At 53.7% G+C, this 230686-nt stretch carries 192 protein-coding genes, 1 tRNA gene and 1 pseudogene (1 of these 194 cut by a window edge); 80 read left to right on the top strand and 114 right to left on the bottom strand.

Annotation, left to right across the window (positions count from 1 at the left end):
* Window positions 1-638, bottom strand: partial view of a succinate dehydrogenase/fumarate reductase transmembrane subunit gene (locus tag ACZ51B_RS16350; protein ID WP_464294411.1) — the 5' portion only. Its footprint begins 79 nt before the window's first position; only the first 638 of its 717 coding nucleotides appear in the window; the start codon lies at window positions 636-638; its stop codon lies beyond the left edge, outside the window.
* Between the two features lie 170 nt (window positions 639-808).
* On the opposite strand from ACZ51B_RS16350, the gene eno reads away from it, so the two are divergent.
* Window positions 809-2110 (top strand): phosphopyruvate hydratase, encoded by a 1302-nt coding sequence (gene eno, locus ACZ51B_RS16345; protein ID WP_464294410.1) that lies wholly within the window; start codon window positions 809-811, stop codon window positions 2108-2110.
* Between the two features lie 40 nt (window positions 2111-2150).
* On the opposite strand, the gene ACZ51B_RS16340 is transcribed toward eno, so the two are convergent.
* On the bottom strand, window positions 2151-2657 hold the full coding sequence (locus tag ACZ51B_RS16340; RefSeq protein WP_464294409.1) for a DinB family protein: 507 nt from the start codon (window positions 2655-2657) through the stop codon (window positions 2151-2153).
* Window positions 2658-2872: 215 nt separating this feature from the next.
* Here ACZ51B_RS16340 and ACZ51B_RS16335 point away from each other — a divergent pair, with 215 nt between their 5' ends.
* Window positions 2873-3607, top strand: coding sequence for a superoxide dismutase (locus ACZ51B_RS16335; RefSeq protein ID WP_464294408.1), 735 nt, complete (start codon window positions 2873-2875; stop codon window positions 3605-3607).
* A 55-nt stretch (window positions 3608-3662) separates the two neighbouring features.
* On the opposite strand, the gene ACZ51B_RS16330 is transcribed toward ACZ51B_RS16335, so the two are convergent.
* The 4 genes from ACZ51B_RS16330 to rpsU all read right to left on the bottom strand — a co-directional run bounded on the left by ACZ51B_RS16330 (window position 3663) and on the right by rpsU (window position 6659).
* On the bottom strand, window positions 3663-5111 hold the full coding sequence (locus ACZ51B_RS16330; RefSeq protein ID WP_464294407.1) for a hemolysin family protein: 1449 nt from the start codon (window positions 5109-5111) through the stop codon (window positions 3663-3665).
* Between the two features lie 14 nt (window positions 5112-5125).
* Window positions 5126-5842 (bottom strand): diacylglycerol kinase, encoded by a 717-nt coding sequence (locus tag ACZ51B_RS16325; protein WP_464294406.1) that lies wholly within the window; start codon window positions 5840-5842, stop codon window positions 5126-5128.
* Window positions 5839-6276 (bottom strand): rRNA maturation RNase YbeY, encoded by a 438-nt coding sequence (gene ybeY, locus ACZ51B_RS16320; RefSeq protein ID WP_464294405.1) that lies wholly within the window; start codon window positions 6274-6276, stop codon window positions 5839-5841. The genes ACZ51B_RS16325 and ybeY overlap by 4 nt, the downstream gene beginning before the upstream one ends.
* Window positions 6277-6488: 212 nt before the next feature.
* Complete coding sequence (gene rpsU, locus ACZ51B_RS16315; protein ID WP_464297193.1) at window positions 6489-6659, bottom strand: 30S ribosomal protein S21; 171 nt, start codon at window positions 6657-6659, stop codon at window positions 6489-6491.
* 111 nt (window positions 6660-6770) lie between these two features.
* Here rpsU and ACZ51B_RS16310 point away from each other — a divergent pair, with 111 nt between their 5' ends.
* Entirely contained in the window at window positions 6771-7928 is a 1158-nt protein-coding gene (locus ACZ51B_RS16310) for a homogentisate 1,2-dioxygenase (protein ID WP_464294404.1), read from the top strand.
* A 17-nt stretch (window positions 7929-7945) separates the two neighbouring features.
* On the opposite strand, the gene ACZ51B_RS16305 is transcribed toward ACZ51B_RS16310, so the two are convergent.
* From ACZ51B_RS16305 to ACZ51B_RS16280, 6 genes are all read right to left on the bottom strand, one after another.
* On the bottom strand, window positions 7946-9370 hold the full coding sequence (locus ACZ51B_RS16305; RefSeq protein ID WP_464294403.1) for a hypothetical protein: 1425 nt from the start codon (window positions 9368-9370) through the stop codon (window positions 7946-7948).
* A 113-nt stretch (window positions 9371-9483) separates the two neighbouring features.
* Entirely contained in the window at window positions 9484-10938 is a 1455-nt protein-coding gene (gene hslU / locus ACZ51B_RS16300) for an ATP-dependent protease ATPase subunit HslU (protein WP_464294402.1), read from the bottom strand.
* Between the two features lie 47 nt (window positions 10939-10985).
* Window positions 10986-12104 carry a cysteine desulfurase family protein gene (locus ACZ51B_RS16295; RefSeq protein ID WP_464294401.1) on the bottom strand — a complete coding sequence of 373 codons (1119 nt, stop codon included), beginning with the start codon at window positions 12102-12104 and terminating at the stop codon, window positions 10986-10988.
* On the bottom strand, window positions 12101-13012 hold the full coding sequence (locus tag ACZ51B_RS16290; RefSeq protein WP_464294400.1) for a glycosyltransferase family 2 protein: 912 nt from the start codon (window positions 13010-13012) through the stop codon (window positions 12101-12103). The genes ACZ51B_RS16295 and ACZ51B_RS16290 overlap by 4 nt, the downstream gene beginning before the upstream one ends.
* 27 nt (window positions 13013-13039) lie before the next feature.
* Window positions 13040-13822 (bottom strand): hypothetical protein, encoded by a 783-nt coding sequence (locus tag ACZ51B_RS16285; protein ID WP_464294399.1) that lies wholly within the window; start codon window positions 13820-13822, stop codon window positions 13040-13042.
* 7 nt (window positions 13823-13829) lie between these two features.
* Window positions 13830-14552 (bottom strand): zinc ribbon domain-containing protein, encoded by a 723-nt coding sequence (locus ACZ51B_RS16280; RefSeq protein WP_464294398.1) that lies wholly within the window; start codon window positions 14550-14552, stop codon window positions 13830-13832.
* A gap of 319 nt (window positions 14553-14871) precedes the next feature.
* Here ACZ51B_RS16280 and ACZ51B_RS16275 point away from each other — a divergent pair, with 319 nt between their 5' ends.
* A complete protein-coding gene (locus ACZ51B_RS16275; protein WP_464294397.1) occupies window positions 14872-15774 on the top strand; it encodes a hypothetical protein in 903 nt (300 codons plus the stop codon).
* 27 nt (window positions 15775-15801) lie between these two features.
* Here the strand turns inward: ACZ51B_RS16275 and ACZ51B_RS16270 are convergent, their stop codons facing one another.
* The 6 genes from ACZ51B_RS16270 to ACZ51B_RS16245 form a co-directional block, all read right to left on the bottom strand.
* Entirely contained in the window at window positions 15802-17076 is a 1275-nt protein-coding gene (locus ACZ51B_RS16270) for a sigma-70 family RNA polymerase sigma factor (RefSeq protein WP_464294396.1), read from the bottom strand.
* 106 nt (window positions 17077-17182) lie between these two features.
* A complete protein-coding gene (locus ACZ51B_RS16265) occupies window positions 17183-18385 on the bottom strand; it encodes a type II secretion system F family protein (RefSeq protein WP_464294395.1) in 1203 nt (400 codons plus the stop codon).
* 375 nt (window positions 18386-18760) lie between these two features.
* Entirely contained in the window at window positions 18761-19942 is a 1182-nt protein-coding gene (locus ACZ51B_RS16260; RefSeq protein ID WP_464294394.1) for a M20 metallopeptidase family protein, read from the bottom strand.
* A 96-nt stretch (window positions 19943-20038) separates the two neighbouring features.
* Complete coding sequence (gene atpC, locus ACZ51B_RS16255) at window positions 20039-20449, bottom strand: ATP synthase F1 subunit epsilon (protein WP_464294393.1); 411 nt, start codon at window positions 20447-20449, stop codon at window positions 20039-20041.
* A gap of 6 nt (window positions 20450-20455) precedes the next feature.
* Window positions 20456-21892, bottom strand: a complete 1437-nt coding sequence (gene atpD / locus ACZ51B_RS16250) for a F0F1 ATP synthase subunit beta (protein ID WP_464294392.1) — start codon at window positions 21890-21892, stop codon at window positions 20456-20458.
* A 221-nt stretch (window positions 21893-22113) separates the two neighbouring features.
* Window positions 22114-23334, bottom strand: a complete 1221-nt coding sequence (locus ACZ51B_RS16245) for a hypothetical protein (protein WP_464294391.1) — start codon at window positions 23332-23334, stop codon at window positions 22114-22116.
* Window positions 23335-23668: 334 nt separating this feature from the next.
* Here ACZ51B_RS16245 and ACZ51B_RS16240 point away from each other — a divergent pair, with 334 nt between their 5' ends.
* Entirely contained in the window at window positions 23669-24475 is an 807-nt protein-coding gene (locus ACZ51B_RS16240; RefSeq protein ID WP_464294390.1) for a PspA/IM30 family protein, read from the top strand.
* A gap of 58 nt (window positions 24476-24533) precedes the next feature.
* On the opposite strand, the gene ACZ51B_RS16235 is transcribed toward ACZ51B_RS16240, so the two are convergent.
* The 6 genes from ACZ51B_RS16235 to ACZ51B_RS16210 form a co-directional block, all read right to left on the bottom strand.
* Entirely contained in the window at window positions 24534-25154 is a 621-nt protein-coding gene (locus ACZ51B_RS16235; RefSeq protein WP_464294389.1) for a hypothetical protein, read from the bottom strand.
* A 119-nt stretch (window positions 25155-25273) separates the two neighbouring features.
* The gene (locus ACZ51B_RS16230) at window positions 25274-26338 is read right to left on the bottom strand and encodes a glycosyltransferase (RefSeq protein WP_464294388.1); all 1065 of its coding nucleotides are present in this window, start codon (window positions 26336-26338) and stop codon (window positions 25274-25276) included.
* Entirely contained in the window at window positions 26331-27041 is a 711-nt protein-coding gene (locus ACZ51B_RS16225; protein ID WP_464294387.1) for a polysaccharide deacetylase family protein, read from the bottom strand. Before ACZ51B_RS16225 ends, ACZ51B_RS16230 begins: the two co-directional genes overlap by 8 nt.
* 48 nt (window positions 27042-27089) lie before the next feature.
* The gene (locus tag ACZ51B_RS16220; RefSeq protein ID WP_464294386.1) at window positions 27090-28220 is read right to left on the bottom strand and encodes a hypothetical protein; all 1131 of its coding nucleotides are present in this window, start codon (window positions 28218-28220) and stop codon (window positions 27090-27092) included.
* A 63-nt stretch (window positions 28221-28283) separates the two neighbouring features.
* Window positions 28284-28466, bottom strand: a complete 183-nt coding sequence (locus ACZ51B_RS16215; RefSeq protein ID WP_464294385.1) for a hypothetical protein — start codon at window positions 28464-28466, stop codon at window positions 28284-28286.
* Between the two features lie 32 nt (window positions 28467-28498).
* Window positions 28499-30121, bottom strand: a complete 1623-nt coding sequence (locus ACZ51B_RS16210; protein ID WP_464294384.1) for an aldehyde dehydrogenase family protein — start codon at window positions 30119-30121, stop codon at window positions 28499-28501.
* Window positions 30122-30279: 158 nt separating this feature from the next.
* On the opposite strand from ACZ51B_RS16210, the gene ACZ51B_RS16205 reads away from it, so the two are divergent.
* From ACZ51B_RS16205 to ACZ51B_RS16120, 18 genes are all read left to right on the top strand, one after another.
* Window positions 30280-31107 carry a prepilin-type N-terminal cleavage/methylation domain-containing protein gene (locus ACZ51B_RS16205; protein ID WP_464294383.1) on the top strand — a complete coding sequence of 276 codons (828 nt, stop codon included), beginning with the start codon at window positions 30280-30282 and terminating at the stop codon, window positions 31105-31107.
* 2 nt (window positions 31108-31109) lie between these two features.
* Complete coding sequence (locus ACZ51B_RS16200; RefSeq protein WP_464294382.1) at window positions 31110-32138, top strand: cytochrome-c peroxidase; 1029 nt, start codon at window positions 31110-31112, stop codon at window positions 32136-32138.
* Between the two features lie 124 nt (window positions 32139-32262).
* Window positions 32263-32628, top strand: coding sequence for a VOC family protein (locus ACZ51B_RS16195; protein ID WP_464294381.1), 366 nt, complete (start codon window positions 32263-32265; stop codon window positions 32626-32628).
* Window positions 32629-32709: 81 nt separating this feature from the next.
* Window positions 32710-33900, top strand: coding sequence for a glycosyltransferase family 4 protein (locus ACZ51B_RS16190; protein WP_464294380.1), 1191 nt, complete (start codon window positions 32710-32712; stop codon window positions 33898-33900).
* 17 nt (window positions 33901-33917) lie between these two features.
* A complete protein-coding gene (gene tsaE, locus ACZ51B_RS16185; protein WP_464294379.1) occupies window positions 33918-34334 on the top strand; it encodes a tRNA (adenosine(37)-N6)-threonylcarbamoyltransferase complex ATPase subunit type 1 TsaE in 417 nt (138 codons plus the stop codon).
* A gap of 30 nt (window positions 34335-34364) precedes the next feature.
* Window positions 34365-34934 carry a DUF3052 domain-containing protein gene (locus tag ACZ51B_RS16180; protein WP_464294378.1) on the top strand — a complete coding sequence of 190 codons (570 nt, stop codon included), beginning with the start codon at window positions 34365-34367 and terminating at the stop codon, window positions 34932-34934.
* Window positions 34935-34949: 15 nt separating this feature from the next.
* Entirely contained in the window at window positions 34950-35930 is a 981-nt protein-coding gene (locus ACZ51B_RS16175) for a Gfo/Idh/MocA family protein (RefSeq protein ID WP_464294377.1), read from the top strand.
* Window positions 35931-36060: 130 nt separating this feature from the next.
* Complete coding sequence (locus ACZ51B_RS16170; RefSeq protein WP_464294376.1) at window positions 36061-37335, top strand: DsbA family protein; 1275 nt, start codon at window positions 36061-36063, stop codon at window positions 37333-37335.
* A gap of 15 nt (window positions 37336-37350) precedes the next feature.
* On the top strand, window positions 37351-38583 hold the full coding sequence (locus ACZ51B_RS16165; RefSeq protein WP_464294375.1) for an FtsX-like permease family protein: 1233 nt from the start codon (window positions 37351-37353) through the stop codon (window positions 38581-38583).
* The gene (locus tag ACZ51B_RS16160; RefSeq protein WP_464294374.1) at window positions 38580-39230 is read left to right on the top strand and encodes an ABC transporter ATP-binding protein; all 651 of its coding nucleotides are present in this window, start codon (window positions 38580-38582) and stop codon (window positions 39228-39230) included. The genes ACZ51B_RS16165 and ACZ51B_RS16160 overlap by 4 nt, the downstream gene beginning before the upstream one ends.
* Before the next feature lie 354 nt (window positions 39231-39584).
* Window positions 39585-40190 carry an adenosylmethionine decarboxylase gene (gene speD, locus ACZ51B_RS16155; protein WP_464294373.1) on the top strand — a complete coding sequence of 202 codons (606 nt, stop codon included), beginning with the start codon at window positions 39585-39587 and terminating at the stop codon, window positions 40188-40190.
* Between the two features lie 120 nt (window positions 40191-40310).
* The gene (locus ACZ51B_RS16150; RefSeq protein WP_464294372.1) at window positions 40311-42932 is read left to right on the top strand and encodes an alkaline phosphatase family protein; all 2622 of its coding nucleotides are present in this window, start codon (window positions 40311-40313) and stop codon (window positions 42930-42932) included.
* A 164-nt stretch (window positions 42933-43096) separates the two neighbouring features.
* On the top strand, window positions 43097-44032 hold the full coding sequence (locus tag ACZ51B_RS16145; RefSeq protein ID WP_464294371.1) for a prepilin-type N-terminal cleavage/methylation domain-containing protein: 936 nt from the start codon (window positions 43097-43099) through the stop codon (window positions 44030-44032).
* Between the two features lie 176 nt (window positions 44033-44208).
* A complete protein-coding gene (locus ACZ51B_RS16140; protein ID WP_464294370.1) occupies window positions 44209-45084 on the top strand; it encodes a prepilin-type N-terminal cleavage/methylation domain-containing protein in 876 nt (291 codons plus the stop codon).
* A 235-nt stretch (window positions 45085-45319) separates the two neighbouring features.
* Window positions 45320-46165 (top strand): type II secretion system protein, encoded by an 846-nt coding sequence (locus tag ACZ51B_RS16135; protein ID WP_464294369.1) that lies wholly within the window; start codon window positions 45320-45322, stop codon window positions 46163-46165.
* A 246-nt stretch (window positions 46166-46411) separates the two neighbouring features.
* On the top strand, window positions 46412-46825 hold the full coding sequence (locus tag ACZ51B_RS16130) for a dockerin type I domain-containing protein (protein WP_464294368.1): 414 nt from the start codon (window positions 46412-46414) through the stop codon (window positions 46823-46825).
* 195 nt (window positions 46826-47020) lie between these two features.
* Entirely contained in the window at window positions 47021-47950 is a 930-nt protein-coding gene (locus ACZ51B_RS16125) for a fused MFS/spermidine synthase (RefSeq protein ID WP_464294367.1), read from the top strand.
* A 148-nt stretch (window positions 47951-48098) separates the two neighbouring features.
* On the top strand, window positions 48099-48407 hold the full coding sequence (locus ACZ51B_RS16120) for a hypothetical protein (protein ID WP_464294366.1): 309 nt from the start codon (window positions 48099-48101) through the stop codon (window positions 48405-48407).
* A 46-nt stretch (window positions 48408-48453) separates the two neighbouring features.
* Here ACZ51B_RS16120 and ACZ51B_RS16115 read toward each other — a convergent pair whose 3' ends face one another.
* The 6 genes from ACZ51B_RS16115 to ACZ51B_RS16090 all read right to left on the bottom strand — a co-directional run bounded on the left by ACZ51B_RS16115 (window position 48454) and on the right by ACZ51B_RS16090 (window position 54752).
* Window positions 48454-49518: a SurA N-terminal domain-containing protein gene (locus ACZ51B_RS16115; protein ID WP_464294365.1), complete on the bottom strand. Its 1065-nt coding sequence runs from the start codon at window positions 49516-49518 to the stop codon at window positions 48454-48456.
* 183 nt (window positions 49519-49701) lie between these two features.
* Window positions 49702-50481: a FliA/WhiG family RNA polymerase sigma factor gene (locus ACZ51B_RS16110; protein ID WP_464294364.1), complete on the bottom strand. Its 780-nt coding sequence runs from the start codon at window positions 50479-50481 to the stop codon at window positions 49702-49704.
* 360 nt (window positions 50482-50841) lie between these two features.
* Window positions 50842-51603 (bottom strand): MBL fold metallo-hydrolase, encoded by a 762-nt coding sequence (locus ACZ51B_RS16105; RefSeq protein WP_464294363.1) that lies wholly within the window; start codon window positions 51601-51603, stop codon window positions 50842-50844.
* A 1-nt stretch (window position 51604) separates the two neighbouring features.
* The gene (locus ACZ51B_RS16100) at window positions 51605-52237 is read right to left on the bottom strand and encodes a hypothetical protein (protein ID WP_464294362.1); all 633 of its coding nucleotides are present in this window, start codon (window positions 52235-52237) and stop codon (window positions 51605-51607) included.
* Window positions 52238-52304: 67 nt separating this feature from the next.
* Entirely contained in the window at window positions 52305-52841 is a 537-nt protein-coding gene (locus ACZ51B_RS16095; RefSeq protein WP_464294361.1) for a DUF2500 family protein, read from the bottom strand.
* A gap of 105 nt (window positions 52842-52946) precedes the next feature.
* A complete protein-coding gene (locus tag ACZ51B_RS16090) occupies window positions 52947-54752 on the bottom strand; it encodes an Rne/Rng family ribonuclease (RefSeq protein ID WP_464294360.1) in 1806 nt (601 codons plus the stop codon).
* Between the two features lie 161 nt (window positions 54753-54913).
* Here ACZ51B_RS16090 and ACZ51B_RS16085 point away from each other — a divergent pair, with 161 nt between their 5' ends.
* Complete coding sequence (locus ACZ51B_RS16085) at window positions 54914-55243, top strand: FmdB family zinc ribbon protein (RefSeq protein ID WP_464294359.1); 330 nt, start codon at window positions 54914-54916, stop codon at window positions 55241-55243.
* Window positions 55233-55826, top strand: a complete 594-nt coding sequence (locus ACZ51B_RS16080; protein WP_464294358.1) for a thymidine kinase — start codon at window positions 55233-55235, stop codon at window positions 55824-55826. Before ACZ51B_RS16085 ends, ACZ51B_RS16080 begins: the two co-directional genes overlap by 11 nt.
* Here the strand turns inward: ACZ51B_RS16080 and ACZ51B_RS16075 are convergent.
* From ACZ51B_RS16075 to ACZ51B_RS16065, 3 genes are all read right to left on the bottom strand, one after another.
* Complete coding sequence (locus tag ACZ51B_RS16075; protein ID WP_464294357.1) at window positions 55823-56515, bottom strand: hypothetical protein; 693 nt, start codon at window positions 56513-56515, stop codon at window positions 55823-55825. The two genes, ACZ51B_RS16080 and ACZ51B_RS16075, sit on opposite strands and share 4 nt — an antisense overlap.
* Before the next feature lie 127 nt (window positions 56516-56642).
* Window positions 56643-57344, bottom strand: coding sequence for a DUF6263 family protein (locus tag ACZ51B_RS16070; RefSeq protein ID WP_464294356.1), 702 nt, complete (start codon window positions 57342-57344; stop codon window positions 56643-56645).
* 95 nt (window positions 57345-57439) lie between these two features.
* Window positions 57440-58138 carry a hypothetical protein gene (locus ACZ51B_RS16065; protein WP_464294355.1) on the bottom strand — a complete coding sequence of 233 codons (699 nt, stop codon included), beginning with the start codon at window positions 58136-58138 and terminating at the stop codon, window positions 57440-57442.
* Window positions 58139-58213: 75 nt separating this feature from the next.
* On the opposite strand from ACZ51B_RS16065, the gene ACZ51B_RS16060 reads away from it, so the two are divergent.
* The 4 genes from ACZ51B_RS16060 to ACZ51B_RS16045 all read left to right on the top strand — a co-directional run bounded on the left by ACZ51B_RS16060 (window position 58214) and on the right by ACZ51B_RS16045 (window position 61818).
* Entirely contained in the window at window positions 58214-58918 is a 705-nt protein-coding gene (locus tag ACZ51B_RS16060) for an HAD-IA family hydrolase (protein ID WP_464294354.1), read from the top strand.
* On the top strand, window positions 58906-59919 hold the full coding sequence (gene queA, locus ACZ51B_RS16055; RefSeq protein WP_464294353.1) for a tRNA preQ1(34) S-adenosylmethionine ribosyltransferase-isomerase QueA: 1014 nt from the start codon (window positions 58906-58908) through the stop codon (window positions 59917-59919). The genes ACZ51B_RS16060 and queA overlap by 13 nt, the downstream gene beginning before the upstream one ends.
* A 70-nt stretch (window positions 59920-59989) precedes the next feature.
* Window positions 59990-60574, top strand: coding sequence for a helix-turn-helix domain-containing protein (locus tag ACZ51B_RS16050; RefSeq protein ID WP_464294352.1), 585 nt, complete (start codon window positions 59990-59992; stop codon window positions 60572-60574).
* Between the two features lie 59 nt (window positions 60575-60633).
* Complete coding sequence (locus tag ACZ51B_RS16045) at window positions 60634-61818, top strand: glycosyltransferase (protein ID WP_464294351.1); 1185 nt, start codon at window positions 60634-60636, stop codon at window positions 61816-61818.
* 827 nt (window positions 61819-62645) lie between these two features.
* Here the strand turns inward: ACZ51B_RS16045 and ACZ51B_RS16040 are convergent.
* The 5 genes from ACZ51B_RS16040 to ACZ51B_RS16020 all read right to left on the bottom strand — a co-directional run bounded on the left by ACZ51B_RS16040 (window position 62646) and on the right by ACZ51B_RS16020 (window position 66320).
* Window positions 62646-63554, bottom strand: a complete 909-nt coding sequence (locus ACZ51B_RS16040; protein ID WP_464294350.1) for a hydroxymethylglutaryl-CoA lyase — start codon at window positions 63552-63554, stop codon at window positions 62646-62648.
* Window positions 63555-63561: 7 nt separating this feature from the next.
* Window positions 63562-63849 carry a hypothetical protein gene (locus ACZ51B_RS16035; RefSeq protein WP_464294349.1) on the bottom strand — a complete coding sequence of 96 codons (288 nt, stop codon included), beginning with the start codon at window positions 63847-63849 and terminating at the stop codon, window positions 63562-63564.
* A 106-nt stretch (window positions 63850-63955) separates the two neighbouring features.
* Window positions 63956-64411 carry an acyl-CoA carboxylase biotin carboxyl carrier protein subunit gene (locus tag ACZ51B_RS16030; protein ID WP_464294348.1) on the bottom strand — a complete coding sequence of 152 codons (456 nt, stop codon included), beginning with the start codon at window positions 64409-64411 and terminating at the stop codon, window positions 63956-63958.
* Window positions 64408-65130, bottom strand: coding sequence for a gamma-glutamyl-gamma-aminobutyrate hydrolase family protein (locus ACZ51B_RS16025; protein WP_464294347.1), 723 nt, complete (start codon window positions 65128-65130; stop codon window positions 64408-64410). Before ACZ51B_RS16025 ends, ACZ51B_RS16030 begins: the two co-directional genes overlap by 4 nt.
* Window positions 65131-65135: 5 nt before the next feature.
* The gene (locus tag ACZ51B_RS16020) at window positions 65136-66320 is read right to left on the bottom strand and encodes a 2-oxo acid dehydrogenase subunit E2 (RefSeq protein WP_464294346.1); all 1185 of its coding nucleotides are present in this window, start codon (window positions 66318-66320) and stop codon (window positions 65136-65138) included.
* A 164-nt stretch (window positions 66321-66484) separates the two neighbouring features.
* On the opposite strand from ACZ51B_RS16020, the gene rplK reads away from it, so the two are divergent.
* From rplK to ACZ51B_RS15995, 5 genes are all read left to right on the top strand, one after another.
* The gene (gene rplK / locus ACZ51B_RS16015; protein ID WP_464294345.1) at window positions 66485-66910 is read left to right on the top strand and encodes a 50S ribosomal protein L11; all 426 of its coding nucleotides are present in this window, start codon (window positions 66485-66487) and stop codon (window positions 66908-66910) included.
* A 154-nt stretch (window positions 66911-67064) separates the two neighbouring features.
* Window positions 67065-69275, top strand: a complete 2211-nt coding sequence (locus ACZ51B_RS16010; protein ID WP_464294344.1) for a PAS domain-containing sensor histidine kinase — start codon at window positions 67065-67067, stop codon at window positions 69273-69275.
* 76 nt (window positions 69276-69351) lie between these two features.
* On the top strand, window positions 69352-69936 hold the full coding sequence (locus tag ACZ51B_RS16005) for a 5'-nucleotidase C-terminal domain-containing protein (protein ID WP_464294343.1): 585 nt from the start codon (window positions 69352-69354) through the stop codon (window positions 69934-69936).
* On the top strand, window positions 69828-70853 hold the full coding sequence (locus ACZ51B_RS16000) for a M28 family peptidase (protein WP_464294342.1): 1026 nt from the start codon (window positions 69828-69830) through the stop codon (window positions 70851-70853). The genes ACZ51B_RS16005 and ACZ51B_RS16000 overlap by 109 nt, the downstream gene beginning before the upstream one ends.
* A gap of 45 nt (window positions 70854-70898) precedes the next feature.
* A complete protein-coding gene (locus ACZ51B_RS15995; protein ID WP_464294341.1) occupies window positions 70899-71582 on the top strand; it encodes a hypothetical protein in 684 nt (227 codons plus the stop codon).
* On the opposite strand, the gene galT is transcribed toward ACZ51B_RS15995, so the two are convergent.
* On the bottom strand, window positions 71579-72550 hold the full coding sequence (galT, locus tag ACZ51B_RS15990; protein WP_464294340.1) for a galactose-1-phosphate uridylyltransferase: 972 nt from the start codon (window positions 72548-72550) through the stop codon (window positions 71579-71581). The genes ACZ51B_RS15995 and galT overlap by 4 nt on opposite strands.
* Window positions 72551-72633: 83 nt before the next feature.
* Between galT and ACZ51B_RS15985 the strand changes: the two genes are divergently transcribed.
* Window positions 72634-73764, top strand: a complete 1131-nt coding sequence (locus ACZ51B_RS15985) for a M50 family metallopeptidase (protein ID WP_464294339.1) — start codon at window positions 72634-72636, stop codon at window positions 73762-73764.
* On the opposite strand, the gene mnmG is transcribed toward ACZ51B_RS15985, so the two are convergent.
* The 7 genes from mnmG to ACZ51B_RS15950 all read right to left on the bottom strand — a co-directional run bounded on the left by mnmG (window position 73746) and on the right by ACZ51B_RS15950 (window position 84797).
* Window positions 73746-75632: a tRNA uridine-5-carboxymethylaminomethyl(34) synthesis enzyme MnmG gene (mnmG, locus tag ACZ51B_RS15980; RefSeq protein ID WP_464294338.1), complete on the bottom strand. Its 1887-nt coding sequence runs from the start codon at window positions 75630-75632 to the stop codon at window positions 73746-73748. The genes ACZ51B_RS15985 and mnmG overlap by 19 nt on opposite strands.
* Before the next feature lie 15 nt (window positions 75633-75647).
* Window positions 75648-76097, bottom strand: a complete 450-nt coding sequence (locus ACZ51B_RS15975) for a GAF domain-containing protein (RefSeq protein ID WP_464294337.1) — start codon at window positions 76095-76097, stop codon at window positions 75648-75650.
* Window positions 76098-76099: 2 nt separating this feature from the next.
* The gene (locus ACZ51B_RS15970) at window positions 76100-78022 is read right to left on the bottom strand and encodes a heavy metal translocating P-type ATPase (protein WP_464294336.1); all 1923 of its coding nucleotides are present in this window, start codon (window positions 78020-78022) and stop codon (window positions 76100-76102) included.
* 187 nt (window positions 78023-78209) lie between these two features.
* Entirely contained in the window at window positions 78210-81692 is a 3483-nt protein-coding gene (locus ACZ51B_RS15965) for an efflux RND transporter permease subunit (protein ID WP_464294335.1), read from the bottom strand.
* Window positions 81689-83206 carry an efflux RND transporter periplasmic adaptor subunit gene (locus ACZ51B_RS15960; protein WP_464294334.1) on the bottom strand — a complete coding sequence of 506 codons (1518 nt, stop codon included), beginning with the start codon at window positions 83204-83206 and terminating at the stop codon, window positions 81689-81691. The genes ACZ51B_RS15965 and ACZ51B_RS15960 overlap by 4 nt, the downstream gene beginning before the upstream one ends.
* Window positions 83203-84537, bottom strand: a complete 1335-nt coding sequence (locus ACZ51B_RS15955; RefSeq protein ID WP_464294333.1) for a TolC family protein — start codon at window positions 84535-84537, stop codon at window positions 83203-83205. Before ACZ51B_RS15955 ends, ACZ51B_RS15960 begins: the two co-directional genes overlap by 4 nt.
* Window positions 84534-84797 (bottom strand): AbrB/MazE/SpoVT family DNA-binding domain-containing protein, encoded by a 264-nt coding sequence (locus tag ACZ51B_RS15950; RefSeq protein ID WP_464294332.1) that lies wholly within the window; start codon window positions 84795-84797, stop codon window positions 84534-84536. Before ACZ51B_RS15950 ends, ACZ51B_RS15955 begins: the two co-directional genes overlap by 4 nt.
* A gap of 132 nt (window positions 84798-84929) precedes the next feature.
* Between ACZ51B_RS15950 and ACZ51B_RS15945 the strand changes: the two genes are divergently transcribed.
* A complete protein-coding gene (locus ACZ51B_RS15945) occupies window positions 84930-85853 on the top strand; it encodes a DUF3187 family protein (RefSeq protein WP_464297192.1) in 924 nt (307 codons plus the stop codon).
* A gap of 56 nt (window positions 85854-85909) precedes the next feature.
* Here ACZ51B_RS15945 and rpmA read toward each other — a convergent pair whose 3' ends face one another.
* The 3 genes from rpmA to ACZ51B_RS15930 all read right to left on the bottom strand — a co-directional run bounded on the left by rpmA (window position 85910) and on the right by ACZ51B_RS15930 (window position 88563).
* The gene (gene rpmA, locus ACZ51B_RS15940; RefSeq protein ID WP_464294331.1) at window positions 85910-86176 is read right to left on the bottom strand and encodes a 50S ribosomal protein L27; all 267 of its coding nucleotides are present in this window, start codon (window positions 86174-86176) and stop codon (window positions 85910-85912) included.
* Window positions 86177-86183: 7 nt separating this feature from the next.
* Window positions 86184-86501, bottom strand: coding sequence for a 50S ribosomal protein L21 (gene rplU / locus ACZ51B_RS15935; protein WP_464294330.1), 318 nt, complete (start codon window positions 86499-86501; stop codon window positions 86184-86186).
* Window positions 86502-86631: 130 nt separating this feature from the next.
* Window positions 86632-88563 carry a sensor domain-containing diguanylate cyclase gene (locus tag ACZ51B_RS15930; protein WP_464294329.1) on the bottom strand — a complete coding sequence of 644 codons (1932 nt, stop codon included), beginning with the start codon at window positions 88561-88563 and terminating at the stop codon, window positions 86632-86634.
* A gap of 112 nt (window positions 88564-88675) precedes the next feature.
* Between ACZ51B_RS15930 and ACZ51B_RS15925 the strand changes: the two genes are divergently transcribed.
* The 3 genes and pseudogenes from ACZ51B_RS15925 to rpsR all read left to right on the top strand — a co-directional run.
* Entirely contained in the window at window positions 88676-90451 is a 1776-nt protein-coding gene (locus tag ACZ51B_RS15925) for a clostripain-related cysteine peptidase (protein ID WP_464294328.1), read from the top strand.
* Between the two features lie 75 nt (window positions 90452-90526).
* Window positions 90527-91594 carry an RNA ligase family protein gene (locus ACZ51B_RS15920; protein WP_464294327.1) on the top strand — a complete coding sequence of 356 codons (1068 nt, stop codon included), beginning with the start codon at window positions 90527-90529 and terminating at the stop codon, window positions 91592-91594.
* Window positions 91595-91954: 360 nt separating this feature from the next.
* A pseudogene (rpsR, locus tag ACZ51B_RS15915) lies at window positions 91955-92212 on the top strand (30S ribosomal protein S18); the annotation flags it as partial.
* Window positions 92213-92494: 282 nt separating this feature from the next.
* Here rpsR and ACZ51B_RS15910 read toward each other — a convergent pair.
* Together ACZ51B_RS15910 and rocF are read right to left on the bottom strand one after the other, a co-directional pair.
* Window positions 92495-93457 (bottom strand): KpsF/GutQ family sugar-phosphate isomerase, encoded by a 963-nt coding sequence (locus tag ACZ51B_RS15910; RefSeq protein ID WP_464294326.1) that lies wholly within the window; start codon window positions 93455-93457, stop codon window positions 92495-92497.
* A gap of 12 nt (window positions 93458-93469) precedes the next feature.
* Window positions 93470-94405 carry an arginase gene (gene rocF / locus ACZ51B_RS15905; protein ID WP_464294325.1) on the bottom strand — a complete coding sequence of 312 codons (936 nt, stop codon included), beginning with the start codon at window positions 94403-94405 and terminating at the stop codon, window positions 93470-93472.
* Window positions 94406-94443: 38 nt separating this feature from the next.
* Here rocF and pdxT point away from each other — a divergent pair, with 38 nt between their 5' ends.
* Entirely contained in the window at window positions 94444-95013 is a 570-nt protein-coding gene (gene pdxT, locus ACZ51B_RS15900) for a pyridoxal 5'-phosphate synthase glutaminase subunit PdxT (RefSeq protein ID WP_464294324.1), read from the top strand.
* A 56-nt stretch (window positions 95014-95069) separates the two neighbouring features.
* On the opposite strand, the gene ACZ51B_RS15895 is transcribed toward pdxT, so the two are convergent.
* The 24 genes from ACZ51B_RS15895 to ACZ51B_RS15780 form a co-directional block, all read right to left on the bottom strand.
* Window positions 95070-96137: a stalk domain-containing protein gene (locus ACZ51B_RS15895; protein ID WP_464294323.1), complete on the bottom strand. Its 1068-nt coding sequence runs from the start codon at window positions 96135-96137 to the stop codon at window positions 95070-95072.
* Between the two features lie 52 nt (window positions 96138-96189).
* Window positions 96190-97179 carry a bifunctional diaminohydroxyphosphoribosylaminopyrimidine deaminase/5-amino-6-(5-phosphoribosylamino)uracil reductase RibD gene (gene ribD, locus ACZ51B_RS15890; protein WP_464294322.1) on the bottom strand — a complete coding sequence of 330 codons (990 nt, stop codon included), beginning with the start codon at window positions 97177-97179 and terminating at the stop codon, window positions 96190-96192.
* 7 nt (window positions 97180-97186) lie between these two features.
* The gene (locus ACZ51B_RS15885; protein WP_464294321.1) at window positions 97187-97492 is read right to left on the bottom strand and encodes a hypothetical protein; all 306 of its coding nucleotides are present in this window, start codon (window positions 97490-97492) and stop codon (window positions 97187-97189) included.
* A complete protein-coding gene (rpe, locus tag ACZ51B_RS15880) occupies window positions 97483-98121 on the bottom strand; it encodes a ribulose-phosphate 3-epimerase (protein WP_464294320.1) in 639 nt (212 codons plus the stop codon). The genes ACZ51B_RS15885 and rpe overlap by 10 nt, the downstream gene beginning before the upstream one ends.
* Window positions 98118-99866, bottom strand: coding sequence for a PASTA domain-containing protein (locus ACZ51B_RS15875; protein WP_464294319.1), 1749 nt, complete (start codon window positions 99864-99866; stop codon window positions 98118-98120). Before ACZ51B_RS15875 ends, rpe begins: the two co-directional genes overlap by 4 nt.
* Entirely contained in the window at window positions 99863-100069 is a 207-nt protein-coding gene (locus ACZ51B_RS15870; protein ID WP_464294318.1) for a hypothetical protein, read from the bottom strand. Before ACZ51B_RS15870 ends, ACZ51B_RS15875 begins: the two co-directional genes overlap by 4 nt.
* Window positions 100066-101082 (bottom strand): 3-dehydroquinate synthase, encoded by a 1017-nt coding sequence (aroB, locus tag ACZ51B_RS15865; RefSeq protein ID WP_464294317.1) that lies wholly within the window; start codon window positions 101080-101082, stop codon window positions 100066-100068. Before aroB ends, ACZ51B_RS15870 begins: the two co-directional genes overlap by 4 nt.
* A complete protein-coding gene (locus tag ACZ51B_RS15860) occupies window positions 101057-101587 on the bottom strand; it encodes a shikimate kinase (protein ID WP_464294316.1) in 531 nt (176 codons plus the stop codon). The genes aroB and ACZ51B_RS15860 overlap by 26 nt, the downstream gene beginning before the upstream one ends.
* Window positions 101588-101646: 59 nt before the next feature.
* Complete coding sequence (locus ACZ51B_RS15855) at window positions 101647-103284, bottom strand: type II secretion system protein GspD (protein WP_464294315.1); 1638 nt, start codon at window positions 103282-103284, stop codon at window positions 101647-101649.
* 37 nt (window positions 103285-103321) lie between these two features.
* Entirely contained in the window at window positions 103322-104020 is a 699-nt protein-coding gene (locus ACZ51B_RS15850; protein WP_464294314.1) for a hypothetical protein, read from the bottom strand.
* 81 nt (window positions 104021-104101) lie between these two features.
* Window positions 104102-104806: a hypothetical protein gene (locus ACZ51B_RS15845; RefSeq protein WP_464294313.1), complete on the bottom strand. Its 705-nt coding sequence runs from the start codon at window positions 104804-104806 to the stop codon at window positions 104102-104104.
* 22 nt (window positions 104807-104828) lie between these two features.
* The gene (locus ACZ51B_RS15840; RefSeq protein ID WP_464294312.1) at window positions 104829-105644 is read right to left on the bottom strand and encodes a hypothetical protein; all 816 of its coding nucleotides are present in this window, start codon (window positions 105642-105644) and stop codon (window positions 104829-104831) included.
* A gap of 12 nt (window positions 105645-105656) precedes the next feature.
* Window positions 105657-106571 (bottom strand): hypothetical protein, encoded by a 915-nt coding sequence (locus ACZ51B_RS15835; RefSeq protein WP_464294311.1) that lies wholly within the window; start codon window positions 106569-106571, stop codon window positions 105657-105659.
* Window positions 106572-106580: 9 nt separating this feature from the next.
* Window positions 106581-107897, bottom strand: a complete 1317-nt coding sequence (pilM, locus tag ACZ51B_RS15830) for a type IV pilus assembly protein PilM (RefSeq protein WP_464294310.1) — start codon at window positions 107895-107897, stop codon at window positions 106581-106583.
* A 148-nt stretch (window positions 107898-108045) separates the two neighbouring features.
* Window positions 108046-114996: a hypothetical protein gene (locus ACZ51B_RS15825; protein WP_464294309.1), complete on the bottom strand. Its 6951-nt coding sequence runs from the start codon at window positions 114994-114996 to the stop codon at window positions 108046-108048.
* Between the two features lie 89 nt (window positions 114997-115085).
* Window positions 115086-119903, bottom strand: a complete 4818-nt coding sequence (locus tag ACZ51B_RS15820) for a hypothetical protein (protein ID WP_464294308.1) — start codon at window positions 119901-119903, stop codon at window positions 115086-115088.
* Between the two features lie 2 nt (window positions 119904-119905).
* Window positions 119906-123106 (bottom strand): hypothetical protein, encoded by a 3201-nt coding sequence (locus ACZ51B_RS15815; protein ID WP_464294307.1) that lies wholly within the window; start codon window positions 123104-123106, stop codon window positions 119906-119908.
* A gap of 6 nt (window positions 123107-123112) precedes the next feature.
* The gene (locus ACZ51B_RS15810) at window positions 123113-125242 is read right to left on the bottom strand and encodes a type II secretion system protein (protein WP_464294306.1); all 2130 of its coding nucleotides are present in this window, start codon (window positions 125240-125242) and stop codon (window positions 123113-123115) included.
* Window positions 125239-127320 carry a hypothetical protein gene (locus tag ACZ51B_RS15805; RefSeq protein WP_464294305.1) on the bottom strand — a complete coding sequence of 694 codons (2082 nt, stop codon included), beginning with the start codon at window positions 127318-127320 and terminating at the stop codon, window positions 125239-125241. The genes ACZ51B_RS15810 and ACZ51B_RS15805 overlap by 4 nt, the downstream gene beginning before the upstream one ends.
* Window positions 127321-127373: 53 nt before the next feature.
* Entirely contained in the window at window positions 127374-128183 is an 810-nt protein-coding gene (locus ACZ51B_RS15800) for a type II secretion system protein (RefSeq protein WP_464294304.1), read from the bottom strand.
* Window positions 128180-129391, bottom strand: coding sequence for a prepilin peptidase (locus ACZ51B_RS15795; RefSeq protein WP_464294303.1), 1212 nt, complete (start codon window positions 129389-129391; stop codon window positions 128180-128182). Before ACZ51B_RS15795 ends, ACZ51B_RS15800 begins: the two co-directional genes overlap by 4 nt.
* 80 nt (window positions 129392-129471) lie before the next feature.
* A complete protein-coding gene (locus ACZ51B_RS15790) occupies window positions 129472-130707 on the bottom strand; it encodes a type II secretion system F family protein (RefSeq protein ID WP_464294302.1) in 1236 nt (411 codons plus the stop codon).
* A gap of 12 nt (window positions 130708-130719) precedes the next feature.
* The gene (locus tag ACZ51B_RS15785; RefSeq protein ID WP_464297191.1) at window positions 130720-131823 is read right to left on the bottom strand and encodes a type IV pilus twitching motility protein PilT; all 1104 of its coding nucleotides are present in this window, start codon (window positions 131821-131823) and stop codon (window positions 130720-130722) included.
* 192 nt (window positions 131824-132015) lie between these two features.
* A complete protein-coding gene (locus ACZ51B_RS15780; RefSeq protein WP_464294301.1) occupies window positions 132016-133788 on the bottom strand; it encodes a GspE/PulE family protein in 1773 nt (590 codons plus the stop codon).
* 283 nt (window positions 133789-134071) lie between these two features.
* Between ACZ51B_RS15780 and argS the strand changes: the two genes are divergently transcribed.
* Window positions 134072-135850 (top strand): arginine--tRNA ligase, encoded by a 1779-nt coding sequence (gene argS, locus ACZ51B_RS15775; protein WP_464294300.1) that lies wholly within the window; start codon window positions 134072-134074, stop codon window positions 135848-135850.
* A gap of 7 nt (window positions 135851-135857) precedes the next feature.
* Entirely contained in the window at window positions 135858-136028 is a 171-nt protein-coding gene (locus ACZ51B_RS15770; RefSeq protein ID WP_464294299.1) for a hypothetical protein, read from the top strand.
* Window positions 136029-136031: 3 nt separating this feature from the next.
* On the opposite strand, the gene ACZ51B_RS15765 is transcribed toward ACZ51B_RS15770, so the two are convergent.
* A complete protein-coding gene (locus ACZ51B_RS15765; RefSeq protein WP_464294298.1) occupies window positions 136032-137099 on the bottom strand; it encodes a hypothetical protein in 1068 nt (355 codons plus the stop codon).
* 90 nt (window positions 137100-137189) lie between these two features.
* On the opposite strand from ACZ51B_RS15765, the gene ACZ51B_RS15760 reads away from it, so the two are divergent.
* The gene (locus tag ACZ51B_RS15760; protein WP_464294297.1) at window positions 137190-138212 is read left to right on the top strand and encodes a DUF5685 family protein; all 1023 of its coding nucleotides are present in this window, start codon (window positions 137190-137192) and stop codon (window positions 138210-138212) included.
* Window positions 138213-138920: 708 nt separating this feature from the next.
* On the opposite strand, the gene ACZ51B_RS15755 is transcribed toward ACZ51B_RS15760, so the two are convergent.
* Entirely contained in the window at window positions 138921-139955 is a 1035-nt protein-coding gene (locus tag ACZ51B_RS15755) for an IS110 family RNA-guided transposase (RefSeq protein ID WP_464294249.1), read from the bottom strand.
* Window positions 139956-140319: 364 nt separating this feature from the next.
* On the opposite strand from ACZ51B_RS15755, the gene hemW reads away from it, so the two are divergent.
* Entirely contained in the window at window positions 140320-141438 is a 1119-nt protein-coding gene (hemW, locus tag ACZ51B_RS15750; RefSeq protein WP_464294296.1) for a radical SAM family heme chaperone HemW, read from the top strand.
* A 12-nt stretch (window positions 141439-141450) separates the two neighbouring features.
* Complete coding sequence (locus ACZ51B_RS15745; RefSeq protein WP_464294295.1) at window positions 141451-143055, top strand: family 20 glycosylhydrolase; 1605 nt, start codon at window positions 141451-141453, stop codon at window positions 143053-143055.
* On the opposite strand, the gene ruvC is transcribed toward ACZ51B_RS15745, so the two are convergent.
* Together ruvC and mutL are read right to left on the bottom strand one after the other, a co-directional pair.
* Window positions 143045-143539: a crossover junction endodeoxyribonuclease RuvC gene (ruvC, locus tag ACZ51B_RS15740; protein ID WP_464294294.1), complete on the bottom strand. Its 495-nt coding sequence runs from the start codon at window positions 143537-143539 to the stop codon at window positions 143045-143047. The two genes, ACZ51B_RS15745 and ruvC, sit on opposite strands and share 11 nt — an antisense overlap.
* Before the next feature lie 4 nt (window positions 143540-143543).
* Window positions 143544-145382 (bottom strand): DNA mismatch repair endonuclease MutL, encoded by a 1839-nt coding sequence (gene mutL, locus ACZ51B_RS15735; RefSeq protein ID WP_464294293.1) that lies wholly within the window; start codon window positions 145380-145382, stop codon window positions 143544-143546.
* Between the two features lie 185 nt (window positions 145383-145567).
* Here mutL and motA point away from each other — a divergent pair, with 185 nt between their 5' ends.
* Genes motA through ACZ51B_RS15720 form a run of 3 tightly spaced genes read left to right on the top strand, consistent with a single transcriptional unit; the run spans window position 145568 to window position 147690 of the window.
* Window positions 145568-146428, top strand: a complete 861-nt coding sequence (gene motA, locus ACZ51B_RS15730; protein ID WP_464294292.1) for a flagellar motor stator protein MotA — start codon at window positions 145568-145570, stop codon at window positions 146426-146428.
* Window positions 146429-146443: 15 nt separating this feature from the next.
* Complete coding sequence (locus ACZ51B_RS15725) at window positions 146444-147343, top strand: flagellar motor protein MotB (protein WP_464294291.1); 900 nt, start codon at window positions 146444-146446, stop codon at window positions 147341-147343.
* 53 nt (window positions 147344-147396) lie between these two features.
* A complete protein-coding gene (locus ACZ51B_RS15720; RefSeq protein WP_464294290.1) occupies window positions 147397-147690 on the top strand; it encodes a hypothetical protein in 294 nt (97 codons plus the stop codon).
* 45 nt (window positions 147691-147735) lie between these two features.
* Here ACZ51B_RS15720 and ACZ51B_RS15715 read toward each other — a convergent pair whose 3' ends face one another.
* A complete protein-coding gene (locus tag ACZ51B_RS15715) occupies window positions 147736-147999 on the bottom strand; it encodes a flagellar biosynthesis anti-sigma factor FlgM (RefSeq protein WP_464294289.1) in 264 nt (87 codons plus the stop codon).
* Window positions 148000-148153: 154 nt separating this feature from the next.
* The gene (locus ACZ51B_RS15710) at window positions 148154-149047 is read right to left on the bottom strand and encodes a ChaN family lipoprotein (RefSeq protein ID WP_464294288.1); all 894 of its coding nucleotides are present in this window, start codon (window positions 149045-149047) and stop codon (window positions 148154-148156) included.
* 38 nt (window positions 149048-149085) lie between these two features.
* On the opposite strand from ACZ51B_RS15710, the gene ACZ51B_RS15705 reads away from it, so the two are divergent.
* The 7 genes from ACZ51B_RS15705 to ACZ51B_RS15675 all read left to right on the top strand — a co-directional run bounded on the left by ACZ51B_RS15705 (window position 149086) and on the right by ACZ51B_RS15675 (window position 156991).
* Window positions 149086-149706 carry a hypothetical protein gene (locus ACZ51B_RS15705; RefSeq protein ID WP_464294287.1) on the top strand — a complete coding sequence of 207 codons (621 nt, stop codon included), beginning with the start codon at window positions 149086-149088 and terminating at the stop codon, window positions 149704-149706.
* Between the two features lie 68 nt (window positions 149707-149774).
* On the top strand, window positions 149775-150449 hold the full coding sequence (locus tag ACZ51B_RS15700) for a PEP-CTERM sorting domain-containing protein (RefSeq protein ID WP_464294286.1): 675 nt from the start codon (window positions 149775-149777) through the stop codon (window positions 150447-150449).
* 34 nt (window positions 150450-150483) lie between these two features.
* Window positions 150484-151140, top strand: coding sequence for a PAQR family membrane homeostasis protein TrhA (trhA, locus tag ACZ51B_RS15695; RefSeq protein ID WP_464294285.1), 657 nt, complete (start codon window positions 150484-150486; stop codon window positions 151138-151140).
* 19 nt (window positions 151141-151159) lie between these two features.
* The gene (locus ACZ51B_RS15690; RefSeq protein ID WP_464294284.1) at window positions 151160-152341 is read left to right on the top strand and encodes a DNA glycosylase AlkZ-like family protein; all 1182 of its coding nucleotides are present in this window, start codon (window positions 151160-151162) and stop codon (window positions 152339-152341) included.
* Between the two features lie 73 nt (window positions 152342-152414).
* Entirely contained in the window at window positions 152415-155351 is a 2937-nt protein-coding gene (locus tag ACZ51B_RS15685) for a WD40/YVTN/BNR-like repeat-containing protein (protein ID WP_464294283.1), read from the top strand.
* An 89-nt stretch (window positions 155352-155440) separates the two neighbouring features.
* Window positions 155441-156205 (top strand): TerC family protein, encoded by a 765-nt coding sequence (locus ACZ51B_RS15680; protein WP_464294282.1) that lies wholly within the window; start codon window positions 155441-155443, stop codon window positions 156203-156205.
* 642 nt (window positions 156206-156847) lie between these two features.
* Window positions 156848-156991, top strand: coding sequence for a hypothetical protein (locus ACZ51B_RS15675; RefSeq protein ID WP_464294281.1), 144 nt, complete (start codon window positions 156848-156850; stop codon window positions 156989-156991).
* A 118-nt stretch (window positions 156992-157109) separates the two neighbouring features.
* On the opposite strand, the gene ACZ51B_RS15670 is transcribed toward ACZ51B_RS15675, so the two are convergent.
* The 7 genes from ACZ51B_RS15670 to ACZ51B_RS15640 form a co-directional block, all read right to left on the bottom strand.
* Window positions 157110-158108 (bottom strand): aldo/keto reductase, encoded by a 999-nt coding sequence (locus ACZ51B_RS15670; protein ID WP_464294280.1) that lies wholly within the window; start codon window positions 158106-158108, stop codon window positions 157110-157112.
* Window positions 158109-158183: 75 nt separating this feature from the next.
* Window positions 158184-159113 carry a homoserine kinase gene (gene thrB / locus ACZ51B_RS15665; protein WP_464294279.1) on the bottom strand — a complete coding sequence of 310 codons (930 nt, stop codon included), beginning with the start codon at window positions 159111-159113 and terminating at the stop codon, window positions 158184-158186.
* On the bottom strand, window positions 159110-160195 hold the full coding sequence (thrC, locus tag ACZ51B_RS15660) for a threonine synthase (RefSeq protein WP_464294278.1): 1086 nt from the start codon (window positions 160193-160195) through the stop codon (window positions 159110-159112). The genes thrB and thrC overlap by 4 nt, the downstream gene beginning before the upstream one ends.
* A gap of 93 nt (window positions 160196-160288) precedes the next feature.
* Complete coding sequence (locus ACZ51B_RS15655) at window positions 160289-161341, bottom strand: FRG domain-containing protein (RefSeq protein WP_464294277.1); 1053 nt, start codon at window positions 161339-161341, stop codon at window positions 160289-160291.
* An 80-nt stretch (window positions 161342-161421) separates the two neighbouring features.
* The gene (locus tag ACZ51B_RS15650; protein WP_464294276.1) at window positions 161422-162561 is read right to left on the bottom strand and encodes a M20/M25/M40 family metallo-hydrolase; all 1140 of its coding nucleotides are present in this window, start codon (window positions 162559-162561) and stop codon (window positions 161422-161424) included.
* An 8-nt stretch (window positions 162562-162569) separates the two neighbouring features.
* Window positions 162570-164717, bottom strand: coding sequence for a diguanylate cyclase (locus ACZ51B_RS15645; RefSeq protein WP_464294275.1), 2148 nt, complete (start codon window positions 164715-164717; stop codon window positions 162570-162572).
* Between the two features lie 314 nt (window positions 164718-165031).
* Entirely contained in the window at window positions 165032-167290 is a 2259-nt protein-coding gene (locus tag ACZ51B_RS15640) for an FtsK/SpoIIIE family DNA translocase (protein WP_464294274.1), read from the bottom strand.
* A gap of 146 nt (window positions 167291-167436) precedes the next feature.
* Between ACZ51B_RS15640 and ACZ51B_RS15635 the strand changes: the two genes are divergently transcribed.
* Entirely contained in the window at window positions 167437-169071 is a 1635-nt protein-coding gene (locus ACZ51B_RS15635; RefSeq protein WP_464294273.1) for an aspartate:alanine exchanger family transporter, read from the top strand.
* Window positions 169072-169075: 4 nt separating this feature from the next.
* Here ACZ51B_RS15635 and ACZ51B_RS15630 read toward each other — a convergent pair whose 3' ends face one another.
* Genes ACZ51B_RS15630 through ACZ51B_RS15605 form a run of 6 tightly spaced genes read right to left on the bottom strand, consistent with a single transcriptional unit; the run spans window position 169076 to window position 174200 of the window.
* Window positions 169076-170272 (bottom strand): FtsW/RodA/SpoVE family cell cycle protein, encoded by a 1197-nt coding sequence (locus tag ACZ51B_RS15630; protein WP_464294272.1) that lies wholly within the window; start codon window positions 170270-170272, stop codon window positions 169076-169078.
* Entirely contained in the window at window positions 170265-170873 is a 609-nt protein-coding gene (locus ACZ51B_RS15625) for a hypothetical protein (RefSeq protein WP_464294271.1), read from the bottom strand. The genes ACZ51B_RS15630 and ACZ51B_RS15625 overlap by 8 nt, the downstream gene beginning before the upstream one ends.
* Window positions 170873-171490 (bottom strand): hypothetical protein, encoded by a 618-nt coding sequence (locus ACZ51B_RS15620; RefSeq protein WP_464294270.1) that lies wholly within the window; start codon window positions 171488-171490, stop codon window positions 170873-170875. Before ACZ51B_RS15620 ends, ACZ51B_RS15625 begins: the two co-directional genes overlap by 1 nt.
* Entirely contained in the window at window positions 171490-172311 is an 822-nt protein-coding gene (locus tag ACZ51B_RS15615; RefSeq protein WP_464294269.1) for a TapB family protein, read from the bottom strand. Before ACZ51B_RS15615 ends, ACZ51B_RS15620 begins: the two co-directional genes overlap by 1 nt.
* Window positions 172308-173066 carry a hypothetical protein gene (locus ACZ51B_RS15610; protein WP_464294268.1) on the bottom strand — a complete coding sequence of 253 codons (759 nt, stop codon included), beginning with the start codon at window positions 173064-173066 and terminating at the stop codon, window positions 172308-172310. The genes ACZ51B_RS15615 and ACZ51B_RS15610 overlap by 4 nt, the downstream gene beginning before the upstream one ends.
* A 12-nt stretch (window positions 173067-173078) precedes the next feature.
* Complete coding sequence (locus ACZ51B_RS15605; protein WP_464294267.1) at window positions 173079-174200, bottom strand: SecDF P1 head subdomain-containing protein; 1122 nt, start codon at window positions 174198-174200, stop codon at window positions 173079-173081.
* A 225-nt stretch (window positions 174201-174425) separates the two neighbouring features.
* On the opposite strand from ACZ51B_RS15605, the gene ACZ51B_RS15600 reads away from it, so the two are divergent.
* Window positions 174426-174827, top strand: coding sequence for a hypothetical protein (locus ACZ51B_RS15600; protein WP_464294266.1), 402 nt, complete (start codon window positions 174426-174428; stop codon window positions 174825-174827).
* Window positions 174828-175103: 276 nt separating this feature from the next.
* On the opposite strand, the gene ACZ51B_RS15595 is transcribed toward ACZ51B_RS15600, so the two are convergent.
* Both ACZ51B_RS15595 and ACZ51B_RS15590 read right to left on the bottom strand, forming a co-directional pair.
* Window positions 175104-176792 (bottom strand): putative ABC exporter domain-containing protein, encoded by a 1689-nt coding sequence (locus ACZ51B_RS15595; RefSeq protein WP_464294265.1) that lies wholly within the window; start codon window positions 176790-176792, stop codon window positions 175104-175106.
* Window positions 176792-177511: an ABC transporter ATP-binding protein gene (locus ACZ51B_RS15590; RefSeq protein ID WP_464294264.1), complete on the bottom strand. Its 720-nt coding sequence runs from the start codon at window positions 177509-177511 to the stop codon at window positions 176792-176794. The genes ACZ51B_RS15595 and ACZ51B_RS15590 overlap by 1 nt, the downstream gene beginning before the upstream one ends.
* Before the next feature lie 146 nt (window positions 177512-177657).
* Between ACZ51B_RS15590 and ACZ51B_RS15585 the strand changes: the two genes are divergently transcribed.
* From ACZ51B_RS15585 to ACZ51B_RS15560, 6 genes are all read left to right on the top strand, one after another.
* Window positions 177658-178623 (top strand): AAA family ATPase, encoded by a 966-nt coding sequence (locus ACZ51B_RS15585; protein ID WP_464294263.1) that lies wholly within the window; start codon window positions 177658-177660, stop codon window positions 178621-178623.
* A 50-nt stretch (window positions 178624-178673) separates the two neighbouring features.
* The gene (locus tag ACZ51B_RS15580; RefSeq protein ID WP_464294262.1) at window positions 178674-179507 is read left to right on the top strand and encodes a peptidylprolyl isomerase; all 834 of its coding nucleotides are present in this window, start codon (window positions 178674-178676) and stop codon (window positions 179505-179507) included.
* 197 nt (window positions 179508-179704) lie between these two features.
* Window positions 179705-180622, top strand: coding sequence for a hypothetical protein (locus tag ACZ51B_RS15575; protein ID WP_464294261.1), 918 nt, complete (start codon window positions 179705-179707; stop codon window positions 180620-180622).
* A 21-nt stretch (window positions 180623-180643) separates the two neighbouring features.
* Entirely contained in the window at window positions 180644-181267 is a 624-nt protein-coding gene (locus ACZ51B_RS15570; protein WP_464294260.1) for a histidine phosphatase family protein, read from the top strand.
* Window positions 181264-182721, top strand: coding sequence for an apolipoprotein N-acyltransferase (gene lnt / locus ACZ51B_RS15565; RefSeq protein ID WP_464294259.1), 1458 nt, complete (start codon window positions 181264-181266; stop codon window positions 182719-182721). The genes ACZ51B_RS15570 and lnt overlap by 4 nt, the downstream gene beginning before the upstream one ends.
* Window positions 182718-183278, top strand: a complete 561-nt coding sequence (locus ACZ51B_RS15560) for a hypothetical protein (protein WP_464294258.1) — start codon at window positions 182718-182720, stop codon at window positions 183276-183278. The genes lnt and ACZ51B_RS15560 overlap by 4 nt, the downstream gene beginning before the upstream one ends.
* Before the next feature lies 1 nt (window position 183279).
* On the opposite strand, the gene ACZ51B_RS15555 is transcribed toward ACZ51B_RS15560, so the two are convergent.
* The 4 genes from ACZ51B_RS15555 to ACZ51B_RS15540 form a co-directional block, all read right to left on the bottom strand.
* The gene (locus ACZ51B_RS15555; RefSeq protein ID WP_464294257.1) at window positions 183280-184476 is read right to left on the bottom strand and encodes a hypothetical protein; all 1197 of its coding nucleotides are present in this window, start codon (window positions 184474-184476) and stop codon (window positions 183280-183282) included.
* A gap of 987 nt (window positions 184477-185463) precedes the next feature.
* Complete coding sequence (locus tag ACZ51B_RS15550; protein WP_464294256.1) at window positions 185464-188016, bottom strand: hypothetical protein; 2553 nt, start codon at window positions 188014-188016, stop codon at window positions 185464-185466.
* 1548 nt (window positions 188017-189564) lie between these two features.
* Entirely contained in the window at window positions 189565-189744 is a 180-nt protein-coding gene (locus tag ACZ51B_RS15545) for a hypothetical protein (RefSeq protein ID WP_464294255.1), read from the bottom strand.
* Between the two features lie 8 nt (window positions 189745-189752).
* Window positions 189753-190499, bottom strand: a complete 747-nt coding sequence (locus ACZ51B_RS15540; RefSeq protein WP_464294254.1) for a prepilin-type N-terminal cleavage/methylation domain-containing protein — start codon at window positions 190497-190499, stop codon at window positions 189753-189755.
* A 135-nt stretch (window positions 190500-190634) separates the two neighbouring features.
* Here ACZ51B_RS15540 and ACZ51B_RS15535 point away from each other — a divergent pair, with 135 nt between their 5' ends.
* Window positions 190635-191603: a bifunctional helix-turn-helix transcriptional regulator/GNAT family N-acetyltransferase gene (locus ACZ51B_RS15535; protein ID WP_464294253.1), complete on the top strand. Its 969-nt coding sequence runs from the start codon at window positions 190635-190637 to the stop codon at window positions 191601-191603.
* Complete coding sequence (locus tag ACZ51B_RS15530; protein WP_464294252.1) at window positions 191587-192270, top strand: GNAT family N-acetyltransferase; 684 nt, start codon at window positions 191587-191589, stop codon at window positions 192268-192270. The genes ACZ51B_RS15535 and ACZ51B_RS15530 overlap by 17 nt, the downstream gene beginning before the upstream one ends.
* Before the next feature lie 56 nt (window positions 192271-192326).
* Here ACZ51B_RS15530 and ACZ51B_RS15525 read toward each other — a convergent pair whose 3' ends face one another.
* The 3 genes from ACZ51B_RS15525 to ACZ51B_RS15515 form a co-directional block, all read right to left on the bottom strand.
* Entirely contained in the window at window positions 192327-194267 is a 1941-nt protein-coding gene (locus ACZ51B_RS15525) for a methyl-accepting chemotaxis protein (RefSeq protein WP_464294251.1), read from the bottom strand.
* 331 nt (window positions 194268-194598) lie between these two features.
* Window positions 194599-197151, bottom strand: a complete 2553-nt coding sequence (locus ACZ51B_RS15520) for an MGH1-like glycoside hydrolase domain-containing protein (RefSeq protein ID WP_464294250.1) — start codon at window positions 197149-197151, stop codon at window positions 194599-194601.
* Between the two features lie 457 nt (window positions 197152-197608).
* Window positions 197609-198643, bottom strand: a complete 1035-nt coding sequence (locus ACZ51B_RS15515; protein ID WP_464294249.1) for an IS110 family RNA-guided transposase — start codon at window positions 198641-198643, stop codon at window positions 197609-197611.
* 496 nt (window positions 198644-199139) lie between these two features.
* On the opposite strand from ACZ51B_RS15515, the gene ACZ51B_RS15510 reads away from it, so the two are divergent.
* The 5 genes from ACZ51B_RS15510 to ACZ51B_RS15490 all read left to right on the top strand — a co-directional run bounded on the left by ACZ51B_RS15510 (window position 199140) and on the right by ACZ51B_RS15490 (window position 207207).
* Window positions 199140-199460 (top strand): hypothetical protein, encoded by a 321-nt coding sequence (locus tag ACZ51B_RS15510; protein WP_464294248.1) that lies wholly within the window; start codon window positions 199140-199142, stop codon window positions 199458-199460.
* Between the two features lie 503 nt (window positions 199461-199963).
* Entirely contained in the window at window positions 199964-202861 is a 2898-nt protein-coding gene (locus ACZ51B_RS15505; protein WP_464294247.1) for a class I SAM-dependent DNA methyltransferase, read from the top strand.
* Window positions 202862-202891: 30 nt separating this feature from the next.
* A complete protein-coding gene (locus tag ACZ51B_RS15500; RefSeq protein WP_464294246.1) occupies window positions 202892-203968 on the top strand; it encodes a virulence RhuM family protein in 1077 nt (358 codons plus the stop codon).
* On the top strand, window positions 203965-206034 hold the full coding sequence (locus tag ACZ51B_RS15495) for a DEAD/DEAH box helicase (protein WP_464294245.1): 2070 nt from the start codon (window positions 203965-203967) through the stop codon (window positions 206032-206034). The genes ACZ51B_RS15500 and ACZ51B_RS15495 overlap by 4 nt, the downstream gene beginning before the upstream one ends.
* A 3-nt stretch (window positions 206035-206037) precedes the next feature.
* Entirely contained in the window at window positions 206038-207207 is a 1170-nt protein-coding gene (locus tag ACZ51B_RS15490; RefSeq protein ID WP_464294244.1) for a GIY-YIG nuclease family protein, read from the top strand.
* Window positions 207208-207422: 215 nt separating this feature from the next.
* On the opposite strand, the gene ACZ51B_RS15485 is transcribed toward ACZ51B_RS15490, so the two are convergent.
* Window positions 207423-207569: a hypothetical protein gene (locus ACZ51B_RS15485; RefSeq protein WP_464294243.1), complete on the bottom strand. Its 147-nt coding sequence runs from the start codon at window positions 207567-207569 to the stop codon at window positions 207423-207425.
* Window positions 207570-207600: 31 nt separating this feature from the next.
* On the opposite strand from ACZ51B_RS15485, the gene ACZ51B_RS15480 reads away from it, so the two are divergent.
* The 5 genes from ACZ51B_RS15480 to ACZ51B_RS15460 all read left to right on the top strand — a co-directional run bounded on the left by ACZ51B_RS15480 (window position 207601) and on the right by ACZ51B_RS15460 (window position 211240).
* On the top strand, window positions 207601-207939 hold the full coding sequence (locus ACZ51B_RS15480; RefSeq protein WP_464294242.1) for a winged helix-turn-helix transcriptional regulator: 339 nt from the start codon (window positions 207601-207603) through the stop codon (window positions 207937-207939).
* Between the two features lie 26 nt (window positions 207940-207965).
* Window positions 207966-208040 (top strand) — tRNA-Val (locus ACZ51B_RS15475).
* A 102-nt stretch (window positions 208041-208142) separates the two neighbouring features.
* On the top strand, window positions 208143-209309 hold the full coding sequence (locus ACZ51B_RS15470) for a tyrosine-type recombinase/integrase (protein ID WP_464294241.1): 1167 nt from the start codon (window positions 208143-208145) through the stop codon (window positions 209307-209309).
* 105 nt (window positions 209310-209414) lie between these two features.
* Entirely contained in the window at window positions 209415-210545 is a 1131-nt protein-coding gene (locus tag ACZ51B_RS15465) for a hypothetical protein (RefSeq protein WP_464294240.1), read from the top strand.
* A gap of 428 nt (window positions 210546-210973) precedes the next feature.
* Window positions 210974-211240 (top strand): hypothetical protein, encoded by a 267-nt coding sequence (locus ACZ51B_RS15460; protein ID WP_464294239.1) that lies wholly within the window; start codon window positions 210974-210976, stop codon window positions 211238-211240.
* 33 nt (window positions 211241-211273) lie between these two features.
* Here the strand turns inward: ACZ51B_RS15460 and ACZ51B_RS15455 are convergent, their stop codons facing one another.
* Window positions 211274-212179 (bottom strand): ArdC family protein, encoded by a 906-nt coding sequence (locus ACZ51B_RS15455; protein WP_464294238.1) that lies wholly within the window; start codon window positions 212177-212179, stop codon window positions 211274-211276.
* Window positions 212180-212337: 158 nt separating this feature from the next.
* Between ACZ51B_RS15455 and ACZ51B_RS15450 the strand changes: the two genes are divergently transcribed.
* Window positions 212338-214833, top strand: coding sequence for a DEAD/DEAH box helicase family protein (locus ACZ51B_RS15450; RefSeq protein ID WP_464294237.1), 2496 nt, complete (start codon window positions 212338-212340; stop codon window positions 214831-214833).
* Window positions 214834-215006: 173 nt separating this feature from the next.
* Here ACZ51B_RS15450 and ACZ51B_RS15445 read toward each other — a convergent pair whose 3' ends face one another.
* The 6 genes from ACZ51B_RS15445 to ACZ51B_RS15420 form a co-directional block, all read right to left on the bottom strand.
* A complete protein-coding gene (locus tag ACZ51B_RS15445) occupies window positions 215007-215246 on the bottom strand; it encodes a type I restriction endonuclease subunit M (RefSeq protein ID WP_464294236.1) in 240 nt (79 codons plus the stop codon).
* Window positions 215247-215338: 92 nt separating this feature from the next.
* Window positions 215339-215704 (bottom strand): hypothetical protein, encoded by a 366-nt coding sequence (locus tag ACZ51B_RS15440; protein ID WP_464294235.1) that lies wholly within the window; start codon window positions 215702-215704, stop codon window positions 215339-215341.
* A 17-nt stretch (window positions 215705-215721) separates the two neighbouring features.
* A complete protein-coding gene (locus tag ACZ51B_RS15435) occupies window positions 215722-216297 on the bottom strand; it encodes a restriction endonuclease (RefSeq protein ID WP_464294234.1) in 576 nt (191 codons plus the stop codon).
* Window positions 216290-216718, bottom strand: a complete 429-nt coding sequence (locus tag ACZ51B_RS15430; RefSeq protein WP_464294233.1) for a helix-turn-helix domain-containing protein — start codon at window positions 216716-216718, stop codon at window positions 216290-216292. Before ACZ51B_RS15430 ends, ACZ51B_RS15435 begins: the two co-directional genes overlap by 8 nt.
* Before the next feature lie 721 nt (window positions 216719-217439).
* Entirely contained in the window at window positions 217440-218681 is a 1242-nt protein-coding gene (locus tag ACZ51B_RS15425) for a hypothetical protein (protein WP_464294232.1), read from the bottom strand.
* Window positions 218682-218746: 65 nt separating this feature from the next.
* The gene (locus tag ACZ51B_RS15420; RefSeq protein WP_464294231.1) at window positions 218747-219328 is read right to left on the bottom strand and encodes a hypothetical protein; all 582 of its coding nucleotides are present in this window, start codon (window positions 219326-219328) and stop codon (window positions 218747-218749) included.
* Window positions 219329-219851: 523 nt separating this feature from the next.
* On the opposite strand from ACZ51B_RS15420, the gene ACZ51B_RS15415 reads away from it, so the two are divergent.
* The 3 genes from ACZ51B_RS15415 (at window position 219852) to ACZ51B_RS15405 (ending at window position 224124) form a co-directional block, all read left to right on the top strand.
* Complete coding sequence (locus ACZ51B_RS15415; RefSeq protein WP_464294230.1) at window positions 219852-221090, top strand: hypothetical protein; 1239 nt, start codon at window positions 219852-219854, stop codon at window positions 221088-221090.
* 4 nt (window positions 221091-221094) lie between these two features.
* The gene (locus tag ACZ51B_RS15410; protein WP_464294229.1) at window positions 221095-222834 is read left to right on the top strand and encodes an ATP-binding protein; all 1740 of its coding nucleotides are present in this window, start codon (window positions 221095-221097) and stop codon (window positions 222832-222834) included.
* 837 nt (window positions 222835-223671) lie between these two features.
* On the top strand, window positions 223672-224124 hold the full coding sequence (locus ACZ51B_RS15405) for a hypothetical protein (protein ID WP_464294228.1): 453 nt from the start codon (window positions 223672-223674) through the stop codon (window positions 224122-224124).
* Here ACZ51B_RS15405 and ACZ51B_RS15400 read toward each other — a convergent pair.
* Window positions 224115-224987, bottom strand: a complete 873-nt coding sequence (locus tag ACZ51B_RS15400; RefSeq protein ID WP_464294227.1) for a hypothetical protein — start codon at window positions 224985-224987, stop codon at window positions 224115-224117. The genes ACZ51B_RS15405 and ACZ51B_RS15400 overlap by 10 nt on opposite strands.
* Window positions 224988-225438: 451 nt before the next feature.
* Here ACZ51B_RS15400 and ACZ51B_RS15395 point away from each other — a divergent pair, with 451 nt between their 5' ends.
* A complete protein-coding gene (locus tag ACZ51B_RS15395; protein WP_464294226.1) occupies window positions 225439-228681 on the top strand; it encodes a hypothetical protein in 3243 nt (1080 codons plus the stop codon).
* A 6-nt stretch (window positions 228682-228687) separates the two neighbouring features.
* Here the strand turns inward: ACZ51B_RS15395 and ACZ51B_RS15390 are convergent, their stop codons facing one another.
* Window positions 228688-230364: a recombinase family protein gene (locus ACZ51B_RS15390; RefSeq protein WP_464294225.1), complete on the bottom strand. Its 1677-nt coding sequence runs from the start codon at window positions 230362-230364 to the stop codon at window positions 228688-228690.
* Entirely contained in the window at window positions 230313-230534 is a 222-nt protein-coding gene (locus ACZ51B_RS15385; protein ID WP_464294224.1) for a hypothetical protein, read from the bottom strand. The genes ACZ51B_RS15390 and ACZ51B_RS15385 overlap by 52 nt, the downstream gene beginning before the upstream one ends.
* Window positions 230535-230686: the final 152 nt, after the last annotated feature.

Genomic DNA, 230686 nt, shown 5'->3' with positions numbered 1-230686 from the left:
AATCCGGCGAGTGCAGCCCACCCCATGAGAGTGAGGGCAACAAACACGGCAACGGAGAATTTCTGAACTTGCTGCTGTGCCTTGTCGCTGATGGTGATTCCCCATCGAACGCAGAAGTTCCAAATTCCGTAACCCAGGTGATAGCTGGATGCGAGGATTGCGACCATGTAGACCACTAGCCAGATGTAGCCGTGGCTGGTGAGCTTCTCATGCCATGCGTCGTACTTCACCAACTCAGCGTTGTTGTTCAGGTACTTCGCGCCGGTTGTTGTGGCAACGTGCATGCAGAGGAACAAGAAAATGAAGATTCCGCTCACACGCTGGAGGTAGAACATTCGGTTCTCGGTGAAGCCGTACTTCGTTCCAATGTAGTTGGTTTTCGCTCTTTGTGCGATGAAGAGGCCATAGACGGCGTGGAATGCCAATGGTAGCCAAATCATGCAGAACTCGATCACGAGCAGGATATGTTTGGGAATCCCTTCAAAGAAGTTTATGATCGAATTGAACTGGTCTCGCCCGGCGATACTGAAAGTATTGAGCGCTAGGTGCTGGACCATGTAGTAGCCCACTGGCACGATGCCGGTCAGCGAGTGGATCCTATGTAAAACGAAATTTTCCTTATTCAATGCGACTGACATTAAACGCCTCTCTACGAGTCTACCTATCTCATACGAATCAAGAAGCCAGAACGACTGCCAAGAGTGAGCTTTAACGCGGGGTAGTTGTTTCTGTTGACGATATGGAGATAATCTGCTACGGCAGAAAGTTCGGAACTATTTCGGAACCCTGCTACTGCCGAGAGAAGCCTATGCCCTATATTCACGATATCACCGCCCGCGAAATTTTAGACAGCCGCGGAAATCCCACCCTGGAAGTTGACGTTATCCTGGAGAGCGGAAGCATTGGCCGCGCAGCCGTTCCTAGCGGAGCCAGCACCGGCCAGTTTGAAGCTGTAGAATTGCGCGACGGAGATAAAGGTCGTTACCTTGGAAAGGGTGTTCAGACTGCGGTTGAGAACGTAAACCAGACCATCGCTCCTGCCCTTCTCGATAGCGACTCCACTGACCAGACATCGATTGATGCCGAGCTGCTTGAGTTGGACGGTACCCCTAACAAGGCACGACTCGGAGCGAACGCAATCCTTGCAGTATCCCTTGCCGTTGCTAAGGCTGCGGCTAACCACACCAAGCTTCCTCTTTTCCGATATGTCGGTGGCGTCACCGCTAGCGTGTTGCCTGTTCCTATGATGAACATCCTCAACGGTGGAGCACATGCAGACTCCAACGTTGACTTCCAGGAGTTCATGATTCTTCCGGTGGGTGCTCCAAGCTTCAGCGAGGCGCTTCGATGGGGTGCTGAGGTGTTCCACACACTGAAGGGCGTTCTTAAGGCCAAGGGGCTCAACACGGGCGTTGGCGACGAGGGCGGCTTCGCTCCTAACCTGGAATCACAGGAACTGGCTTTCGACTACATTTTGGAAGCGATCTCCAAAGCTGGATACGAGCCAGGCAAGCAGATTTATCTCGGCATTGACGCTGCGGCAACTGAGTTTTACGACGGCACCAACTACAACTATAAGGCTGGAGATGTTCGGTCTCGCTCTGGCGCTCAGCAGGTGGACTATCTGGTTTCGCTCTGCGAGAAGTACCCGCTCATCAGCATTGAAGATGGCTGTTCTGAGGACGACTGGGATTCTTGGAAGGCTCTTACCGATGCTCTCGGCGACCGAGTTCAGCTCGTTGGCGATGACCTATTCGTTACCAACGTCGAGCGATTGTCCCGCGGCATCAAGACCGGTACGGCCAACTCGATTTTGGTTAAGGTCAACCAGATCGGTTCTCTTTCCGAGACTCTGGCAGCAGTCGATATGGCGAAGCGCGCGGGTTACACTAGCGTGATGAGCCACCGATCTGGTGAGACTGAGGACGTTACGATTGCAGACCTCGCTGTTGCCACAAACTGCGGCCAGATCAAGACCGGTGCTCCTAACCGAACGGACCGAGTTGCTAAGTACAACCAGCTTCTCCGAATTGAAGAGATGCTCGGGACTTCGGCTGTTTATGCCGGCGCAAGCGGCTTCGGCAAGCTCGCTGCTCGCCTCGAAGGTTGATTGCTGGCAAGGCTGCCCGATTTGGGCAGCCTTGTTTGTTTTAGTAGTCGCCGTGCGACGAAATGGTCAGTTCTTGGGTTGCTTCTGGGTGCGCCCAGATGAGATACTCGCTCGCGTGCTCTAAGTGGTAGAGGTCGTGGCTTTGGATCATGGAGACCATGTCCTCAAGGAGGATCTGTCCTCGCTCAGGGTGAATGCAGGTCTTGGCGAGATCCTCTTTTGAGAGTTGATTTACGAGTTTGGCGGTTGCTTTGCGCTCGTCGATGAGTTTCTTGAGCATCTCGAACATGTCGCTCTTGCCGTACTTGTTCTGCACAGCCATCTCGCCTTCATCATAAACCTCCACGGTGGAACCGGGATTGTCTTTTACCTGCTGAATTCTTGCACGGAAGATAGGCTCCCAATCGGCCATATGAGCGATTGCCTCGCGGAGCGTAAACCGCTCTGGACTCAGGCGCTCGTCCCAATGGCTCTCTGGAACCAGCTTTGCTATCCGAGCGAAAACGAGTGGACCAAACTCATAAGTTGGGAGCAGGTAGGAATTCATGATTGCCTTCAGGCTACCCATTGCAGCTACTTCTGACCCGCGCTTTAGGTTCGCCCTAACAACTTTAAGCGGCGCGCACCGTATTTCACCGCAATGTTTCGTGAAGCCCTGCCATACGCATTTCAAATGACATTGATCATCACAAAGTGGAGTTTCTTAACTCCAAGATCCTGCCAGACAGGTAGTCTTCCTCGTAGAATCACGTGAGGCATCCTATGCCCAAAAGCAAAAAAGACCTTTCGAGAAGAGACTTTATCGTAACCAGTGCAGCAGTAGGAGCCTTCGCTCTTGCACCAACGCTTACCTGGGCAAACAACAAGGAGACAACGAAAAAAATGGAAGCAAAGCTAGTACGCGTCCCAACTGAGGACGATCTGAAGAAGGCCTTGGGCACTGCGCCAAAGGGAATTTCCGAAGCCACACACAAGGCTCACCTCACCCTCTGGCAGGGCTATGCAAACAAGACCAACGAGATCCGCAAGGCCCTCGCTGAGCTCGATACAGATCCTGCAAAGGGTAATCAGATCTACAGCCAGACACGCGCTCTTAAGGTCAACTACGCATTTGCTTACGGTGGATACATTAACCACAACGTGTACTTCGACACCCTTGGCGGTGAAGGCGGACACGCTACGGGCGATGTGGCAACCTTGATCAACGAAGCCTACGGTTCGTTTGAGAAGTGGGCTGCTGACTGGAAGATCACGGGTATCTCCTCACGCGGTTGGGTGTACCTTGGCTACGACCGAGCTGAGCAGCGAGTATTCAACTACGCTGGTGACAGCCAGGATACGTTCCCAGCTTGGGGCAACGAATTGATCCTTGCTATGGACGTCTACGAGCATGCTTACTACCTCGACTTCCAGACGGGTCGAGCTAAGTACATTGATGCCTGGTTCAACGTTGTGGACTGGAACGCTGTTAACGCTCGCCTCGCAAAGGCTAAGTAAAAAGCTTCTATGCTGGCTCTCCATTCCGCAATTGGAATGGAGAGCTAGTTGCTTTCTAAGAAGCCTCTACATTCTCTAGACTTAGATCGTCTGGGAGTTTTTCGATCCTTAATTTAAGGACTCGGCGACCGTCGGTTTCTTCGACGACGAATCGATAGCCGTCCACTGAGATTTCTTCAGCTAAGTGTGGCTGCCTTCCGAATTGGCCGAAGATAAAGCCGCCTATGGTGTCGAACTCTTCGCTTTCAAACTCGCTTCCGATCTCGTCGTTGACGTCGTCTAGGTGAGCTTTACCGAGAACCAACCATCCGGTTGCGACCTGCTGGAATGAGGGTTCTTCGTCGTCGTATTCATCCACGATTTCGCCGACTAGCTGTTCAACGATATCCTCGATGGTGACGATGCCAGCTGTTCCACCAAACTCATCTTGCACGATGGCCATTTGGCTTCGGCTTAGGCGCATCTCTTGGAGCAGTTCGTGTAGGTCCTTGCCTTCGGGTACGAAGAGCGCAGGGCGCATCAGTGTCCGCAGATTCGTGATCTTTGGACCTTCGACCATCGCCATCAATAGGTCTTTGGCGTGGATGATGCCAACGATCTGATCGTCCGTCTCCTCGAACAAAGGGATTCGCGAGTGGCCCGTTTCCTGGATCACCCTTACCAGTTCGTTTGGATCGCTCTTGATGGGCATCGCATCGAGTTCCACGCGGGGAGTCATGATCTCCCGGGCAACGGTGTCTCGGAACTCGAAAACGGAGTGGATGAGTTCCCGTTCGTCTGATTCGATCTCTCCCGTCCTTTCGGCAGACTCCACGAGATTCTTGATCTCTTCTTCAGCCTGATTCGCGGTTGAAAAGGCTGCTTTGCCACCGAAGCGGGCAGTAAAGAGCGACGCGAGGGCAACGATGAAGTTGGCCGGGAGTGAAAGCAAGAAGGTGGCTGCTTTGATGGGGCCGTACAGCGCTAGGGCAACTGTATGGGGCCTCATGGCTGCGTAGCTTTTGGGTACCAGTTCACCGATGATGAGATTGACCAGGACCACTGGTGCGGCGATGATGAGGCCGGCAAGCAGGATTGAGCCGTAGTTGTAGGTCCATTGTCGGTTCTGCTCAAGTGAAAGCGCAAAGCCTTGAGCCAGTACCAGAACCACAAACACCATCAGCATGCGGACGATGCGGCTGGTTAATAGACATGCCGTTGCGTACTTATCTTTGCCATCGAGCAGGGTTTGGAGACGGTCGCCCTTCGCTTGATTGATGTCTTTGTAGTGCCGGACGTGCATCGATTTCAGTAGCTCGACGGCTGTCTCAGCTGCGACAAAGATGCCACTGAGCACCATGAGTGCCACGAGAGCGGCCAGGGCGACGCCTCCGCCTCCGACTGGATCACGCAGGGACTCCGCGTGGATGGAGCTGGACTTTGCCAGGCTGTTCTCGCCGAGGAGCCAAATGGTTCCGAGGGCTACGGCCATGAGGAACGCCACTTGCTTTTCGAGATTGGGCATGGTGTTCTTCGGCATCATCGGGGCACCAGTCCAAATACGAGGAGAGCCAGAATGACGCCTGCACCCGCTCCCAGGGTCAGTTCGAAGAGGGAGTGGATTTTTGCTTCGTATCGGCTTTGAGCAATGATCACGGCGAGCAAGATAGCGATACCTGCCGCGACGGCACTATCGGTGAGAAAAATGGTTGATGTTGCAAAAAAGAATCCGTAGGCTGCATGTCCGCTGACTAAGCCCCCTTGAAGCACCTGTCCCCGCTTGCCCATTGCTTTACCGACGACAACAATGATGAACAGGATGACTGCTCCGAGGAACAAGCGTACGTAACTGGGCGGTCCAAAGCCTTCCCCACTCAGGTTCACTTTGATCGACTCCCACCCGCTTTCTCCTAGCATCAGCAGGCTGCCAACGACCAGGGCGATGATGGTGGTGATCAGAACGGCACCCGCTGCAATGTCTTTTGCAAACTTCGCTAGGGGGTGGTAGTTCGGTGAGACAAGGTCGACCGTCGCCTCGATTGCCGAGTTGAACATCTCTGCGACAAGCACAAGTGAGATCGTGAACAGAAGGATGAGCATCTCACGCAGGCCAAGCCGCGCGACGATTCCCAAAAGAAGAACCACGATGACAACGTAGAAGTGAAACCGCAGGTGCTTCTGCGTGCGGAACGTGAAGATGATGCCGTTGAGGGCAACCTTGAATGAGCCGTAAATCGCAGACCGCTTATTGCTCAAGCTTCGACCTCATGAAGAATCGAGCCCCAGTTCTCGTCGGGAGGCAGGAAGACCGATTCGGCAACACGGTTCATTTTACGAATCATTTCGTCTCTTTCATCATCACTTTGGTCGTCATACCCCACTAAGTGTAAAGCACCATGAATGGCCAGATAGGCCAATTCTTGCTCAAGTGAGACCTGTCTTAGCGCTGATTGCCGGATGGCGTAGGGAACTGCTATGGCGATATCGCCGGATGCAGACTCGCCGGATGGGAAAGTGAGAACGTCTGTGCTCGACTCGATTCCACGAAAACGCGCATTGAGATCGCGCACATTTTCTTCCGTGGTGAGGAGCACATTAACCTCTGACGGCTCCGCGCCTTCGAGGTTCAATGCCGATTCGACGCCCTGTCGAATCGTAGCGGTCGAAATTTCGAGACCGCTTTCATTCAAGACTTCGATTACGTGACTACTGGGAGGTTCCATAGGTGTGGCAGCGGTCAAATCCAAGCTAATGCGTTAGGAAGATTCCGTGATGCCAAAAAGGTCCTCTGTAAAAACGTGAGACGACCGACACGAGGTCGGCCGCCACACAAACTGTTCGCTGAAGCAGAAACTCCGTCCATATGATTTAGACGCAATGCGAACGTTTTTTCTTATCGAGACTACTGTCGGGACGCACGGCGTCGCTTGAGTCGGCGTCGCTTCTCGCTTGGCTTCTCGTAATGCGCATGCTCTTTCAGTTGTCGCAAAAGGCCGCTCTGCTGTAGCTTCATGTTAAAGCGCTTCAGGGCGCTGTCGATCGATTCATTTGGTTGGACGGTAACGTAGATCATCTGTTTCTTGCCTCCGTAAGTTTTCATTATGGCATTTTTAGGATGATTTGGACAATGCTGCTGCAAATGATGTGGTTCCAGTAGAATCTGGCTATAGATTAGGAGGCAACGATGCCCAGATACCACCACCTAGGAACCTTCCCACAAAAGCACCACACACAGTACCGAAAGCCCGACGGCGGCCTCTATACCGAACAGCTTTTCTCCACTCTTGGCTTCAGCGGCCCTATGAGCACGCTGTACCACGTACACCAGCCGACTGAGGTCATCGGATGGGAAGACCGCGGGTCTGTGGCTCCGACTTATCTAGAAGATGAACCTCTTCGACACCGGCACCTGAAGACCGCCCGTCTCAAACCCATGGGAGATGCCATCACGGGTCGCATTCCTTTGATGGGGAATAACGATGTGATTTGGTATCAGGCAACGGTGGCCGAGCAGATGCCGACCTACTATAAGAATGCAGACGGCGACGAGTGCCTTTTTATCCATGATGGGTCGGGCACGTTGGAGTCGATGTTTGGCACCGTTACTTTTAAGCCGGGTGACTATCTTGTCATCCCTAGGGGCACCATCTATAAGCTGAACTTCGACAGCCTTCCCGTGAGGATGTTGGCGATTTTGAGCTTTGGGCCTATTGATACACCCAAACGGTATCGGAACGAGTATGGACAGTTGTTGGAGCATGCTCCCTACACCCAGCGAGATCTGCGGGCACCGGAGACTCTGGTCACTCATGAAGATCGGACACCGACATCCGTGTTGATCCGTGCTAGGAATCGCCACACGCTGTACCACTATCCGTATAACCCACTCGACGTGATTGGTTGGGACGGATATGTGTTCCCTTACGCGTTTAACATCAACGACTTTTCGCCGATCACTGGCAAGCTGCATATGCCGCCGCCCATTCACCAGACCTTCACGGGGCATAACTTTGTGATCTGTAGCTTCTGCCCGCGCATGCTGGACTACCATCCGGATGCGATCGTTGTTCCCTACAACCACTCGAACGTCGATAGCGATGAAGTGCTTTACTACGTGAACGACAAGTTTGGATCGAGAAAGGGGATTGAGGAAGGTTCGATCACCTTGCACCCTCTTGGGATCCCTCATGGCCCACAGCCGGGCGCAGTGGAGGCATCACTGGGAGCCACCCGAACGGAAGAGTTGGCCGTAATGGTCGACACTTTCCACCCCTTTAAGCTCACTAAGGAAGCTTTGGAGCTAGAAGATCCTGACTATTGGAAGAGTTGGCAGATTAAGTGAGTATGGGAGCGGAGGAGTTACCCTCCGCTCTTTTTTGTTTTTCGGTGGCCGCGGGTTCCGCCGCTTCGGTCTGCGAGGGATTTGGTAGTTGCGCGGAAGCTCATGACTCCCGGCTGACTCAAGGTGGCATCTGAGAGGTAGTCCTTTCGGTACTTCATGCCTTGGATGATCTCACGCTCGTATTTGGCCAGTTCTTCGAGCGAGCCAACCTCGTGATCTTTCGCCACTCGCGTCACAACGCTCACCAGAGGATCGAGCTTGCCTGTGTTCACCTTGCGATCCATGAGGGTTGCCATCCCGGCCTCGGAGTGGATGAAGGTGGAGACTTGACCGCTGAGTGTCTTGTCGCCTAGGTTGATCACGACTTCATCACCTGAGGGGAAGAACTGGAGTTTGGCACTTTTGATTTGGGCGGCTTTGTAGGGGTCCGACTTCAATCCTGCCCTTTGAAAAACGGCGATGAGGCGTTTGTCTTCGATGAGGCGCTTGTTTGCATCGGGTCCGACGACTTCAGCTCCGGTGCTTGGATCTAGAATGTCCATCAGCCCATCTTCAGTGACATCTATTCCGAAGCGTCGAAAATCCAAATTGAACTGGTCGGGATTATCAAACTTGTACTGCTTGAGCATCGCCCCGAGCGATCCGCCTCCGGCTTGCAGCGTGGCGAACTGGATAAAGCCTACGCTGACGAAGCCTGTGTCGTAAGTGTTAATGGAATCGAAACCGCCTTCAAGCACCGAGACAGCGCGCATGACGTTGGCTTCGGAGTTGGTTACGCCTGCTAGTCGGTATAGGTGTCCGAGGCGCTCCGGAGGCATGGTCTTGACGTGGACTCCCTCGCACATGACACCTTGTGGGAATCGGTAGAAAGCGTAGCGGGGGCTGCTGACTCGGACGTTGTCCTGGAATACGAGGTCTAGGTCTCCCATTGAGACTGCGTGCTCCATTGGCGAGACGATTTCAGCGAAGCATGGTGGGTTGCCAGCGGCAGCTACGAGTCCAGGGGGGATAGGACCCGGCAGAGGTGGTTCCTGCGAAGGAATCGTCCGATCAGCCTTGGGGAGTTCTTTGCCTAGGATCCGCTGATTGGCTTCTCGGGCTTTCTGGAGGGCCTCCCAACGGTCTCGGTTCAGTTTGGTATTTAGCCACGCCTCCCAAAGTTTCTGGTCATTCGTAACTGGGGTTGGGTTTTCGGTGGGTGGGACAAATGTTTTCTTGCCCTTGATGTAGTTCCAAAACCACATTGAGCCGGCCGTGGTTAGTCGAACCTGCCAGACCCCTTTGGCATCGGCGTCTTTGGGGAGGCAGCACTTATAGCGCCCAGGCTCCGCCCAGAAAGCCATGATCCGACTCTTTTCGTCGTCTGTAAATTGTGAAGCGGCCGAATTCGCCAGCGACATTGTCGCCAAAGCCAACGCGCCTAAAGTTGCCTTAACTCGCATAGCATCATCCTTAATTCTCTTTGGCCATCCTAGCCTTATTTACAGGTTAGCGCAAGAATTAGGTTCCCTGGAACGTTTTTCAACGTTCCAGGCGATGTTCCGCAAATTATGCTTTAGAGGACGTTGCGGCTTGAGGCGATGTTCTTGACCAAGGCTCCGAGTTTTGCACGCACCATCTCGCCGTCGAACAGGTAGGTTTTCTGCTCGACTTCGGGTGCCTCGAAGAGAATCTCTTCCAGCAGTTTCTCCATGATGGTGTGCAGTCGTCGAGCACCGATGTTCTCGGTTTTCTGGTTCACCTCGGTGGCGATCTTGGCGATCTCTTCAAGGGCGTCCTTGGTGAACTCGACGGTCACGCCTTCGACGCTTAGAAGTCGCGAATACTGAGTAGTGAGAGCATTCTTAGGCTCAAGAAGGATCCTTCTGAAGTCGTCTTCCGATAGCGAGTCGAGTTCGACACGAATTGGAAGTCGTCCCTGAAGCTCTGGGATGAGGTCGCTGGGTTTGGCCATGTGGAAGGCGCCCGCGGCTACGAAAAGGATGTGATCCGTTCGGACTGGACCGAACTTGCTGGCAACGGTGCTGCCCTCGATGATTGGCAAGAGGTCGCGCTGGACACCCTCTCGGCTGACATCGGGTCCGGATCCGCTTGTCTTGATGGCCACCTTGTCGATTTCGTCGATGAAGATGATGCCAGTCTGCTCAGCGCGCTCAATCGCTTCGCGATGAACTCCGCTCTTGTCGACCATCTTTCCAGCTTCGATCTCCACCATGAAGCTCTTGGCATCGCGAACCTTCATGACTCGGATCGTGCGCTTTGAACCAAAAGGTCCGCCGGGCTGGCTCATGTCGATGCCCATCTCTTCCATTCCACCGGGGGTGAACACCTGCAAGAATGGGTTCTGTGCCTCTTCGACTTCGACATCGATCTCGTGATCGTCGTGTTGTCCAGCGACGATTTCCTCGACTAGAACCGCGACCCGTGCGAGTCGTTTCTTCTCTTCTTCTTCGTAGTCGTAGCCTTGCCATGATGAGCCTTCGAAGATGGGCATTCCGAGCGCGTCTACTTGAATTGCATCTGGATCGAGATCGATCTCCATGGAAGTAGCAGGAACCGCTTCCTTCTCTTCTTCGGCTGGCATCTCACGTTCAATGATCTCGGCGATTCGTTCGATGGCTCGCTTGTGAGCTTCCTCTCGAATGGCGTCGGTCTTTTCTTTCTCGACTAGCCTTACGGCGTTGGCCACAAGGTCTCGTACCATTGACTCGACATCTCGGCCGACGTAACCCACTTCCGTGAACTTGGTCGCTTCTACTTTCACAAAAGGAGCCCGTGCTAACTGGGCTAGCCGTCGTGCGATTTCGGTCTTGCCCACACCTGTTGGTCCAATCATCAGGATGTTCTTGGGCATGATGTCATCACGCTCCTCAACTGGCAATTGCTGCCTTCGGTAGCGATTTCGTAGAGCGACCGCAACAGCTTTCTTGGCGTTGTTCTGACCGACGATGTATCGATCCAACTCGGCGACGATCTGGCGGGGAGTGAGTTCCTCAATAGGCAAGGACATTACTTACAACATACCCTTTATAGCTTCAAGTCAAAAGGGTCGAAAGGCTACCGCGTCCCCTGTTCGATGACCTTAACAACCGTGGCGATTTCTAGGTTGGAGGGTCTTAGGCCGAAGGTGAATCGGAGACCTTCTTTGGATTCTGCTTCGCTGTAGCCACATGCTTGCAAGACATGGCTTGGCTCGATGCTTCCGCTGCTACATGCGGCACCGCTGCTGGCGCTCAGCCCGAGTCTATCGAGACGAATGAGGATGGTCTCGGCCTGCTTGCCAGGGAACCGTACATGGGCATGAGTCGCCAGCATGCTGTCTCGGTCTTCGACTGAAGCTACTGCCCCGAGTGCGATCAGCCCGTCTAGAAGCTCGTCTCTCTGTTTGCGGGCCTGAGTTTGATCCGTAGGGATCTGGCGAATTGCTTCTGCGAAGCCTACAATCCCTGCCGTATTCTCGGTGCCACCGCGCATTTCGCGCTCTTGACCGCCTCCGGCGATGAGTGGCTTCAGCTTAGTGCCTCCACGTAGGTAGATCGCTCCTGTCCCTTTGGGACCTCCAATCTTGTGGGCGGTGATTGTTAGTAAGTCTGCACCAATGTCGTCCACTTTTTGAGGAAGGCCCGCTTTGCCGAAAGTCTGGACCGCATCGCAGTGGTAGAGGGCACCGCAGTTGTGAGCGACCTCCGCAACTTCTCGAACTGGATTGATGGTTCCGAGTTCGTTGTTGGCGTGCATTACGCTGACCAAAAGTACATCGGGCTGGGCCATCTCTTGTAGAGAATCCAAGTTGATGCGTGCGCACCGGTCGACTGGAACTAGCTCTAAACGGTAGCCGAGTGCTTCCAGCGTGTCCTTGGTATGGAGCACGCAATGGTGTTCGGCTGCGCTTACTAGGATTCGGTTTCTTGTTCGGTCCTGGTTGGCGATCGCAGCGCCGATGATGGCCATGTTGGCGCCTTCGGTGCCTCCGGATGTAAACAACACTTCTGCAAACAGGCAGCCCAGTGTGTCGCTTAAGACTTCCCTGGCTTGGTCGATCGCGTCCTTGGCTTTCCTGCCTTCTTCGTACAGGCTGCTGGGATTGCCGCCATCTAACCACGGAATCATCGCCTCTTTCACCTGGGTAAGAAGCGGGCTGGTGGCTGCGTGGTCCAGATAGATTCGGGGGTTCATAGCAGCTTCCGGAACGCCTTTTTGGGCAAGAACGTCGCGACCCAACGGGCATGGGTTTTCCATCGCTTGGGTGCGAGTTTGAGGGAGTCTTTGTATGCTTTTCGTCCACCGGCAGGATCGCCGTTGAGTGTTCGGACTGTGCCTAATGCGGCAAAGTTAAAAGCTCGTGCGGCACGTAAGTCGTGTGCGGGGAATCGGTCGTCCACATTAGCTAAACGCCCAATCATCCACTCTCTCAGCATCTGGTCGTCTTTCCAGATCCGTTCCAGTTTATGACTGGCGTTTGCACCGTGGACACGGTACAGGGTGAGTTCTTGGTCCACAAAGCCGACCGACCAATTTTCGGCGATTCGGAACCACATTTCCCAGTCGCCGGAGCCGAAGTAGGCGGGATTGAAGCCACCCAGTTCCTCGAAACATGTTCGTCGAGCAAGGGCTGCGCTGGCTATGATTTTGTTCTCGTACACGAGTCCGAGGAGTACATCGCCAGTCTGAAAACGGGGGAATGCGAAGCCGAGCGGGTTTCCTTCTGTCCGTTCCCCTTCGCCGTTGATGAACCATCCTGCCGTATGAACCAGCCCGACTTTGGGGAACTCGTCTAGAAGGGCGACCTGTTTCTCCAGCTTTTCGGGGAGCCATACATCGTCGTCGTTCAGGACGGCAATGAACTCGCCCGTCGCGTGCTCAAGCGCTACGTTGAGCGACGCGTAGGTTCCTAAGTTGGTCTCGTTGAAGATGCACTTGACGTCTGACTGACTTGCGAGCCACTCACGGGAGCCGTCTTTAGAGCCATCGTCGATGGCGATGACCTCATAGTCGGTATAGGTTTGCGCTCGAATGCAGTCCAACGCGGTCGGCAAGAACTTGATGTGGTTGTAGCAGGTCAACAGGACCGACACGCGTGGCATATACAGATTTTAGCTTGCGGGCCAGCTCTAGGGTTGGATGACCTGAACACTCCAATCGGTGATGTTGATATCCGGGAAGTCCTTGAGATCGTTGAGTTCTGCGTCTGCTTCGGCGGAGGACATCTTCACGGAGTTATTGGCCCGCAGGTTGAGCGCCACCGCTTGGTTGAGGCCGCCTGACTGCAAGGTATTCCCGATTGCGTCGAAGGGCCAGTTGCTCTGGGAGTTGCTCAGCAAGAGCGTTGTCCTTGTGAGGAAGTTAATCTGCAAAAAGTTGAGGCTGCTTGCTACGTTGGCATCGCCATCAGTGAGGTCTTTCAAGTAGAGATCGAACTCCATGACGCGCGAGTCTGCGGTGATCTCTGTGAAGGTCACGTTCAGGATGTCGCTGGCAACTGGGGTCGGTTGCACGCTCAGATCAACCGGACTGTCGATGTCGGTGCTCGATCGTCGGAAACGAAGAAGCTGATAAGGTTGTAAGACACTCGTTCCTGGAGCGCCCAGTAGCACCATGTGCGTAGGCTGGCCCGCCACGACTCCGTTCGGGTTGGCAGCGATGATTGGGACCGGATCTTTTGAAGGGTCTGAGTTTGAGCCTGCCGTTGCACGGATGGCTACGGCGTACACGTACCCGCCCGATGTTGGACTGTTGAGAATGGTGTTGAGACGACCTGCAACAGTCATTCGGAAGTGGACCCGGGCTACTTGATTGGAGGTGGAAGCAAACTTTGCACAACCAGCAAGTGCCATAGCCAGTGCCCCCAAGGCGATCATCCGCATACCGTTGATAGACGTCCGATGAACCCACATGCGTTGCTTAGATCGCCCCTTCCGTGTAATAAAGCAGGCGGTGGCATGTTTCGCAGGTGACTGCCTTCTCTTCTCGCAAGGACTCGATGGTGCGCTCCGGCTGCAAGGTTCCACACCCTTGGCAGATGTGTGTTCGGTAGTTGACCTCGACCATGCCCATGCCACCGTGTTTCTGGCGAATCATGTCGTAACGGGCCAGCATTCCTGGTCCGATGGGTTTCACTAGCTCGGGTCGCTTTGCGCTCAGGGCCTTAAAATCGGCCTCTAATTGAGCTCGTTCTTTTAAGGCTGCCTGTTTTCGCAATGCGAGAGCTTTTTTGCGTTCTTCAATCGCCTTCTCGTATTTTGCAGCTTCAGCCTTCGCCGGGGGAATCAGGTCTAGGAGTTCGAGTACTCGCTCGTCGTGGCTGTCACGTTGCTTCTTGAGCGACGCAATCTCTTTTTCGATGTTCTCGACTTCCCTCGCGTTCACCACTTTGCCGCTGTAAAGGTCTGCGTCAAATTTTTTGATCTTGTCGTCAGTCGCTTTTTGGGCGAGTTCCAGATCGGTGTACTCCTGGGAGAGACTGCGCGCATGACCGCTCAGTTCTTGCTCTTTCTTCTGAAGCGCCTCGATTTCCGCTTGAAGTTTCTGTCCTACGTCTAAGGCGGCTGCGGTTTTGCGAATTTCGACGATGCGATTGTCAACCAAGGCGAGCTTCCAGAGTCGCTGCAATTCAAGCGAGGCCATGTTTTCAGCGTACCGGTTCAGCGCTTGGTTTCGTTGTTTCCAAGTGGTTTTCGCGAATGAATGAGTCTTTCGCGATAGTCGTTGAACATGCAAATGGAGCGCAGCCCCAATACCTGGCTCACGGACACGGCAGACTCCCAGTTGGAGGGATTTACCTTTTTGTCCATGCACTTCTCTGATTCGTTATCGTAGCGAGGGCAATCTCGGCAGTACACTAGAATCTCCACATATGACGACCGCATCGCTTTTCATGTGTCTGCTAAGTCAGTCGCAATTGGTAGACAAATATACTCTAACTTTCTACCAGGACAACTTTGTTGTGCGACACGGAACTGAGGTGGTTCGCGTGCCGGTTAAGGCCGCACCCGAAGTTCCGAAGCAAAGCATCATGTATCGAAAAAATAAGACGTTCGCCGTGTGGGACGAGCGGGGTCTTACCGTCCGATCTGGCCGACGTGTCTATTCTACGAAATTGGCCGAGATTGCGGTATCTCCTCGTATCCAGAAGCGGGCAGAAATTCTGAACACGCTTAGCCTGATCAAGCAGGGGGTTCGGAGTAAGAATGCGAGTGGCCTCTCGGGTTCACGTCGGATTGGTGAGGATGTGTACTTCTTGGTCCGCTGGGACCAGAAAGATGGCAAACCTTGGCTTGAGGCGCTGGTGAAGGTCAACCTAATGGAGCTAGCACCTAAGCCTCAACTGATGGGCAAGTTTGATGGGCTTTCCACATCGAAGAAGGCAATTGATGACAGACTGGCACTTGCCGACGGCAAACCGGCTGTTGTGTGCCAAACCGAGGCGGGTTGGGGTGTTTCGACCTTTGCACCTGCTGACCGGATGTTCGATTTTCGCAAGGTGGGAGATGAGCTCCTGGGCTGGTCTACGACTGGCTACTTTATTGAGAAGTCCTCATATGGAACCTGCGTGGGAGGCTCGCTCAATCTTAAGGACTTCACCCGTCACACACTCTTTGAAGATCGCGGGACAGCGCGTTTTGTGGATCCCAATAAGCCGATGCTGGCAGTGATCCGCAAAGAGGACGGACCGGTTTTGCGAAATTTGGAGAGCGGCGCGGAGATGAAACTTCCGGCTTCTTGCGCGCTGAGACGTGCGGGGAAATGGGTGATCGTCTGGACGCCTTTTGACGCGCCCAAATCGGCGAAGCTGTACTCGCCAGAGAACTGGAATGATCTTGCTCGATGGTTCAAGGGCCTAGAGTAGGTCGGAGCTACTCTAGGCGCTTTCATCTTACGCAGCTACTGGGGTTGTAGCAGCTTTGATTGGCTTCGGCTCTGCTGCAGCTAACAGCTGAGCAGCATTTCTACCATCGACCGGGAATACGGCCTGTCCGAGGTCTACCGAGATCCCACCGCCTGGGCTGATCTTACCGCTTGCCCATCGGGCAGCCTGCTTGACCAATCGCTGACGGACAATCGATACGTTGGACCCTGTCATCGGCAAGATGATTCCGAAACCGGTATCTCCTACTCGTGCGACTACATCGAGACGGCGAACGTTGCCGCGTAGGAATTCGCTTGCATCTGCAAGGAAGTCCACAACGCTCTGCTCTCCATAGAAACGTCGCATCGAATCCAGACCTTGGAACTTCACCATGATGATCGCGAGCGAGTGATCGCCTGACGATGCGCGGTGAATCTCCTCTCGCAACCGGTTCTGGAAGAAGCCTTCGGTGTACGCACCCGTCACGCTGTCCATAACATCGAAGTCGATGGAAGCGGCCTGTCTTCTCAATACTCGATCGCTCTCTTCCTCGGTCGCCAAGATCTTTCGAAGCTTGGCAAGCGATTGTCGCAAGATGTGGCTTACATAGTTACAAGAGATTCCCAACTTGGAGGCGATTTCCGTCTGGTTCATCGAATCGAAGTGGAAGTGCACCAGCACCTGCCGCTCAAGATCGCGCAACTGACGGAGCGCGTGCTCAAGCACGACTCGGTCTTCCACGCCAAGTTGCTCGGGGCAGAAGTCGGCAGCATCGAGTCTTTCAACTTCTGTCGTACCGTCGTCGTCTCCCTGAACCGTGGCGTCCAAGCTTCCCACACGCAGCATTTCTGCTGTTTGGAAAACTTCCTGAACTGCTGTTTCGCTCACGCCAATACAGTCAGCAATCTCGCGGTTCGTGGGCACACGGCCCAGTTCTGCCTGCAAATTGCTTTGTGAGCGGTTCACCTTATGACGCAACTCCTGCAACCAGGCTGGCTGTCGGATGGTTTGGCTTCGGTCTCTTAAATAGTGCTTAATTTCTCCCGCGACTAGGTAAGTCGCATATGTATTAAACCGAACACCTGCATCCTTGTCGAACTTCGATAGCGCATTGAGGAGGCCAATAAAGCCGACCTGCACAAGGTCCTCATATGCTTCGATTCCGCTGAATTTTCTTGCAATTCTCTCTACAAGTCCTGCGTACTGGACCATGATGAGATCCTTAAGATCCCCTCTTGGCGACTCCAGATATCGCAGCACCAACCCTTCTGGGTCTTGGTTAACGCCTAATTTTTCCGACATAAATCACTCCGTTGATTACCTCCGGTCCGGCATCCTGCCAAACCACTCGCACTGGGATTTTCTTAAAGGTGTGAAGAGCTTTCCCCCCTCTTCACTCCTTGTGCTTTTACTTCACGTTGTTTACCAACTTGAAGATCGGTGTCATGATACTGATGGCGATGAAACCTACTACGCCGCCGAGGAATACGATGAGCAGAGGCTCAATCATCGAGGTTAATCCTTTAACCGTCGATTCCACTTCGGTGTCGTAGAAGTCGCCAACCTTCACGAGCATCTCCGACAATCGACCTGACTCTTCGCCTACGTCGATCATCGTCGTAACCATGGTTGGAAAGAGGCCGCACTCAGTCAAAGGCTGAGAGAGCTTCTTACCTTCACGGATACTGTTTCGCGTGTCTTCTATGGCCCGCGATAACACTGCATTACCAAGCGTCTCTCCAACTATTTCAAGGCTCCTCATCATGGGAACACCCGAATTAATTAGGGTACCGAACGTTCTAGTGAAGCGGGCTACACTCATCTTGAGCGCAAGCTCACCCACAATCGGTATTCGAAGCTTGATAAAATCGAGCTGGTACCTACCCTTTGTGGTCTTGCCCCACGCTTTGATCCCCATGAAGGCTCCAAAGACTGCGAGCAGAATCATCCACCAGTAGGCTCCCATAAAATCTCCCACTTTAAAGAGGGCTGCCGTAACAGGAGGCATTTCTGCCTTCATTCCGGTGAAGATCTCTTTAAACTTTGGAAGAACAAAACTGAATAGAGCGAACAGCATGATCTGGCTGAAGACCAAGACAAGCACCGGATACATCATGGCGCTCTTGATCTTTCCTTTGATCTCGGCTTCGTACTCAAGGAATCCGGACAGTCGCTCAAGGATCTGGTCGAGAATTCCACCAAGCTCCGCGGCTCGGATCATGTTCACATACAGTTTGTTGAACACCTTCGGGTGCTTGACCATGGCTTCGTTGAGTGCCAAGCCACCTTTGACGTCTGCTGTGACTGCTTCCAATGTGTATTTGAGAACAGGATCTTTTGTCTGAGAACTCAGGATGTCGAGACATCGGAGGATGGGGATACCCGCGTCGATCATTGTGGCGAACTGTCGACTGAAGACTACCAAGCTCTTAGGCTTGAGCTTTTGCCCATTTTTGCCAACCTTGGTTTTCTTCGTGGTCCGCTTGATGTCGGTACAGTGCAATGACTGGTCACGCAGTTTGGCCAGAACCAAACCTTCGGTGTCGGCCTCCATTGTTGCGCGAATGGTTCGCCCTGTTGAATCAATTGCTGTATACGCGTAAAGCGGCATCCGTCTCTTCCTTAAAATGGGATGTGTACTTCACACCCAACATTTAAGATTCTCGGAAGGACGAAGGCCCAAACCAACAAAGATTTACGCGATTCCAGTCTAATTCCTAGGTTAAGCAGTCAAGCCTATTAGGCTGCTTTAGCTTTTACGCTAGAAAACATAGAGATAGAATTTTTCGCGGCAATTTTCATATATCAGGGAAATTGCCTTGGCGCTGACATTTATTGACAACGTCAATTACTGTAGGGCGATTTCCCAATTAATTACCGCAAATTTCTGCGGTCACCTTTACTTCTTTCCACATACACCGCACGATTACGAGGAAAAATCTTAGAGTTTTTTTATTCTGCAACTTCAATGCAATAGCGGGCATTCTCAGCTGAGCGCTAGTTCACACATCAGCTCCACTCCGTAGGGAATGCAGGCATCGTTGAAGTCGAACTGAGGAGAGTGGAGGTTCGGGTAGCTTGTTTGCCCTTCTGGTCGAAGGCCCAAGAAGAAGAAACAGGCAGGTACGCGCCGACCGTAATAACTGAAGTCTTCGCCGCCCATTGTTGGGTTTTCCTCCACCAAGGTGTGCTCGGGTCCGACGACTTTACGTGCGATCGCGCGGAAGTGCTCGGTCGCTTGCTCATCGTTGACCGTCGTGGGATATCCACCGACCCACTCGATTTCTCCAGACGCACCGAAGGCCGCTGGGATGGTGCGTACGAGGTTTTCGATAGCTCCCCGCGCCAAGCTGCTTGTCTCATCAGTCAGGGTTCGCAGGGTGCCCTGAAGCACTGCCGTATCTGGGATAACGTTGTGGGCGACGCCCGCAACCACTTGACCGACTGTTACCACCACTGATTCGAGCGGGCTCACGGTTCTGCTTGCTACTGTTTGCAGCGCTGTAATGAGGTGAGCGGCCACTACGATGGGATCGATCCCGTAGTGAGGGTAGGCGGCATGGCTGCCTTTGCCCGTAATGGTGATTGCAAACTGGGCAGTTGCAGCCATGAGCGGCCCCACACGCGTCGAAACATTGCCAACGGTTATATTTGAGAACCCGTGGAGGCCAAACATGCTGTCCACTTGGCGGCCGAGGACAGAGCCATCTAAGACACCGTCTTCGCACATGCGAAGTGCGCCAGCTCCTTTCTCTTCGGCAGGTTGAAAAACGAATAAGACATCGTTTGGCCGCTCGGTCTGCTGAGCTAGAACCCTGGCCGCGGTGAGTAGGATCGTGGTGTGCCCGTCGTGCCCGCAAGCGTGCATGACTCCAGGACATGTTGAGGAATAGGCGAGGCCAGTGTCTTCAAGGATTGGCAATGCGTCCATGTCTGCACGCAGGGCAATGCACTTGCCACCAGGTTTGGTAGCTGGGAGATAGCCAAGCACGCCAGTTCCACCAGCAAGGCCATTTTTGTACTGGACACCATACCTGCCAAGTGTTTCCTGCACCTTTTGGCTAGTGCGGACTTCTTCGTAGCATAGCTCTGGGAAAGAGTGTAGGTCGTGGCGGATTGCAACCGCCTCACCCAAGTAACTATCGATGGTGCTACGCAGCGAAGACATGCCCTCAGACTACCAGCGTAACCCCATTTCTAAGAGCGCTCAAAATGAAAAAAGGGCTTGGTCTGAAGACCAAGCCCCTTTGTTTAAATCACTGAATCAACGGCTAATTCGAGCAGCCTTCAAGCGATGCATCGCTTTCTCAACTTCTTGGACAGCCTCATCGGTTGTCAGAGCGCTGGTCTCCCCTCGGAGTGCTTTGCGAGCGCTTTCAAGCTCCGACTCTGCACGGGAAAGATCGATCTCTTTTGCCCGCTGAGCTTCATCTGCTAGAACCGTCATCTTGTTGGCGTTGACTTCCGCAAACCCACCACCCACGTAAACGTAGTGGCGGAGGCCCGAAGGATCAACATACTCCAACAGACCTGGCTTGAGAGAAGCAATTACAGGAAGGTGGTCTGCCATCACACCCAGATAGCCTTCGCTACCTGGGAGGATGACTGAGGTCACCGTCTCATCGACAACTGCTTTGTCTGGAGCAACAACGCTGAGTGAAAACTCTTTGGGCATGACTTTTTAGACCGCCGTCTGGAGCTTCTTAGCCTTTTCGCGAACGTCGTCCATACCACCGCAGTAGAGGAATGCCTGCTCTGGAATGTCGTCGAGGTTTCCATCAACGAGTTCCTTAAATGCAGCAACCGTCTCATCGATCGGTACGTAGCGACCTGGGTTACCGGTGAACTGCTCGGCAACGAAGTTAGGCTGCGAGAGGAATCGCTCGATCTTTCGAGCTCGCGATACTAGCAACTTGTCGTCGTCCGAAAGTTCGTCGATACCGAGAATAGCAATGATGTCTTGCAGTTCCTTGTATCGCTGAAGCGTCTGCTGAACTCGTCGAGCAACATCGTAGTGAGCCTGACCAACGATGCGTGGGTCGAGGTTCTTTGAGGTTGAAGACAGGGGGTCAACAGCTGGGTACAGACCCTTCGAAGCGATTGCACGATCCAGATAAACGTAAGCGTCAAGGTGAGCGAACGTGGTAGCTGGTGCAGGGTCGGATGGGTCGTCAGCAGGAACGTAAACGGCCTGAACCGACGTGACCGAACCTTTCTTCGTGGAGGTAATTCGCTCTTGCAGGCCACCCATTTCGGTAGCGAGCGTTGGCTGATAACCTACAGCGCTGGGCATTCGTCCGAGAAGTGCCGATACCTCGGAACCTGCCTGAACGAAGCGGAAGATGTTATCGATGAAGATAAGAACGTCTGTTCCAACCGTATCGCGGAAATACTCCGCCATGGTGAGAGCAGACAAGGCAACTCGAAGACGTGCTCCGGGTGGCTCGTTCATCTGACCGAAGACCATTGCAGTCTTGTCAATAACGCGGGAGATGTTGCCCTGTGCGTCCTTGAACTCGGTTTCCTTCATTTCGCGCCAAAGGTCGTTACCTTCACGCGTTCGCTCTCCAACACCTGCGAACATCGATACGCCCGATGCTTCAACAGCGATGTTTCGGATGAGCTCTTGGATCAAAACGGTTTTACCGAGACCAGCACCACCAAACAGACCAATCTTTCCACCCTTGTTAAAGGGGATCATAAGGTCGACGACCTTTAGACCGGTTTGAAGTAGCTCAACCTTGGTCGACTGCTCGTCGTAGGTAGGCGGGGTTCGGTGAATCGGCAATCGTGGGGCATCTGGTACGTCTGGTTCGTTGTCGATTGGCTTACCTAGGACGTTGAAAACACGACCGAGGGTGGCTTCACCGACGGGAACCGTGATGGGTCCACCAGTATCCACAGCGAGCATTCCTCGCACCAAGCCGTCCGTAGAGGCTAGAGCGATAGCTCGTACGACGCCATCGCCCAGGTGTTGGGCGACTTCGCAGACAAGATCCACGCCACGAGCAGTGTCGTTGATCTCAATTGCGTTGTAGATATTGGGCAACGTGTCGACCGAAAAAGCGACGTCGACGACGGGTCCCACTACGGATATAACTTTGCCAGTTCCAGGCATTCTGTTGACGGTTCCTCCGAAGGCGGTTACGGTATATCCGGTGTTACGCGGACGGCAGAATTATACCAGCCACTCAAGAGCCACTGTACAGAATTCCTGCACTTCCTCAGGGCTGACTTACTGTTTTTTTGAGCAATTCTGGGCTTTTGAACCTAGAATTGCTCACTCAACTAGCAATCTTCTCAGTTTCGGCTCGTTAAGAAACATTGAACGTCTTGGGCTTAGGTGTTCGCCTGTGGTGACAGCACATTCTCGCGCTTTTCATCTCGCGATCGTTCCAGCCGGAGGGTCTCAATATGGAAGTCACCCAGCAACTCGTGCCACTGTTCCTCAACGATCTTGTTCAACTCAGCCTCGGGCACGCCGTACTTCCGAGCCTCGGAAACGAGTAGCTCCAACTGGGCACGGCGGACTTCGATCTGCTTCTCAAGTGCCATCAATCGAAGCTGTTCCACAACACCTTTTCTGTATTCTGAGGCCACGTGGTCGATCCTTTGTGACTGCTCCTCTACTTCCTGAGTCGTGTTGGCTCCTGCGAAGTGAGCTGGACGCAACAAAGCGTTGAACTTACTGATTTCACGAGCGAAGTGCGTGTCGTACTCACCGGTTGCCTGCACACCGAAAAGACTCTTCTCGGTACCAGGCGTTACCTCTTCCCCATCGATGGTCTTGGATTGAGAGGTTGCATGTGCAGCCATGAGCGGCACTGCTTCCAGAAGCAAAGCTAAAGCAAGCCATGCAAGTCCTGGTATGGTCAAAAGCTCCGCTGTTGCAAGTTGCAAGGGAGTCTTCGCTTGGGTCGTCTCAGCTTCACGAAGGCTTGGCATGGGTGGAGGAGGCATGTTAAAGCCTTTGCTCTCGTCCTTCCTGAGAAGTCCGACTAACCGTCCCAATTCGGTGTGCGCGTCCTGCAACTTGGTAAACGCCACGGGCACGCTAGGCTCGTTCAGTGCGGTTGAGGCATCAAACTTGAAGGCATCCCACTGCTTCTGCGCTTCTTTGGCGGATGCAACTTCAGATTTCATCTGCTCGATCATTGCCATGCCTTCTGCGGGGTTCTTGTAGTCGCTGGTCGCCAGTCGGCTGTTCACACGATTGATGACGCTCTTAGAGAAATCGATTCGGTTGGCATAGATCGCTCCGGCTAGACGCCTTGCGTCATTCACCGAACTGGATAGCCCCAAGGCCTGAGCTTTCAAATCGTCTCGTGCCTGAAGTGGCGCGGCACGCCTTTCCTGATCTGAAAGATAGTTCGAAGCAAAACCAAGATAGCTAAAGAAAACGGAAAGTCCGACGACTGGAACCAATAACCGCATCCAACCGCCGCGATTGTCTTCGTTCGATCCAATGAGTCCAATGCCAGCATACAGAGCCATGCCCTGGATTCCAACACCCAGGATGATTCCAGCCGTCATGGGCAACACCATGGAAAGGCCGATCACGTTTGTCCAGCAAGAAATTACTTGAAACGCAGAAACGAACAAAATCCAGGCTAAAGCCGATTTAGAATGTTCGTAGGCTTTGCCTATCTTGCCCAGCCCTCGGGCTAAGGCACTACCGTGTCGATATTTAAAAGAGCTAGAAAACAAACCACACCTCGTACCACATCCTGTGAGAACGACTATCCTTATCCAACACAGTGTACGACCTCTTCAAAATCGTCCGGGACCTTTGTATCCTGGATGCGGGATTGCGCGTATTGCACATTGGACTCACAGTCATGAGTTCGGACGTGTATAATTCCGAAAACCTGAATAGGTCCGATCAAGGCGCTTCATGAAACGATTCTTCAACTGGATTAAAGCTGTATTCAATCGCACCATGGACCGGGTTGAAGACCCGGATATGATGCTCGATCAGGCGCGACGCGACATGCAAACCGCCCTGGTCTCCAATCGTGAGAAAGCGGTTCAAGCGATTACTCAGAAAAACCGTCTCCAAGGACTCCTCGAAGACTCCAAGCGCAAAGCCGATCAACTTGAAAGCCAGGCAGCCATGGCTTTGAAGCAAGGCAACCGCGAGCTGGCGACGCAGTTTATGCGCGAGAAGATGAACCACGACTCCACGATCACCACGCTCCAGCAGTCTTACGACCAGGCCGTGGCAACGGTGGATCAGGTCAAGCTGGCCATTAAGCGTCAGGAAGAAGAGGTCCGTAAGAAGACCGCTGAAGCCTTGGCGATGAAAGCTCAGTGGAAGCAGGCTCAGATTCAAAACTCGATCTCAAAAGCACTCGACGGACTGACTTTCGAGAACCAATTTGAAGGTTTTGGGGCTGCGCAGGAGCGAATCCGAGAGGCTCAGAGCGAAGCCGCTGCTCGCCAAGAGATGCTTGGAAACTCCCTGCAGGGCAAGGTCATGGCCATGGAAGATAAGGCGATGGACCTAGAGGCTGAGAGCGAACTGGAGAAGCTGGAACAGCGTCTCGGTCTCAAACCAGCCGCTCCGGTAGTTGAGACTCAATCGGTCTCGGTAGGCGGCCCTACTCCGACTACGACCCCAGATGCAGCCGCAGAAGCGACTGCTCAGTCGGAAGCAGAGCGGCAGCTTGAAGAACTTGAAAAGCGCCTCAAGGGCAACTGAAGAAAGCCTGCTGTCATTCAAACGGGACGTTCTCATGAACGTCCCGTTTTTTCTTTATCTAGTCTTTTGAGGGCTTAATGCGGAGCGACTTTGCTACGTCATCCGCTACTGACTGAATAGCTTGAGGGTTATTCGTCGAAATAAAACGCAGGACATACGATTTCGAACCGTCGGCAACAACATAGCTGATCTTGTTCACCGTATCTCCACCGCGAGTCTTCATCTCTGCGACATATTTCGCGGCTGGCCCGATGGGCAGTTGGATCTTTTGTTCCGCCTTCCCCCCGTACTTCTTCATTACATCTTGCTCATCCTGGGAAGCTTCCGAAAGGCTCAAGTTGCCATCGTGTGGCACCACTTTCAGGTAGAAACGGGTTCTCTCTTCTCCAGGGATCGGCTTCGAACTGTCCACGCAGTTGATCACGATGCCTTTCTTCTTGAGTTCGGCCAAAGCCTGCTGCTCTTGGGCTTCATTCTGCTCCTTCATCCGCGAGGTAAGGGCCTGTAAGTCTGGATTGTTTGACTGCTCTGTAGGCATATCCTGAGCCAGCCCCAAGGCGTCCATCGAACCACCTGAGCCAACACGCCAACCACTTGGCACACCGAGGCCGACTCCGCTTTCCTTGTCCTCTGCCCAGGTCCAACCCTGAGCCAATGTCGCAGGAGGGAGATCTTTCACGTGTTCTGCCGGGGACTTTTTACAACCCAACACTAGAACAGGAACCAATAAAATAAGTGCTCTTCTATCCATCGCAAATCCTTTACATGCCTACGCGGGTAAAGGATGCAGCGAGATCGTTAAGAAAGTAGCAGTCGATACACTTCGTCTGTACCTTGGAGCATTGCTTCGACGCTGAACACCTCTGAAACTCGTTTCATGGCAGCTTCCGACATGGATGTACGAAGCTCACGCGAGTCCAGGAGTTGTTGGATAGCCCCTGCAAGCTCAGGTGGATTGGCATCGGCCACTAGGAGGCCGCAATCGCGATTCACCACTTCTGGGATACCACCGATGTTGGTCGCCACGATAGGAAGTCCCTGCGCCATGGCTTCCACTAAAGCAATCCCCATGGCTTCCTTGTGCGAAGGAAAGACAAAGAGGTCCATGGCGGCGAGGTAACGTGCCACGTCCGTTTGATAACCCGCGAAGTGAACGCGGTCCTTTAAACCTAGCGATGCGGCAAGAGCCTGACACTCTGCCACGGCGTCTCCGTCACCCACTAAAAGATATTGGAGATTGCTGTGATCTTTGAGTAAGTGAATGGCGTTGATAGCATCGTCAATGCCCTTGAGAGGCGTGATTCGCGACACAGTCCCAAGGACTATTTGAGAGTCGTCCATTCCAAACTGCAGCCGAACAGCGCGGTCGGTTTGCCGAAAATCCGAAGGCAGACCGTTGTAAACCACCGTGATCTTCTTCGCAGAGACTCCCTGCTGCACCAAGTGATTCTTGACGCCCTCCGATACCGAGATCAGATGCGTTGCGGCGGCGAAGCTGAGCTTGCCGCTCATGCCATGAACTGTTGCAACAGAAGGGACTTTCGCCAAGCGTGCGGCAAGAGTTCCGTTCACACTGGAGGTGCTGAGGTGCGTATGGACTACATCAAAACGACCTTCTCGGATCACCTTCCGCATCTGGAGAATCGCTACTGGGTCGATCTTTCCGCGTACTTTGACTTCGTGAACTGGAAAGCCTGCCGCCCTCACTTGCTCGCCAAACTTCTTGCCTTTGAAAGTCAAAAATTCGACATGAGTGCCTGACTCTTTCTGTGCTTTCGCAAGCGTCATCAAGCTTTGGACGGCTCCGTAGATCGCCTCGCGCGCGCTGCATAGCTGCAAAACTTTGAGGTTCCGCTCAGCCATTACGCAACTCCCGATACAGTTTCATCAGGAATACCGGGAGCACGGTGTCGCTTCGTACGTTCATTCGCTTTAGGGCGTACCGGTTCGTCTTTGAGGTGTTGGCACCCTTTTCAGTCGAGCAGGCGTTCACGTAGCCAGCCTTCTCGACCATCTGCATGACGCTGACCGACTTGCCACCGTACGGGTAACAGAATGTTTCGATAGGGATATTCAAGGCAGATTTCAATTGTTCCCTGGAGGTTGAAATCTGTTTCCAAGCATCATCTTCTGACTGCTGGTCCAGGTGGGTGTGATCGGCAGTGTGAGATCCGAACTCGTGGCCCTCCGCGTGTGCAGCCAAGATCTCTTCGACCGTCATGAGCCGCTCTTCTACATCTCCAAGATCGCGCACGTCCCAGGCATTGGTGCCGCCCAATTGGTTTGAGACGAGAAACACAGTGCCGGTAAAGCCGTAAGCCTTCATCGCTGGCACTGCGTTTGTTAGGAAGTTCTGATACCCGTCATCGAAACTGAGCACGACAGACTTCCGCTGCGTTGGACTTTTGAACAGAGTCGATAGGGGAGCGGATTGAAAACCAAGCGCCTTGAGCCCCGCCATCTGACGGCGAAACATCCCTGGCGAGACATAGTGGCCGGGAACCTTCGCTTTCGGATCGCGTTTGGCGATCTTGTGATACATCAGAATCGGAACTCGTTCATCCATGAGGGGTCTAGATTGATTGTTTTCAATCTAGACCATTGTGCCATGGAGCTATCGAAGTCCACTCGCTACTTTCCGCTTTGATCTTCGAACAAGCACGAAAATTAGGAGACTCCCACAGAGGAGGATGAATCCCGCTGCAATGCACTCCGCCAGAATGGTGATGCCGTCGGCGGGCCCTCTGGTTGCCCAAAAGCCTAGATCCCCTTCTGTGATGGTTGGGAGCTTCTCCTTGAAGCCGCTCCAAAAGTTAGGATCGGTATCAGGGTGCTTTCCGAGCTTCATCTTAGCAAGCATGTAAGTGTTTCGATGTTCGTTCCACTCATCGCACTGCTTCCGTAGCGACCGGAATGTCGATTCCAAGCGAGGAATCCGATCCCTCGGTACTCCCATTCGAACCAGCCATTTGGCGCTACTCGAATCCGCAAAAGACTTTAGACCCTTATCAGTCAGTTCTTCGCAGCGAAGGACCGAAACATATCCCATGACACCCTTGTTCTCGTGACCAAGCAATTGAGCTATCGCCAAGTGTATGTCTGGAACTTCCCAGCCATAGCCCATAACAACTAAACCAGCCAGCCCTTTGATCTCGGCTGTGGACCCTTTACTGTTGCCGATAAATTCTTCGGACAGGTCTTTGACATCAGCCCTGCTCTTCGCCTGGACAGCGCGGATCAGCCAATCCGTGAAGACCAACTGGACTTTTTCACGACCGAAGTGGGCATTTGAGTTGATCTTCAGGGCCTTTTCGATGTGAGTTTTGGAATCCTTGGCCAGCTGGATGTCTTCAACTTTCGCACCGCCGACTAGCCATTTGTGGATCTCGATGGTGCCGAGGTTCGAATAGCTTCTGTACGAAACCATTGGGTCTGTAGACTTTATTGTCCGAGCCATCTTTTGTTTGATGATCGAAATTGCTAAGTCGCACTTACCCAAGCGGTCTGCAGCCACGGCTGCGTCGTCGTAGAGATCGAAGTTCTGAGGATGCACCTTGAGTTCGCGCTGAACGCGCTCCAGGCGCATCTTGTAGTACTCAGGCGGGTTCCGGTCAAATGCCCCCACTGCCGACATCCCGGCTTCAGGCTGTTGGGACGCCTCGTGAGCGAGCGTATCGCGATCCCATTCGCACGCCTGGCACACGGAGACCAAAGTTAAAATCGACCAAGCGCAAAAGAGCTTCATATAGCAATGAGGTGGACCATACCTAGCTTGGTTCGCCCACTACCAAAAGTCCCAGGGATATTCTTAGAAGGGAGACTTGGGTTCAGCAAGCGTTGACTTTGCGGCTTCACGCTTCGCTCTGTTTTCTCGCTCGACAGCCCGGCTAAAAATTGCGCCCGCGACAATGATGCACACAACCAAGAATCCGGCGAAGCAGATGATAGCCACACCTTCGGGGTTGTTCAGTTTGTCGAAGCCGCGTTCCATATTTGAAAGGCTACCCCGTTGTAGCCCCGGTCCTAGAACAAAAAGTCGGTTCTGAGGAAGTTACTGGAGCGGCTCGCGAGAATCTCGTTGATCAGGTCTCGGTTTCGCTCGCTGACATCGGTTGCGACCAACGTTCGAATGGAGAACCGCTTTAGTGCGTCTGCCACGCTTAAGGTGCCCTCAGCAGATGCTTTTCGACCTGTAAATGGGAACGTGTCTGGCCCGCGTTGGCACTGCACGTTGAGGTTCACCCGAGAAACTTGGTTGACCATCGCGTCGATCATTGGGCCAAGGACCTTCGGATCGTAGCCGAACAAACTCACCTGCATTCCAAAGGGGGACTGCACCATGTAGTCTCGAACTTCGGAGAGAAACTCGTACTCTACAACCGGAATCACCGGACCGAACTGCTCGACTTCTAAAAGACGCATACCTGGCTTTACGGGAAACACGATCGCAGGGTGCATGTAGTTCTCAACATGGTCCCCACCTCCCGGATTGACTACTTTCGCACCCATCGACTTAGCCTCTTCGATGAGCTCTTTGAGCCACTCAATCGCCTTAATGTCTGCGACGGGCGTGATCTTGGTTCCCTTGGTCCAGGGGAATCCGCCCGGCAGATTCGTGACTGCATCGCTCAACCTCTCCAGCAACTCCTTAGTACGCGATTTATGCACGAAGATGATCTTAAGGGCAGTACATCGCTGGCCGTTGAAGCCGAGTGCACCTGCGATGAGTTGGGGAATCGTCACATCCAGGTCTGCATCCTCTAGGATCACCGCCGGGTTCTTGGCATCTAAGCTAAGAATCGACTTCAAACGGTGTGGATGAGGGTGTTCGCGTTTTACTTTGTCAGCCGCCTTACTTGAGCCGATGAATGCCAAGAGTTCGATCTTGCCACTCTTCATCATGGGGGTGATAATCTCTTCCCCACGGCCGTTAATGATGTTGACTACTCCTGGAGGGAACGAATCGCGAAACGCCTCCAGCAACGGATCGTTCAGAAGCTGCCCAAAGCGAGGGAGCTTGCTGATCACCGGATTGCCCATTAAGATTGCAGGGATCAGTGTGGTGAAGGTTTCGTTCAGAGGGTAGTTGTAGGGTCCCATACAAAGGGTCGGACCAAACGGGGATCGTCGAATCTGAGCAAGAAAGCCTTTTTCTAAACTGAACCCAGAGGAATCACGATCAAGGTTCTTCAGCGCCTCAATGGAATCAACGATGTAGTCAACCGTTCGATCGAACTCCTTATAGGAGTCCTCTTGAGATTTTCCAATCTCCCACATCATGAGCTCAGAGACCGTTTCCCGCTGAGCTTTCATGCGGGTCACAAACCCTTCCATCGCCTCAATGCGCTGGGACACGGTCATTGTTGGCCAGGTGCCCTCACCCTGCGCCCAAGCAGCCTCCGCAGCTTCTACAGCTGCAAGCGCCTCTGCGGCATCCAGCTGTGGAACTGTCCCCAGGGACGGACGGACAAACCCGCCGTTCCAGGAGAAAAAGAGACAGCTATTCACTTCAGCCGTTGCTCCTTTCCACTCGCGAATCTCTCCGCCGATGAGGTACCTGTTACCCGTGCGTTGCGGCGGAACCGGACGACCGTCCGACTGCCAATTCCGAGGGTCTGTTTGGGGTGCTTTCAGTTCGCTCTTCATTTTCAACCAACCTAGTCTGTACTTGCTCTACGGGAATACTTCTCCAGTTTGACTCGCAACCGAAGAATGTTTCGCAAACCAGAGGAACAACTTCATACCTTCCAAGGTCAATCGGTGAGTTCATTGAATCTATACTTTACTTTCAAGTATAGTATGACGTGTCCTGTCGACCCATCCTCCGAAAGGGGTTTACGCTCATTGAACTCCTCGTTGTCATCGCGATCATCGCGATTCTCGCAGCAATTCTATTCCCCGTGTTCGCTCAAGCCAAAGAGGCTGCGAAGAAAACGGTCTGCCTCTCCAACCTCAAGCAGATCGGACTTGCATCGATGCTCTACGTCACTGACTATGACGACTGCTACGCGATTGAGAGTGTTGTAGAGAAGGCCTCAACTGCCACCTACACCAGACTTTGGTGGCACGCGCTAGTGAAGCCCAAATCTGGAGCGAACTATGTGGACCGATCAGGAGGGATTTTGCAGCCCTACATGAAGGCGTTCATTGTCTACAATTGCCCTTCGACCCCAGGCAACCTATCCGACGTATACAGCGCGAGCTACAACACCAAGAGCCCGGTCACAACGTACGCCACGAATGAACTGTTCACCGGCGGTATGAGTTCCTCTGAGCTCGCGGCTCCTGCCGACACGCTCTTTGTTACAGAGCCAGCGGTCCAGGTTAAAGGAGTCCTAATGACTTCCCTGACCGCAAAGCAACCGAAGTCCACTTCGACTGGCAAAATCATCCCACCCTATATCCATGGGCGGCACGGCGATAGCGCCACGATTACCTGGTTCGACGGTCACGCGACGGCTAAAAAGCTTGTGTTTGCTTCCCCAGCGATCGTTTCGACTTTCTCCGCGAACTACCAGACTCCAGACCCCAAGCTGAATCACATGGGCTATATCGTCGGACCTGGGGCAGCGCTTTCAGCAGACGACCCACGAGTGAACTACTACTTTGAGCTGACAAAGTCCACCCAATAACCATGACCAAATCGAAATTCGTCAGCTTAGTCTTCGGCATTGCGGGTATTGGAACCTGCATCGCCCAACAGGTCGCTCCTCCAATGTCGAGGGCCGATCAGGCATCAGACGCCCGTGAACTCCGATCCCTCGGGCCGGTCCCTACTCCCCCCGACAATCCCACAACGCCAGCCAAAGTTGAGCTGGGCAAGCGACTCTTTAACGATCCAATCCTAAGCGGAAGCAATAAGCTGAGCTGTGCGAGTTGTCACCTGCCGTCGCATGGGTTCGCAGATACCCGCCGTCTCTCTCTGGGAGACCAAGGGAAGACTCTTGGGCGTCATACACCCGGTCTGCTCAACGTCGCTTATAACACCGCACAGTTTTGGGATGGACGAGCAGGAAGCCTTGAAGAGCAAGCCCTCAAGCCTATCGAAAACCCAGTAGAAATGAATCAGCCGATTCCCGAGCTGTTGGTCGAACTCAAACATAGCGGATACGGTACGGCATTTAGCAAGATCTTCGGAGACGAAACAATCACTGCAGATCGACTTGCTAAGGTGCTCGCGGCCTATGAGAGGACGCTTGTGCAGAACAACACGCCTTTTGATCGATGGATCAGAGGGGACCCCAAGGCGATGTCGTACGAAGCAGTGCGTGGCCTCCTCATATTTACGACGAAGGGCCGATGTATCGCTTGCCATAGCGGCCCAAACTTTACAAATGCGGCGCATAGCTTTGGGAATCCGTTCATCAACATTGGTGTGAATCCGGTGCCTGGTGATCCAGATGACACAGGGCGCATGGCCGTTCTGACTGACGAGCGACAGAAGAAAAACAAAAACTTCGTTGGTGCGTTCAAAATCCCGTCGCTGCGAGGAGTCGGCCTTACCGCGCCCTACATGCACAATGGCTCGCTCGCGACTCTCAGGGACGTTGTCGAGTTCTACTCGCGAGGTGGGGACCAGAAGAAGCTGAGGCCCGCGAGACTGAGTGAGCAGGAGAAAAAGTATCTGATCAAATTCCTAGACGAGGGACTCACTCAACGTTGAACTGGGCGTTGTCAGTAAGCACGCGTTGCCGATAGCTTCGCGTGCTTACGGGTAGAGAATTTTTAATTTTTATTGAGTCTCTCTACCCTCTTCACAACAAGGCTAATGCCGATGCAATATGTGGATGATGAAGATCAACACAGTGTTGTGTCAGGTCCAGAGCATGGACCGTGCGCTCTCCTTTTATCGAGACCTTCTCGGCTTAACTCCCGAGTCAGAATCACCTCATTGGAGCCAGTTCGACCTCGGCGGAGCGAAGTTGGGTCTTCATACACCCTTTAGCTCCAAGACTTGCCCCCAAGGGTGCGGATGGATACTTGGGCTTGAGGTGGAAAATATTCAAGAACTCCGGAAGAAGCTGCAGTGCCACGACTTCCTTGTTGGTGAGTATCACGAATTGCCGCACGGCGTGATCATGGATTTCCAAGACGCAGATGGATACCCACTTCAGGCAATTCAGCTTGGAGCGAAGCTCCTAGATTTGAGCTGAACAGTCACTCATTGAAGTTGGCGATAGGTAAATTGTCAATGGGCAAAACTTTAACTTTGTTGTGCCTGCTGATGTGGGAAAATGCCGACCGCAACTTCAAGGTGCTCGCTTCGAAACATTTTAATGTTCTCCCCAACTTCAAGCCTTTACGGAGCCTCTCGGGCTGCCCTAATGGCCGGTGTTGGTGTTCGTAAACTTGGGCTGCATCCCATCTTTGCGCTCGGCGAGGGGCCTCTCTGGACACTTATCCGAGAGAATTCCCTTGAAGCCATTGAACTCCCCAGCAAACGATGGGTCCACCGTGAGGGCGGATGGTTAAAAGGGCAGACGCGCTTTTCGAAAAACCGTGCAATTGCCCAAAAGAACCTGTCTAGGCTTCAAGAACTCAGGCTGGATCTGGTTCATTCACATAGTCTGGGTTCTCCGCTCGGTGCTATGTTGGCCAGGAAGCTTGGCCTGCCGCACATTTGGCACATGCATGAGTTACTGGGCACAGGCGAAGGAGACCGATTCTTACTCGGGATCCGGCATGCAGTTCAGTTCATCGACTCGATGACCGACCTCATCATTGTAAATTCTCAATTCACGAAAGCCGGAGTGGAGGCTTACTGTCCAGCGTCAAAAGTCCGAGTCATTTACTATGGAATTCTAGATGAATCGACTCGATTGCCAGCTGCTCCCCAACGTGCCGAGTTTGATTCAAGCAGCCGACTCCGCATTCTGTTGGTTGGAGGCATTCAACCTCGGAAAGGCCAGGACGACGCTATTCTCGCACTTTCTGAGTTAGTTCAAAGAGGTATCGATGCGCACTTGACTTTGGCTGGTGACGGGACAGCCGAATACGTTCGATCGCTCAAAAACCTTGCGGCAACCAGAAAGGTAGCGGACCGCATCACTTGGACTGGGTTCGTCAACGAGACATCAGCACTTTATCGGAATGCAGACGTGGCGATTGTATGTTCCAGAGATGAACCTTTCGGCATCGTAACCGTCGAATCGATGAGCGTTGGACTTCCGACGATTGGAGCAAGAAGTGGTGGCATTCTTGAAGTCATTCAAGATGGAATCAATGGTCTTCTATATGAACAAGGGGATCCTAAGCATCTAGCAGAAAAGATCCAGTATCTGGCAAAACACAGCGAACATCGGCTTCGGATGGCAGCCCAGGGTTACCAGGACGTATTCGAGCGGTTCGGAGTGGAGCGATACGGTCGAGAGCTCAAAGCGGTGTACGAGGAGGCATGCGCAATCCATGCACAGAGATCCAATTAAGCCAAACTGTGAGGTAGATGGAACGGTTCGTGCACGACGAGGCTGCCATGTTAGTGCTAGCAGGTGAACTAGCCCCGCAACTTAGTGCTGGAGATGTGGTTCTGCTTACAGGGGAGCTTGGTGCAGGCAAAACGACGCTCACGCGAGGGATCCTCGCTGCTTTGGGCCAAGTCGGTCCTGTAAGATCTCCAACGTTCAACCTTATCCAGACGTTTGACACCACGCCACCCGTGATGCATGCCGACCTATATCGTGTCCGCAGCTATCAGGGGATTGGAATCGAGGACTACCTTGATGATCATCTCTGCTTAATCGAGTGGCCCGATCGGGCGATGGGGCTGGTTGAGCCGATGGACTGCTGGAGAATCGATATTGAGTTTGACGGAGCAGGTCGCAAGGTATCGATACTAGCTCCAGGCGAGCAGGACGTCTAAACTACACATGTGGGTAAAGAAGCGACTTGTTTGGTCCGGCTAAATGGAAACGAAAGCACGTGCAAGGTCAAGCTTGAGTCTGACTTCGTGCAGCTATCCGGCGCTATCAAGCTAAAGCTTCCTCTTTCGGAGTTGTCCTCAGTCGAAGCGCATGAAGGCTGGCTGACGCTTAAGACACCAGAGCATGATCTCTTGTTGAATCTAGGTCCACAAGCGGATCGATGGAGCAAGGCGATTCTGGAACCCCCTACTCTGCTGGACAAACTCGGTCTTAAGCCGGGGCTTTCCGTAGCTCTGCTCCAGTGCCAGGACCCGTCATTCCTGAACGGACTCTCCTATGAAACCGTGCTCTCAGACCGTCCAACCGATGCTGTTGTGTTCTTCGCGGACAGTCTTGAAAAGCTACAGCCTGCTACCCAGGTCGCAGACCATTTAGCTCCGAAAGGAATGCTCTGGATCGTCTACCCGAAGGGAATCAAGGCCATCACCGAGCTTCAAGTGCTCGAGTTCGGTAGGTCGCTTGGACTTGCAGATACGAAGGTCTGTAAGTTCTCAGACACTCACACCGCCCTCAAATTTGTGCATCGAAAGGCTCCGTGAGTGTATCTTTGTGGAATGGGTCTCCGAGTCGGCATCCTCACCACAGCTCACATGCACATTTGGAGCTACGTCCACTGCTTTGGAGATCATCCAGATGCAGCCCTCGTGGGAGTCTGGGATGACGATGAAGAGCGCGGGCGTAAGTTCGCCGACAAAGCTGGCTTGCCGTTCGTAACAGATCTCAACACGCTGCTGGACCAAGTTGACGCCGTATGTGTGACCAGTGAAAACAACCGTCACACCGATCTTGTTGAGATCGCCGCGAAAGCAGGCAAACACATTCTCTGCGAAAAACCCCTAGTCACTTCTGAAGCCGACGCCATCCGGATGGAAAAAGCAGTCAAGGAGGCTGGGGTCAAACTGATGACCGCTTTCCCTTGCCGATTCTCTCCTGCCTTCCAAAAACTCAAGGCACGCGTCAAATCGGGAGACATCGGGGCCATCAAAGCCATCTGTGCCACGAACAAAGGCAAGTGCCCATTCGACTGGTTTGTGAAGCCAGAACTCTCGGGAGGCGGAGCGATGATCGACCACGTCGTGCACGTGACCGATCTTCTTCGTGACCTGCTGGGGGAAGAGCCGGTGAGAGTGCAGGCTCAGATTGGCAACAACATGTACAGCAAAGAGTGGGACGACACCGCGATGGTCACTATCGAGTTTCCAAGTGGCATCTTCGCGACCATCGACTCCTCCTGGTCGAGACCGCAAACCTTCAAAACATGGGGCGATGTCACTATGAATGTGGTAGGTGATGGCGGCGTGATGGAGCTCGACATGTTTGGACAGGGTCTAGAGAAATTCCAGACCGGCACACTTACGCACACCCTTGCCGGATACGGTTCCGACCTGGACAAGCTGATGGTGAACGCCTTCGTGGAGGCATGTCTGAACGATTCAGAAGTGCCGGTTACCCTATACGATGGACTTCAGGCTGCGCGCGTAGCCATCGCTGGATATAAGAGCGTCAAAGAAGGCCAACCGGTCAGCGTGAATTAAGACCTCCTAATCCTTCGCTTCTTCGACAAGAGGGTGTCCAGACAAAGCACCCTCTACGTTTTGGTCATATCAACCGAAACTTCCGAAAGCGATGGAACATCCCGCAAGAATAGTAGGCCACAATCCAGATATGGCGCTCACAATACCGGTCGCGCATGATTTTATATGCCCTTGGTGCTGGGTTGGACTTATCCAAATCAAGCGATTGCAGAAAGAGTTTCACGTCAAGTTCGATTGGCGAGGATACGAGCTGTTCCCTGATGAGTTGGAATGGCCAGACTATCCGGTGGACAAATACGTCCCGCACAACAAGCCCTCCACACCAACTCGCTTCGAGCTACTGCTCGCTGCTGAGGGCATTGTGCTGCCGAGTACTGAACGTCCTCACAAGATGCGAACTCATAATGCACATGAGGCTGTTGAGTACGCAAAAACCGAAGGTGTTGCAGATGAACTGGTAGAGGCTCTTTACCGCGCGTATTGGGAAGAGGGTCTTGAGATCAACGAACCCAAGGTCATCAAGAAAATCGCAAAGTCGATCGTCGACGACGTTGATGCTTTGATGAAGGCCATCGACAAGAAGAAGTTCAAGCACAAAATCGTCGGTTTCGACGACGATGCGCACAGAGATGGCGTGTACAACGTTCCAACTTTCTTCATTGGTGGTCAGCGCTACGCAGAGCAGCCCTACAAGGTGCTGCAACATGCGCTTGAAGCCGCCCAGGAAGAAGGCGCTTGGACCAACATCTACAGCGAACTCCACTTCCCCTCAATCCATGAGGACCGCCCCTACACCTTCATCAACATGGTTACCACCATTGATGGCAAAATCCTGAGCGGTTCACGTGGCGATGATGTTGCCGACCTCGGTTCCAAGGTGGATCACAAGTTGATGAAGCGCATCGAAGGCTCTGCCGACGCCATCATCGCAGGAGCACAGACCATTCGAGCGACTCCGGCGAACTGGAATCCACGTGTCAAGAAGCGCATCGTCGTTTCCCAATCAGGAAACCTCCCAACGGATTCGGCTTATCTGACGGACGGCGATGCCTACGTTGCCACCACTGGCTCCTCCACCTTCAAGGTTCCCAACGGAACAAAGATCTTGAGAGCTGGTAACCAGGAGCTCGACTTCGAACTGCTCCTCTCTCGCATCAAAGGACTCGGCGTGAAAAACCTCCTTGTTACCGGCGGAAGCGAACTGAACGCCGAGTTGCTCCGTAGAGACTTGGTAGACGAGCTGTTCTTGACCATCGCGCCCAAAGTGAAACTGGGCAAAGATGTTCCAACCTACGCAGGCGGAGAAGCCCTCCCCCGCGATAGCATGCAGAAGTTCAAGTTAGTCGAACACCATGTTGTGGGAGATGAGATCTTCCTAAGATATAGGCGGGAGCGCAAGAAGTAAGTGGACATTGAAAGGATGAGTAGCTCTGGTTCGGATTTGAAGCAGGGCAACCCATCCCTTAGGCGCAAGGCGCTGAGAAATCCCCTTTCGCCGACAACCTATCTCCTCCGAAACGCGGGCAAAACTACGCCCCTCATCGGCGTCATCATGTTGGCAGTGATGCTCGTGGCGGGCATTATCGCCCTTATCGATTCGATCCCCTTCTCCATTCGCACCATCTACGATTACTCGTCGGAAATGGTGGGGATTACCCCCCGCGGCGACGGGACCCAAACGGCGAAGCTCGTTCAAGAGATCAAAGCCAAGGCCCCTGTTCCCATTGAGCGCATGATGATCTGCAGGGCAAGCAGCACACAAGTCCAGAGCATCGTTGGCAAGTGGCCATTCGTTGTCCTTGCTCTGGAGCAAAACGACATGCGCTACTACCTGAAGCGGATGGGTGCCACCACCATGCAAGGCAGGTTTCCCCGCCCGGGTGAACCGGAAGCGCTTGTGAGTCGCCCTGTCGCCACGAATCTCGGTTTGAAAATATATGACCCCAACGCATCGGCGAAGGATCGCGCTGCGGGCATTTTGCTAGGTCCAGACAAGACCGACAGTTACTCTCCTAAATATGTTAAAGTCGTCGGGATCGTCGAGTGCAAACACTGGATCATGCTGGCGCCCGTGGAGTACCACCGCGCGAACCACTTCCCTCCTATCGACCTTGCGATGGCATTTGCTCAAAACAAGCACGATCAGAGCATCCTGGATCATTGGACGGAAAAGCACTTCAAGGGCCAACGCGCACAGATTTTCGCCTGGCATCAAGTGGAAAAAAGCACCAACGAGATGTTCCAGACGCTCTACCGGATCTTGGATGTGGTCATTGGAGTGCTCGTGCTTGTCATCACCTTCATGATGGGCATGCTGATGAACATCTACCAGTCTCAGCGTCTGGTGGAGTTCGGCCTACTCCAGGCAATCGGCTACACCAAACGACAACTGCTGAGGCGCGTGGTTCTGGAGTCCGTCATCGTCGTGATGGCTGGTTGGGTCTTTGGCGTCGTTGCAGCCAATGGGCTACTCGCAGTTGTGAGTCGAACCTTGATGGAGCCGAAGGCGTTTGCCCTCGACACCCATGATCGAATGGCGTATCTGTACACAGTGCCTTTGCCGTTTGCCATCCTATTCGTTGCACTGGTAACTGTTTCGTTCCGTTTCCGCAAGTTCGACCCAGTCGGAGTAGTGGAGAGGAGGCTAGTTTGATACGGATCGACAACGCATCGCTCACTTACAGCGATCATGGACGAGAGGTCTTCGCTTGTAAGGACATCAGCATTGATGTCCACCCCGGTGAGTTTTTGGGCATCCTTGGCCCCTCCGGGTCTGGCAAATCTTCGCTGCTCTATCTGATGAGCGGCCTCAAAACTCCAACCCATGGAGACGTTCTCTTGGAGAAAATGAGCCTCAAGAACATGCCGGAAGACAAGCGAAGCCGCTTGAGACTGCAACGGTTCGGCTTTGTGTTCCAACAGCCCTACCTGTTGGGCTACTTGAGCGCCGTGGAGAATGTGTTGGTTAGTGGAGGATTAGCAAAGACTGCTTATGATCTTCTGGACCGCCTGGGTCTCTCCTCCAAAAGCCACCGCCTTCCACATGAGCTCAGTGGTGGAGAAAGGCAGCGAGTTTGTGTGGCGCGTGCCCTCATCGGCAACCCGAGTGTCATCTTTGCAGACGAGCCAACGGCTGCACTGGATCACACCAACGGGCTTTCCGTAGTACAGCTTCTGGATGAAAATCGAGGCAAGGGATCCTTAGTCATGGTTACTCATGACCCCTCGATGCTGGCGAGAGCTGACCGCATTGTAAGAATCGTCGATGGTCAGGTTGTTGACGACGAAACGGCGGAATAGCGTTTTTCACCCTGTAGAACACCAGAATTTATGTCGAAGCTTGTAATACTTGCCTCTATTCCCTCAATCGAGTTGACAGGGGGGGTGGGGTCTGGTATTCTCCCTCATTGCGTCACGGGTTCACCGTGGGGCGGCTACGGTAGGAATTCTCTACCTTAGGAGAAAACCTAGGTTGTTACGGATATGAATAAAAGCAACGTTGCAACCACATTTGGAGTCAACTCGAAAACCTTCGAGTGGTTTTCCTTAGTGGGACATTGCTGTTCATCCAAGGACAACGTTTATTTCGTCGGGTTTTCCGCGCAAGAGCAATCTTGTGTCTGCGCACGGTTATTAAAATAGAGGTCTACGTGATTGGCAAAAACCTTCATCCTTCTTAGCTCAACCATTTTCGGCGCCATCGCCCTTCAAGGCATCGGCACATCTTGGATTCGTAATCTGTTTGGCAAAAAAGCTAAACCTTCCAACGCAGCAGTCGCTGAGCCACCCCATGTCACCACAGAAGGTGGATGGACAATGGTCTCCTGCGACGATGTCGACGCCTTTGGCGAATGGCTCGGCCGGGACGAAGAGGGACTTCCTTCTCGACCAGGCGAAGAACCATCCCTTGGCTCCCACCTGCTTATCGAGCTGTACGGCTGCAAAGGCCAGATGCTCGAAGCTGAATCAATCGTGGGTCAGGCAATGCGTGATGCCGCTGTAGAAAGTAAGGCAACAGTCGTGGAGCAGTCGTTCCATGAGTTCAAACCTTACGGAGTAAGCGGTGCGGTCATCATCCAAGAATCTCACTACACCATCCACACATGGCCAGAACATGGTTATGCAGCCGTGGATCTGTTCTACTGCGGTGGCACCGTTCTTGTACACAAAGCTGTAGACGTCCTTCGAGAGCGATTCCAGCCAGAACGCATTAAGTTCTTGGTCGTTCGACGTGGCCTGTTCAACGAAGTCTCTAAATAACTCCGTAGACAACTCAAGTAGAAGCCCAGCCACCACGTGGCTGGGCTTTTTATTTCATAAATCGTTAACATTCTGCAAAGACTCGAACCACTCGCTCCCTCGCATGAATAATCTAACGGTGTGATTTTTGCTATTGCGCTCAGTCTGTTCTATCAAAACACCAACCTCACGTCCCCAGCTGGGAACGAATACACAAAGGTGGTGCCCGGCGGCAAGACGATTCTCCCCAATGGTCGATTCCTGACACCGATCGGCAAGCGGCTCTACACAGGTGAAGATCTTTGGAAAGTACTGCTCAGCCCCGATGAGAAAACAGTGTTGGGCTTCAGCGACGACACGCTAACGATTTTCACAGACCTGCAATCCGACAAGCCCACCAAAAAGTCCATTTCCGTTAAAGACTTGGCACCAACAGGCTCGTTCTCCAAGGACGGCAAGCAACTCCTGGTTAGCATGGGAGAAGACGGAAAGCTTGCGGTCTACGACACCGAAACGTGGAAGCCGACTGGTGAGAAAATCAACCTCAACACGGATGGCTTTAAGGAAAGCTACGCGGTTGATGTAGCGATCTCACCAACCAATCCCAACGTGGCTTATGCGCTAGACGTTGCCAACCAGTATCTCGTGACCATTGACCTTGAGAAGCGAGTGGTGACTAGCCGCGTGAAGGCGGGCCGAGAACCTTATGCCCTCGTTCTAAGCCCAGATGGCTCCAAGGCCTTCGTCGCCAACATCGGTATCTTTGACTACAGCGTCGTCAAGGCTCCCGAAAAGGGCAAAGGCAACCCAAGAGGACTGACTCGCCCTCCCTTCGGGTTCCCAGGAAAGGATAGTGAAACAGGCATCGATTTTGAGGGCCGACAGATTCCAGGTCTTGGAGATCCCCGCGTGCCCGACGCTCAATCGATCTGGTCTTATGACCTTCGAGGCGACAAACCGGTTTTGGCAAACCAAGCGAAAAGCGGTCTACTCATCCATGCCACAAGCGACGCTGGCAAAGCCATCGGCGGCAGCGCGCCGAACGCACTTGCCGTGTTGAAAGAAGAAGTGTTTGTGAGCAATGCCAACAACGACACCGTCCAAGTGTTCAGCACCGCCCTCAAGCTGAAGCGAACCTTCAAGCTCTCACCCTCGGCGGCTGTGTCCAAACTCCGAGGAGTCATCCCAAGTGCACTCACCCTCAGCAAAGACGGAAAGAGATTGTACGTTTGCGAGAGCGGACTCAATGCGATCGCTGTCCTTGACCCTAAGACCGGAAAGGCTCTCGGACACATCCCAAGCGGCTGGTTCCCACTTTCGTTGGCACTTGATAGCAACTCACACATGTATGTGGGAGTTCAGAAAGGCATCGGGCAGGGTCCACGTGGGCCACACGGCGCCCGGACTGAGACTGATGAAAGATATCGCCTTGCCGAGATGCCAGGAATGGTACAGGCCTTTACAGAGCCAAAGGATTCAGAACTCGCCGGATATACCAAACAGGTTCTTCAAAACAATGGCGTGCTTGCCATCGGTCCTTCTCCCAAGCCGAAGCCAAGTGACCAGATCAAGTACGTGGTCTTCATCACCAAGGAGAACCACACGTTCGACGGAATCTTTGGCGGCCTGAAAGGATCCAACAGCGTTGCAGAGAATGCCGAATTTGGACTGAATGGCTGGATTCGTGAGAAAGGGAAAGGCACACGCCTGCCGATCATGCCGAACCACATCAGCCTCGCCGAGAAGTTCTCCATCAGTGACAACTTTTACATGGAGCCTCATGCGAGCGGCGACGGACACCGATGGCTAGTCGGCGTGTACCCAAGCCTTTGGACTACGCGACTGTTCTATGCAGGTTGGGACTTCCGAAGGTCCGATACGGCTAAAGGCCGACTCGTTAGCTTCGGAAGCAACGGATCACAGATTCCAGAAGACTATCTGGAGAACGGCTCTCTGTGGGAGCACTTGGATCGAGGAAACGTGCCTTTCCGAAACTATGGCGAAGGTTTCGAGTTCCCAGGCGTAGACGAGGGTCCCGCAATGGCACGATCAGGCGCTGGCGAGCCAGTCAACTTCCCCATGCCGATGGTGCTGTATAAAAACACCTGCTTCGAGTTTCCAATATTCAACACCAATATCCCCGACATTGCTCGCGTGGACTGGTTCAAAGAGGACATTGAGAAGAACTTCCGAGCACCTGGCAAGCCGCTTCCAAAGTTCATCAACATTGCACTCTGCAATGACCACGGCGACGGCCCCCGTCCTAAGGATGGCTATCCGTACGTGTGCTCGTATATGGCGGACAACGACCTAGCCCTGGGCAAGACGGTCGAGTATCTGAGCCACACACCAGAGTGGAAGAACATGGCCATCTTCGTCACCCAAGACGATAGCGGAGGAGACAACGACTCTGTAGATCGACATCGAAGCTTCGTCCTCTGCATCAGCCCTTGGGCCAAGAAGCAGTACGTGTCCCACCGACACAGCAGCATCATGTCGATCATCAAGACCATCTACGGAATCTTCGGCCTCGGCCCGAACAACATGTTCGACGCCACCGCAGCATCCCTAGATGACATGTTCACCGACAAACCGGACTACACGCCGTACACCCACATTGAGGTCGATCCAAGAGTCTTCAAACCAGAAGACACCCTAGATCCGACAGACCCAGGATTCAAGCGCCGCCGCCTACGCCCCAGCGTAAAAATGGACGACCCGAAATTCTTCGAATGGCTCCAACAACGCGGTAGCGGTCAGTAAATAAATAACTCGATGCGATGTTAAGGCTACACACCAGAAGTTACACTTATCAGCTAGTCTTAACATTGCATCAAGAATGAGTAGATTTAACATTCCCCTAACCTTAACAATCGACCCTATTCAAATAACATAAGCGCGTTAAGTTCCCGGGAGGGATTTATCTTATGCTGAAACGTGCTTTTACTCTTATTGAACTTTTGGTCGTCATCGCGATCATCGCTATTCTCGCCGCCATTCTTTTTCCTGTCTTTGCACAAGCAAAGCTTGCAGCAAAGAAGGTGAAGTCACTTTCTAACGTCAAACAGTTAGGAACCGCGTTCATGCTCTATCTGGGAGACAGTGATGACACGACTCCATCGATCTGGGGAACGTTCGACTCCAACCACTGTAATGCTGCTACGGGAGATATCACTGGATGCAGCAACGAGTGGTGGTACCCAGTCTACCCTTACTTCAAAACGATCGAACTCACCTATTCGGACGAGCGAAATGAGGCCGATACAAGCTCGATTCGAAACGGATACTTTAAAGCTCAGAAGATTTCGGCTTATGGCTATAACTGGGGACCATTTGGGTGGCGCGGCGGTGGCCTACTTGAGAAGCAGATCGCTGTGCCAAGAATCGACAACCCTTCCAAGATGACTAACGTCAACAAGGGTAAATCTGCAACAAGTGTTTCCGAACCAGCAGGGGTGTTTGTCTTTGGGGATACCTACGATACGCCTCGCGCAACCGTTGGAATCGGTTTTTCGGGAGATCACTTCTACGGCTTCAGCAACGCAGAACTGAGATACGGTGGCTCGTTTAACTATGCGTTCCTCGATGGGCACGCAAAGGCGTTAAAGGTTCGAGGTGGAATCCTCCCCAACGCCTTCAATGACCGATGGATCATGCCAAGTGACATCGCCCGCTGGGGTGGTGCCTACTGCTCTGATCCAAATGCGATTATCGATCCAGAAGATGGATCAACATCAAATCTGAATACGACGCCAAGACCTCCAGCCCTCGCATGCAATGCCTACGGGCAGTGGGTAGTGAACAATACAACCGCTGTCTGCAACGGTAAGGATAAGTCAACTGCCTGCCACTGGGGCAACTAGTATTCATGGAGCTAGTGCCGACACGTCGGCACTAGCCATGCCTCACAGAGAAGAAACAACTAGATAGCCAAGTGATTTGCCTGATTCATTGGAACACATCTTCCTTAACAATACGATAACCATTAAAACTGGTGTCACTTGTCATGATAGAGGTTGTCCTAGGAGGGCATATTGCTATGTCAAAGTCCAAGTCCGCATTTACACTAATTGAGCTACTCGTCGTTATTGCGATCATTGCAATTCTTGCTGCAATTCTCTTCCCTGTTTTCGCCCAAGCTAAGGAAGCTGCAAAAAGAACCCAGTCTTTAAGCAATGTAAAGAACATCGCTACCGCTATGTTCCTCTACTCTGGAGATGCAGACGACACAACCCCTCACGTTTCGAGTGGCGGCACTGACGGTGACCATCGAACAGACGTATGGGTAACGATGCAGCCTTACATGAAGAGTGTTGACCTTTGGTTCTCACCTGTGCGGACCGATGCAAACTGCTTCCTCAACACAGGTAACACAGACCTGGGACGATACATTACAAGCCTCAACCCTAAGGGCCGGTGTAATGGTTATGGCTACAACTGGGGTATCCAGATCTATGCAGGTGGCGGTCTGCTTAAGGAAGATACTCAGTACACCGATGCCAACGGGAACGGATACTCTGTTCAGGCCGGTATCAGCATGACTTCGATCGACGCGCCTGCTGACACCCTGGCTTTTGGCGACTCCTACGATACACCTCGCTACACCATTGGCGTTTGGGACCAGTACAACATCGACCGATACACCGGCGGCTTCCAGAAATCCTCGCTTCGACACGGCGGCATGTACAATGTCAGCTTTGCAGATGGACACGCGAAGGCAGTCCAATACAACCTTCTCACAAAGGGAAGCACCACCAACAAGGACGACTGGTACAGCGCTCCCGTTGATGTCAAACGACGAATTGGATACTGTGCAAGTCCATCCGCAACCCTTCGAGACTTCGGAATGGGTGTCATGACCTGTGAGCAAGCTGCTCGATTGCCAGAAACACTCAACCTAAAGTGGGCACCTTAAGTTAGCAGCCCTGACTTGAGCCAGACCTTCTGGCTCAAGTCACTTTCGCCACACTCGTATAAAATCCTGAAGTACGGTGTTTGAGTAATCCACTCGAAAGTTTCTGTTGATCCTTAACATAGAATTAACGCAACTACTAGCCTTCTCTCTGTCAGATCAACCTTAACACTCACCTAACCTTATAGGTGAGTTCGTGTTGCCATCATTCTCCTCGTCCTCAGGAGGGCAAACGAATATGTCAAGGTCCCGCTCCGCATTTACTCTTATTGAACTCCTCGTAGTTATTGCGATCATTGCAATTCTTGCAGCTATCCTTTTCCCTGTTTTTGCACAAGCCAAAGAGGCAGCAAAGAAAACCCAGTCGATCAGCAATGTGAAGAACATTGCAGTTGCCATGAACATGTACATGGGCGACGCTGATGACACCACACCTACTGTGTTCAAGAGTGCTCCAACCACTCCTAGCCGAAACGACGTCTTTGTAACCCTCCAGCCGTACATCAAGAATTTCGATATCTTCTACAGCCCTGTCCGAAGTGATCGAAAGTGCGATGTTTCGGATATCGCAACAATGCCACAGGGTGATCGTTGTTTAGGCTATGGTTACAACTGGGGAATCCACATCTATGCCGGTGGCGGACTTGTTCAACCAGAAATTACGCTCGCCGACGGACAGACGAAGTCCCAGAGTGGAATCAGTGGTAGCCAGGTAGTCGAGATTGCAAACATGATCACCTACGGGGACACTTACGACACACCTCGTTACACCATGGGCGTTTATGACCAGTTCAACATTGATCGGTACACAGGATCATTCCAACAGTCCGGACTCCGATTTGGTGGACAGTATGCTGTCGGCTACCTCGACGGACATGCTAAGGCAGTCAAGTACAACCTCTTTACAGTCGGTGGCACTACGAGCAAGGATGATTGGTTCTCGGCTCCAGTCGATCCAAAGAAGCGAGTAGGATACTGCAGCGACCCGAACATGGTCATCAACGTTGGCGGCCCAATCGGCAACGTAACCTGCCAAGTTGCATCTGACTACCCAGAAACCGCTCACCTCAAGTGGGCTCCTTAAACTAAACAAGCCCTTGACTTCAAGATAAATACATCAAGGCACTATTCTCTAAATGGGCATAGTGCCTTTTCACTTAACTACTCGACGAGTCATGCTTAGTTAGTTGTAAAAATCTTGGCTAATCTCGATTAGATTGACCTGCCGCGCGCAAGCAAACGTAGCTGTTAACTTATTGAAAGCGCAAAAAGTAGTCAGCACAGCGAGTCTTCGACTCTGTCAGGAACGATATATGGCAAGTCTGCCCCAGTGTTTGTAGATGCTTACGACTCTTCATCTGTGCTGACAGACTCTTACGAAGTAACCGACTTAACAGGAAATAATGCATCCCCAATTGCCTCAACATATACATGCTATGAATCAGAACTTCCTAACTTATCTGGAACTCTGTATTTATACACTCTCGCCAGTCTCCGCCACAAGTTAGTCTTAAATGGCACAGGAGTTGACTCCCTGAATTTCACGCCTAGTTACGGTGATGTCATCGGAGATAACAAAGTTGATACGACTGACATTTCTATCACTCAGAATTGTATTGGATGCACAAGGGATTCATGTCCTCCGGGAGTCTCTTTTGATGCGGTTGACCTTGTGGGAGACGGAACCGTGACTTCAAATGACCTATCGATCGCACAAGCTAATTGGGGAGCAATAGGGGACTGATGGTCTTCAGGCGACACTTAAGTTAACTAAGTGTTTCAACAGTTCATCTCAGATCGAGTAGCTGGACTCGGCGTCAGGTTTCACCAGAACAAGGTGTCGGCAACCTGCACAGCTAGGAGGCATAAACGTCGCCTCTGGGGAAATGTGTCATAATCATGCTTCCCCAGTCCACCTGTGAGGGAAAACTACGCCATCATGTCCAGCGACGCAACCGGAATTTTTATCAACGAGACCCACACATCGGCAGCCATTTGGCAGTACCGCGTGGAGAAGATGCTCCTTGAGGGCAAAACCCAGTACCAGACCTACCAGATCTGCGAAGTCCCCCGATTTGGAAAGTCCCTATTCCTGGACTACAACATCCAAACCTCCCTGCTCGATGAGTACGTGTTCCACGAGTGCATGAGCCAGCCAGCCATGACACTCCACCCAAATCCGAAGCGCGTGGTTGTCTGCGGCGGCGGCGAGGGAGCAACTCTTCGAGAAGCCCTCAAGCACAACACCGTTGAAGAAGCAATCATGGTGGATATCGACGAAGAGCTCGTCGATATGGTCAAGGTTCACATGCCCGAGTGGCACCAGGGAGCCTTTGAAGACCCACGAACCAAACTCCTCCACACCGACGCACGCCAATGGCTCGTCGACCACAAGGGAGCTAATTTCGATGTCGTCCTCAGCGACCTCCCCAACCCTCACGAAGACGGTCCAGCTCAGTACCTCTTCACCAAAGAGTATTTCCAAATCGCAGCTGACGCCATGAGCGAAGACGGCGTCTACGCGATGCAGGCAGGCTCGGCAAACGAGAACTACCCCGCGTGCATGGCTAGCTGTATCAAGACTCTAGAGAGCATGAAGGAAGTGTTCCCGTACGTTGCCGGATACTACGGCATCGTAAGCACCTTCTTCCAGCCATGGGGCTTTGTATTGGCTAGCAAGAAGTACGATCCACTGGCACTCACCGCAGAAGAGATTGCGAAGCGATTCGCCGCTCGCGGAGTCAAGAATCGATACTACACTCCACGCTTCCACCAGGCTGCCTTTACCCTCCCAGAGTACATTCTGCGAAGTATTGAGACAGAGGCCACCATCCTTACCGATGCAGAGCCTTTTGCCTGGACAGCCTAAATCCCTGTACTTGGAACTATCAGGTTCCGAACAGTCGTCATTAAGGTTGGTGACCAAAACGACAATATCGCTAGGAAACCAACCCCAGCTTTGAACCACAATAAATAAATAGAGAGGACCGGCAATGCCGCCGGAATATTGAAAAACAATGATGTTTCGAAAACTATATTGGGTATCTGAACGCGTCGAGAACGACGGAACTTCCAAAGTGAGTGGAGTCTATACCTCCATCCCAGATCTTATCCGCCGAGGCCTCCACCACGGAGACTCGCAATCCCTAAGACTCACCCTCACTAAGCTCGATTGCGACAAAGACCCCATTGGATCTTGGATCTCCCCCAAATTTGACGGTCTGGAGCAAGGCCTACAAGAGTTCATCCGAACTGACGAATTCAGCGCAGAGCAATGCAACGCTCTTATCCAAGCGCTGACCCAAACCAACAAAATAGCCGTCTGATCTTTCGATCAGACGGCTATCCAGTCTCATAGTCTCCGCGAGGAGACTATTTCTTCGTTCCAGGAGCGACCGGCGCTACCGGTGAGCTTGAAGGTGCCGGACTCTTCGGAGCCGATGTGCTTGTATCCGTCTTAGGAGATTCCGCTGCCTGAAGCTGAGTTTGAGCCTGCTTCCAAGGATCCTTAAGGCTCTGAAGCATCACTTCTACCTTGGCCTTCTTGAGGGCTTCAGTCATTCTCTTCGCAAGGTCTGTTGCCTGCTGGCCCTTTTCCAGAGCAAGACCACGGCGCACTTGCTCAATCTTCGTGTCGTCAATCTTCACAGGAGCAGCGTCTACCTTCTTAAGAACATAGAACTTAACCCATTTCTTGTTGGCGCCTTCACCTTCTGCTTGCCAGTCGGTCTCTTTCAGTTCGGGGGTCTTCGAAACCAATGCCTGGAGTGCAGGAGTCATCTGCTGGATCACTGTGATTGGGAACTGGCCTTTGTTTTGACGAGCGCCTTGAGCCACGCTGTACTGAGCAGCCACATCGCCAAAGCTCTTACCGCTCTTCAATTCGGCATCTACCTGCTTCTTGGCATTATCGTCGTTAACGATCATGTACTGCATGTTGGCCTGTGCAGGTGTGCTGAAGCTCTGTGGATTATCCTTGATAAACTTGGAAGCATCTTCCTTCGTGACATTGATGCCCTTGGTAAGAATTCGCTCTCGGGCCAGGTCAAGCTGGAGATCCTGCCGGATCTGCTCCAACGTCATTCCTTGGCTGTTGAGGTTCTTCACGAGGTCTGGCTGAAGTTTCGACTTGAAGTCAAGCTCTTTCTGAACATCTTCTGGGGTCGGAAACAGCTTGTCATCTTTTGCAAGTTGAAGCAAGAGCTTGCGCTCTACTAGGTCTCTCAAGGCTTGGAAACCGAGTGTGCCCACAACCCGGGCCTGAGCCACTTCGCCAGCCTGGATTGGCCCCTGAGCTGCAACCTGGACGACCGGCTTTCTCTCAAGATAGCTGTGGAAGTCGGCTAAGGAGATCTCCTCGCCGTTAACGGTTGCCAACGCTCCAGATCCGCCTGACTTGTTACAGCCAACGGCACCCAAAACTAAAACTGCGGACATTGCATAGATGAACTGCTTCTTCAAATTTATCCCCCGAATTTCTCGTACTAGTAATCGTACCTGTCAGGCCACAGTTTGGCCTTGCACAACGTATTAAAACGTTCTCCAAACAAGAATCGTGCCGGGAGCTATCAAAAACTTCCCGGCACGGTATGAATGCTGTGGATATTCTAGCCTTTAAGGTTAGTGGATCTGGACTCCGCCTTCTTGTCGCATAAAGTTTCGCAACCGTGTCATCGCCTGGGTATGGAGCTGATAGACCCGACTCTCACTCACACCAAGAACTTTGCCGATTTCTTTGAACGTGAGTCCTTCAAAGTAATAGAGAGCCACGACAAGTCTCTCGCGCTCAGGAAGCCGATCGACACCTTGGGACAGAATTCGCCGGAGTTCTCGCCCCTCGATCTCGCCACCTGGATTGGCGTTGTCGTCAACAATAAGATCCACAAAGTTGATGTGATCGTCGCCATCAGAGCCACCAAGAATGTCATCCAACGAATAAACATTCGTTCGGCCCATTCTGACCATGAGTTCGCTTACTTCTTGGACAGAGATTCCAATGGTCTCGGCAACTTCAATTTCAGTGGCTGGCCGACCCAACTTGGTCTCCAGACCCATCATCGTTCGATCAAGAAGCTTAAGCTTTTCTCGAATTGAGCGGGGAACCCAGTCCTCATCTCGGAGCATCTCAAGGATGGCACCGCGAATCAACGCAATCGCATAAGTCTCAAACTTAACGTCACGGGTCGGATCAAACTGATCGACGCTCTTGATTAAGCCGATAACGCCAGCACCGACTAAATCCTCTCGGTCAAGACCACCAGGGAGACTGGTTACTAAGCGACCTGCTGTGATCTTCACCAAATATGAATAGTGATTAATAAGCTCCACTCGAGCGTCTGGGTTTTTGTAAACCTTAAAATCTGTCCACGCTCTGCGCAATTGTTCCGGCGATAAAGGCATTAGTCTCCTCCAGTTCCCTCCGACTCCAAAATCGGCATTCTACTAGCATTCACTTCGGATCGAACCGTTCTGACCTGTAAAGATGACGGTGCAGATCCAGTTGTAATTAGCAGGTACCACACTTGCCCACAAAGCCATCCTAGTAAGTATGCCAGGGTAGCGCGTCCCAACGCCTCCATCGCGTCCACCTGCGCAAAAATCCCGCCAAGAAGTGCAACTATGGCAGTTACCCCTCCAAGAATTTTCGGCATCGTAAACGCCCCTTAGGCGAGACTACGGCCCCCGTAGTAATAGTGGCCTAGTATCGCAAAAACAAAAGGGCAAACTTCAGACTTTTTGCGAAGATTTGAGCCTTGGAACCTAGAGCGGAATACGAAGTCCGTCGTAGGCAAGCTCAATTCCCTCGGGCAACTCACGATTCGTCTTATCGTGGTCGTAGTCCGAGCTGAGATGCGTAAGATACGTTTGCTTTGCTCCAACGGCATGAGCGATCTCCAGTGCTTTCTCCAGATGGAAGTGATTGGGATGAGGCTCTCTTCTCACAGCATCCACCACAAAAACGTCCAGGTTCTTTAGGTTTTCCATGGCTACTTCTGGGATCGCACTGACATCGGTTATATAAGCGAAATTATTCACACGAATCCCTATCACCGGTATCTTTCCGTGGATTACTTCGAAGGTCCTAATCGTTAGTCCTCCAATCTCGAATGTCTCCGGTACATCACGCAGGTCAAAACGAGGGACCATCACGCCTGGAGGAAACTCCATAAAGGCGTAGTTAAAGACCCGACGGATATCTTCCTGATATCTCGGAAGTGTGTAGACGGGCATCGCCAAACCGGTCTTGATGCAAATGGACCGAAGATCGTCCATCCCCATAATGTGGTCAGCGTGGGTGTGGGTAATCAGAGTGGCGGCTATATCCGTGATATTCGCGCCTGTACACATCAAACGAAGCTCCGGCGGACAATCCACCAGGAGATTCTCTCCATCGCCTAGAATCGCCAAGCAGGCACGATTGCGGTGGTTTTTGGGATTGGCGAGGTACTCGGGAGGATAGGTGGCTCCAAGCATGGGAACCCCGTTGCTCGTGCCCGAGCCAAGAATGATCGCCTCTGCCAACTTAGAGTTCGCCCACCCGATGCAAAACCTGTTGGGCAACAAGTGTGCTGGGAACTTCCGCGTACTGAGCCAATCGCTCTATACAACGTGCAAAGTTCCTCTCGCCAAGGTCGTCGTAGTTGGTCTGCCCCTTACGGGCCTCGGCAATGATCTCTATGGCTTCTTCAAAGAAACGCGCGCGGTTCTGAGGAAGGCTCTTGTTTGGAACCGCTGCGTGGCGACGGCTTAACTGCTCATACACAGAGTCCCAGCTGGTGCGGGCATTCATCTCCGCCCGCATCTTGTTGAGTTCTACTTCTTGGAGGCGTCTGCGCTCGGTGTCGCGCCGCTTTACAAGCTCGTAGTCCTCAATGCGAGTGCCGTCAATGATGCGCACTCGAAGAGGCGAACCGTTCTCTGCGCTGACAGCCATCTCAATCAAACGGCTAGTTGAAGGCATCCTCAAATGCCCAGCAAGTTCCGATTCATGTGATGGGATGCCCAACACGAGCACTCCATCTTCAAGAGTCACGGGTACCGCAGCGTTAAGAGCCGTCCAAACGCCTCGGCCAGTAACGCCATTCAGAATCGTCGGGAGGGACTGTTTCCAAATATCCAATAACTCAGCCATTGACGACCCGATTATAGCTGGCATATGTCCATTCACTCCATGGGAAAGTTAACTCTTTGTTACAGAGACCTCAATTCACTGAGTTGATGCGTTAATTTGTGGGTGCCACACCAATATAAGGCGTGAATTTCCCGATCCACTTCCCTTGAACGTCGGCCTGTCCGTACATGCCTTCGCCCGCCTGGTAGAACACCTCACGCGAACACTCAAACTCCGCTACTTCTCCGTTCACCAGCTGAAGCCGCACGTAATAGCGCGGATCTTCCGCCCCATCAAACTCCCAGTCGGCGTTCAGCATCTGCCCTGTCTTGCTATATCCGTACCGACCAACTACTCTTGCGTTCTCGAATGATTTCCGTGGACCTGTGTTGCTTCTGGCGTTACTCAACACGCCATATAAAACGGCACCCAGGGCCAAAACAAGTCCGACCACAATGACTAAGATTGTGAGTGGCACCAGGTTGAGCGTCCCTGCGTCTCGAATGGCGTTGGTGCCCGGCTCTCGTGTGTACGTTCCGCGGTAGATACCGGCCACAGAGAACACCCATACGAGAAAGGCCCCGACCGTCATCAAGAAGATTCCCGCCACAAGCGAGCACCCAACGGCTTTCTCTTTAAAAATCTCCATGGTCCCCTAAACCCAATCAGCTTACAGGACTCGACGCAAGTCGTCCAGCAGGGAGTTCTAGAGAAAGGAAATCTCCATGCCGTAGTAGGCATGGAGACCTATTGGTTACCGTACCGCTGCTTTGCCGGGCATGATCACATCGCCAACAGCATAGGAGCGTCGGATGTCTTGTAGACACACTTTGGCGCGTCCACCAATGTATTCAGTTCCATCGATGAGTTCGATGTAGTAGCCGTTATCGGTCCAACCGATAACCTTGCCCGCGTTCTCGAAGGCCGAACGTCGAACGTTGACTTCCAGCACCTGAGCTCTTCGGAAGCCCATATACTCACGATCGAACTCTTCGATCGTGCCGGATCGGATCTCGTACTCTTCGTGCTCCATGTCGAAGTTGGCTCGGATGTAGATTCCGCGGCGCATTGCATGCTCCAGTTCCTCCACATTCTCCCCATCTAGTCCGATGAGGGCCTCAACCGTCGCTGGGTTGCACTCCACAATGAAGGCGTTGCCAGGCTCGTTCATCTTGCGCCACATGTCGCGCTCGATCCAAAGGCTGACAGTTTCCTTGCTTGGAATTCGACCAACGCCCGCACACATAGGGCAGATCTCAGTGATCTCCTGAGTGACAGACTCTCCCGTTCGCTTACGGGTCAATTCGATAAGACCAAGGGAGGAGATGCGTCCCACACGGGTTCGCGCTCGATCCTTGCCTAAACCGTTCATAAAGTGGTCAGCAACGCGCTTTCGGTCGCCTTCCGACTCCATGTCAATGAAGTCGCAGACAATAATGCCGCCCATGTCTCTCAACCTCAACTGTCGCAAAATCTCGTCGGCCGCTTCGAGGTTTGCTTTCAGAATGGTGTCGTTGAGGGATGTGCTGCCCACTTGTTTGCCTGTATTGACGTCAATGGCGGTCAGTGCCTCCATCTCGTCAATCACGAGGTACCCGCCAGACTTGAGCGGAACCTTGTGCTGCATGATTCGGTCGAGCTCTTTCTCGATACCGTAATGGTCAAAGATTGGAGTCTCTTTGTCAAAGAGATTGATCTTGTCTCGCATGTGGGGCGCAGCCATGCTTGCCACCAAATGCACCTTTTCATACTCGTCAGGGTCATCAATCACCATGCGACTGACACCTTCGCCGAACATGTCTCGGAGCGTGCGGAACAAGAGGGTCTGATCCTTGTGAACAATAGCCGGAGCGCGCATGCGCTTGGCATTCTTCATGACGTCAGCCCAAAGGCTCTGAAGGAATGAAACGTCCTGCTTGAGCTCGGGTTCGGATCTACCTTCACATTCCGTGCGCATGATCAAACCGAATCCAGCCGGCACAATCCGGTCTCCAATCTTACGGAGTCGCTCGCGCTCAGCTCTGTCCTCAATCTTGCGGCTCACGCCCACACTTGCGGACTCGGGCATCAAGACAACAGAACGTCCTGGAAGAGCGATGCGTGTGCTGACACGGGCTCCCTTGGTGCCACGGGGGCCCTTGGTTACCTGCACCATCACATGCTGGCCCGGCTTAAGAAGATCCTTGATCTTGCGGCGTCGAAGTTCACTTCGACGCATAGCAGAAGGGCTGCTGTCAGCTCCCTCTTCCGGCATGATGTCCGCAAGCGACAAGTAGGCGTTGCGTTCGAGACCAATGTCTACAAACGCTGCGTCCATGCCTTGAAGCACGTTTTGCACGATGCCTTTGAAGATGGAACCGACTACTCGCTCTTCCCGCTCGACACGGTACTCCATCAGACGTCCATCTTCAAGGAGTCCAATGCGGGTTTCTCGGTTTGATACGTTGACGACGATCTCTTTCAGCGCGGAAGAGTTTCGACCAGCGCTGGAGCCGTCGTTTGATAAATCGTTTGAGCGGCGCGCAACTTTCTTGCCGCGCCCGGTTTTATGGATGCTCATTGGCTGTAATTCTCAGCGGTCGAAAACACAGTGTACCGGTAGAAAGCAATGGAACAATTCTTTAGCGCACTTAAAAGCGAAAGGGAACGAAAAACTGTACGAATCCACGCTGTTTTCGCGAACCTCTCAAGCCTATTTCTATGTACCGGTATCCTTGTACAATGCCCGTCTACGAATACCGTTGCGGCAGCTGCGGTAAGAAATTCAGTGCATTGGTTGGAATGGTTGCCGAACCTGACGATGAAAAATGCCCTCATTGCCAAAGCATGCAAGTATCCAAACTGGTCAGCCGCTTCGCCAGGTATCGCAACGAAGATGATCGGATCGATGCGATTGCCGATCATATCGAGCTAATGGGCGAACCTGAAAGTCCGAGTGCCATGCGCGAGGTCATGCGGGAAATGGGCAAGGCCATGGACGAAGACACCTCTGAGGAGATGGAACAGCTCTTCGAGGCTGAGATGGCAGGGGATTTCAGCGATGAGGAGTAACAACTCCAAACTAGGCAGTCTCACTGTGGTCTGCGGAAGCATGTTTGCAGGCAAGAGCGAAGAACTCATTCGATTGGCTCGAAGAGGCCTCTATGCCAAAAAAAATGTCCAGGTATTCAAACCTAAAATCGACGATCGATTCCACAAGAGCATGGTGGTTTCCCACATGGGTGTCCAACATGAAGCCATCCCAGTAGACTCCGTTCGCGACCTCCGAGCAAAAATTGAACCGAAGGTAGACATCGTCCTCATCGAAGAAGCTCAGTTCTTTGACGATTCTCTCGTTGAGCTATGCGTTGAACTCGCAGACAGTGGTGTCCAAGTGGTTTGTGCCGGTCTGGATCAAGACTTCCGTCGTAAGCCGTTTGGCCCCATGCCTACCCTTCTAGCCGTCGCAGACGAAGTCGTCAAGCTTCGGGCAATCTGTATGAAATGCGGCGCCCCGGCAAGCCATACCTATCGGCAGATCGACGGGAAACCTGCAAAAGAAAACGACCCAGTGATCCTCATCGGAGCAACTGAGTCGTACGAAGCAAGGTGCAGAAACTGCTATAAACTACGCTCTTCCAAATCTCGCACTTAGTCGACCAGGGTGCGGCTCATCTTGCCACTCAGCAGACCCGGTGCACCAGGCATCACCACATCAGTCACCTTAACGACTTGCTTCACCACAACACCGGTTTCTTTATCCACCCAAATAGTGCTCTCAGCCGATGCTGGACTTCCTGTGATCTTTTCCTTTCCTTTGCCTTCGATCTTTAAGACATTATGGGTACCGATCTTTTCAACTCCGATCAGCTTGAAGTCAATGTGAAGGTCTACTGCGCCTTTGCTGGTCGCTTTACCATCAAACGACCAGGTACCGCCAATAGCAACCGGCTTGTCGGGATAGATGAACGCCATGATCATCGGCGCGCGGTATGCCTCAGGCCCCGTCTGAGTGCCCAGCTCAAGAAGCTCACCATTCAGCCGCTCAATACTCGTGCGAGTGGTATCAGGCTGGGTTTGTTCGCTCCCGTTAACGGACACCTTTGATTCAAATCGCTTGATCTCAAGAGATATCTGCGTGTCTTCGACCTTGAGCACTTTGTGGTTCGATTTGCTTGAGACTTGAACCTCAACACCGCCGAGTTCAAACGTACCCGTCTGATCGTATTTGAAAAGTTGTCCTACCTTTGGAGCACGCTTAATAACGTAGGATTCGTCCGGAGATGAGCCCCCAAACGCATAGGTCACTACAAAAAAGCCAGCAACGATCAGACAACTGTTCATGTTGGTTCCAGCCTACTAGAACGACCAACTCGGCGGTAAGGATTCGGCCCTACCAAATTCCTTCGATAAAAGAAAAGCCCGGTGACGCATCGTCACCGGGCTTTGAAAAGTTTTGTGAGGAACAAACTTAGTCGATAATCGACTTAGTAATGGTGCCAGTGAGAGTGAAGGGCGCACCTGGGAAGGTGACGTCTTTCAGCTTGGAAACCATCTTTACGACAATTCCTGTACCCTTCTCAACCCAAACTGTGCTGTCTACGGAACCAGGGGTGTCTCCCTTCGTCTCCTTAGACTTAACTTCAATCTTGAGGCTGTCGTGCTTGCCAATCTTCTCTTCGCCGACAAGTTTGAACTCTGATTTAGTGTCTACCGCACCCTTGTCGTTGGCTTTTCCTTCATGAGTCCAAGAGTCGCCGACCTTAACTTCCTTGTCCGGATAGATCAGCGCCATCAAATTGGCCGATCGGAACATTTCAGGCTTCGCAGAATCGCCGAGGAATTCGAGTGGCTCGCCAGCAATGTTTTCCACTCCCGAAACAGTAGCCTCAGGCTGAGCCTGTTCTGAGCCGTTGAGAATGACCTTGGTGTCGTACTGCTTACTCTCGATGGTGATCTTGTCGCCATCCACCTTGGTAACAGAATCCGAACTCTTCGACTCCAGGCCAACTTCCATGCCCTGAACTTCGAAAGATCCTTTAACCGTGTACTTGACGACGTCTCCAACTTTTGGAGTTCTCTTGATGCTGAATCCATCGATGACGGCAGCGCCAGCAAAGGCGGATGCCGCAGCCAATACAAACAAACTTGACAATAGCGTAGTGCGCTTCATGTTATTCACAGATTACGTTGTTAAATCGGTCGGGGTGGGCCGATTCGCCCACTGTTTGAAAAGATTGAGAGAGAAATTTAACAAAACGGTGCCAGTTACTCAATGCGCGTGAACTTCATTGACCCATTGATGGGTGTCGAAGAACCCGGAACGGTCACGTTTATCCACTTACCCTCATACTTAGCCATGCTGCCATCCGTCTTCGAAATCCAATAGGTCGCTTCAACCCGACTTGGAGCGTCGCCATCTGTCTCGCGAAGAACCCCAGTGATCTTCAGACAGTCGAAAGAACCGACTTTCTCTTCAGCAACCACCTTAAACTCGGCCTTAAGCGGAACACTTCCGTTCGGGTCGGATTTGACTTCTTTGATCCAAGTGTCACCAACATTCACCGTCTTCTCTGGGGCAAAAAATCCCGTGATATTGGCCATTCGGTAAGACTGTGGAGTGACCGTATCGCCCCGCAGCTCGCTCAAATCGCCACTTGGTTTGTAAACGCTAAAAGTGATCGGGCGCGGAACGTCTAATTCATTCCCAGCCACTTTAACCTTCGCTTCTGTAGACTGTTTCTGAAGAGTATAGGTTCCGTCGGCTTCCACCTTCAAAACGGTCCAAGCCATCACCGTTGTGAGGTCAACAGCACCACTGTCGAGTTCAAGCTTGCCAACTCCGCGATACTTGATCACCTCGCCTTCCTTGGGCACCCGCTTCAAAGTGAAACCCTCCCCGGCAGCCATGGCATGCCCAAGAGTTCCAACTGCGACACACATAATTGCGAGGTTCTTCAGAGTCATTACTCCATATTAACGTCTAATCCGATCCAAAGGCTGCTCGGAATCCAAAACTCCTAGGACGTCATACTATTCTCTGTGCAACCGGAGCTGATCACCTTTGACTGTGCCGAAACACTTTTGAAGTGCAAATGGGAGATTGGCAAATTCGCCGTCGAGTGTGCTCGCGAAGTCGGTTTGGAAGTCCCAGACGACGCGGCAGAACTGTATGAGCACTTCTACCGAGCGAATATCCGAGAGTTCCTTGAGATCAACTTGCGAAAAGACGAAGTCGCGGGGCAGGAGTGGTACCGATCGATTGGTGTGAAATGGCTAGACGCTCTTGCACTCCCCACTAGCAAGATTTCAGACATCCAAAGCGTCTCAGAAACGCGGATTTTTGGCCCGAAATCGGCTGTTTTTTCCGTTTTTTCGGACGTTTTTGAGACGTTAAATTTCCTTAAAGAGGTCGGTATCCGCATGGCGGTCATCTCCAACTGGGACTACTCCCTCCATCGCACCTTAAAAATGTTCGATCTATATGACCGTTTTGAGTTGGTCCTGGCTTCCTTGGAAGAGGGAGTGGAAAAGCCCGACCCGCGGCTGTTTCAAATTTGCCTTGACAAACTAGGAGTGGCACCAGAGAAGTGCATTCATGTGGGAGACAATGAGATTGATGACGTTCAAGGTGCAAGAGGTGTTGGAATGCACCCAGTCCTGATCAACAGAGAAACAGAAACAGCAATGCCCCATCAAATCTCAGATTTACGACATCTGAAGCAGGTGATCCAGTGGATTTCCTAAGCGATTACGACTACCATCTCCCCGAAGAGCTGATTGCCCAGGAGCCTCTTGCCGAGCGGTCTGCATCACGCCTACTTCACCTCAACCGAACCACGGGCGAGATTGTCCACAGGCAGTTCACCGATGTGCTCGATCTTCTCAGGGAGGGAGATCTGCTGGTAATGAACGACACCCGGGTCACTGCCGTTCGCCTGACCGGCCAAAAGACGACGGGAGCGGAAGTGGAGGCACTATTGCTGCAAGAGGTGGAGCCCTACTGCTACAAGGCTATGGTAAAGCCGGCAAAGCGTCTCCACATAGGAGCTCAGATCGAATTCGGCGAAGGCTTAGTTGCTACGGTCGATGACGAGTTTGAGGACGGACAACGCATTCTAAGATTTGAACCGATTCCTGACTTCCACGATAAACTTCAAGAAGTAGGGGCGGTTCCATTGCCGCCCTACATTCATCACAAACTTCTTGACCCCGAACGATATCAGACCGTTGTAGCCCAAAAGCCTGGGAGCGCTGCTGCTCCTACCGCAGGATTACACTTTACAGACCAAATCTTGAACGATTTGCGGTCTAAAGGGGTTCTTACTACAACCGTGACTCTCAACGTAGGAATTGATACATTTCGTCCTGTATCATCTGAAAATCTGGATGAGCACCGCATGCATGGGGAAAGATGTGAAATCTCTGAAAATTCATCAGAATTAATCAACCATTGCACGGGTAGGATCGTTGCAGTTGGCACAACGTCTGTGCGAACCTTAGAGAGCTTTGCAAAAAGTTCTAAGCAAGTTGCAACCGGAAGCAAAGTTTCGACGTTGTTTATCCGACCAGGATTTGAATTCAAAATTGTAGATGGGATGTTCACGAACTTTCATTTGCCCAAAACGACCATGCTGATGATGATGTCTGCATTGGCTGGATCCGCACCCATCAAAGAGGCTTATGCGGAGGCAATTGCAAAAAAGTATCGTTTTTTAAGTTTTGGAGATTCAATGTTAGTCATGTGATCGTTTTAATGTAACGATTCAACTAATCGGTGCGTAGACGCCGAAAATCAATCGAGGGAAGCGCAATATCTTGAAATCGAATAACTTTGACCCGCTGGAATACATTGAAAGCGCGTTTTTAGATAGCAAAAAATCTGGTCCCGATCATCGTGAGCCATTAGATGACGGGAATGACACAAACATCCCATCCATAACGGATTACATCAAGGGGCGAGTTGCGGACTCCAGCAACGAGGAATCTAGGCCGACCCAGCGTAGCCGCGCTCGGTTTAAGAAGACGGTGATGAGCGCCCCGCGCCCACGCCGATCGAAAGGAACCGCTGAGGCGCCAATCGATCCGGAGCTGCAAAACGTATGGATGACGCTGCCAAAGAACGTAGAGTTTCTATGCAGTTTCTATGATGATAACGTGACCGCGAACTACTACCGAGGCGAGTTCAAGGAGAGCCGACAAGACCTCATTAAGCGACTACTCGACCCTGAGTTGTCCTTGGAAGAGACTTCGAGGCTTTTGGGAGTTTGTCCCGCTACGGTACGTCGTTACACAAATCGCGAGTGGCTCCATCACCACCGAACCGCTGGCGGTCAGCGACGGTTTAGGTTGAGCAACATTGTGAAGTTTGTTGAAGACCACGGGCGGTTTCCCAAGGAATAGTTTTAGGATCTCGCTAACCATGACGCAAGCGGTTTGTACGAACAGATAGAATTGAACGTATGGAACGCTTGCGCATCGCGATGTTTTCGGATAGCGCACTGCCTATCCTCAATGGAGTGAGTATCAGCGTCGATGCGCTGATCTCAGAACTCCGAAACCAAGGACATAGTGTCCATCTCTACGCACCCCGGAATCGTAATCACCGCGATTCTGACCCGAACACCTATCGCTTTCGTAGCGTAGGGACGCCGTGGGCCCCTCAGTATCCAATTGCCTACCCGCCCTTCTATCGCAAGCTGCTGCAGTTCCGCAAGCACACATACGACGTCATCCACACCCACACGCCTTTTGCGTTGGGCATGGTGGGCCTTCGATGGGCTGAGTCGGATGATATTCCCATCGTCAGCACCTACCACACGCTCTATGACCGGTATGCGCACTACTTGACGCCCATCCCGCGTCGCTACTCGCGCTTCCGCATTGCGAAGCACACAAATTTTTACTACAACCGTGTCAACCAAGTCATCACGCCCTCAGAGGCTTCTTTGAAGTGGCTCCAGCGGCACAGCGTGAATCGGGAGGTGAGCGTTATCCCAACTGGCTCGCCAGGTCGCAGTTTCCTTGAGAGAAGTAGTGTCCGCATGGAACTGGGGATTCCCGCCGAAGCGAAGATTCTCCTCTATGTCGGTCGACTCGCACGAGAGAAGAACCTCCCAGTACTCATCGAATCAGCAGCTCAGGCAATGCAGTTTGATCCTAACCTTCGGCTTTGGTTGGTCGGGGATGGTCCCTTCCGCCAGGAATGCACCTCCCTTGTTCGAAAACTGAACATCGGAGACCGAGTGAGATTCGTTGGATTTGTCCCCAGATCGGAAGTCGATCGATATTACGCAGCTTCCGACCTATTTGTGTTCTCCAGTATTACCGAGACTCAAGGGTTGGTAGTTCAAGAGGCAATGACTTACGGCTTACCGGCCGTAGCAGTAGACGGCGGCGGCGCGAGCGAGAACATTGAGAATGGCAGAAACGGCTTTGTCGTCAAAAATGACTGCGCCGAGTTTGCTTCCACGATTGTGAACGTGCTGGGCGATGACTCCCTTTGGACTCGATTGTCCGAAGGAGCCGCCAAGTCCGTTCGGACACACGGAATCTCCGAGATGACCGAACAGGTTCTCAAGGTCTACAAAAAAGCCATTCATGGCGAGCGATTGGAGGTTGCTCCTGAGCAGTTCTCCTGGATCTGAAGTCAAGCGTTACCCCCGTGGACCCGAACTCTTCTTCATCGCGCTGCTTGCGCTGGCGATCATTCGAGTCCTTGTAGGAATCGTCGTCATCCCCTTCTCGATCCTTCCCTACGCCAACCTACTCCTGGGTCTGCTGTTCATCGGTGTCCCCATCCTCAGCCTATTTCTGGCAGCGGATGGTAAATGGAAGCCAGGCACAGCAGTCGCATATATCGTAGGTGGTTTTGCGATTCAGATCGGATTCTTCTTTATCTCCAGGAATCTCGGCCATCCGACACCTCTCCTCATCAACACCCTGAACTCGATCTCGCAGATCGGGCTGCCGATGTGGTGTATGGGCCTAGGTGCTCTGCTGGCTACACTCATCAAAGAGCGCAACATCCTGTTGCCCATCGCCATTTTTCTTGCAATCTTCGATGCGTTCTTGGTCTTGACTCCAGAGGGACCGACGCAAAAGATCATGAGAAGTGCTCCTCAGATCCTTGAAGCATTTGGCGGCCAGGTCCCACGAGCTGTTGCAACACCTACCGGAGGTCATGTCACAGCGGGAGCGTTTGTTGGACCGGCAGACTTTGTGTTCTTAGGAATGTTCTTTGTAGCTCTGTTCCGGTTCAACATGAAGACCGAGAAGACCCTCAAAGTAGTGATCCCTACCCTCCTCGGATACATGGTGTTGGTGGGAGTTCTAGGAATTCCACTGCCGGCACTGGTCCCCATCGGGCTCTGTGTCCTCATCGTCAATCGATCGGAATTCAAGCTCACCAAGGAGGAGATCGTCAACACAGCTGTGGTAGCCGTGCTGGGTCTTTGCCTTCTCGTGTACGGAGCTACTCGACCGAAGCCCGCGCCAAGACCGCAAGCTGAGCCTTTGCAACAGGCGGACGGCCCAACTGCTCCAAAATCGAGCGGCTCGCCTTTGCGAGGACATCGAGGTTCACGCCCGTCTCCAAGCCCGAGCGCTCTAGCAAATACACCAAGTCCTCAGTAGCCAAGTTCCCGCCAGCACCTGGCGCATAGGGGCATCCACCTAAACCGGCGGCGCTTGAATCGAAGGCTCGGAATCCAGACTCGAGTGCTACTTCCACATTAGAGATCGCCGTGCCCCATGTGTCGTGGAAGTGCCATGCGACTTTCGGGACGACACCTGGCCCGAACTCATCAAGGACAACGCGAGCGAGTGCCCTCACTTCTTTCGGACCTGCAACTCCAATCGTATCTCCAAGACTCACCTCATCCACCCCGATCTCGAAGAGTCTACGGATTACGCTGATGACTTGCTGTGGCTCAATTGCTCCCGCATAGGGACACTGGAAAACTGTCGAAACGTACCCGCGCACAAACCCTTGCCCACTGGCACGAAACTGGTCCACAACCGATTTGAACACCTCTACCGACTGAGCAATCGTCATGTTGATGTTCTTCAGCGTGAACGCCTCACTGGCGGCAGTGAAGAGGGCGATTCGCTTCACTCCGACCTCCAGGGCACGCTCTAATCCTTTCAAATTTGGGACCAAGGCGGAATAGAGGGGACCAGCCGGAAGTTGCGGCCACAGTTCTGCGGCATCTCCTAATTGAGGTACCCACTTGGGCGACACAAAGCTCGTGGCTTCAATTTCCGCGAGGCCAGCTTCAGCGAGGTTTCGGATAAAGGAGAGCTTGACCTCCGTCGGGATGGAGAGCGATTCGTTCTGTAACCCGTCTCTGGGTCCTACTTCGACAATGCGAACGTCGGCCATATAGCCATTAAGACGTAACACGGCGCTTTTCGACTCGAAATCCGCCTGTCACATAGTTATCGGCCCCAGTCAAAGCACAAAAATGAAACCCAAACCCGTCTGGAAGCTCCTGGAACGAATGGTACGCGATGAGGCCGCTAGCCAAATCATGAGCCCACATCTTTTCGATGTCTACTTGCACGCATTCACCAGCGACACCCATAAAGCCCACCGAGCCTTTTAGGCCCACGAGAGCGCCAAGACTATCCGTAACAGAGATCTTGCCAACAGATAGATACGAAATCTCGGCGAGCACATCCGCCCAATCTCGCTGCCAAGCCTCTAGCTCCCTCTGCGATACTGGACTAAATGTGTTAGTCCACTGAAATCGTGTCCTCTTAAATTCCTCAATTGAACAGCGTTTACTCACTTGCAGATAATTTATCGGCTTGTCTTTCAACAATTACTAGGACATCTGCATCGGAAACTTGCTGACCTTTCTGAACACCTATCAATTTTACGGTGCCATCGTAGGGAGCGATGAAAGGCTGCTGGGTCTTCATGGCTTCGAGAACCACTAACACATCCCCTTTTTGAACTGCCTGTCCCTCATTGACACGCACATCCACGATCAACCCAGGCATTGGTGCTCGCATCTCGCCGCTACCGGCCGCAGCACTTACTCGACGCTTCGAACTGATGGGCTCGACCTTAAATTGCTGTCCTTTGAAGGACACATAATCAGCGTCACCTTTACGAACGACCACTGCAGAAAACGAACCTTCAGATGTCCGCACAAGAAGGCGGTCGTTCAGCTGTGAGACATGTGCCTGCGAGGTATGCAGGTCGATCTCTTCACCATTTACAAGCCGCTTCATGCCTGAGAGTCCCTCTTGAGCGCTGCAAACTGAGCCGCCTCTTGAACGAACTTAGCAAATAAGTTGACCGAAGCCGCATCGTCGATGGTTCTTTCTGGATGCCACTGCACGCCGAGGATCCACTTGCCATCCTCCGCTTCGACAGCCTCCACAGTTCCATCATCGGCCACCGCAACAATGTTTAAGCCCTTCCCCAATCGACTAACCGCTTGGTGATGGTAGCTCTTACCGACAACATCGGAAGCCTCGACAACTTTGCCCAACAGCGAACCGGATTCAATCTTATAGACCTGGAGCGTTCCACCCGAATGGTCCCCGTGGCCAAGCACATCTGGAAGGTGTTGATGCAACCCTCCTCCTCGAATGACGTTGAGAAATTGGCAACCATAACAGATCCCGAGTATCGGCATCCGTGGATCAACCGCGTGATAAAGCCTCTTCTCAGCATCAAATCGGGAAGGATCCTGCAGTTCGACGGCAGGGTGGTTGTCCTCACCAAAGTTCTCCGCGCTGATGTCGTCTCCGCCTGGAATAAGCCAGCCGTCAATCAGAGCTGCGATCTCTTCCATATCTGCGACTGGAGGCACCACGATCGGGATACCTCCTGCGCTGGCAATCGCCTCGGCATAGTTCCAGTTGAGCGACATGGTGCCCCGAGTTCTCGGATCCTCCTCGTTGAAGGTGCTCTCCACGGTAATTCCGATGAGTGGCTTTCTCATGGGTATCAGCTGTTGAGAACCGTCGAGATCGACTCAACTTTCTGTTTGATCGCTGCCACAAACTGAGCGGCACCGACTCCATTCAACACACGATGGTCGAACGTCATGGCGATATTGCAAGTACGCATGACTTGCAAAGTCTCGCTGTTCGGATCCAACCCATTGAACACCTCTCCCAAGAAGAGAGTAGCAACACTCGGTGGAACCACTACCGGCACCGCATCGCGGAGGCCAAAGTTCTGCATGTTGGTGAGAGAGAGCGTGACCGCCTCACTTGCCTGGTCTTTTCCAGTTCGTGCGAGATCGATTCGCTCTCGTGTTCGCTGTGCAAACTCGGTCCAGCTCAGTGTGTCGGCGTCTTCAACAACCGCTATCACCAGTTCATCGCCTGGCAAGCCAACGGCAATACCGAGAGCAGCATGGTTGTAGGTCCGGAAAGTTTCGTCTCCCAGGATGCTGGTGCGCAGTGCCGGAAAGTCTTTCAATACTTGTGCAACCACGTAGGCAAACATGGTGAAGGCGCTCGGCTGGAACTCGCTGCCGCTCGCCTTGATCTTGGCTCTCTCCTGCTCGATGGGTCCCCAGTTGAGCGCTACTGTAACGGTTCCTGGCACGACCAATTGGTTGCCGCGAACCATTCGTGAGTTTAGAACTCTCTGCTTGGACGGCACGGGGCGCTCTTCGAACGCGCCCGACTTAGCAGGAGCCTTTGCGACACCCGAAGCTAAGTACTCATCAATATCGGAAGGCATCAGCTTGCCACTCGCCGCAGGGATGGATGCCAACACATCGTCGGAAATCCCTTTCTCTTTGGCATAGGCGCGCGTTCGAGGAGGAACTGAAAGATTCTGGCTCGCTACTGACTTGGCAGCAACTGGTTCGCTCACAGAAGTTGTTTGAGCTGAACTAGATCCATGAGAAGGCCCCTCAGCGGAAACCTCAACTCCTTCGGCCACTTCCATACGGGCTACTTCGGCACCGATGGCAAGGATATCATCTGCATTGCCTAGCCATTCGACAAGTGTCCCCTCGTAGGGGGACTCCACGTCCATAACAGCCTTGTCGGTTTCCATCTGATAGATGGGCTCATCTCGACGAACTTTGTCTCCGGGCTGCTTCAAGACGGCAACTAGCCGGGCCTCTTGGAGACCCTCACCAATTTGGGGTATTCGGACAGATACGATAGGCATCGGTATATAAATCGCTCCTTTGCGGTTCACCGCAAAGTTTGACACAGCATACTGGCTAGAAATGCTAGTTAGCGGCGTCCGTTAATGACAAGGTATACTATCTGTCTGCCTGGGTGAAGCTTCCCTCTCATCTGAAGGCATACCAACACAGAGAGACTGTTTTCATGGCAAAGAGAATCACCCACAACATTAAGCTCAACATTCCTGCGGGTAAGGGAACCCCGGCGCCTCCCGTGGGTCCGGCGCTCGGTCAGGCAGGCATCAACATGATGGAGTTCTTGAAGAAATTCAATGAACAGACAGCCCCACAAATGGGCTTTGTGATGCCAGTTGAAATCACCGTTTTCGAAGATCGATCCTACACCTTCAACATCAAGCAGCCGCTTGTGACCGACTTGATCAAGCGAGCAGCTGGTATCGAGCGCGGCGCAGCTAACCCTAAGACCGACAAAGCTGGCATTCTTACAAAGGACAAGCTGAGAGATGTTGCGAAGCTTAAAATGGTCGACTTTAACACCGATGACGAAGAGATGGCAATGAGAATTGTTGCCGGTTCCGCACGCTCCATGGGCGTCCGAATCGAAGAGTAAGATTCTTCCATCCGTTTACAAAAGGCCTGTGTTGATTATTCAGCACGGGCTTTTTTTGTGGATTGCGAGTGGTGACGCAATAAGGACCTGAAACTGGTTAAGTGCTTGCGCGTGAGGCCCATTAAGCTGTAAGTTCTTTAAGGAAACTTCCAAGATGATTGCCACCGAACGCCAGACACCGCTAGCCCCCTTCATGGAGGTCCCAAACGCGTTGTTATGCGTGCTGGATTTGCATGGCAAGATCATCGAACTCAGCCAAGGTTGGGAAACCGCGCTCGGATACTCGATTGCGGAGTTTAAGCGGATGGGACTCGATCCACTTGTCCACCCCGATGACATGCTCACCTCGAGTCATCAGTGGAATCAACTCCTCCGAGATGGTCAATCGAGCGGGCTGAAGAATCGGATCATGCGCGCGGACGGTTCTTACCGACTTTTCCAATGGTCGGCGAAATTTGATCCAGAAAGTGGGCTGGTCTACTCCATCGCCTGGGCTTTGGATTCCTTTGTGGCCCCGGTTCCGACTGTTGATGACAAGGTCCGAAAGTTCTCGCTGACATCCACAACTCCGAACTTTTACTACCTATTTGATCTCACAACGCTCAGCATTCTCTACTCGACTCCCATGATCCAAGACGTTCTTGGATACACCCCAGAAGAGCTGAGAACCATTGGCGGCTCTATCCTTCAGAAGCTTGTTCATCCTGAAGATTGGTTTGCACTAGAAAAAAGTCGTCGCGCTGTGCTGAATAGCGCGGATGACGGAGTGGTGGAAGCTGAATACCGAATTCGACATGCAGACGGTTCTTGGAGATGGATATGGAACCGGCACGCCGTCTACGCTCGCGATGCAGATGGCACACCTACCCAAAGTGTCGGAAATGCGTACGATGTCACAGCCAGACGAGAGCGCGAAGAAGCGTACCGCCTGCTTTTCGAGTCAAACCCGAACCCGATGTGGGTCCTAGATATCGAAACGCTCAGCTTCCTCGCCGTGAACGATATGGCCGTCAAGTGCTATGGCTACTCCCGAGATGAGTTCCTAAGCATGTCGCTCCCCGACGTCTCCAATGCCGACGCGGAATCTATTGCAGAGCTGGTTTCGGAAGGCGATTCGCAGGCCGGACTTTACACGCACCGACTGAAAGATGGGAACGAAATCTCAGTAGAGATCGTGTCTCACTCCCTCACATTCATGGGGCATCGGGCTATTTTGATGCTTGCTGTAGACGTCACCGAGAAGCAGGAAGCTTTGAGGATGGTGCACGAGACGAAGGAGACGCTTGAGACCATTATTGCGAGTGCACCGGTGGCGATCATCTCGGTGGACTCCGACGGCGTACTTCAAACCTGGAACCCCGAGGCCGAGCAGATGTTTCGTCTCACCGCAGAGGAGGCAATAGGCCAGCGCCTCTCCAGACTGGGTGCTCGTCGATATGCCGCCCTCACCGACATCGAAGATCGAATTCTTCATGGTGAGGACATTCGAAACAGAAGGCTGACGATCCGTCGACGTGACGGCGCGAAAATCGATCTTGAAGTTGCAGCATCTCCCCTCACACTCGAAGATGGAACCTTCTGCGGATCAATGGCGATCGTGATCGACGTCACTGAAAAGCTGTCCAACCAAAAAGAGTTGCAAACCCTCAACAAGCAGTTGGAGAGACGCGTTTCAGAGAGAACGGCAGAACTGCTCATGTCCAACCAAGAGCTTGAAGCGTTTTGCTTTAGCGTCTCGCACGACCTACGCGCACCATTGAGGGCAATCGATGGGTTTAGCCGAGCCGTGCTGCTGGATTCGAGCGACAAGTTGAATCCCACCGCAATCAGCCACCTCAATCGAGTGCGTAAAGCCACGCACCGAATGTCCGAACTGATTGATGCCCTCCTAAGCCTCACCCGACTGACACGAGCCGAAATACGCCGGGAATGGATCGATCTTACAGCCATTGGTCAAGAAGTCGCGTCCGATCTTCAGGCCTCGGAACCAGACCGGTGGGTGATTTTCGACATCGATCCTCACCTGAAGGCCTACGCGGACCCACGATTGATGAGATTGTTGTTGGATAATCTCCTTGGGAACGCTTTCAAGTTTACAAACCAGGTCGAAGATGCTCAGATCATTTTTGGATTCCGAGATGGGGCCTACTACGTAGCTGACAACGGGGCCGGCTTCGATATGGCCTATGCAAATCGGCTCTTCCAGCCATTCGAAAGACTTCATGCGAACAGCGAATTCCCAGGAAATGGCATCGGCCTAGCAACTGCTCATCGAGTTGTAAGTCGACATGGTGGAACGATCCGAGCGGAAGGTAAAGTAGGCGAAGGGGCAACGGTGACCTTCACGATCAGCAACGGCGATTAAAGTTAACAAATTGCGTTCAATATTTGTAACGCGAGTATATCGAAGCCGTCAAACTAACCAAGACTAATAGGTATCTATGAGATCATTGTTCCGGCCCTTGTCAGTTGCCATTCTTTTGCAATTAGCCGTTTGCGGCTTTTGCGAAGAGAACCCCAATACGGGTTCATTTGGTCCTGCCCAGGCCGCCGCCGATGTTCTTCGAGAGCGCACCAACGCAGAGATTGCACTGCTGCCATCTGGGGTCCTAAAAGACACGTTCCAGAAGGATAATCTGGCCAGCATGCTTGAGTATCCGTCCGACGCTTTGGTTGTTCTGAGCCTCACAGGTGCTCAAATCAGACAGGCCTTGGAGCGCTCGGTTTCGCTATATCCACAGCCCAATGTTGGTTTCCTGCAGCTCTCGGGCCTAGAAGTCACGTTTAAGAAATCCGCGCCCGCTCATTCGCGCATTGTAAGCGCTATGATTGCAGGGAGCAAGCTGGACGACAGCAAGTCGTACAATGTTGCCATGCCGGCGTCGTTACAGCGCGGGCTGCTAGGATATTCGAAAATATGGGACAAGGCGAAAACACTCAAGACCTCATCGCAGTTCAGCATGCAGGAAGTTCTAAAAGGACACAAATCTCAAGAAACCTCACCGCGCTGGCTTGTACAGGATTAATCCTTGGCGGCCTAGCCTTCAGCTCGGTGAAGGGGCATGCTCAGACTGGAGCGGCGAAAGGAAGTCCCTTATTTGACTCCAAATTGGCGTGGAAACACCTCGTTACGCAGGTAGATTTTGGCCCACGAAAGCCGGGGACGCCACGACACATCGACTGCCGCGACTACATTACGGCCGAGTTGAAGAAGACTTGCGAAAACGTTCGCCTTCAACCTTTTGAGCATAAGTGGTCTAGGAACGGGCAGACCATCAAGATGTGGAACGTGATCGGCGAGCAGAACTGGAAGAACGCTGAGGTTCGCGTAGCGCTGTTTGCTCACTGGGATACCAGACCGACCGCAGACCAAGAAGAGAACGCGGTGAATCGCACTCTACCCATCCCTGGAGCGAACGATGGGGCAAGTGGAGTGGCTGTGCTCTTAGAACTGGCCCGCGCTCTAAAAGTCAGCCCCTCAAAAGTCGGCATCATGTACGTGTTCGTAGACGGCGAAGACCTGGGCCCTGGGCTCGACGAGATGTTCCTTGGAGCGAAGACCTTTGCAGCCTCCATGCCTACGCCAAAGCCAGAATACGGCATCTTGCTGGACATGATCGGCGACAAAGACCTAGCCGTGCCGAAAGAGCCAAACAGCATCCGATATGCCCCCACTCTCGTGAAGGCTCTTTACCAACACGCCTTTGACGAGAACCTTCAACAGAGCTTCCCAAAGACGCTCGGACCCGAAATTGAGGACGACCATATCCCTCTAAACGAGGCTGGCTTGCCAACCATCGACTTGATCGATTTCAGCTACGAACCGTGGCACACACTCCAAGATACGCCAGACAAGTGCTCGCCTGCATCCTTAGGAAAAGTGGGGCATCTGCTGGAGACATGGCTTAGAAAGCCTAAACCATTCCGAATCAAGGACGAATAGTCCGAGCCGATAACCTTTGGCCCTCTCGCGGAGTATATAGGGAATATGTTTACGCCTTATGACTGGCAAGAGGGCATTGGCAATCGTGCTCAGTATATTGAATCCAAACTAGCTCAGGGCGCTCCCGTCCTGGCTTTGTCAGTCGAAGAAGGCATCCTCGTCTTTACCTATCGAAGACAGGTGCCGAAGATCTACGAGATTTACGACCGACTTCTTTTTGCGGCGATTGGCCAGCAGTCGGATATGGAAGGGCTTCGGAGCGCAGCGCTCGAATTTGCCAGTCGTGAGGGATATAACCGAAGCGATGAGGACGTAACAGTCCAGCGAGTGGCGATCTCGATGAGCGGCCCGATCAAGCGGGCTTTCTCAGACTTCTCTTCTGCACCGGTAGTCGCTCGATCTCTGTTTGCCGAAGTGAACGAGAAAATCGAAGATGACCTCTACTACGTCGTCGATTACGATGGCGACTACGCTGTCTCACGAGGCCGAGCGGTTATCGCTGGGACTTTGGAGATCGGATCCCAGCTTGAAGCCAAGTTGGCAGAGATGAAACCGACCTCGGTAGACGACGCGGTGAGCCAGTTGCAAGAGCTGTGGTTACAAAGTACGAACCCCGAGAACGACAAGTCTCAGGAAGACTTGCTCAACGGACTACAGCCTGAGGCGCTCTTGCTAGAAAGAAGCGGTATTCGAGAAAACCGCTTCCGATTCTTGTTCCCTCGACACTAACGGACCGGATCGATAGCCAAGTCCCTCAGCGTCTGAGCGGTGACTTCTGGAAGGGTGTCGTTAATATAGGCACCCGCCCCAGCTTCGCTTCCAGCCAAGTATTTGAGCTTGTTGGCGGTCCGGTATGGCGGATAGAACTCCACATGGAACCAGCTGTAGTCGTATCCCTCAATGGTTGGTTGCTGGTGCATCGCCATGATGTAAGGCAGTGAGAAGTCGAACAACTTATCAAACTTGCGAGTGACCATCAATAGAATCTCCGCAAGGTCATCCAGATGCGCCGTGTCCATCTGCTCCAGCGAAGGGATATGAGCCTTTGTGGTCACATAAACTTCGTAGGGGTAGCGTGCGAAGAATGGCACAAAGGCAACGAATCGCTCGTTCTCGCAAACCACTTGCCCTTCAGACTGCTTCAGCACATCCTCCATCATAGGTCGGTTGTGCTGCTCAAAGTAGGCTTTCTCAGCTCTCAGTTCAGTCTCGGGAATGGGTGGTACGAACGGGAAAGCGTAAATCTGACCGTGAGGGTGCGAGAGAGTGACGCCAATCTCTTTCCCTTTATTCTCGAATACAAACACGTACTCCACGCCGTCCCGTGAACCGAGATCGCAATATCGATCCTTCCAAACGCGGGCCAACTTGCGAGCCTGTTGATACGGCATCGTAGCAAAAGTGGAGTTGTGATCCTGCGAATAGCAGACCACTTCGCAGATTCCAAAGCTCTCTCGGACGGGAGTGAGGTCCGTCCCGGCTACGTCCGGAGTGTGCGGGATGGGTGAAAGAGACGGGAACTTGTTCTCAAACACAACGATGTCATACTGCTCAAACGGGATCTCGGTTGGGAATCCACCGGGTTTAGTAGGACATAGCGGACAATAGTCTGCAGGCGGATGGAATGTTCGATCCTGACGGTGAGTGGCTGTAATAACCCACTGCTGCAAAAATGGATGATAACGCAGTTCAGACATCGGGTTAAGGGGTTGTACCACGGTCGGGACCCTTGGCGTCAGGTTGGAGATAAAACTAATTCACGACGTAATTAAATTAGAAGATGAGCCATCAAGAAGAATCAACCAAAAAGCCCAAACCAGAGACTTCGCTTATCTCATTAAAGGTAGCCACCGTCGCTGGCATACCTATACGAATCCACTTCACCTTCTGGCTGTTCCTCACTTGGGTGGCATTGGAAGGCAGCAGCATGGGATCGCTCGCATGGCCCATTCTCGTCGTAGCCGTGTTCGCCTGCGTCGTCCTTCATGAACTTGGGCATGCACTGGTTGCAAAGAAGTTTGGAATCCAAACCAGGGACATCACCCTCTATCCCATCGGTGGTCTTGCCGTTCTCCAGACTCGGCCCGTTGCCAAACAAGAGCTATGGATCGCGATCGCGGGTCCAGCCGTAAATGCGATCATTGCGGCCATCCTCGTACCGTTCGTATTCTTCGGCCCCATCAATCATCAGGTGACTTCCCTCTTAGGAACCGGCAAACCGTTTGTTGAGAACCTCCTGATCGCCAACGTCACCCTTTGCGTGTTCAATCTGATTCCAGCTTTCCCCATGGACGGCGGTCGGATTTTGAGAAGCCTGCTGGCCATGGCCACAGACGACGCGAAAGCCACGAAAATAGCCGTTTCGGTTGGTCAGATTTTAGCCATTTGCCTACTCGTTTGGGGTCTGGTCACGAGCCAGGTCGTACTCATGCTCATGGCGTTTTTCGTCTTCGTGGTTGCAAGCCAAGAGCTAACGATGAGCGTTACACATACGCTTCTGGAAGGCCATACCGTTCGAGACGCCATGATGACGTCCTTCCAGACCCTTACCAGCGGCCTGTCCATGGAAGAAGCCGGTCAGATACTCCTGCAAGGTTCGCAACATAACTTCCCTGTCGCAAACGGCGATGACATTCTGGGAATTCTCACCCGAAACGACATCTCGACCGGTCTCACGCTCGGCGGCCCCTCCGCGTATGTGGCTGGCTACATGCAGCGCAACTTCTCCTCAGTCCCGCCCACCCTTCCTCTGGAAGAGGCCATTGAACTGATGAAAGAAAGCGGCAACCTGCCTCTGCTGGTATTTGAGGATGACCAACTCCTGGGCATGGTCACCACAGACAACATCGGCGAGTTCATCATGCTGAAGCATGCGCGTTCGAAGTCAAAGGCCTATTCTTCGCGCTGGTGAGGACGCACCTTCAAGTGCCCGATGAGCAGCGAGATATCGGAGGGCCGCACCCCTGGAATCCGTGAAGCCTGTCCCACCGTAGTCGGCTTAATGCGAGTCATCTTCTCCCGGCTTTCATAACTTAGGCCGTTCAAACCATGGAAGTCAAAGGCGTCTGGAATTCGCAGGAGTTCCAGGCGCTTGGACTGCCCGGCCAGACGTTCCTGTCGCTGAATGTATCCATCATAAGCAGCCGCCAAGCCGATCTGCTCCCGCACCTGGATGTCGGGAGAAACAAAGATCTCCTTGCCACACATGGCCGCAAGCTCGATCGTCCTTGCAAGGTCCACTTCAGGACGCTTCATGAGATCGAACGCACGAATCTTCTCGCTAAGCGGTGCTTCGCCCTCTCGCTCAAGAACAGGGTTGTCTGCAGATGAGAAGAATGTGTTCTCAAGCGCCGCGAGGCCCAGGACAATCTTCTCCTGTTTGTCACTAAACCGACTCCATCGCTCTTCGGAACACAATCCGATTTCGCGAGAAAGGGGAGTGAGCCTGGAGTCTGCATTGTCGTGGCGCAGCAAAAGGCGGTGCTCCGCACGGGCCGTCAGCATGCGATAAGGGTCCTCTACACCCTTGGTGACCAGATCGTCTACCATCACACCGATGAACGACTGCGAACGCGCAAAGTCTACAAACGGCAAGTCTTGAGTGAATCGAGCAGCATTGATACCTGCGACAATCCCTTGACCTGCGGCCTCCTCGTAGCCACTCGTTCCATTGATCTGCCCTGCGAGGAACAGACCCGGCACCAGCTTCGACATTAAGTGAGGCGTCAGCTGGAGCGGATCCGCCATGTCGTACTCAACGGCATATCCAGGCCGCATCATCTCCATATTGGCGAGTCCAGGAATCGTACGCAGCAGCTCCACCTGAACCTCAGCAGGCAACGAGGTAGAGACGCCTTGGACATAAACCTCTTCCCCATCCCACGTTTCCTGCTCTAGCCAAACAGGGTGCGTGTCTTTGTCCGCAAATTTGACAATCTTGTCTTCGATGCTGGGGCAGTAGCGTGGCCCAACCCCTTCTATCTGGCCCGAGTACATCGCGCTGGAAGTTAGGTTCTGCCGGATCACTTCGTGCGTTGCTTCGTTGGTGCGTGTCTGCCAACTCGGCAAGAGACGTCTGACCGGCGAGCAAGCATCGTTGACGTAGCTGAAAGGCCCCGCATCGTGCTCCGAATCCACCACTAAGGTCTTCTCAAGATCAATGGATGACAACCGTATACGGGGAGTAGTGCCCGTCTTGAAACGCCTTAGGCGGATACCAGCGTCTCGAAGGAAATCTGAAAGGGTATGGGAAGCCTTATCTCCATGGCGAGCAGCCACTGTCTGCTTCTTCCCTTCGTGACATAGACCATTGAGGAAGGTGCCAGTCGTGATCACCACGGACCGCGCTTCAAAACTTGCCCCACCGTCGAGCACAACGCCAGTAACGCCATGCTCATTGGTCGTGACTGTCGCGACCGATCCCTCGATCACCGTGAGCCCTGGAGTGTTCTCAAACACTTCGCGCATTAGCTTGGGATAGAGGTCTTTGCAGACATGCGCGCGGATGGTCTGTACAGCAGGCCCTTTGCCTGTTCCCACCCTTCGAATGTGGGTGAGAGCTCGATCCGTTGTAAGGCCCATTTGGCCGCCCAGCGCGTCCACTTCTCTGGCAATATGCCCCTTAGCCGGGCCGCCTATGGAGCAGTTACAAGGCAGATGACCTATGCGATCCAATCGCATGGTGATGCAAGCCGTCTTGAGTCCCATGCGTGCAGAAGCAAGTGATGCCTCAATCCCGGCATGTCCTGCTCCTACAACAATGACGTCAAAACGGCTCACACCTTATTTTGACACCTACCAGTTGTCTGCAAGGACTTTGGCGATTCGCTCCAGCAGCAATTCATCGGACGCATCGAAAGCGCCGACCTCATGTCCGTCAATGTCGATCTGCCCCAGAATGGCTCCACTAGCATCTCGAATGAGTACAACAAGCTCAGATCGCGTCTGGAGTGAGCAAGCCAAATAGTTATCGAGCTTGCGCACGTCCTCAATTACCTGATTTCTATTTTCGGCCACAGCCGTGCCGCAGACGCCCACACCAACTGGAATACGAGTGTGGTCCGTAGCCGCTCCGACGTACTCGTCCAAGATCAGCACATCGCCTTCCAACCGATAAATACCACTCCAGTTGTAAGTCGGGAGCCTGTCTAGCTCTTTCATCGCAGCAAAGCGTAGAGCCGGTCCCGTAAGACCAGATTCATCAAGATGTTGGACAATGCGATCAGCAATTTCAGGTCGGATCATGTTCAGGATTTGGCGTGTATTTTGGGTCCCCGCAATAGGCGAAGACCATTCAGTATGACAAGAACGGTCGACCCTTCGTGCCCCAATACCGCAATGGGAAGAGGCAACGTTGACACGAGTGAAGAGACCGCTAGCACCATAATCATGGCACCTGCAAACGCCAAGTTAACCGTAATAATTGCGTTGGTTTTGCGCCCTAATCGGATCAACAATGGGATGTTGTCCAGTCGGTCGTTCATCAATACTACGTCAGCAGCGTTCAGCGCAATATCACTACCCAAACCACCCATGGCCACTCCAACGCTAGCCAAGGCCAGGCTTGGAGCATCGTTCACTCCGTCGCCCACCATCATCACGTTGCCCTTACGCGCCAAGCCCTCAATAATCTCGGTCTTCTGTTGAGGAAGCAGTCCTGCATGAACCTCGGTGACTCCGACCTCTTTCGCCACCGCACCTGCCGTCTGGATCGTGTCGCCCGTCAACATTACGACCTCTTTGACCCCAAGGTCTCGTAGGTCCTGGATCACTTCTTTTGCATTGCTTCGCGGAACATCCGAGAAACCAAGAGCTGCCAACCCAGACTCGCTGTAGAGTACGGCCACCGTAAGCCCCTGCGATTGGAGTTCGGTGACATGGGCAATGAACTCGTCTGGGAGATGTAGGTCCATCTCCTTCATCATTCGGACCTGTCCGACAGACACCTTCTGCCCGTCGACTACGGCTGTCACTCCAAGCCCAGGCAATGTCTTGTTTTCAGTGGCCTCTGGTACATCAATGTTGTGCTCGCGTGCAGCGACAATCACGGCTTCCGCAACGGGATGGTTCGCATATTGCTCCACTGCCGCCGCCAGCCGCAAGAGATTCATAGCAGCCTCGGACATATCGGCACCTCTGATCCAACACCCACTTGCCGCTCCGCACTCGTTGTCGTGTCCAACAACCACATTCCCCACACAAACGCAGATCTCTTGAAGTGCTGCCTTGCCAAGCGTGAGTGTCCCGGTTTTATCGAAAGCAACCGTGTCAACCTTGCCGGCTAACTCGATAAAGCCACCACCTCGGACGAGCATTCCATTGCGAGCAGACCAAGCCAGCGCGCTGAGAGTCGTCGCTGGGATGGATATCACCAGCGCACATGGACTGAGCGCCACGAGAAGGGTCAGCGCTCCATAAAGGGCGGGTTCTAATTTTTCGTGGAGCAACAGACGAATCGCGAAGGCAACAATGAACGTGACCAACACAAACACGGTGTATCGCTGGCCAAACCAGTTGCTAATCTTCTCGCCGCTCGCCTTATTGTTTTGAGCATCTTCCACCAACGCCACAATCTTGTCCAGCGTGCTATCGCCCACAGTTGATGTGACTCGAACAACCAGAAGACCATCCATGTTCTGCGTGCCGCCGAGAACCTTGGTCCCAGGCTCACAAGGGACGGCGATGGACTCGCCTGTCATCGCACTCTGATCAACGGAACTCTGCCCTTCAGTAATGACGCCGTCCACCGGAATGGTTTCAAACGCCGGAACCTTGACCAGGTCTTCAAGCTTGAGCTCCTCAACATTCACCCGTTCCTCCACCCCATTACGGATACGAAGCGCTTGCGCAGGTCGCAGCTTGATCAGTCCCTCAATCGCCGACTGGGTCTTTCCCATCGCCATCTCTTCGAGGGTTCCCGAGAGGCTGAAGAGAAACAGCAAGGCACAGGCATCTTCAGGTCGCTTCACGAGCACCGCACCCACGGCTGCTACCACCATCAACAGATCGACATCAATCTGTCTCTGCTTCAGGGATTCAAAGGATGACTGAATCGCAAAGACTCCACCAAAGATCACCCCGAGGTAGGCCAGTAGTGATGCGCCTGGAATAAAACTGCCGGCCAGACAAATCGCACAGAGACCAGTGAGGATAGCGTGGAGGTTCTTCACAGTTCCATTGTTGCATTCTAAGTACCCGAAGAAGTGAATTGTTGTGGATTTCTAAGTGTTTCTAGACACCTAATTAGCGAGATAGGTCCCTTCTAAATGGATAAATTAGTCTAGTATTGACTCGAATTTTGACGCACAAAAAACTCCCTGTTCAGAGACTGAACAGGGAGTTTGGACCGACCTATGACTAAACGTTTGTCGTCATGTGGTCTGGCAACACAAGAGTGTCGTCAGGGCCAGGTGGCGGCGGGGTCTTGAAGATCTTCGACATGAGCTTCGCGATTTGAATCGAAGCATCGTCGAAGATCGTGTAAGAACACGGAATGACGAGCAGAGTCAAGACCGTGGACAATGTGATACCGCCAATGATCGTGATACCAATCGTCTCGCGGAACTCAGAACCACGACCGATCGCAAGCGCAACCGGCAACATTCCAAGAATAACCGCAAGGGTCGTCATCATGATCGGCCGAAGTCGGGTGGGTCCCGCCTCTACCAACGCATCGTGACGATTCCTTCCACGGCTACGTAGAGTATTCGCATAGTCCACCAGCAGGATCGCGTTCTTACCTACCAAGCCAACCAGAGTAATGATTCCGATGAATCCAACTAGGTTCAAAGACTTGTCTGTGAGAACCAACGCCAAGATGGCACCGACCATAGCCTGAGGCTGCGCTAGCTGAATGATGAACGGATACAGCAAGTTGTCGTACAACGATGCCAACAACATGTACACCAGCACGAAGCCGATGCCAAGTGCTCCGAACAAGAATCCAGATTCTCGAGCCTGCGAGTCGGCTTGGCCCAGAGGCTTTGCGTTGACTCCTTCAGGAACGAGCTTCTCATCAGCCAGCCATTTGGTGAGCTGAGCAGACACCGAACCGTTTGCATAACCGGGCAGCAGGTCAGCAGTGACGACAATCTCTTCAGCACGTTGTCTTCGCGTGATCTTGTCGATCGCAGGCGCAACGTTAACAGGTCCAACCGATCCGAGATAAACCGGGGAGCCCTGCACGAACTTAATCGGCATCTCCTTCAGCAGGTTCGGGTTGTCCCGATCCTTACGATCAACCATGATTCGAACCGGATACTCGCGACCGAGCACGCGAAGCTTGGTATCGTCGTTTCCTTGGTAAAGGGTTCGAACCGACTGGCCGAGCGTCGTTACATTCAGCCCAAGATCCGCAAGAGTGAGACGATCTGGAACTACCTGAAGCTCAGGTTTACCAGGCTTGGTAGAGATGTCTGGGTTGATAACACCTTTGATCTCACCCGTGGCCAATCGATCTCTAACCTTCGTGACCGTCTGCATAAGTTTCGCTCGATCATCTGAGGTGAACGAGAGTTGGATTGCAGAACCGAAGTTGAATCCGCTAGCCGCGGAAACACGGACTGTCGCACCAGCAATCTTGCCAATAGACTGCGTCAGTTCCGCAGAGACGCTATCAACAGATCGCTCTCGCAGTCGCCCTGCATGCTTCTTCCATGGCAGCTTATCTGTGAACGACATCTTGTCGTACAGAGTCGCATTGACCTGAGCGTAGTTAGAACCAGAGTTGGAACCATTCATGCTTCCAGCACCCTGGGTTCCGACGTAGGCCACAACGTACTCAACATCGGGGTTTGCCATCATCTTGGCTTCAACTTGCTTCACGACTTCTTCAGTAGTGGCCAAGTTGGTGCCCGATGGGAGTTCGATGTTCGCATTGACGAGACCTGAGTCGCTATCCGGCAAGAAGCCGAACTTAAACACAGGACCCTGTTTCCACTGGGCGTACTCAAAGCCCACCACAGATGCTACGGGGAACATCAGCCCGAAGGCCAGAGCGCTCAGGATGTACTTAAGCGTGAACTTGCGGAATCGAACGGTGTTGATAACGGTCGTGATGATTCCAATGAACAACACGATCGGCAACAGCCCCATGCCCTGCTTGAAAGCACCAGGAATTCCATGAGGAGTCGCATCAGGCACACCTGCGGGAAGCTTGCTCGGAACGAACGAGCCGCCAATAAACATGAAGATGCTGAACAGAATCACTGCGCCGGAGCAGAAAACGAACCAGCGGTGCGTAAGTGCCCACTCAAGTGCTCCTCGATACTTGTTCTCCAGAGCCTCAAACCTACGATCGAACCATCGACCGAAGCGATCCTTTGGATGCTCAAGATCCTCACCAGCCTTGTACCAGCGCGAGGCGAGGAGCGGGGTCAGGGTGAACGAAACGAAGAGAGAGAACAGAACCGCACAGACAAATCCGATAGCCAGCGGCTTAAAGAACTGTCCAACGATACCGCCCATGAACGCGATGGGAAGGAACACAACGACGTCTGCGAAGGTGATCGCAAGCGCCGCCATACCGATTTCAGCTCGGCCATTAATCGCTGCCTCGCGTGGGTCTTCGCCCATCTTAAGGTGACGGTAAATGTTCTCCAACACAACAATGGCGTCGTCCACCAAAACACCGATGGCAAGCGATAACGCAAGCATCGACATGTTGTTGATAGTGAATCCGAACAACGACAGTGCAATGTAAGTCGCAAAGATCGAAGTAGGAATCGCCAGCGCAACAATAATGGTGCCGCGCAGGTTGTGAAGGAACACGTAGACGATGACGCCAACCAAGAAGATGCCAAAGAACAGCGTGAACTGGAGGTCGTCAATGGAGTCAGTGATCTGCGTGGATTGGTTGAACGTCTTGGTGACAACCAGACCTTGTTGCTTGTACTCCTTCTCGATAGCGGTGATGACCGCCTGAGCGCCTTTAGCAATTTCCACCGCGTTGCCGTCACGAGTCTTTTGAATCGAGATGACGATCGCGTCGTTGCCGTTAAGGCGTGAGTAAGCCGTTCGCTCAACCGAGGAGTCCGTAATCGTAGCAACGTCGCTCAAGCGAAGCGTCTTCGATTTAGCGTTCGGGTTCTTAGGATCGCTGATCGTGACAATGGTGTCTTTGATCTGGTCGATCTTGTCGTACTGAGCCTTCACACGGATCGAATACTCTTGGCTTCCAGAGAGAAGTTTTCCACCAGGCGAATTCAGCGAGGCAGCGGCTACTGCCTGCTGAATGTCGACAATGCCAACACCATACTGAAGCAGCTTGTCCTTGCTGATCTGGACCTGGATTTCTCGCACGTCGCCACCCTGCACGGTAGCAGATGCGACGCCAGGGATCTGACCAAACTTGTCGGCGATCTTGTCGTCGATCAAGTCTCGCAGAGCTCGGTTGCTAAGATTCTTCGCGGCAAGCGAAAGCGTGAGAACTGCCTGAGAGGAGTTGTCGAACTTACTAACCTGTGGCTTGAGCGCATCCTTCGGAAGCTGGTTTGAGATCGCGTCGACCTTAGACCGAACGTCATTCAAGGCGGCATCTGCATTGAAGCCGAGCTCCAATGTGATCACCACGTTGGAAATGCCTTCCTGTGACGTGCTCGTGACTTCGCGAAGACCGTTGACACCAGAAACGGCGTCTTCAATCTTTCGTGAAATAAGTTCGTTAATGTCCTCCGGTCCGGCACCCGGATATTGGGTGGAGACCGTTACAACTCCAAAGTTGACTTCAGGGTTCAGTTCCACGCGCATGCTGCGATATGCCAACGTTCCGATAAGGAACGCTGCGACCATCAACATAAAGATGAAGATGGGTCGGGTGATCGCTGTACGCGTTAGATTCATGCCTTAGACTCCTTGGGTGCGCTAGGATCTCCTGGCTTGGCGATCTTCAATGTATCGCCATCTGCCAAGCTGGATTGGCCTTGAATGACCAGCTGCGCCCCGGGTTGAATGCCTTGTACTTGAACGTCAGCTTCTCGGGAAATTCCAAGACTGACTTCTTGCATCTTTGCCTTACCGTTTACGTTGAGGAAAACAACTTTCTTGCCGCTTCGATCCACAATCGCGGCGTTGGGAATCATCACCGCGTCAGGAATCGTTTTCAGTACGATGCGTCCGCGAGCATACATGCCAGGGCGAACATCTGATGAAGCCCCTAGTAGCTGAATTCGAACAGTGAACAGACGTGCGACGCTGGAACCAACAGGGCTCACCGCAACGACCTTCCCTTGGATCTCTTTGCCCGCCAGAGAGCCTACTGAAACGGAAACCGACATTCCATTACTAATCTGATCCACGACGTCACTTGGAACCGAACCCTCGAAGTAGACGCCCTGCTGACCAATGATTCGAGCCACGGTGCCACCGCCGCCAAGGGACGTACCCACCTGTGTAGGTTTGCCTGCGATTTTGCCGCTAAACGGTGCCAACACATCTGCATCGCGAAGCGCTTGCTGAGCAATGACCACCTGTGCCTGTGCATTCTGGATCTGTGCCTTGGCACTTGCCACCTGGGCTCGCGCCGAATTCACTTGGTCCGTGTAGGTCTGATCGAGCTCTTTGTTCGACCTTGCAGTCGCCAACTGCTCTTGAGCCTGTTTCACAGCCTCTTGAGCCACCAAGATGTCTTCGGGTCGCGTTAGATTCTTCTGGATCTTCAGGGCTTCAACGGCGACCTTGTACTGAGCAAGCGCCTGTTGATAGGCAGTCTGTTGCTGGTCCAATCGGTTGCCGGCAAGGGCACCTTCGTTAACCAGAGTCTTGATACGCTCCAGCTCGCTCTTCTGTGTGTCCAAGTTGCTCTTCGCACTCGTTACATTCGCCTGAGCCTGAGCGCGATCCTCTGGACGGGCACCAGTAGTGGCCTTCTGAAGCTGAGCCTTTGCGCTTCGAAGCTGTGCTTCTGCGCTCCGGATGGCTGAACTCGTCTTCGAGGGGTTCACCGATGCGTTTCGAATGGCCAACGCAAGTTGAGACTGAGCAGACTGGTAGGAGGACTGCGCAGAGTTGAGACTCGCAATCGCCTGATTAACCTGGGCAGCTAGCTGAGTCGTATCCTGTCGGGCAATCAGCTGACCGGCCGTTACGTTATCGCCATCTTTCACATACACGGCAACTAACCGACCTGCCGTTTTGACGCCAACCGTTGTGTCATCTGATGTCGTCACTTCACCAGTTACTTCGATTGTCTTGTCCAGTCGAGAGGTAGCAACAGGCTTGGTTTCTACCGACTTGGCTTTATCTAGGATGAACGCTTCGGTCTGTTTTGCCTCTTTCTGAGACTGCCGATCCACGCATCCCATCGCGGAAAATACAAGTGCTCCTGCGGCACCCGCTAGCAACCAACGATTCTTCATTTGCTCCCTCCATTTGCAGCCATTTCAGGCTTCGCGAGATTGTCCGTGCCTATCGCGCGCTGTAGTTGCGAGAATGCGACGAGATAGTCATATCGGGCGCTCACCACGCCGTTTCTGGCCTGAGTCACGCTAGTTTCTGCGTCGATAACCTCGACATAGGTGCCTTCTCCGGCGTTCTGACGAACCTTTGCAAGGCGAAATACTTCTTCGGCAAGCTCAGCCTGCCTCTTAGCGTTGTTGAATCGAGACTGCGCGCTCGACAAGTTCGCAAACGCGTTCTGGACTTCCTGACTGATCGCAAGCTGGGTCTGCTCTAACTGAATCTTTGCTCTTAAAACGTCTTGGCGCGCCTGATTCACACGTGATCGAGTAACCCCTGAATCAAAGATGGGAAAAGACAGGCTCAACGCTCCGGTGGTTTGCTGTGTCTGAGCACCCAACCCACCCTGACCAAATGACCGCTGGTGTTGAACAGTGAGCGCCAGACTTGGACTCAACCCAGACTCTTGGGCTCTTCGGATTAAGTCGAGAGCCTCAACCGAATCCTTGATAGAGTTCACTTCCGGCCGATACTGAATCGCAGATCGAGACAACAGTCCGGCATCAGTGGGAACAGCTGGCAAGTCTTTGATATCAACCAGGTCCACAGGCGTGTCGACCGGCCTAGCGAGCGCATTATTGAACGCGATCTTGGAGAGTTCAAGGCTATTCTTTGCGTTGATAAGATCCGAATTGGCCTGAGCAACTTGCGCTTCATACCTTTCGACATCAATCTTCGCCACCTGAACCTGCTTCAGAAGCTTCTGTCCCTGATCAAGCCGCTCCTGAGCGTCCTTGAGAGCTTGCTCGTATACAACAACCTGAGCTTGGGCACGAAGAACTGCAAAGAACGCACTCCGAGTGTTGAGGCGGGTGTCGTTGAGAGTGGCGGCCGTCGTATATTTGGTAGCTCGATAGGTGGCCTCACTTGCCTTGACTAACCGATGAGCGTTACCAGAGATATCGATTGGAATGGTAACCGAAGCGGTGACGGTTTTCGTATCAATAGGCTGAATGATCACAGGCGGCGAACTTGGTCCAAAGCTGACCGAGTTCTGACGGTCGTTTCTGTTGTAGTTCCCTGCCAACGTCACCTTGGGACCGAGACCTCCGAGCGCTTCGTTGATCTTTTCGCGATCCTTTTCCAGGCTCGTAACCTGGAGGCGAACTGCGAACGCTTTCTGCTCCGCGATTGCTGTGGCCTGCTCTATAGTAAGCGGACCTGTTTGAGTTGCTGGTGTCTGGAACGACGCCCAAGCAGCGAGAACACTAAATAAACCTAAATGCGTCATGCACCTTCCTCTTTGTTTTCCTCGAACTTATCGAGGTTCGACTGAAAGTCATCCAGAAACTCTCTGATTGCTTCTATCTTAAAAAGCATCAATCCCTTATATATCGGGTGATGCATGATGAGTAACTTATCTCCTGGTGAAATTTCTAGGTCACTGCGCGCCTCTGCGGGAATCACAAGCTGACCACGTTCCCCTACTGTTGCAGAGCCGTAGAAAGCCTCCGACCACATCGAACATCGAGCTTTATTTGGCTCTTTCATACTTTTCACACATTTCATACCAGATCTACCAATGAGATTCGCATGAAGTGCGCCTTTATTCCCTGCTCATACGCATTAAATTAACAGGTAGTTTGCATTGTGCGCCGATTTGCAACCATCTTTCTCGCGGCCATGGCATTCCCGGCTTGGGGCCAAGGGCCGATCGAAACCCGAATAGGCAGAGCGATTTCGCTCCCATTTTTTCGATTTACACCCAGGGGCGACCTGATACCAGAGGGGTCTAAGGAGTACTCAATAGGCTTCAGTGTGGCCAATGATCTAAGGGGGATGCCTGAAAGCGGACCATATAACCTTCTCGAAGACTACGAAGTAGACGCCCTCCGCCTCAAGTATCGAACAGGCACCAAGCGAGGGGAGTGGAGCTTCGAACTACCCATCCTGAGTCGAGGTGGCGGATTCCTAGACCCACTCATTGAGTGGTGGCACGAACACGTGCTTGGCATCAACAACCTTCGAAGTACGATCGCGCTAGGGCATAGCGAAGTCATTGTCCCAGGAAGTGGCCGATTCGGTTCTGCAACAGGATTCGGTGACATCTCCGCTACATACTCTCACACGCTCAGCAGTCGACTCTTTGCAGCGGTTGCGATTAAGCTCCCAACCGGCGATGCAAATAGACTGCTCGGCAGCGGTGCCTTCGATGCAGGGCTATCCCTTAACTACAAAGCACCCATCAACGCTAAGTGGGATGTTTACGCCCAAGCGGGAATCGTGGGCCAAGGAAAGGCAACGGCACTTCAAAGCTCCCGAGGCTTAATCGACCAAGAATCCCTCTCTTTCGTTTACAAGCGAAACTCGCGAGACCTATGGACGCTGCAATGGCAAAGTGAGCGATCCGCGCTCCAAACAGGCATTGCAGGCAGCGATAGCACCCATCGCATGCTCTCAGCCGGATACACCAGGAAGCTCAGTTCAAATCAATGGATTCAGGCCTACTTCTCCGAAGACGGAGACATCCTGAACTACCGTGTGCCAGAACTCGTAAACATCGCACCGGACTTCTCCATCGGCGTCACGTGGACCGTCAGGTTCTAAAAACAAATAAGCGCCCGGTGAATCTCACCGAGCGCTTATCTAAAATCGGATACCTCTTAGGCTTCGACAGTTGCCTGTGCGTACACAGCAACTCGGCGTCGGGCCTTAGGACCTTCGAAAGTGACCTGACCGTCTCGAAGTGCGAACAAGGTGAAGTCTCGTCCGATTCCTACACCAGGACCTGGGTAGAACTTGTTGCCACACTGTCGAACGATGATGCAACCAGGCTTAACAACCTGTCCGCCATACATCTTTACGCCACGATACTTTGGCTTGCTATCGCGACCGTTTCTAGAAGAACCCTGTCCCTTTTTATGTGCCATTTAAGTCTTAGCTCCCAGCCTTAACGCCAGTGATTCGAATGTGCGTCTGAAGCGAACGGTGTCCCCATCGCTTTCGCTCGTTCTTTTTGGCTTTATAGTTAAATCCGTCAATCTTCGCGCTCTTGGCTTGTCGAACGATCTCTGCGCTGACAGATGCTCCCTTGATGAAAGGAGCGCCAACAGTCGATTTAGCACCATCGACGACCAAGAGAACTTCGCTTAGCTCTACCTTCGTTCCAGGCTCGCCTTCAATCTTGTCGACGATAATCAAATCGTCCATGGCAGCCTTGAACTGCTTCCCACCGGTCTTTACAATCGCGTACATAAAATTCTCCGCGCCGCTCTTGGTCACTACTGCAGACGCAAGATAAGAGAATGGCACAAGGCAGCCTCATTTATCAAGGGGCTGACTGCTCAAATTCAATATCTGGCATCCTTTACCGAACCTCATTCGTCTAAGCGGCGCGATGAAGGTCGGTGACCAGAGCAACGATCTCAGGATCAAATCTTCCCGGATCGGCGTACAGGTCTTCATTATTATCTACAGCGAGGATGACTTGCAACACCCTCGCCAGAAGTGGCAGCCTCACACCCGACCCATAAGAGCAGTCGAATCGCATATTGATCCGCTCCAAGCTAGGGATCAAAACCCTAAACTCTGGAGCAGCATGCATGGAGGCGATGAACTCACTATCCTCATCCCGGACAGCTCTCACATAGGTCGGAGCCACCCGAAGGAGTGCGTTCAAAATCGTTTGCTGAGACTGACTCAGCCGAAGGGCAGCACACATCAAGTTCAACTCAGCCTCAAGACGATCAGCCCTTCCCTCGCCCTCTTCCCAATCCAGCGGGTGAACCCACTTCTTGAGATCATCAAGCGACACAGAGGGCGGCCGAGGAGCCGAATCCTGCTTCCCTTCAAAGAACACTGCCCTATTTCGGCCAGCACGCTTTGCTTCGTACAGCGCGACATCTGCAGACTTCAACAGCGAAGGGGCATCGCTGGCACACGTCGGATAGATCGCGCATCCAAGGCTTACCGTCACCTGAGTCACACGACCGCTCTTGGTCACAAACGGCATGCTCTCAACCTTATGTCGCATCCGTTCTGCAAGCGACATGATCGACTCCTGCGTCGCGTTCGGCATGAGAACAGTGAACTCTTCCCCGCCGTAACGAGCCGCCAAGTCGTAAGGACGCAGACACTGTTTGAGCGCATCCCCCACCATGCGCAAGACCTCATCCCCTGCGTCATGTCCCTCTTCTTCATTGAACGAACGGAAATGATCGACGTCAATCATGATCGCACCGAGCGCCTGCCCGGTCCTTTCAGACTCAGACAGCCGCTGATGCAAAAACTCCTGCATCGATCGGTGGTTCGGTAGACCAGTCAACGCGTCATGAGAGGCCAGTCGCTCGAAATTCTCGAACATCGCTGCACTGTTGATGGCAAGGGCAATATGCTCCGCGATGGTCTGGAATAACTCCGCATTGTCCGCAAAATAGGCATCACCTTCGCGTCCCACCAGCTCCAGAACACCTAGCAACTTGCCACTGATCTCAAGTGGATGAACACTGACACCGCTCGGCTTAAGGTAGCAGAATTTAGCCTCCAGGTTCGCAGTGAGAACATGGTCCAAAACGTTGGATTGGAAGAATGGTTGACGTGTCGTCGCAACCAACTCGGCAGCACAACCCGCGCCACCATTGCCACTCAGCCTGTTCAACGCAGCCGCCCCCAAACGGTTGGCTCCAACACTTGCGACCAACTCTAAGACACCCGCCTCAGAGTCGTGAGTCCACAGCAACACCGCGGCCAGTTCTGTCGCAGAAGCAATCTCATGAGCAGCAGCCACGCACAGAGGGTGCATGGTCTGGTTCATGGTCAGAGCTTTACCGAGCCGCTTCAGGGCGCTCGCCATTCGCCAGCTCTTGCTCGCCTGACGTCGCACCTGTCGCTCTTCCTGGGCATTAACGACAAGCACAAACACATCGTTGCCTTCCCGCGCGCTCAAACCCGAAGTGAAGTAGCGGTAGCCGTCGTAATATAGCGCACCGGGTGTCCCCTGATAACTGCCCTCAAGCAGACTCCCAATCGGAGACTCCAACACACTGGACGTCGCTCGGAAATAAGGAATGCGACGCGCCAAGCCCCACGTCGTTCGCGGATATCCCAGCGGATCGAGGATCGCCACCCCAATACCATCGGGGTCGAGAGCATCAATGAATGCAGGATTTGGAAGGTCAAGCACGAGCGATCCGCCATCTTGCAGACGCAAGATGAGGGGGAACCCAGCGCTGCCATCCGGCGCCCGATCCTCTGCGGTCCTTACCCCCAGCTCCTTAAGGAGTCCTAGAAGATTTCGATAACTCTCCGATTCGCTCAAACACGGTATTTATCGGAAGATGTGCTCCAACTCACAACGTCCCATTGCACGAACTAGCATTCGTATCTGATTTATTCCAATGGCCCGAAACCTGCGGAGTTGATCTACAGCTATGGATCGGCTTCTAAAATACATTGGTTTATCGGTTCTCGTAGGTGCAATCGTGGGCTGCGGCGGAGGTGGCGGCGGCAGCTCAGCAACGGCCAGCCTGACCTATCGGAGCGACTGGTCGCACCCCACACCAGAGGGACGAATACCTACCACTCAGAGGGTACGCCTCTACCAAGCCGATGGAACGCTCGTCTCCGAGCAGGTCCTCACCAGCCCCACACAAACAACCGTGTCGTTCCCAAGCTCGCCAAACGTGAGCTACGTCATCAAAGCCGATCTATTTGATGGCGCAAGAGCCGACGGCACCCCAGTTGCGAGCCTCCAACAAGATGTCAACCCCACGGGTGCCACGGAGATCCGATCCGTCGTGGGTCAGCCCGTAACCAGCATCAGCATCACCCCAAGCGCCCCCTCGGTTGGCCTAGGCGAGTCCAAAGAGCTTCACGTCTCTGCAGTCACCCAAGATCAGCGAATCGCTTTCGTCTCCCCGAACAACATCACCTGGACATCAGATAGCGCATCCGTAGCCACCGTTGATCCAAACGGTCTGGCAAGCGGCCTTACAAACGGAACTTCCACTATCCGCGCCACTTACACCCCTAGCGGACTCACAGCCTCCACCAGCCTTCAAGTAGGCACGGGAGGCATCACACGCGGCAAGTGGACCGTCATGGTCTATCTCAACGCTGCTAACTCGCTCTATCCGTATGCTTTGCCAAACATTGACCAGCTTGAGAGAGTGGCAGGAGGCAAAGACGTTCGATTCATCGTTGAGTGGAAACAAGTCAAAGGCTTAGGGGGCAATAACGATGCGGCCTTCAGTGGAACACGCCGGTATCTGCTTCAGCACGACACCAACCGAGGCATCCACAGCACGCTCATCCAAGATCTAGGCGCTGGAGTGGACATGGCAGATCCATCCACCCTCAGCGACTTCATCGATTGGAGCAAGCAGAACTACCCTGCAGACCACTACGCCATGGTCATCTGGAACCATGGCACCGGATGGGAAGTAGCTCACAGCCGCTCAGCACCAACCCGAGCCGTCAACTTTGACGACGAAACCGGAAATGCCATGAACATCTGGCAGCTGGGCCAAGCCCTCAGCGGCAGACACCTCGACATCCTTGCCTTCGACGCCTGCCTCATGCAGATGTTCGAAGTCGCCGATGAGCTGGCAGGCAGCGCGGACTACATCGCAGGAAGCGAGGAGCTCACTCCAGCACCCGGCTACCCCTACGACCAAGTCTTCAAGACCTTCGTTGACAATCCAGATGCCTCCCCACGCGCTCTGAGTCAGTCCTTCGTGACCAGCTTCATCAGCAACTACTCACGAGGGGATTACAGTGGAAAGCCACTCTGCCAGAGCGTCATCGAAACAGCCCAACTCTCCAATGTCAGCCAAGCTGTCGATACCTTGGGAGACGCACTCCTACGAAACAGCAGCCACGCTTCAGGCCTGGCCCAATCCATCCGCAACTCAAGCACCAAATACTATGCTGAGAGCAACTTCTCCTTCTACGACCTCTCAGATGTCGCAAGCAAGATGAAAACGCTCAGCTCCGTGCCAGAGATCCAGGATGCCGCTGGTGCCGTGACAAACGCTGTCAACAACTGCGTAGTCTGGAACGCCACCAACTCCCGATCCAGCCAAAGCCACGGAATCTCCATCGAGTTCTCGTCATCCTCCAGGTTCCCAAGTGCCGACTATGCAAACCTCAAAGCCTCACAAACCAAGTGGTCGCAGTTCCTGAGAAGCCCAGCAGCGAACCCGTAAACCGCCTAAAAGTCCCAACGCCCCCTATCAGCAAAGCTAAACTTCTCATCCGACTTTCCGGTTATCGGAGGTCCCATGAGACATGATCACACATCCCAGTTTAAGCTCCTAAGTCGCGATCAGTTCCGAGAAGCCACGCTTTCTCGGGACTCCCACACTTGTGTCGTCTGCAAGGCGAAAAACACCAAATTCGATGCCCACCACATCATTGAACGCAGGCTATGGACAGCTCCAAATGAACTCGGTGGCTACTTCCTAGAAAACGGAGCCACCGTATGCGAACCCTGCCATATGAGAGCAGAGCAAACACTTATCTCCCCTTCCGAGCTCCGAGAGCTTTGCGGGATTCAGAAAGTGATCCTGCCCGAGCATCTCTACGACGATCCCGAGATTGAGTACACCAAGTGGGGCGACATCGTCATGCCCGACGGGACTCGAATTCGCGGAGAACTGTTCTATGACGAGTCGGTCCAAAAGGTGCTTCAATCCGGCAACGTCCTCGGGCTGTACAAAGCGTACGTGCGATACCCTCGCACCTACCATTTACCGTGGAGCAACCCTTCAAAGGACGACAGAACCATTCCTGACCTCACGCATTTCGTGGATCAAGAGGTCGTCGTCACTGAAAAACTCGATGGTGCCAACTGCTCCATGTATCGAGACAGAATCCATGGCCGATCGCTTTCGCCACTGATGGGTCATGAGAACGCGAAGGTGAAAGAACTCCACGCCATGCTCGCCTACGACATTCCAGAGGGATGGCGTATCTGTGGTGAGAACCTCTACAAGGTTCATAGCATCCAGTATCACAACCTGAAAAGCTATTTCTATCTCTTCTCCATCTGGGATGAGCGGAACACTTGCCTATCGTGGGATGAAACAGAAGACTGGGCGACTCTGTTAGGGCTTGAAATGGTTCCAGTGCTTTACCGAGGCGTATTTGACGCAAAGCATATTCAGAACCTCTACAGTCCAGTACGCAGATCGAATGAAAGCGAGGGCTATGTCGTTCGGCTAGCCCGATCCTTCACCTACGGTGAGTTCAAACGGAGTATGTGCAAATTTGTGCGTCCAGGTCACAATCGCCTTTCGCATGCCACTCGAAACTCCCCGTTTGTGGCGAACGGCCTTGACTCAAAATAGTGAAGGGCCCGATGGCGAGTCGGGCCCTGGCTGGAGGGTGGTCGGAAGAGTTGGCGATGCTCTTTCCAACGTCGATCGAGATTGAGGCGGAGGGTTCTCGACCGATGTGTGTAGTTTTCCCTCAGTTCGAGAAACCAATCCTGCCGCATGTACCGGGGATATGCAAAGCGGGCGAAATTACAGGGATTTCATGCACCGTTTTCGGTTCTTTACACGTCCCGGCAGATTCTTAAGAAACCATTGTGGTATCTTTAATGACTGACCTCGGGTGAGTACCCGGCTTGGAAGATTTGAAGCATGAGCGAAGAGACCATTAAACCGCAGCGAGCGGATACACAGGGAGCCGATGTTCGCGCGGCGATGCCACGTCCAGACAAGGACGAGGTGCCGGGCGGTCGTTTTAAAGGCAAGCGCCGACGCAAAGTCAGCTACCTCACTACGAACAAGATTGATTTTGTGGACTACAAGGAGATCAACATCCTGCGCAAGTTCCTGAATGATCGCGGCAAGATTCTCCCTAGCCGACAGACAGGCAACACAGCTAAGCAGCAGCGCATGATCGCCTCCGCAATCCGCAAGGCACGCGAAATGGCACTGATCCCATTTGTGGTAACAGAAATGGGTCCTGAGCGACGCGACATGGGCGGCCGCCGAGATCGACGCGAGCGACGCGACGATTATCAGCGAAGCGAGCCACAGCAGCAGCAGGCTCCAGCAGCCGAAGCAGCAGCTCCAGCTCCCGCAGCAGCTGAGTAAAACTAGAAAGGTCCATTCAGGCTGGAATCCTCATCGGATTCCAGCCTGTTTTGCTTTGTAGGGCAACCAACCGCCCAAAAGGGCAATTTAAATCGACTCGTCCAGAAGGCAACAGTTACAAACGCCGAACGAATTCCGATAAAACTAAACGATTCCGGAACGCAGGAGATCCTTCAGAGTAAGCAATCCCCTCAATTTCCCTTCAGAAACAACGGGAACTTCGCCAATCTTCTTTGAAAGGTTTTGAAACACTTCAAGGGCTTCTACAGCTAGGAGATCAGGCTCTAGCGTAGTCGGAGTAAGGAACATGATCTCCTGAACAGAGTGCTCACGCAGATCAGGAAAATCGAGCGCATGGCGTCGCAGGTCACCATCGCTGATGAAACCGACAAGCCGCTGGTCCTCGTCCACCACACAAGCCGCGCCTACGCCCGCGCGGGTGATTGCGAACATCGCATCAAACACCCGAGCATCAATCCCAACGGTAGCGATCTCCTCATAGGGACGCATCACATCCGAAACTCGAAGAAGGAGCCGCTTACCAAGTGCTCCGCTAGGGTGGAACCGAGCAAAGTCCTCCGAAGTAAAACCTCGTCGCTCCATCACAGCCAAAGCCAAAGCGTCACTGAGCGCAAGCATCACAGTCGTGCTCGTCGTCGGTGCCAGATTATTGGGACAAGCCTCCTCTTTGACAAACGTCTCCAAGACCAAATTCGCCCGCGTTCCCGCGCTACTCGCCGCACGCCCAGTGATCAAAATCGTGGTAGCCCCAGTCACTGCCAAAGGGGGAAACAACCGCACCAATTCATCTGTCTCGCCGCTATGGCTGTACATCAAGACGATGTCCTGGCTGGTCACCATGCCCAAGTCACCATGAACGGCTTCTGCTGCATGGAGAAAAAGACTAGGGGTGCCAGTACTGCTCAGCGTCCCAGCTGTCTTCCGGGCGATATGCCCGGACTTCCCTACACCGCAGGTAATAACGCGGCCCTTGCAAGCCAACAAAAGCTCGACGGCGTCCTCAAACGGCTTTCCCAGATGGTCAGCACAGTTGCGCAGAGCATCGCTCTCCTGAATCAATACCTGCCGGCCAACTTCCAAGCTCATCTTGTCCACAGTCTACCGAGCGCCTAAGATCGTCTTCCCAAACAGACTCGCAATCCACTCGATCGCCATCTTCGCCGTCTCATTGTTGCTATCGTAGAGGGGGTTCGTCTCCACAAGATCTACGCCAGCAAGCTGGAACTCACAGGCCGGAGTCTGGAACATCTCGTGAAGCAGCTCCGCACACAAATGCGCCTCACGATAGCTAAGCCCACCTCGAACTGCAGTGCCGGTACCTGGAGCGAGAATCGGATCAAGAGCATCGACATCAAACGAAATCCAAACCTTGGAAACTCCAGTTCCCTTCAGAAACGCCTCAATGTCGGCGACTGTCTTCTCCACCCCATAGCGGTCAATGTCGTGCATGGTAAGAGGCAGGCCGTGAAGCCTTTTCCGCTCGGAAGGATCAACGTCTCGCAAGCCATACCAAGCTGTCCTGTTCGGAGCCAACCGAGCGGGTCCAAGCAGATTGAGGAATCTGCCCCACTCCTCATCCGGAACACCACTTGTCTCACTCTCTAGGCCCAGCAAAGCTGCGATGGGCATACCATGGATATTTCCTGTAGAAGAAGATCCTGGCGTGTTCACATCCGCGTGCGCGTCAATCCAGATGATCGCAAGATCGCCATCAAACAGGTTCAGTGCCGCGCTGATGCCACCCACAACCAGAGTGTGCTCGCCCCCCAGGACCACCGGGGTGTTGCCCGAAACCAGACTGGCGCCTACTTTGGATTTCAGAGACTCCACACACTTGTAAAGTGCCGGAAAGTGACGCATACCGTCCTCTACAGTCTCTTCTGGAGGCGAATCCACGTCCCCAGAGTCGGTGACTTCCAATCCCAATTCCTCTAAAGCAGGAATGATCCCAGCGAGACGAATGGCGGCCGGACCCAGGCGACTGCCTAGTCTCATGCCACACAAATCGAACGGAGCTCCAATGATCTCGATCAACTCTAGGATGATACCAACCCGACAGGTACCCTTTTAGCATGCACGTTGGTGTTATAGCGATTCAGGGCGATTTCGAAAAACACATTGAGTCGCTCCAGAGAACCGGAACAGACGGTCTGGAAATCCACGAGGTCCGCACCCCCGAGGAACTCTCCCAAGTAGAACGAATACTCATCCCCGGCGGCGAGAGCACCACAGTCGGACTGCTCATGCAACGTTATGGTCTCGGGGAAGCAATCCGACAGCGCGCCCATGCTGGAATGCCTGTGTGGGGCACCTGCATGGGAATGATCATGATGGCTACGGACGTGACCGGTCGAGAAAACCAATACACCCTAGGCCTCCTCGACATCTCAGTCGAGAGAAACGCATTCGGCGCTCAGGTCCACAGCTTCGAAGATTCTGTCGTCATCAAAGGACTTGATGAACCCGCGCTAGGAGTATTCATCCGCGCCCCAATCGTGACGCGAATAGGAGCAGGCGTCGAAGCAATCGGCTCCTACGACGGCAAAGTAGTAGCCGTAAGGAGCGGGAACCTCCTCGGCACATCCTTCCATCCCGAGCTCACAGAAGACACGCGGATGCACTCCTGGTTCCTTAGTCTGTAACCACAAACAACAAGACCCCGCTCCAGAACAAGCCCGAAGCGGGGTCTCTAGATCAGTTAGATCTTAACGACGTTTCCATTGACCGTGAAAGCCTTACTCTTTGTGGAAGCTAAGACCTCCACAGGCACATAGATGATGCCGTCTTTAACCACAACGGCCTTATCCAGCACACTCTTCTTACCGTTCAATCGATACTCTTTGGAATCGCGCTCAAGCTTCAAAGAAGTGTTGTCATCCTCAACGAAGATCCATCGCGAGTCAACTTTATCAACCTGAAGATCAAGCTGCTTGGCCACCTGCTCCAGAGGCACCATCACGGTCTTACCGTCGCGATAAGGAAGCACATCCTTTTCGAACTGAATCGTCTTCTCATCGTATTGCAGTTCAAATCTTTCGACAGGAGGCGAAGCCGTCTCACCGTTCTCACCGATTCGATAGGGCCGGTCAGTGGGCTTCGAAGCATCCTGATTTCGGTGGGCCGTTCTGTCCGAATTCGGTTGTCGCTGGTCTCGAGCGTTGAATTCAATCTGTATCTCTTTATCAAAGTAGGCACCCATGTGCTGCCCCTTCTTCACAACCAGATTTGGATCTCGATCCTTACCCGTCTCGGCCACAACAATTCCGCCCAGCGTACCAATGATCAGTCCCTCAGCTGGCTTGCCGAGGATCGATCCGATGATCAGCCCACCGACCGCACCGCCCAAAACCGAATTCTCTTTCCGACGATCATCCTTATTGATCGTAAATCGGCCATCTGGGTTGCGCGTGATCCTCTTGTTGTCCATGCTCACCGGCACGGCACTGATGGGGGTGCGGTCTCCATTCGGTAGTTCGATGTCCGTAAATTCGAGATCCATGGAAGCAGCACGTTTGTCACTAGCCTCCCGAACCCGGACCACTCGCCCAATAAACCGCGTCCCGATGGGCAGATCCAAGGCCGAGGAGCGATCAAGACGTGCCTCGAACCGATCTCCTTCCCGACTATCGCTGATAGTCAATTCGTTCTGAAAAACAATCGGCACGACTTCGTCACGACGGATGGTCACTCGCCCAGCGCTAGCGAGAGCAGGAATCAACAGCAGAGCCGCAACGGTTCCGACAGTGGCGGTTTTCAAAGTTCTCATAGTCATCATCACTCAGAATGTGCTTCTGTTAAGATACGACGATTCGAATCGATTAGCGTTTACAAGACCTATCGATTTTCGCCGTAAGCTGTAGGTCTTGTCCTAACTTCCGCACACGAGTGATCTCAAGTCGCGGGGCGTCAGCAATAGTCTCAGCCAACCCTCCCTCGATCCAACTCGGACCGGCACCAAACAACTTGCCGGCAGCGAACAGCTCCAAGGAATCAACCAAATCTTCCTTGAAGAAGTAAGAAAGCGTCCGCCCGCCCCCTTCCACCAACAGCCCCCGAATACCTTCCTGGAACAATCGGCTCAACAAATTCGGCAACAGGATCTCCCCCGTAACATGAATCGTCCTTGCTTGCTCGTTAAAGACTCTCTCAGCGCCACTAAGCTTTGAATGAGGATCTAGCACGATGCGAACAGGTTGATTGCGAACACCTGGTATCCGCGCAGTCAACTCAGGATCGTCTGCCAACACCGTTCGGTACCCCACCAACACCGCACCACACTCGGCCCGCAAGCGGTGTCCGACACGACGCGCTTGTTCACCCGTGATCCACTTGCTCTCACCACTGGGAAGCGCGATTCGACCATCCAAGGTCATTGCCGCTTTGGCAACAACATAAGGACGCTTGTGCTCCATAGCGAACAGAAACTGTTGATTCGCAGCCCGAGCCTCTTCTTCAAGAATCCCGACCTGAACCTCTACCCCGGCAGCCCGCAACTTCTCCGCCCCACCCGCAGCCACGGGATTTGGGTCTGGACAAGCAACAAACACCCGCTTGATTCCCGCTTCGAGAAGTCCATCTACACAAGGCGGGGTTCGGCCATGATGCGCGCAGGGTTCGAGCGTTACGTAGGCATCCGCACCAACTGAAAGCCCCTTGGCAAACTTCAGTGCCTCACGTTCTGCATGGAGCCCACCCCAATAGTGATGATATCCCTCTCCAACAACCTGACCATCACGCACAATGACGCAGCCCACGTGGGGGTTAGGTGCTGGGAAGCCTCGTTTTGAAAGTTGAATCGCGCGACGCATGAACTTCTCATGCATCAATGTGGGGCTCCTTCTTATGATCTCCGGAGGCAGATTCAATCAGTTCACGCACGTTCAACATCGCCTCTTCTCGAAACTCCTTGCGGACTCTGCGAACAATGAGTACCGAGCCAAAACCAGCTCCAACAAGCGAGCCAATCACAAGCGAGTTGTACGTCAACAGCCGGACAGCAAACGCCTTTCGCACGGACCTAGGAGCGGCCTTTGGCGGGTGATCTTTCAAGACCCACGGATATCCCAGAAGCAACGCAAACCCAAAAATGAGCAACGCCGTCGTCGTGATTTTTAAGCCCATCCCTTCCTCAATGCTTCCACACCCTCCGCAATAGACCGAGCGTTAGTCAAGAAACTGCCCGTGACGAACAGATCCACACCCGCATCTCGGGCAACCTTAATCGTCTTATCATCGATGCCTCCATCGACTTCAACCGTCAAGTCAGGACGCATCTTCTTAATTTGACGGACTTTGTCGAGCGTTGAATGAATCAGCTTTTGACCACCCCACCCTGGGTTCACGGTCATCACCAAGGCTTGGTCAATATCTCCGATCAGAGGCTCAAGTGCACACACGGGGGTCCCAGGGTTCAGCGCAAGACCCACTTCTACCCCCAAAGCACGTACATGCTGGATATGCCGGTGGGCATGCAAAGACCCCTCGATATGAAAAATCACTCTCGAACATCCCGCCTTCACAAACGCCTCAAAATGGTTCTCTGGCGTGAAAGTCATCAGATGAACTTCAAACGGAAGGTTGCTCACCTCTCGCATCCCTTTCGTATACGAGTCTCCAAAAGTGATCGGAGGTACAAACTGACCGTCCATCACGTCCAAGTGAATCAATTCGACACCTGGCACTTCCAACTGCGGAAGAAACTCCCGAATTCGAGTTAGATCGAACGACAAAATCGAAGGTGCCAACCTCATTGAGTGGAATCTCCTGCCTGCTGGGTGAACTCCTTCACAACGCGATCATCGTAATAGATCTTGAACTTCACAGATTTGCCCTTGCCTTTCCCATGAACCGAAATGCTCTGGTTCGGCGAACCGGTCTCATCAAAAAGAGTCTGTGTCTTTTCATCGTCCGTCATTTCGATCTTGACCTTCACAGGCTGCTCCAAGTCCGTCAGCTTCACATCAACGCTGTAATCGTAAACCTGAACGGGTGCATCGGGTGTTTTGGCTGGCGCGGCTACGTCGCGTGAAGCAATCTCAACCGTCACCTTCGTGTCTCGTGAAACCTTGGTGCGAGCAGCTGGCGTCTGCTTCGCCACCGAACCTTCTGGAACGGAAGGATCGTTCACTTTACCAATCGACTCATCCATCACGAGGTTGACGGCCCCCAGTAGAGACTTGGCCTTATCAGGAGAAATCCCTTTGAGGTCTGGGACCTCCACCGTTCGGCTACCTGAACTCACATTCACCACAACCTCACCCATCTCGCGCACCTTAAGACCAGGAGCAGGATCCACCTCCAGAACACGGTCAGGCTCGATTTTGTCGTTTGGAATCTTGGTGCCAATCTTCAGGTTCAGGTGCATCTTCTGAAGCGTGACTCGGGCCTCTTGCACGGAAAGCCCTTTCAAGTTTGGAACCGTCACCATTCGTGGTCGGTTCAAATTGAGGAAGAACCAAACCCCGAATAAACTCGCGACAATCGCGATCACAAACACAAAACTAACGATCATCCAAACCGGGACATCACGTTCTTCTCTCGCCTTCCTGGACCGGTCAGTCTGTTCTTCCTCGGTTCGAATGGCGGACATCTTGGGCGCGACTGGCTGTGGTTCAGTGGGCCTTGTGCTCACGGCTCCCGCTTGTCGCAGCGGCCAACTCAGAGTTCGACCGAAGCGAAGTGCATCTTGCATCAAACGGAGATCAGCAAGCAGCTCGCCTGCACTCTGATATCTCTCCATCGGATGCTTCGCCATCGCCTTCTTGACAATCTCGTCGAGGACATTCGGGACAGAGGGATTGAGCGCCTTCGCACTGGGCGTCGGCTCAGACGTATGCTTCGTGGCCGTTGCAAGAGCCGTATCCGCCGTGTACGGCCTTCTGCCCGTCAACAGTTCATACAAAATGATGCCCGCCGAGTAAACATCCGATTGCGGCGAAGGCATACCTCCAGTCGTAACTTCTGGCGCTAAGTACGGTGCCATCGAAGGAAGCACTGCGGCCGCAGCGGCAGAACTAGATGAGTACGCCTCCCACAGGCACGAGACCTGAAGTCTCACCTCTCCATCGGCCATTAGACACGCGTTGTCACCGCTGATGTCTCCATGGACCAATCCTGCCCGATGGAGGGCGTCCAGAGCCTTACAGAGGCTAATACCGGCACTTACGGCAACGGGGGCAGAGAATGGAGCGAGCTTTCGAATACGGTCAGAGAGAGACGGTGCTCTTGTAAGGTCACCCGCAATATAAACCGTCCCCTGATCGCGCGAAACATCGGTCATGCGCTCAATGCCGGGATTGATGATCGAGACCGAGCGCTGAGCAGCCTTCTCTAAGGCAAGCGCAAAGGCTTCCTCCGACCCAAACTGAGGCCGAAACACCCGAAGCGATACCTCTTTACCAGCCAGCCGATCTCGAGCACTAAACAGTTGAAACAGGGCCGAATCGGTAAGCAGGCCGGTGACTTCATACCGCCCACCGTAGACCGCTCCGATCAAGCTTTGTCTCCTCGCTCAGGAATAAACGAGAGAACCACAGCGGCTACCAAAAACAACAGCGCTAACATCCGAATAGGCGCCGAGTCTGCCTTCAAGGCATACTCTTGAGCTTGCCCGCTAAACGACGCTTGAGTACTAGCAATAAACCCCGCCAGAAGCAGGACAATCGCCACCACAGATAAGCCTATTCGGAGTGTGTTCATGAGCTACTCAATGCGGACAGAACCTCATGTTCAGGCACGTCCGATACCAGTTTACATTCACCAATTTGGGTTAAGAGACTAAAGGCTAGTTTGCCAGAAGTAGCCTTCTTATCTCGACGCATCGCTTCTACAAGAGAATCTGCCGAACTCAAAAGATCAGACGTGACAGGCAACCCTTGTGAAGCAAGCTCTTCGCGGACAAAAGCGGTGGTGCCTTGTGGTGAGATACCGATGCTCTCGCCCAACCGCGCTTCCACAACCATGCCGATGCTGATCGCCTCTCCGTGTAAGAAATCACTGTAATGAGTGATCTTCTCCAAGGCGTGACCAACAGTATGTCCAAAGTTCAAAATGGCGCGCCGCCCCGTCGTCTCAAACTCATCTTCACTCACCACTTGGGCCTTGTGCTCGATGCACCGACTCACAATATCCATTAAATTCGTCGACTCGACATTGAGACCATGGAGCCTGGGCAACAGATCTGCATCCATGATGAACCCATACTTGAGAACCTCGGCCATTCCATTGGTGAACTGTCTGGGTGGCAGGGATCTCAATACTTCATGGCAGAGTTTCACCTCTTCAGGAGCATAGAAGGCACCCGCGAGGTTCTTCCCCTCCGGAAGATCTATCCCCACCTTTCCACCCACCGAAGAATCCACCTGAGCGAGCAGTGTAGTTGGAATCTGGATGAAAGGCACCCCCCGCATGTACGATGCTGCAACGAACCCCACCAGGTCGCCGATGACACCACCACCCATCGCTACCAGTGTCGTCTTCCGGGAAGCATTGAGGTGAGCAAGCTCGCTTAGACAGAACCCAAACCAATGCAGGCTCTTCGTCTCTTCTCCAGCCGGCAGGACAATACACTTTCCGCCTTGAAGTTCACTTTCAACCGCTGAATGAACATGATTGTCAGTGAGAATAATCGAGTCCGCTGGCAGAGATTGGATAGCATCTTTCAGACTCGTCCTAACGACTGCGTAACTACCGCGTTGGTGGGAGATTTTCATATTCTTGCAATTTGCGAAGGAGACTTGCCGCGGCCGTCTCCACGTCGTATTCATCGACATTTACAGTAAGATCGGCCTGTTGGTAGAACGGGAGCCTGAGTTCCATGAGAGATTGAAGCCTCTCCTCCCAACCATCCACCTCAAGAAGCGGCCGTTTCTTCTTGCTCGTCTCAAGCCGCTGTTTGATGACGTCAAAGCTGACATCCAGAAAAATGGTCGTCCCAAGCCGCCTCAATTCCGTCCAATTCTCCGGACGGACAACAATGCCCCCACCCGTAGCAAGAACAATAGGCTCAGGCTCAAGCGACTGGAGCACATTCGTCTCGTGGCTGCGAAACGCCTCTTCACCGTAGACCTGAAAAATCTGAGTAATCGGTCTTCCAAACCGCTGTTGAATGAGCGTATCAGTATCAGTAAAAGGTCTTCCCGAGAGATCCCCGAGCGCCCGACCGACGGAGCTCTTCCCCGCTCCCATCATCCCTATTAAGATCCAGCTTCGCTCCATAACAAAAAAAGTGACCGGGCCATTATGACCCAGTCACTCTAGTGTACGTTCTTTTCAGCTTACGGATTGCTTGTTGTGCCTGGCTCGTCGTCGACAATTGTCGGCGTGACGAAGATCAGAAGCTCACCGTTGGTGCGGCTCTTTCGTGAACTGCGGAAGAACTGACCAACAATCGGTAGATCAGCAAGAACTGGGACTCGGTTATGAGCCTCGTCCTCGCTCTTAGTAGTCAGACCACCAAGAACAATCGTCTCACCGTTTTTCACTCGCACCACAACTTGCATGGACTGTCGAGCTAAATTGGGGAAACTCTCTCCGTTAGGGCCAGTTGAAGTACCAACGAAGTTTGCAATCGTAGGCGCGAGGTACATCGTGATCGTGTTGTCGTCGTTGATTCTTGGCTGAACACCCAATCGAGTCTCTGCAGTGATTGGTATCGGGGCAGATGTAGAAACGGTTGTGTTATTCAGAGTGGTTGTCTGATTAATAAAGATGTACGTCTGAAGCGAACTCTGAAGGACAACAGGAGTGTTGTTTAGAGTTCTCACGATAGGAGCGGTAACGACTTTACCGGATCCCTCTGAAAGGAAAGCTCGCATTCTGGCCGCGACGTTGCCCGTGGTGTAGTTGACAAACACTGGGTCACTCTGCCGAATGAAAGCACCAGGTCGTGTCCCAGCAAAAACCGTTCCACGATTAAACAGAAACTCGTAGCCAAGAGACTTGTCAAGTGTTTCCGAGGTGGTGATGTATTCAACCTTCACTAGAACTTGTCTCGGAGCGACATCAAAGAGGTTTACGTAAGTCTGGAGGGTGTTAATGTCTTCTTCTGTGCCACGAACAACAAGGCTGTTGTCAGTTGGGTCATAGCTGATGAAATCGATGCTCTCAGGAACGAGACCAACTCCACCGGTCAACTGACCGCCTCCCCCTTGTCCGCCAGCACCTCGACCATTGCCTTGACCTGCACCGCCTCCTGCACCAAATCCGCCAGCTCCGCCACCACCAATCTGTCCAGCAGAATCACCGGGTAGAGCAATTTGGCCACCACTCTCGACACCAGTCAAGGGTGTCGACGTTGCCGGATTTGCAATCGGTTGAATCTGATGAGTCGACGCGAAGTTCGCATAAGCGAAACCAGGACCGAAGATTCTTTCCTTCGTGTCATTTGTAATATCCGCAAATCGCTTTAATTCATCGAATCCACGGCTTGCATCAAATGGCATACGATACACAATCGCATCGAATACGTCGCGGGCACCAGCCTTCAGTACCTTGATCGCACGGACAATCTTAGGAGCCTTTGACGGAAGCGGAGCTGATACCGGGACGACTGGCATCTTCTCAGCATGACCGATCATGTAGACACCATACTCATCGCGTTTGTATGAAGCCCCAGCAGCCGCACAGATATATCGAACTGCATCTTCCGGAGATACATTGCTAATCTGCAACGTGATCTTTCCAAATGGAACCGTAGTCGGTTCCATCACAAACTGAATCCCCGTTCGCTGAGTCAGCATACGAGTTGCCGTTAGAAGATCGGCGTCTTTCAATGTCAGATTATCAACCTGAACTGTATTGTCTTGCTTGCTTGCAGTGGCAGGTGCCCCCTGCGCCATTGCAACCGTAATAGGTGCAACGACTGCAGTGGACAGCACGACCGCAAACGCTAATTTTGCCCAGCTAAACCGCATTATTTATTTCCTCAAACCCTCATCAATTCAAGCTAGCTTAGAAGCCGCCGCGACCGCCGCCGCCACCAAATCCACCGCCGCTACCGCCGAAGCCACCACTGCTGCCGCCAAAGCCGCCGCTGCTGCCGCCGAAGCCGCCACTGCTACCGCCAAAGCCGCCGCTGCCGCCGAAGCCACCACCGCTGCCGCCGAAGCCACCGCTGCCACCGCTTCCGCCGCCAAAGCCGCCGCCACCCCCGCCGGCAACCCTTGAACCACCTTCAATGGCTGTAATCTCAGGAGATCCCGTGTAGGCCTGGCTACCATTCGCAGCACCCAACATCAAAGCGATGAATCCTGGATCTGCAGAACGGATCTTGATTCGGCGAATAACTTTATTGTTTGGCTTAACAGTCGGTACATCTGGGCCGCCGGGTGTTTCGGTGGATTGCTCTCGACGGACGATCTGGTAGATACCCGACTCGATTCGATAGGTTGCGTCAACCTGGCGAATCACGTTCTGAAGCGCAGTCTCAAACGTTACGCCCTTCAGCGAAACCGTTACAGTTCCAGTTACTTCAGGTGCAATAGAATAAGAAACACCGACGCTCTTGAAAAGCGCTCGCAGTGCGTCTCGAACATCAGTTTGTTCGTACTCAAGGGTAACAATCTTCTGGCTAACATCATCCTGTGCAAATGCCGATGGCGCTGCACCCAACAATGTCAAGCCCATGATGGCACCAATTGCCAGTTTCATAGTCTTAGTCATTTTAAGCCTCCAAACTTCTTTGATGTCCGAGAAGCCGGACAGTTATGCGAATTTACGTTAATCAAAACTTTAATCACTTGGACCACCGGGTCCGCCTGCACCAGGGCCGCCAGGGCCAGGAAAACCACCTCGTGGACCATTGCCAGCCCCAGGTGCGCCCCCGCCAAATCCAGCGTTTCCGCCACCAAAGCCTGCCGGTGCCACTTCAAGCCGCACCACAATCTGCTTAGGCAACTTGTTGCCGCCTCTTCGGAGAATAGCCTTCTCTTGATCGATCGAGACAACCGTCCATTCAGTGCCCGGAATCTTTGAACCAGGATGAACGATGATCGCAGATTGTCCTTCACCCATTTCCAGGATCGCCACAACTGAATCTCCGACGACGATACCCGAAAGCCTTCTGTACGGCTGTGGTTCAAGAACAGGGACTAGATCTGTCTCTTCCTTCGGCTCTACATTAACTGAAAAACCGCCGACATTCGACAAAATTCGCTCAGTTGACTGCTCCGTTTCAAACTGCTTCTCAATGCTGGTGAGAGCAAATGGATCAGGTCGAGCGGCACCAAAGCTAGAGGCCCGAGAAGCGACCAGCTTCGGAAAAGCGGTCGGATCTTCAGAACCCTTCACTGGAAGACCTGCTTCTGAATTGGGCTTGTAAGTAACAGCCTTAACCGTAGCCTTAGGAGCCTCCTCTGGTGTTGTCACCGAACTTCCGCAACCCGCAAGAACGACAGCAAGAGCCAACACTGGCATCGATTTGAAAACCATTCCCATCCTGTTAATTTCCTGCTTCATCTTACTTACCTTTGCTAGGACCCGTAGGGGCACCTGGCCTGCCTCCAGGACCAGCGAAACTAGGCGGACCACCAGGACCACGACCACCACCGAAACCGGCACCCGCACCTGTTGCAGGAGCAGCTGCAACCTCATTAATTGCTGGGAACAACTTCTTGCCTCGGATAAATCCAAGAACTGAGAGGTTATAAGTCCCACGCAACACAGGTGATGTTCCGTCTAACCGTAGACCGTCAGCAACAACCAGATAGTTCTTCATGCTTCGATAGGAGCGAACATTTTCCTGGATTTGCGCATAGGTACCTTCCACGGTCACTGTCCCAAGATCGGCAATGACGACTGGGAAGCCAAAGGTGCTAAACGCGAAGAAATCATTAAGAAGCGCCGAACTACCCACAGTATGAATATTGGCAGGCATTTTCACTTGCCCCATACTCAAGACCTTAACGCCACCCTTCTTGACCTGTTGGTCAATTGCCAGCTGCATGTTGTTGCGAAACTTCAGTACATCAACAGAGAGCTGGTAAGGATCGACTGCGAGATTGATACCACCAGACTGCACCGAGGTCGATGGAGTTCTCTCTCGAACATATCGCTCCCAAATGGCAGTCGTGTCATCGACCATCTTGATGGCTGAAGCTTTGCGCTTCTTTGCCTGCGGCATCTTGTCGGCTTCTTCTTGCAGCTTCTGCTTGTACTCTTCCTGATACTTGGCAGCCGTCAGTTTCGGCATTGCCTGATTGAAGAAAACAAAGGCGAAGATACTGACGCCTAAACAAAAGCCGACTATGATAATTGTCCAGGGATTTAGCTTCATAGATTCTGCACCTTATTCATCGTCGCCGCCCTTCTTGCCCTTTCCACCACGAGCCGGTGGAACAGGCGCTGAAGCAGTGTCACCGCCAGGACCGCCAAAAGGCCCGCCAGCAGCACCAGGACCCGGCCGCCCAAGCGATGCTGTTGCAGCTCCTGTATCGGTACCGCCAGTTTTAAGCGTTGCAGCGATGTCTGGGACCCGAATGTCGCGTGAGATGACCATCACCACTGTGATCAACGAAGACCCAGGCATTGCTTGCCGAGCGTCCGTATTATCACTTCCAAAATTACCAACCCCGGTGTATCCCGACACGTCCGTTTGCGCCTGCGCCTGGAAATACGCCAGTCGCTGAAGAGGGTCATCTGGAACCGTACCCTGAGATGGCTTGTGCGCATTCCCGTGCTGATCCTCTTCCGTTAGAGGAGGAACAATCGGATCGTCCAAGTTATAGTTGTTTCGCGAAATCGACACAACATCTTTGAACCGCGACAGCGCAAACATCAGATCTGCGTATCGCTGGTATGTATCAATCGTTCCCACCAACTCCAATTGACAAGATGTCGTGTCAATCGGTGTCGCGTGCATAGAGGTCACGCGGAAGAAAGGAGGAATGTAAGGCTTCACGTCATCGTACAGCTTTGGATAGACCGCATTGTGATCAATGATTGCCTGAGCAAGAGCAGCATTCCTAACGATAGGAGAGGCCATTGTGAGGATCTCATCTGCCTGCTTGGAAGTTGCAGCCGCGTTAGCGGCATCAGTCTTCAGTTGATCATCAGGCTTTGCCGCTGCCAGCTTAGAGTTGGCATAGGACGACGTGATGACAGCCGCGACTATGAAACCAAATAGGATGAGCGCGGCCACAACATAGGCAGTACTGGCCTGCCTTTGTTTAGAAACCGTATTGGGAAGTAGATTGAGCTTCATGCTAGGTTATCAATCAAAGAAGATGTGAAGACCGTTGCCAATGGCAATGGCGAACTCAGATCGGTGCTCGTCCATAAAGGCCGGAGCTACTTTTCTGACGTTGAGATTGAGACGCCTCAATGGGTCGTAAGCGTCACACTTGACACCGAGGGTTTTAGAAAGAAAACCAGGCAGACCTGCAATCTTCGAACCGCCACCAACCAAGTAGATTGCATCGAGATCACCACCGCGACTGCGGAAGTAATCAATCGAGCGCCGGATCTCTGCCACAAATTCGTCCAGGACAGGAGCAATGGCGTTGTAGAGGCGCACAACCTCAGGATCCTCGTTAATGGGCGCCGGCACTCCTGCAGGAGCTACCGCAGGCGTCAAATCGGCCATAGGATCAATCGGCGGCAAATAATCAGACGGATCAGCATCCAATGGTGCCGGTGCCGGATTGTAGGCTGGCATCGGTTCATCAGAAAACGGATTGTACGGCTGAAACTCTTGAGTCACACCAGGAACCGCAAAAGGATCCGCAGATGGAAGCGCATCAGCTGCATTCTCAGGAATCTCAAGCTTCGACTGCTTCAACGCCTCTGCTTCAGACAGACTGATCGTCAAAGCGTCAGAAATGGCCTTAGTGAAGAGCTCGCCACCAACAGGCACCTGACGAGGCATAAGCAGCTTTGCGCCCTTGTAGATGTTAATAGAACAAGTCTTAGCACCAATCTCAACGAGACAGATGGTTTTATCCCCAACCTCGTCGTCATAGCTCGTCTGAATCGACCGAGCAATGCTAAGTGGCTCCACATCAATCGCGGAGGTGCTTCGGCTTGCCTTCTTGATACACGCAATGATCGTATCAATGGCAGACTGCGGCGAGATCGCCATCACAACATCCATATTCGTGGATGCAGGATCATCACCACCGAGAGGCTTAAAGTCGCTAACGACAGTGCTCTCTGCAAATGGGATGTTGCGGTTGATCTCCCACTGCATATGCTCTTTGAGCTCAGCGGGATTCATCTTCGGAACTTCAAGAGTTCGTACTAGAACGGAGGCCTGTCCTGCGATGGTGATCACCGCATGTGGCGTGGTAGCGCCGCTGTCGGACAGAACCTGCTTGAGGGCTGCGCCCACGGCGTCACTATTGTAAACGCCTGTGTGGTCGACAGCTCCCTCAGGAGTGTCAATAATTCCGAGAGCCGTGACGACAGGATCACGACCCTGAGATTTCATCTCGCAAACCTTTATCTTTTGGCTGCCAATATCGATACCGAGAACGCTCGTGAGCTTTTTGGCCATTGGGTCAGTAACCTGCTTCCCGCGCTGGGAACCCATGTTATCAGAGGGCTGAGCATCAAGTCAACCAGCTACCGCTAATACATGAACGCCTTAACGACGAAACCAAAAATGCATTTGGTTCATCTCAGCAAAAAAAAGGGCGAGAACTTAATGTTCTCGCCCTTTTTAGGTTCAAAATCGCCGTTTACTGGCCAGCAATAACTGGGGCATATCGAGGCGCAATTGTTTGGAAATAGATGTCCGGTGAACCGTTTCTCGTGCTCGTGTAGAACATCCATACGAGCGGCGGACGGCGGTTGTCATTATTGCCTGAACTTTGGTATGTGAACGGATCCAGGAATACCGAAAGGTTCGACTCGTTTGACGCACCACTGATGAGAATTGGCTCTTCACCTTTCTCAAGGACAAACGACACGGGGGCCGTAATGACCAACGGATTCGGCAGAGCCTGTCCAGCATCATCCACACCTCGATAGGACACCGTCACAACCGAGTTCTCATCAGCTGCTGAGAAGTAGATGCGATTGTTGGATGGATCGACTTGATAGGGTCCAACATTTCCAGTGACCTTGAGGAACTGGAGCACTCCTCCCTGACCAGTGGCAACCTTGGACGGGAGACGAACACCAAACCTCATCGACGACATATAGGGCCGAGTGGTTTGACTGTTTCCAGCCGCGCTGCGGCCGTAGAAGAAGTTAAACCGATCATTCCTTATGTTGTTCTGAACCGTAGCGTAGTTTCCGTTTGCTTGGTACCAGTAGGTCAAATCGCTGACGATGCGATCATCAAAGAGTGTCGTCGGAGTCGTGTAACCCGACGTATTGCCTTCCGTGACCCGGAGGAACACCGGCGTGTAGGTAAGCCGTATTTCGGATTTCTGCTGCGGAATGCCGACGCTGAACCGAACAGTGCCCTGACTTGGGTCCAAGAAGACCTTGCCACCCAACTGGCTATCGTAGGAGATGATTCCAGATTGTGGATCCACCTTCTTGTTTCCGGCCAACAGATTTCGGCTTGTGCCATCAGCAAGGAACATCAGCAGTTGAACTGGATCGTTAGGAGCCGCTGCATCAGGAACGGCCCTGAGGTTCCAAAGCACACCTCGGGCACGGTACACGCCATTTCCTTCGCTCAGCAATCTCTCATTTGTTTGCTGCGGCAGATACTGGAACGGAGTTCCAGCCCCACTCACTTCCCCGCTGAATCCAGATGCATCCACGATATTCAGTGCGTTCGCTACAAACGAGTTTGAATCGAACGGCACATGCTCAGCATCACTCTTCTGCTGACCAAAGTTCAGCCGAGACATGTAAACCTCTGCATTCGGTCGCCCTTTAAGCCGACCGGTGAATGTCAGGTCGATCACAGCACCCGAGTTAGAGTTACGAATCCCAGCCGAAGGACCGGAGACTGAAGAGAATCCATTGCCGAAGTCAAGCGTAATCGGTGTACCTACCGCGTTCGTGCCCAGCCTCGACGCATGAATCGTTGTTTGGCCCGCACTTGTAACGGGATAGAACACAAGTCCAAGAAGATTTCCACCCGTGTGGAACGAGACAATGCTTGGTCGCCCCTTCTTAGTAAGAGGATCCTCCCGCACTGCCACCGGATCGCCGAGTGTCACAGATCCACCCGCGGCGGTTCGAGCAGTCGCTACGAACACCTTGGACTCTTCGACACGACCAGAATCGGTCGACTTCTGAATTCCACCGGTAAAGGCCATGAGTGTTGTATCAAAGATAGGCCCCGAAGGATTCAGAGGATCAAACATTCCCTTTGCAGGAAATACCGGAGACTCAAAGTGACTACTCTTCGCTACCTGAGCTTCACCAGCAGCCAGCGGGAACGCATTGGCTACCTGCCCATCACTGGGGTAGGACTCAACCGCATGGTGGAACCAACTGTTGTTGCTATCAGGCAAGAAGAAGTTCAAATCCCTCAATGCGCCCGTCGGCGTGTAGCCATAGAAGTTGTTCGTCGGGACATTGAGACCGCCAGCGAAAGAACCTGCGTTAGCTACAGTTCCAACAGAGAGTCTTGAGAACGGATTCGTGGTCGGCTGGGTTCCATCAAACCCAAGTCGATTTGAAGTGAATGCAACGATCAGCGATCCGAGTCCGTCCCGCATACCTGCAGGCTGCGCATTGAACGGCACAAACTTGTTGACCGATGGGTCAAAGCTGTTCGTGTCGTACATCGGAGCCGTAGAAGATGATCTACCACTGGTTAAACGTGTCTCCGTTACCGTAAAGGACAGCTTAAGAGTCGGGTCAGAATAGGGTTCATAGGCCTTTCCACCCGGCGCAGTCGGCTGCCACACGCTCTGCCAACCTTTGAAGGGCTGCCAGTCATCAATGACTCTAATATTCTCACTATAGGTTCCAACCGGGAATCCAAGCGGAATAGAAGTTGTGATCAAGGGTGCACCGAGAGGATAACCCGGAACAAGCCCGCTACCTCCCGTCACGCCCAAGTTCGAGTTGGACCGAATGATAGGATTAACGCTAAGAGCAGTCGGGCCAGTGTCCGTAACACGAGGCTTCTGCAGAATGACATTGGTGTTCGAAGATTGTTTTGGATTCTGGGGTGCAAACTCAGGGTCGAGGTTGCTGTGAAGGTCGAATAGACCATCCAGTGCAGCGAGTCGATCATTTTGAGCCGATCCAAAGGTCCACGGCGTGTAGCCAACCTGAGGATCAATCCATGCCTTCGCAAGCCGGACATTCAAGAGATTGGTATTTCCATCGTTCAAAACATTGAACGACTTATACATTGCCTTGAAGTCACCAACGCCTGTAATGGGATTAAAGGCACCACTCCAACCCGCCGGCCCGAATGGCTGTGCCGGGGAGTAACCAGCACCACTTGCAAGCGTTCCCAAGTCGAGCGTTGGCTCCTGAATGAGAATCTTGAAGTCGTGGACAATTCCAAGCGACATGTTGAAGGAGCGGTAAGGCTGCTGCCCACCCACGGTGAACTGGCCGTTCCCACTATTCAGAAAAGCCCGTGCATGGCCGAAGTACCCCTGAGTTGGAACACGCCCAAGGGAGTCGTGTCGCAAGTTCGTAAAGTCGTCAGGAAGGTCTGCCGTCCCCAGATTGAGCATCGCCGCAACGTCCGGACCGGGCTGATACTTAGGCACATCAAAGGAGATGTTCACAAACGTGGGAATGAGTTTCCGAAGCGACTTATCATCTCCGTCCGTAAACAGCTTATTGCTGGAATTCAAAGGAGGGTTCAGTGAAACCTCTGTCAAAAGAGGATTCTCAGCATTTCCAGTCGGATCCTTCGTAAATCGGATGTTCTCACGCCCGATATTTGGATAGTCAAGGCTTCTGTTAGGGAACGTACTTGGTACATCCTCGTACCTCGGATAAAGGAAACTGTCTAATCCGCGATAGACAGTGGATGCGCCTCCCTGCCACTGAAGATTAGAACGCTCCATTCGAAGGTTTGTTATTCCCCTTCCAGTTAGGGCAACCATAAGACTGCGGTCATACAAGGCAATAACAGAAGACTCTGTCTTACCATGATTCACGAAGCCAGGTGTGGACACTAATTGTGCCTGGAGGTAGCTTGAGCCCGCAATGTTGGGCGAGCCATTAGCCCGGTTCTCAGGCAAACTGCCATCGTTGTTGGCTCCTATCTGTAGGCCGGGGTTCGTGGCATTCGCTCCATTGAAATCGAACACTCTGAGACCCAACGGGTTAGCAACATAGAAGTTCGCCTTGTTCCGGGGGTCGTTCATGTACTCTTGCGAGGCGAATGAAGCATCAGCACCTGCGGAGGTGATATTTACACGGATCTCTCCATCCCCAGGAGGCACCTGGTTCGGCCCACTTGGCTGGAACGTAAACGGAATCACTGCATAACCGTTCGCAGTAAGACCTGTTCCTGGAGGCTGGGTGATGTTAGGACTGACTCCCGAAGAATTGAACTTGTGAGTATCAACAGGAACCTGCCTCAACACAACTCCATTCAGCGAAATGGTCACATTCACCGTAGGCGGCGGCACAGTCTTTCCACCGGTGTTCTTATCCAGGTACGGGAATCCGTACACCATGATGTATGCCGTCTCCCCTAGCTCAAAGCCCATAGGGTTAAGCGGATTAAATCCATAGGTATACAAAGAGTTGGTCGTCGCATCCGAATAGGTCAACTGCCCTTCATTGCTCGACGTGATCGTCCTGAGCGCCTGGTACCCAAGCGGCTTCATGAAGGTGATCTTCGCATGAGTGAAGACCTCTCCAAGACCAGGGTTATTCGTGTCGTTGCCAGGATTTACGGGCAGATCACCACCCGTACCAACTCCCTCGTTATTCGGGTCCTCGTTGAATGCGGAAATGAATCCATCGCTGTCCGTGATGTACAGCCAACCATTGGAAAACGCAGGGGTCGTGGTCATTGGCCCACGCGTCCCGATATATCGAGCCTGCCGGAACGTATTGCTTGCGTCCGAGTAGATGTTATAGTCTCCAGCTCGCGCAAACATGAAGTAAAGGAACCCGTCTGCTCCAGGAATGGTGACTACCGGAAACGGACGTGCATTCTGATTGCGGTCTGCAGTCGTGATGACCGTGAATCCAAGGTTAGCCGTGGAGACGACTCCCAACTCGTTGGTTCGGTAATTTCGACCGTCCGTGCTCTGAAGTAATGCGCCCGTTTCAGCCACGAAGCCGTACAGGTACCGATTGTGGTTTAACACATACACCACATTCGGGTGTGGACTTGGACTCAGGCCGGACCCAGGATAAGTTCCTGAGTTAACGGCGTCAATCATCGCGCCAGGAACCGTCGTCGGGCCGGTGATAAAGTCGCTGACATACTCCGAAACTACAGTGCTTCCGGCGTTAGTCCCATCGAATTTCCAAGAGACTTGACCATTCGACAAATTAAGAGCGTAAAAAGTGCCCGGGACGCCGTCCTGATTCTGGTTCTGTAGCGTTCCAAAGTAAAGCCGGTTGAAGGCCAGTGAAGGCGTCATCTCAATCGGCGGCAAGGTCACCGACGTTGCAGATGGGAACTGCCAGCGCACCGAGGTGGTGTGTGTGGCATCGCCATTACCTAGAGCGTTCAACGCGTAGATGCGGCCTTCGCTTGCCGGAACAAAGACTGTGGGTCCAGGTGCTCCGTCCGCCGTGTCACCAAACACAACAGAACCCCGAAGCGCCCCAATCCCATCCTTCTGGATGGCCGTATTCGGATAGTCATCAGGGAACGTCCAAACGCGTTTGGTCGATCCAATCTTATGACTGGAAGTGACATAGTCACCTCGTCCCGTCATATCGATACAATACACACGTCCGTTGGAAGCGCCAATATAGAGGTAATCAGCACCATTGATCCGCTTGACCAAAGCCGAACTGATATCAAACTGCTGCGGCATCTTCGCGATGGCCACATTGTCCCGCGGTGGCGTAATCGAGGGGTTGACAACTCCATCAATGCCCTCAGATAAGTTGGGATCCACCCAAGTCGTATCGGTCAAGTCGGCAGTGCTGGGATAGCTCCAATACTCTGTAGTGGTTCCATCGCCGTTACCCGTCGCATCAAGACAGTGAATCTTTCCAGCCTCATCAGCAACAATCACGACCTTGGTGTCGACAATTGTGGAATCCGACTTCTTGATCAACGCCATGGTATTTACCGGCGTTGACTTGATAGCGATGCTCTTAGGAACTACAAACCGAACGGCGTCTGCATAAGCTTTTCTTCCAGCTGTAATGTCCGCAGCGTACGTGAGCGAAGTCCCATTGGTAATAACCACTTTCAGCGGCAAGCTGTTTTTCGAATGAGTGTAACGTCGGGTACCAAGCTTCAGCCATCCGGATTTCTGAGACTGATCCATCACACCGAACGTCGTTACATTTCCTTCGATGATCTGATACTCAACGGCGTGTCCATACTTTTCCGTACCGTTGTCGCCGGGGACATACGCATAGATCTCGTAATCGCCGTCTTCCATGGTCGGAGCATAAGTCACAGAAGAGGTTGGCGTCGTATCAAGCACAACCGGAGCATCCAAGTAGTTGCTCCCCTGGTGAAAAGGATTCGTGGTCTCCGCAACCCAAAGCGGTGAAGCCTGAGCCGCGATGTTGTCCATATTCACGGACAGGTTGGACTCTTCGAGAGGCGAATATCTCCAGTTCACACGTGGCGTAGCATTGTTAGTCCACAACGCCATGTTGCCTTCATAGGAAGTAACCACACCTTTTTGAATAGGAGTGTAGATACCACCAATAACTGAACTCGTCACCTGCGTGAGGGCCGACACAACACTCAAATTCGTGTTCGAGCCGAAAGAAGCCGAAGTCGGCGAGGCGTCGAAGATGCCTGCCTTCGGAACAGCCTGGACAGCATCCGCATAGACCAAGTAGTGGCTTGGAGTCGGATCCGATGCATCCAACCTCAGCTGACCATTTGCGTCACGGGGAACAGTATTGTAAAGCCGAACGGTAATGGGCGTGCCATCCGATGGGAACACTACGTTGGAGGAAGCTCCACCGTTCCCCAGCCGCACAAATCCAAAACCAGCCAAAGAAGTGTCAACGATATCTACAAATTTCTGTCCCGAACCGTAAGTGACTTCATAAACGAAATATCGCTGAGTGAACAGCTTCTTGCCACTAACAACCGTTCCACCAATTGGTAGCCAAACGGAAACGGCATAGGACCGCTCAGTGCCAGAAGGAGGAACAAATTTCCACTCGAAATACTGTGCGGTTCCGAATGCAGCCTTAGTAGGGTCGTTCAGGTCGGAGGCAACACAAGTCGAATAGTAGTAGCTTGGTGATCGTTCCCGAAGATCCTGTGCGAAGAATCCGATTGGGTTCTTTCTTCGAGGCAAAACGTAAGGGACAGTCGCTTCCTCACTAAGAGCGGGTTGACCCCAGCCCGCAGTGGCCGTGACAACTCCGTAAGGGTTCGCATCATACGGCCCACCTGGCAAGCCAGATGTGTTGACAAAGTCCGTGTTATCAATCGTGAGCGTACGCGTAGCCGCAATGCCAGAAGGATCAAACCAGCGCAGACGAGTCCGCCCTGATCCGTTTGCGGCGGGATTTCCGTTGTGTCCCGTACGATCACTACCGCCATTGAGACTAGGAAAGTCACCTGGGCTCTGCGCAAGCAAGGCCGCTGATAATAGGGCCCCTGTTGCCACAAGGATCGATTTCCATCCACTCTTTCGTGATGCCATTGATTTCACCAAGTCAAACTTAATCATCGTCGGTCCGCAAATACAGGTGCTACCAATCCGCGCACCAAGGAAACCGGAGGCAATGCAAACCGAAGGCTCATGGGAGTAAAGCCTAGGTTGTTAATGCCTACTGCATATCGTCCGGGGACGTGGGTTGGATCATCCGCAAGACCATCCAACATCACCACCTCTCCCTTGAAAGGATCACCAGAGAGTTTCGTTCCCGTATATCCATTCACGATCAAAACTTCACCTGAGTCCAGTCGCTTCGCATAAGTCGGCCGGAACCCTCTCGGATTCGACCCGCTTGGGCTGTTGCTAAAGTCAGTTCGAATCGACGTATAAGCTAGACTGTTGATCATCCAAATTGGTTTGCCCAAAACGGATTGATCGTCGCTAATCGCCGTCGATGGGTCGACAGTGAACTCGTACACGCCGTTTGCATCACTCACCATCACAGCAAGAACGCTTCCAGAACCCGCCGATCGAAGCGAGCTCGTCACCGAAGTCACGCCGCTGAAGTAGTGATAGCCGCCGTTCTTACTAGAAGCAAAAGTTCCGAAGTCGTACTGGCCCGTCTTGGTATTCCAGAAACGTGTTCCAGAAAGATCGTCCAGCATGAACCGGTTATAAACTCTCGTGCCGCCAGGAGTGGTCGGATCGAACACGACGAAACCGCCGTTTCCAACCGCAGATTCCCGAACCGACGTACCGGATGTGCCGGAATCCAACCCAGCGTCAGACCTTGCTGGCTGAGCATTTGCGATCCCAGCCACATAAACATAGTGGTCCTTCACAAACTCTCGACTGATGCTGCTGTAGTTAAAGTCCTTGCCACTCACATTCGCAGGCGACTGCCAGTAGAGGACTCCAAGTTGAGGCAAACTGGTCGTCGGAATCTGCCCATTTACAGGGTCAGCGTCCGGCATGGGAACAGTTGCCATGACAGGTCCAACAATTCTAAACGTTGCGGAATCCACTTCATACCGGTCGACCATCTCAACAAGACGGTGATTGCCGGTATCAGCAACTAAATAGTGGATCCAGTATTCAATTGGCTTCTGACCAGTAAGCAACTCAGGATCGCCAGCGTTGTGATAAACAAAATTCTCGTAGGTCAAGACATCGCTGGGCGAGTTGAATGTACGAGGCTGGCTAGCAACATAACCCGCAGGCAGGTGATTGTAGTCAGGAATATACTTCTCCAAAGCCCGAATCTCAGTTCCAGTCTTATCAGCCCGAACAACTCGATTCGCACCCGAATCGACAACCAAAAGATCCGACTCACCCACTGCATAGGCCTTCGTAGGTCGCGAGAAAGTCTTCACAGTTCCCGCAAACCCGCTCGCCGAGCTTCCAGCATTGATAAAGCTGTTGATCTCTTCCAGGGCATTGCCACTCGAATCGACTCGCAGAACACGTCCTTCATCACAGACCAAGAAGTCCGCTTTGCTAAGTCCGAACAGACCCTTATTGGTCCAAGCAAGCAAAGAACCTTCGCCACCAGCAAGACCTTGCACACTGTCTGATCCAACCAAGACACTCTGATTCAAGCGAATCTTATAAGTGTCAAAGTCCGTAATTCCCTGAAGCTGGGGCATTCGAAATGCTGGATTAGCAAAGGTTGAGTTCCCGCTCTGGGCAGAATCAAGTTGGTACACCTGATTGAGCCAAGGTCGCGAAGCGTTCGCTTTCACGTAGGAGTTGTTCACTCCAAAATCGGTATCCATTGCCCAAACCACACCCTGCGCTTTTGGAACACCGGAAAGCAAAATCGATGGCAGAGCGCTAGAACCCGAAACGAAAGCAGTGCCACCTGTAACCAGCGGCCCACTCTTCATAGTGCCACCATTAAACACGGAGTACCAGAGAAGAGGTGTCCACCGATCACCAGATGCTTCTGGCTCTCTCAGCTGATCAGGAGAACCGGGAACACGAATAATGATTGGCTGGCTGAGGCTAATCGAGTTCTGAATGGCTCCATTCTGCTCAGCACACAAGCTGTCCAACCGAATCACACCTTGGTTCTTATCATAGGTAAAGGTGCCGGTCGAGATCGAACTTGAAGTCTCCGGTGTCGTCAAACTCGAACTTCGCGTGAAGTCAGGTTGAACCAACGTGACGTTATCGCCCAAATTGCCCACGCGTAGTTCGGGAGTCTCAGGCTCAGCTTTAAACGCCATCAAGATCGATACCGGAACGGAAAATGGAAGACCAACTGGACTCTTAAACGCGTTCGCGACCACATAGACCACACCATTTCGCACCGAAGGCCCGCCAACAAAGGCAAAGTGGTGCATCGGCGCGTTCAAGAATGGCTTGGCCGCAGGAACAGTGGTCAGGTCGTCCGTATCCTGGAAAGTAGCCGCGTAGCTTTGGGTCGCCGTCTGGTTGAGCAAAATATTGTGATCGTTATAAAGATCAAACTTACTCACCATCCGGAAACTTCCTCTTCCCAGATCTTCACGAAGAGCGTAGTACGTGCTCGCCTTCAACGAATCGTTCGCACCAGAATAACCGACCGGATTGCCTACCACGGCGTAGATTGTTCCGCGAGGACTCATTGCTACATTGCCGAGAATCTGACGCGGAGGTGGATTGGTTGCCAAACTGGGCGACGGGAACACCACGCTGCCTCTCAACGCAGGTTGCGGACTAGATGCAGCCGTCGCACTCCAGTCGATAGAGTAGTCAACCCTCAGATCTCTGTACTTCGCGTCAAAAGTAGTCCTGTCCGTGACCGTAGGATCTGCGAGAACCAAACGGATCTTGCCTGGAGCATCTCCAGCTGCAGGAACAGAACTGAAAACACTGTTCAGCGCAGACGCGCTCAGAGGATTTCCATTGATATCCGAGAGGGATACTTTGACGCCCAGCCGCTTTAAAGCCTCAGAACTGTTTGACTGAGGGAAGTAAATGTTAGGTCCGCCAGCCCGGGCAGCGCGAGTATTGATATTTAGCTGAATAGAGCTACCATCAACATCAATCGAGTAGTCAGGAGTCTCGCCCCGAACACCCAGCCACAAACTGCTGATACCAGGCTGCTTGTTGCTCGTTGAAATACCCGGCAGATAGACGACCCGATCCAATGCCCCTGAGTTGTCTTGCACTGGGATATAACCGACAGTCGGACTGCCAGTCGGGCTTTGCAGTCCACTGGTCCCTTCTGGCCCACCTATTCGCCATGACTCACCAATGCCAGAACTGCCTGGCAAAACCACACCTTGAGAGATGTCGACAAGCCAGATCATTCCCATCGGATTAGTGCTACTCGTAGATGCAGCTGACGAGGCAGCAACAAACGCTAATCCATCGTGTACCGTCGGTGCGATCGGCTGTCCTTCGTAGTGAACGGTTCCCACTGTGGATGGAGGCGCTACGCTGTAGGTCTCAGCATACGTTCCACCTAAAAGGTGACCGTTCTGATGTTTCATCAAGTCGAAACCATGCAATCGCCCCGCGCTGTCAACCACCAAGACCATGTCCGAATGATCGGTTCCAGCCTGATCAGGCAATTCAACGCAAACAGGTGACGAAACGGCTCCTGATCCAATCTGACCGCTCTGCCAAATCAAATCGTAAGTTAAGCCTTTCGATGAATCCCGAAGTCCATCCGAAGGTGCAGAGTTGCCAGACAACCAAATCCCGTCATCTGGATCCCCATCTCCGTCGAGATCCCGATTGGGAACAGCGTCATAGACCATAAGCCGGCCATTTGCGACACTCACAGCAAGGCCCTTATAAATAGTGGCACCTGTGGGTGCACCCGTATTGACATTAGAGAACCGAGTCAGCAAGGGAGCCGTGAGATCGATCGATCCGCTGCTAGACTTTCGCGAGCCACCTGCATCCTGCCGGTAATCCGTCGCGAGGGACACGATGTTGACCGCTAACTTTGCGGCTGCGACACCATCTGCTGGCAAATTCGCTTGGAGCGCCACATAGTCATTGTTCGATAGCAGAGAGCCTCGATTCACTGGATCAAGAACGTGGTTCAAAGCAATGCTTGGCCCCTGAGGCGTAACCACAATGTAGCCATCCCCAATCTGACCAAGGGAGATAGAAGGCTGAGTTCCTAGGAACGTAATCGGCCTAAACCGAGAAAATTGGGCAAACAGGGGAAGGTAGCTATCTGTACGTGCAGCACCTTCATCACTGCCAGGATTGATCTGCCCAATCACCATCGAATTTGGATGGAGAAGATTAAGATCACTCGAAGTCAGCTTGTTAGGTGTGGACAACAAAGGATGTAATCGATCAGCAAACTGAGCGCCAGAACCCACGCGATTCACAAAAGCCAACGGGAAATTGTTGACTTCATTGATGCCGCTGGAGGAGGCAGCCAGCCCACCCGTGTCAATCCAAAGCACTCCACCCTGATCAACAAACCGTGTCAACTTCTCGCGTTCCGCAGCGGTCAAAGAAGCATAAGCGTAAGGATTGAGAAGCAATAAGTCGTAATCCGCCAAAGATTGGTCAGTCGAGTTTGCCAAGTAGACGTTCCAATACTCCTGCGTATTCTTCGTCACAGGCGAACCAATATCTGGCTTGGTAGGCGTGTTCAAAGCGATATACCGGTTCTGAATATCACCCGTAACGGCCCCTGGTGCGTGTGGATTGTAGATGTTCCAACCCACAGGTTTTACTGACGTCGCTTTATCCAGGTTATAAAGTGCAAAGGGCCCAACACTCATGCCCTGAGAGCCGCTTACCTTGGCGCTCTCAAGGATGACGATTCCTGCCCGGACCTTCTGAGTTTTTCTGGCTTGACCTTGCGGACCCGCCACTGCCAAGGAAGCAGCAGCGAGGAGTCCAATGAGTCCGAGTACACGACGTAGCATGTTTACTGCACCTCTCCAAAGTAAGTTAGCTGCGGGCTAACCGGAAGTCGTGGCATCGGCGGCAACGCTCTTCCTAATGAATCTGCTCGAATCTGCGGATTCTTATTGAAATCGTTAATAGACGACACTCCCAAAACCCGACCACTTGCCAGGACTGGATCGTATTTGATGATGATGTTAGGCTGTACCGGAGCACCGATGGACTGGTGCTGATTAGGAATCGTTCCCGTCGTCGCAAAGTCGCCAGGAATCCAACCCCACTTCTTCAACCACTCGGATTGAATCGCCATGGGAGGAGGCATATTCTCGCTCACCGCACCGACGATCGTGATTCGAATGTCGAGCGGCTCGCCGTAGAAAGGTGTGTCCTTATCAACGCCAAACGCGGTAACACGCTTGTAGTTCTTCTCGTCCGTGCTGGTAACACCCTGATAGATCCCGGTGCCATTGACGTAGTCGGCCCGATTGTCATTCGTATTCGGATTGAACCATCGGCCTGGAATGACCACAAAGGAGCCTTCCTCAGCGTAGATGGATGCCTCAATTCGAATGTCACCTGGAACCAGTGCGGCACCTGCAAAATCGTAATCGTTGGTCGCAACTCCATTGATCGAACCAGGTCGAATCGTGAAGTCATTGGGCGACTGAGCAAACAATCCGAAAGGTCTCGCAGGAACAGCTGAAGAAAGAGCCGTGATCAAGCCATTGCTGTAACTTGTGGTTGCAGGATCAATCAGCGTGAACGCACGTGTCTCAAGCTTGTTGTAGCGCTGCCAAGGATCGGTACCCAATCCATAAAGGGTGATCGGATTTGCCCCAGATCCAAGATAGGTTGAAGCAGTGTTCGTAAGGATGTCCGTTCCAGCACCACGGTCATCGCCCGGGAATACGAACGAGCTGTTCGTCCCAAATCCATCGTTCACATTCAAAGTGATGAAACTTGCAGAGGCCGTACCGTCATCCATCGTATGCTTGATCAGCAACTTGGTCGGCATGCCGTACTCCAAGTTAAAAGGCTTCCAAGTCGTTGGGTTAGATGGATCAAAGCCCGTTGGTTCGAAGCCCTTTTTAGGCTCAGGATCAAGACCAAGCTCTCCGGTCAAAAGAAGTCGGTTATCTGTCCCGCTACCCGTGGTCTCCATACGAACCGCTGTGAAACCAAGCAGATTTTGCTGGTCATTGACTTCCTTTGGCGACTGACCTGGCGAGAGTCCAAGGAACTGAGTGGTATTGAGAGCAACGTAGTCCTTAGCAGCGAGCATCAAGGTCGACTTGCTCATCCGCCCAAGAGCATTGTTATAAGGCTCCTGACCGTTCAACTGCGTCACATCGTTCCCGACGACACCCTTAAGAATGCTGCCCTCGATGTAAATCGTAGCGTTAGACACCAACGTCATTTGAACATCGGTTGGGATAATGCCCCGAACGCGAACGTTTCCTTCAAAGTACAGGACACCGTTAAAAGGCTGCCCTCGATCAAAGGGAATACTGCTGGTCTTCGAGTTAATCGTCGGTCCAGCGCCGCCGAACAAAGGCTTACCCTGAGAATCGACGCTCAGGTTGTTAACAATATAAGGAACGCCGTTGACGGTACCTATTCGGAATCGAAGCGTATTCAACCCAGAATCAGAACCATCGATATTTTTCCAAGTCTCGCTGCGTTGGATCGTAAAGCCATCCGGCAGGAGCTGAACAAAAGCACCGCGAGGAATGTAGAAAGGTCCCTTCCAGCCAGAGTTGGTATCACCACTGTTCGGGTTAAACCAGTCGTGTAGCAGCGAGTTCTCACCCTCCGTAATCTTACGTGAGGTCTCATCGCTTGCATCCTGCTTATCAGCAAAGTTGTCGATGTAAGGCCCGCCACCTTGGCCGAATGCACCGGTATTGCCAGCACTCGTCACGTAACCGCTGCCACGCGTCATCGCAACATACCGATTTTCTTTCGTGTCAACGTCATGCTCCAGCAAGGAAGGAGGAGTCAAAGGTGGAACACCTCTTGGGCCACCCGCGGAATCCATGCTCGAAGAACCGTCTAAAAACAGACCAAGGACAGAGTTGAAAGCTCCACGCGAATTAGGCTGCCCCAAATTTACGGAGGGCTGATTCACGTAGGCCCCAGCAGAGCCAGAGGTTGGTTTCGAGAAGGTCGAGAAGTTGAGAGTGACCTTAGCCTTATCAGCGCTCGTCACCGAACCCGAGGTCATGACCTTCTCCCCAAGACCCTTGTTCAAGAAGAAGTTGATCTGCCCGTAGAGCAACAGGTCAGCGTTCGAGCGGAAAGAACCGTACCCGTATGCCGCACCATTATTGGAAAGTGCCGGACCATTAGGCGTACCGATCTGTAAAGGAACCGCAGAGGAAACGTCCAATCCAGCGTAGCTGGCACCCATCTCAGGCGGGATGCCAATATCCGCTGCACGCGAGACCTCAAACTTGTTCGTAATAAAACGTGCGTAGTCAGTAATTCCAATGGTCGCAAAAGCGATCAATTTCCGGCTATTCGCAAACTGGCTATCAAACTTCTTCAGAGCGCTCAGAGCCGACCAAAGCCCAGCGTCACTTGCAAAGTTCTTGTACTGAATCGCACCTTTAGGATTGAGGGTTGTCGGGTCGTTTAGATCAACCACACCATCTCGGCCAATCGACTCAATCACCAAATAGTTATGAGCTTCACCCGGGTTTCGGATCGCGCCAAGCGGGGATGCGCTAAAGATATTGGCGTCGGTCGGTGCATAGGAAACTCGCACAAGCGCACGCGCCTTTCTGAAATTCAACCGGATAAACGGTCCCTTACCATCCGGACCACCCAAGTCGAATGGGCTTGGATCGTTTGGAGCGTCAGGTCGGATCTTTCGAGTAGGCCGATTGTTCGCATCCAAGTCAGGCTGCCGCAGGTAATAAGCGTCTGGATCGGCCGTAATGCCACTGTTAGGAGCAGTCTCGGTCAAGGCAACCGGCGTACCGCGCCAGTCAGCACCCAATGGCGACTTCACCAACTGACTATGAGCGTAACGAATACCTGCCTCGGCAGCATCGTTCGCTTCAGCCCGAAGGTTGTTCGTAGCAGAGCCCTTAACGTTGCTATTGACAATCCCTAGAAATACAAACCCAAGGATTAGCAATAGGCCCAAGATGATCATCGCTACGATGAGCGTTTGACCAGATTCTCGTTTTCTCGGCATGAATCGAATCGAAGGGTTCATTTCAAATTACCTGTTAAAGTTCCGCAGAGTTGCAGTGCTCTTCAGAGTGACTGTCTGCGGATTAGGCAGATCGGCTTGCGCATAGTTGCGAACCGTAAGCAAAACCTGAAGCACCTGCTGCGTATCGTAATCGACTGTGAAAGTATCCGAAGATGTTCCATTCGAACCAGTAAATTGGAAGCGATAGGAAACGGTAACCGGAGTCGTAGAAGGCAGCGGCGCGTTAGGGTCAGAATTCAGTTGAATGTAACCAGCCTTGTAGCGAGGCTGAATGACCGCACTCACAAAATCGGTCGGCGTGTACTGAGCCGGAGGATTCGGAAGACCGAGCAATGCATAGTTCGGCTCTTTCTGATCCACATAGTTAATTCGATACTCGTTTGGTCCCGGATTGCGGGTCGTACGTGTATAGCGAACCTTGTTCCCATAGTTGGGACCAGGAGTCTGGTCTGGACCGTACACAACCTCAGTGCCCGGCGTGATGTGGCATCGATTCAGCCCTGTATTTGGATCAACGAAGCCAGTCACCGTATCCGAAAAATGGACCGGGCAGAGAGGAGGAAGTGTTCCGTCCTCGTTTGGTGTTACCGCAAGGTAAATAAAACGTTGAATGTCAGGCTGAAGATTTGGGTTCTCATTCCATGCCCTGTTAAAGGCAGAATTGATCTCATATCCTGCCCCACCGTAGACAGCACCTGCACCCGTGCTATTCAGCGGGCTCAATGCCTGCCCCGTCTGAGTGATCGGGAGGTTAATATGTCCAAGGTTTATCGCAGGATTACCCACTTCGCTGATATTAAAACTCGTCAGGATCTTTCCGCTTTTGTTATTAACAACATACGGAGTAAACATCTGACGCATACCACTATCATTTACCCAGAACGGATGCTGCTCAGCAGCGTCGACTTGAACGATAGCTTGCGGATCGGTTGCAGCCTGAGTAAACGGATATCCGGTACCGCTTGCAACAGTTCCCTCGTAAACACCCAGATCAAACAAAGTCCATGGAATGCCACCTGGCACCTGGGCATCGATTACGAAGTCAGTGCCACGCTGTGAACCCATTTGGAACACATCAGTTCCAGGGTTAAATCCAGGCTGATAGTTTCGGACAACCGCGTTGACCCAAAGGCCATTTCTACCTTTGTAAACGTCTGGAGCGACAAGCGCCGCACCGTTGGTCTCTTCACCAGGACGAACCGCCAGTTTGCCTTCCACAACGTCCTTCGTCATAGTCGTTGGACGGAACTGAATGAGAGGCAGGATATTGGGAAGTCCGTTTGCGGCAACCTGAACCTTACGACTAGCTTTGTCGTAAATCGGCATGATCATGTCATAACGAGAGACCTCGGTCTTGATAACAGACTTCTTCAGCCAGTTAACAATTCGATCATGCTTCTTGCTATCGGGCGTACCATCAGGAGCAGTTGCATCATCAATGAAGAACTTGGGATCATCAATTTCAGCAACGCCGCCGTTGTTTCGGAAAAAGTCAGTCGTCGCAGGCACCTCGGCGCGGTACAAAACAAACAGATTGTCTCGCCCTCCAGCCTTAGACATCAAGAGCCCATCATACGGGTTATTGTAGGGCTTAAATGGATCCCGCAACCCAATGAACCACCTGACGAGCGTGGTGCCAGGGGCTATAGGCAACCGATATTGACCCTTAGGAGCCGTGAGCGTAGGATCGGCAAGGCCCGAGACGGGGTTAATGTAGGTCACTCCATCAGCGGCCAAGTCGCCATTTTCAGCTGGCTTGAAGTAGTCCAGTTTGGAGTACGGCAAAACATAGTCCACACTTGGCCCGCCAACGATCCGAGGAATCTGAATAATAATCGAATGCGCAGGCGCTGTCGTCTTAGAAAACTTCGAATTATCCGACAGATCGGCTTGGTTGAGGAAGGCTGGAACCAGCCCGTCAATACGGCGAACACTAGCAGCATTTCCAATCTCTCGGACAATCTGCTCGGAAATTTGTCGCGCCTTCCACTGAGCATCAGCAAAAGCTTGTCCTGCCCGAGTGATATTAAAACTCTGGAATACAGGCAGCACGATGAGCGTCATCAAGACGGCCGTGATAGCCATCACAGTGATCAGTTCAATAAGCGTGAAACCACGCTGGGACTTTCTCATCATCGAATATCCTCTCGCTGCAGGTAGGTCTCAGTGCTACTGCGGCGCCAGTTCCAACTGTACTGGTCGATCAGCTTCGCATTCTTCGTCGAGTCACTTGTCAGAGTGAAGGAACCTGGATTCCACATCGCTCGAACCACCAGCGACGCACCCTTCACATTCTTACAGGGAGTGCCGTAATACTTGTCGTCCAACCCGACCGCCTGAGGATCGATGTCCCGAATGTCTACCGAAGGCAAACCGGTTCCATCGTTCACTGCCGGATATCGAATCACAAAATCCTGGCCAGAGATTTCCCGAGGAGGTGTGTTAGGGTCATCATTCTTGTACCGATAGTAAATCGTCCCAATCGAAACCTTGCGATTCGCATCCGTGACTGGGAAGTAAAGACGTGTCGCCAAACTTCCATCAGCAAACGCACCACCCGGACTGAACTGGCCATGGCCTGGCTTAGTAGTGCTCAGGTCGCCGTAAACCAGGGTGAACTGAGAAGTCGTCTTGATTGGCTGCACCGCAAACTCTTTCCTAGCCATGTACAGCACACGCAGAGTTCGCCCCTTGAGGTCAACACCCATGGTTGGCTTACCGGGCAGTCGAAGTCGGGCAGCGAGCCCATCAATGTTAGGCTGAAGATCCTGAGCTGGCTTGATCGTAACCACTCCACGACTCTTATCCACAGACACCAACACGTTTCCGCTTCCGTCAATCTCATCAACGGTAGCCCCAGTCTCCACATCAACCAAAACCATGTGGTCAGCCTTAGGGTTACTGCCAGCAGCGCTCTCCAAGAAGATGCCAGCCAACTTGCGTCCGTCAGGACCCGTCTGGCCACCAACCTTCAGACTCTGAACAGGCAACTGATAGTCGTACTGAGAATTCTGCTGATCAACAGGAACCCGGAACTCATCGTGAAGGATCCGCCAGTCGTACACATCGTAGCTCACACGAGCCAGAAGTGGCTCTCGAGATCCATCAGGCCGAGAAATCACCTGGTCGTAAGCAGCGGGACTGAAGATGAGAGCACCCAGTGTCTCATCCACAACCTTGTACACATAAGGATTACCAGCCGAAACAGCGTTCTTGAAATCAGTGTCGCCTAGCTCCTGATAAGCAGGGGCCACCTTCACAGAGTCAGTATCAACGGCCAACAAACTCTCACCCACACCAAAGGCACCTGAATTCTTCAAGATATTCTGAATCGGCACTCGGATAAGCGGTTTGGAAGCATCGGAAGCCTTGCGGACAGAGACTTGCAAGTCAAGATAGTCTCGTCGTCGGAAACCTGCACCCGATCCAATGTAGGCAGAAACGCGAATCAAGTAGTTCCGATCAAAATTCACATTCGTCGGCAAGAGCAGGTAAGCAAAGCCATTGGAGGTACTGCCCATGTAAAACACACTGGCAGGCACCGTTTGGGTTGTCGACACATATCGTGCATCGTCCGAAACACCCTTAGTCGTCACATCCGTCACAGGACTCTGATCAACCAAGAGATCTTTGGGAAGCCCAGTTCCAACACTTAGGTCGTTCGCAACAGCCGTGAGGTTGATGGCCACATTTGAACTATCCCGAATAACCTTAATCGGGCCGTAGTTCAACAGCATCAGACCACCGTAAAGATCACCTACAGCGCGAGGAGCCGGAACGCGCTTTCCTTCGTGATAGATATGCTTGGCCACATTTGGCCCAGAGTTCTGAAGCCAATCGCCAATCTGGTTCCCATCCTTGTCAGTCAGGATTCCACTCGCATCTACCGTGTCACCAGCAGCAAGATTCAGGCTTTCAAAGGAGCGGTTGTCAACCAGAATATTCCCACTAGAGTCGTAGCGAACCGCAAAGATATCCTCTGGCAGCTGATCAGAATTGATCTTAAGCTGCTCGGTCATGGAACGCGTCAGAGACCGCACCTGGGCCGTGGTCCTTGTGTCTTCAAGAACCCGAAGACCACGCGGAAAGATCTGGATGACAGCGAGGATTCCCACAAGGAAAACCACGATCACAACCAAAATTTCCACAAGCGTAGTACCCGCCTGACGGATTCCACGCAACGGCTTTACTTCTTTCGGGCTATCTGACCCCATATTCAACACACTTTGCCTTCGCAACAACGTAACGGCTCCTTTAGTTATCTGATTCAGGGCTGGATCTGCCAAGCCTTTGTAGCAACATCCAACGAGTCCGTCGGACGAGCAGCACCGCTTAGGTAAAGCACGATGTCCTGCTTAATATGCTGTGGATTCCCGTTCGAGTCGTAATCTCGGAAGAAACTATCCCAAGTAATCACGGTCGTATCGGGCGGCTCAGAGTAAATCAACTGACGAGGATCGTCGCTTCCACTTCCCATCTCTGTGGTGGGATCAGGAGAACAAACGTCACCCGGAACAGTGTAGCCAGTCCAAGCCCGTGTATACCGAAGCTCATCAACCTGACCCACACGCGCGACATCATATCCGCTTATGCGGTAGAAAACTGCCGGCACTGAGGAGCATCCAGAAGATCGATCCGCGATCAAAAACGGATCACCTGCACCGAATCGTTGAGTAGGCTTCCCTGCCTGGTGCATTCCAATACCGGGCCACTTGGCTGTAGTAACCTCACTCTCAAGCACTCCACCAGCTACACCTCTCAACAGAGAAGGACGTAACGTCTGGACCGAATCGATTCGCTTGGGATACAGTGCACCCACTACAGAGTTTGCCGGTACAGTCGCAACCGTGCCGCTATACGAATCCACGTAACCCAAAAGGCTTGGGGGATACGCACCCTGGTCCACCCGATAAAGGAGCAACGCAGAGCGAATGGAGTTCATATTCGACATGTCAGAAGAGCGATAAGCGCTCTTCTTAGCCTGGGCAAACACCGGGAAAATGATCCCAGCGAGAATGCCAATGATCGCAATGACCACCAACAATTCGATTAAAGTAAATGCTTTAGTACGGTTCATACAGAGCCTGCCCTACAGTCTTCACACTCACAGACTGTCATTTGATCGCGGATGTTCCATTTCCCATCCTCGAAATAATTTGTCCTAACACTTCTAACCAAGGTCCGCTTCACACCCTGCCGCGCAACCTCAAAATCTGCCATTGAAACAGCTCTGTTCAACTCGCGAGTCGAACGTCCAGCCAAGCTTCCGGTCTGATTTTTCCAATATTCGCGCATCGACTTCTCAATCGGTTGAGCAAAGAGAATGCAAACAATCGCACCCGCCGCCAAGTAAGGGCCGAAAGGGATGGTCGTGTAAGACGGCTCCCATTCCTCTTCGCTGTCTAGCTCCTCACTCGAGTCAATACCCATCAAACCGTAAACCTTGGGAACGAAAATCCCAAGAATGTCGATGCACAACAAGTAGATGACGCCGCATTTAATGAGGCTGCCGATCGACTCAGGTTCGTACAATTCTTCCTCTTCGCTATCCCCAGAGTCTTTGGACGCATCCTCCGATACCTGAGGTTTCTTCTTGCTGTTAAGAACAATGAGAAGAACGCCGATTACCAAACCTAAAACCACAGCAATCGCAAGGTTCGCCAACACCAGAAGAGGACCGATCAGAGCGCCAACACCCCGCATCATCTTGATATCCCCATGCCCCATGGCGTCCTTTCCAAATGCCAATCGCCCCAGCAGAGCAATCCCCCAAAGAAGACCCCAACCCAGCAGCGCTCCATACAAAGCCTGCTCCAACTGATGCGTGAAAACGGAGTACCCAACGCCAACAACCAGAAGGAAGGCATTGAGCTCATCGGGAATGATGTACAACTCCCAGTCAATAAAGATCACCGCAACCAGCCCAGCAGCCATCAACGCATAAGCAATCGCCTGCGGAACCATTGGGTTAGCAGAAGAGCTCATCGTCCGGAACCAAATACCCGCAAAGATAGATCCCGTCAGTAGCTCCACAAACAGATACCGTGGAGCAACCGGCTCCTTGCAGTACCGGCACTTCCCTCCCGTGCTCAGCCAACTAAAGATCGGAAACAGATCAATCCATTCCAACGAATGCTGGCACCGGGGGCAGAAACTTCTCTTCGGCTCAGAGAAGGAAAGGTTGCGAGGAAGACGATAAATAACCATGTTCAGGAAACTGCCAATGAACGCTCCGATAACGAAGCCGATCACCGCAGTCCAAGCCGGAAACAGAGGGTCATTCATGTTATTTTTTCTAGTCTATCGCACCCACAAAAAAGGCCTGCCGAATTTGCCCGGCAGGCCCTCTTGTGTAAAAGGAGGCCTTACTTGTCGTCGTCCCCACCACCGGAAGACAGTTTCGAGATAACGTCAACCAGCGGCAAGAACATCGCAACAACGATGAAGCCTACAACGAAACCAAGGCTCACAATCATAATCGGCTCAATCGCAGCTGTTAGAGATGCCAGGGCCGCCTCAACCTCTGACTCATAAAAGTCAGCGATCTTCTGAAGCATAAAGTCCAGCGAACCAGACTCTTCACCAACACCGATCATGTGAACAACCATCGGAGGGAACAGCTTCGACTCTTCCAGAGGATCGCCGATTCGGTCTCCTTCACGGATTCGAGCTCGAGCATCCATCAACGCGTCCGACATGATGCTGTTGCCAACAGTACCAGCCACCGTCTCCATAGCCTGCAAAATCGGAACACCCGAAGTCAGCAACGTACCCATGGTTCGGCTAAACCGCGCCATACAGATCTTGTGGTGCAATTTGCCAAAAACCGGAACCTTCAACTTCAGTCGGTCAACGACACGCCGCCCAAACCGAGTCTGAACAAACAGTCGATACAAGAAGATGAAGACCACAATTCCAATCGTGACCATCCACCAGTAGTACTTGATCACGTTCGAAACGTCGATCAAGAACTTGGTAGGTGCCGGCAGGTCGTCCGCCTTCAATCCAAGGTCGGTCAAAATAGCCGCCCACTGAGGAACGAACCACGTAACCAGGAAGATAACAATACCGGTCGCCATGATCGCAACCAAAACTGGATACGTCATAGCCGACTTCACCTTTCGGCGAAGCTCAACGTCCTTTTCAAGGAACTGTGAAAGACGCTGGAGCGACTCTTCCAGAACACCACCGACTTCTCCAGCCTTAATAAGACCAATGAAAAGGTTCGAGAACGTCTTAGGATGGCGCTGCATGGCGCGAGAAAGGCTTTCGCCTCCTTCAACACGCTCACCAATGTCGATCAAGATCTTCTTGAGCTTGGCGTCCTGAGTCTGATGGCTCAAAACGTCCAGACATCGAACAAGCGAAACACCCGCGTCAACCATCGTCGAGAACTGACGACAGAAAACCGAGAGGTGACCAAGCTTGACCTTACCGTAAGTCTTCGACTTAGGAGACTTGGACTTGATCATCGTCAATTCGGTGATCGTAAATCCTTGCTCCTCAAACCGTTTTCTTAGGATATCCTCGCTTTCCGCATCTGCGGTCCCCTTTTGAAGACCGCCGCTGGCATCCCTGAAAGTGTAGCTATAGACCGGCATAAGTGTTTCCTCTTACCTTCTCACTGGACCGGAACCTGGAGCTCCTCCCTGTCCGGCTGCTGGAGTGTTGATCATCTTGCGAAGCTCTTCTGGGTTCTGACATCGAGACATCGCATCTTCCAAGCTAACAAAGCCCTTCAGATACAAATCGCGGAGCGTCTGGTCCATCGTGATCATTCCCATATTTCCGCTTGTCTGAATCATGGACGGAATCTGGTGGGTCTTCGCTTCACGAATAAGGTTTCGAATAGCAGGAGAAGCAATCATGATCTCGTTTGCAGGAACACGTCCAGGTGCACCCATTCGCGGCAGAAGCTGCTGCGAAATAATCGAAACAAGGTTGTTCGAAAGCTGAACACGAATCTGCTCCTGCTGCCCAGGAGGGAAAACGTCAATCATACGGTCAACGGATTCCGCAGCGTTGTTCGTGTGAAGCGTAGCAAACACAAGGTGACCAGTTTCAGCAGCTGTAATAGCCAACGAAATAGTCTCCATGTCGCGCATTTCACCAACGAGCAAGATGTCTGGGTCTTCACGAAGCGAAGCGCGCAGAGCGTTCGAGAAGCTCTTGGTGTCGCCGCCCACTTCACGCTGGTTAATGATCGACTGCTTGTGAACGTGCAGATATTCGATCGGGTCCTCAATCGTGATAATGTGGTGAGCAAAATTGATGTTGATGTGGTTGATCATCGCAGCAAGCGATGTCGACTTACCAGAACCCGTAGGTCCCGTAACGAGAATCAAACCACGAGGCTTAAGACATAAGGTCTCAAGAATCGGGGGAAGGTTCAAGTCGCGAACTGTCGGAATCTTCTGAGGAATCAAACGAAACGCGGCCGCAATCGAACCCTTCTCGCGGTACATGTTCACACGGAAACGAGCACGGCGTGGAAGAGTGTACGAGAAGTCCAACTCCAACGTGGTTTCAAACTTGTTGATGCTCTCGTCCGAAATGATGTCATACATCATTCGCTGAACAGCCTGTGGCGTAAACGCCTCGTAGTTCAGCCTCTTGAGCTTTCCATCTTCCCGGATAACAGGAGGAGCACCCTGAGAGATGTGAAGGTCCGATGCATTTCGATCAACCACGATATGCAGCAGTTCATCGATATGCAGATCTTCTAGAGTTTCAGGCGCACCTGCCTTTTCGACCTTCTCGGGTTGCTCTCCATAAGCGGGAGGAGCAGCCATTCCGGTCTGAACAGGAGGGAGTCCGCCGGCTGCTGCTGGCTGACCCTGCTGGGGTGGAGGAGTGCCTCCCTGATTGAATGAATTGTTCTGCATCACGTTCCTATAAGTCGTCCTACGTTAGAAACCAGCCGTAAAGACGACGCGCATAACTTCTGAAGGGTCGGTAACTCCCTGAAGAACCTTCAATAGACCGTCTTCACGCAGCTCGTGCATACCATTTGCCTTCGCTGCTTCCTTAACGTCGTTCAAAGGCGCACGGCGGACAACCATCTCTGCAATCTCTGCATTCATGACCATCAACTCGTGCACTCCAGTTCGTCCACGATATCCCGTCATACGGTTATTCTCCGCTGGGATTCCACGATATAGAGTGACCATATCGTCTGGATCGTTCGGGGTGAAGCCAAAACGCTTCAAATCTATAGCAGGAACCTCGTACGGCTCCTTGTTGTCGGGGTCAATCTTTCTTGCAAGTCGCTGAGCAAGCGAAGCAATCAAAGTCGCAGCGATCAAGTAAGGCTCAACACCCATGTCGATAAGACGCAGCGTCGAAGAAGGCGCATCGTTCGTGTGAAGCGTGGAGAGCACAAGGTGACCCGTAAGCGCCGACTCAATCGCGATTTCGGCAGTTTCAAGGTCACGAATTTCTCCGACCATCATGATGTCCGGGTCTTGCCGCAAGAATGCACGCAGTGCAGTGGCAAACGTCAGACCGGCCTTTCGGTTCATACCTACCTGGGCAATACCGTTCAGCTGATACTCAATCGGATCCTCAGCAGTAACGATGTTCACGCCAATCGTGTTCAGCTTGTTCAGAACCGAGTAAAGCGTCGTCGTCTTTCCAGAACCCGTAGGACCCGTACAGAGGAACAGACCGTTTGGCTGACTCACCAACTCTTCGATAATGAGCTGGTTCTCTTCGGTAAAGCCAATCTTTTCCAAGCCGATCATAATGCTCGACTTGTCCAAAATACGCATAACGATCTTCTCTCCAAAAGGAGTAGGGATCGAGCTAACACGAAGGTCGAACTCTTTACCTGCGTGTCGAACTTCAATACGACCGTCCTGAGGAATACGCCTTTCAGCAATATTCATGTCGGCCATGATCTTCAAACGGCTGATCAGCGGAGCCATCAGGTTACGAGGAACCGTCATCGCCTCCATCAAAACACCGTCAATTCGGTATCGAACACGCACGGAGCGCTGTTGAGGCTCAACGTGAATGTCAGAAGCTCGGTCGGCAATCGCCTGCTGAATCAAAGCGTTGGCCAACTTGATGATCGGAGCCTGCTCCGCCATCTTCTCATCGCCATCTCCGCCAGCATCATCCTCTTCTCGACCGCGAGCCACACCAGCAGCCGCAATCGACATTCGGATGTCAGCACGCAAGTCCGCAGACTGAGCAGGAGCCGCAGGCGCCGCCGCAGCAGCAGCCTCAGCACCAGGCTGAACAACTCCGCCGCCGTAATACTTACGAATCGCATCATCAAGCGCAGCCTGAAGAGCGAGAACCGGCATCACACGACAACCAGAGGCCATCTTGATGTCATCAATCGCCAAGATGTTGTTCGGATTGCTCATGGCAAGCCAGAGCGTCGTGTCCTGCTTGCGAACAGGCAAAACGTTGTGTGCTTTGATCAAACGCTCAGGGACAACGTTCAGAGCGCTGGATTCAATCGTAAGCCGATCCAAGTCAACAAAGCCATAACCCATTTCCTGGGCTTTCGCCTGAACTACCTCTCGCTCTCCAACAATATTCAAAGAAACGAGAACGCGATCAAGCGGCTGACCTGTTTGGTTAGCTACTTTTTGTGCTTCATCAAGCTGCTCCTGCTTCAGAAAACCTTTCTGCATCAAGAACTGCACCATCGAGACTCTCGGCAACGCCATATGTGTACTCACCCAGCCCAATCAGACCTTGAGAGGCTTAACCTCTCAATGATCGACTATTGTAGACCAAAAGGCCCAATTTTTCTCGTCGTTTGAAACGACCTTTAACGAACGAAGGACGGAATCGTTTCGACAATTCGTTCGCAAGAGTCTTCTAAACGCTCTTAATCTTCGCATTCAACTCGCCATTCCCAATGAACTTCGTGTCGAACCTGGGAATTGTAACGCCTTTGGGGGCTATTCGGGAAGAGTTTCCGCGAGAATGCACGGGTACGATCTAAACTTGCTACGAACGGAGATCACGCACCTTATCGAATCGGCCATCGGCCGCCTTGTCCAATCAGATCAGCTTCCAGAAGTCGTCTTGGAAGTGCCGGTCGAAGTTTCAGACACCAAGAGCGCCGACCACGGAGACTACGCCTGCAATTTCGCGCTGGTCTCCAACAAAAAAGCAGGCAAACCACCTCGCGACATCGCGCAGCTCTTGTCCGCCGAGATTCTCAAAGGCGAAAAAGCAACCGACCTCATCCAAGCCATCGAAATCGCAGGTCCAGGTTTTCTTAACATCCGACTCCACACCAGCGCAGTCGCAGCATATGTTAATCAGATCTTAACCCTCGGTGACAAACTCGCCTACACCGATTTCGGCCACCACAAAAAGATCAACGTAGAGTTCGTCTCCGTAAACCCCAACGGCCCCATCACCGTCGGCTCAGGCCGAGGCGCCTCCTTCGGAGACACCCTCTGCCGAGTCTTCACAGCCGCAGGCTTCGACACCGACCGCGAGTACTACATCAACGACGGCGTCAACTCCGAACAGATGAGACTGTTCGCAGAGTCCGTTAAGTCCTACATCCTCGAACTTCCCCTCCCCGAAAACGGCTACAAGGGCGAATATGTCAAAGATGTCGCAGCCGACCTGGTAGCAGGGGCGCTCGCTGGCAAATCAAAGCAAGAGATCGAGTCCGAAGAGATCGGCTTCTTCCAAGACCTCTCCCAAGAGCTCATGATCGCCCGACAGCGAACCGACCTCGCCCAGTTCGGCGTCGAGTTCCAAGAGTGGTTTAGCGAACAATCCCTCCACAACTCCGGCCAAGTCGATGCGGTCCTCCAGTTCCTCGTCGACAAAGGTGTCGCCGACACCGAGCCCTACTGCACCGAAATCAACCTCGACCCCGAAACCAAAGAAAAGGTCGAAAAGAAAGTAGACCAAGAGCCCGGTGCCCTATGGCTCCGATCCACACGGTTCGGCGACGACAAAGATCGAGTGCTCAAACGAAGCGACGGACGACTCACCTACATCGCCGCCGACATCGCGTACATGAAAAACAAGTTCGAGAGAGGCTTCGAGAAGCTCATCATCGTCCTTGGACCAGACCACCACGGCTACATCGGACGCATGAACGCCGTCTGCCAAGCCCTCGGCTACCCCCTCGAAAGGTTCGAGATCATCATCTTCCAAATCGTCCGCTTCGTCAAAGACGGCCAACCAGCCCCCATGCGAAAGCGAGACGGCAACATCTACGAACTCCGTGACCTCTGCAACGAGATCGGCACCGACGTCGCGCGCTTCTTCTACTTGATGCGCAGCCACGACAGCCACATGGACTTCGATATCGATCTCGCCACCAAGCAGAGCGACGAGAACCCCGTGTTCTACGCCCAATACGCCCACGCCCGAATCTGCAGCGTGCTCAACAAAGCAAGCGAGAACGGACTCGTGGCTGATGCAAACACAGACGTCACCCTTCTCACCGACCCACGAGAAATGGCCCTCATCAAGAAGATCCTCGATCTTCCTCACGAGGTCGTCCGAAGCGCCAAAGACTACGGTGTCCACCGCCTCACCACCTACGCAGTAGAGCTAGCGCGAACCTATCACCACTTCTACGACGGCTGCCGAGTGGTCCAAACCGACCAACCCGAACTCAGCAAAGCCCGAGTAGCCCTCTGCCAAGCCGCCCGAACCGGTCTCAAGTGCACCTTCGATCTCCTAGGAGTCAGCGCACCGGAGCACATGGAAAGAGCAGCGACCGAAACAGCGACCGAAGAAACAGCGTAGCAAAGGCGTGATCCGAATCATCCTATACCCATTGCTCGGAGCAGTGGGTGGCTACGGCTACCACCTGCTCATGCGCTGCGTCGGCTCGCAATGCATCAACCGCCGCTTCCCAGCCGTACCAATCACCATCGGCATCGTGGCGGGCATTGCGGCCGCAATCTACTACAACCGCAAGTAACCCCTACTGCGGCGGAGTAAACAACTGCCGCTCGCCAGTAGCACTTCGGATCTCCTTCAAATTCCTAGCCTCATAGTCGATATTGGTCTTCCACCAACTCTCCCCATCAGGCACCGCGATCTGCGCCAACGCAGGATAAGGCATCGACTTCGCATAGCTGTAAACATAAGAATCACGAGGCTTCCCACCACTGTAAGGCTCAGAAACCGTCCACAAAACCGTGTTCTGCCCTACCTGAGCATACGAATAGTCCACTCGCAGATCCCCGCTCGCAATGGCGGTACTCAGCAACCCCTTCGTATACTGGAAACTCATCAACGAAAGCGAAAGATCGGGACACTTAATCTCCCCAAGTGACCGATCATCCAGATACCCAATGCGAATCTCCTTCATCGGCCCCCCAGTCATCCCGAGCTTGCGAAGAACCATGTCGCCAGACGAGTGAGGCGTGAATGTCCAGCGAGTCCGGCTGTTGGGCCAGTCAATGCAAATCCAATCATAGTGGTTCGGTGTCGCCCCAGCACCAACGGTCACCTTGTAAGTCTGGTTGCTGAGGTTAACACCCTTCCCCGTAGGCTTCCCGCTCTCATCCAACTCGGGTTCCATATTCTCCCGCGCCTTGTTCGGATAGTAAAGCGTAAAAGGCTCCCACTTCTCCGTCCCCGTAGGCAGCTTAATAATCACGTCGTAGTTATGAACCCAACCCACAGGCAATCCCGGAGAATGCTTGCCCAGCTTCGCCAACTCCGACCGATAACTCCTCACAAACAGTGCAGTAGGACACAAAGCCTGCCGATCCATCAAATCCGTGGAGCTCACATAAGAGATCTCCGACGTCCGAAGATTCGCCAATAAACCCGTATCGCTGGTGTGAGCGTAAGAAACATCCCCATTCACCAGCGCCATATTCAGACCGCCAAACATCGGCGCAAACACCATTCCCTCAGTAGCACCAAAGTAAGTTCGACGCTCCGAAAACTCCATCTCAGGAGGAAGAGTCGGAGCCTTACTCCCCTGAAACCCCATCCCCGCAGCCAACAACGCCACTCCCAAACATCTCACACCAAACATACTAAAACCTTAGCAGACAACTGAGAAGTGTCAACCCAAAGTCCTAACATTCCCTAACTCAATCATCTAAACTAGCCCGAGGGTGATCTGATGTTTGGATTAATGAAGGCGTATTCCTGTGGCACAAACGAGACTCAACGCGAAACCTGGCGAAAGCACTACTGCGGCACCTGCAAAAGCATCGGCAGCATCTACGGCCAAAAGTCGCGACTGCTCCTCAATCACGACGCAGTATTTCTAGGCGAACTCCTCACAGCCCTCGACCCAATGTCCGTCCAATTTGCCCAGGCCTACCAGTCCCGAAACTGCCTCGCCATGCCCCGCAAATCACAAATACCCTGGACCCTCAACTACGCCGCCACAACCAACGTCATCCTCGCCCACTTCAAACTCCAAGACCACATCGAGGACACCCGCTCCAAACTGTTCCGCTTCACCCACTGGATCTACTCCCCCGAGTTCGGAAAAGCCAAAAAACAACTCCAAAGTTGGGGCTTCCCTCTCCAAGACCTCTGCGAACACCTCAAACAACAAACCACCCGAGAAGCCGAGCCAAACCCCACCCTCCACCGCCTAGCAGAACCAACCGCCAAGGCAACCGCACTAGTCTTCGAACACGGAGCCATCCAAGCCAACACAACCCAACAAACCGCCGAAACCATGGCCCAAGTTGGCAACGCTTTCGGCCAAATCGCCTACCTAGCCGACGCAATCCAAGACCAAGAAAAAGACGCCAAAGAAGGTGCCTTCAACGCCCTCACCGCAACCCAAGCCACCAAAGAACAATCCCTAGACCTCCTCCGCACCCACCAGAGCGAAGTGCTCTCCCACCTCCGTAACCTCCCAATCCCAGAGGACCAAATCTCCCTCTTCAGCAGCCGCCTAAGAAAAAACCTAAACCCACTCCTAGCAGGCACCATCCTCCCCATGTACCGAGGCAACCGAAGAAGAAACAGCGCCCCAGACACCGTCTACGTAGTAAAACGCCGCCAACGCGACCCCATCTGCCTCTGCTGCTGCTGCGACGCACTATCATGTTGCGACTGCTGCGTCTGCGAAGGCCTAGCCTGCTGCGAATGCGCCGAATGCTGCGGCTCCTGCGCCTGCAACTAACTCAAAACCAACACCACAACCCACGTCCGGTAGCTCTGAAGGAGCGACCTATATAAGCCCAGGTCGAAGCGAAGCGCAGGCCTGGGAGAGCGCAGCTCTAAAATAGGGTGGGGTGCGGCGAATGCAGCACTAGGGCGGGAAAGAAACTGTCCCTTCCTCATAACGACAACCCACCAACATAGGGAAACCCAAAGGACTCCAGCGAAACCCTCCACTCTCCTTCTGCCCTAGATTTTCCGAAATCTGAGGTTGGGATGAAGGGGAAAGACCTTTGAACCTCTATCCATCTCCAAAGCCACCAGCCCATTTCCACAAGCCACATCCAAAAAGCTCTTCAGAGCGCCCCATATCAGCCCAAGTCGGAAGGAAGCGCAGGCTTGACAAAGCGCAACATAAAAAAGAGGCCGCGACGAATTCATCACCCATGCGGAACCCATCACCGCCACTCCCCAGCCCCGAACGGGGCGCTCTGTCCGAGCGAAGGACAAGCGCAAGCGCAGTCCTGGTACCAACACACCCACAAATCCGAAGTGCTGTATGCACGCTCCCCGCTCCGAAAGGTTCAACGGACCGACATACCAGTAGCCCATGGGCTCTCGTGCTGCGAATGCAGCACGAGAGCCGAAACGGAACAGCCCTTCCTTACTAACACAACCCCACCAACCACGTCCGGTAGCTCTGAAGGAGCGACCTATATCAGACGCTGTCTTAGCTTGTCAATGGTATGAACTTCCTTTGCTTTCCAAAGAGTGTGGTGTACCGCTGTTTTGTTCCTGAGTAGGTGGGTGGTATTCCTTGCTGGTGCCGCTTCAAGATGCCGTAGCAGAGCATGATGAGCTTGCGGCAGCAAGCCGTAATGGCTGCAAGTTTGGGAAGACCTCTGCTGATGAGTCTTTCGTAGAAAGCTCCAAGAACCGCATTGTGCTTCACTCCCGCAAGAGCAGACATATGCAGGTTGCCTCTTACGCTACTTGGACCTTGTTTTGAGATCTTGGTTCTTCCTTTCCAGGTGCCAGATTCCTTCTTCACTGGGTTCAGTCCAGCTGCGGCGCTTGCTTGTTGAGCGCTCTGGTAGGTCTTGTAGTTCCAGCGCAGATGGCTCAGGATCCGTATGGCAGTCAGCTCTCCAACTCCTGGTTCTGCAACAAGAGCCACCACCATGGCTTGCATGCCTGCATCCGCAGCGATGAGGTCCTCAATATCGGTCAAGACTCTGAACCTCTCTTCTTCTAAAACCTGAACCATGCGCTTGATGGAATCCTTGATAGCCCCGCTAACGGCGTCACTCTCAAGTCTGTTCCTCTCTTGCAAAGCAAGCTTCTCCAGATCGTCTGCACGCCGAAGAAGCATCGTCATCGTGTCGTACACCTCTGGATCTGGATCCCAGAGCTTTGGCTTCATCATCTGAGCGTAGCGAGCAATCGCTCTTGAGTCGGATCGATCCGTCTTGTTTTGAATCCTCGCTCCAATCGCAAAGTGCTGAATGACCCTTGGGTTCTCACAGCTCACGCAAAGACCCGCTTCAGACAAAAAACGGGCAAGACCCAGTCCATACGTTCCTGTCGATTCCATACAGAAATGAATCTGTGAAGCTTCCGCTTTCTCTAAGCACCAGCCAAGAAGCTCTCGAAACCCTTGCACACTGTTCAAGAACTTGCGAGTCGCCATCCTGCCACTAGTACCACTCAAAAACGCGGCGTCCAAACTCTTTTTAGAAACATCAATCCCAACAAACCCTTCCACTTCAGCCCTCTTCCAGATGTATTCTTAGACGGTCGCCGGACCTCTGGCTTGTAAATGCGATGAAGTTCCCTTCGTGGATATCTTCGAGACGCTGTTCGAGGACCCTGGCGACCTATTGACCGAGCGCTCCCTATTATCCGAGGACAACGCCTCAAGCCCAGGTCCGCGCATTGAGCCGGTCAAATAAGTCTCTATCTAAGATACAAGCCCAGGTCGAAGCGAAGCGTAGGCCTGGCAAAGCGCAGCTTTAAAACCAGGGGTGGGGTGCGGCGAATGCAGCACCAGGGCGGGAACGAAACTGTCCCTTCCTCATAACGACAAACCCCAAACAGCCCCCACTTCACAAATGCTTCACAATATAAACGTGACCCCGTTCGCAGTCTACGTCCACGTCCCCTTCTGCCCCAGCAAATGTGGCTACTGCGACTTCAACTCCTACGCCATGACCGGCGACATCATGGAACGCACCACCCAGGCGATGATCACGGAGATCAAACGCTCCCCATGGCGCGGACGCCCGGCAAAAACCATCTTCTTCGGCGGCGGAACCCCCACCTACCTCGCAGAACATCAACTCCTCAGCATCTTCGAAGCCATCCTAGAAGCCCACCCACCAATCGAAGGCTGCGAAATCACCAGCGAGGCCAACCCCGGCACCGTCGATATGCCCAAATTCAAAGCCATGCACCAAGCAGGCTTCAACCGCATCTCCCTCGGCGCCCAAAGCTTCCAAGACGAAGAACTCCAAGTCCTCGGCCGCGTCCACAGAGCCGGAGAAATAGAGCGCGCAGTCGGCGCAGCCCGTGAAGCCGGCTTCGACAACCTCAACCTAGACCTCATGTTCGGCCTCCCCGACCAAAGCATGCACGGATGGAAAGCCAACCTCACCCGAGCACTCGCCCTCAAACCCGACCACCTCTCCCTCTACTGCCTCACCATTGAGCAAAACACCGCCTACTACAAGCTCAACATGCGCGGCCAGCTCAACCTCCCAGACGACGACCAACAAGTCCTCATGTACGACGAGTGCCTCAAACGCACCCAAGAAGAAGGCTTCGAGCAGTACGAGATCTCCAACTTCTGCAAACCAGGCCGTGAATGCCAGCACAACCTCGAATACTGGTTCGCCAAAGAGTATGCAGGCTACGGACCCGGAGCAGTTGGCTGCGTCCAAGACCCCACAACCGGCGACCTCATTCGGTACACCAACCTCAAACACCCCGACGGCTACTGCGCAGCCATCGACGCCAACCACCCACTTCCCTTCGAATCCGAGTCACTGGACCAAGCCACCCTCCGAACCGAGCGAATCATGCTAGGCCTAAGACTCAACCAAGGCCTCCCCATCCAAGACCTCAACATCCAAACTCCAGCCATCGAAAAACTCACCGAACGAGGTTGGATCGAATCAGCAAACGGCACAATCAATCTCACCCCCGCCGGTCGCCACTTCTGCTCCGAAGTCGCACTCGAGCTGATCTAGTAGACTCCTACCATGCAGCTCCGCATGTGGTCCTATGATCTCGCACGAGAACAGTGCCCCACACTCGATCATCTCCGACGTTTCTGTGACCTCACCCGAGAATCCGGCTACAACGCAATCGGCCTCTACCTAGAGCACCGGTTCGCCTACCCATCAGCCCCCTGGATGCACGGCACCGGCTCAGCCACCCCAGAAATGGTCCGAACCATCATCGCGGAATACCCCGATCTTCAAATCATCCCCTTCGTAAACCTCCTGGGACACTTCGAAGGCTTCATCAACACCGAAGAGGGTCACCAATATGCAGAAGAGCCGTTCAAAGGCATGCAAGCCTGTGCATCCAACCCCGCCTTTGTAGAACTCGCCAATAAACTCCTAGACGACGTTCTCCAAATCTTCCCGTCCCAAATCATCCACATCGGAGGCGACGAGACCGCGCAACTTGGCAAGTGCGACGCCTGCAAACAAAGAGTCAGCCAGTACGAGGCAGAAGGAAAGGACGGCAAGGCAGAAATCTACGCCCAACACTTCGCGCCCCTCGCTCAAAAAGTCCTCGATGCAGGCCGAACCCCTGCCATCTGGGGAGACATGTTCGTCGAGCACCCAACCGCCCTCGAAACCATCCCCAAAGAGACCATCATCTTCGACTGGCAATACTTCAAAGGAGCCAGCGAAACCGCCAAACCCTTCATCGAGAAAGGCCACCCAGTCGTCACCTGCCCAACGCTCCACGTCTACAACTCAGTCTGGCTGCACCTCGCCCAGTCCGAACAAAACGTCAAAGACAACGTCGCCGCAGCCCTCAAACGCAATGCCTACGGCGTATGTCTCACCACCTGGGAATGTGGCCTCTTCGGCAACTACGAAACCCTCCTTCCAGCCATCCGTGCCGCCGGCAAACTCATCTCGAAACCCGAAAGCTGCACCTCCTTAGGAATCGATCACCTAGACCTAGAAGCCTCCATCGCCGAATACTCCAAGCTCACCGAGGCCCCCGCCTTCCTCAAGTCCTACCTCCAGCACTCGGAAACAGCCGAGGAGTGGGTGCGACTCATGGGCATCGAACTTCCCAAAGTCGGCGGAAAAATCTTCTCCTTCAGCGGAATCCGTTCCTCCCTCAAGTGCCGCTTCATGCTCTACTCCAACCCGTTCCTCCTGTGGAGACACCACCACAAGGAACTCTGCGGCACAATCGGCTCTGAAGCCCTCAAAGTGCTCGATAGAGCCATCGCCTTCGCACCCGACGCCAGCTACCGAGGAGTCAGCGAGTTCGTCACCATGGGCATCAACTTCGCCCGCTTCGCCGAGCAAGCACACCTCGCCTACGCCGACGGCCGCCCAGGTGACGCACTCGGCTCCCTAGTCCCAGTCCGAGCCGCGTTTGAAGACCTCGCAAGAAACGCCAAAGCAACCCACCTCCGAATCGGAGGCTCCCTCGCAGACATCGAAAGATGCATGGCAGGACGCGAACACGTCGAAAGAGTCATGCGACGCGTAAAGCAGTACGGAGACGGCTCCCTCGGCTACCTACCCGCCTTTGAAACCATCACCCACCCCAAGTTCGTCCCCCACGATCAAGCCAACTGGTGGCTCATGAACGACTGGGCTAACGAGTGAGACCCGGCTTCACGTTCACCCGCGACCGAAAGGCGTGGGTGATCGCAATAGCCAACGCATCCGCCACATCGTCCGGCTTGGGCTGCTGCTGCAGACTCAGCAGCTTCGTCACCATAAACTGAACCTGCTTCTTGTCCGCATTTCCCACGCCCACCACGCTCTGCTTCACCTCAGGCGGCGAGTACTCGCACCATGAAACTTCCCGAAGACTTGCCGCCAGCATAATCACGCCCAGCGCCTTCGCCACGTCCATTGCCGTCGTCTTGTTCACCGTAAACAGCAGCCGCTCCGTCGCAATCGCATCCGGCTGATGCTTATCCATGATCTCCAAAATCTGGTCATGAATCAGCTTCAATCGCAACGTGATCTCAATCCGCGGAGTCTCAATCAACCCGTAATCAATAGGAGTAAGCCGAGACCCTTCCCGACGCACCACCCCATACCCAATCCGCTCCAAACCAGGGTCAATTCCAAGAATCAGCATGGTCTCACGTGCGCTTAAACATCCTCATCAATGCATCCTTACTCAACGTCACCGTGATGGGCCGACCATGTGGACACAGATAAGGATTCTCCGTAGTCGCCAAGTCCACAATCAACCGCTCCATCTCCGCCATGCTCAGCGGGTCCCCCGCCTTCACCGCCATCTTACAAGAGGTCGTAATCCAGATCTGCTCCCGAGTCGGCACCAACTTACGAGTCACACTCGCCTCAACCAACTCCTCAACAAGATCCTTTAAAACCTTCAACGGGTCCTTGTTCTTAATCGCCGCCGGCACGCCACGCACCACGTAGCTCTCCCCTCCAAACGGCTCCAAGTCAAACCCAACATCAATCACTTCCTGAAGCCGCTCGCGCAGCAACACGGCACTCCGCTTGTCCAAGTGCAAAGTCTGCGGCACCAACAGCGCCTGACGTTCCAGAGCCGCTTTCCCACGAATACCGCAAAGATATTCATACAAAATCCGCTCGTGAGCCACATGCTGGTCAATCACCACCACCCCATAAGCAGTCTCCGCAATGATGAAGGTGTTCATCACCTGCCCAATCACCCTCAACCCGTCTAACAAAGCCGCAAAAGGCAAAGGCCCAGAAGGTGTGTTCTGAGCCACTGGATTCTCAAAAGGATCATCAATAACCGGCGGCCGCTCTTCAGCGGAAATATAAGTATCCGTAGGCGTATTCAGCCGGAAATCGCTCACCGGAGACTGCACCGATAGCGGACTCTGCGCAAAGATACTCTGCTCCGTAGAGGGCGCCCGCAACATCGCCAAAGCCTCATTGGCCGTCGCGATCTTCGCCGCATCGGGCATCATCCCATGCTCCATCAGCGCACTCTTAATCGCCACCCGGATCGCATCAAAAGCCGCCCCTTCCTGCTGGAACTTCACCTCGCTCTTGGTCGGACTCACGTTCACATCAATCCGTGAAGGGTCCACATCAATCATCAAGACCAAAAGCGGATACCGCCGATCAGGAGTAATGTCCCGAAAACTCTGGTCAATCGCCGCCGTCAACGTACGGGTCCGAACAGGCCGGCCATTCACATAGATGTACTGATAGTTCCGCGTAGGCTTCGTAAAGTGTGGCGGACTCACATACCCCTTCACGCTCATCCCAGCCGCATCAATCCCAATCCCCGCCAGAGCCTTCGCCACTTCCCGACCCCAAACGTCCGAAACCGCCTCCAACATATCCCCACTGCCAGAGGTCTGAATGGCCGACTGCCCGTTATGAGTCAAATGAAACGACACATGAGGATAAGCAATCGCATAGCGACTCACATAGTCCATCGCCTGCCCCAGTTCCGTATTGTCACTCTTCAAAAACTTCAGCCGCGCAGGAGTGTTGTAAAACAGCTCCTCCACCTTCACCTCAGTCCCCTTCGGCCCCGCAGCCCCAGTCACCGGCTGAACATGCCCGCCCTCAATGTAAAGCACCGTCCGCAACCCGTCCTGAGTCGCCGTACTAAGAGTCATCCGAGAAACAGAAGCAATACTCGGCAAAGCCTCACCCCGGAACCCAAGCGTCTGAACACCCAACAGATCATCCGTCGTCGAGATCTTGCTAGTCGCATGTCGCTGCAAGGCACTCTCAGCGTCCTCCACAGACATCCCACACCCATTATCTGAAACCCGAATAAGAGTACGCCCGCTATCTTTCAGCTCAATCTCAATGCGCGAAGCACCCGCGTCCAGGGCGTTCTCCACAAGCTCCTTCACAACAGAAGCAGGCCGTTCCACCACCTCGCCAGCAGCGATCTGATTGACCGTGTGAGGATCGAGAAGGCGCACCCGACGAATTTGGTCAAGAGAGTTTGGAGTCAAAGCGAGATACCACGCGAACTTTGTTAAGTCCTACAAATATTGTGATCGAATTAGGGAGATTTGAACGCCAACCTCCCGAAAATTACGGAACTGGTTACCTCCACGAGAGCAAAGATTCTCTCCGCTCTACCCCTCAAATTTGCGGTGGAACGTGGAACAAGTACTACAGGGGTGTTCGGCTTCAAGTGTTTGTAATTATCGGAATCGTTATAGTGCTCGGATCCATCGTCGTGGGTTATGCCATGCACGGTGGAAACTTCGGAGTTCTCATCCAGATCAACGAGTTGGTCATTCTCGCCGGATGCGGATTAGGATCATTCCTATCTGCGAACGGTATGAAAAGCCTCACGGCGACCATCAAAGCGATCATGGGACTGCTCAAACCAGACCCCTACACCAGCACCGCGTACATGGATCTCCTCAAGATGATGTACCAGCTGTTCAACGTCGCACGAAAAGAAGGCCTTCTCGGTCTGGAAAAACACATCGAAAAACCAGAAGAGAGCGACATCATGAAGAACTACCCCGTGTTCCTCGCGAACCACCACGCGGTCTCCTTCTTCTGCGACACCCTCAAAGTCATCCTCACCGGTTCGGTAGGTCCCCACGACCTCTCCGAAATGATGGAACTCGACCTAGAAACCGCACACCACGCAGCTTCCGTCCCCGGCGACGCAGTCCAAACAGTGGGCGACGCGATGCCCGGATTTGGAATCGTTGCGGCGGTTCTCGGCGTTATCATCACCATGGGTAAGATCGGCGGCGAAGCAGCCGAAGTCGGTCACTCCGTTGCTGCAGCTCTCGTAGGTACGTTCCTTGGAATCCTTCTCGCCTACGGAATGTTCGCTCCCATCGCCCGTGCCATGGGTCTAAGACTCGGCTCCGAACATCAGTACATGAACTGCATGCGATACGCCCTCTTCTCCTTCGCACGAGGCGAATCACCCATCACCTGCGTAGAGTTCGCACGACGAAACATCGATCCAGCCGTAAGACCAGGCTTCGCCGACATGGAGAAAGGCGTCAAAGACGCGAAAGCAGCCTAAATTTAGTGGAGAGCCATGTCTGAACAAGCACCAATCATTGTCAAGAAAATCAAGAAAGGAGGTCATGGACACCATGGCGGCTCCTGGAAGGTTGCGTACGCAGACTTCGTAACGGCAATGATGGCCTTCTTCATGGTTATGTGGCTCATGGGCCTCTCCGAAGCAAGCAAGTCCAACATCCAAGGCTACTTCAACGACCCCCTCGGGTTCGAGAAGAACATGCCCAAAACCCGATCCGTCATCCCAGTCCCAGGCGTAGCCAAAAACAAGAAAGCTGGAAACGGTCGAGGGGACGACGATCCAAAGAGTGTCGAAAAGCCATCGTTAGAAAAGACCGAACAGGCCGTCAAAGACGCCATCGAAAGAGCTCCAGAACTCAGCGCCCTTCTCAAAGACATCAGCATCAAAATGACCGATGAAGGACTCGTCATCGAACTCACCGAAACCCGAGGAGCCGTCTTCTTCGAATCCGGAAGCTCGATCATCAGACCCGATGCCAAGAGAATCATCCAGAAGCTTGCGCCTGCCCTGGCAAAGAGCGGCCGCAAAATGATCATCCAGGGCCACACCGACGCCAAGCCGTTCCCCAACGACCCAATCGGTAACCTGAGACTCAGCACAGAACGAGCACAGTCCCTCATGCTCGAACTCAACCGTGGAGGAATAACCCCCGATCACGTCAAGAGTGTCGAAGGTCTAGGCTCGTCCAAACTGCTCTTCCCAGACCAACCCTACAGCTTCGCCAACCGCCGAGTAACCATCCTGCTTCCGTACAACTACAAATCAACGGACTCCACGGCCATGCCAGTCGATAAGCTCAAACAGGACTTGCAAGCAGGAACCCACCCAGAAGCCCTAGAGATAGTGCCCCCAACACCCCACATAGCCCACGACTCTGCCCCAAAGAAAAAATAATGCGACTCCCTAGGCTTCAGTACCGTCTTGAAGCTTAAGGAGGCGCCGAAAGAATGGCAGAGCTAGCAGGCAACCTTTGGGAATACAACCTCACGCGAGTGATATTCATCGACGTAACAGATGACTATCGCCTCATGCAGCCACCGCTACCAAGCGACTGCTATCCAATTCTTCAAGAGGTGTGGCTTCCCCGTCATAACCTTTCAAGGAAGATCGCATCCGAGCGCCACGTCAATGGCTACCTATACGATTGGCACGAAAGCCCCGATGAAGACTCTGGGTCTTGGTACGTAGGGGTCGTTTCTGAAGAGTTAGCTCGTGTGCTGGAAAGTGCTTTCCTGAGCTAAAGGTGGCGAACGGTGGACGTCCGCCACGTTTGCTTAATCATCGGATTACCGCATTCGATCAGCAATCGATCGACGAATCATCGTGTCAGCAATCTCGTCACCCGTTGGGTTATACGTTCCTGCTTCAATGCGTGCTTTGAGTTCGGCAATGCGATCTTCGCGATCTGACATAGCCATGACAGCCTGGGTTGTGCTGGCGATCAGTTCCTGATCTTCAGCCTGAGTTCGTGCTTCACCGAGCTTAACGATCTCTTCTACGACGTGCTTGGCCTCGAGGACCTTCTTTACTTCATTGTCTGAAATTTGCATGATAGCTCCGTTTCAGACAGGTAACGCGGCTTTCTCCTTTCAGAGACCCTTACGCTTTGCGTGATCGGAGTCACCTCCGTCGTGCCATTTTTCTGTCGTGGACCCTTGTCCATTTAACTTATCGGCCAACCTCAATATTTCTTTAGGGCTTTTTTTACAAATGGCCCAAAATTTGCTTCTTCGGACTTACGAACACGAAATCAGCAAGTCCCCTCGCCACCTTTACAGGTTCGTCGGATTCGATCATCACAATATTAACACCAGTTTTCCGAGTCCGCTTCTGAATACGAAAATTAATGCCCTGGCCATACATCACGTGCCCAGATCCAGCAATCACCACGAACACGGCGTCCCGAGCAGGCTTCGCCTTCTCAATATATTTCAGCGCCGTATCCGCCATCCCCTCATCCCAAAGAACCTGGGCGGAGTAGATGTTCTCCCCAGCAGTCCCAGTCATCGGATGACCACCCATCATCGCACCAAAAATCTGCCGGTGCTGCTCATTCGTCAAAGACATCTCAGCAGGTAGCTCAGCCTTCGCCTCAGCACTCAAACCCGCAAACCCACTCTTCCCAACCGCCCGAACCCACTCACGCGGCACATTCAAACCAATCACAGGGAGCTTATTCGTTCGCACTGCTTCCAGTAAGGGCTTGTAGAACTTATAGTCATAACCCCACTGCTTCTTCCAATCCACATCGGTCAAGAACTGCTCTTCTGCCAACTCCCCGGCGGTCCACTTATCCAAAATCGACTGCTTAGGGCGAGTGATCATCTCCAACCCCACGGCCACCGGCCGCCGAGCACCCACCAAAGCCTCGACCACATCCGCCTCAAACTGCTGATGCGCAGCCGTCGCATGCTGCTCCCCAATAAACACAAAAGATTTCCGCCGCGCCTGCGCCACCACATCCTTCAGCTCAGCTGGCTTGCCAGTCCGCAAGTTCCACAGCTTCCCAGGCTCCACAGTAACTTCACCCTTAGCGCCAATTGGCAACAGCAGAGGGTCCGATTGAGCAAGCACGATGAGGCAACACAGCACAGACATGACTCGATTGTGCCCCAATACACAGGTAGCATGAACGGGTGAAGTGGGCTTTGTCACTGTGTTTCATCGGATTCGTGATCGTCGGTTGTAGTGGCAAGAAGCCAGAAGCCACCGCCACCACTTCCACCAAACCAGCTCCGGCAGCAGAACAGGATCCCGAGAAAAAGGTGTACGAACAGCTCCGAACCGGACTGTATCAAACCTCCGCCGCAAGCCAAAGCCTCGAAGACGGCTTCAAACTAGCGAAGGAACTTGCAGCCAAAACCTCCGGCGAATCCAAAGAAGCACTCCTCGATGTCGCAGACCACCTAGACGGCGCAGGCGCATCCATCTCCGACTTCATCGAAGAACCCCCAACTTTCGAGGATTTCCATAAGCAGTTCGCCGATTTCGATGACCGACGACTCAAATGCATCGCCGCCTCATCCGATGCCCTCACCGAAGCACGCCTTGCCAGAGGCACACTCGAAGACCTTTCCGCAAACGCCCCCAAAGAGTTCAAAGACTCCTTGGAAACCCTCACCGCATCCAACGACGAAGCCATCCAGGCCCTCAGCGAAGCAATCACAGGCATGGGCGGAAAACTCCCACCAGAAGAGATCCTCACACCGGATGACACCCTAGCACCCGACACGTCTGCATCCAAATCAACTCGCTAGCTACGGCATCCTTACGAGTTTCTTACACACTCAGATCCGCAGGCACGGTTTTTGCAGCCGTGTTCTGCATGTTCAACTCCGCAATCATCTCACGAGGAATCCTCCTCTCAGCCATGAGCCTCGGTCTCGTCGCCGCTTCCCAAGCCACCGTCATCGCCACCATCAACAGCGACACAGACGCCACCACCGTCTTCCAGGGCAGCAAGAACAGCGCCTTCACCACCCTCCCAGCCATGACTGGCCCCTATGCCACCTCCGCCTCCATGATGGTCACTCCAAACATCGACTACGCATGGAAGACCAGCCTCTCAGACGGCACGAAGACATGGAGAGGTGTCTCCAACACCGCCTATCAAGGCAGCGGCGGCTATTCCGCAATGTACGAAGTCCCATTCACCATCGCATCCTCCGTCAGCAACGCAACCCTGAACCTGAACTACTCTGTAGACGACTACCTCGGCGCCTGGAACCAGTGGGGAATGTTCATCGACGGAAACGGCATCTCCGGCTCCATCGATCTGGCATGGGGCAACTGGACCACAGAGAAATCAACCTCCCTCAGCCTCGGCGCACTCTCCGCAGGAACCCACCACCTCTACTTCAACGTAGTGAACGGCGGAGACGGCCCTTCCGGAATCATGTACAGCGGCAACATCACCACCCAAGCCGTTCCCGAACCAGCATCCATCGCAGCCATCGGAGTCGGTCTCCTCGGAGCACTCCGACGACGAAAGAAGGCCTAAACCCACCAAGTACCTGGCGCGGTATTCTTATGGAATGCCGCGCCAATTTCGGCTTCCCAAGGAGCCGTTCTGTGGCTTCTCCCACTGGCTGGGAGTCGCACTTTCAGTGGTAGGAATCGGATTCCTCCTCATCAATTCCATCGGTAAGCCAACGCATCTCATCGCGTTCAGCATCTACGGATTCGCACTGATCAGCCTGTACCTGGCAAGCTCCCTCTACCACTCACTCCATGTGAGCGAAGACAAAGAGAAGTTCCTTCGCAAGTTCGATCACTCCGGAATCTTCCTCCTCATCTCAGGAACCTACGTCCCCGTCTGCCTCATCGCCCTCCCAAGCGGCCTCTGCTGGACTCTCCTCACACTCCAAGCATCCCTAGCCGCCTTCGGAATCATAGGAACCTTCGTCATGAAGAAGTTCCCCTCCGTGCTCAACGTGGTGCTCTACCTCGTCATGGGCTGGATGGCCGTCGCAGCCCTTGGCTACATCTCCCACAACTGGCCCCACTACGCCAGCAACTGGCTCGTAGCAGGTGGCCTCATCTACACATTCGGAGCCGTCATCTACGCCACCGACAAACCCCACCTCGTCCCAGGCAAGTTCAGTGCCCACGACCTCTGGCACATCTTCGTCCTCGCCGGAAGCTTCTGCCACTTCGCTCTCATGGCAACCTATATCGTCCACCTTCCGTAAGTGTTAAACTGGCCTCGTTGTGTCACATGCCACGCTAAAGCTGTCTAAAAATGATGTTCGCCAAGCCCTCATCAAGTACCAGCTCCAAACGGGCGACATCTCCCAAATCTTCGACCGCATACGCAGCGTCCAGTTCGACCCTCTCCAACCAGTAGGCTGCAACCACGACCTAGTACTCCAAGCACGCGTGGAAGGCTACAAAGTAGGCGATTGGAAAATACACGCCTACGACCAACGAAAAATCTACGACGGCTGGGACAAACAGGCCAGCCTTATCCCCTTCTCCGGCTGGCACGCCAGACGGATCTTCCACAAACTGCACGAAGCTCACTTCAAAACGATCTTCAACGAATACGAACACGCCATCACCGCGGTCCTCGAAGAGCTAGAAAAACGTGGCCCCCTCACACCCAAAGAGTTCGACTTCCAAGAGCGAAACGCCGAGTGGAAATCCCACTGGTACAGCCCCAACGTCACCAAACGAGCCCTCCGAGCGCTCTGGCACACAGGCCGAGTCATGACCCACGGCCGCCGAGGACAACACCACGTCTATGACCTCACCGAACGCGTCGTCCCGGGCGAATACCTGACGAACGCCCCGATGACCGACCAAGAATCGCTCCAACAGATCCTCCTAGACCGCCACAAAGCCATCGGAATCCTCCGCCCAACCGCATCCTACGAAGTCTGGGCCATCAACCTAAAATCCGCAGAAAAGAACGCGATCTTCAAAGATCTAGTCGAACAGAAAGCCCTGGTGAAAGTAGACGTAGAAGGCACCGCAGCCCATGCCACACCAGAATTCCTGAGCCTGCTCGAAACATCCCCAGCCCCCAAAAGAGTCGTCTTCCTCGGCCCTCTCGATCAAATCATGTGGGACCGCAAAATGGTCAACCACCTCTTCGGCTTCGACTACATCTGGGAAGTCTACAAACCCGAATCCCAAAGAAAATGGGGCTACTACGTGCTCCCAGTCCTCAACGGCGACCGCTTCGTAGCCAGGTTCGACTCCTGGTGCCGAGCAGGCGTCCTCGAAATCAAAGCCTGGCACTGGGAACCCGACCAACAACTCGCCGAACCCTTCTTCACCGACTTCGCACAAGCCATGAAACGCTTCATGGACTACTGCGACGCGAAAACCATCACGTTCCCACCAGGAACCGATCCACGCCTACAAGAAAGCCTAGCATCGCTTTTGTAGCGATTTGCTGCAACTAATATGCAGCACTACGAAACATCCCCTTAATGTTTGGGGGTAGAAACTGCGTAAGCCCATGTCCAAGAAAACGCTCTTTTTATTTGGTGTTGCCGCCCTCGCTGCTGGCTCCTATGCTCAAGTCGACCCCGATATGGAAGCTGGGGGAGAAGGAACAAGTCAGGCAAGAAAAGACGACCGTGCCAAGTTCCACCCCACGCCCGTCAAAGGAATGCCCGCAGCAGACCGCTTCGCCTCCTACAAAAAGCGCCTCAGCTTGGAAGCAGACTCCCCATTCGGCAACGTCAAGTGGCGTAACGTAGGCCCCGAAGAACAAGGCGGACGAATTGTCGACATCGCAGCACCCCTCGGCGATCCCGGCAAACTCTACGTCGCCTACGCCACCGGTGGCCTCTACCGCTCAGACGACGACGGCCAATCTTGGACCAACCTCTGGGAAAACCAGTCCTGCTTCGGAATCGGCTCCATCGCCCTCAACAAAACCGGAACCACCATCTGGCTAGGCAGCGGCGAAGCCAACTCCCAAAGAACCAGCTACTCCGGCGACGGAGTCTACAAGAGCACCGACAGCGGCAAAACGTGGCAAAACATGGGACTCCCAGAAAGCCACCACATCAACAAAATCGTCATCGATCCACACAACGAAAACGTCGTCTGGGTCGCCGCCCTAGGTCACCTCTACTCCCAACACCCCGAGCGAGGACTCTATAAAACCACCGACGGCGGAAAAACCTGGACCCAAGTTCTCAAGGTAGACGAATACACCGGCTGCTTCGACGTCGTCCTAGACCCCAGGAACTCCAACCATGTCATCGCCAGCATGTGGGACAAAGACCGACGAGCCTGGAACTTCCGAGACAGCGGTGACGGAAGCGGCGTCTACCAGTCATTCGACGGCGGCAAGACATGGTCCAAAGTCAGCGGCCTCCCAGATAAAGACGAAGCCGGACGAATCGGCCTAGCCTGGTCAGCATCCTCGCCCAAACTCCTCATGGCCTTCGCCACAAACGACGGCGAAGATGAAGACTGGGCATTCTCAGACGAGCGCGTCCAAAGCGGCAAACTCACCCTCAAACGCTTCCTCCTCCTCACCGAAGAAACATTCGTCCAAGTCGACAAAAAGATCCTCGAAGCCTTCTTCAAACAGTATCCAGTGGACGATTGGAAGATAGAAGAACTCCCCCAACTCGTCAAAGATAAGAAAGTCACCGTCGAGAAAATCCGAGAAGCCATCCAAAAGAAGAGCCCCAAAGCCTTCGCCAAAGGTGTCGCAGGTGAAGAAGTCTATCGCTCCGATGACGGCGGCAAAACCTGGACCCGAACCCCAGGCGGCAAGCTAGGACAAGCAGGCGGCTACTACTACAACAAAGTCTGGATCAACCCCTACGACGCCAATGAGGTCTATCTCACCGGCGTCCTCCTCCACCGATCCACAGACGGCGGCAAGAACTTCGAGCCAACCGCAACAAGAGCACACGTCGACTTCCACGCAGTCTGGAACGATCCCCGCGAACCAAGAAAAGTCTGGTACGGCTGCGACGGCGGTCTCTACAGAAGCTACGACGGCGGCAAAACCGTCCAACACATCAACAACCTCAGCGTCGCACAAGCAACCACCGTCGCCGTCGATAACAAAACGCCCTACAACATCTACCTTGGCCTCCAAGACAACGGAACCATGAGGGGCCCCAGCAACTACGTCCCAGGTCAATCCGACATCAACCTCTGGAAAGATATTGGCGGTGGCGACGGAAGCCACATCGCCATCGACCCAAGAAACAGCGGCGACCTCGTCTACGCAGCCTCCCAATTCGGTGCCCACTTCGCACTCAACCAAAAGACAAACGAGTCCTGGGACGCCCGAGCCAACGCAGCAACAGGCGAACCCGCCCTCCGCTACAACTGGGTCTCCCCCCTCATTATCTCGCCTCACCAGAACGACATCATCTATCTAGGCAGCCAAAAGGTGTACCGGTCCTTCAACCAAGGCCGCAAGTGGGAAGCCATCTCCCCCGACCTCACCAAGAACCTGCCAAACGGCAACGTCCCCTACTCCACCATCAAAACCCTCTCCGAGAGCCCCATCCGATTCGGCCTCATCTACGCAGGCTGCGACGATGGCTCCGTCAAAATGACCCCCAACGGTGGATTTGAGTGGAAAGACATCTCCACACCGCTCACCAAAAAGTGGGTCTCACGCGTAGTCGCCAGCCGCTATGACGTCGCCACCGTCTACTGCTCCCAAAGCGGGTACCGAGAAGACGACTTCAGCGCCTACCTCTGGAAATCAACCGACTACGGCAAGACCTGGAAGTCGATCGTCAACAACCTCCCCAACGAGACCATCAACGTCATCCAAGAGGACCCAACCCACAAAAACATCCTCTACGTAGGAACCGACCTCGGCGTGTACGTCTCCCTCGATAACGGCGCAACCTGGGAAACCCTCCACGGAGCACTCCCACACCAGCCCGTCCACGATCTCGTGATCCAAGAAAGAGATAAGGACCTCGTCATCGGAACCCACTCCCGCGGCGCATACGTCCTCCCCCTCAAGTGGGTCTACGACATCAACAAAGACCTCCGAACAACCGACCTCACGGTAGTCGAGCTAGAAGAACTCACCTGGAGAAACAGCTGGTCCTTCGACTCCAAACCCAGAGGCCGATTCGGCCCCATGCTCAGAACCACCGTATTCGCTAAAGAAGCAGGCAAAGGCTTCCTCCGAATCAAAGACGAAAAAGGAAAAGTTCTCAAAGAGCAAGCCATCGATGCTCTCAAAGGATACAACTTCCTAGAAATGTCCCTAGAACTGGAGCCAGCCAAGCCCCACACAGTCGATGTCAAGAACAGAAAAGTAAAGACCGTAGAAGACGTCCTAGCCGACCCCTACGGCCCCGAGCGCCCCAAACTCATCGGCGTCGGCACCTACAAAGTCGAAATCGTAGTCGGCAACAAAACAATCGTCAAAGATTGGAAAATCGTCAACGATTGAACCTCAACGACAATGCTCCTATGGTCTTCTAACAACCGTAGGAGCATTTCCTGAAACGAAAACCTCCGTTTGCGGGTATCTAACCTGTAATGTTTGGTTGGTTGACAGATCCTGCCGCGTGGATAGGCCTACTCACGCTCACCGCGCTCGAAATCGTACTCGGGATCGACAACATCGTCTTCATCTCGATCCTGGCATCAAAACTGCCGCCTCAGGATCGCGAAAGAGCAAGAAAAACCGGTCTATCACTCGCGCTCTTCACCCGAATCCTCCTAGTGATGAGTGTCGGCACTGTGGCCAAGCTAACAAAGCCCCTGTTCACGCTCCCCATCGCCACGCTGTCAGCCGAAACCCGCGAAGTCTCAGGACGCGACATCATCCTCCTAGTCGGTGGACTCTTCCTCATCTACAAGTCCACCAAAGAGATCCATCAAAAACTAGAAGGATCCGACGAAGAGCATTCCGTGAAAGGCGCGCCCAAGTTCGCCGCAGTCATCGTCCAAATCCTACTCCTAGACATCATCTTCTCCCTAGACTCAGTCATCACCGCAGTAGGAATGGTCAGCCAGATCCCGGTCATGATCGCCGCCGTCGTGATCTCAGTCGCCTTCATGTTCTTCTTCTCCGGCAAGATCGCCAAATTCGTAGAAGACCACCCAACCATCAAGGTCCTAGCCCTCTCCTTCCTAGTCCTCATCGGCGCCAACCTACTAGCCGAAGGCTGCGGCCAATCCATCCCCAAAGGCTACACCTACTTCGCCATGGCCTTCGCCGTCTGCGTAGAAATGCTCAACCTAAAAGTCCGAAAAAGCTCCCCAGTAAAACTCCACAAAAGCCCCTACGACCCCGAATAACCCACCACCAACGTCAGAACCCTCTCCCTCATCCGTGAGGGACGAGGGCAGGGTGAGGGTGGACAACTTATCAATCTGTGCACTGAGCCTATTTCGTCAGACACTCATCTTGATGCTGCGCAGGTCCAAGACGATTGTCTCAAGATTTGGGCCGCATCTAGAACCGCCCTCTCCCCAGCCCCGAATGGGGTGCTCCGTGCGAGCGAAGGACGCAGTCCTGGTATCGAACCAGCCACCAACCCCAAGCGCTGCAAGCACGCTCCCCATCCCCTCCCAAGCATCCCGAATGGGATGCAAGAAAGTAGCGGTGGAGTCGAAGAACCACCGAAAGCCCTCCCAGAATCCGCACCCCGAAAGGGTGCCAGAAGCCACCAACCCTCAACAAAACCCAACCCCTCCCTGAGGTCTGAAAGACCGGCATACCAACAGCCCAGCGGCGTAAGCCCTGGGAAAGCTACAACAAAGGAAAGAGGGCTGAAAGCCCGGCATACGCAAAAACCTAACCGTCCCTTCCTCAACTACCCCCTGTCCCCAAATGGGGCGCTCCGTCAGAGCGAAGGACGCAGTCCTGGTAACCAAACCACCACCAGCCCAAAGTGCTGAAAGCACGCTCCCCATCCCCTCCGAAGCATCCCGAACGGGATGCCAGAAAGTAGCAACGGGTCGCTAGACCCGTTGAAAGCCCACCCAGAATCCGCACCCCGAAAGGGTGCCAGAAGCCACCAACCCTCAGCAACACCCAACCCCTCCGAGAGGTCCAACGGACCGGCATACGTAAAAGCCTAACCGTCCCTTCCTCAAATCCCCCAGCCCCGAATGGGGCGCTCCGTGCGAGCGAAGGACACAGTCCTGGTAATCAAACTCTAAAAGCCACACGGCAGCCAGTTCGAAACGCTCCTAAACCTCACCGGTCAATAAACGCCATCGCACCCGCCGGATACCGCTCTCCAACAGGGATAAAATCGCTCAACTCCCGAATCTCCCCCGCCGTAAGCTCAACATCCGCCGCAGCGCAATTCTGCTCCAAATACTTCAACCGCTTCGTCCCAGGAATCGGAACAATATCCTCCCCTTGAGCCAAAACCCAGGCCAAAGCCACCTGAGCCGTCGTCACACCCTTCGTCTCAGCAATCGCCTTCACCCGCTCGACAAGAGCCAGATTCTTGGCAATAGCCTCCTCCTGGAACCGAGGATGCACCTTCCGGTTATCACCCTCAATCAAATCATCCGCAGATCGGATCTCACCCGTCAAGAACCCACGCCCCAAAGGACTGTAAGCCACCAACGAGATCCCCAACTCACGAATCGTCGGCAAAATCTCCGGCTCAATATCCCGGGTCCAAAGCGAAAACTCCGTCTGAAGAGCCGCAATCGGAGCAACGGCCTGCGCACGCCGAATCGTCTCCGCACCCGCCTCAGAAAGACCGATATTCTTGATCTTCCCTTCCCACTTAAGCTCCGCCAGCGCCCCAACCGTGTCTTCAATCGGAACCCGAGGATCCACCCGGTGCTGATAGTAAAGATCAATATGATCCACACCCAGCCGCTGCAAGCTCAGCTCACAACACTTCCGCACATACTCGGGCGTCCCATCCACAATGTAAGGCGCGTTCGCCGCCACCTGATCCTGGTGCGAAGTGATCGAGCGATCAATCACATTCCCAAACTTGGTGGCCAGGAAAACCTTCTCGCGGTGCCCCTTCAGAACCTTCGCCAAGAGCAGTTCATTAGCCCCAGCGCCATAAAGGTCCGCCGTATCCCAGTGGTTCACCCCAAGCTCAAGCGAACGCTCAAGAACCTTGATCGATTCCTCATCAGCAGGCGTGCCATAGGCCCAGCTCATCCCCATGCAGCCCAGACCGATCTCGCCAACGACATTGCTTCCAATCTTTCGTGTTTTCATTGTTCGCTCCAACGGTCTAAAGCATACGAAACTCGAGCGCGCTCTAAGTCAAGCCCTCCCCGAAAATACCAGACCCTAAACCGGCAACCGACCCACGTGAGTCCCGCGAGCCGTCGCATCCAGGATCCAATACCGCGCATTCAGACCGGCCTCAGTAAACGCCGTCTTCATCCCGCGCCCAATCCGGTCGTACCCCTCACGAGCAAACGCAATCACACCCGGCCCTGCACCACTCAGGCACACACAAACCGCGCCCGCCTCCAAAGCCGCCTGCTTCGCCGCACTAGCCCCCGGAATAGCCGGAAGCCGATAAGGCTCGTGAATCCGGTCGTTCATCGCCTGAGCCAGCAACGTGTCGTCCCCAGACCGCAATGCCTCGGAAACCAACATCGCCCGACCAATATTGAAAATAGCATCCGACTTCGAATAGCTATCCGGCAAAGCAGCCCGAGCCGTCGTCGTCAAATAGTGGTACTCCGGCACACAAACCACGGTCTTGATCGGCAGATGCGGAACACGCTGAGTCAGAACACCCTTCTCATCCGGCACCACAATCACAAACCCACCCAGCAGCGCAGGAGCCACGTTGTCGCCATGCCCCTCAATCGCCACTGACCGCTCCAGCACAGCCACCATATCCAGCTCGCTCGGATCAACGCCCTTGCTGGCCTGCGTAATCGCCTGGGAGAACAACACCCCAGCCAAAGTAGCCGTCGAACTGCTCCCAAGCCCACTCGCGCAAGGAATCGTGTTGTGACAAACAATCCGCACGCCCTTCGGCACCGGCAGCCCCATCCGCTCCAACTCGGAGTTCATGATGGAAACCGTGAGGTTGCTCGCATCGGTAGGCAACTTGCCGGCCCCTTCGCCCAGCGTCTCCACCTCAACCCCAGGCTCCTCCTTCAGATACAGTTCAAACGTATTCCAAAGGTCCAGCGCAAGCCCCATGCAGTCAAAACCGGGGCCCAGATTCGCAGTCGTTGCAGGAATTCGAACTCGGATCATGCGCCCAACCTCTTAGCCAAAGCCTCAAACGTCGAAGGAATCGCCGCAGCAATCTGATGCCCCTCAACCGCAGAGTCCGGGTCCTTCAGACCATGGCCAGTAAGCACCGTCACAACGCACTTTCCTTCCACTGAAATCGAACCATTCGCCACAGACTTCCGCAGCCCAGCAAGCCCCGCAGCCGACGAAGGCTCGCAGAACACACCCTCAAGCCGCGCCACCAGATGATAAGCATCAAAAATCTCCTCATCCGTCACTGCCAAGATATGCCCGTTCGACTCCTTCAAAGCCGCCAAAGCCTGATCCCAACGCGCAGGGTTGCCAATGCGAATCGCCGTTGCCTTGGTATCCGGATGATCCACACGCTTGCCCAAAACAATCGGAGCCGCACCCGCAGCCTGAGCACCCAAAAGCTGCGGCCGCTTCTGCGCCCCAGAACAGCTCGCGCCGAACTTGGTGCAGTTCCCACCACAGCATTCGGTAAAGCCCTTCCAATAAGCAGTAATGTTGCCCGCGTTGCCCACTGGCAAACACAGCCAATCTGGAAACGCTCCCAACTGCTCACAAACCTCCCAAGCCGCAGTCTTCTGACCTTCCAATCGAGCCGGATTCACCGAGTTGACCAAAGCAATCGGCAGCTTCTCTGACACTTCCCGCACCATCCGCAGCCCGTCGTCAAACGATCCTTCAATCGGGACGACCTCTGCGCCATATGCCAGCGCCCCAGCCAATTTCCCCATCGCAATCTTGCCATCCGGAATCAGCACGAAACACTTAAGCCCAGCCCGCGCCGCATAAGCAGCAGCACTCGCAGCCGTGTTTCCAGTAGAGGCACAAATCACCACCGAAGCGCCGTCAGCAACGGCCTGGGTAATGGCAGTGGTCATACCGCGATCTTTAAAAGATCCGGTCGGATTCAAGCCTTCATATTTAAGGAACAGTTCACAGCCAGGCGCAATCTCAGCAGCGAGACGAGGCGCTGGAATGAGAGGTGTGTTCCCTTCGAATAACGTTACCGGCGAGACGGATTTGGAAATTTCCATCCTGTCGCCGTACCGATCGATCAAACCCCTCCAATTCATGGACCCTTAGTATTGATCGAATTGAGCCCACTTTGAACCTATTCTAAATTTTTTCTTAATCGGTGACCTGTCGTGGTCACATGATCGATCAGTTTAGAGTCGATCCCCGTAGTAATCGAACATACTTCCACGGGACGGCCGGTCTCCAAGCCCTTGATAGTCGTAATGGTCGAGGGATAGGTTCAGATCTTCCATTTGCCCAACAATGTCGGGGAAGAGCGTCTGCTGCCGTACATTCATCTGCCTAAGATCGAGAAGGTAGCTAAGCGCCTCTTCTGCCGGCAACGTGTAGAGTTTGAGCTCAGCGTCAAAGCTAGTATTGCCTTGCTCATCATATAGAACGGAAAGCACGTGATCTAAGGGTAGATCAGGTGTAACTCTGACGAAGCTTCCCTGTTGTGCAACCAAGCGTTCATTGCGGTAGCTGTGAGGAAATACATTTTCAACCCTAATCTTAAGAGCGGGTACTGAAACCACTTGACCATTTAAAACCTTCGACCATTGATCCTGCTGGGCGATCTCTTTCGCATCCTTACCCTGAACAACTACTCGTTCTACTGGGAAACGCCATTTATTACAAGGAATCTTCCACACAGCAATGCGCCCGTTTGGACGGATGACATTACTAGATTTCGCCGCCAACAGAGCGTCACGGGCTGCGAAAAACAGGGCCACATAAGGAGAGTAAGAGACATCAATTAACGGCGTACATAGGCCGAAATGTTGACCAACTGATAGCAGTTCGTTGTACCGTTCACGATTCTCAGAAATTTCTTTGCTAAGTATCTCTTCTCTAAAGAGTAAACGCAAATGTGGGTCCGTTTCAATTGCATTTTGTATAGGGCGACTTGCAATTTCTAGTCGGTCTTCCACAGCCTGTGCAACGACAGGGATGTGCCTAGAATTTTCACCCATTTTGATGACGTAATCATAAGAGAGCATTCGACGTTGTTCAGCGCGAAATGCAGATGACGTTATTCTCCAACTAGAGCTAGCTTGTCCCCTCCAAGCTACGCCGTGGACGTGGCTAAATTTGGACACTTCCTCGACGAAGTGTCTAAAATTCGTAAGTTCAACAGCTTCGATCTCGGGATGTTCTGGAAATGGATAGGGAGCAAAGCTTCTTGGATGCGTCTCTTTGGTCATAACTATTGCTAATCAGTACATTTAAATCGACGTTCCCGAATCTCGTGACGATTCAAGACGTGCTGAACACAGCCCAAGAGCTAATCTGCAACTACCGGAATGCCGCCAAAAGCGCCAACGGCAAAGAAGCAGTCGTCTTTACTTTGCAAATCGAAAGTGGCGTGATCCACAGCCCCGACCTTCTTAAAGTGAGTCCAAACCCCGCTCGCAGTGTCGCGCCAATACACGATGTACTCCGTCCCAGGCACCCCGTGCCAAGTAACCGTCGTGCTATGCCCCTGCTTCCGATCAATCCGCACCACTGTCGGCGCAGCACCCGCATTTGCCAACCGATCCAAGGCAAGCAGGTTCAACTTAAACACCCGCTCCAGGTACGCAAAATCCATGTTCTCAGGAGTGTCCTCAACCGTGTGCTGATGGCTGTACTCCTCATGAACTTCCACCAACCGAACAGCGGTAAACCCTAAGTTGTTAAAAGGCGTATGGTCCCCGCCCCGCCCAAACCGGTCCTTGCGGAACACCAGCTTCACACCAAACCCACGCTGACCCTCAGTCCGCTGCAACCACTCCATCCAGCGGGCCAACTCCCGGCTCTGGTGCTTGCCCGACTCCTCACTGAACACCCGAACATGCTTCGGATCGCTCTGCCCCAAAAGGTTCTTGCTAGATCCAACAGTGTCGTTGCTCAAAACCGCATCGATCACCCATCCCTCAGCCTTCGCCCGCTTCGCAAGCGCCTCCGATCCAAACAGCCCCTGCTCCTCGCCCGAAAACGCCACGAACACCATCTTCCGAGCCCGCTTCCGCTTGGCCATCTCACGAGCGCACTGCAAGGTCACACTCACCCCGCTCGCATCATCATTCGCCCCAGGGGACCGTCCCGTATAAACATCCGCCTGAAGATTGATCGTGTCCATATGGCCACCTATCAAAACCACACCCGGCAAAGCCCTCTCAAGATTCGGCTCCAGAGTCGCCACAACCTGAACCACATCCGCATCCTTCGGAACTCTCGGCCCCTTCGCCACGTGGTACCGCATCAACTCCACCTTCATCCCAGGAATCTTCCCAAACTCCTCCGCCAACCAATGTGCGGCCTGCTCAAGTTCAGGGGTCGAGGTGTTGCGCGTGTGATAGGAAGCGAGCTTCTCAACGGTCGCTCTCAGGTCAGATTGAGTCGTAGTCATCAACAAAATGGCCAAGCTGCAAACAGCAAGCATGGACTATCTTACGACTCTTTCGAAGAAGAATTGCGAGTGGACGCCTGAGTCACACGATCTCGCCCCGCATGTTTCGACTCATAAAGAGCCCGATCAGCTTCCGAAACAAGGTGAGACTTCGCTTCCCGACCCGGCTTCAATTCCGCACAGCCAAAACTCGCTGTAACGCCCTGCTCGCCAAGCTGAGACAAACGCAACGCCACACGGATCCGTTCAGCCAAACACACAGCCTCTTCAGCACTCGTCTCCGGCAGGATCAAAGCAAACTCTTCACCGCCATACCGAACCACAAAATCACTGCTTCGAGAAGTCTGCAAGAGAACCTGCGCAAACTCCTTCAGCATCGTATCGCCCGTCGGGTGACCATACCGATCGTTGTACAGCTTGAAGTGATCCACGTCAGCCAAAACCAGGGACAACTTCGAGCCATAACGCAGAGCCCGATCCACCTCTTCACCCAACCGCTCCTGAAAAGCACGATGGTTCTTCAGCCCGGTAAGCCCATCAGTCCATGCAAGACTGTTCAGCCGGACATTCACCTCTTCAAGCTCTCGCTGACGAATCTCCAACTCTGAGGTGGTCTTGCTAAGCAGATCCATCCGCTGCTCAACACCCAACTCGTACTCCTTCTGCTCAGTCACATCCAGAGCCACACCCAAAACCTGAGTCGGCTCCCCACCAGAGTTCCGCTCGAAAACACTGTGATTGCAGTGGAACCACCGATACTGCCCATTCCGAGCCTTCAACCTCAAGAAGATCTCAGAAGTCGTCTTGAGGTCCTTAAGGTGAATCCGCAATGTATGGCGATCCTCTGGATGCAGAAGATTCCAAATAGGCTGCTGCCCCATGTCGTCCAACACCGACTGCGTATAACCCAGATCCAACAAGAAGTCGCGATTCCGATAGACCATCCGATCCGAATCGAAATCCCACAGATAGATGTAGTTCGGCGTCGCCTCGGCAATACGCTGGAGGAACCGCTCGCTCCTCTGGATAGCCAGTTCCGCCCGCTTCCGCTGCGTAATATCTGAAGCCCGAATAGTAATCCCATCCGCAAGAGGCACCAGCTGGTACTGCATCCAGACTTCCCGCAGGCCACCCATCACAATGTGGATCTTCTCTTCAGTAGCCTTCTGAGTCTCAAACACTGAGATACATTTCTCAAGGAACCCATCCGCCCGAGTCGCCGGAGCTACCTGACCCAACAACTTGCCAACCGCCTCTGCCCGCTGAATGCCCAACAGCGCCTCAGTGCTGCTATTCATCTCAACCACCACAAAGTCAGAAGCAATCCCATCCCGGTTTCGCGCAACCCGCAGAATCAGCTGAGCATCTGGAGTCCCATCCGCAACCGCCCGAAGCATCTGAGCACTTTCACGCAGCCGCTGCTCTTCTCGATGAGCATCCGAAACGTCGACAGCCGTACCCACAACCCGAGAAACCCGACCCGACTCATCGCAAATGGCCCGACCCCGAACCCATACCCAAGCGTATGTCCCCTCTTTCCTAGCGACACGCACCTGCACCGAAATTCGATCAGAACCCTCAAGTGTCCGACGCAAGGTCGATTTGTCCTCGATATGCACAAGGTCAATCCAACTCGCAACGCTCGCATCGAAGTCCCCTGCCGAATACCCGAGCATCTCGTAAAAATATTCGCTGAACCACACGCGACCGCTAGCCGGATCAAGGTCCCAAATCCCCTCATCACTCGACTCGATCGCCAGCCGCCACCGGTCATCAGAAACATGGGAGCCAGACTCAGCCTCTTTCTCAGCAGCCAGGGCCTCACTCACGCTGCCCATCACACGGACCACAACCCCCGCCGGCCCGGATACAGCGTCCCATGAACCCTTTATCAACCGTGTTTCGCCATCAGGTGTCGTTACGCGGTGGCTATAAGGATAGGAACCTGCCGCGCGTAGAACCTTCGAAAACTCACTCTTCGCCTCATCAACGTCGTTCTCATGAACATAAGCCCAGTAGTCGTCCATGGTTCCAATCCGTTCATCGGCCTCAAACCCAACAAGCTCCGCAAATCGTTCTGAAAAAGTGGTGACGTCAGTCAAAACATCATAGGTCCAGGCACTAGGAAGCGCTTGTCCTCCCGTGCTGCGCTGGTCGTTAGACATCCTCACGACCGCCGTTCTAGACATGGGAAGGACAATCGGCTCATCTGGCGGTGTCTCCCCAAAGAATGTGCCCAACATTGATCCCCGCTGGTTGCTGATAAGCCATTGTGAATCCTAGCGGGACCGTTTGTGACCGGCAATATTGCTTGCCAGCAACTTGACGAGTTTTTGAACCTAAATAACGGCACAAAAAATGCCGGAATCCACCTGCCAAAAGTCCAAAACTGGACGCGTTCAATGAGTTCCCCATACCCACCTACCTGGGGGTCACTATAAGCCTTGTCGGGCGCTCATGCAATACCAGTTTTCAGTTTTTATCAGGCAGACGGCCTCAAAACCTACTCATCAAGGCCATCGCCAATCGTCCGACCCACATCGTAGCGGGGACCCTGCCCAAACAGTTCATCAACCTCAAGCGCACTCACCAACACTTCCCGAGGTCTCGGCCCATTCTGAGGTCCCACAATAGAACGCTCTTCCATGTTGTCCAACAACCGCGAAGCCCGCTGGAAACCAATCGAAAACTTCCGCTGCAACATCGATGTCGAAGCCTGCTTCCGGTCCACAGCCCAACGAACCGCTTCCTCAAACAGCGGATCCACATCGCTGCCAAAGTCGCCGCCCTCTTTCTTCTCGTCGTGAACAGCCTCATCAATCGGATTAAGCACGTACTCCGGCGCCTGCTGCTCTCGCCAGAACTTACAAACCGCGTCGATCTCTTTCTCGCTCACATAACAGCCCTGCACACGCAACGGCTTGTTCGCATCAATCGGGCTATACAACATGTCGCCCTTACCAATAAGCGCCTCGGCACCCTTCTGGTCCAAAATCGTCCGAGAGTCAATGTGCGAGGCCACGCTAAACGCAATTCGAGAAGGAATGTTCGCCTTAATCAGACCCGTAATAACATCCACACTCGGACGCTGAGTAGCAATCACCAAGTGAATACCCACCGCACGGGCAAGCTGAGCCAAACGGACAATGACCGTCTCAACCTCAGCACCACACTGGATCATCAAGTCTGCCAACTCGTCGATGATCACCACAATGTAGGGCATCCGGTCCTGAAAACTCGCCTTTCCATTCCAGCCGTCGATGTTCCGTACGCCCTCATTGCTAAACAGGTCATACCGACGGTCCATCTCGCGCCAAACCGCCCGCAACACACCCGCCGCTTCCTTAACGTCCTTGATAACCGGACACATCAAGTGTGGAATGTGATCAAACAGCGTAAGCTCCACGCGCTTAGGGTCGATCATAACCAACCGAACATCCTTCGGCGTATTGCGCATCAACAAACTCGTGATCAACGTCGCCAACCCAATCGACTTACCTGAGTTGGTCGCACCACCAATCAACAAGTGAGGCATCTTCGTGAGGTCCGCGTACTTGTTGACGCCGCTCACGTCCTTCCCAAGCGCCACCACCAACCGTGAAGGATGGTTCCGGAACTGCACGTCGTCGCAAAGCTCCCGCAACGTAACCATCGAGGCAATCGTATTGGGCACTTCCACACCAATCGCCGCCTTGCCCGGAATCGGAGCTTCCACACGCACCTGAGAAGCCGCCATGTCCATCGCAATGTTGTCGGCCAAAGAAGTAATCCGAGCAACCCGAACACCAGGCCCAAGCTGAATCTCGTACCGAGTAACGGTCGGACCAGTCGCAACCTCCACAACCGAAGCCTCAATTCCAAACTGCTCCAGCGTGCCCTCAAGCGTCTCAATGTTCTTCTGCATCTCGGCCGGAGAACGCTTGGGCTGCAACACAGCCTCAGCAAGAAGGTTGTTAGGCGGCAACTGATACCCCTCCTTTGGAACCGGAGTATCCATGTCCAAAGAGGGAGTCTTCTCCGGCTCCCGGAAAATAGGAGCCTTCTTCGTGGGCTTCGGCGCGACCGTAGCCGCAGGAGTCACCGTCGCACGAGGATCATAGGTCTCTGTCTCAACATCGTCCGCAGCAACCTCAACCAGAGCAGACCGTCGCAACGGCTTCATGCGCTCCTCAGGAGTCTGCTGAGAACCAGGACGTGGAGCGCGCTCCCGATCAATGGTCCGAGTCTTCAGCGCCGAAGCACTCGTCTTCGCACCGCTCAACATCGTCCGAATCGGCACATCGACAGTAAGCACCAACCCAATCAGACCGAACAGAGCCAAACCGATCGGCTTGCCGACACCCAAACAAGTAGCCAGCCCCCAACCCACGATCGCCCCAAGGTATCCGCCCGAAGCAGACACCGTAGCCGGGTCAAAGAAATCGTCATGAAGAGGAGTCGCCAAGGTGCCCAGCATCGCCAAGAAAATCAGCCCGAGCCCCCACGCCAAGTGGCTCACACTAATCCCGCGCCCACGCAACAGACACACACCCAGAATCGCGAGAGTAGGAGGTACAGCCCAAGCACCCTTCCCGAATACAGTCGACAACACGGAGGACAGACTCTGTCCAATAAGTCCTGAATTTCGTGTAGCGAGCGCCGTGACAACAATCGCAGCAAGCGCAAGCGCGCAAATGCCGCAAATATCCAGCACCCGATGGGACGACGCGACAGACTCAGTCTTGCGCTTCGCTTGTGAGGTTGGGCGTGTGCTTACCTTCATCCTGATTAAGCTTCCTTGACAACCACTCCTTGGTCATCGCTTCCCAGTATACAGCTACCTCGCTCAATTCACAGGTCCTAAATGGTCAGGCCCAATCCGGAGCCTCAACGAACCGCAACAATTCGGTACAACGATAGCCTGCTCCCATGGAACCTCTCATACGTGCATTAGCCGACAACCCCCTCCTACTCCTTTTCGTGGTCTGTTCCATCGGCTACCCCCTCGGCCGAATCAAAATCGGCGGCGCAACTCTCGGCACCGCATCCGTCCTCTTCGTAGGCCTAGCCATAGGTGCCATCGACCCCAGACTCAAACTCCCCGAAATCGTGTTCCTCTTCGGGCTCTGTGTCTTCGTCTACACCATCGGCCTCAGCAGCGCACCCGGGTTCTTCAAAGCCTTCAACCGCCACAGCCTCAAAGAAGCAAGCCTAGCCTTCGTCGCACTGGCCCTAGCCGGTGTCGTAGCCCTCTTCATCGGCAAAGCCCTCGGCCTCCGCCCCTCCGAGATCTCAGGCATGTACTCAGGAGGCTTCACCAACGCCAGCGGCCTAGCAGGTGTCATCGACGGCCTCAAAGCCAAGGGAGACCTCAACCTAGCCGCTCCAGTAGTCGCCTACGCCCTCGCCTACCCAGTCGGAATCCTCGGCCCCATCGTCGTGATGGCCATCATGAAGAAGTTCTTCAAAGTAGACCTCCAAGCCGAAGCCGAAACCATCCCAAGCTACAAACGCTCCGTCCAAAAGCTGGCCCCACACACCATCCTCGTCACCAACCCCCAAGTGGTCGGCCTCACCATCGAGCAGATCGGCAAAGAAGAAGGAGTCACCGTCGTCTTCGCACGCGTCCAACGCGGCGAAACATCCATGCTCTCCACCAGCGACATGACCTTCCAACTGGACGACAAAATCGTGGTCGTTGGCCCCACCGACGAAACCCGACGCGTCATCGACCGCCTAGGAGAAGAGATCGAGTCCAACATGATCCACGACCGAACCCTCTTCGACTACCGCCGAATGTTCGTCTCCAAACCAGAAATCGCCGGACGAAGAATTGCCGAACTAGACCTACCCCGAAGCTACGGAGCCATCATCACCCGCGTTAGAAGAGGCGACTCCGAGTTCGTCCCCTCCGGCGCAACCATCCTAGAACTAGGCGACCGAGTCCGAGTACTCACCCTCAGAGAAAACCTAGAAAGAATCACCCATCTCTTCGGCGACTCCTACAAAGCCCTCTCCGATGTCGATTTCGTAAGTCTCTGCCTGGGCATCTGTATCGGCCTAGCCATCGGCCTCATCCCAATCCCCCTACCAGGAGGCATCTCCTTCCGCCTAGGCTTCGCAGGCGGCCCACTCGTCGTCGCCCTCATCGCCGGGAAACTAGGCCGCACCGGCCCCATCCTCTGGACGCTCCCCTACAGCGCCAACCTAACCCTCAGACAGTTCGGCCTACTCCTCTTCGCGGCAGGAATCGGCACAAGAGCAGGCTTCGACTTCTACAGCACCCTAGCCAGACACCAAGGCATCCCCATCTTCCTCACAGGCCTCGGCCTAACCATCGGCACGGGCTTCCTCATCATGTACGTAGGATACAAATTCCTAAAGATCCCCATGAACTCCCTCTTCGGCATCTACGCAGGAGCCCAAACCCAACCCGTTAACCTAGCCTTCGCCCTGGAACAAACCAAAAACGACCTCCCCAACATGGGCTACGCAATGATCTTCCCAGCCGCCACGATCTTCAAAATCATCGTAGCCCAACTGCTCTTTGGGTTCGGGAACTAAGAGCCTAAAACAGGATCGGCTTCTCGCGGCGACGAACGCCAAGCAGCAGCCCCACACAGGACATGCAAAGCCACAATGCCGTTCCACCAGAACTCAGGAACGGCAGCCAAAGCCCAATAACAGGCAACAGCTGCAACACCATCGCAATGTTGATCAGACAGTGGAAGGCAATCACGGCAAACACGCCCGCAGCAAGCATCTTGAAGTACGGCTCAGTAGCGTGCAGCATCACCAGGAACACCCGGTAAAAGAAGAACCCATACGCCACAAGCAAGAGCGTGCAGCCAACCAGCCCGCCCTCCTCACCCAAAACCGTGATCACAAAGTCGTTCTCTTGCTCAGGGATAAAGCCAGCGGCCTTCTGCTCCCCACGCATAAACCCAGTCCCCAAAACCCCACCGACACCAAACGCAATCTCCGCCCGATAAGCCTGATACTTCGCGTCCTGCTGCGCCTTCTCAAGCTTCTTCGCCTCGGCTTTCGAGAGCATGGCACCGCCGGTCTTGGCGGTCATGGCATTCACACGCTTGATGTGATAGTCATTGAAAACCTTCGACTTCAGCGCGGGCACATTCAACACGACTCCCGCCAAAACAACCACCAAAGCCACAAACCCACCAAGCTGCTTCACCGGAACGCCCGCAACAACCGAGATGGCAAACCAGATCACCAAGATCGTAGCCGCACCACCCATATGAGGCTGCATCCGAATCAAAATCGCGGGAATCAGCACCTGAACAAAGGAGAAAACAAACGTGGACAGCTTCTGAATCGAGTCCTGCCGGTTGGCATAATACGCCGACACCGAAATGATAATAAACAGCTTCGCCAACTCACTAGGCTGAAGCTGCCCCATATGACCAGGCAACTCAATCCAACGCCCAGCACCCTTCTTGTGGCTTCCCATAAAGAGCACAGCCACCAAAAAGATGTTGCTCAACACATAAAGCGCGCCCGAAAACCGACGCCAAACCTTAGGGTGAACCACCGTGAAAATCGTCAAAGGCACAAAGCCAACCACAAGAAAAATAAGTTGTCTCTTGAAGTTCGCCCCAGATAGCCCGCCGCTCTGCGAGAGCAAAGACATCAACCCAAACAGCAATAGAACCGCCGAGGATGAAACCAGCCCCCAATCGACTCGCTGAATCTTAAGGTTACTGGCGGCAGTGGTAAAGCCTGTGGGTCGAGTTATGCTAGCCATCGGTTGGATAGACCGGTTCGCGAACGGATGCCGGACCAAACTGCCGCTTAATGAGTCCAACTTTGGGTTCAAACCAAAAAACCAACTGCCGCGGCACTGGTTTCATATTCGAACTCACGGTAAGAGCAATGTTGACCGTAACTTTTATTGTATTTCTTGCGATAGGCCCGGTGTACAACTTTTCCGAAACTGTCGTAATAACTGCGTTCGCATTGCGTGGAATCCCACCCGTCACCATCTTCCCAGTCCAGTTCCAAGTCTGACCAACGGTCATCGGAAACTTCAAAATGTCGATCGGCGGAGAATAATCCTCCTCAGCCGCCTCAACCAACTGGAACTCATGAGCCGTAACCTTGTACTGCTCCTTCTCAAACACCTCGTTGTGACCCAGCAACTCCAGAGTCAACGCTTCACCAGAACGAGTCGAGCGCAGCTTCACCTCATACTTGGTGCCCGCAAGCACAAGCTTCGCCTTCTCGCTAACCGCTTTCTCAGGAGCAACCGACTCAATCGACTCCCAGCGCGTCGCGCTAAGCCCACTGTTGCTCTTGCAACCACAAACGAGAACAAATGAAAGCGCTAACAGACGACTCAGGTTCACTACTTTTCCTTTGTCTGCTCAACCTGTAGGAGCTTAAGATCCACATGATCCTTAATCCTCCCCACCTTAAAGTCAGAAGACGTCGAGATTAAACCGATCCCCTTTCCGAAACGAGATGTCTGCGTAATGATCTCAGCCGAACCGTTGTCCCCGCCAATAATCGCATTCACCTTGATCTCCAGAATTGGAACCCGCTGCTTTAATACTTCCTGTTCGCCCTTAAGAGTTGCCGTACCCTCGGTATATACATGTGAGTACAGCTCTTTTCCAGAGGCCGGAGTCTCGTCAAACTTCCAACTTGTCACTTTCCCGTTGAACTTGTACAACGGAATAGGGTTATTAAGCGGCTTCTTGGCGTCGTAAGCAACAATCTCCACCGCATCCTTCGACACCGTGTAGTAAGTCTTGGTAATCAACTGCCCATCGCGGTACGTAAACACGCCCGTCGCAGTAACATCCCCAATCACAACCGGCTGCTGCACCACGTCAATAGAAATGGACTCGCCCTTGGCGCGCTGTTTATAGGTCAGCTTAGTCCCGGGAACCAACGGAAAGAAATCGCTCGCATTAAACGTCTCTGTCCGAAGACCCAAAACAGCAGCGGCAAGGAGCAACATTACTTGGCCTCGACCACAGTAGTGGTTTGCTTAGGCATGCCCTGAACTTCAATCGAGATCACTTGCTTCACCTGTCCCACTCCCTTAGCCATCCAAATCTTCCCTTCAATCTTGGCAGTCTTGCCCTGAATGGTCCCAACTCCCTTGCTCTCGACAACCAAAGCATCATAAGTGCCAAGCGCGGTCGTCACTTTCTCTCGCCCAATCACCTTGGACTGATTATCAATCTGAATCTTGCCAGCAGGACCTTCAAGGTTCGTACTGTCCTTCCAAGTCGTTCCTACGGACAGTTTCGCGGGGAGTTCCAAACCTTCCGTCTTCATCTTGCCCATGGTCGATTCCAACACCGAAATCCCCTTCGGCCCAAGAGCAACCGTAGTCTTCCCTTGGTTCGCAAGAGCACCCGAGTAAGAGATCACGTAGATCGCCCGGCCATCCTTAACATCCGTCAAAGTAATCGACCGAACACCCTTCCGAGGTGCCGACGACCCATCACTCAGCTCAACATTCACATCCTTCCCGTTCGACAAACCGTAATACTCGTAAGCATCGTTCCTAATGTCCGCTGGGATCTTCTTAGTAGAAGCAACCGGCTTAGGCTCCTCCTTAACAGGCTCCGTCGGAGTAGCAGCCGGATCCTTATCCACCACCTTCGTATCCGATGGCTTCACATCAGTCGGCTTAGTCGAACTATCCGCCGGTTTCTTATCCGATGTCGTGGCAGGCTTGACAGATTCAGTCGTGGTTTCTTTCCCACCACTGCATCCAAAAACGGAAAATGCGGTCGCTCCGACGATGAGGGCTAGCAGGTGCTTTTTCATGATTGCTTCAGTGCGTAGTTCTTCAGACGAATAACCAACTCACAAACTTTGTTGGCCTTCTTGGTTCCATAAGAAAACTGTTGTTTGAACCGGATGATCCCAAGGCCAGGCTTAAACCAAGTCGTGCTCGTCCCGTCACCTTTCGTAGGCCCATCCACCGCAGATTGAGCGCTGTAGCTAAACTTACTTTCGATGGGAATCGCAGAAATAGTTCCCATCTCCGTGTCCACGTTCTGAGGCTCACCCACAGTAAACGTCATCTTGCTCGTCCCAGGATTCCCATCAGGACACATACCAGCCCCGGACCACTTAAAGGTCGAACCCGGTTTCAAAGGAAACTGAGCAACCGGCTGCGCAGGCACAAAAGGAACCGCATTCACACCCGCAGAAGCCTGGAAGAACCCGTCCTTCGTGATGTACCAGTTCTGCCGCTCAATGACCGTGTTGTCACTCGTCATCTCCAACTGAGCATGAATCTTCCCACCCGCGTTGTCCTCAACTCGCTTCGCAACCCGATAAACCACCAACCGATCAGGAGGCCCCGACTTCTTGCCGTTCACAACCTCAGAACTCTCAACCGAGTAAGTCCACTGACTCCCCTCACTCAAAGGGATAATCTTTGTCTCGTCAATGGCGCTCATCTTAAGAGGCTCAATCTCAGCCACAGGCTTGGGCACATAACCCTGGTTGCTGTTGCACCCAGCTAAGAGAGCAGCGGGGATGAGCAGAAGGAATGAACGGGTTTTCAATGTCATGGATTATTTGCCTTACTTCGAATTCGCTTTAATTTTATCCACCATATCTTTCACAAGAGTCTCATCAGGCAACGGCCCAATAGTAACTTCACCCTGTGAAAGAGCATGCTGAATGTGAGGTGCTCCAATAGCAATTCCATCCGCAACGATGAGCAACTGATCACCAATTCGCTTCTTACTGTACTGCCAAAGACGCTTACGCCCTTCGTCATTAAGCGATATCGTCAAATTGTTGAGCTTCTTTCCATCATTGGTCGTGAAGCTGCGGTAGCTCGCATTCGTAATGAAGTTCTCGTTCACCACAATCGTAGCACTCTTCAAAATCCTCTCAGGAGCAACCGTCCGATTCTTCGCGGTCTTCTCCGAGATAGCACTCTCAAGCGAAGCCTTAATATTCTCACGCAGTTTCGGGTTCTTAAACACCGCCTGAGCCTCAGTCGCGTAGTAACCCGATCGAATCGTGTTATTCACGTTCGCATTGTCCGCGTAAGACGCCTCAACCTTCTTAATCATCGCAGGCTTATAAGGCTCCATCACCTCACCCGTCACCGGAGTCACCTTCCCGTTGATATTCACCTGAATCGTCACAGGTGAAACGATAATAATGCCGTCCTCAAGAGACTTCACATTGAGAGTCCGATAAGGAGTCCCATCAAGCTTCATGTTGAGATCATCCTCAAGCTTCTTCAAAAGCACCGGATCTCCAGCAATCGCCTTCTGAATCTCAGCCTTCTTCCAATAAACGCGCTCGGGTGGCCAGTTGTCATTCTCCTGCATCCCGTTCAGCCGCATCACAAACTCGCCAAGAGCCTTGGAATCACCCTTCAAAGTCTCCAAAAGCTCCTTCATTGGAATGCGCCGCTTAATGGCACCATCCGTCGCACCACCGCCACTAGACTCCTTAGCACCAAACCCACCCTGAGTCTCAACAAGCTGAGCAATGTCGTTGGCCACAATGATCCGGAAGTCACTCCCAAGGTTCACTCCAACAAAATTAACCTTCCCAGGAGTGATAAGAGGAAACGTCTCCCCCATGATCATAGCGTCGGTGATCTTGCCATAAGCAAAATAACCACCACCTGTAATGAGTGCAAATCCAATGCATATCTTAGTAGAGCTGCGAATCTTTTTCATGACTGCCTACGAGACCAAACATCCACCAAGGAAGAAAGGTTCGCGAAACTAACAAGAGCTAGCCGCAAAAAGTGTACCGCTCCCACCCAAAAGACGAAAAACACCCCTGCTTTGGTTTTAAAACACCCCACCAAACTCAAACCCAAGCTCTAAATAGCGATGAACATCAGCAGATACGAACCTTCCTAAACGAAAAGCTAGACAACGCAACTCTCAAAAATATAGATGAAGCTCAAACCCATCCCGGCAACCCTCTCTCCCCCAAGTTCTCCGGAACTTGGGGGAGAGAGCCGGAGTGAGGGGGCAAAACCTACCAAACACCATGCCATTTCCAATCCAAACGCAAACCAGGCATCTCCTAAACTGAACCACTCTCCCTCTCAGCCCCGAATGGGGCGCTCCGTCAGAGCGAAGGACAAGCGAACGCGCAGTCCTGGTAACCAGCCCATCACCAACCCCAAGTGCTATAAGCACGCTCCCATCCCCGTCCGAAGCATCCCGAATGGGATACCAGAAAGTAGCGGTGGCGTCGAAGACCCACCGATAGCTCCCACCAAAAACCGCACCCCGAAAGGGTGCCAGAAGCCACCAACCCTCAACGAAACCCAACCCCTCCGAGAGGTCTGAAAGACCGGCATACCCTCAGCCCAGCGGCGTAAGCCCTGGGGAAAGCCTCACCAAGGAATCGAGGGCTGAAAGCCCGGCATACGCAAAACCCTAACCGTCCCTTCCTCAACTCCCCCAGCCCCGAACGGGGCGCTCCGTCAGAGCGAAGGACGCAGTCCTGGTAACCAAACCTAAAGGAACGCTCCCCATCCCGTCCAAGACATCCCAAACGGGCTGCCACCAGCCACAACATTCCCGGTAACTACTGAAGACGCTTGCAAATCCGCGACAAAACACCTATTCGTTCGGGTTAAAGCCGGCGTATAAGTTGCCTGTCAGGGTAGAGATGATCAGACAGATGCCGCTCGCGATTGCCACCGCAGGCAGAGTCGCCGTCAGCGGATTCCAGTTCCCCATCGCGACGGGCACCACAAATGCCACCACGATCGGTCCACCAAAGATTGCGATCCCTAAGAGGGTCATCAGGCCGCGAAAACCACGCTGAGTTGGGTCGTCGAGGTCCGGAAACAGCACGACCACCAGCAAGACCACCGCCGTGATGACCACGGCGAGGAACGGAATCAGAATCAGACTCGCCAACGCAAAGTTCCACAAAGATGGCTTAAGAACCACGGCCGTAAGCGAACCGGCAGCTCCTACTAAGGTCGGCAAAACCGCCTTCGCGACAACCTCCCACAAAACGGTTGCCGTCGGCGAGAACGGTAACGGCTTTTGGAAGTCGACCCGACGAAGCAACTCAATAAACCCGCTCTGCGCGCTCGACGTACAAAGCGTGAAAAGAACAAATCCTTGGAGGCTAATGAGAATGATTCCCCCGCTGTTTTCCTCAGGTAAATCGTGAGTCGAGTACAGCAACGCAGCAATCATGCTACACAGGAAAGCTCCCATCATTAAGTAGATGGTCAAGCTGCCCCGAGCCTGAAGCAAGAGCTCCTTATAAATCAAACTGGATGCACCCTTGAACTTCCAAGAGGAGATGGTGCGGGAGAGCTTGCCAGCCTTCAGTTTCCCTTTCCGAGCGCGTTCGGCAAGAATCCCATAGGTATCGCCACGCCTCTGAAGATCTCGTAGGTTCACACTGTCGAACCCACGGGCGGCAGCCTGGTCGTACATCCAGTCTGCCTGGCTCATTGCCACTTTCAAAGAAACGCCAATCATGGTGAACAGACCCAACCCGCCAAGAATCGAGTAGATCCAATTCCCTGAGAGTGGACCCATCACAAAGGCGGTCGCTGCAGTTGCCGGCAAGAAGACGGCACGGACGAGCCCGCTGTGGAGAATAGACTCCAAAGTCACGAGCGTCGGAGCTTCTCGGAGTCGAATCGCCGAGTAGACCGCCACAACTAACATCATGCTCAGGAGGGTTCCAATGATGTAGAGCCGGTTTCGGTCACTCTTGAGATCGCTTCGGTTGACAAACAAACTAGCCGCATAACCGAGAAGCACCCAAGCAAGGGTCATCAAAAGATAAGCGACTTTAATGGCGTTCGCCGCATACTGCCCGGTCTCGGGGAAGTTCGCAAAGAACAACTGAACCCCAGCTGTAGTGCCCCGCCATCCAATGATTGCAAACATCAGTGGTGCCAAAAGCGTCACACAGTAGTCCCGAAAGATCCGGAAAACCAAAACCATCTTGGGGTTGATCGGTGTTGGAAAAAGGACATCCACATCGGCGGGTTTGAAGGACCCACGGTAGCTCAACACACCCGACATGAGCATAATTGAGACCACTGCCAACAATCCAAATACCACGGCGTCCAAAGTGCCCTGTCCAGGCAGATTCATTCGCTGGACTGGAAAGTCGCTCGGCATTGGCGCCCGCTGACGCCCTTCAAACGGACGAATGAACGCGAACACATAATAGGCCACAAACACGACCAGACTGATGAGCCGCCGCACGTTGGTCAGCGCGCGCTTCACGCCGTTGTAAAAACTTCGAACAAACAGAAAGAGGAGTGCGTTCATTACTCTGCCGTCAGCTTTAGGAACACATTTTCGAGGCTCTCGCCCTCTTGGCCGCTCATCTGCTGTAGCTCGGCCAAGGTGCCTTCTGCGATCTTTTTTCCTCGCCGGAGGATAATCACTCGGTCACACAGTTTCTCAGCTGTATCCAGAAGGTGGGTGCTAATAAAGATGGAAGCCCCTTCCCCACGAGCCCTTAGAATCTCGTTCTTCAGCTCCTTGGCCCCTTCGGGATCAATGCCGATCAGCGGCTCATCGAACAGCATCACGTTCGCGTTGTGAACCAGCGCGCAGGCTACGGAGAGCTTCTGCCGCATGCCCTTGCTGAGGGTCGCAACCAGTTCGTCCTTCTTCTCCAGCAGGTCGTACCTTTCCAGTAGCTCAACGCGCTTGGCCTCATAGATGTGTGGCGTGTCAAAGCACATCGCCACAAATTTGAGATGCTCGTCCACGGTGAGAAGCTCATAGAGGGATGGAACTTCTGGCACGAACGCAAGGCCAGCCTTGGCTTTTGCCTGATCACGGATGTTGTCAAAACCATTGATCAGGACCTGCCCGCCCGTCTGTCGTAGGATGCCCGCAATGCACCGAAAAGCTGTCGTCTTTCCGGCTCCGTTCGGCCCGAGGAGTCCCACGATTTCACCGGGGTTGATCGTAAAACTGAGATCGTCCACAGCGCGATGGCGCTTGTATTCTTTGCTAAGGTTCGTTACTTGCAGCATGAAGTTAACACCCGTAGCTTACAAGTCTTCACCCCAACTTCGCTCGTTTACGGACTAAAAGATGGAAGGTGGCAGTTATTCGTTTGGCCAGACTGAGAAACTAGCCTCACCAGCACAACGTTCCAATACAAATCACAACCCTGTCAATGGTAACCTCAGCGTTCATGAGCGTCGCTTCGATTTCGCAGTCCATTCGAGCTGAAGTTTCCAAAGCCATCTCGGGTCAGGAAAAAACGCTAGAGCAGGCCCTCGTTGCGATTCTCGCAAACGGTCACGTCCTCCTAGAAGGTGTGCCCGGAGTCGCCAAAACCCTCCTCGTGCGATCCCTTTCCAAAACAATGGATCTGCAATACGGGCGTGTCCAGTTCACCCCGGACCTAATGCCAAGCGACGTCATCGGAACCAACGTCTTCGATCCTCGATCTGGCGAGTTCAAGCTCCGCAAGGGCCCCGTGTTCGTCAACGTCCTGCTCGCAGACGAAATCAACCGAACGCCGCCCAAAACCCAGGCCGCACTGCTGGAAGCGATGGAAGAGCGGCACGTGACGATTGACGGCGAGCCACATCTGCTCCCACCACCCTTCCTGGTGTTTGCTACCCAAAACCCAATTGATTTCGAGGGTACTTATCCGCTTCCTGAGGCCCAGCAAGACCGTTTCCTCCTCAAAGTTATCGTCGATTACCCAGCAGCAGATGCGGAACGAAACGTTCTGAAGCGTCACCACGGCGGCTTCCGACCTCAAGACCTCGATGAAGCAGGCATCCAACCGGTGGTCACCCTCGAGGGCCTCAAAGAGATGCAGCAGGAAGTCCAAAATCAGACGGTTGAGGACAAGGTGTTCGACTACATCATGGAGATCGTCCGCTCCACCCGCTCAGCGCAGGATATCGCCGTCGGCGCATCTCCCCGCGCAGGCATTGCACTCCTCAACTGCGCCAAAGCCATCTCGGCGCTCCGAGGACGAGACTTCGTCATTCCAGACGACGTCAAAGAGCTCGCCTTGCCAGTTCTCCGCCACCGTGTTCTCCTCCGCCCCGAAGCAGAAATTGAGGGCTTGACGGTTGACCAAGTGCTGGATGGTCTCCTAAGCGCCCAGGTCGTACCGAGATAATCTGAAGTTTCGCGAGAACTTCACCCACTAACGGACGTCAAAATAAGACCATGTCTTTGACGTCCGTTTTCCTTTCGATCACCATCGCCCTTCAGGGGCCAGGACTCGCTGCCCCGCAAAAGCCAGCGCCAGACAAGGTCTTAGCAATTGTCAACGGCGTACCCATCAAGGCCTCCGAAATCGAGCCCTATCTCTGGGATTGGAAGGCCGCCGAAGTCACACGGGACCTGATCGACGCCAAGCTCATCGAAGCAGAAGCTGCCAAGAAGAACGTCAAGATCACCGACCAAGAGCTCGACGCCTTTACCAAGACTCGACTGGATGCATTCAAAGCCACCCTTCCGAAAGACAAAACCCTTGAAGACACCCTCAAGGAGCAAGGGGTCTCCATGGGTCGAGTCCGAATGGGTATGCGCGAGCAGCTTCTCGTCGACAAGATCCTTGAGATGGACTTCGCACCGGCCAACTTCATCAACATCTCGGCAATCACCTTCCGCATCAAGAGCGCTGCAGCCGCAGACGTTTCCGCAGCCCTCAAACGCGCAGAGACAGCCTATGCTCAGCTCAAAAAAGGCGACAGTTGGGAAAAGGTGCTTCGTCTCAACGAAACCGAACAGAACATCATCGACTCCAAAGGCATGATCGGCTGGGTCACCTACGATCAGTTCCCCAAGGTCGCCGCAGATGAACTGAAGAACCTCAAAGCTTTCGAATTCTCCAAGCCCGTTCAGACCCCAGTAGGTATTCAAATCTTCAAAGTCAACATCCAGGGCAAAGCAGGAAGCGCCAACGATATCGCTGAACTAAGAAGCCGATATATCGCTGGACAAAGAGGTCAGGTTCTCGTCCGACTTCGAAAAGAAGCAAAAATCGAGAAACCCTGAGACTCTTTTGACGTCAAAGATAATAAGGTTGAAGCAAGAACCCATACTGGTCCTCGCTTCAACCTTGCCAGTTTAGGCGACTGGTAAAATACAGTTTGGAGGCACCATTGGACGGTGGAAACGGAGGTCGGAGCATGGAGGCTCCCTCCAATTCAAACTTTCGATTCCTCCCTGCCTCCTAGTCCGTCCTAACCTTCGTGGCGAAAACGCTGCTCATCTCTGATCCATCACACACTTGGCGCGAGTGGCTGAAGCAACATCGCGGTAAGGCCGATTTGTTGTGCCTGGATCCGAACGATCCCAACGTCGGAACACCCGGTCAGTTCACGCTGCTTCGAGGTGGAAAAGCGGTATGGACTCGGTTCTATGGCAGCCTCGATGCCCAGCGTTACCCCCACGTGACGCTAGCGGCACTCGCGCAGGCTCTCCCTCTAATGGAAGAAGACGCCTGTGTTCAACTCTTCGCCTACCGTCCCGTCCCACTCCTGAGGCATATCGTAAGCCTCGTCGCCCAGGTTCTGATGCCCGACCGCATCCTGGTGGCATCCGGCACGGAGCTAGAACTCAACGGCTTCCCAGTAGGTCCAGAGGAAATCGAACTTGAAAAGGCGTTTCCAGCCATGGTGCAGCAAGCCCAACGCAAAGCCCAATGGATGAAGCTCCTAGAAAACTGCGAATCACACACGGTTCCGCTAGACCGAATCTCAATTGAAGGAGCAAGAATCGGTAGCGGTCACCGACTCTCTCCAGCGGAGATCGCAAACATCGGCCTCGAAGGCGTGAAGTATGCCGAGCGCACGGGAGGCACCCTGTTCGTCGTCTCCGACGCAGACAATGACGAAGGCCTCGTCGCCAGAGCCCTCGACATCACCGGTACCACCCGAGCCGCTCTCAACAGCGCCTCCTCCTTCAACAATCTTCTCTGCTCTTTCAGCTCCCAAGAAGGCGAAGACTTTGGCATGGGAACCGTCCAAAGCGTCGATTGGGAATCTGCCACGCTCCACGCCCAATGCACCGCGGTTGCGCCCGCCCCAGTCCGAATCCTCCGACTCGGCGCCCTCCGAATAGACCCCGCAGGCAATGAACTCGGAGAAGTGAGACCGTGGCAACTCTAACCGCACAGGTATAAGAACAAGATGCGTGTCTTCTTAGTCCGGCACGGACAAACCGCCTGGAACATCCAAGGAAGAGCCCAAGGGCACACCGACACGCCCCTCAACCAGACCGGCCTTGAGCAGGCAATCCAAGTTGGGCAAGCCTTCGACGGCATCCCTATCGACCGAATCTACTCCAGCGACCTGACCCGTGCCGTCCAGACTGCGGAACCCATCTCGCAAGTTACGGGTGTCCCCATCATCCAAAGAGCCGATCTAAGAGAACGAGGGTTCGGCCAATGGGAAGGCATGCTCTTCGATGAGTTCGCCAAGATCGTCGAAGAAAAGTCCACGCTCCAAAACGTCTCCAAACTCACCATTCGGCCGCCAAACGGCGAGTCGTTTGTAGACGTGTGGGCCAGAACCCTCCCCTTCGTGGAGCAACTGTTCGAGTCGGAAGATGACACCGTCATCGTGTCCCACGGTGGCTCCATCGGCGTGCTGCTCGCACAACTCATGCGCGGCAACCTCGACTCCATCCGCTCTTTCCGCTTCCCCAACACCTCCGTAACCGAACTAGAAAAGCGAGCCGACGGCAATTTCCTCCTGGTTCGGTACGCCGATGACAGCCACACCCGACTCGTACGTCGCCAGGAAGTACCTTGATTCCAACCCGACTTAAAGCTGCATGGCCCTGCATCGCCAGTGCTGCTCTCCTGCTACTCGCTTACCACCCGTTCCATCTTTCGCTACTGCTCTTCGTGGCCCTAGCCCCCCTGCTAGCCGCCCTCAAAGACTGTTCGCCACGCGGAGCCTGGAAGCGCGGCTACCTCTTCGGGCTTCTTTACGCCGCAGGCCAACTCTATTGGCTCGGCACGCTCACGGCCAAGTGGACAGGCAGCGTAGTACTCGGACTGCTCCCTTGGGTCATCGCCTCCGCACTGATGGCGGTCTACTTCGGCCTGTTCGCCCTCATCTGCCGAATCTGCTGGCAGCGGAACTGGCTCATCCTCATCCCCGTAGCTTGGTCCGGAATCGAAGTTTTCCGATCCTATATCCCAGTGCTCGCCTTCCCCTACGGACTGGTCGCCACCCCACTCTGGCCTTACACCCCGCTGATCCAAACAGCATTTGCCGGAACCATTTACCTCGTCTCCGCCTGGGTAGTCCTCGCAAACGTGCTAGCAGCCGGATGGCTCAGGAATGAGGAGCGCCCGCGATTGCGCCCCTTGGTGACCGCTTTCATCGGATGCCTCGCCCTATCCCTGCTGCTCCTCAGCACAACGCAGGAGACGCAAACCAGGTCCATCACCATCGGCCAACCTGGCGTAGACATGGCCTACACCCAGCCCGAAGTTGCCGAACTGAAACTCAAGGCAAGCATCGAACAGATCCTCGAACGATCCCATAAAACCAACGCGGATCTCACCGTATTCCCCGAGGGTGTCTCCAGGATCTCAAGCACCGTCGCCCCCATCACCGAGTTCAAGATCCCTAAGAACACCCCAGTCGTGTTCGGCGCACAACGCGGCCAAAGCCCGTCCTATCAATCCGCATTCGGATTCGACGGCAAGTGGACCCACGCCGACAAAACCAGACTCGTGATCTTCGGCGAGTTCGTCCCTGCCCGCGACCTTTTCCCCTTCCTGAAAGACGCCTTCCGCCTCCCAGGTGGCGACCTTTCAGCAGGCGATCAGGTCTCGTCAATCGAAGTCAACAAAATCGAAGTCGGCCCCGTCATCTGCTTCGAAGCCCTCTTCCCCGATATCGCCTACCGCCAAGCCCGGAACCACGCCCAGCTTCTCACCGTCATGAGCATCGACGACTGGTACATGGGCACCGGCGCCCCCGACCAACTCCGAGCTGGCTCCATCTGGCGGGCCGTCGAAACAGGTATTCCCGTCGTTCGCGCCGCCTCCACCGGCTACTCATTAGCCGTGGATGGCAAGGGTCACGTCCTAGCAGAAGCCCCCCTCGGCAAGCCCTTCGCCCTTTCCGTCAACGTCCCGATCGCCGATGCTCCGTGGGAACCCTGGTGGCTTCCGATCTACCCAATCCTGTCACTTTGTTCCTTAGTTGCTATTCCTTGGTGGTCAAAAAGGACACAATCAAAGAAGTGAGTGAAAACCGACCAGATCGATTGAAGATTGGAGACGAAATTAACGGCACGATTGTGAAAGCAATCGGCGGTCGGCGATTCTTGATCAAAAGCAGCGAAGCCCCCAGCGGATGGAAAGTGGAACTCCATGCCCGCAAACCCGAGGAGATCGAACTGGGCAGCCACACCACCTTCTGGGTGGCCAAACTCAACTCCATCAAGTTCGAAATGCTCGTGCGCGATGGCGACCACGGCCGTCTTCCCATCAGCGAGGCCATGCAGACCCGATACCGCGCAGGAATCAAAGCCCTCCTCGGCGAAGGCGAACTAGATGGCGATGCCCTTGCAGATGTCCGCTCCATGGTGCAGCGATGCATCAAGCAAGACCAAGCAGACTGGCTCACGGTCTACCAACTCCTCGGAGATCCAAGCCACCGCGAACTGCAAATCTTGGAAGAGAACTTCCAGCGGCTTAGAACAGCCCGCAAAGAAACCCCAGAGAAAATGGACGAACTGCTGGCCGCCTTCCGAGAACAGTTCGGCGACCAGCTGAGACACGTCCTAGCCGAGCTAGGCTAAATCACTTGGGATCCAACGGGATCCCAGTGATGTCCACCGTCTTGCTTCTGTTTCCCTGGAAGACGAACTTCGAGATCTTAGCGGGATTGATGTAGACCGTCACGAACAGCTCCGTCGGCGTGCTCGTGCTCATACCTCCCATCACGGAACGGTAAGGTTGCATCGCCGGGTTGTAGCCCGTGTTATGAGACCGAGAGTACATCTCCTGCATCGACTTCTGATACTGGGCCAGCGTCGCGGGGTTGCCGTCCTTGTCCGCAAACTGATAGGGGGTACCGTCTGGGCCAGCAGCTTGAAGCGACACATAAGAGCTATTCGCAGCCTTCAGCACTCGTTTAAGCCGAACCGTCCACGTAGCAGGACCACCGGGAACCGTCACAGGCATCCCATAGTTTCTTCCCAAGTCTGTCCCTTTCTTAATAGATGCGACCGTATAAGTGACTCCCCCGAAGGTCGCACTGGCACCGACTTTACAGTCGATGGTCACCTTCTCCATAATGGGATCCGCGCGAAGAAGGTGCAATGTTGTCGTCTTAGCACCCGCTTCCTCAATCGCAACACGCCCCTCGTATCGATAATACGGTTTCCCAGACTCCACCATCCGGGACTCCTGAAAATTCAAGCTCATGTAACCGCCGCCCGAATAACTGCTCCCCGCAGACTGAACATTCAAGCTCGCCTGCGAACCCATCCGGCCACCCGCCATCTGAGTCAACTTCGCCACAACCAGCCGATTCTTCTTTCCATAAGAGATCGTAAAGTTCGAAGCCCCTTGCTTGGATACGCTGTCCTTTATCTTGGTGGCAAGATCATCATTCGACCGCCCATCCAGATCCCAACAGGTGATGCTGTCTTCGCTGAACTTGCAAACCCCTTCGACCTCAACCGATGAGCCATCAACCTTGTAGGAGCGTTCCGTGTGCTCTTCTGCAGGAGGCATCTGAGGCGTAGGCATCGGCGGCGGCACCCTCCCAGGAACACCAACACTCGAAGGTTCCGGAGGCCGAGTGCGCTTGATCTTAGTGACTCCAGGAACCGGAACCCGAGAACTCGAAGGCCCCTCCTGAAGAGAGCTATTCACAGGATGCTCCGGCGGCTTGCTATCCACCACGACCTTCGAACTCGGATCCGATTTACAGCCCCCCACAACCACCCAAGCCAAAACTCCCAATCCCACAGAAAAAGACCGATCACGCATATCGACATAATAACGTGTCACCCTGGCGATACGTTGCGTGCAAATCTCACCGAACCCACCTCCCACCCCCTTTGTGGATATCTTCGAAACACCGCACGAGAACTTTGCACCGAGTGACCAAGCGCCTACGACAAATCCGCAAATCAACCCAACCACAACCTCAACAACCCACATCCGGTAGCTCTGAAGGAGCGACCGATATCAGCCCAGGCCGAAGCAAAGCACAGGCCTGGTAAAGCGTAGCCTTAAAACCAGGGGTGGGGTGCGGCGAATGCAGCACCAGGGCCGGGACCATAGCTGTCCCTTCCTCATCAAGACAACCCACCAACTTTAAACTCAGGTCACGACAAATCCGTAGCCCCGAATGGGGCGCTCCCCTCGAGCGAAGGACGCAGTCCTGGTAACCAAATCACCACAAACCCGAAGTGCTGTAGGCACGCTCCCCAACTCAATAAACCCACCAACAACGTCCGAAAGCCCTGAAGGGGCGACCTACATCAGCCCAGGTCGAAGCGAAGCGCAGGCCTGGGTAAGCGAAGCTTTAAACCAAGGGCGGGGTGCGGCGAATGCAGCACCAGGGCGGGGACCATCACTGTCCCTTCCTTATCAAGACAACCCACCAATCCAACCACCAACTTTAAACTCAGGTCGCAATAACCACCAAAGCAAATCCCAAGCCCCGAACGGGGCGCTCCGTCCCAGCGAAGGACGCAGTCCTGGTACCAACACGCTCCCCAACACCCCCCAACCCACGTCCGAAAGCCCTGAAGGGGCGACCTGCATCAGCCCGGGCCGAAGCAAAGCGCAGGCCTGGGAAAGCGAAGCTTAAAATCAAGGGTGGAGTGCGGCGAATGCAGCACCAGGGCGGGAACCATCACTGTCCCTTCCTCACAATCCACAACTCCTAAAGATCCAAAGAACACAACCCTCTCTCGCCCAAGTTCTCTGGAAGGCCGCCCGATCACTCGATCGGGCGGCGCAACCACCTCAATCACTCGACCGAGAATATCGGCGAGCAATATCAAGAGACCTTGGCAAAATCGTCGTGTAAACAATCATCAACGACCGCCCAACGTTCGTGATAGGACGTCTAGGACCGATGAAGATATTCCCCAGAATAGGAATCCCTTCCAGCCCATAAATCCTCCACTGCGGATCCCCCAAAGCCGTAGTCTCCACAGCAAACGTCGACAACTTAAACAGGTCGAACGCATTCACCGCAACGTCCGTGATCGTCTCGTGGTAACTCACCAAGCTCAACGGGTCAGGACGTGGATTCGTAGAACCCACATTGGCAGTGCTAGTCGCCGCCCGGACATTGATCTGTATCCGAGCTGCATCACTCCCTGGCAAAACAGTCGGCCGAATAGCCAAAGAAAGACCAGGTGAAACACTCGTAAAGGTCGGCGTATAAGCCGGAGCCCCGTTCGCCAAGGCAGTCAGCCCCTTCAACAGCGAAGCAAAGCCCTCTGCCGAAGTCCCACTCACTCCCGCGCCAATACCCAACAGAGTCGTCAAGTTCGCACTCGTCAATACCTGCTGAGGTGTAAACGGTAGGTAATGAGTCTCTTCACCGCCCGAAGAAGCCCCCTGCTCGCTCGTAACAGCAACCCCAACGTTGCCAGTCAGAACTAGCCCAGTCTTCATCCCACGATTGTTCGACTGAATCCACTCCTTCAGCGGCTCAATCACGCCTGCCTCGATATCCCGCGAGAACGTCTCCGCAGCATTCTTGATCAAAATGTCCACGTTCGTGCCCAACATCGTCAGGGCCTCAGGATCAACAGGCCGCACTGCCTTGGGTGCAACAACGCCAGCAACCTTATCATCAATCGCCTTTTGAGCTTTCTTCTCATCGTCAGTAACCTTCTTCAGTTCGGTCTTAAACGCATCCAGTTGCTTAGCAATATCCGCGTCCGTTGCAAGAGTGGTCGCAAGTGCCAGCGACAGATTCTTTGCAAGGTAAGCACGAGACTTCTTATCCTGCCGCTTCAGCGCCATGATGTCTTCCTCGTACTTCATCTCCTTTTCATGCTTCTTGTTCCGCTCAGACAATTTCTCCTCTCTTCGCTTCTTCCAGTCGCTGATCAACTCAGAGGTAGTCGTCTTCTCTAACAAACTCTCAAGCTCTTGGATCTCCAAATCGAGACGCTGGATCCTCTCTCGGATCTCCTTCACAGCAGACTCCGCCTTCTTCAGCTCATCAGGAATCAAACTTTCCCAACCCGGCCCATTCACCTCCAAAATCCGCTGACGCAAGGCAACAATCGAAGCCTGCGACATCGTGTAGAGTTCCTTGTAGTGGTCCACAGAATCCTGGAGACGCACCCGCTGAGCCGCATACTCCGCCATCCGCTCCTTAGAAGCAACAGCAGATTCCCCAGGCAACTCCATCTGGGGCCGACTGTACTCGTACATAAAGTCGAGCAACGCCCGAAGATCAGCATCCTGATCAGAAGAAGCAAGAAGCCCGTTAAACAAAGGAAAAGGACCACTCGTTTGCTGACCATCGTGGTACCCGCTCTTAAAAGCGCGAGACATCAAACTGCTACACAGTTCTAGCAGCCTTCGCGAAACCTCAAGTCCTCGATCAATATCAGCAACATTCGCTGGAGCTCCAAGCGCCTGGCGATGGCCAGGCGTCAAAGGCCTTAACTCCTCAAGCCGACGCACCTTCTCCTTAAGCTGTACGATCATGCTTTGAAGAAGCCTCTTTGCAGACCCATTCTCCACCGACTGCTGGAAGGAGCTACTCCCTCCCCGGAACTGTCCATAGTCGCTCAACGCCAAATAGGCCAGGGAATCCACAAACGGTTTAACCCTGCGCTGCCCAGAGCTGAGCGATTCATAGTCCCCATCCGCATAGAAATCTTTCGATCCCAAAAGATGGAATTTCCCAAACAAGTCGGTGATCTTTTCCTCTCGATCCTTGCCACCCAGCGAATGCGACTGCTTACCCTCAGCCACAAAGTGAGCAAAATCATTCGCATAAGCACGCATAAACTCACGGGTCAGATTGATTCCAGCCTCAGCCAACTCAACCGAGTCGATCATCCCCGCGTCGTACCCCCTCGCCGTTCCCTGGAAAGCAAGCACATTCAATTTGACTTGAGCAAAGGGCACATCAATCCACTTGGCAAGGATCGTCTTAATGCGCCGAACACGCTCCTTCGGCCCCACGATCACAAGCGTGTTCGAATGCGCCGTAACCGACACATCCTCATAAATGCTTCCCAGCATCGTTGAAAGCGGATCGGGATTGGCTGCAGCAGTAGCAGCAGCAGGAGTCGCGGGATCCTTCTTTACATAAGGCGGAACATCCCCGTGTCGATACGTCAACGTCCAGTGAGAAACAACGTACTCATCATCCTTCACATGAGGATCCGCTTTGATGATAAACGTCTTCTTCTTGTCATCTGCACGAATCCCACCAAACAAACCCGACTTCAGCCTCAGCGAAGATTTCGCAGTGCTGGAATATCCATAGCCAGATGCGGACAAAAGAACTAAAACGCCCGCATACAGTAATGTCTTTTTCAAAGTTTTTCCCCCAACACAAACTAACAGAACACACCAGAAACACCAAGTATCTTTTGCAACTGTTAATGATCAAGCATCCGCTTCAAAAGATAAATAGGTACCCACTCACCTTTATCGAAGAGCTATACATAAAACGGGGAACACCAGGCGAATCTAACAGCACACATGAAAAACTCAGAAAATCGACTCAAGCCAAAACATGAAGATCAAACCAAACGCTTGCGAACGGACTGATCATCCAGTCTCAAAGTCGGCCAACCCTCGATCCCAGACCAGAGAACAAGCGATCTATATGACTTAAAGGACGAGACGCCATGAACAATACACTTACGAGGAAACCATAAAAAAGGAAGCACCCACAGACACCGTCCGACTAGCCAACCAACTCCACAAGCGATGTCCGCAAAACCTTAAGCTATGGGCAAGGTAATGCGGAACCAACACTTACGTAGAAACGAAATCCCCCTTCCCTCAAATCTCCCCAACCCCGAACGGAGCGCTCCGTCCAAGCGAAGGACAAGCGAACGCGCAGTCCTGGTCACCTACCACGACCAAACCCCAACTGCTGAAAGCACGCTCCCCATCCCCTCCGAAGCATCCCTGACACCCAGCACCAACAGCGTCCGAAAGCCCTGAAGGGGCGACCTACATCAGCCCGGGCCGAAACAAAGCGCAGGCCTGGAATACTCTCCCAAATACAACCCCACAAACCACGTCCGGTAGCTCTGAAGGAGCGACCTATATAAGCCCAGGTCGAAGCGAAGCGCAGGCCTGGGAAAGCGAAGCTTAAAACCAGGGGTGGGGTGCTGCGAATGCAGCACTTGGGCGGGAACGAGACTGTCCCTTCCATCATAAAGACAATCCATCAACTTTGAACTCAGGTCACGACCAATCCGTAGCCCCAAACGGGGCGCTCCGTCCCAGCGTAAGACAAGCAAAGGCGCAGTCCTGGTACCAAAACTGCAAGCACGCTCCCCAACTCAATAAACCTACCAACAACGTCCGAAAGCCCTGAAGGGGCGACCTACATCACCCCGGCCGAAACAAAGCGCAGACCGGGAATACTCTCCCAAATACAACCGGGCGGGGACCATCACCGTCGCTCTTTACGAACACAACCCCACCAACAACGTCCAAAAGCCCTGAAGGGGCGACCTATATCAGCCCAGGCCGAAGCAAAGCGCAGGCCTGGTAAAGCGCAGCTTTAAAACAGGGGCGGGGTGCGGCGAATGCAGCACCAGGGTGGGGACCATCACTGTCCCTTCCTTATCAAGACAACCCACCAATCCAATCACCAACTCCACAAACCACATCCGAAAGCCCTGAAGAGTCGAAATCTAAAAGCAGAGCAGGCCCAGGAAACCGCATCTCTAGAACTGGGGCAACACCAGTGCAAGAACGAAACAGTCCCGTCTCTCGAGCATCAAATCAGCCGCACCGTACCAGCAAGGCCGAAGACCAAGTAACAAACCATCCCCAACCCTCATAAGAGGGCAAAAAGAAGCCCTGGTCAAAGCACCAGGGCGCAAACGAAACAAACCAAGCCGACTAAGGCTCCGTCTTCACCCCATCCTTATGCCCCCGCGCACTAGGATGAATCTGCTTCGTCACAGGCTGAATCGTGCCCGACTCCTGGGGCCCGCCACGAAGCAACACAAACGCAAGGAGTCCCAGCGACAAAACCACAACCCCCACAACCAATACAATCTTAGAATTCTCCGTCTTCATAGAAAAAACTACTCGTTCGAAGGAAGGTTGTCGATGTTGTGCATGCCCGTGTTGGTCACGTCCGTCACCTGCTTGGTCTTATCCAAAGTTTGCTCAAACCGATACCAGCGAGCATGCCCATCGGTAAAGGCGTAGTTGTTCCCCTTTGTATGCCGACCCACGTTCAAAGGATCAGGAATCTGTGTATCGCTGTCCGCATCACCAATCTGATAACCAGACCCATCAAGGAACCCACGCTCCCAATTGTTGTCCGGCGCAGATGCCCAAGGGTGATAGTCAAAGAACGCAATCCCAGCATGCCGCTCGCCCAAAATGATCTGCTCAGCAGGCCTCGAGAATGACCCCATCACCACACCGTGCGCAAAAAATCCGTTGATCAAGTAGTCCGTCCGATAAGTCTTCCAATCGTTCAAAGTCACCGGATAAGGGAAAAGCGTCGGCGTGTCATTGCAAGATGGATCGTGAAACACACCATCGTTCTTGATGTAAGGCTGCAGAGGCTTGTACCAAGTGTAAAGGTCCGCAATCGTCTCTGGCGGCTCCAAATCATGGTGAGTCCGGCAAGTCCGGTCGTCATTGTCACTGGCGTACATGATGATCGACGTGACAATCTGCTTCTGGTTAGAAAGGTCAACCGTCTTCTTCGCAGCCTCCTTCGCCTGAGCGAAAACAGGGAAAAGAATAGCCGCTAAGATCGCGATGATCGCAATCACGACGAGAAGTTCAATGAGAGTAAAGGCTCGAGATTTGGACATATCAGTGCTCTGAAACATCATACACCAAGATACCCCTAGGGGGTTAATGTATATCACCGGTTCTTAATAAAATTCATACACCACACAAACCGATGAACCTGTGTATATTTATAAAGACATTACGTAAGGGCTTACATGAAAGACACTCTTCGAAACGCTGGCAGTCTGGCCCTGGCATCCCGCTGTAGGAGGCTCTTTGAACGACTGTTCCAAGACACCACCACCATCTACAAAACCACGGGCGTGGATTTCAAACCAACCTGGTTCCCCATCTTTCTGGCGCTCAAACAACAAGAACCGCTCGCCATGTCGCAACTCGCCGATCAACTCGGAGTCACCCACGTGGCCATCAACCTCACCGTCAAAGAACTGACAAGCCACGGCCTAGTCAAAGCCCACACCTCCGCCAGCGACAAACGCGTACGCAAAATTGAACTCACCGAGACCGGAAGAAACCTTCTCGAAAAGGCAGAAAAGGTCTGGCCCCTATGCCGTGTCGCAATCAATGAGGCAATCCAAGAAGCTCAAGCCGACATCATCCGGGACCTCGACCGACTCGAAGACGCCCTCGACCGCAAATCCTTCCTAAACCGCTTCCGAGACCAGTGGACAGACGGAATCGAAATCATCCCCTACAACCCCAGCCTCGCCGAGCACTTCTACACAATCAACGCAGCCTGGATCGAAACCTACTTCGTCATGGAAGAACCAGACCGCAAAGCCCTCAAAAACCCACAAGAAAAGATCCTGGCGCCCGGCGGCACCATCATCTTCGCCCGAGACCGAATCACAGGCGAGATCCTCGGCACCTGCGCTCTCATCCGACAAGAGGACAAATTCGAACTAGCCAAGATGGGAGTCCTCGAAGCCGCACGTGGACGCGGAATCGGAACAAAACTTGGGGTGGCAATCCTCAAACATGCCGCCTCACTAGGAGCCACACAGGTCTATCTAGAAACCAACTCCGGCCTCCAAACCGCCATCAACCTATACCGCAAGCTCGGTTTCGTCCAAACCCCACACCCCTTCCCTTCTGAATACGCACGCGCCGACGTGTACATGATTGCCGACCTCAAAGAGCTCCCCTATGAACGCACTCGATAACATCTTTTGGAACGCATTCTCTGGTGACCAAGCAAGATTCGCCACCGGAACCACCGAGGCCCTCAGATACGCCCCTGGAATCTCACCCATCCTCGCGTTTCGAACTCCACAAGACCCTAACTTTGACGGAATCGACCTCTTCATCGAGCAAGGTGAAGAACTCTACACATCAGGCTGGGACGGTCCGGTGCCAGAAGGCTGGGAACTAACCACAGACTCTCACATGACCCTCATGAAGCACAAGGGACTACCCGTTGAACCAGTTCCAAGCCAAGATATCCTGGGACTCCAACCAGAACATGCAGCTGCTGCTCTAGAGCTTGCACTCCTCACAAAGCCAGGCCCATTCGGCATCCGCACACCAGAGCTAGGAGACTACTTTGGCATCTTCGACGAGGGACGACTCATCGCAATGGCCGGTGAACGCTCCCAATCAGGCCAATACCGAGAGATCAGCGGCATCTGTACCCACCCCGACTACACCGGCCGTGGATACGCGACACGCCTCACAAAGCACCTCATCGCACTGCAACTTTCAAGGGGCCAAACATCATTCCTTCATGTGAAGTCAGACAACCAGATCGCCCGCAAGATGTACGAGAAGCTCGGCTTCGAGGAGCACATAACAGTCCCAATGCGAGTCATTCGACGAGCCCTCCCCCAATAAACGACGAAGACCCTGTGAAGTCAAACGCTTCACAGGGTCCCAATCAGCAGAGCTCTTTAGGCTGCCAATCTAACGGGAGACTCGTCACTACCAATGTCGAACTTAGCGACAAGCCCGCTCAAAGTAGAACCGGTGGTGAATAGCTTCACAGCAATGTCCCCAACTTGCTCAATCGTCGCGCTCAACTCCTGAGTGCCCGCCGCAGACTCCTCGCTGATAGCGGCTACATTCGTGATAGCAGTACTAACCCGGATGAATCCCTCGTTCATGTCCCTCGCAGCGCCAAGACAAGACTCCGATGAATCACCGACCTCACGTAGGCCAACCACGGCCTGCTCGGTCAGTTTTGCGACCTCAACCGCACGAGACGCAACGTCGTTCGACGCCGCAAGAATCTCCTGAAGAGCACCACCTGCAAGAGCACTGCGCGATGCACCCTGCTCCACAGCATCACTCGTCCCCTCAATCGAAACAACCGTCCTGTTCACAGTGTCCGTCACGTCATTGATGAGCTGAGAAATCTCCTGAGTAGAACGGGATGCCTGCTCAGCAAGCTTCCGAACCTCATCCGCAACCACCGCAAAACCTCGTCCGGCCTCACCAGCCCGAGCAGCTTCAATAGCCGCATTCAAAGCCAGCAAGTTGGTCTGATCAGCAATCGTGTTGATGCTCTGAACGATATCTCCAATCTTCTTACCCTTCTCATCAAGCTCTCGAACCTGCGATGCAGAGAAAGCAACCTTCGTGCGAACCTCGTCCATCGCTTCGATCGTTTGCCGAACCGCATCATTTCCGCGACCGGCTGCGCTGGCCATTTCCTGAGCAGCATCCGACACACCGCTGATGCCCGATCCAGCTTCCTCAAGCGCAAGAGTCGCATTCGTTACCTGCACAGTCTGTTGCTCACTCAGCGCCTTCACACTGTCAACCTGAGCAGACAACTCCTCAACAGTCGCCGCAGAATCAGTCGCCTCAATCGCAAGCTTCTCACTGCCACCGGCGATTTCAGCAGAAGCCCCGGCGCTCTGCTCAGCCGACTGAGCCAAAAACTGGCTTCCCGATGCCACCGATACCGATGCAGTCTTGATCTCAGAAACAATCTTGATCAGCGACTCTCGAGCATAGTTATAAGACCCAATCGACTCCTGAACCAAACCTAATGTCCGATTAAAAGTCGCCGCCATCGCACCGAGCTCGTCGCGAGAGGTGTAGGTCGCTGGAGTCGTAACAGCAACGACATCAAGCGTTAAGTTTGCTTCGGCAAGGCCGTTAAGAGAAGTACACAGATCGCTCAGACAGTGATTTGTAAGAGAGTCCAATCGATTAGAAACTTCAGCAACAGGCACCACGATCATGCGAGTGATCGCAAAACCAAACCCGATTCCAATCAAGATAGCGAATCCGGCCGTAATGAGAATGTATAAACGAGACGAAGCCACAGTAGCCTCCGCCTTCTTTCCAGTGGCAGCGCCAAACTTCTCGTTGAAGTCCGTCATCTTTCGGAGGGCCGGCTTGAGCTCCTTTGCAGCGATAGGCGCGAGCTCGTTGAGAGCAACCTTAAACGACTCCTCCTGGGTGCCATTCAACATACGGTCTTTAGAGTTTTTCCAAGCGTCCCCGTAGTGCTTCCAAGCAGCAGACAACTCCTTATAGTTGGCCTCGTCGGTGCTGTTAGAAAGAAACTTGCCGTACTCCTCAATAGCCTTCGTGCCATCTTCGAAGCTAGCTTCAAGCTCGTTCGCGGTAGCAATAGCCTTCTCCCCCTTCAAACCAGTGATCTTGTAAGCTGAAGTTCGAATCTGACCGCTATCATACTGAAGCCGATTAAGCGCTAATACACCTGCGAGACAATCGTCAGTGAGCGCTTTAATATTGCCGCGGAGTTGCGTCACACAAAACAATCCAATCCCGGCAACAACATTGGTTAGTACAAGCCCCAATCCGAACCCAATTGCGAGCTTCCTAGCCAACTTCAAATTCTTAAACCACGTTTTCATCTTAGTTCTTCCCTAATTCGCGATGTCGCGCCACCATGCCCTCACCGCCACGATATACAATGAATTTCGGAAGAACTAGCACGTGATCTGTATATGTTTTTTCCTATTTTGCCGTTATATCTACGATACAAGCATGAAACGGGCACAACCAGCCCCATCCAAATTGGAGCTCAACGTCCTCCAAGACGCCCCCAAAAAGACGTCGTAGACCACCACAACTGAGTAAGAGCATAAGACTCCTAGATCTTCTAAGAGTCTCATACTCTTCTTGCAGGTTATTGCGAAAGAGAAAGCGGACTAACAAAAAGGTACTAACGTCTTATTCTGAAATCTATTTGACTTCAGGACCAAAAACGAGCAGCTCAGTCAACCCACTCCTCGCCCGCCCATCATGTAAAAAAGTCACACGTAGCCGAGTGGTCAACACAGGCTTGATCGTAACCTCGTTGGGAATACTCGGAGTCGGAGTCGCTGGTTCCCGAAGCAGCTCAGTCACAGCTTTCCAATCCGATCCATCCCAGTACTGAATGGAGTACTCCTTAGGCAACCGCACAGCACCACTGTCTCCAAACAAACACAGCGAAACACGCCCCACAGTCACTTCCTTGGGAAAATCAAGCTGAACCCAGTCACTCGGGTTGGGCGACTCATAAGCAGTCCAGCGATTTCGCCCGCCATTCATCACGATCTGACCATCATTGATCTCCTCAACTCGGTCATACGGACTCGTGTAAGAGGCACTCGCCTTCGCACTCAGCGCAAGATTCGCCGACACGGTAGGTTGAGAAAGCGGCACCTTCTCATTCCCCCAAGCCTCAAACTCACAAAGCCCCACACTCGAATTCCCCGCAGGAGTAAGAACCGCCCGCAGCTTAGAAACGCGGATAGATGGGAATTGAACCGTGTTCGGCTTATGCCCCTCCGGTTTACCAAAACCAGCCACCTGACCCGGCACCGCCGCCCACTGCTTCCCTGTCCAATACTCAATGTGAATCGACTTGGGAGCACGAACAGCTTGCCCCTCCCCATCATCCAGCACGTACAACTTCACGCTCTGAACGCTGCGCTCCGTTCCAAAATCCAGCTCCACCCACTGCGGCTCCGCAGAAACCCCAGAAACCCACCGATTCACCGGCCGACCCGCGTGATAATACGACACGCCGTCATACAGGTTCCCTGGCGATGTTCCAGCAGTGGAAGAGGAAGCCCGGATGCGCGGATAATACGTGCTGTCATTATTGACCGCCACATTCACCAGCCGAGATGCCGGAACACTCACCGGCACTTTGCCCGGAAGCTTGGCCTCAAGCTTGCCCAGTTGCGGCCGAGACGCCACCTTCTTGCCATCCACCCAAAGCGAAAGCCCCTTCCCTCGTCCATACCGAGTCCCCAATTTGTCCCACAAAACACTCACCTGATGTCCGTGATAAGCCACATCGTCCAGAGCAAAATAAGCCCAACTATCAGGAGCAAGTGGGTTCACTTCAACCACATCATCCGCCCGCGGATGCAACCCAGCAAGCCCCGTGATCAGCAGATCGTTGTAAGACGAGTGGAAGTAGTGCTCGCTCTTATCCACCTCATCAAACGTCCATCGCCCCGTGTCCGGATCACTCGTCTCAGCAATGTAAGGCTGACCATCCTTCACATGACTCCGTGTGTAAACATCAAACACCTTCATGTAATCAGCCTTCGTGATCACCTTCTGCGGATAGTTGTTCAACACATTCGCCATCGCCTGCAAAGTCTGCGCGTTGGCATAAGGCCAGTTGTTCCCACTCCAAACACAGCTCGTCGGCACAATCAGGAACAAAGGATCTCGCTTCTCAGCCGTGTAAAACCCATGCGCCCCAAGAAACACGTTGGGATCCACAATGCCCTTCCAAGCAACCTCGTACCCCTTGTTCTTGTCCGGCAAGTTAAACATCCAAGGCACATACCCAATCAACTGCCGACCATAAGGACTTCCCTTATACTTCCCATCTTCATAAAGAAGGGTGTTCTTGGCAATCTTATAGCCCCCATTCTCCTCGTCATTCGCAAACCGACAAGAAAAGAACTGACGCTTGGGATCCCAAAGCTGCTGCTGAACCTTCTGCTTGAGGTCATCAGCCTTGGCTCTATAAAGCCCCGCCCTGCCCTTGTCCCCCAAGAGCTCCGAGGTCTTCGACATAGCCAAAAGATCCGCATACATATAAGCGTTCAGCGTAGGCCGATAGCTGTCAGCACCAGCAAACCCATCCCGAGTTTGCCGAGACGCAATGTTCGACTCCATCCCATCCCGCATACCCGACCAAGCAAACATCCCCTGATCAGCACGCCAATGCTCCCGCATCCAACCCTCATAGTTCTGCTCCATAGCCGGAAGCATCGACTTCACCCACCCCCGGTCCCCGTGAACCATGTAGGTGTTCCAAATCGCATCACTCAACCAGCAACTGTAACTAAGCGGCTGCGCACCCGGCGTCTTATACCAATACTCCGCGTAGTCCAGCGCCGGCCGCTGCTCCTTCAGCCACCGCAGCTCATAAAGCTGCAACCCAACCGCACAACTAATAGCCCCAAACCGCCCCGACCAACCCGGACGATTAATGAACTCCGTGAACGCGTACCCAGTCTCAGGCGACCCATAAACCCGATGCTTAGTAGTCAACTCCCATCGGTAGTAGTAAATCTTGTCAATCTCAGAATCCGGCGACTCCCAAAACGGAATGTTCTTCTTGTACCAGTCCCAATCCCTGTTATCCCAGAACGTGAACCGATTCAACTGCCGCTGTTTATCCAATATGGACTTCGAGGCCCTTCCACCCCCAGGCTTCAACCCCGACTCAGGTAGAAGCCCATAATTCATCGAAATAATGGCTATAGCTGTAGGTATTAACATATTTCCTCTGCAATCATCTGCGTGAGACTCCGACAGACACCAACGCCCTTTTTGGGCTGATTCAGGTCAAACACCCTCCCCAATCCGGTCAAAACATGAATGAGGTTCAATATCCAACCATCCGATGACTTCACGAAGCGATCACTTCCCTCTCTTAACTTGTAAAGGTGCACGTATAACAATACACACACCCCACAACCCCCACAGAGACGGTTCATCTACCCGTATTAGTTTGATAACTTGCCACCCGACCTAATACAACACCCCCAAAGGAACCTCCCCCAACCTCCAAAAAGCCCATACAAACCAAATTCGCAGCAAAGCGCAACTTCAAAACCAAGAGCTGGAGCTGGGAATGCAGAACCACGACGGGAACGAAACTGACTCTTCCCCATAACGACAACCCCACAAACCACGTCCGGTAGCTCTGAAGGAGCGACCTATATCAGACGCTGTCTTAGCTTGTCAATGGTATGAACTTCCTTTGCTTTCCAAAGAGTGTGGTGTACCGCTGTTTTGTTCCTGAGTAGGTGGGTGGTATTCCTTGCTGGTGCCGCTTCAAGATGCCGTAGCAGAGCATGATGAGCTTGCGGCAGCAAGCCGTAATGGCTGCAAGTTTGGGAAGACCTCTGCTGATGAGTCTTTCGTAGAAAGCTCCAAGCACCGCATTGTGCTTCACTCCCGCAAGAGCAGACATATGCAGGTTGCCTCTTACGCTACTTGGACCTTGTTTTGAGATCTTGGTTCTTCCTTTCCAGGTGCCAGATTCCTTCTTCACTGGGTTCAGTCCAGCTGCGGCGCTTGCTTGTTGAGCGCTCTGGTAGGTCTTGTAGTTCCAGCGCAGATGGCTCAGGATCCGTATGGCAGTCAGCTCTCCAACTCCTGGTTCTGCAACAAGAGCCACCACCATGGCTTGCATGCCTGCATCCGCAGCGATGAGGTCCTCAATATCGGTCAAGACTCTGAACCTCTCTTCTTCTAAAACCTGAACCATGCGCTTGATGGAATCCTTGATAGCCCCGCTAACGGCGTCACTCTCAAGTCTGTTCCTCTCTTGCAAAGCAAGCTTCTCCAGATCGTCTGCACGCCGAAGAAGCATCGTCATCGTGTCGTACACCTCTGGATCTGGATCCCAGAGCTTTGGCTTCATCATCTGAGCGTAGCGAGCAATCGCTCTTGAGTCGGATCGATCCGTCTTGTTTTGAATCCTCGCTCCAATCGCAAAGTGCTGAATGACCCTTGGGTTCTCACAGCTCACGCAAAGACCCGCTTCAGACAAAAAACGGGCAAGACCCAGTCCATACGTTCCTGTCGATTCCATACAGAAATGAATCTGTGAAGCTTCCGCTTTCTCTAAGCACCAGCCAAGAAGCTCTCGAAACCCTTGCACACTGTTCAAGAACTTGCGAGTCGCCATCCTGCCACTAGTACCACTCAAAAACGCGGCGTCCAAACTCTTTTTAGAAACATCAATCCCAACAAACCCTTCCACTTCAGCCCTCTTCCAGATGTATTCTTAGACGGTCGCCGGACCTCTGGCTTGTAAATGCGATGAAGTTCCCTTCGTGGATATCTTCGAGACGCTGTTCGAGGACCCTGGCGACCTATTGACCGAGCGCTCCCTATTATCCGAGGACAACGCCTCAAGCCCAGGTCCGCGCATTGAGCCGGTCAAATAAGTCTCTATCTAAGATACAAGCCCAGGTCGAAGCGAAGCGTAGGCCTGGCAAAGCGCAGCTTTAAAACCAGGGGTGGGGTGCGGCGGATGCAGCACCGGGGCGGGAACCATCACCGTCCCTTCCTCATCAAGACAACCCACCAACTTTAGAGTCAGGTCGCAACAACCACCAAATCAAATCCCCCAGCCCCGAACGGGGCACTCCATCCCAGCGAAGGACAAGCGAACGCGCAGTCCTGAAAACCAACCACCACCAACCCCAAGTGCTAAAGGCACGCTCCCCATCCCCTTCCGAAGCATCCCAAACGGGATGCCAGAAAATAGCGGTGGCGTCGAAGACCCACCGAAAGCCCCCACAAGAATCCGCACCCCGAAAGGGTGCCAGAAGCCTCCAACCATCAACAAAACCCAACCCCTCCGAGAGGCCAAACGGACCGACATACGTAAAAGCCTAACCGTCCCTTCCTCAAAATCCCCCAGCCCCGAACGGGGCGCTCCGTCCAAGCGAAGGACAAGCGAACGCGCAGTCCTGGAAACCAGCCACCATCAAACCCCAAGTGCTGAAAGCACGCTCCCCATCCCCTCCGAAGCATCCCAAACGGCATTCCACCAGCCACAACATTCCCAGTAACTAGTCAAAGCTCTTGTCGGAACCCATACAACCCCCCAAACTCTTGCCTAAAGCGAACACAGCACCACGGCAGGAACGAAACAGTCCCTTCCTCATAAAATGAGAACTCAGAAAGATCCAACCAACCGGCGTAAGAAAGGACAGAAACCACGTCCGAGAGCTCTAAAGGAGCGCCCCATACAAGCCTAGGGCAAAAAAGCGCAGCTTTAAAACCAGGGGTGGGGTGCGGCGGATGCAGCACCGGGGCGGGAACCATCACCGTCCCTTCCTCATCAAGACAACCCACCAACTTTAGAGTCAGGTCGCAACAACCACCAAATCAAATCCCCCAGCCCCGAACGGGGCGCTCCGTCGGAGAGAAGGACGCAGTCCTGGAAACCAGCCTCTCCATCCCGTCCGAAGCATCCCAAACGGGATGCCACCGGCCACAACATTCCCAGTAACTAGTCAAAGCTCTTGCCTGAAGCAAATCAAAACCCCACTCAAAGGTATGCTCAACTCTCATGAACGCGGTCGAGATTGCAGACGCAGTAGCCCAACTCGCCGAAAAACCCTTCGACCCCACCGAGTTCCCCTACGAGTTCCTCGTAGCCTTCGGCAACAAAGAAACAACCATCACCCGACTGCGCAAAGGTGACTCAAACGCATCCGACATCCCAGGCGCCGTCCTCCAAAAAAACAACATCCACCTCGCCACCTGCAACCCAGGAACCGTCGCAGAGACCCTCCGCAAACTCAAACAGAGCCCAAAAACAACCTCAGCCAAAGCAAAGTTCATCCTCGCAACAGACGGCGAAACACTCGAAGCAGAAGAACTCAAATCCGGCGAACCCCTCACCTGCGATTTCACAGCCCTAGCAGACCACTTCGGCTTCTTTCTCCCCCTAGCAGGCATCTCCACCGTCAAGGAGATCAAAGAAAACCCCATCGATGTCCGCGCCACCGGCAGACTCAATAAACTCTACGTAGAGATCCTCAAAACCAACCAAGACTGGCAAACAGAAGAGCGACGAACAGACCTCAACCACTTCTTCGCCCGCCTCATCTTCTGCTTCTTCGCCGAAGACACGAATATCTTTGGTGAGAGTCTGTTTACGTCGACCATCAAGCAGTTCACAGAAGCAGATGGAACCAATGTCGCGTTCGTCTTGGCGGAACTGTTCCGGGCTATGGACCTGAGTACGGAAGCGCGAAACAAGCTTCCCGTCGTATTCTCAGATTCATCGGCATCCACGACCGATCCTCTTTCAGTAGATAGGCATCGAGGATTGCGCTCATGGGCGGGGAAATTCCCTTACGTAAATGGGCACCTCTTCTCCGATGAGCTTGCTATCCCCAAGTTCTCCCGCACCGCGCGTTCCTATCTCCTACGGGCGGGAGAACTGAACTGGAAGCAGATCAACCCGGATATTTTCGGGTCCATGATTCAGGCGGTCGCTGATGACCAGGAGCGAGGCGACCTTGGAATGCACTACACAAGCGTCCCCAATATCCTCAAGGTTCTGAATCCGCTCTTCCTCGACGACTTGCGCGATCAACTGGAGAAGGCAGGCGACCACAAGGCAAGCTTGCTCAAACTCCGCGAGCGCATGTCCAAAATTCGCTTCTTCGATCCCGCTTGTGGTTCGGGCAACTTCCTCGTGATCGCCTACAAGCAAATGCGGGAGATTGAAGCCGAAATCAATCGGCGGCGCGGCGAAAGTGCCCGGCGATCCGCCATCCCAATCGAGAACTTTCGCGGAATCGAGATTCGCGGTTTCGCCGCCGAAATTGCCCGCCTCGCACTCGTGATCGCCGAATACCAATGCGATGTTCTGTACCGAGGAGAGCAACCGGCGCTAATGGACTTTTTGCCGTTGAGCAATGAGAATTGGATTTGGAAAGGCAACGCGCTCAAGGTTTCCTGGCAGGAAGTGTGTCCGCCGTCTGGAACGGGTGTAAAGGTGACCGCAGACAACCTATTCCAAGACCCGCTAGAACAGACTGAGATGGATTTTGCCAACGCGGGCGGCGAAATCTTCGTCTGCGGTAACCCGCCATATAGAGGCAGTCAGTGGCAGACCCCAGACCAGAAGCGAGAGTTGGCTGGTGTATTTGCCACTTTAGACCTCAATTCAGGATCGCTCGACTATGTCGCTGGTTGGTTTATAAAGGCGGCACTTTATGCAAAGAGTACAGGCGCTCGAACAGCATTTGTTGCGACCAATTCGATCTGCCAGGGCAGACAAGTGGAGGCACTTTGGAAGCCCATGTTCTCCTTGGGGCAACAAATCGCCTTTGCTTACACTTCATTCAAGTGGTCGAACCTTGCTAGCCACAAGGCCGGAGTGACCGTTGTTATAGTGGGGCTAAGTGTTTCGCCTGGTCGATTCCGAAGGCTGTTTTCTACAGAGTCGGATGACCTCGTTCGGTCAAAGGATGTGGAACACATTAACGCCTACCTCGTTGCTGGCGCTGATGTCATAGTTGCGAGCCGCGCAAAGCCACTCTCCCCTTTGCCTGAGATGACCTTCGGAAACATGCCCAACGATGGTGGATTTCTATTCTTGGAGCCTTCTGAAGCGAGAAGAGCAGTCATGGAGGAAGGGGTCAAAGAGGATTGGGTAAGACCCTTCCTCGGTTCGTCCGAGTTGATAAGCGGGAAAGAAAGGCGCTGTCTCTGGATTCCGGACACTGCGTCACGAGAGGCGAACGACATTTTGTACCTACGCCAGCGCTTCGAAAAGGTGAAGGAGGTTAGGCAACAGTCTGATCGGCCAACGACAAAAGAACTATCTGACAAGCCATATCGGTTTGGTGAAGTCCGACAGATAGGAAACGAAACAACGATAGTCGTTCCGCGTGTAAGTTCAGAAGAGCGACATTTTCTTCCGGTCGGAGTTGCAGACTCCAGAACGATCATTGGAGACCGCAATTTTGCCCTTTACGACGCACCGCTTTGGAATCTCGCCCTGATCGCTTCGCGCCTCCACTGGGTTTGGATCGGGACCGTTTGTGTTCGGATGCGAACTGACTTCTCCTACTCCAATACCCTCGGTTGGAACACCTTCCCAGTTCCTCCGCTTACTTCTCACCAGAAAGAAGAGTTAACGAAGTGCGCGGAAGACATCTTGCTCGCCCGCGAAGCCCACTTCCCGGCCACGATCGCCGACTTGTACGACCCGGAGAACATGCCCGACGACCTCCGCCGAGCCCATGATCGCAATGACGAGACGCTGGAGCGCATCTACATCGGCCGACGCTTCCGCAACGACACCGAGCGGCTAGAAAAGCTGTTCGAGATGTACACGGCAATGAAGGTGAAAGAGAGCCCATCCGCGCCGCCCAAGCGACGCGGCAAAAAGGCAGCGGACGCATCAGCGGTACTACTCGACGACTCGGAAAGTAATGGGGTAATGTAGCGATATGTCTACCTGTCCGGAGGCGATTGCATGAGCGAAGCCAAGTTCATTCTCTACAATGAGGGAACAAGCGGGCCGAGACTCCTGGTTCGCTTGGAGGATGAGACAGTCTGGCTCAGCCAAGCTCAATTAGTAGAGCTGTTTCAATCCACAAAGCAGAACATATCTCTGCATATTTCCAATATCTTCGATGAAGGTGAACTCTCTTCCGAGGGAACTGTCAAGGAATACTTGACAGTTCAGCAGGAAGGAGCGCGGCAGGTTCAGCGGAAGATAGTCCACTACAACCTCGACGTGATCATCTCGGTCGGGTACCGAGTGAAATCCCACGTCGGCACGCAGTTTCGCATCTGGGCGACCCAGCGGCTTCGCGAGTTCCTGATCAAAGGATTCGTCCTAGACGATCAACGGCTGAAGGAGCAATCCACCGTCGCCGACTACTTCGACGAGCTTTTGGAGCGCATTCGCGACATCCGAAGCTCCGAAAAGCTCCTATACAAGCGCGTCCGCGAAATTTGCGCGCTGAGCATCGACTACGATCCCAAGCTAGAACCCGAGACGCGATTTTTCGCAATCACCCAAAACAAGTTTCACTACGCGGTGACCGGAATGACAGCCGCCGAGATTGTGCGAAAAAGAGCGGATGCCTCGTTACCGAACATGGGCGCCCAAACTTGGAGCGGCGAAGTCTTGCGCAAAAAGGACGTCGCCACCGCCAAGAATTACCTGCAACACGACGAGATCGACACCCTGAACCGTCTCGTCGCCCAGTTCCTGGAGTTTGCCGAACTGCAAGCAAAACGCCAGCGTGAAGTCCGCATGGCCGATTGGCTCGGCAAACTCGACGAGATCCTTAAGTTGAACGGCTTTGAGATCCTAACGGACGCGGGACGCATCTCCGCCCGAGTGTCGGAAGAGCATGCCCACGAGCAATACGAACGGTTTGAGGCGAGAAGGAGAGCGGAAAAAGCCAAGGAACTCGAAGCGCAGCCGGACGGCATTGCGGAGCTTGGTGAGCAAACAAAACGGCTGGAGGCTCGCCGCAAGACGCCCCTGCCGAGAAAGCCGGAGAAGTCAGGAAAGCCGGCCAAGGACACATCGGAATGAGTAATCCAACCAACGAACGGACCATCCCTTCGGTCTCGATCACGACCGCTCGAACGGGAGCTTCTACTAAAGCCAATGAGCTAGGCATGCGTCCGATGCAAGAGCGTGTGTACGCTCGCCGAGGCGAGCAGTACCTCCTGATCAAGTCTCCACCCGCCTCAGGCAAGTCCCGTGCCCTCATGTTCATCGCCCTCCATAAACTGGAGGAGCAAAAACTAAAACAGGCCATCATCGTCGTCCCCGAACGTTCCATCGGCGCCAGCTTCGCAAACGAGCCGCTCACCAAATACGGTTTCTGGGCCGACTGGACCGTCGCCCCACAGTGGAACCTCTGCAACGCACCAGGAATCGACGAACCGAGGGTGGCCCGATCCAAGGTAAAGGCGGTCGGAGAGTTTCTCGCAAGCGACGACAAGATCCTGGTCACAACCCACGCAACCTTCCGTTTTGCGGTGGAAGAACTCGGTGTCGAAGCCTTCGATCAACGCCTCATCGCCATCGACGAGTTCCACCACGTCAGCGCCCATCCCGACAACAAACTAGGGGAACAACTTCGGGCATTCATCGAGCGAGACCAAACACACATCGTCGCCATGACCGGCTCCTACTTCCGGGGCGATGCAGAAGCCGTTCTCAACCCTGCCGACGAAGCTCGCTTTGAAACCGTCACCTACACTTACTACGAACAGCTAAACGGTTACGAGTATCTGAAGGCGCTCGACATCGGTTACTACTTCTACCAGGGTTCATACGTCGACGCCTTGGCCAAGGTGCTCGATCCAAGGCTCAAAACCATCGTTCACATCCCGAACGTCAACGCGCGAGAGAGCACCAAAGACAAGTATAAGGAAGTCGAGAACGTGTTAGGACCCCTCGGAACCTGGAAAGGAGTCGATGAACTCACTGGCTTCCATCTCTATGATTCTCCCGTTGCTGGTCGCGTTCTACGGGTAGCCGATCTCGTGGAAGACGATCCGATAAAGCGCACCAAAGTGCTGAACTCGCTCCGAGATCAGAAACACAAGAACGACCGTGACTGGGTGGACATCATCATCGCGCTCGGCATGGCAAAAGAAGGATTCGACTGGATCTGGTGCGAGCACGCCCTAACCGTCGGCTACCGCAGCAGCCTCACCGAAGTGATCCAGATCATCGGCCGGGCGACGCGCGACGCTCCGGGCAAGGAACGAGCGAGGTTTACCAACTTCATCGCACGGCCGGCTGCCTCAGACGAAGCCGTTACATCCGCCATCAACGACACGCTAAAGGCAATCGCGGCCAGCCTCCTCATGGAACAGGTCCTAGCACCACGCTTCGACTTCACACCAAAGGACAACGGCCCCAAGCCTGGTTTCGACTACGGCGAGGGGGGGTACGTCCCAGGCAAATCCAATGTCGGAGTCAACGAAGAGACCGGCAAGGTGCACATCGAGATCGGCGGACTGAACCAACCCCGAAGCCCAGAAGCAACCCGCATCTGCCAAGAGGACCTAAACGAGGTAATCACCGCCTTCATCCAGGACAAAGCCGCGCTGGAGAGAGGACTTTTCGACACTGAGAACACCCTCCCCGAGGAACTCACCCAAGTGCGTATGGGCAAAATCGTGCGCGACCGCTATCCAGAACTCAGCGAAGCCGACCAAGAAGCGGTTCGCCAACATGCAGTAGCCGTCATGGTCCTCACCCAAAGGGCCAAAGAGATCGGTACCGCTGGCGGAGGCGACAAAGCAAACCTCTCGCTGATTCAAGGCGTCCGTAAGCTCGCTCTGGAAGTAAAAGAACTCGATATCGACCTCATCGACAGGATCAATCCATTCGAAGCCGCCTACGCAATCATCGGCAAAGCCATGGACGAAGCCAGTCTCCGCCAAATCCAGGCCGCCATCTCCGCCAAACGGGTAACCATCCCACCGGACGAAGCAAAAGATCTGGCAGTGCGAGCGGTACAGTTCAAGAAACAGCGCGGACGCATCCCCGACATCAACTCGCAAGATGCCTGGGAAAGAAGACTTGCCGAAGGCGCAGCCGCTTTCATGCGATACAAGTCCGACGGACGGTACGCGTAACCCATGAGCGAACACGATTTAGACGAACTAGCAGGCGAACTGAGCGAATTCGCGGTCCCAACCAAGGCGGTCGGACGATCCGCAAGAGAAGAGCGCATCCTAGCGGGTTTTGAAGACATCCAGCGTTTCGTAGACCAACACGGTCGAGCCCCCCAACACGGCGAGGACCGCGATATCTTCGAACGTCTATACGCGGTTCGGTTAGACCGCATACGCGCCTTGCCCGAAGCAAAAACACTCCTGCTTTCAATAGACCGGCAAGGACTTCTAGACGAATCGAAGTTCGGTCCAGCCTCAACCGAGGACATGTCACTCGACGACCTAGCAGCAGAACTAAACGATCTCCCCCAAGAAGGTGACGTCCGTGTTCTAAAGCATGTACGCCCCTACGAAGAGCGTCGCGCAGCCGAAGAAATTGCAACCCGCACCCCATGCCAGGACTTCGACCGCTTCGCCCCAATCTTCACCCAGATCGAGAGCGACCTGGCGTCCGGCTTTAGAGAAGGCCGTCGCTTCCGAAGCGGCGGAATCTACAATGTCGGCGACGCTTTCATCTTAGGGGGACAGATCGCATACATCGCAGAAAAGGGCCCAGAATTCACCGGAACCAACGGCCAGACAGACGCTCGACTGCGAGTCATCTACTCGAACAAGACAGAAAACAACCTCCTGATGCACTCGCTCCAAAGAGCACTCCAAAAAGACGAAACCGGGCGCCGCATCGTCGAAGTTAAAAGCCTCTTCAGCGGAGAATGGGAGGAAGACGACATCTCCAGCGGAACCATCTACGTCCTCCGAAGCCTATCCGATCACCCATTCGTTGCCGAGCACCGAGAACTCATCCACAAGATTGGAGTAACGGGCGGAAAAGTAGAAACCCGCATCACCGACGCCAAGAACGATCCCACCTACCTACTGGCCGATGTAGAGATCGTAGCGACCTACAAACTGGCCGACCTCAACCGCACAAAACTAGAGAACCTGTTTCACAGGATCTTTGCGTCAGTGCAACTAGACCTAACGATCCACGACCGCTTCGGCCATCCCGTACGTCCAAGAGAATGGTTCGTCATCCCGCTCTCAGCCATCGACGAAGCAGTCCAGCGAATCAGAGATGGCTCCATCACAAGAGTCGTCTACGATCCCTCCAAAGCCCAATTGGTAGAACTGTAACGCCGACGATCAATCGTCTGAGGCACCTCAAAACCAAAACACCCGAAAACGCACCCAAAAACCCGAAAAACGCCCAAAAACACCCCAAAAATGGGTAAATTTTAGTACTATTTTTCTCCCCAAAACCCTCACACCTTCCCCAAACTTCCCCGCCTCCAACCCACCAAACCTGCCCCAAAAACCACCCATATCAGGTTCAAAACCAGCCCAAGGCCCTACCCCAGCGCCACCTGTTCCGTATCATCACGCACAAGGCCCAAAACCACAAACGCCTTAACAATCGAAATTTCAAAAAATATTTTCAAAAAATCCAGAAAATCAATGTGCAAATGTTTGTTAGTTTCACCAGTAAGGTAGTCCACAAAATGATCTATAGTATGGTTATGATACTTGGTGATCCACGTGTGTGAGAGCAGCTGTTCCGCCACCGGCCTGTTCCGAATCCTCAGCGGCAAATGGATGCTCCCAGTGCTGTTCCAACTCCACACAGCCAACCGCCCCATCCGCTTCGGCGAACTCCAACGCGCCGTAGGAGAAGTCACCCAAGCCGAACTAACCCGCACCCTACGCCAGTTCGAATCCCTAGGCCTAGTCCAAAGAACCGTCTACGCCGAAGTCCCCCCACGCGTAGAATACGCCTGCACAGACCTAGGCAACTCCCTAAAAACCCCCCTGGGCTCCCTAGCAACCTGGCTAAAAGAACACCAACAAGAGCTACAGCACCAACCCTAAATTTCTGGTAGCATAAACATTCATGTGGGCAGTTAGCTCAGTGGTAGAGCACTTCGTTCACACCGAAGGGGTCACAGGTTCAAATCCTGTACCGCCCACCACCGATTTGAACCTAAAATCGGCTTCAGAATTCGATTAACGCCCACGTTAATCGCCCAGGTCTCTCAATTGGTCTCTCAAATAGCCTGCGTAAACTCGTTTTTGTGGCCCAAAGAGCGGACAACAAGGACGGTTCCTGCAGAGAAATCCTAAACGGAAAACTCGCCGGAAAGTGGCGTGTCCAGTTCACCTCCGAGGACGAGTTTGGCCGCAAAAGCCGGTTGTCGCGAGTATTCGCCACCAAGACCGAAGGAAAGGACTTCCTGCGTGATCTTCGCAAGGGCTGCAAGATCGAGGCGGCCCAGCGCAAGGACGAGCTCACGCTTGGAGCCTGGTTCGACTGGCTGGTCGAGAACGACTTTCCCGAAAGCCTCGCCGCCAACACCATCGCCGCCAGGGTGGGACGCTTCAACAAGTACGTGCGCAAGGAATGGGGCAAGGTTGCGCTGATGCGGCTGGACGCGCTGGCTATCAAGGCCTTCTACAAGCGCCTGGAATATGAGGGTGTAGGACTGCCGACAATCCTGGAACTCAAGAGGGACCTCGTGCGCCTGTTCAACCTTGCCGCGAGGCCGTACGGCAGGGTGCCCTGGCACTGCGTAAATCCCTTCGCCCTGTCCGTGCCGACCCCGCAGCCACGCGATGCGGTTGCGCTGGACCCGGAAGAAGCCCGCAAGGCGTTGGCGTCCAAGCTCCTCAGCGCGAAGGAACGGGCGATGCTGGCCACCTACCTACTTGCCGGGTTGCGGCTGTCGGAGCAGATGGCGCTTACCAAGGGGCAGATCATGTTCGACAAGGGCCTCATATTCGTGGACCGCTCTGTTAAGTTCAGCCCGAAGCGGGCGCAGGAGATCGGATTGCCGAAGGGCGGCAAGAAGCGGGTGGCGGTGATGTGTCCGGCTCTATCGGTGATATTGCGAGAGGCTACCGACGGCCTTGCCGACGATGACTGCCTCTGGCCTTCCGAGAACGGCAACTTCCCCCGCCTCAAGAGGAACGTGTACAGGACGTGGCAGGCGATCATCGAGAAGTGCGGCCTGCCGGTTGACATGTCTCCCCACGACTGCCGGCTTTCGCATATCAACTGGATCGAGAAGCTGATGCCGGAGGTGTCGCCAACGACGCTGAAAGAGCATGTCGGCCACGCTAGCGGCCGTACAGTGACTGAGATCAACTACACCAGGCCCATATCCGCCGCCCACGCGATCCTGAGCGACGGAATCGAGCGCCTGGCCAACCCGAAGGGCACCAAAAAGCGTAATGCCGCTTAATGCGGCACACGGTGCAGACCCTTCCACATCCCTGTCAAAAAGTAATGTACAATTCCTGCGTTCGGGCAGGACGGCTTCCGGTCCGGGCTTGCTCGGTTGCCTGCGATGATGGACCAGGACGAAATCGACGATACAGACGAAATCGAAATCGACTATCTGGCCGGTACTGAACGGGCGAACCTGACGGCCGTTTTCGCCAAGGCCGTCCGGCTGGCCTTCAAGCAGGTGCACGGCTGCGAACAGGACAAGGGCATTGCGCTTCTGATCGACACAAAGCCGCCCGGCCTTGCCAGAATTTTTCGAAACCCCGAAGCTATCAAGGCGGATACCTTGCGGAAGATCCTCGCCAACTTCTCCTCCTACGAGGTCCGGCGTCGGATAGTGGCGTCATGGGAGGTGGCCGCGTTCGGCGAGGGGCTGGCAAGCTGCGATGAGGAGCGGTGGGAAGGGCCGGTTTTGGAATGGGTGAAGGCGCTCATGGACAGTAGGCAACCCCAGAGGGCCCTGAGGGTCGCCAAGCTGGCCCTCGAAACGGAAGCCGACTATGCCATTCGCGAGGGCCTGTTCTACGCGGCCATACAACTCAGCTTTCGGCTCGACGAGGTCATTGAGCAAGTAACCATTGCTAGGCAGCTGGCGGAATGGGGCGAAACCAGCGGTCAAATTGGTCGGACGGCAATGGGGCTGGCGGTTACCGCCCGAGCTCTGAGGCGTTCAGGGGCCCCAAGGCAGGAGACGATTGCCTTGCGTGACAAGGCCATGGCACTGGTCGGCAAGGTGGTCACGGATGGTCACGAGCAAGGCATGCCACGGTTCGCACTCGACACGATTGAGTCGGAGAACGTGCACGACCTGATCGAGCTCCACGAGTCAAACGGTGGGCAGGAAGAGACCCTTCGAAAGTTGCTGATGCTGGCGAAGATGCGTGTCGAGCGGGCGAGTTCGCCTGGGGGCGAGGAGCGAGCCAGGATTCTTGGCGCTTCGCTGCATCTGGCCCTGGGTGAGCCCTTCAAGGCCGAAGAGCTGCTGGGCAAAGCATTCAAAGCGGGTGAGGGTTCCACGGGGAGAGGAGTTTACGCAGCGATCTTGCGCGGACGGATCTTGGCGGCAAGAGGAGAGAACGAAAGCGCCGCCGATTACTTCAGGGATCTGGCCGAAGCCTGCCTCGTCGAGCGCCAGACCTACCTATACCGGCTCTCGCAGGCGGAGCTCTCGCGGCTCATCGCTGTCACGTAACCCGACCACATGCCCGACCTATGGGGCGACCAGGTGCCCGACCAAGCTTGGTCGGGATTCTTGAACCCGGCCAGGTTCGACCCGATTCTCAACCCTCATGCTTCAGTTCCCTCTCGCTCACTCCTCACTCGAACGTTCGTCGCTCACTCAAAGAAACCCGAAGATTCGGCCCTGGCGGCCGGTGCCTAGACGGGCAAGCGAACCGGTGCTCTTACAGACAATTGCCTGCTTCGAAAAGGTTAGGCCGAGGCGAGGCTAAGGTTAGTCCATGTGAGTTTTCGCTATTTGTTCGGTTAAGTCGTTCACGGTGGCTTCCAGGTCCGAGATGGATCGCCGGCTGAACGGGCTGGCTCCGATTCAAAGATACAGAACCCGCTCGCCAATGGCGGATGAGTTGACGCCAGGCTTGCGTCTGAGAAAGATGGGGCATGGCAACCTGCTACGTCTGCGGGCGCAAGCTCCGCCAAGATGCCCGAAACACGCGCAAGAAGGTGAAGACCGGGGAGCGGCTTAAGGGTCGCAGGGGTTCGCGTGGCTTCTCGGTGACGACCAGCTTCGGGATGCGGACCCTCTGCGAGTGGTGCGGGCGGAAGGCGGACAGCGACCGCCGGAAGGAGGAATTGATCCAGCACGTCGAACTGGGCATCGCGTTGGCTTTCGTTGCAATTGCGCTTCTGGCAAAGCTCCTCAATTAGAAAATCGGCCCTCCCGTTCGGGAGGGCCGGAAATCAGAGCCACTCGGCTCTCTCGCCAAGCACGTAATCCGCGACCTTCTGCGCCTGCCCTGCGGCCATGACAAGCGCCTTGGGATCGTTGCGTAGCACGGACAGCCACGACGCGACGTAAGAGGCGCTGTCGCCTATCAGCGAGTTGTCGAGGCCAAGGGTCGCGCAGACGAACGCGGACCCGAGTTCCGCGACCAACTCCTCCTTGCCGTATTCGCCGGAGCCGAACAACGTCTTCTCCATCACGCCCTTGCGTGCCAGCCTGGCCTCGTGCCCCGTCGCGTGGGCCAGCTCGTGGAAGAGGGTGGCGTAGTAATGGTCGGCCGAGGAAAAGTCCGAAAGCGGCGGGATGCTCACCAGGTCCCGGGAAGGCACGTAGCAGGCGACCGCCCCGCCTTCCCTGATCATCGGGGCTTCGGGCATCTCACGGACTACCAGTTCGGCCCGGGCAATGCGCTCTCGTGGGCCCTCATCCGGGGCGTACGGCTCCGGCACGTCGATACCTTCCGTCTGTTCAAGGTTGAAGACCGTGTAGTGCCTGAGGACCGGCGGCCTGCGGACCGCGCGGCCTTCGGCTATCTCGGACTCATCGGGTTCGTGGAACTTCCAGAACACGACCGTCGTGCCCCTCTCCCCCTTGCGCACGTTTCCGCCCGCGTCAAGCGCCTGCCTGAAGGTAAGCCAGCGGTTGTCCCGGAAAGGCCTCATCGCCAGCAGCAGCACGTTTATGCCCCTGTAGGGCTTCCTCGTGACGAGGCTCATCGAAGGTCCGCAGTTGGAGTTCCAAGGCCTTTTCCACGGGGCTACGCCAGCTTCCAGCGCTTCGGTTACGGACTGCGTCACCGTCTCATATATGTTGATTCTCGCGTTGTCAGTGTCCACCCGCGCATCGTGATCCTCGATGCTCACCCGATCAAGAATTTAGGGATGCTCGAAACAGCTGCTAGACATGCCGTGGAGGGAATTCAGGAGCGATTATCACGACCTGAACGAATTCGAGCTTCTTCCCGAAATCGTGAACCGACACTTAGGTCCTCGAATCCATTCTGTTTTGTGTATTATCTGGTATGTCGCTTGATTTCTCGAAAATAACGTCAACATCCTCATCGGACAAACTAACTAATCCACGAGATATCTTCGCGACGCTTCCACGCAAGCATAAGGATTATTCCTACCTGAGGGACGTGCAGGGGCAAGTCCTTGAGCGCTGGTTCGAACGCCGGAACCAGCGAGAGCTAAGACTCAAGATGAACACTGGTGGCGGAAAAACGATGGTTGGGCTACTCATATTGAAGAGTTGCCTAAACGAGGAAATTGGACCTGCGGCCTATATCGCCCCAACCCCGTACCTTGCGGCTCAAGCGATCGAGGAGGCAGAAAGGCTCGGTTTGAGCTACGAAACCGAACCCAGGGCATCTGGCTTTACGCGGTCAAATTCGATTCTAATCACTTCAATGATCAAGCTCGTGAACGGAAAGTCGCAGTTTGGCGTCGCACCTGCCTCTCCAGAAATCGAAATAGGAAGCCTGGTAATGGACGACGCGCACGCTTGCCTAGGTATCGCCGAGCAGCAGTTTTCGCTCGTCGTAGACAAGACTAATGGAACCGCTTACGCCAGTCTCCTCAGTCTTTTCGAGAGCGCTCTTAATCAGCAGTCATCGAGCCGATTCCTGGAGGTAAAGAGTGAGATGCCGGGACAATTTGCGCTCGTTCCGTTCTGGGCATGGCAGAGCAGCATCGCAGAAGTTGAGAAAATTCTGTTCGAACAAAAAGACGCCGAAAACATGGCCTTTAAGTGGCCGCTCATGCGTGATTCTCTGCGTCTCTGCCGGTGTTTTATAGGAGCAGGACGAGTTGAGATATCCAGCCCGTGCCTTCCGATCGGAGCAATCCCGAGCTTCTCTAACGCGAAGCGCAAGGTCTTTATGAGCGCGACATTCGCCGACGACGGCGTCCTGGTCACGCATTTCGATGCTGACGCAGACGAGATCGCCGAGGCAATTTCGCCCGCCAGCGCGAGTGACCTCGGGGAGCGAATGATATTGGTTCCACAGGAACTCGACACCCGCATAACAGAAACAGACATCAGGGGTTACGTTGTTGAGCAGGCCAAGGCGAGGAACGTGGTTGTAATCGTGCCTTCTGCATACCGAAGCCAATTCTGGGCAAACGTTGCGGCTGTGACGGTACAGTCGGCAAACCTTGAGGCGACCGTTGAGGCTATGAAGAAACGTCACGTCGGTCTAGTCGTTTTCGTAAACCGGTATGACGGAATAGACCTTCCATACGACGCATGCCGCCTGCTGGTTCTCGATGGCCTTCCAGACGTGCGCCGATTCGTCGACAAGTGGGAGGAAGGATGTCTTCACGGTACATCTTTGGCGCTCAAGAAGACCGTGCAGATGATCGAGCAGGGAATGGGGCGAGGGGTTAGGGCGAGCGACGACGCATGCGCTGTAATCCTAATGGGATCATCTTTGGTCGGACAACTTTTCAACAAAAGTGGCCTCGACCTCTTTACCCCTGCCACGAAAGCGCAGTTCGACCTGGGCGAAAAGGTTGGGACCCTCGTAAAAGGAAGCGGGATGGGCGGAGTTGAGAAAGCCTTAGACAGCGTTTTCTCTCGCGAGCCAGGCTGGGTGTCTTTGGCCAAAGAATCGGTCGTGCACGCACAGTACGAAACGTCTGGGGCCGACCTTAGTCTCTCGGTTGCCCGCAGGCGGGCTTTTAACTCTGCCCTACAGGGCGACTACAAGTCCGCCGCGCAATCGCTGCAAGACGCAAGAAACAATTGTCAGGAACCGAGGCTCAGGGGGTGGCTCGGCTACCAGTTGTCCGAACTGGTCAACTTTTCCAACGCGGTCGAGTCGCAGTTGGTATTGAAGTCTGCGGTGGAACAAAATTTGCAGATTGCCATGCGCCCTATGGATGGCATCGCGTATACAAGAATAACGCATGAAGTAAAAGTGCAGGCCGACGCTTGTCTCGCGGAGGTTAAACGGTGCTTCTCGAATGGTAACCAACTGTTAGTCGAATTCAATTCCGTCCTTGAGGATCTCCAGTTTCGGCCGGATTCCTATCAGGGGTTCGAGAAGGCTCTTGCTAGGTTGGCAAAGCTCATTGGTTTCGAATCCCAGGAGCCTGAATCTGAATGGGGTGCTGGCCCGGATGTCCTCTGGGCGCTCGGCTCGCTCAAGTATCTAGTGATCGAGTGCAAAAACGAGGCGACGGCAGACACTGTCACGAAGACATATTGTAATCAGCTAGCAGGTTCGGTCAATTGGTTCGGATCTCAATATGATGCGACGTGCAGCTGCGTTCCCATCTTGGTCCACCCTTCACCCCGGTTCGAATATGCTGCCACCCCGCCCGCCGGAACGAAAGTGGTGTCGTCCTCTTGCTTAGACAGCTTGCGCGAGTCCGTTCGCCAGTTTTCAATAGCGATCGGGCCGATTTTTAATTCGGCCACGGAAAAGGAGATAGGGCAACTTTTGGCCGCTAACAACCTCTTGCCTCAGCAGATTGAAACTCATTTTACCGTCGAGCCGCTTGCGGCGCGGTAAGGGGCTGACCGGAACGGAACTGAGCATAAGCCTTGTTTGATGTCGTCTGGCTGTTTACAACTCGAATTACGATGTGGTCCTCGGGGACCGACACTTTTACCGCAGCTAAATACAACGCTGCTGCTTGCTGTTTGCTGCCTCGAAATGGGACGGGCGATTGCCCGTCCCAGAGGTCAGTAGTCCGAAGGCAACAGGAGCGTGGTGCACGACCTATCGGCTTCCGTTATGATCCAGAAGACGGTGCCGCTGCGGTCGCTGCAGACAGAGAGCAGCCGCAGGCCATCGTTTAGGGCAGACTCATTGCTCAGCCGATCGTCCTCGTCAACGTCGCCCCAGTCACCTTCCGAGTGCCTGATCATGCCCGTCCAGGCGTCTTCCGGGTGGACTTTTTCGTTTGCCGCCCGCGTTATCACCGTGAATCCAAGTTGTATGTATCTCGTTCGCATCGTCTCGGTTCCTCGGCGGGGGAATCAGCTCTCCCGCCGGGGACCGGAGCCGGCGACGATCACAAATCGGCAGGCTTCTCGTACCCTTCAGTTATCGCGCGAACCAGCAAAGCCGCCGCTTTCCGTGGTTTTCGCGCGCTTATCCAGGAAAGCTGGACCTCAATTTCTTCGATGGGATAGTGGGCGAGCAGGTTGCCGGTCTGGGCCTCGCTGACGCCCAGACGCCTGAGTTCCACCGCCGCAGCGGTTGCCCGCTGCAGCGTGGTTACTACCGGCTCGTCGAAGGTTGGGCGCACGAGCTCGCCGTCTCCGTCGATGTCGTCATCGTCTTCCTCGTCGAGCATGTCGTCGTAGTCCTCGTCGGTCGGGAGACTGAGCTTTACGCCTTCTTCCGATCTGAGGCGTGGTATGAGGTCGTTTTCCATGTGGTCGTGTTAGTTGGTTAGTAAATGAGGTCAAGCGGACCTTCAGTGCGCCGGACGTGGGACAAGGCGTGGCTTTCCAGGAAAGTGAACGACTCCTCGAAGACGTCCAGCACCTTCTCGCGGTGGAGGATTCCGTACGACTCGGCGACGCCCATGTTTTTGGCGAGCATTGTGCGCGCGAGTTCCCTTCCGTCCAGGAGTCGGATAGGAGGGCCACCTTCCTGCGCTGCTGCAATGGCCTCACGGGAGAACGTTCCAGGCGTCGCGATGATGCCGTAGTCAGCATTCTTGCGTTCGACTGCTCCCATCAGCTCGTCCACGTTGCGGCGCGCGACGTTCGAGTTGTCCCTGCCAAGTTTCAGGTTTATGAGGACGCGCCTGTCGGGGAAGCCCCTTGGATCCACCGCGCTCATGTCGTAGCCGTCTCCCAGGCTGCCGTTTAGGAACCTGAGCCTTCGCTCAAGTCTCACGCCCTCGATGCCCTCGGAGGCGAGCACCCGGGCGACGAGGAACGCGAACGCCGGGAAGCTTAGTCTCGAAATCCGTAGCCGCAGGCGCTCGGGCAGGTCGTTGGGATAGGCGTGGCTAATCATCTGCGCCTCCTTTCGCCTGGATCCGGCGTTGTGGGATGGCCGTCTGGATGAGCGAGTAGCCGCTGCCGAACTCGGCAGCGAGGCTTCCGTCCGGGTTGAGCATCTTGCGGAGGTCGCAGCCCCTGCACCCGCAGATCTCGCAGGCGGTCCGGGGGAAGTGGGGGTCGAGCCTGATCAGTTCTTCGAGCGCGATGGCGGCCCCTAGCGCCCGCTCAAGCGCCTGCTTCACCTTGATTACGGTGCTTACGGCAGGGGCGTTTGCCGCGCGCAGGAAGCGGCTGAGGGCGGCCTTGCTTACTCCCGAATCCTCCGAAAGCCGGGAAACGGTGCGAACATAGTAGCGCGGCAGGTGCAGCGCGATGGCGCAGAACTGCGTGAAGTGGGTCTCCGGCGACGGGGCGTTGGGCTGGTGGTGTTTCATGCCACCAGCATCAGGCTGGACGCGAAAGCCCACGACAAATGATCGATTCGGGCAACGCTTCGCATATACGAAGCAAGGGTAACGGATCGACGATTAAATTCAGATTAAGTGTTTTTTCAAGCCACCAACCGCTAAATTGAACCTTGAAAAAATATTTTAGCCAAGTTATACGAACAATTTAACAAACCTTGTGCCTGCCTCTGCATGGCTCAGTCACAAAATACTCGTTGGCTAAATGACCAGGCTAACCAAAGTCGATTACTGGCAAATAGCCCGGTTTTCGATACATACCGGATTGGTGCAATCAAGTGATGTTATGCTAATCAAGAGGTCGCTGCTTCTATTTTATGTCTCGCCCGGAAACCGTGGTTAGAAATGGTTCGTCTATTCGTGGGACCGATTAATAGACACAAAACGCAACCATCGAAATAAAAGAAGTGCTAAGGCATGAAAAAGAAAGTTCCGACCATAAAAGGGATGAGATCGCCGAAGAATTTGCTTGACGTGCTCTCAATAAAGTACTACGCTACTTATGCTCGGAACCTAGAGGTGTATCTTATGCATAGCGAAACCCGGATTAGGTTTTTTATTCTGGTTTTCTATTTAGTTCTACTGGGGGCAGGGATGATCACAAGGTCTTTCGTGAATGCCCATTTCCCCTAGAGTGATTGCGGTGACACCAGCGGTATTTTGAAGGCCTCTGCTACCAGTGGAGGTCCTTTTATTTTTTGGGGGACTTGTCCTTAAGGATGCTTTCAAACCACGCCGCCACGATTCGCTCAATGGGACCGAAGCTTCCAAGGAATGCAGCAATTCCTGAACCGACAACGAGAACATTTCGGTTCATTAATAGAGCCCCAATTAATACGAAGAGGGCCATCGGCCCTTCAACAAGGTCAAGAGGCGGTCGGACCCACTTTGAAAGCGGTGTAATGTCACGTCTTACGGCCTCCCAACCCAGAAAACCTGCCGCTAAGGTCAAACCACTTACGACACTAACCTCGAATTGTGAAGCGTATTGATAAATCAATACATTGAGTACGAACAACCCCACTGCTGTGGGGGCTGCAACAATGGAAATTAGTCGAGTTAAGGTTCGGTAGCTCTCTTCGTCCTGAGGTTCAGATGCGGAGGCTGCTGCTGGGGTCCGCGCCGTTTGCTTGGCAGCTGCCCAATTTGATGGCTTACAGCGCTCAAGTAGATTTCTTGTAATGGATGGAACGGATCGACCTACCTCGGTAAAGCTAATTCCATAGGCAAAAATAAGCCCGACCCCGGCGAGCTTCATTAGGTCAGAATAAGTCCGGTTTATATGCATCCCCCCTGACTCGAAAAAAGATGACAGCGTGTACGTTGCAACTACCATCGCCAGCAAGTGGGGGAAGCCTTGAGAAAGATTGGACAAGAACCGCTGCAGATTTGAAACATCATCCGACTTCCTGGCACTTCCTCGAAACTCATCGCCTAAATAAACATCCTGCTTTATCATTCCAGCGAAGGTAGATGCACAAGCAATCGCTATTGCTGCAAGTAGGACAATGCCGAGCGCAATATAAGCAAGGTTTTTCCACAAGTCTAGTTCTCCCGAAAGACCCATTCGGGGAAGGAACGTAACAGCTCCCATCAGGTAGATTGCCACAAGAAGGGTCGTGGAAAACAGAATGATAATCTGGGCAACAAGAAAATCTATAGTGGTAAGAAGCAATCTAGTTCCACCGCCAATCCATAAACTGGCACTTCCTTGAATAGCAGTAAGTCCTGTGCAAAAAACAAATCCAATCGCGTATGCCTTGGTCATGCCTTGCATGTTGATGTTTCGCGATAGCTGAGCGAGGATGATACACGGCACAGCCGTCGTTCCGATGATAACAAGCCGATGCAAAGTTACTCTGATTGGAAACAGATACTTAATAGGCACTGGATAGAAGAGACTTTGCTCGCCGTTGACAGCGTAAGAGCGCATAACGGCCCTGTAGACTACAATAGACCAACATATCGCAAGGATAAGGCAAGCTGGAAGCCAATTCATCATTTCGAGAACACGTCCCAAAAAAGATATGTACCCAATACAATCCATGAACCAATTGCTGCCAAGAATAGAGTTTCAGAGTGGTCTATCAATGTTTGTCGCCCCTTCCTCTTAAGGATTTCGGACACCGCGTCTCTTAGATCATTTCTTCTGCCACGGACCTCAGCATCGCTTACTCGGGCTGGTATTGACTTGTGAAGTGCATACGATTCGAATAGTTGCCGTCTTGCCTCCTTAACGTGTTCACAATCCAGAACTTCCCTAACGGCTTTCATATGTCCATCTTGCATGCACAAATTTGAACAGACCCAAAAAGCTGCATAGGTGATGATGCACAGGACAAGGAGAATGGCCACGTCGGAACCCTTCTTTCCTTTGGCCATAGCTTCTACAATGCCTGCGATGAATGAGGCAAATAAAACAATCTGCGCGGAATTTCCCCAGTGAGTCCACCGCTCTGTGGAAATTCCCAAGTCGTACTCACCAAACTCTGTGTCAGCCCGCGTCCAAGGTCTATCAAATAGAACATCCATGAGAACACCAAGTAGCGTCGCCAGGAACGCAAATAGGTACGCGGACATTCCAAAATTGTTACTAACCTCAACAAGCACAAAATCGATATTAAGCTCAGCGGAGCTCTTTTGTCAATTGATCGCAATACAAATTCGAAGTTCAACCCTCCAACCGCCATCGAATAAGCAAAATTACTTGCTACCTTCAAAGTTGCAAGTTCCTATCGCGAACTTCACGCTAACGGATTCGATTTTCGTGAGTACTGATCCGAGCTAGCTAGGAGTTGTTACGCATTGTTTCTGATGAGATTGAACGCACAATTATTTCCGATTTCCCCCTTCTAATTGAGGTGCCCCAAGACAGCCCCTCGCAGAGGGCGCTTTACGTGATAATGCAGATTGCAGCTTCGCAGAATATTGCTATTAATGCACAGTAAGCCAGCTGACAAGTTTGTACGGCTCAATCACAAACGCTACGCGCAGATGGTGATCTTCATACGGGTACTTTTGCGGATTGCGTGATTAGAACACGTGCATCAAGAATGCTAGAGTGGACGGAACTAAGTTATCCAACTAGAATCTGTTCTAACTCATGTCCGACGCCGCACGATCCGCATCACCGACCATTCGCGGTTATCTCTACCAATTTGACCGCACGATATTGCAGCTGTTGGCGGCCACAGAGGGTCAGCAGGTCCTAGTCGAGCACGTTGAGGACGTCGACCTTAGCTCCGCAGAGGCCTACGAAGCGACACAGTGCAAATACCTTCCCTCAAAGAAGTTTTCCTTCGCCGTCATTAGGGAGCCGGTCACGTTGATGCTCAAGGCCTTTGCTGCGCGCGATCCGGCTGCAGTACCGATCCGCTTCCGCCTCCAAATCCACTGCGAGGGCTCGACGGATGCACCCAGTTCAGTAAGCTGCACCGATCTCAAGGCGATACTCACGTACAAGCCCAAGGAGGGAGAACGCCGCACCTACGAGGAGCAAGGCTGGGGCGACGAGTTCCTCACATCATTCGCGGAGTCGTTCCAGATTGAAAGCGGTCCTTCATACGAAGCCCAGGTGGCTTCCGTAAAGGCGGAGATAGCGTCAGCCTGCGGATGCGGAACGAACGACGTGGAATGGCTCTTCTACAGTAACGCCCTCAGTTTCGTCGCATGCATTGCGGCCAGCCCTGAGGCGAAGGACCGAACTCTAACACGCGCCGAATTCCTGGCCCGAATAAACGTCAGGGAGCGCCTTTTCAGCGCCTGGTTCAGAACCTTGCGCTCGCACAAAGAGTTCGTTGGGCTCATGCGCAGTCGGCTGCAGGACGAGGATGCATTCCGACCCCAGTCCAAGACCACTATCTACGTCGCGCGACACGTAGCCGAAAGCATCACGCCGACAGACCTGGGACGCCTCATTTCGAAGGTGGCCGTTGAACGGTACCCCGTGGGCAAGGTCCTGCACAGCGCCAAACCGCTAACGTTCATCATCGACGGGACGGCAGAATACGTCCGGGCCACGAAGGCGGTGATCTTAGGCGACAATGTCAGGCTCAGCGATGGCTATGAGGATATCGAGTTCCAGCCTTCCGTCTTCGAAGAACCCCCGGTCATTAACAGGGGGACCGGACGATTCGCGAGCGACGTCGTTTCGCGTGCGTCGTATGCGGTGAGGGTCATCTCCGCAACGACGTACCACGCATCTTCCGCAAATCTCGGGAAGCCCAGGACGGCGATTGTCCTAGTCGGGGACGGGCCGGTGCCGGTCGTCGAGGCCGGAAAGACCATTGAGGTCCCCGTCGGCGACCTAGCCGAAGCGACCCAGATCCTATCGGTGAAGTAAGCCAATGTCTATTTACAAAGTAACAAGCGTCACTCCTAACCTACTGAACGTCGAGGTCATCGATGTCGAGGCCTACGATGCGCAGGAAGAATCACAAAAGCTTTCGATAGGGAGCTACCTGAAGATCTCCGACGACAAGGGCCTCTCGATCCTCGCGATCGTCCAAAGCTTTAAGATCCGCGACGCAGCCCAAGCTGGCGGAGATGCCGCTCCCCAGCAACCGGCTTTCTCGGTCGAGGCGCAACAGATCGGGTGCTTCGATTCTACTGGAGCGTTCAAGAGGGGCGGCCAGCGCATCGCGATACCGCCGACGAACGTGACGGTGGCTACGGCGGACGAACTGGCCAGCATTTACGCTGGCATCGACGAAGCGAAAAGGCTTTCCTTCGGAGCTCTGGCCCAGGACGAATCTATCCGGGTCTTCGTGGACGGCGACCGCTTTTTCGGGAAGCACATAGGCGTCGTGGGCAGTACCGGCTCAGGCAAGTCGTGCACAGTGGCGAAGCTCCTGCAGGAAGGGATTCGTCCAAGCGATGCTCAGAATACCGGCGGGATACTGAACAACTCCCACGTCATTATCTTCGACATCCACGGAGAGTACGGCCCCGCCTTCCCGAAGGCCAACGTCATCACAGTCGATACCCTTTCTCTTCCTTACTGGCTGATGAACTCCGAAGAGCTTGAGGAAATGTTTATCGAGAGCCAGGAGCAGAACTCCCATAACCAGGTATCGCAATTCAAGCTCGCTGTTATCGAGAACAAGAGGCGGCACAACCCGAAGATTGCAAAGGTGACCTACGACACCCCGGTGTACTTCAGCATCGACGAAGTCCACAGGCACATCAGGAACCAGAATATGGCAACAAAGGATGCCAAAACGGGCGTTTTAGCAATCCAGGAAAGGCCAGACAATGTTGAAGACAAGCACATCCTTTTTGAGGAAATCACCTTCCAAGACAAGGCACAAGGAAAAATAAATGGCGGACCCTACGCGGGCGAATTCGACCGCTTCGTATCTCGCCTTGAGACTAAGCTGAACGACGAGCGACTGTCGTTCTTGCTCAGGCCCACAAAGGCAGGCGGGGAGGAGTACTCTACTGCGGACCTCGCGGATCTTCTGAAGCAATTTACGGGTTATCGTGCGGATTCACTATCAAATGTCACGATTATTGACCTCAGCGGGGTACCGTTCGAGGCCCTGAGCCTCGTGGTATCCCTTATCACGCGCCTCGTCTTCGACTTCTGCTTCTACTTCCGCCGTTTGGAAACGAAGGAGCGGGAAGTACCGTTTCTGCTCGTATACGAAGAGGCCCACCGCTACGTTCCACGGACGGAAGGCTCCCGCTACGGTTCCGTTAAGCGCTCAATCGAAAGGGTCGCCAAGGAAGGGCGCAAATATGGCGTGTCCCTGATGATAGTCAGCCAGAGGCCTTCCGAGATCTCGGAGACCATTTTCTCGCAGTGCAACAATTTCGTGGCGATGCGCCTAACGAACCCGGCCGACCAACAATACATCCGACGGTTGCTTCCAGACTCGGTCGCCGCTGTGACCGACGCCTTGCCCGTCTTGGAAAAGCGCGAGGCGATTGTCATTGGCGACTCGATCTCGATCCCTTCGATCATGTGCGTGGATGAGATAACCGACAAGCCGAATTCAAACGACATCGACTTTCACACGGAGTGGAAACAGGATTGGCTGGCGATGCAGTTCGAAGAGGTGATCGCTAAGTTACGAAAGGATTGAAGGCAACCCCTCGGCGTTTGCGCGTATGGGATCTTCGAGGGCAGAGAGTTCCTGGACCAGCTCTAGATCCGGAAAAAGTGGCCCCCTTAGCGCCACCAACAGATCGTCACTTAGTTCGATTCCGCTACAACCTGCGCCACCAATTAGAATATGAAGCACGTCAAAACGGCCCTCCAGCGAGGGTCGTTTTGAGTATCCATCGAAGCCGAGTTGCCCGCAAAAAGGGGCCTAACCGGGCAACGCTTGCGAGTGCCCGTAGGAATTCCGCGCGCCGACTGCTATGTCGAAAATGCTTTGAGCCTTTGGGCGGATTCTCACATGGCACACTAGGATCAGTTCCAGTGGACTGCTAATCCTCGAGGCATCCATAAGGAGGGCTGCTGACTCGAATGCATGGAATTTGGTAGGAGCCAGTCTAGTGATGCGCTCGGTGCAAACGTACCTAAATGACATGGCCAGTTGAAGGCGGGATGGCCTTGCATTCGTGCATGGCCGAGTTGAGAAAGCTGCCGGATCCAGCAATAATACAGAGACAAGACCAAATAAGGCCGCGTGACCAACTTGTTCTCACCCAATTCCTCCAAGCCTGTCACCGCCGCCCTCTCAACCGTGGCCGCTCTCGTGATCGTTGGACTCGCGTTCCTGGCGGGCCGCTTCGTTGGACGACGGGACGGATCTGAAAAGGCGGTGCCTACGGCGTCAAGCACGGCGTCGCCGGTGTCAAGCACGGCGCTCGCCCGGCCGTCCGATCCGGGCGACGTGACTTCGCAGGAGGACTTCGCCGCCGCTACCGCAGGGTGGGAGACATATCGCAGCGAGGATCTGGGATTCTCATTCATGTACCCTAGCGATTGGAAAATCACGCTCGAACAGGACGACCCAAGCCTTCCCTCCCCGGGGCGCTCTGACGCCGACAACTCGTTCGTTGAACTCATGCCCGCTCGTGCCTGGCACGACTGGATTGTGCGGCCGGGAGCCTCGGAAAAGTCTTCGGCGATAGGTCCCGTGTCGGTAGAATGCCAGCGCTCAGCCGGGACGCTCGAAGGTGACGCCGCCACTTACCGAGGGGATGGCGATGCGACGGGAGCCGGATACGTAACCTTACGTAGCGGTGAGCGAAGCTTCTACGTACTAAGCAAAGTCCTCCCGGTCCAGACATTCTTCGCCGCTTCGGGAAGCGTGGAATGTAGCCTCAGCAAGGCGACGACCGACGCCTCCTCCTACTCGAAGGAGGAGGACGCCGTGGGTATGGGAATCATCAACAGCTTCCGGTTCGAATCTCAGAGATAGTTGCTCGCCGACCAGTACCGCCACCGGTAGCCGCTGCCGCCGTCAATCTCCGAGTAAGTTAGGCTGTGCTTTGCGATCACCTCGTGGGAAACGAAGTTGGAGTCGACAATAGTGATTGTCCTCGCGCTGGGGTTGTTGGCGACGCATATAGAGACGTGGCCCTTGTACGTCCTCCTTTTGGCGTCCACGAGTTCCTCGTGGAAGACGACGTCGCCAACGGAAGCGCCGGTCGCGGAAGGCAGGCCCGCCTTATCGTCTCCATAATTGAAACCGGCATCCTTGCCATGCCTGGCTCTATAGATAATCATCATCGCGAATTCTAGGCACTGAGTGCCGTGGGCGTAGTTCGAGAGCGTTCCGGTCAGGTTCTTGCTGGGGTCCAGCGTTGAGCGCCCATAGAGACCATACTGGTCGTTAGACATGGCTCCGGCATACTGACTAACCTGAGTCGAGGAAAGCGTTCCGCCAATTCCTGGAATAATGTCCGATACAAATCCACCGTAACGTTGCAGGACCTTGGTGAGCGCCCCTGCGCCCGCGTCCGACGACTGGCTCAAGTAGTTCCAACCCGGCTTCGAAATGACGAACTTGCCAGAAGGAGTGCCGCCACGGGAACCGCCGTCCGGGCCTACCGTGTCGTTCGTGATTGAGATGTGGCCGGGATCGAGTGCGTACCAGCACTCGTTCCTGATTTGCCCGCGGGGATCAGAGTCCGGCCCGATTGACCTGGACGCGACTGGGTCGGATGTGCCGAGGGAAGCAGTGTTCGAACCGCCGCACCCGCCTACCGACAGAGCTAGTCCGGCGAGCAAGGCGGCCGGAAGGATGACAAAGGGTGAATCTTTGGGGCTAATTGAATTCATAACTAATCTCTTACTTTTGTCCGCTTAGGCAAACGGGCTCAGTTTAGCGTAAATCTTGCTGTGTCAGCTCGGCGCATGCGCAAAGGTCCTAGGGCTTTTTAAGTCCTACCAAGTAAGCAGAGCGTCCTTGGCCTTAAAGGATCACTTCGTCCAAAGAGCGAAGGCTTCGCTTCAAGTCCAGATCCGGAAAAAGTGGCCCTCTCAGCCTCCCAAACAGTTCCACACTCAGTTCGATTCCGTTATAATCTGCGCCACCAACTAGTATTTGAAGCACGTCAAAACGGCCCTCCCGCGAGGGTCGTTTTGAGTATGGTGGAACCCGATTGCTCGGTCGAAAGATACACCAATCGAGAAACGGATGGTGTAAGGCTCTCCTGCAAAGAATCAGAGTGGCACGGGCCTACCAAAAGACCTGCTTCGTGATACGATCTGGTAACAAAGTAAATATCAAATGGCCAGCCCCAGAGAGTTCTACAAATCGATCCATCCAGACTATTTCAGCGATTCAGTCAAGGACGAGGTCAGCGAGCTTGACCGATCCCTGCTTGAATTCCACCTCGACACGCTCACGAGCAGAAGCCAGGAAGCGGATTTCGAACGGTTTGCCCGCAGGCTTTGCGAGAAAGAGATCTGCCCAAACCTCGTGCCCTCGACTGGACCGACCGGCGGCGGTGATGGCAAGGTGGATTCGGAAACTTACCCAGTAGCTGATGGCCTGGTGATGGCATGGTTCGACGGGCTTGGCCGGGCGTCCTCGGACGAGAGGTGGGGATTCGCGTTCAGCGCCAAGGCCAGGTGGCTACCTAAGGTCCAATCCGACGTCGCGAAGATCGCGGATACCGGCAGGGGCTACAAGAAGGTTTTTTTCGTAACGAATCAGGCTGTTTCCTCAAGGAAAAGGGCCGAAACCCAGGACGGCCTTACCGAGAAGCACGGCATCGGTGTCACGATCCTTGACCGGACCTGGATTCTCGAAAAGGTATTCGGGAGCGGGCACGAGCAATTGGCCATCGACGAGCTTGGTGTAACGGGACTCAAGAAGCCAAGGACGCGCACGGGCCCAGGCGATACCGCGCGCAATCAGGAGTTGGAAGAGGTCCAGGCCCGCATCGCGGAGGCGACGGCTGACAGGAGGTACTCCTCGAAGCTCGTCGACGACCTACTTGAAGCCGGGGACCTGAGGCGCTCCCTGGAGAGGCCGCGCGCGGAGGTTGAGGCGACCTATTCCCAAGCCGACCAAATGGCGCTTAAGCACGGCACCCCAAGGCAAGCGGTCGAATCTGCGTACCAGTGGGCCTGGACGTTGTTCTGGTGGTATGAGGACCTTTCGGGTGTGATAACGCAGTACGAAGTCGTGGAAGCGCGCGCCAAGTCGTCCGAGAACGCTTTTGACCTGGAACGACTCCACAACCTCTGGACGATCCTAAGCACTAGGATTTCACGGGACGGAACCCCTGAAGAGCAAGCCTGGATGGAGGAGCGAACGTCAGTTCTCGTTGCCTCTTTGACGCGGCTTAGCGGTGACACGGAGAGGCCCAGCGTCTCCCTGCAGTCCAGGACTCACTTGCTAATGCTCCGACTTTGGGAAGACCTCGTCTCGGCGCAGGATCCGTCACCAATTTTTAACGAACTCACGACGGTCGTCGAAAGCGTCGAGGGCCTGGTCGGTTATCCGCTAGAACCCCTCGCACAATCGCTCATGGTTGTCGGAGAGGTGGTGGAGGACAACGACGCCTACAACGCACTTCTAGACAAGATTGTGGAGGTTTCGTCGCGGAGGGACGGCGAAATGAAAGCTGCGGGAATCCTCCTGAACCGCGGCGAACAGCTTATGACTCACGGGAGGTACGTAAAGGCACTTGCAATTATCGGCCAGTCCCTCGGAAGGCTTTACAAGCACGAGACGCGGCACCAGATGGTTTACGCGCTGTATCTGTGCGGGCAGGCATACGAAAGAATTGGCCTGGTCTGGGCAGCGCGGGGGACGTATTTGACCGGAGCCAGTATCGCGGCAAACGATTTCTGGAAGCACGACAAAATAACCGCAGGCTTCGCGGCGTGTGTAGACAGATTAAAGTGGATAGAACTCCGTATCGGGCGTATCCCACAACTGCTCTCGTGGCACGAGCTGGATTTCACCATCCGGGCGCACGTCGGCCCGCCGAACGATGCCCAAGCCGTTGAGGACAAGGACTCGCAGTTCGACATCCTAGTTTCTCGCCTGATGCTGCGAACCCCGTACTCGCTCCTGAACAATGTAAGGCGTCTTCCCAGTGCCCTTGATGAGCTGGGGTTATTCGGGGCCTCATGTGCAATCCAATTCCTGATGGGGTACTCCCAGCCTCTGAGCGAGCTTATTAAGGACGGAATGGACGTGGGAGAATTCGCGAGTCGGATCTATGGGCTCGAATCAGATGTGCCGCTTTCGGAATCTCCCACATTCGGCCTGGGGGCCCAGGAGACCGTTTCGACGAAGATTTTGGGATGTGCCGTGAGCGCGATCTGCTCGACCGAGCGGCCTTGCGTAGAAGTTGCCGAATCCGTTCTGGCGACCTTGGAGAGCTTCCTGGCGACGATAGGCTTGGACAAGGCGATGCCGCACGAGCCAGAGTTGGCTATCGAGGTTCGAATCGAAAAAACGCAAGCCGAAATGGTGACGTTCTCGGAATATGAGCAGGCAGGGAGGCCATGCCTGTTACTGAAATGCCGTCCGTTTGACCCATACGATCTTTCCCTCGGAGAGCGCCAGGAAGTCACCAGGCAAGTATTCGAGGTCGCTGTCTCCGCGTTCGCTCATACGATCTGGGTCAACGATTTTGAAACGAGCCTCTCGGAACTCCTTGAAATCGAGCGCGTAAGGGACAGGGCATCTGCCTTTGCGGGGCCTTTAGGAACGATGGAAAACATCCAGGGAAATAAGCCGAAGTTGGACCTGCTGGACTGGAAGGTTGGGGACGATGAGGGGATGCCGGTTCTTCGCGTGGTGCCATGGAAGCCAACCGTGTTTGAGCGGGCACCGGAGCCCCAAGAATCAAAATCGAAGGCGGGTCAGGCAGGTCCGGATGCTCAATTTGATCCTGGGAATATTCCCCACGGCAAGATGAAGTTCGTTTCAGCTACCAGGACTCGGCTCTGGGACCAGGCAGGTTGGCACGGCGTCTTCTTCTTGACTTCGGAAGGGGGTCATCAGGCTCCAGTGCTGGCAATTATATTTACGGACGAAAGCGTCGGGCGGGAAATATTCAAAGGTTGGCGCGAAGACTACGGCCTCGTCGATGAACATCGCGGCCTCAGGATTTCTATCGTCCGAGGAATAGATACGCATAATCCCCACGCCTACAGAGTGCTAGTTGGTGTGAACCTCAAAGACTCTGAACGCGACGGCGACATGCTACTGTTCCAACAGCGTATTAAGCGGATGGACGCCACCACCCCCGTGAACCTTCGACGATTCGAGGAGTCATACCGAGTTCATAACCGCTACGCACTTATGCCTGCTTTCATGAACGGCGGAACTCCGGAACCGTGCTTCGATCTGCAAATCGGTATGTATGAAGTGAATTTCCGGCAGGCTTGGGAAATTGGTCCGGACGATCTGGATTGCGCGGCCGTACAGTCGGACGATGAAATCATCGTGCCCGAAGGAATGCGAGATGTACCAGGCTTAGTGCCGCGCAGGCGATTAAGAGGTTAGCTTAGGTTAGGCCGAGTGGTTTTCAGGACGCTGAGCTTTGAGGTCCACGCTCGGAAAAAGCGGCCCCCTAAGCGTTTCCATCAGCTCCTCACTCAGTTCGATTCCGTTACAACCTGCGCCACCAAAGAGAATCGACTTGTCAAAAGCCGGTTCTTTTTGTTTATGGGAGCCAGTAAGTTTTGGTTCGAGTACACGTTTTATCAGGTTCACCTGCCGGACTATCCCTTCGAGGATCGGCTTCACCTCTATCACGACCCGCTTCTCCTTGCCGTAGAACGTGTGGCTGTCGCCGAGGGCCATCGCTATCTCGCGCTTCTGCGCCGGTCCGAGCCTCCTGAACGCCTCGTGCGAGAACTCGACGAAGTCGGCGGCTCGGACCGCGTTCTGCCTCATCCGCTCGATCTCGCCCTTCTGGATCTCAACTTGCAAAGTCAGGTCGTTCTTCGATGCGATCTCCTTCGTCTCAAGCTCGCGGTACCTGTCGGGATCGGTGATGAGGCCGTTCATCCACATCTCGGTCAGCTTGGAGAGCCTGCCCTCGCACAACCTGAGCGCTTCCTGCTGCTGTGCGGCGATCTCGTCGAGGGCCGCGTCCTTGGTGTCGAGGTGTTTCTGGATCTCCGACAAGGTTAGGCGGAGCCAGTCCGGGTCTACTTCCAGCAGTCCCAGGTGGAGCGTCACGGCGGCATCGACCTCCGCGAGCGACTTGCCCTGCTTCGTACACTCCAGCTTAGAGTCGGCGCAGTGGTAGGTCTCCCAAACGGAGCCGTTCCTGAGCTTCTTGCGCTCTGCCGTCACCTGCGAGCCGCAGTAGCCGCACCTGAAAACTCCGGTGAATGTATAGGTCTGGGTTCTGGGTGCTTGGAATGAGTGATTGGAGAGGATAGCCTGCACTCGCTGGAAGGTCTCGACAGATACCATGGCCTCATGCTTTCCCTTCCTCAGTTCGCCATTGCAGTGAACGAAACCGGCGTAGAACGGGTTTCTGAACAGCGCGTAAATGGCCGAAGAGCTAAAGGGAGTGTTGCCCTGCTTCTTGGTTGGCTTGGTGCGGTAACCCCACGCGTTGTTCAGGATGCGGAGTATCTGCTGTGGCGTGTACGATCCGGTTGCCATGAGGTTCCATGCCCTTTCGATCATCGCCCACCGGTGGCCATCTCTCTCGACGATGCCGCGCTTCAGGTCGAGCGGGTTGCGGGCGTTCCTGTACCCTTGGGGGACCCGGTGGCTCCAGCCGCCGTTCTCGAAGTTCTGCTTCACCGTTCGCTTGACGTCACGGCTGAGGTCGATACTGTACTGGGTCGAACTCGCGGCCTCAAGGACGAGTGGGAGAATGTTGTCGCCGGTGCGGTACACAGCGATGGGAGTGCGGATCTCCTTGAGCTTGCCGTCTACCCAGAGTTGCACGAGTTCGCCGCCTTCCTTCATGTTCCGCACCAGGCGGTTGATGGCCCATACCGCGACCCCTTCAACCTTGCCCTTCTCGATCTGCTTCATCAGGTCGGCGAATACGGGCCTGACTCCGGGGATCTTTGCGGACTTGCTCTCGTCCCTTCTCCAGACTACGTCCAGTTTCGCGGACTCGGCGATGGCGTCGATGGCGATGAGCTGCTCGCCGATGGACTTCTCGGTCACGGAGCGGTCGTCGTTCGACTTTCTTGCGTACAGGGCGTATCTGAGCATGGGACGTTGGTTAGGTAGATGAAGCTCATAAGCTTCGCGAGGATCTCCTCGGCCTCTGAGTCGGTCAGGACTCTGCCGCCCTTAGTTAATGCGAGTTCCTTCGCCATTGCAATGCCTTCGGGGCTCGGGACGAGGACGATGCCGTTGGTGCTGCCTAGAAGGATGCTCAAGGCTCCTCCTCTCGCTGCTGGCGGTCGGGCAAAACGAAGATGGCCGACGCCCGCTGGAATCCTTGGGCCGGTCGTGCCGTTGAAGATCCGTTCTCGGGGCGCGAAGGAACCATTGTGGATAACTCACCTCCAGCATTTCGGTTTTTGAAAAC

Source organism: Fimbriimonas sp. LA-C6 (assembly GCF_055398105.1).
Note: the sequence above shows the minus strand (reverse complement) of the source record. Positions and strands in the feature narration are given on the sequence as shown.

Coding starts and splice junctions, on each gene's coding strand:
- eno (WP_464294410.1), top strand. CDS start 809: ATGCCCTATATTCACGATATCACCGCCCGCGAAATTTTAGACAGCCGC.
- ACZ51B_RS16340 (WP_464294409.1), bottom strand. CDS start 2,657: ATGAATTCCTACCTGCTCCCAACTTATGAGTTTGGTCCACTCGTTTTC.
- ACZ51B_RS16335 (WP_464294408.1), top strand. CDS start 2,873: ATGCCCAAAAGCAAAAAAGACCTTTCGAGAAGAGACTTTATCGTAACC.
- ACZ51B_RS16330 (WP_464294407.1), bottom strand. CDS start 5,111: ATGCCCAATCTCGAAAAGCAAGTGGCGTTCCTCATGGCCGTAGCCCTC.
- rpsU (WP_464297193.1), bottom strand. CDS start 6,659: ATGATCTACGTTACCGTCCAACCAAATGAATCGATCGACAGCGCCCTG.
- ACZ51B_RS16310 (WP_464294404.1), top strand. CDS start 6,771: ATGCCCAGATACCACCACCTAGGAACCTTCCCACAAAAGCACCACACA.
- ACZ51B_RS16305 (WP_464294403.1), bottom strand. CDS start 9,370: ATGCGAGTTAAGGCAACTTTAGGCGCGTTGGCTTTGGCGACAATGTCG.
- hslU (WP_464294402.1), bottom strand. CDS start 10,938: ATGTCCTTGCCTATTGAGGAACTCACTCCCCGCCAGATCGTCGCCGAG.
- ACZ51B_RS16295 (WP_464294401.1), bottom strand. CDS start 12,104: ATGAACCCCCGAATCTATCTGGACCACGCAGCCACCAGCCCGCTTCTT.
- ACZ51B_RS16290 (WP_464294400.1), bottom strand. CDS start 13,012: ATGCCACGCGTGTCGGTCCTGTTGACCTGCTACAACCACATCAAGTTC.
- ACZ51B_RS16285 (WP_464294399.1), bottom strand. CDS start 13,822: ATGTGGGTTCATCGGACGTCTATCAACGGTATGCGGATGATCGCCTTG.
- ACZ51B_RS16280 (WP_464294398.1), bottom strand. CDS start 14,552: ATGGCCTCGCTTGAATTGCAGCGACTCTGGAAGCTCGCCTTGGTTGAC.
- ACZ51B_RS16270 (WP_464294396.1), bottom strand. CDS start 17,076: ATGTCGGAAAAATTAGGCGTTAACCAAGACCCAGAAGGGTTGGTGCTG.
- ACZ51B_RS16265 (WP_464294395.1), bottom strand. CDS start 18,385: ATGCCGCTTTACGCGTATACAGCAATTGATTCAACAGGGCGAACCATT.
- ACZ51B_RS16260 (WP_464294394.1), bottom strand. CDS start 19,942: ATGTCTTCGCTGCGTAGCACCATCGATAGTTACTTGGGTGAGGCGGTT.
- atpC (WP_464294393.1), bottom strand. CDS start 20,449: ATGCCCAAAGAGTTTTCACTCAGCGTTGTTGCTCCAGACAAAGCAGTT.
- atpD (WP_464294392.1), bottom strand. CDS start 21,892: ATGCCTGGAACTGGCAAAGTTATATCCGTAGTGGGACCCGTCGTCGAC.
- ACZ51B_RS16240 (WP_464294390.1), top strand. CDS start 23,669: ATGAAACGATTCTTCAACTGGATTAAAGCTGTATTCAATCGCACCATG.
- ACZ51B_RS16230 (WP_464294388.1), bottom strand. CDS start 26,338: ATGGCTGAGCGGAACCTCAAAGTTTTGCAGCTATGCAGCGCGCGCGAG.
- ACZ51B_RS16225 (WP_464294387.1), bottom strand. CDS start 27,041: ATGGATGAACGAGTTCCGATTCTGATGTATCACAAGATCGCCAAACGC.
- ACZ51B_RS16220 (WP_464294386.1), bottom strand. CDS start 28,220: ATGAAGCTCTTTTGCGCTTGGTCGATTTTAACTTTGGTCTCCGTGTGC.
- ACZ51B_RS16215 (WP_464294385.1), bottom strand. CDS start 28,466: ATGGAACGCGGCTTCGACAAACTGAACAACCCCGAAGGTGTGGCTATC.
- ACZ51B_RS16210 (WP_464294384.1), bottom strand. CDS start 30,121: ATGAAGAGCGAACTGAAAGCACCCCAAACAGACCCTCGGAATTGGCAG.
- ACZ51B_RS16200 (WP_464294382.1), top strand. CDS start 31,110: ATGACCAAATCGAAATTCGTCAGCTTAGTCTTCGGCATTGCGGGTATT.
- ACZ51B_RS16195 (WP_464294381.1), top strand. CDS start 32,263: ATGATGAAGATCAACACAGTGTTGTGTCAGGTCCAGAGCATGGACCGT.
- ACZ51B_RS16190 (WP_464294380.1), top strand. CDS start 32,710: ATGCCGACCGCAACTTCAAGGTGCTCGCTTCGAAACATTTTAATGTTC.
- tsaE (WP_464294379.1), top strand. CDS start 33,918: ATGGAACGGTTCGTGCACGACGAGGCTGCCATGTTAGTGCTAGCAGGT.
- ACZ51B_RS16175 (WP_464294377.1), top strand. CDS start 34,950: ATGGGTCTCCGAGTCGGCATCCTCACCACAGCTCACATGCACATTTGG.
- ACZ51B_RS16170 (WP_464294376.1), top strand. CDS start 36,061: ATGGCGCTCACAATACCGGTCGCGCATGATTTTATATGCCCTTGGTGC.
- ACZ51B_RS16165 (WP_464294375.1), top strand. CDS start 37,351: ATGAGTAGCTCTGGTTCGGATTTGAAGCAGGGCAACCCATCCCTTAGG.
- ACZ51B_RS16145 (WP_464294371.1), top strand. CDS start 43,097: ATGCTGAAACGTGCTTTTACTCTTATTGAACTTTTGGTCGTCATCGCG.
- ACZ51B_RS16140 (WP_464294370.1), top strand. CDS start 44,209: ATGTCAAAGTCCAAGTCCGCATTTACACTAATTGAGCTACTCGTCGTT.
- ACZ51B_RS16135 (WP_464294369.1), top strand. CDS start 45,320: ATGTCAAGGTCCCGCTCCGCATTTACTCTTATTGAACTCCTCGTAGTT.
- ACZ51B_RS16125 (WP_464294367.1), top strand. CDS start 47,021: ATGTCCAGCGACGCAACCGGAATTTTTATCAACGAGACCCACACATCG.
- ACZ51B_RS16120 (WP_464294366.1), top strand. CDS start 48,099: ATGATGTTTCGAAAACTATATTGGGTATCTGAACGCGTCGAGAACGAC.
- ACZ51B_RS16115 (WP_464294365.1), bottom strand. CDS start 49,518: ATGTCCGCAGTTTTAGTTTTGGGTGCCGTTGGCTGTAACAAGTCAGGC.
- ACZ51B_RS16110 (WP_464294364.1), bottom strand. CDS start 50,481: ATGCCTTTATCGCCGGAACAATTGCGCAGAGCGTGGACAGATTTTAAG.
- ACZ51B_RS16100 (WP_464294362.1), bottom strand. CDS start 52,237: ATGCCAGCTATAATCGGGTCGTCAATGGCTGAGTTATTGGATATTTGG.
- ACZ51B_RS16095 (WP_464294361.1), bottom strand. CDS start 52,841: ATGGAGATTTTTAAAGAGAAAGCCGTTGGGTGCTCGCTTGTGGCGGGA.
- ACZ51B_RS16090 (WP_464294360.1), bottom strand. CDS start 54,752: ATGAGCATCCATAAAACCGGGCGCGGCAAGAAAGTTGCGCGCCGCTCA.
- ACZ51B_RS16085 (WP_464294359.1), top strand. CDS start 54,914: ATGCCCGTCTACGAATACCGTTGCGGCAGCTGCGGTAAGAAATTCAGT.
- ACZ51B_RS16080 (WP_464294358.1), top strand. CDS start 55,233: ATGAGGAGTAACAACTCCAAACTAGGCAGTCTCACTGTGGTCTGCGGA.
- ACZ51B_RS16075 (WP_464294357.1), bottom strand. CDS start 56,515: ATGAACAGTTGTCTGATCGTTGCTGGCTTTTTTGTAGTGACCTATGCG.
- ACZ51B_RS16070 (WP_464294356.1), bottom strand. CDS start 57,344: ATGAAGCGCACTACGCTATTGTCAAGTTTGTTTGTATTGGCTGCGGCA.
- ACZ51B_RS16065 (WP_464294355.1), bottom strand. CDS start 58,138: ATGACTCTGAAGAACCTCGCAATTATGTGTGTCGCAGTTGGAACTCTT.
- ACZ51B_RS16045 (WP_464294351.1), top strand. CDS start 60,634: ATGGAACGCTTGCGCATCGCGATGTTTTCGGATAGCGCACTGCCTATC.
- ACZ51B_RS16040 (WP_464294350.1), bottom strand. CDS start 63,554: ATGGCCGACGTTCGCATTGTCGAAGTAGGACCCAGAGACGGGTTACAG.
- ACZ51B_RS16030 (WP_464294348.1), bottom strand. CDS start 64,411: ATGAAGCGGCTTGTAAATGGTGAAGAGATCGACCTGCATACCTCGCAG.
- ACZ51B_RS16025 (WP_464294347.1), bottom strand. CDS start 65,130: ATGAGAAAGCCACTCATCGGAATTACCGTGGAGAGCACCTTCAACGAG.
- ACZ51B_RS16020 (WP_464294346.1), bottom strand. CDS start 66,320: ATGCCTATCGTATCTGTCCGAATACCCCAAATTGGTGAGGGTCTCCAA.
- rplK (WP_464294345.1), top strand. CDS start 66,485: ATGGCAAAGAGAATCACCCACAACATTAAGCTCAACATTCCTGCGGGT.
- ACZ51B_RS16010 (WP_464294344.1), top strand. CDS start 67,065: ATGATTGCCACCGAACGCCAGACACCGCTAGCCCCCTTCATGGAGGTC.
- ACZ51B_RS16005 (WP_464294343.1), top strand. CDS start 69,352: ATGAGATCATTGTTCCGGCCCTTGTCAGTTGCCATTCTTTTGCAATTA.
- ACZ51B_RS16000 (WP_464294342.1), top strand. CDS start 69,828: ATGGGACAAGGCGAAAACACTCAAGACCTCATCGCAGTTCAGCATGCA.
- ACZ51B_RS15995 (WP_464294341.1), top strand. CDS start 70,899: ATGTTTACGCCTTATGACTGGCAAGAGGGCATTGGCAATCGTGCTCAG.
- galT (WP_464294340.1), bottom strand. CDS start 72,550: ATGTCTGAACTGCGTTATCATCCATTTTTGCAGCAGTGGGTTATTACA.
- ACZ51B_RS15985 (WP_464294339.1), top strand. CDS start 72,634: ATGAGCCATCAAGAAGAATCAACCAAAAAGCCCAAACCAGAGACTTCG.
- ACZ51B_RS15975 (WP_464294337.1), bottom strand. CDS start 76,097: ATGATCCGACCTGAAATTGCTGATCGCATTGTCCAACATCTTGATGAA.
- ACZ51B_RS15965 (WP_464294335.1), bottom strand. CDS start 81,692: ATGAATCTAACGCGTACAGCGATCACCCGACCCATCTTCATCTTTATG.
- ACZ51B_RS15960 (WP_464294334.1), bottom strand. CDS start 83,206: ATGAAGAATCGTTGGTTGCTAGCGGGTGCCGCAGGAGCACTTGTATTT.
- ACZ51B_RS15955 (WP_464294333.1), bottom strand. CDS start 84,537: ATGACGCATTTAGGTTTATTTAGTGTTCTCGCTGCTTGGGCGTCGTTC.
- ACZ51B_RS15950 (WP_464294332.1), bottom strand. CDS start 84,797: ATGAAAGAGCCAAATAAAGCTCGATGTTCGATGTGGTCGGAGGCTTTC.
- ACZ51B_RS15945 (WP_464297192.1), top strand. CDS start 84,930: ATGGCATTCCCGGCTTGGGGCCAAGGGCCGATCGAAACCCGAATAGGC.
- rpmA (WP_464294331.1), bottom strand. CDS start 86,176: ATGGCACATAAAAAGGGACAGGGTTCTTCTAGAAACGGTCGCGATAGC.
- rplU (WP_464294330.1), bottom strand. CDS start 86,501: ATGTACGCGATTGTAAAGACCGGTGGGAAGCAGTTCAAGGCTGCCATG.
- ACZ51B_RS15925 (WP_464294328.1), top strand. CDS start 88,676: ATGGATCGGCTTCTAAAATACATTGGTTTATCGGTTCTCGTAGGTGCA.
- ACZ51B_RS15920 (WP_464294327.1), top strand. CDS start 90,527: ATGAGACATGATCACACATCCCAGTTTAAGCTCCTAAGTCGCGATCAG.
- ACZ51B_RS15910 (WP_464294326.1), bottom strand. CDS start 93,457: ATGAGCTTGGAAGTTGGCCGGCAGGTATTGATTCAGGAGAGCGATGCT.
- pdxT (WP_464294324.1), top strand. CDS start 94,444: ATGCACGTTGGTGTTATAGCGATTCAGGGCGATTTCGAAAAACACATT.
- ACZ51B_RS15895 (WP_464294323.1), bottom strand. CDS start 96,137: ATGAGAACTTTGAAAACCGCCACTGTCGGAACCGTTGCGGCTCTGCTG.
- ribD (WP_464294322.1), bottom strand. CDS start 97,179: ATGCGTCGCGCGATTCAACTTTCAAAACGAGGCTTCCCAGCACCTAAC.
- ACZ51B_RS15885 (WP_464294321.1), bottom strand. CDS start 97,492: ATGGGCTTAAAAATCACGACGACGGCGTTGCTCATTTTTGGGTTTGCG.
- rpe (WP_464294320.1), bottom strand. CDS start 98,121: ATGAGGTTGGCACCTTCGATTTTGTCGTTCGATCTAACTCGAATTCGG.
- ACZ51B_RS15870 (WP_464294318.1), bottom strand. CDS start 100,069: ATGAACACACTCCGAATAGGCTTATCTGTGGTGGCGATTGTCCTGCTT.
- aroB (WP_464294317.1), bottom strand. CDS start 101,082: ATGAAAATCTCCCACCAACGCGGTAGTTACGCAGTCGTTAGGACGAGT.
- ACZ51B_RS15860 (WP_464294316.1), bottom strand. CDS start 101,587: ATGGAGCGAAGCTGGATCTTAATAGGGATGATGGGAGCGGGGAAGAGC.
- ACZ51B_RS15855 (WP_464294315.1), bottom strand. CDS start 103,284: ATGCGGTTTAGCTGGGCAAAATTAGCGTTTGCGGTCGTGCTGTCCACT.
- ACZ51B_RS15850 (WP_464294314.1), bottom strand. CDS start 104,020: ATGAAACTGGCAATTGGTGCCATCATGGGCTTGACATTGTTGGGTGCA.
- ACZ51B_RS15845 (WP_464294313.1), bottom strand. CDS start 104,806: ATGGGAATGGTTTTCAAATCGATGCCAGTGTTGGCTCTTGCTGTCGTT.
- ACZ51B_RS15840 (WP_464294312.1), bottom strand. CDS start 105,644: ATGAAGCTAAATCCCTGGACAATTATCATAGTCGGCTTTTGTTTAGGC.
- ACZ51B_RS15835 (WP_464294311.1), bottom strand. CDS start 106,571: ATGAAGCTCAATCTACTTCCCAATACGGTTTCTAAACAAAGGCAGGCC.
- pilM (WP_464294310.1), bottom strand. CDS start 107,897: ATGGGTTCCCAGCGCGGGAAGCAGGTTACTGACCCAATGGCCAAAAAG.
- ACZ51B_RS15820 (WP_464294308.1), bottom strand. CDS start 119,903: ATGCTACGTCGTGTACTCGGACTCATTGGACTCCTCGCTGCTGCTTCC.
- ACZ51B_RS15815 (WP_464294307.1), bottom strand. CDS start 123,106: ATGAACCCTTCGATTCGATTCATGCCGAGAAAACGAGAATCTGGTCAA.
- ACZ51B_RS15810 (WP_464294306.1), bottom strand. CDS start 125,242: ATGATGAGAAAGTCCCAGCGTGGTTTCACGCTTATTGAACTGATCACT.
- ACZ51B_RS15805 (WP_464294305.1), bottom strand. CDS start 127,320: ATGGGGTCAGATAGCCCGAAAGAAGTAAAGCCGTTGCGTGGAATCCGT.
- ACZ51B_RS15800 (WP_464294304.1), bottom strand. CDS start 128,183: ATGAACCGTACTAAAGCATTTACTTTAATCGAATTGTTGGTGGTCATT.
- ACZ51B_RS15795 (WP_464294303.1), bottom strand. CDS start 129,391: ATGAATGACCCTCTGTTTCCGGCTTGGACTGCGGTGATCGGCTTCGTT.
- ACZ51B_RS15790 (WP_464294302.1), bottom strand. CDS start 130,707: ATGCCGGTCTATAGCTACACTTTCAGGGATGCCAGCGGCGGTCTTCAA.
- ACZ51B_RS15780 (WP_464294301.1), bottom strand. CDS start 133,788: ATGGCGTTGCCGAGAGTCTCGATGGTGCAGTTCTTGATGCAGAAAGGT.
- ACZ51B_RS15765 (WP_464294298.1), bottom strand. CDS start 137,099: ATGTTTGGTGTGAGATGTTTGGGAGTGGCGTTGTTGGCTGCGGGGATG.
- ACZ51B_RS15760 (WP_464294297.1), top strand. CDS start 137,190: ATGTTTGGATTAATGAAGGCGTATTCCTGTGGCACAAACGAGACTCAA.
- ACZ51B_RS15745 (WP_464294295.1), top strand. CDS start 141,451: ATGCAGCTCCGCATGTGGTCCTATGATCTCGCACGAGAACAGTGCCCC.
- ruvC (WP_464294294.1), bottom strand. CDS start 143,539: ATGCTGATTCTTGGAATTGACCCTGGTTTGGAGCGGATTGGGTATGGG.
- ACZ51B_RS15725 (WP_464294291.1), top strand. CDS start 146,444: ATGTCTGAACAAGCACCAATCATTGTCAAGAAAATCAAGAAAGGAGGT.
- ACZ51B_RS15720 (WP_464294290.1), top strand. CDS start 147,397: ATGGCAGAGCTAGCAGGCAACCTTTGGGAATACAACCTCACGCGAGTG.
- ACZ51B_RS15715 (WP_464294289.1), bottom strand. CDS start 147,999: ATGCAAATTTCAGACAATGAAGTAAAGAAGGTCCTCGAGGCCAAGCAC.
- ACZ51B_RS15710 (WP_464294288.1), bottom strand. CDS start 149,047: ATGTCTGTGCTGTGTTGCCTCATCGTGCTTGCTCAATCGGACCCTCTG.
- ACZ51B_RS15700 (WP_464294286.1), top strand. CDS start 149,775: ATGTTCAACTCCGCAATCATCTCACGAGGAATCCTCCTCTCAGCCATG.
- trhA (WP_464294285.1), top strand. CDS start 150,484: ATGCCGCGCCAATTTCGGCTTCCCAAGGAGCCGTTCTGTGGCTTCTCC.
- ACZ51B_RS15685 (WP_464294283.1), top strand. CDS start 152,415: ATGTCCAAGAAAACGCTCTTTTTATTTGGTGTTGCCGCCCTCGCTGCT.
- ACZ51B_RS15680 (WP_464294282.1), top strand. CDS start 155,441: ATGTTTGGTTGGTTGACAGATCCTGCCGCGTGGATAGGCCTACTCACG.
- ACZ51B_RS15675 (WP_464294281.1), top strand. CDS start 156,848: ATGCCAGAAAGTAGCAACGGGTCGCTAGACCCGTTGAAAGCCCACCCA.
- ACZ51B_RS15670 (WP_464294280.1), bottom strand. CDS start 158,108: ATGAAAACACGAAAGATTGGAAGCAATGTCGTTGGCGAGATCGGTCTG.
- thrB (WP_464294279.1), bottom strand. CDS start 159,113: ATGATCCGAGTTCGAATTCCTGCAACGACTGCGAATCTGGGCCCCGGT.
- thrC (WP_464294278.1), bottom strand. CDS start 160,195: ATGAATTGGAGGGGTTTGATCGATCGGTACGGCGACAGGATGGAAATT.
- ACZ51B_RS15655 (WP_464294277.1), bottom strand. CDS start 161,341: ATGACCAAAGAGACGCATCCAAGAAGCTTTGCTCCCTATCCATTTCCA.
- ACZ51B_RS15650 (WP_464294276.1), bottom strand. CDS start 162,561: ATGCTTGCTGTTTGCAGCTTGGCCATTTTGTTGATGACTACGACTCAA.
- ACZ51B_RS15645 (WP_464294275.1), bottom strand. CDS start 164,717: ATGTCTAGAACGGCGGTCGTGAGGATGTCTAACGACCAGCGCAGCACG.
- ACZ51B_RS15640 (WP_464294274.1), bottom strand. CDS start 167,290: ATGAAGGTAAGCACACGCCCAACCTCACAAGCGAAGCGCAAGACTGAG.
- ACZ51B_RS15635 (WP_464294273.1), top strand. CDS start 167,437: ATGGAACCTCTCATACGTGCATTAGCCGACAACCCCCTCCTACTCCTT.
- ACZ51B_RS15630 (WP_464294272.1), bottom strand. CDS start 170,272: ATGGCTAGCATAACTCGACCCACAGGCTTTACCACTGCCGCCAGTAAC.
- ACZ51B_RS15620 (WP_464294270.1), bottom strand. CDS start 171,490: ATGTTGCTCCTTGCCGCTGCTGTTTTGGGTCTTCGGACAGAGACGTTT.
- ACZ51B_RS15615 (WP_464294269.1), bottom strand. CDS start 172,311: ATGAAAAAGCACCTGCTAGCCCTCATCGTCGGAGCGACCGCATTTTCC.
- ACZ51B_RS15610 (WP_464294268.1), bottom strand. CDS start 173,066: ATGACATTGAAAACCCGTTCATTCCTTCTGCTCATCCCCGCTGCTCTC.
- ACZ51B_RS15605 (WP_464294267.1), bottom strand. CDS start 174,200: ATGAAAAAGATTCGCAGCTCTACTAAGATATGCATTGGATTTGCACTC.
- ACZ51B_RS15600 (WP_464294266.1), top strand. CDS start 174,426: ATGAAGCTCAAACCCATCCCGGCAACCCTCTCTCCCCCAAGTTCTCCG.
- ACZ51B_RS15595 (WP_464294265.1), bottom strand. CDS start 176,792: ATGAACGCACTCCTCTTTCTGTTTGTTCGAAGTTTTTACAACGGCGTG.
- ACZ51B_RS15590 (WP_464294264.1), bottom strand. CDS start 177,511: ATGCTGCAAGTAACGAACCTTAGCAAAGAATACAAGCGCCATCGCGCT.
- ACZ51B_RS15585 (WP_464294263.1), top strand. CDS start 177,658: ATGGTAACCTCAGCGTTCATGAGCGTCGCTTCGATTTCGCAGTCCATT.
- ACZ51B_RS15580 (WP_464294262.1), top strand. CDS start 178,674: ATGTCTTTGACGTCCGTTTTCCTTTCGATCACCATCGCCCTTCAGGGG.
- ACZ51B_RS15570 (WP_464294260.1), top strand. CDS start 180,644: ATGCGTGTCTTCTTAGTCCGGCACGGACAAACCGCCTGGAACATCCAA.
- ACZ51B_RS15555 (WP_464294257.1), bottom strand. CDS start 184,476: ATGCGTGATCGGTCTTTTTCTGTGGGATTGGGAGTTTTGGCTTGGGTG.
- ACZ51B_RS15545 (WP_464294255.1), bottom strand. CDS start 189,744: ATGAAGACGGAGAATTCTAAGATTGTATTGGTTGTGGGGGTTGTGGTT.
- ACZ51B_RS15540 (WP_464294254.1), bottom strand. CDS start 190,499: ATGTCCAAATCTCGAGCCTTTACTCTCATTGAACTTCTCGTCGTGATT.
- ACZ51B_RS15535 (WP_464294253.1), top strand. CDS start 190,635: ATGAAAGACACTCTTCGAAACGCTGGCAGTCTGGCCCTGGCATCCCGC.
- ACZ51B_RS15530 (WP_464294252.1), top strand. CDS start 191,587: ATGAACGCACTCGATAACATCTTTTGGAACGCATTCTCTGGTGACCAA.
- ACZ51B_RS15525 (WP_464294251.1), bottom strand. CDS start 194,267: ATGAAAACGTGGTTTAAGAATTTGAAGTTGGCTAGGAAGCTCGCAATT.
- ACZ51B_RS15520 (WP_464294250.1), bottom strand. CDS start 197,151: ATGTTAATACCTACAGCTATAGCCATTATTTCGATGAATTATGGGCTT.
- ACZ51B_RS15510 (WP_464294248.1), top strand. CDS start 199,140: ATGCCAGAAAATAGCGGTGGCGTCGAAGACCCACCGAAAGCCCCCACA.
- ACZ51B_RS15505 (WP_464294247.1), top strand. CDS start 199,964: ATGAACGCGGTCGAGATTGCAGACGCAGTAGCCCAACTCGCCGAAAAA.
- ACZ51B_RS15500 (WP_464294246.1), top strand. CDS start 202,892: ATGAGCGAAGCCAAGTTCATTCTCTACAATGAGGGAACAAGCGGGCCG.
- ACZ51B_RS15495 (WP_464294245.1), top strand. CDS start 203,965: ATGAGTAATCCAACCAACGAACGGACCATCCCTTCGGTCTCGATCACG.
- ACZ51B_RS15490 (WP_464294244.1), top strand. CDS start 206,038: ATGAGCGAACACGATTTAGACGAACTAGCAGGCGAACTGAGCGAATTC.
- ACZ51B_RS15465 (WP_464294240.1), top strand. CDS start 209,415: ATGATGGACCAGGACGAAATCGACGATACAGACGAAATCGAAATCGAC.
- ACZ51B_RS15460 (WP_464294239.1), top strand. CDS start 210,974: ATGGCAACCTGCTACGTCTGCGGGCGCAAGCTCCGCCAAGATGCCCGA.
- ACZ51B_RS15450 (WP_464294237.1), top strand. CDS start 212,338: ATGTCGCTTGATTTCTCGAAAATAACGTCAACATCCTCATCGGACAAA.
- ACZ51B_RS15440 (WP_464294235.1), bottom strand. CDS start 215,704: ATGGAAAACGACCTCATACCACGCCTCAGATCGGAAGAAGGCGTAAAG.
- ACZ51B_RS15435 (WP_464294234.1), bottom strand. CDS start 216,297: ATGATTAGCCACGCCTATCCCAACGACCTGCCCGAGCGCCTGCGGCTA.
- ACZ51B_RS15430 (WP_464294233.1), bottom strand. CDS start 216,718: ATGAAACACCACCAGCCCAACGCCCCGTCGCCGGAGACCCACTTCACG.
- ACZ51B_RS15425 (WP_464294232.1), bottom strand. CDS start 218,681: ATGCGCTCTTACGCTGTCAACGGCGAGCAAAGTCTCTTCTATCCAGTG.
- ACZ51B_RS15420 (WP_464294231.1), bottom strand. CDS start 219,328: ATGTCCGCGTACCTATTTGCGTTCCTGGCGACGCTACTTGGTGTTCTC.
- ACZ51B_RS15415 (WP_464294230.1), top strand. CDS start 219,852: ATGTCCGACGCCGCACGATCCGCATCACCGACCATTCGCGGTTATCTC.
- ACZ51B_RS15410 (WP_464294229.1), top strand. CDS start 221,095: ATGTCTATTTACAAAGTAACAAGCGTCACTCCTAACCTACTGAACGTC.
- ACZ51B_RS15405 (WP_464294228.1), top strand. CDS start 223,672: ATGTACCCTAGCGATTGGAAAATCACGCTCGAACAGGACGACCCAAGC.
- ACZ51B_RS15400 (WP_464294227.1), bottom strand. CDS start 224,987: ATGAATTCAATTAGCCCCAAAGATTCACCCTTTGTCATCCTTCCGGCC.
- ACZ51B_RS15395 (WP_464294226.1), top strand. CDS start 225,439: ATGGCCAGCCCCAGAGAGTTCTACAAATCGATCCATCCAGACTATTTC.
- ACZ51B_RS15390 (WP_464294225.1), bottom strand. CDS start 230,364: ATGCTCAGATACGCCCTGTACGCAAGAAAGTCGAACGACGACCGCTCC.